At 44.9% G+C, this 230,686-nt stretch carries 178 protein-coding genes, 1 tRNA gene, 2 pseudogenes and 1 other annotated feature (1 of these 182 running past the window's edge); of the genes and pseudogenes, 84 read left to right on the plus strand and 97 right to left on the minus strand.

The features are described 5' to 3' along the window. A protein-coding gene (locus EL341_RS09280) for a 2-dehydro-3-deoxygalactonokinase (RefSeq protein WP_047781120.1) crosses the window boundary here: on the minus strand, nt 1-904 show its 5' portion. Its footprint begins 128 nt before the window's first position; the window shows 904 of its 1,032 coding nt (coding positions 1-904); its start codon is at nt 902-904; the stop codon falls past the left edge of the window. Nucleotides 905-1,179: 275 nt separating this feature from the next. Between EL341_RS09280 and EL341_RS09285 the strand changes: the two genes are divergently transcribed. The 5 genes from EL341_RS09285 (at nt 1,180) to EL341_RS09305 (ending at nt 8,350) form a co-directional block, all read left to right on the plus strand. Beyond that, a complete protein-coding gene (locus EL341_RS09285; RefSeq protein ID WP_047781121.1) occupies nt 1,180-1,941 on the plus strand; it encodes an IclR family transcriptional regulator in 762 nt (253 codons plus the stop codon). Between the two features lie 622 nt (nt 1,942-2,563). Continuing rightward, nucleotides 2,564-5,278, plus strand: coding sequence for an autotransporter family protein (locus EL341_RS09290; protein ID WP_126467632.1), 2,715 nt, complete (start codon nt 2,564-2,566; stop codon nt 5,276-5,278). A 184-nt stretch (nt 5,279-5,462) separates the two neighbouring features. After that, the gene (gene rimO / locus EL341_RS09295) at nt 5,463-6,794 is read left to right on the plus strand and encodes a 30S ribosomal protein S12 methylthiotransferase RimO (protein ID WP_126467634.1); all 1,332 of its coding nucleotides are present in this window, start codon (nt 5,463-5,465) and stop codon (nt 6,792-6,794) included. A 205-nt stretch (nt 6,795-6,999) separates the two neighbouring features. Next, nucleotides 7,000-7,731: an arginine ABC transporter substrate-binding protein gene (artJ, locus tag EL341_RS09300; RefSeq protein WP_047781124.1), complete on the plus strand. Its 732-nt coding sequence runs from the start codon at nt 7,000-7,002 to the stop codon at nt 7,729-7,731. 106 nt (nt 7,732-7,837) lie between these two features. Continuing rightward, nucleotides 7,838-8,350: a methylated-DNA--[protein]-cysteine S-methyltransferase gene (locus EL341_RS09305; protein WP_047781125.1), complete on the plus strand. Its 513-nt coding sequence runs from the start codon at nt 7,838-7,840 to the stop codon at nt 8,348-8,350. Here EL341_RS09305 and rlmC read toward each other — a convergent pair. Together rlmC and EL341_RS09315 are read right to left on the minus strand one after the other, a co-directional pair. Continuing rightward, on the minus strand, nt 8,344-9,480 hold the full coding sequence (gene rlmC, locus EL341_RS09310) for a 23S rRNA (uracil(747)-C(5))-methyltransferase RlmC (RefSeq protein WP_126467635.1): 1,137 nt from the start codon (nt 9,478-9,480) through the stop codon (nt 8,344-8,346). The two genes, EL341_RS09305 and rlmC, sit on opposite strands and share 7 nt — an antisense overlap. A gap of 58 nt (nt 9,481-9,538) precedes the next feature. After that, nucleotides 9,539-10,039 carry a YbjN domain-containing protein gene (locus EL341_RS09315; RefSeq protein ID WP_047781127.1) on the minus strand — a complete coding sequence of 167 codons (501 nt, stop codon included), beginning with the start codon at nt 10,037-10,039 and terminating at the stop codon, nt 9,539-9,541. 115 nt (nt 10,040-10,154) lie between these two features. Here EL341_RS09315 and EL341_RS09320 point away from each other — a divergent pair, with 115 nt between their 5' ends. Further along, nucleotides 10,155-10,343: a DUF4250 domain-containing protein gene (locus EL341_RS09320; protein ID WP_047781128.1), complete on the plus strand. Its 189-nt coding sequence runs from the start codon at nt 10,155-10,157 to the stop codon at nt 10,341-10,343. 2 nt (nt 10,344-10,345) lie between these two features. On the opposite strand, the gene nfsA is transcribed toward EL341_RS09320, so the two are convergent. After that, a complete protein-coding gene (gene nfsA, locus EL341_RS09325; protein WP_047781129.1) occupies nt 10,346-11,068 on the minus strand; it encodes an oxygen-insensitive NADPH nitroreductase in 723 nt (240 codons plus the stop codon). A gap of 248 nt (nt 11,069-11,316) precedes the next feature. Here nfsA and EL341_RS09330 point away from each other — a divergent pair, with 248 nt between their 5' ends. Continuing rightward, nucleotides 11,317-11,580 carry a GrxA family glutaredoxin gene (locus EL341_RS09330; RefSeq protein WP_047781130.1) on the plus strand — a complete coding sequence of 88 codons (264 nt, stop codon included), beginning with the start codon at nt 11,317-11,319 and terminating at the stop codon, nt 11,578-11,580. Between the two features lie 378 nt (nt 11,581-11,958). Here EL341_RS09330 and ruvB read toward each other — a convergent pair whose 3' ends face one another. The 7 genes from ruvB to EL341_RS09365 all read right to left on the minus strand — a co-directional run bounded on the left by ruvB (nt 11,959) and on the right by EL341_RS09365 (nt 17,550). Beyond that, nucleotides 11,959-12,969 (minus strand): Holliday junction branch migration DNA helicase RuvB, encoded by a 1,011-nt coding sequence (gene ruvB / locus EL341_RS09335; protein WP_047781131.1) that lies wholly within the window; start codon nt 12,967-12,969, stop codon nt 11,959-11,961. 16 nt (nt 12,970-12,985) lie between these two features. Next, nucleotides 12,986-13,597, minus strand: a complete 612-nt coding sequence (ruvA, locus tag EL341_RS09340; protein WP_047781132.1) for a Holliday junction branch migration protein RuvA — start codon at nt 13,595-13,597, stop codon at nt 12,986-12,988. Nucleotides 13,598-13,764: 167 nt separating this feature from the next. Continuing rightward, nucleotides 13,765-14,289: a crossover junction endodeoxyribonuclease RuvC gene (gene ruvC / locus EL341_RS09345; protein WP_114986678.1), complete on the minus strand. Its 525-nt coding sequence runs from the start codon at nt 14,287-14,289 to the stop codon at nt 13,765-13,767. After that, nucleotides 14,289-15,032, minus strand: a complete 744-nt coding sequence (locus EL341_RS09350) for a YebC/PmpR family DNA-binding transcriptional regulator (protein WP_047781134.1) — start codon at nt 15,030-15,032, stop codon at nt 14,289-14,291. The genes ruvC and EL341_RS09350 overlap by 1 nt, the downstream gene beginning before the upstream one ends. Nucleotides 15,033-15,061: 29 nt before the next feature. Continuing rightward, on the minus strand, nt 15,062-15,505 hold the full coding sequence (gene nudB, locus EL341_RS09355; RefSeq protein WP_047781135.1) for a dihydroneopterin triphosphate diphosphatase: 444 nt from the start codon (nt 15,503-15,505) through the stop codon (nt 15,062-15,064). Further along, nucleotides 15,505-17,277: an aspartate--tRNA ligase gene (aspS, locus tag EL341_RS09360; protein ID WP_126467637.1), complete on the minus strand. Its 1,773-nt coding sequence runs from the start codon at nt 17,275-17,277 to the stop codon at nt 15,505-15,507. Before aspS ends, nudB begins: the two co-directional genes overlap by 1 nt. A gap of 12 nt (nt 17,278-17,289) precedes the next feature. Continuing rightward, the gene (locus EL341_RS09365; protein ID WP_071845462.1) at nt 17,290-17,550 is read right to left on the minus strand and encodes an FmdB family zinc ribbon protein; all 261 of its coding nucleotides are present in this window, start codon (nt 17,548-17,550) and stop codon (nt 17,290-17,292) included. A 414-nt stretch (nt 17,551-17,964) separates the two neighbouring features. Here EL341_RS09365 and EL341_RS09370 point away from each other — a divergent pair, with 414 nt between their 5' ends. From EL341_RS09370 to EL341_RS09390, 5 genes are all read left to right on the plus strand, one after another. Next, nucleotides 17,965-18,360: an MAPEG family protein gene (locus tag EL341_RS09370; protein ID WP_047781137.1), complete on the plus strand. Its 396-nt coding sequence runs from the start codon at nt 17,965-17,967 to the stop codon at nt 18,358-18,360. Nucleotides 18,361-18,489: 129 nt separating this feature from the next. Beyond that, nucleotides 18,490-19,233 carry a carboxy-S-adenosyl-L-methionine synthase CmoA gene (gene cmoA, locus EL341_RS09375; protein WP_047781138.1) on the plus strand — a complete coding sequence of 248 codons (744 nt, stop codon included), beginning with the start codon at nt 18,490-18,492 and terminating at the stop codon, nt 19,231-19,233. Continuing rightward, a complete protein-coding gene (gene cmoB, locus EL341_RS09380) occupies nt 19,230-20,201 on the plus strand; it encodes a tRNA 5-methoxyuridine(34)/uridine 5-oxyacetic acid(34) synthase CmoB (RefSeq protein WP_047781139.1) in 972 nt (323 codons plus the stop codon). Before cmoA ends, cmoB begins: the two co-directional genes overlap by 4 nt. A gap of 25 nt (nt 20,202-20,226) precedes the next feature. Beyond that, entirely contained in the window at nt 20,227-21,060 is an 834-nt protein-coding gene (locus tag EL341_RS09385; RefSeq protein ID WP_047781140.1) for a YaeF family permuted papain-like enzyme, read from the plus strand. 215 nt (nt 21,061-21,275) lie between these two features. Continuing rightward, nucleotides 21,276-22,454 carry a lactonase family protein gene (locus EL341_RS09390; RefSeq protein WP_126468258.1) on the plus strand — a complete coding sequence of 393 codons (1,179 nt, stop codon included), beginning with the start codon at nt 21,276-21,278 and terminating at the stop codon, nt 22,452-22,454. 320 nt (nt 22,455-22,774) lie between these two features. Here the strand turns inward: EL341_RS09390 and cutC are convergent, their stop codons facing one another. Next, nucleotides 22,775-23,539 (minus strand): copper homeostasis protein CutC, encoded by a 765-nt coding sequence (gene cutC / locus EL341_RS09395; RefSeq protein ID WP_047781141.1) that lies wholly within the window; start codon nt 23,537-23,539, stop codon nt 22,775-22,777. Nucleotides 23,540-23,650: 111 nt separating this feature from the next. Here cutC and EL341_RS09400 point away from each other — a divergent pair, with 111 nt between their 5' ends. Continuing rightward, complete coding sequence (locus EL341_RS09400) at nt 23,651-24,805, plus strand: MalY/PatB family protein (RefSeq protein ID WP_074822294.1); 1,155 nt, start codon at nt 23,651-23,653, stop codon at nt 24,803-24,805. Between the two features lie 106 nt (nt 24,806-24,911). Here EL341_RS09400 and EL341_RS09405 read toward each other — a convergent pair whose 3' ends face one another. After that, nucleotides 24,912-25,463 (minus strand): VOC family protein, encoded by a 552-nt coding sequence (locus tag EL341_RS09405; protein WP_053007597.1) that lies wholly within the window; start codon nt 25,461-25,463, stop codon nt 24,912-24,914. 431 nt (nt 25,464-25,894) lie between these two features. Then, a complete protein-coding gene (locus EL341_RS09410) occupies nt 25,895-26,173 on the minus strand; it encodes an IS1/IS1595 family N-terminal zinc-binding domain-containing protein (protein WP_047781143.1) in 279 nt (92 codons plus the stop codon). 827 nt (nt 26,174-27,000) lie between these two features. Here EL341_RS09410 and EL341_RS09415 point away from each other — a divergent pair. Genes EL341_RS09415 through EL341_RS09425 form a run of 3 tightly spaced genes read left to right on the plus strand, consistent with a single transcriptional unit; the run spans nt 27,001 to nt 30,145 of the window. Beyond that, entirely contained in the window at nt 27,001-27,237 is a 237-nt protein-coding gene (locus EL341_RS09415) for a DUF1656 domain-containing protein (protein WP_047781144.1), read from the plus strand. Between the two features lie 4 nt (nt 27,238-27,241). Continuing rightward, nucleotides 27,242-28,096 (plus strand): efflux RND transporter periplasmic adaptor subunit, encoded by an 855-nt coding sequence (locus EL341_RS09420; RefSeq protein ID WP_126467638.1) that lies wholly within the window; start codon nt 27,242-27,244, stop codon nt 28,094-28,096. Between the two features lie 12 nt (nt 28,097-28,108). Further along, nucleotides 28,109-30,145, plus strand: a complete 2,037-nt coding sequence (locus EL341_RS09425) for an FUSC family protein (RefSeq protein ID WP_126467640.1) — start codon at nt 28,109-28,111, stop codon at nt 30,143-30,145. Between the two features lie 49 nt (nt 30,146-30,194). Here EL341_RS09425 and EL341_RS09430 read toward each other — a convergent pair whose 3' ends face one another. From EL341_RS09430 to EL341_RS09455, 6 genes are all read right to left on the minus strand, one after another. Then, the gene (locus tag EL341_RS09430; protein ID WP_126468259.1) at nt 30,195-32,990 is read right to left on the minus strand and encodes an autotransporter outer membrane beta-barrel domain-containing protein; all 2,796 of its coding nucleotides are present in this window, start codon (nt 32,988-32,990) and stop codon (nt 30,195-30,197) included. A 690-nt stretch (nt 32,991-33,680) separates the two neighbouring features. Next, nucleotides 33,681-36,509: an autotransporter outer membrane beta-barrel domain-containing protein gene (locus EL341_RS09435; protein WP_126467642.1), complete on the minus strand. Its 2,829-nt coding sequence runs from the start codon at nt 36,507-36,509 to the stop codon at nt 33,681-33,683. 643 nt (nt 36,510-37,152) lie between these two features. Next, a complete protein-coding gene (locus tag EL341_RS09440; protein WP_074822455.1) occupies nt 37,153-40,005 on the minus strand; it encodes an autotransporter outer membrane beta-barrel domain-containing protein in 2,853 nt (950 codons plus the stop codon). A gap of 598 nt (nt 40,006-40,603) precedes the next feature. Continuing rightward, complete coding sequence (locus EL341_RS09445; RefSeq protein WP_126467646.1) at nt 40,604-43,825, minus strand: autotransporter outer membrane beta-barrel domain-containing protein; 3,222 nt, start codon at nt 43,823-43,825, stop codon at nt 40,604-40,606. Nucleotides 43,826-43,958: 133 nt separating this feature from the next. Next, entirely contained in the window at nt 43,959-46,790 is a 2,832-nt protein-coding gene (locus tag EL341_RS09450; protein WP_126468260.1) for an autotransporter outer membrane beta-barrel domain-containing protein, read from the minus strand. A 699-nt stretch (nt 46,791-47,489) separates the two neighbouring features. Beyond that, on the minus strand, nt 47,490-50,327 hold the full coding sequence (locus EL341_RS09455) for an autotransporter outer membrane beta-barrel domain-containing protein (RefSeq protein ID WP_126467648.1): 2,838 nt from the start codon (nt 50,325-50,327) through the stop codon (nt 47,490-47,492). Nucleotides 50,328-51,906: 1,579 nt separating this feature from the next. Between EL341_RS09455 and agp the strand changes: the two genes are divergently transcribed. The 4 genes from agp (at nt 51,907) to EL341_RS09475 (ending at nt 56,504) form a co-directional block, all read left to right on the plus strand. Continuing rightward, nucleotides 51,907-53,172, plus strand: coding sequence for a bifunctional glucose-1-phosphatase/inositol phosphatase (agp, locus tag EL341_RS09460; protein ID WP_074822275.1), 1,266 nt, complete (start codon nt 51,907-51,909; stop codon nt 53,170-53,172). Nucleotides 53,173-53,398: 226 nt separating this feature from the next. Next, the gene (locus EL341_RS09465; RefSeq protein WP_074822271.1) at nt 53,399-53,869 is read left to right on the plus strand and encodes a hypothetical protein; all 471 of its coding nucleotides are present in this window, start codon (nt 53,399-53,401) and stop codon (nt 53,867-53,869) included. A 353-nt stretch (nt 53,870-54,222) separates the two neighbouring features. Continuing rightward, a complete protein-coding gene (locus EL341_RS09470) occupies nt 54,223-54,549 on the plus strand; it encodes a YggL family protein (RefSeq protein ID WP_047781157.1) in 327 nt (108 codons plus the stop codon). A 302-nt stretch (nt 54,550-54,851) separates the two neighbouring features. Then, nucleotides 54,852-56,504 carry a putative transporter gene (locus tag EL341_RS09475; RefSeq protein WP_047781158.1) on the plus strand — a complete coding sequence of 551 codons (1,653 nt, stop codon included), beginning with the start codon at nt 54,852-54,854 and terminating at the stop codon, nt 56,502-56,504. Between the two features lie 204 nt (nt 56,505-56,708). On the opposite strand, the gene EL341_RS09480 is transcribed toward EL341_RS09475, so the two are convergent. Together EL341_RS09480 and EL341_RS09485 are read right to left on the minus strand one after the other, a co-directional pair. Further along, on the minus strand, nt 56,709-57,191 hold the full coding sequence (locus EL341_RS09480; protein WP_047781159.1) for a GNAT family N-acetyltransferase: 483 nt from the start codon (nt 57,189-57,191) through the stop codon (nt 56,709-56,711). A gap of 109 nt (nt 57,192-57,300) precedes the next feature. Further along, nucleotides 57,301-58,362 carry a 5'-nucleotidase gene (locus EL341_RS09485; RefSeq protein WP_126467650.1) on the minus strand — a complete coding sequence of 354 codons (1,062 nt, stop codon included), beginning with the start codon at nt 58,360-58,362 and terminating at the stop codon, nt 57,301-57,303. Between the two features lie 253 nt (nt 58,363-58,615). Between EL341_RS09485 and EL341_RS09490 the strand changes: the two genes are divergently transcribed. Beyond that, entirely contained in the window at nt 58,616-59,422 is an 807-nt protein-coding gene (locus tag EL341_RS09490) for a sulfite exporter TauE/SafE family protein (RefSeq protein ID WP_074822263.1), read from the plus strand. 82 nt (nt 59,423-59,504) lie between these two features. On the opposite strand, the gene rtcA is transcribed toward EL341_RS09490, so the two are convergent. From rtcA to EL341_RS09510, 3 genes are all read right to left on the minus strand, one after another. Continuing rightward, complete coding sequence (rtcA, locus tag EL341_RS09495) at nt 59,505-60,527, minus strand: RNA 3'-terminal phosphate cyclase (protein WP_074822259.1); 1,023 nt, start codon at nt 60,525-60,527, stop codon at nt 59,505-59,507. Nucleotides 60,528-60,606: 79 nt separating this feature from the next. Further along, nucleotides 60,607-61,830, minus strand: a complete 1,224-nt coding sequence (locus EL341_RS09500) for an RtcB family protein (protein WP_074822256.1) — start codon at nt 61,828-61,830, stop codon at nt 60,607-60,609. Between the two features lie 692 nt (nt 61,831-62,522). Beyond that, the gene (locus EL341_RS09510) at nt 62,523-64,106 is read right to left on the minus strand and encodes a vWA domain-containing protein (RefSeq protein ID WP_074822254.1); all 1,584 of its coding nucleotides are present in this window, start codon (nt 64,104-64,106) and stop codon (nt 62,523-62,525) included. Between the two features lie 472 nt (nt 64,107-64,578). Between EL341_RS09510 and eco the strand changes: the two genes are divergently transcribed. Further along, nucleotides 64,579-65,073: a serine protease inhibitor ecotin gene (eco, locus tag EL341_RS09515; RefSeq protein WP_074822251.1), complete on the plus strand. Its 495-nt coding sequence runs from the start codon at nt 64,579-64,581 to the stop codon at nt 65,071-65,073. Nucleotides 65,074-65,605: 532 nt separating this feature from the next. Next, entirely contained in the window at nt 65,606-67,306 is a 1,701-nt protein-coding gene (gene dauA, locus EL341_RS09520; protein ID WP_047781166.1) for a C4-dicarboxylic acid transporter DauA, read from the plus strand. A gap of 60 nt (nt 67,307-67,366) precedes the next feature. Here dauA and EL341_RS09525 read toward each other — a convergent pair whose 3' ends face one another. The 7 genes from EL341_RS09525 to hemA all read right to left on the minus strand — a co-directional run bounded on the left by EL341_RS09525 (nt 67,367) and on the right by hemA (nt 73,435). Next, on the minus strand, nt 67,367-67,747 hold the full coding sequence (locus tag EL341_RS09525) for a DUF1090 domain-containing protein (RefSeq protein ID WP_047781167.1): 381 nt from the start codon (nt 67,745-67,747) through the stop codon (nt 67,367-67,369). A gap of 279 nt (nt 67,748-68,026) precedes the next feature. Next, a complete protein-coding gene (kdsA, locus tag EL341_RS09530; protein WP_047781168.1) occupies nt 68,027-68,881 on the minus strand; it encodes a 3-deoxy-8-phosphooctulonate synthase in 855 nt (284 codons plus the stop codon). Nucleotides 68,882-68,952: 71 nt separating this feature from the next. After that, nucleotides 68,953-69,768, minus strand: coding sequence for an invasion regulator SirB1 (sirB1, locus tag EL341_RS09535; protein WP_047781169.1), 816 nt, complete (start codon nt 69,766-69,768; stop codon nt 68,953-68,955). Further along, on the minus strand, nt 69,765-70,157 hold the full coding sequence (locus tag EL341_RS09540) for a SirB2 family protein (RefSeq protein WP_074822248.1): 393 nt from the start codon (nt 70,155-70,157) through the stop codon (nt 69,765-69,767). Before EL341_RS09540 ends, sirB1 begins: the two co-directional genes overlap by 4 nt. Nucleotides 70,158-70,202: 45 nt before the next feature. After that, nucleotides 70,203-71,045 (minus strand): peptide chain release factor N(5)-glutamine methyltransferase, encoded by an 843-nt coding sequence (prmC, locus tag EL341_RS09545; protein WP_047781171.1) that lies wholly within the window; start codon nt 71,043-71,045, stop codon nt 70,203-70,205. A 9-nt stretch (nt 71,046-71,054) separates the two neighbouring features. After that, nucleotides 71,055-72,140: a peptide chain release factor 1 gene (gene prfA / locus EL341_RS09550; RefSeq protein ID WP_047781172.1), complete on the minus strand. Its 1,086-nt coding sequence runs from the start codon at nt 72,138-72,140 to the stop codon at nt 71,055-71,057. A gap of 32 nt (nt 72,141-72,172) precedes the next feature. Continuing rightward, nucleotides 72,173-73,435, minus strand: coding sequence for a glutamyl-tRNA reductase (gene hemA, locus EL341_RS09555; protein ID WP_126467652.1), 1,263 nt, complete (start codon nt 73,433-73,435; stop codon nt 72,173-72,175). Nucleotides 73,436-73,660: 225 nt separating this feature from the next. Between hemA and lolB the strand changes: the two genes are divergently transcribed. The 3 genes from lolB to prs all read left to right on the plus strand — a co-directional run bounded on the left by lolB (nt 73,661) and on the right by prs (nt 76,224). Then, nucleotides 73,661-74,290, plus strand: a complete 630-nt coding sequence (lolB, locus tag EL341_RS09560; protein WP_047781173.1) for a lipoprotein insertase outer membrane protein LolB — start codon at nt 73,661-73,663, stop codon at nt 74,288-74,290. Beyond that, a complete protein-coding gene (gene ispE / locus EL341_RS09565) occupies nt 74,290-75,129 on the plus strand; it encodes a 4-(cytidine 5'-diphospho)-2-C-methyl-D-erythritol kinase (RefSeq protein ID WP_126467655.1) in 840 nt (279 codons plus the stop codon). Before lolB ends, ispE begins: the two co-directional genes overlap by 1 nt. A gap of 147 nt (nt 75,130-75,276) precedes the next feature. Next, a complete protein-coding gene (prs, locus tag EL341_RS09570) occupies nt 75,277-76,224 on the plus strand; it encodes a ribose-phosphate diphosphokinase (protein WP_047781175.1) in 948 nt (315 codons plus the stop codon). 145 nt (nt 76,225-76,369) lie between these two features. On the opposite strand, the gene ychH is transcribed toward prs, so the two are convergent. Then, entirely contained in the window at nt 76,370-76,642 is a 273-nt protein-coding gene (ychH, locus tag EL341_RS09575) for a stress-induced protein YchH (protein WP_047781176.1), read from the minus strand. Between the two features lie 366 nt (nt 76,643-77,008). Between ychH and pth the strand changes: the two genes are divergently transcribed. Then, on the plus strand, nt 77,009-77,599 hold the full coding sequence (pth, locus tag EL341_RS09580) for an aminoacyl-tRNA hydrolase (protein WP_047782641.1): 591 nt from the start codon (nt 77,009-77,011) through the stop codon (nt 77,597-77,599). Between the two features lie 75 nt (nt 77,600-77,674). Here the strand turns inward: pth and EL341_RS09585 are convergent, their stop codons facing one another. Next, entirely contained in the window at nt 77,675-77,923 is a 249-nt protein-coding gene (locus tag EL341_RS09585; RefSeq protein WP_047781177.1) for a GlsB/YeaQ/YmgE family stress response membrane protein, read from the minus strand. Nucleotides 77,924-78,240: 317 nt separating this feature from the next. On the opposite strand from EL341_RS09585, the gene EL341_RS09590 reads away from it, so the two are divergent. Continuing rightward, nucleotides 78,241-78,450, plus strand: coding sequence for a hypothetical protein (locus tag EL341_RS09590; RefSeq protein ID WP_047781178.1), 210 nt, complete (start codon nt 78,241-78,243; stop codon nt 78,448-78,450). A 10-nt stretch (nt 78,451-78,460) separates the two neighbouring features. On the opposite strand, the gene EL341_RS09595 is transcribed toward EL341_RS09590, so the two are convergent. Next, complete coding sequence (locus EL341_RS09595) at nt 78,461-78,691, minus strand: hypothetical protein (protein ID WP_047781179.1); 231 nt, start codon at nt 78,689-78,691, stop codon at nt 78,461-78,463. A 761-nt stretch (nt 78,692-79,452) separates the two neighbouring features. Between EL341_RS09595 and EL341_RS09600 the strand changes: the two genes are divergently transcribed. Both EL341_RS09600 and argS read left to right on the plus strand, forming a co-directional pair. Next, nucleotides 79,453-80,043: a RipA family octameric membrane protein gene (locus EL341_RS09600; protein ID WP_047781180.1), complete on the plus strand. Its 591-nt coding sequence runs from the start codon at nt 79,453-79,455 to the stop codon at nt 80,041-80,043. Nucleotides 80,044-80,322: 279 nt separating this feature from the next. Continuing rightward, nucleotides 80,323-82,065, plus strand: a complete 1,743-nt coding sequence (gene argS / locus EL341_RS09605; protein WP_126467657.1) for an arginine--tRNA ligase — start codon at nt 80,323-80,325, stop codon at nt 82,063-82,065. A 376-nt stretch (nt 82,066-82,441) separates the two neighbouring features. Here the strand turns inward: argS and murJ are convergent, their stop codons facing one another. The 3 genes from murJ to rimJ form a co-directional block, all read right to left on the minus strand. Further along, on the minus strand, nt 82,442-83,977 hold the full coding sequence (murJ, locus tag EL341_RS09610; protein WP_074822236.1) for a murein biosynthesis integral membrane protein MurJ: 1,536 nt from the start codon (nt 83,975-83,977) through the stop codon (nt 82,442-82,444). A 196-nt stretch (nt 83,978-84,173) separates the two neighbouring features. Further along, nucleotides 84,174-84,830 (minus strand): YceH family protein, encoded by a 657-nt coding sequence (locus EL341_RS09615; protein ID WP_074822233.1) that lies wholly within the window; start codon nt 84,828-84,830, stop codon nt 84,174-84,176. A gap of 11 nt (nt 84,831-84,841) precedes the next feature. Then, nucleotides 84,842-85,426: a ribosomal protein S5-alanine N-acetyltransferase gene (rimJ, locus tag EL341_RS09620; protein ID WP_074822229.1), complete on the minus strand. Its 585-nt coding sequence runs from the start codon at nt 85,424-85,426 to the stop codon at nt 84,842-84,844. A 141-nt stretch (nt 85,427-85,567) separates the two neighbouring features. On the opposite strand from rimJ, the gene mdtH reads away from it, so the two are divergent. Both mdtH and EL341_RS09630 read left to right on the plus strand, forming a co-directional pair. Next, nucleotides 85,568-86,773 (plus strand): multidrug efflux MFS transporter MdtH, encoded by a 1,206-nt coding sequence (gene mdtH / locus EL341_RS09625; protein WP_074822228.1) that lies wholly within the window; start codon nt 85,568-85,570, stop codon nt 86,771-86,773. 87 nt (nt 86,774-86,860) lie between these two features. After that, nucleotides 86,861-87,430, plus strand: a complete 570-nt coding sequence (locus tag EL341_RS09630; protein WP_047781187.1) for a lipoprotein — start codon at nt 86,861-86,863, stop codon at nt 87,428-87,430. A 75-nt stretch (nt 87,431-87,505) separates the two neighbouring features. Here EL341_RS09630 and rlmG read toward each other — a convergent pair whose 3' ends face one another. The 5 genes from rlmG to EL341_RS09655 all read right to left on the minus strand — a co-directional run bounded on the left by rlmG (nt 87,506) and on the right by EL341_RS09655 (nt 92,437). Then, nucleotides 87,506-88,618: a 23S rRNA (guanine(1835)-N(2))-methyltransferase RlmG gene (rlmG, locus tag EL341_RS09635; RefSeq protein ID WP_232036613.1), complete on the minus strand. Its 1,113-nt coding sequence runs from the start codon at nt 88,616-88,618 to the stop codon at nt 87,506-87,508. A 61-nt stretch (nt 88,619-88,679) separates the two neighbouring features. Next, the gene (locus EL341_RS09640; RefSeq protein WP_074822223.1) at nt 88,680-89,243 is read right to left on the minus strand and encodes a TorD/DmsD family molecular chaperone; all 564 of its coding nucleotides are present in this window, start codon (nt 89,241-89,243) and stop codon (nt 88,680-88,682) included. 21 nt (nt 89,244-89,264) lie between these two features. Then, the gene (locus EL341_RS09645; RefSeq protein ID WP_074822219.1) at nt 89,265-90,935 is read right to left on the minus strand and encodes a DUF4139 domain-containing protein; all 1,671 of its coding nucleotides are present in this window, start codon (nt 90,933-90,935) and stop codon (nt 89,265-89,267) included. 57 nt (nt 90,936-90,992) lie between these two features. Continuing rightward, on the minus strand, nt 90,993-91,730 hold the full coding sequence (locus EL341_RS09650; protein ID WP_074822214.1) for a phosphatase: 738 nt from the start codon (nt 91,728-91,730) through the stop codon (nt 90,993-90,995). A gap of 110 nt (nt 91,731-91,840) precedes the next feature. Then, nucleotides 91,841-92,437: an NAD(P)-dependent oxidoreductase gene (locus EL341_RS09655; RefSeq protein WP_074822209.1), complete on the minus strand. Its 597-nt coding sequence runs from the start codon at nt 92,435-92,437 to the stop codon at nt 91,841-91,843. A gap of 173 nt (nt 92,438-92,610) precedes the next feature. Between EL341_RS09655 and EL341_RS09660 the strand changes: the two genes are divergently transcribed. Then, nucleotides 92,611-92,698: transfer RNA gene (locus EL341_RS09660), tRNA-Ser, on the plus strand. 82 nt (nt 92,699-92,780) lie between these two features. Here the strand turns inward: EL341_RS09660 and EL341_RS09665 are convergent. The 4 genes from EL341_RS09665 to EL341_RS09680 all read right to left on the minus strand — a co-directional run bounded on the left by EL341_RS09665 (nt 92,781) and on the right by EL341_RS09680 (nt 95,126). Further along, nucleotides 92,781-93,134: a hypothetical protein gene (locus EL341_RS09665; RefSeq protein ID WP_083399659.1), complete on the minus strand. Its 354-nt coding sequence runs from the start codon at nt 93,132-93,134 to the stop codon at nt 92,781-92,783. A 77-nt stretch (nt 93,135-93,211) separates the two neighbouring features. After that, entirely contained in the window at nt 93,212-93,577 is a 366-nt protein-coding gene (locus EL341_RS09670; protein WP_074822206.1) for a hypothetical protein, read from the minus strand. A gap of 420 nt (nt 93,578-93,997) precedes the next feature. After that, a complete protein-coding gene (locus EL341_RS09675) occupies nt 93,998-94,561 on the minus strand; it encodes a hypothetical protein (protein ID WP_126467659.1) in 564 nt (187 codons plus the stop codon). A gap of 34 nt (nt 94,562-94,595) precedes the next feature. Continuing rightward, the gene (locus EL341_RS09680) at nt 94,596-95,126 is read right to left on the minus strand and encodes a hypothetical protein (protein ID WP_074822200.1); all 531 of its coding nucleotides are present in this window, start codon (nt 95,124-95,126) and stop codon (nt 94,596-94,598) included. Between the two features lie 70 nt (nt 95,127-95,196). Between EL341_RS09680 and EL341_RS17845 the strand changes: the two genes are divergently transcribed. Further along, a complete protein-coding gene (locus EL341_RS17845) occupies nt 95,197-95,298 on the plus strand; it encodes a SymE family type I addiction module toxin (RefSeq protein WP_456300120.1) in 102 nt (33 codons plus the stop codon). Between the two features lie 95 nt (nt 95,299-95,393). On the opposite strand, the gene EL341_RS09690 is transcribed toward EL341_RS17845, so the two are convergent. From EL341_RS09690 to EL341_RS09700, 3 genes are read right to left on the minus strand one after another with little or no spacing between them, the layout of a single operon-like run. Beyond that, nucleotides 95,394-95,633: a hypothetical protein gene (locus EL341_RS09690; protein ID WP_074822197.1), complete on the minus strand. Its 240-nt coding sequence runs from the start codon at nt 95,631-95,633 to the stop codon at nt 95,394-95,396. Nucleotides 95,634-95,640: 7 nt separating this feature from the next. Further along, the gene (locus EL341_RS09695; protein ID WP_126467661.1) at nt 95,641-96,705 is read right to left on the minus strand and encodes a VENN motif pre-toxin domain-containing protein; all 1,065 of its coding nucleotides are present in this window, start codon (nt 96,703-96,705) and stop codon (nt 95,641-95,643) included. Between the two features lie 15 nt (nt 96,706-96,720). Beyond that, on the minus strand, nt 96,721-98,841 hold the full coding sequence (locus tag EL341_RS09700) for a hemagglutinin repeat-containing protein (protein WP_331852642.1): 2,121 nt from the start codon (nt 98,839-98,841) through the stop codon (nt 96,721-96,723). A 19-nt stretch (nt 98,842-98,860) separates the two neighbouring features. Between EL341_RS09700 and EL341_RS09705 the strand changes: the two are divergent. Beyond that, nucleotides 98,861-99,052 (plus strand): annotated as a pseudogene (locus tag EL341_RS09705) (IS3 family transposase); the annotation flags it as partial. A 60-nt stretch (nt 99,053-99,112) separates the two neighbouring features. Further along, nucleotides 99,113-99,661 carry an RNA 2'-phosphotransferase gene (locus EL341_RS09710; protein ID WP_126467665.1) on the plus strand — a complete coding sequence of 183 codons (549 nt, stop codon included), beginning with the start codon at nt 99,113-99,115 and terminating at the stop codon, nt 99,659-99,661. Here the strand turns inward: EL341_RS09710 and EL341_RS09715 are convergent. From EL341_RS09715 to EL341_RS09755, 9 genes are all read right to left on the minus strand, one after another. After that, nucleotides 99,648-100,040, minus strand: coding sequence for a DUF6960 family protein (locus EL341_RS09715; protein WP_126467667.1), 393 nt, complete (start codon nt 100,038-100,040; stop codon nt 99,648-99,650). The two genes, EL341_RS09710 and EL341_RS09715, sit on opposite strands and share 14 nt — an antisense overlap. Further along, on the minus strand, nt 100,030-108,204 hold the full coding sequence (locus tag EL341_RS09720; protein WP_126467668.1) for a hemagglutinin repeat-containing protein: 8,175 nt from the start codon (nt 108,202-108,204) through the stop codon (nt 100,030-100,032). The genes EL341_RS09715 and EL341_RS09720 overlap by 11 nt, the downstream gene beginning before the upstream one ends. A 67-nt stretch (nt 108,205-108,271) precedes the next feature. After that, nucleotides 108,272-108,541: a toxin-activating lysine-acyltransferase gene (locus EL341_RS09725; protein WP_126467670.1), complete on the minus strand. Its 270-nt coding sequence runs from the start codon at nt 108,539-108,541 to the stop codon at nt 108,272-108,274. Between the two features lie 3 nt (nt 108,542-108,544). Further along, a complete protein-coding gene (locus EL341_RS09730) occupies nt 108,545-110,272 on the minus strand; it encodes a ShlB/FhaC/HecB family hemolysin secretion/activation protein (RefSeq protein ID WP_164720452.1) in 1,728 nt (575 codons plus the stop codon). A gap of 642 nt (nt 110,273-110,914) precedes the next feature. Beyond that, a complete protein-coding gene (locus EL341_RS09735) occupies nt 110,915-113,506 on the minus strand; it encodes an autotransporter outer membrane beta-barrel domain-containing protein (protein ID WP_164720453.1) in 2,592 nt (863 codons plus the stop codon). Between the two features lie 151 nt (nt 113,507-113,657). Further along, on the minus strand, nt 113,658-116,510 hold the full coding sequence (locus tag EL341_RS09740) for an autotransporter outer membrane beta-barrel domain-containing protein (RefSeq protein ID WP_126467674.1): 2,853 nt from the start codon (nt 116,508-116,510) through the stop codon (nt 113,658-113,660). An 869-nt stretch (nt 116,511-117,379) separates the two neighbouring features. Beyond that, nucleotides 117,380-117,688 carry a hypothetical protein gene (locus EL341_RS09745; RefSeq protein WP_047781199.1) on the minus strand — a complete coding sequence of 103 codons (309 nt, stop codon included), beginning with the start codon at nt 117,686-117,688 and terminating at the stop codon, nt 117,380-117,382. Nucleotides 117,689-117,712: 24 nt separating this feature from the next. Further along, the gene (locus EL341_RS09750; protein WP_047781200.1) at nt 117,713-117,916 is read right to left on the minus strand and encodes a hypothetical protein; all 204 of its coding nucleotides are present in this window, start codon (nt 117,914-117,916) and stop codon (nt 117,713-117,715) included. 273 nt (nt 117,917-118,189) lie between these two features. Beyond that, entirely contained in the window at nt 118,190-118,462 is a 273-nt protein-coding gene (locus tag EL341_RS09755) for a transposase-like zinc-binding domain-containing protein (protein ID WP_047781201.1), read from the minus strand. A 489-nt stretch (nt 118,463-118,951) separates the two neighbouring features. Here EL341_RS09755 and EL341_RS09760 point away from each other — a divergent pair, with 489 nt between their 5' ends. The 7 genes from EL341_RS09760 (at nt 118,952) to EL341_RS09790 (ending at nt 126,399) form a co-directional block, all read left to right on the plus strand. Continuing rightward, nucleotides 118,952-119,086, plus strand: coding sequence for an entericidin A/B family lipoprotein (locus tag EL341_RS09760; RefSeq protein WP_047781202.1), 135 nt, complete (start codon nt 118,952-118,954; stop codon nt 119,084-119,086). Between the two features lie 269 nt (nt 119,087-119,355). Continuing rightward, a complete protein-coding gene (locus tag EL341_RS09765) occupies nt 119,356-119,718 on the plus strand; it encodes a hypothetical protein (RefSeq protein ID WP_047781203.1) in 363 nt (120 codons plus the stop codon). 52 nt (nt 119,719-119,770) lie between these two features. Continuing rightward, complete coding sequence (locus EL341_RS09770; RefSeq protein WP_126467676.1) at nt 119,771-121,795, plus strand: protein-disulfide reductase DsbD family protein; 2,025 nt, start codon at nt 119,771-119,773, stop codon at nt 121,793-121,795. A 4-nt stretch (nt 121,796-121,799) separates the two neighbouring features. Then, entirely contained in the window at nt 121,800-122,540 is a 741-nt protein-coding gene (locus EL341_RS09775) for a DsbA family protein (protein WP_126467678.1), read from the plus strand. After that, on the plus strand, nt 122,537-123,037 hold the full coding sequence (locus EL341_RS09780; protein ID WP_126467680.1) for a protein disulfide oxidoreductase: 501 nt from the start codon (nt 122,537-122,539) through the stop codon (nt 123,035-123,037). The genes EL341_RS09775 and EL341_RS09780 overlap by 4 nt, the downstream gene beginning before the upstream one ends. Before the next feature lie 143 nt (nt 123,038-123,180). After that, on the plus strand, nt 123,181-124,272 hold the full coding sequence (gene ychF / locus EL341_RS09785) for a redox-regulated ATPase YchF (protein ID WP_047781207.1): 1,092 nt from the start codon (nt 123,181-123,183) through the stop codon (nt 124,270-124,272). Nucleotides 124,273-124,647: 375 nt separating this feature from the next. Then, nucleotides 124,648-126,399, plus strand: a complete 1,752-nt coding sequence (locus EL341_RS09790; protein ID WP_126467682.1) for a P-loop NTPase fold protein — start codon at nt 124,648-124,650, stop codon at nt 126,397-126,399. A gap of 106 nt (nt 126,400-126,505) precedes the next feature. Here the strand turns inward: EL341_RS09790 and gss are convergent, their stop codons facing one another. After that, complete coding sequence (gene gss, locus EL341_RS09795) at nt 126,506-128,383, minus strand: bifunctional glutathionylspermidine amidase/synthase (RefSeq protein ID WP_126467685.1); 1,878 nt, start codon at nt 128,381-128,383, stop codon at nt 126,506-126,508. A gap of 215 nt (nt 128,384-128,598) precedes the next feature. Then, nucleotides 128,599-130,140, minus strand: coding sequence for a nitric oxide reductase transcriptional regulator NorR (norR, locus tag EL341_RS09800; protein WP_126467687.1), 1,542 nt, complete (start codon nt 130,138-130,140; stop codon nt 128,599-128,601). A 164-nt stretch (nt 130,141-130,304) separates the two neighbouring features. On the opposite strand from norR, the gene norV reads away from it, so the two are divergent. From norV to EL341_RS17615, 5 genes are all read left to right on the plus strand, one after another. Continuing rightward, complete coding sequence (gene norV / locus EL341_RS09805) at nt 130,305-131,735, plus strand: anaerobic nitric oxide reductase flavorubredoxin (RefSeq protein ID WP_126467689.1); 1,431 nt, start codon at nt 130,305-130,307, stop codon at nt 131,733-131,735. A gap of 11 nt (nt 131,736-131,746) precedes the next feature. After that, a complete protein-coding gene (gene norW, locus EL341_RS09810) occupies nt 131,747-132,880 on the plus strand; it encodes an NADH:flavorubredoxin reductase NorW (RefSeq protein WP_126467691.1) in 1,134 nt (377 codons plus the stop codon). 37 nt (nt 132,881-132,917) lie between these two features. Further along, the gene (gene tehB / locus EL341_RS09815; RefSeq protein WP_126467693.1) at nt 132,918-133,781 is read left to right on the plus strand and encodes an SAM-dependent methyltransferase TehB; all 864 of its coding nucleotides are present in this window, start codon (nt 132,918-132,920) and stop codon (nt 133,779-133,781) included. A gap of 142 nt (nt 133,782-133,923) precedes the next feature. Continuing rightward, nucleotides 133,924-134,499, plus strand: coding sequence for a c-type cytochrome (locus tag EL341_RS09820; RefSeq protein WP_232036615.1), 576 nt, complete (start codon nt 133,924-133,926; stop codon nt 134,497-134,499). 14 nt (nt 134,500-134,513) lie between these two features. After that, nucleotides 134,514-134,672: a hypothetical protein gene (locus EL341_RS17615; protein ID WP_158487434.1), complete on the plus strand. Its 159-nt coding sequence runs from the start codon at nt 134,514-134,516 to the stop codon at nt 134,670-134,672. A 55-nt stretch (nt 134,673-134,727) separates the two neighbouring features. Here the strand turns inward: EL341_RS17615 and EL341_RS09825 are convergent, their stop codons facing one another. The 5 genes from EL341_RS09825 to EL341_RS09845 all read right to left on the minus strand — a co-directional run bounded on the left by EL341_RS09825 (nt 134,728) and on the right by EL341_RS09845 (nt 154,210). Next, nucleotides 134,728-135,411 (minus strand): outer membrane protein, encoded by a 684-nt coding sequence (locus EL341_RS09825; protein WP_175474934.1) that lies wholly within the window; start codon nt 135,409-135,411, stop codon nt 134,728-134,730. Between the two features lie 269 nt (nt 135,412-135,680). Next, nucleotides 135,681-136,850: an HlyD family efflux transporter periplasmic adaptor subunit gene (locus tag EL341_RS09830; RefSeq protein ID WP_047781213.1), complete on the minus strand. Its 1,170-nt coding sequence runs from the start codon at nt 136,848-136,850 to the stop codon at nt 135,681-135,683. Between the two features lie 10 nt (nt 136,851-136,860). Beyond that, on the minus strand, nt 136,861-138,999 hold the full coding sequence (locus tag EL341_RS09835) for a type I secretion system permease/ATPase (protein WP_126467695.1): 2,139 nt from the start codon (nt 138,997-138,999) through the stop codon (nt 136,861-136,863). Nucleotides 139,000-139,009: 10 nt separating this feature from the next. Further along, a complete protein-coding gene (locus tag EL341_RS09840) occupies nt 139,010-140,407 on the minus strand; it encodes a TolC family outer membrane protein (protein ID WP_126467697.1) in 1,398 nt (465 codons plus the stop codon). A gap of 165 nt (nt 140,408-140,572) precedes the next feature. After that, entirely contained in the window at nt 140,573-154,210 is a 13,638-nt protein-coding gene (locus tag EL341_RS09845; RefSeq protein ID WP_126467698.1) for an Ig-like domain-containing protein, read from the minus strand. An 808-nt stretch (nt 154,211-155,018) separates the two neighbouring features. Here EL341_RS09845 and EL341_RS09850 point away from each other — a divergent pair. Next, nucleotides 155,019-155,516, plus strand: coding sequence for a hypothetical protein (locus EL341_RS09850; RefSeq protein WP_126467700.1), 498 nt, complete (start codon nt 155,019-155,021; stop codon nt 155,514-155,516). A gap of 59 nt (nt 155,517-155,575) precedes the next feature. On the opposite strand, the gene EL341_RS09855 is transcribed toward EL341_RS09850, so the two are convergent. From EL341_RS09855 to EL341_RS09865, 3 genes are all read right to left on the minus strand, one after another. Next, nucleotides 155,576-156,217 (minus strand): glutathione S-transferase family protein, encoded by a 642-nt coding sequence (locus tag EL341_RS09855; RefSeq protein ID WP_074822119.1) that lies wholly within the window; start codon nt 156,215-156,217, stop codon nt 155,576-155,578. A 45-nt stretch (nt 156,218-156,262) separates the two neighbouring features. Continuing rightward, on the minus strand, nt 156,263-156,607 hold the full coding sequence (yajD, locus tag EL341_RS09860; RefSeq protein WP_047781219.1) for an HNH nuclease YajD: 345 nt from the start codon (nt 156,605-156,607) through the stop codon (nt 156,263-156,265). 292 nt (nt 156,608-156,899) lie between these two features. After that, a complete protein-coding gene (locus EL341_RS09865) occupies nt 156,900-159,545 on the minus strand; it encodes an autotransporter outer membrane beta-barrel domain-containing protein (RefSeq protein WP_126467702.1) in 2,646 nt (881 codons plus the stop codon). Between the two features lie 1,303 nt (nt 159,546-160,848). Here EL341_RS09865 and EL341_RS09870 point away from each other — a divergent pair. After that, nucleotides 160,849-162,201: an APC family permease gene (locus EL341_RS09870; protein WP_047781220.1), complete on the plus strand. Its 1,353-nt coding sequence runs from the start codon at nt 160,849-160,851 to the stop codon at nt 162,199-162,201. Between the two features lie 201 nt (nt 162,202-162,402). Then, nucleotides 162,403-164,124 carry an amidohydrolase gene (locus EL341_RS09875; protein WP_074822111.1) on the plus strand — a complete coding sequence of 574 codons (1,722 nt, stop codon included), beginning with the start codon at nt 162,403-162,405 and terminating at the stop codon, nt 164,122-164,124. A gap of 400 nt (nt 164,125-164,524) precedes the next feature. On the opposite strand, the gene EL341_RS09880 is transcribed toward EL341_RS09875, so the two are convergent. Further along, a complete protein-coding gene (locus EL341_RS09880) occupies nt 164,525-165,718 on the minus strand; it encodes an amino acid aminotransferase (protein WP_074822107.1) in 1,194 nt (397 codons plus the stop codon). A gap of 324 nt (nt 165,719-166,042) precedes the next feature. On the opposite strand from EL341_RS09880, the gene cobO reads away from it, so the two are divergent. Next, nucleotides 166,043-166,642, plus strand: coding sequence for a cob(I)yrinic acid a,c-diamide adenosyltransferase (gene cobO, locus EL341_RS09885; protein ID WP_047781223.1), 600 nt, complete (start codon nt 166,043-166,045; stop codon nt 166,640-166,642). A 93-nt stretch (nt 166,643-166,735) separates the two neighbouring features. On the opposite strand, the gene EL341_RS09890 is transcribed toward cobO, so the two are convergent. Both EL341_RS09890 and EL341_RS09895 read right to left on the minus strand, forming a co-directional pair. After that, nucleotides 166,736-167,293: an acyl-homoserine-lactone synthase gene (locus EL341_RS09890; protein ID WP_047781224.1), complete on the minus strand. Its 558-nt coding sequence runs from the start codon at nt 167,291-167,293 to the stop codon at nt 166,736-166,738. Between the two features lie 97 nt (nt 167,294-167,390). Continuing rightward, entirely contained in the window at nt 167,391-167,819 is a 429-nt protein-coding gene (locus EL341_RS09895) for a DUF4902 domain-containing protein (RefSeq protein ID WP_074822104.1), read from the minus strand. Between the two features lie 282 nt (nt 167,820-168,101). On the opposite strand from EL341_RS09895, the gene EL341_RS09900 reads away from it, so the two are divergent. Further along, complete coding sequence (locus tag EL341_RS09900; protein WP_053007609.1) at nt 168,102-168,812, plus strand: autoinducer binding domain-containing protein; 711 nt, start codon at nt 168,102-168,104, stop codon at nt 168,810-168,812. Nucleotides 168,813-169,080: 268 nt separating this feature from the next. On the opposite strand, the gene cobT is transcribed toward EL341_RS09900, so the two are convergent. Genes cobT through EL341_RS09925 form a run of 5 tightly spaced genes read right to left on the minus strand, consistent with a single transcriptional unit; the run spans nt 169,081 to nt 173,630 of the window. Continuing rightward, nucleotides 169,081-170,133 carry a nicotinate-nucleotide--dimethylbenzimidazole phosphoribosyltransferase gene (gene cobT, locus EL341_RS09905; RefSeq protein WP_126467704.1) on the minus strand — a complete coding sequence of 351 codons (1,053 nt, stop codon included), beginning with the start codon at nt 170,131-170,133 and terminating at the stop codon, nt 169,081-169,083. A gap of 31 nt (nt 170,134-170,164) precedes the next feature. After that, on the minus strand, nt 170,165-170,752 hold the full coding sequence (locus EL341_RS09910; protein WP_164720455.1) for a histidine phosphatase family protein: 588 nt from the start codon (nt 170,750-170,752) through the stop codon (nt 170,165-170,167). A 30-nt stretch (nt 170,753-170,782) separates the two neighbouring features. Beyond that, nucleotides 170,783-171,532 (minus strand): adenosylcobinamide-GDP ribazoletransferase, encoded by a 750-nt coding sequence (gene cobS / locus EL341_RS09915; protein ID WP_232036549.1) that lies wholly within the window; start codon nt 171,530-171,532, stop codon nt 170,783-170,785. A gap of 2 nt (nt 171,533-171,534) precedes the next feature. Continuing rightward, on the minus strand, nt 171,535-172,095 hold the full coding sequence (cobU, locus tag EL341_RS09920; RefSeq protein WP_114986727.1) for a bifunctional adenosylcobinamide kinase/adenosylcobinamide-phosphate guanylyltransferase: 561 nt from the start codon (nt 172,093-172,095) through the stop codon (nt 171,535-171,537). Continuing rightward, entirely contained in the window at nt 172,092-173,630 is a 1,539-nt protein-coding gene (locus EL341_RS09925; RefSeq protein ID WP_126467708.1) for a cobyric acid synthase, read from the minus strand. Before EL341_RS09925 ends, cobU begins: the two co-directional genes overlap by 4 nt. A gap of 182 nt (nt 173,631-173,812) precedes the next feature. Between EL341_RS09925 and EL341_RS09930 the strand changes: the two genes are divergently transcribed. After that, entirely contained in the window at nt 173,813-174,013 is a 201-nt protein-coding gene (locus EL341_RS09930; RefSeq protein ID WP_047781229.1) for a 2-hydroxymuconate tautomerase family protein, read from the plus strand. Nucleotides 174,014-174,129: 116 nt separating this feature from the next. Here the strand turns inward: EL341_RS09930 and EL341_RS09935 are convergent, their stop codons facing one another. From EL341_RS09935 to EL341_RS09950, 4 genes are all read right to left on the minus strand, one after another. Further along, nucleotides 174,130-175,056, minus strand: coding sequence for a carbamate kinase (locus tag EL341_RS09935; protein WP_047781230.1), 927 nt, complete (start codon nt 175,054-175,056; stop codon nt 174,130-174,132). A gap of 152 nt (nt 175,057-175,208) precedes the next feature. Continuing rightward, nucleotides 175,209-176,069 carry a DUF2877 domain-containing protein gene (locus EL341_RS09940; RefSeq protein ID WP_114986729.1) on the minus strand — a complete coding sequence of 287 codons (861 nt, stop codon included), beginning with the start codon at nt 176,067-176,069 and terminating at the stop codon, nt 175,209-175,211. 86 nt (nt 176,070-176,155) lie between these two features. Further along, entirely contained in the window at nt 176,156-177,415 is a 1,260-nt protein-coding gene (locus tag EL341_RS09945) for a YlbE family protein (RefSeq protein ID WP_047781232.1), read from the minus strand. Nucleotides 177,416-177,425: 10 nt separating this feature from the next. Further along, the gene (locus EL341_RS09950; RefSeq protein WP_047781233.1) at nt 177,426-179,093 is read right to left on the minus strand and encodes an acyl-CoA synthetase FdrA; all 1,668 of its coding nucleotides are present in this window, start codon (nt 179,091-179,093) and stop codon (nt 177,426-177,428) included. A 493-nt stretch (nt 179,094-179,586) separates the two neighbouring features. On the opposite strand from EL341_RS09950, the gene allD reads away from it, so the two are divergent. The 4 genes from allD (at nt 179,587) to allE (ending at nt 184,243) form a co-directional block, all read left to right on the plus strand. Beyond that, on the plus strand, nt 179,587-180,636 hold the full coding sequence (gene allD / locus EL341_RS09955; protein WP_047781234.1) for an ureidoglycolate dehydrogenase: 1,050 nt from the start codon (nt 179,587-179,589) through the stop codon (nt 180,634-180,636). Between the two features lie 232 nt (nt 180,637-180,868). Next, a complete protein-coding gene (gene allC / locus EL341_RS09960) occupies nt 180,869-182,101 on the plus strand; it encodes an allantoate deiminase (protein WP_047781235.1) in 1,233 nt (410 codons plus the stop codon). Between the two features lie 11 nt (nt 182,102-182,112). After that, the gene (locus EL341_RS09965) at nt 182,113-183,369 is read left to right on the plus strand and encodes an MFS transporter (RefSeq protein ID WP_197723502.1); all 1,257 of its coding nucleotides are present in this window, start codon (nt 182,113-182,115) and stop codon (nt 183,367-183,369) included. An 88-nt stretch (nt 183,370-183,457) separates the two neighbouring features. After that, nucleotides 183,458-184,243, plus strand: a complete 786-nt coding sequence (gene allE / locus EL341_RS09970; RefSeq protein WP_047781237.1) for a (S)-ureidoglycine aminohydrolase — start codon at nt 183,458-183,460, stop codon at nt 184,241-184,243. A 317-nt stretch (nt 184,244-184,560) separates the two neighbouring features. On the opposite strand, the gene EL341_RS09975 is transcribed toward allE, so the two are convergent. Continuing rightward, nucleotides 184,561-185,913 (minus strand): MFS transporter, encoded by a 1,353-nt coding sequence (locus EL341_RS09975; protein WP_232036550.1) that lies wholly within the window; start codon nt 185,911-185,913, stop codon nt 184,561-184,563. Between the two features lie 475 nt (nt 185,914-186,388). On the opposite strand from EL341_RS09975, the gene allS reads away from it, so the two are divergent. Beyond that, a complete protein-coding gene (gene allS / locus EL341_RS09980; protein ID WP_047781239.1) occupies nt 186,389-187,327 on the plus strand; it encodes an HTH-type transcriptional activator AllS in 939 nt (312 codons plus the stop codon). 121 nt (nt 187,328-187,448) lie between these two features. Here the strand turns inward: allS and EL341_RS09985 are convergent, their stop codons facing one another. Next, nucleotides 187,449-188,189, minus strand: coding sequence for a VanW family protein (locus EL341_RS09985; RefSeq protein WP_232036551.1), 741 nt, complete (start codon nt 188,187-188,189; stop codon nt 187,449-187,451). 447 nt (nt 188,190-188,636) lie between these two features. Here EL341_RS09985 and EL341_RS09990 point away from each other — a divergent pair, with 447 nt between their 5' ends. The 3 genes from EL341_RS09990 (at nt 188,637) to ade (ending at nt 193,660) form a co-directional block, all read left to right on the plus strand. Then, nucleotides 188,637-189,959, plus strand: a complete 1,323-nt coding sequence (locus EL341_RS09990; RefSeq protein WP_074822434.1) for an NCS2 family permease — start codon at nt 188,637-188,639, stop codon at nt 189,957-189,959. A 17-nt stretch (nt 189,960-189,976) separates the two neighbouring features. Further along, nucleotides 189,977-191,785, plus strand: a complete 1,809-nt coding sequence (locus EL341_RS09995) for an adenine deaminase (RefSeq protein WP_047781241.1) — start codon at nt 189,977-189,979, stop codon at nt 191,783-191,785. 141 nt (nt 191,786-191,926) lie between these two features. After that, complete coding sequence (ade, locus tag EL341_RS10000; protein ID WP_197723503.1) at nt 191,927-193,660, plus strand: adenine deaminase; 1,734 nt, start codon at nt 191,927-191,929, stop codon at nt 193,658-193,660. Nucleotides 193,661-193,730: 70 nt separating this feature from the next. On the opposite strand, the gene EL341_RS10005 is transcribed toward ade, so the two are convergent. From EL341_RS10005 to EL341_RS10020, 4 genes are all read right to left on the minus strand, one after another. Next, a complete protein-coding gene (locus tag EL341_RS10005) occupies nt 193,731-194,990 on the minus strand; it encodes an MFS transporter (protein ID WP_074822081.1) in 1,260 nt (419 codons plus the stop codon). Between the two features lie 232 nt (nt 194,991-195,222). Next, on the minus strand, nt 195,223-196,212 hold the full coding sequence (locus EL341_RS10010) for a sugar phosphate isomerase/epimerase family protein (RefSeq protein WP_074822078.1): 990 nt from the start codon (nt 196,210-196,212) through the stop codon (nt 195,223-195,225). A 6-nt stretch (nt 196,213-196,218) separates the two neighbouring features. After that, nucleotides 196,219-196,926, minus strand: coding sequence for a GntR family transcriptional regulator (locus tag EL341_RS10015; protein WP_047781244.1), 708 nt, complete (start codon nt 196,924-196,926; stop codon nt 196,219-196,221). A gap of 274 nt (nt 196,927-197,200) precedes the next feature. Then, entirely contained in the window at nt 197,201-197,413 is a 213-nt protein-coding gene (locus EL341_RS10020) for a YccJ family protein (RefSeq protein WP_047781245.1), read from the minus strand. A gap of 351 nt (nt 197,414-197,764) precedes the next feature. Between EL341_RS10020 and yqhD the strand changes: the two genes are divergently transcribed. The 7 genes from yqhD (at nt 197,765) to EL341_RS10055 (ending at nt 204,795) form a co-directional block, all read left to right on the plus strand. Continuing rightward, the gene (gene yqhD / locus EL341_RS10025; protein WP_047781246.1) at nt 197,765-198,922 is read left to right on the plus strand and encodes an alcohol dehydrogenase; all 1,158 of its coding nucleotides are present in this window, start codon (nt 197,765-197,767) and stop codon (nt 198,920-198,922) included. A gap of 726 nt (nt 198,923-199,648) precedes the next feature. Further along, nucleotides 199,649-200,239, plus strand: a complete 591-nt coding sequence (locus EL341_RS10030; protein WP_047781247.1) for a phosphatase PAP2 family protein — start codon at nt 199,649-199,651, stop codon at nt 200,237-200,239. A 220-nt stretch (nt 200,240-200,459) separates the two neighbouring features. After that, complete coding sequence (gene artP / locus EL341_RS10035; protein WP_047781248.1) at nt 200,460-201,188, plus strand: arginine ABC transporter ATP-binding protein ArtP; 729 nt, start codon at nt 200,460-200,462, stop codon at nt 201,186-201,188. Between the two features lie 18 nt (nt 201,189-201,206). Beyond that, nucleotides 201,207-201,938: an arginine ABC transporter substrate-binding protein gene (artJ, locus tag EL341_RS10040; RefSeq protein ID WP_074823502.1), complete on the plus strand. Its 732-nt coding sequence runs from the start codon at nt 201,207-201,209 to the stop codon at nt 201,936-201,938. Between the two features lie 11 nt (nt 201,939-201,949). Beyond that, nucleotides 201,950-202,654 (plus strand): arginine ABC transporter permease ArtQ, encoded by a 705-nt coding sequence (gene artQ, locus EL341_RS10045; protein WP_074823504.1) that lies wholly within the window; start codon nt 201,950-201,952, stop codon nt 202,652-202,654. Then, complete coding sequence (gene artM, locus EL341_RS10050; protein WP_047781251.1) at nt 202,654-203,319, plus strand: arginine ABC transporter permease ArtM; 666 nt, start codon at nt 202,654-202,656, stop codon at nt 203,317-203,319. The genes artQ and artM overlap by 1 nt, the downstream gene beginning before the upstream one ends. Nucleotides 203,320-203,661: 342 nt before the next feature. Next, on the plus strand, nt 203,662-204,795 hold the full coding sequence (locus EL341_RS10055; RefSeq protein ID WP_126466704.1) for an IS481 family transposase: 1,134 nt from the start codon (nt 203,662-203,664) through the stop codon (nt 204,793-204,795). Nucleotides 204,796-204,991: 196 nt separating this feature from the next. Here EL341_RS10055 and EL341_RS10060 read toward each other — a convergent pair whose 3' ends face one another. Then, the gene (locus EL341_RS10060) at nt 204,992-205,819 is read right to left on the minus strand and encodes an SDR family oxidoreductase (protein WP_074823506.1); all 828 of its coding nucleotides are present in this window, start codon (nt 205,817-205,819) and stop codon (nt 204,992-204,994) included. Nucleotides 205,820-206,097: 278 nt separating this feature from the next. After that, nucleotides 206,098-206,224: a sequence feature (His leader region), on the plus strand. Between the two features lie 47 nt (nt 206,225-206,271). On the opposite strand from EL341_RS10060, the gene hisG reads away from it, so the two are divergent. The 8 genes from hisG to hisIE are packed head-to-tail and all read left to right on the plus strand — an operon-like array spanning nt 206,272 to nt 213,312. After that, a complete protein-coding gene (gene hisG, locus EL341_RS10070; protein ID WP_047781253.1) occupies nt 206,272-207,171 on the plus strand; it encodes an ATP phosphoribosyltransferase in 900 nt (299 codons plus the stop codon). 5 nt (nt 207,172-207,176) lie between these two features. Beyond that, entirely contained in the window at nt 207,177-208,481 is a 1,305-nt protein-coding gene (hisD, locus tag EL341_RS10075; protein WP_074823509.1) for a histidinol dehydrogenase, read from the plus strand. Beyond that, complete coding sequence (hisC, locus tag EL341_RS10080; RefSeq protein ID WP_047781255.1) at nt 208,482-209,537, plus strand: histidinol-phosphate transaminase; 1,056 nt, start codon at nt 208,482-208,484, stop codon at nt 209,535-209,537. 14 nt (nt 209,538-209,551) lie between these two features. Beyond that, the gene (gene hisB / locus EL341_RS10085; protein WP_126467710.1) at nt 209,552-210,619 is read left to right on the plus strand and encodes a bifunctional histidinol-phosphatase/imidazoleglycerol-phosphate dehydratase HisB; all 1,068 of its coding nucleotides are present in this window, start codon (nt 209,552-209,554) and stop codon (nt 210,617-210,619) included. Further along, entirely contained in the window at nt 210,619-211,206 is a 588-nt protein-coding gene (gene hisH, locus EL341_RS10090) for an imidazole glycerol phosphate synthase subunit HisH (RefSeq protein ID WP_047781257.1), read from the plus strand. The genes hisB and hisH overlap by 1 nt, the downstream gene beginning before the upstream one ends. A gap of 5 nt (nt 211,207-211,211) precedes the next feature. Then, nucleotides 211,212-211,949, plus strand: a complete 738-nt coding sequence (gene hisA, locus EL341_RS10095; protein ID WP_074823512.1) for a 1-(5-phosphoribosyl)-5-[(5-phosphoribosylamino)methylideneamino]imidazole-4-carboxamide isomerase — start codon at nt 211,212-211,214, stop codon at nt 211,947-211,949. After that, a complete protein-coding gene (hisF, locus tag EL341_RS10100; protein ID WP_047781259.1) occupies nt 211,931-212,707 on the plus strand; it encodes an imidazole glycerol phosphate synthase subunit HisF in 777 nt (258 codons plus the stop codon). The genes hisA and hisF overlap by 19 nt, the downstream gene beginning before the upstream one ends. Continuing rightward, a complete protein-coding gene (gene hisIE, locus EL341_RS10105; RefSeq protein WP_074823513.1) occupies nt 212,701-213,312 on the plus strand; it encodes a bifunctional phosphoribosyl-AMP cyclohydrolase/phosphoribosyl-ATP diphosphatase HisIE in 612 nt (203 codons plus the stop codon). Before hisF ends, hisIE begins: the two co-directional genes overlap by 7 nt. 246 nt (nt 213,313-213,558) lie before the next feature. On the opposite strand, the pseudogene EL341_RS10110 reads toward hisIE, so the two are convergent. The 4 genes and pseudogenes from EL341_RS10110 to EL341_RS10125 all read right to left on the minus strand — a co-directional run bounded on the left by EL341_RS10110 (nt 213,559) and on the right by EL341_RS10125 (nt 216,458). Continuing rightward, a pseudogene (locus tag EL341_RS10110) lies at nt 213,559-214,310 on the minus strand (SDR family NAD(P)-dependent oxidoreductase). Between the two features lie 117 nt (nt 214,311-214,427). Next, complete coding sequence (locus EL341_RS10115) at nt 214,428-214,952, minus strand: GNAT family N-acetyltransferase (RefSeq protein ID WP_074823517.1); 525 nt, start codon at nt 214,950-214,952, stop codon at nt 214,428-214,430. A 133-nt stretch (nt 214,953-215,085) separates the two neighbouring features. Further along, nucleotides 215,086-215,586, minus strand: coding sequence for a DUF3828 domain-containing protein (locus EL341_RS10120; protein ID WP_164720456.1), 501 nt, complete (start codon nt 215,584-215,586; stop codon nt 215,086-215,088). Nucleotides 215,587-215,615: 29 nt separating this feature from the next. Further along, nucleotides 215,616-216,458: an ion transporter gene (locus tag EL341_RS10125; RefSeq protein WP_074823520.1), complete on the minus strand. Its 843-nt coding sequence runs from the start codon at nt 216,456-216,458 to the stop codon at nt 215,616-215,618. 207 nt (nt 216,459-216,665) lie between these two features. On the opposite strand from EL341_RS10125, the gene sbcB reads away from it, so the two are divergent. The 3 genes from sbcB (at nt 216,666) to EL341_RS10140 (ending at nt 219,456) form a co-directional block, all read left to right on the plus strand. Next, nucleotides 216,666-218,096: an exodeoxyribonuclease I gene (sbcB, locus tag EL341_RS10130; RefSeq protein ID WP_074823521.1), complete on the plus strand. Its 1,431-nt coding sequence runs from the start codon at nt 216,666-216,668 to the stop codon at nt 218,094-218,096. Nucleotides 218,097-218,222: 126 nt separating this feature from the next. Next, nucleotides 218,223-219,128 (plus strand): EamA family transporter RarD, encoded by a 906-nt coding sequence (gene rarD, locus EL341_RS10135; RefSeq protein WP_126467712.1) that lies wholly within the window; start codon nt 218,223-218,225, stop codon nt 219,126-219,128. A 16-nt stretch (nt 219,129-219,144) separates the two neighbouring features. After that, complete coding sequence (locus tag EL341_RS10140; protein WP_126467714.1) at nt 219,145-219,456, plus strand: hypothetical protein; 312 nt, start codon at nt 219,145-219,147, stop codon at nt 219,454-219,456. Between the two features lie 908 nt (nt 219,457-220,364). Here the strand turns inward: EL341_RS10140 and EL341_RS10145 are convergent. Both EL341_RS10145 and EL341_RS10150 read right to left on the minus strand, forming a co-directional pair. After that, a complete protein-coding gene (locus EL341_RS10145; protein WP_047781266.1) occupies nt 220,365-221,783 on the minus strand; it encodes an APC family permease in 1,419 nt (472 codons plus the stop codon). Beyond that, complete coding sequence (locus tag EL341_RS10150) at nt 221,773-221,985, minus strand: hypothetical protein (protein WP_126467717.1); 213 nt, start codon at nt 221,983-221,985, stop codon at nt 221,773-221,775. Before EL341_RS10150 ends, EL341_RS10145 begins: the two co-directional genes overlap by 11 nt. A 454-nt stretch (nt 221,986-222,439) precedes the next feature. On the opposite strand from EL341_RS10150, the gene EL341_RS10155 reads away from it, so the two are divergent. From EL341_RS10155 to sanA, 4 genes are all read left to right on the plus strand, one after another. After that, nucleotides 222,440-222,841 (plus strand): CidA/LrgA family protein, encoded by a 402-nt coding sequence (locus EL341_RS10155; protein WP_047781267.1) that lies wholly within the window; start codon nt 222,440-222,442, stop codon nt 222,839-222,841. Then, nucleotides 222,841-223,524, plus strand: a complete 684-nt coding sequence (locus EL341_RS10160) for a CidB/LrgB family autolysis modulator (RefSeq protein ID WP_126467719.1) — start codon at nt 222,841-222,843, stop codon at nt 223,522-223,524. The genes EL341_RS10155 and EL341_RS10160 overlap by 1 nt, the downstream gene beginning before the upstream one ends. A gap of 351 nt (nt 223,525-223,875) precedes the next feature. Then, a complete protein-coding gene (locus EL341_RS10165; RefSeq protein ID WP_126467721.1) occupies nt 223,876-225,573 on the plus strand; it encodes an NAD-dependent malic enzyme in 1,698 nt (565 codons plus the stop codon). A gap of 161 nt (nt 225,574-225,734) precedes the next feature. Continuing rightward, a complete protein-coding gene (gene sanA / locus EL341_RS10170) occupies nt 225,735-226,502 on the plus strand; it encodes an outer membrane permeability protein SanA (RefSeq protein ID WP_074823709.1) in 768 nt (255 codons plus the stop codon). Here the strand turns inward: sanA and yeiB are convergent. From yeiB to EL341_RS10185, 3 genes are all read right to left on the minus strand, one after another. After that, the gene (yeiB, locus tag EL341_RS10175) at nt 226,486-227,667 is read right to left on the minus strand and encodes a DUF418 domain-containing protein YeiB (protein ID WP_232036552.1); all 1,182 of its coding nucleotides are present in this window, start codon (nt 227,665-227,667) and stop codon (nt 226,486-226,488) included. The genes sanA and yeiB overlap by 17 nt on opposite strands. Nucleotides 227,668-227,682: 15 nt before the next feature. After that, nucleotides 227,683-228,351: a GTP cyclohydrolase I FolE gene (gene folE, locus EL341_RS10180; RefSeq protein ID WP_047781270.1), complete on the minus strand. Its 669-nt coding sequence runs from the start codon at nt 228,349-228,351 to the stop codon at nt 227,683-227,685. A gap of 274 nt (nt 228,352-228,625) precedes the next feature. Next, nucleotides 228,626-230,449 carry a polyurethane esterase gene (locus tag EL341_RS10185; RefSeq protein ID WP_047781271.1) on the minus strand — a complete coding sequence of 608 codons (1,824 nt, stop codon included), beginning with the start codon at nt 230,447-230,449 and terminating at the stop codon, nt 228,626-228,628. Nucleotides 230,450-230,686 lie beyond the last annotated feature (237 nt).

The following is a 230,686-nucleotide window of genomic DNA, read 5'->3' on the forward strand; positions in this document are numbered from 1 at the left end:
AAAACTCATCCTCTTTGATGAGTATTTCTAACCCCTGCCTTAAGATTTTCTTGCCGCAAATGACAATGGTGGAATCCGCCTCAAACGCTAATGCCTGACTATTCTTAATAGTCAAAATATCGGAGTACAAAATAGTCCCGAGTAAAAAATTCGCGCGTTGATTTAGTGTGGTTTGACTGAATAAATCCAGAATACGTACGGAAAAGCAGCTGCGGGCCAGCCCTACTTCCTGACACAATTTAGCGCCTTTGAGTAAGTACTCTTGATCAATATTGTTGGTGAACTGACTATCCAGTGAATTAGCGAGAATGGTATTTTGCGTGACCACGCTGAGTAGTTCGCCAGCAATGGTGGTCGCGCTGCTAACGATATGATTATGGTTATCCAGTTTGACGAATTTAGAATGAGACCCCGGCAGAATAATCAGCGCAGGACCATTGATATCAAATAGTGATATTGCCCCGATGGTTTCTGTTTCTTCACCGCGCATCACATCCATTAGTTCACAACAGCTTAGATCAACCTTTGAAACGTTATTTTTAACGCCGGGTATAAACCAGATCGGATGATCAATAATTTCAGGTAATACTTTTTGTACAGCCCCGGAGGCCAGATCATCACGGTTGACTGGTGCAGAGAGATGGGGAATTTCACATAACCCCATATTCGAAGTGATCATGCCGGAGGCTAAAATCTGCATCTCATCAGATTCAACGTTCACATTGGCTTTACTCAACGCCTGATGTAAAACGCTTCTTACGCCTTCAACTAATGCACATTGACTACCGGTAATGGCCGTATCTCTAACGCCAACGGCACCACTTGCTTCAGCAATGACGGCGTTCCCCTGACATACTCTGACCCGGGTGTTGGTGGTACCTGAGTCAATAGTAACAATAAACATGGTTATTCCTTAATTGAAGAGATTTTACGGCCTCTAACGTTGAAATATCATTCCAGTCAAAAAAACAATAAATGGAACGTCATTCCGCATTTAATGTAATTACACAAATAACGGAACGCAATTCCATTTAAATGAATTCGTGATGGTTATCACACAAGGAGGTCAGGAAAGGTCATAAACGATGGATGGGGATGTAGTAAGGCAGCGATGTTCTATTCCCTCAGTAAGAATTGAGGTTATAATGGATTATCGTTCCATAAACAGAACTCATATTTATGTCAGATAAACTCAATTCATCAAGTATCGATAAAGTATTAACCATTCTTGAAAGCGTCAGTAACCACCCTACCGGTATCTCACTCGCTGACTTAGCTAAAAATACAAAAATTGCTAAAACAACCGTCTTCAGAATTTTAGAAACGCTGAAGCTCAGAGAGTATGTGACATTAGATAACCTGACCGAGCGTTATATTTTAGATATAAAATCACTGGAGCTTGGTATTAAAGGCCTGATGAATGTTAATTTGGTTGAAGTGGCGATTCCTTATTTAAAAAAACTGTCCAGCCTGACTCAGGAAACCTGTTTTTTAGGCGTTTATAACCATGGTCATGTTGTCTATTTATATAAAAGCGAAGGTACGCTGGCCATTCAGACTAACGCACACTTAGGCAGTCGTATGCCCGCCTATTGCACCGGCATTGGTAAAGCCCTATTAGCTCATCAATCACAGGAAGAAATTGATCTACAGCTCAAAGAGCCGCTGGTAAAATATACTGAAAATACCATTACCGATCGTGTTGGGTTATACGAGGCGCTTGCAGATATACGCCTGAAAGGCTATTCATTTGATAATGAAGAAAATGAAGAAGGCCTGACTTGCGTCGCAAAACCTATTTTTAACTATACGGGTAATGTTATCGGCGCAATCAGCGTTGCAGGCCCTACCAATCGAATGAAGCCTAAATTAGAGCAAGTTATTGAAGACTTGAAGAACGTTTCTCAAGTGGTTTCTCGCCGTTTAGGGCATATAGAATAATATTTAAGTAACGGGTGGGATGATTGGCGGTGTAGCGTTGTTAATTTACTTCCGGTGTAAATTTCATTCACATGAATCTCACTCCCCCTACAACCGCACCCGTTACTTTTAAACACATCTAAGTATCGCAATAGTTAACAACCAAAGCATCAGACTTCACAAATGGTGAGTGCACCGTTAGCCGCATTTTTCTTGGCTACAGGCAACCTTACGTCAAAAAATATTTCGGTTGAATACGGTTTATATACCCATTACATCATACAAATATTAATTAACCCAAAAACTCACAAGAAGAAAATTTAATTTTTAATTAAAAATAACCTTATATAAATGGCGGTTATTAAAAATAAAAACACCAATAAAAATAACTCATTAGAAAAAACAAAGTGTTTATTTTTACATTTAACAAAAAAGCTTATCAATAATTAAATAATAGTATAAAGTATTATCCTGATACATTTTAAAACCATTTAATACGTCTATACACATTGCTTCTCACACTAAGCAATCATTTTATTTGTCCACTTAAACCACACAAGGACAATAAGCATTAAGAGATAGATTTTTTAGCCATATAAAACAATTTGATGGAATGAAAGCAAAGGAGCAGTGAAGAGTAAACATGAAAAAGACAATTAATACCCATTGTGAAAATTTTAACATTAAAAACCAAAAAACACTTATTCGCAAATTATCAATAAACTCAATTTCAACACCTTTGCTTTTAATCTCTCTTGGTGCGTCACCCTTTATCAATGCTGAAACCACGACGCTTACCTCATCAAATGAAACCATTTCATCAGATGTTTTTGGTACTAATGGTGACCAATCTAATGGCGATGATGCTCAGGAAGGTATTATATGGTCACCAGTAGAGAACACGCCTTCACAACTAATAATAAATAGCAGTGTCAACGTAATCGGTGGTAATGGAGAACGCACTGTCCCTGATATACCAACAAGCAACGCTGGCGCAGCCCTTAAACTTGATAACACCTTCTCACAAGGTGAGATATTTAATTCGGGCAACCTTAAAGGCGGTAAAGGTGGCAGCAATGCTGTTTTTGGCGGCAATGGCGGAGATGCTCTTCTGGTTTCCTCAGGGATTCTCGTATTAGAAAACCGGGCTAATGCCGTCATTTCTGGTGGTGATGCCGATAATGGTGGATATACTGGTACAGGCATTACACAGGGCCATGGCGGCATCGGTGGCGATGGTATTTCCATAACAAATGGTCAATTAACCCTAACCAACTTTTCAACCGCCACCATCACAGGTGGTAATGGCGGTAAAGGCTATTTTCCTGACTTTAATAATGAAGGCGAAGGTGATGGTGCCGCCGCCGGTAATGCAATCATCCTTACATCTAATAATAATACGATAACGAACCAAAATTCGGCCTCAATCATTGGCGGCGAAGGCGGCACGCCTGCTGAAGAAAAAATTGCGGGTAATGGCGGTATTGGTATAAAAATAACAGGTGACAATAATATCATTGTCAATGAAGGACTCATTGCCGGTGGTAAAGATGGTTCCCAGCAAATCAATGCTAATGCCATCGAACTGATTGGCAACAATAATACATTAGAACTTTCAGGTAATTACAACCTGACAGGGAATGTTCTTGCTCAAGGAACAAATAATACGCTGATATTAAGTGGTGGGGGAAACCGCTTCGCTTTAGATAGCTTGGTCGAAACGTTAAGCCAAAGTAGTGACTCACAATTTAGTGGATTTGATACTTACAAAAAGCAGAACAGCGGAATATGGACCCTGACCGGGCAAAATACGGCGGCATCAAACTGGCTTATTGAAGGCGGAGTTCTGAATATCGGCGATCAAAATCATTCCGCAGAATTGTTAGGTAATATCACGATTGGTAGTGAAGCGACCCTAAGTGGTTTAGGCAGCGTTAACGGCACCGTTGAGAACAATGGAACCATTGCGGCCTTGAACTCTATCGTTAACTATCAAGACGTCGCCCCTGGCAATTTAAACATGGGGTCATTAATTAACAATGGCGTGATTAATCTAGCGGGAAATTCAGCTGGTAACACCTTAACGGTAAACGGTAACTATACCGGTGGTGGAACACTGATATTAAATACCCTTCTCAATGGCGCTAATTCGTTAACCGATAAACTCATCGTAACGGGTGATACCAGCGGTGATACCGGCATTATTGTTAATAACATTAAAGCAAGCGGTGCACGAACGCTCAATAATATTCATAACATTGAAGTCGTAAAAGTAGCTGGTCAATCCAACGGGATATTCACGCTAAAAAATCGTGTCACCATCGGCGCTTACGAGTACTTTTTGTACAAAAATGGTCTCAATGAAGAAGATGGCAACTGGTATTTACGTTCAGAGTTAGCTGATGGCAACAGCGACAAAGTTTATCACCCTGAAGCTGGCGGTTATATGGCAAACATGGCCGCGGCGAGCAAGCTGTTTAACCTTAACCTGAAAGATCGCGAAGGCCGGGCTGAAAACTCCAGTATGTGGTTACGTCAGGTAGGATCCCATACGCGCTCTCGCGATAGTTCAGGACAGTTGCATAACACAACAAACAGTTATGTCGTTCAGGGCGGCGGTGAAATATTTAGCTTACAAACTGATGATACCGGCCGTATTGGTGTTGGCTTAATCGCTGGATACGGTGAGGCAAAGAGTAAAACCAATGCCCCACGTACAGGTCATATCTCCAAAAACACCGTTAATGGTTATAACACCGGTATCTATAGCACTTGGTTTCAAGATGCGAATACCTTGCATGGTGCCTATGTTGATAGCTGGATCCAATACAGCTGGCTGAAGGCGAAAGTAGACGGACAACAATTTTCAAGCGAGGATTATGATATTAATGGTTTTAGTGCCTCAATGGAGACAGGCTATCGCTTAGATCTCTATCAGGGAATCAATGGCAATGTCTATTTCACTCCACATTCACAAATAATCTGGAGCGGTATCAAAGCCGACGACCATACAGATATTAATGGAACAGCCATCAGTTCCAGCGGCAGTGATAATATACAAACTCGACTGGGACTGACGCTTTCACGTGAAGGTGTCAGTGATAAAGACAAAGGCACTGAAAAATTATTTACAACTTATGCTGAAATCAACTGGTTGTATAACAGTAAACAGGCTGGCGCTATTCTTGATACAAATCGTGTCCAACAGGCCGGTAGTCGTCATATTGGCGAATTAAAATTAGGAACCGAAGGACAAGTAAACCGCCACCTAAACCTATGGACAAACGTCGCACAACAGTTAGGTGGAAATGGCTATAGTGATACATCACTCACCGTAGGCATCAAGTACCGTTTTTAATTTATCACATGCTTTATTGGTAACCGACTGAAAATAAGCTTTTCAGTCGGTTTATTACCAGACGACCAAACATAGCTATATAAATTTCATCTCGACATCGGTAGAATTCGCCCTAATTCCTAACAGTCATAGACACCGAAGAATCGCTCTTCTGCTGCATGACGACATCAACGAGTTTTGAGTAATGTCCAATACTACACCCCAAGCACCAACCGTCGGCTTTGTTTCCCTTGGCTGCCCGAAAAACCTGGTCGATTCAGAACGTATTTTGACCGAACTACGAACTGAAGGTTATCAAGTGGTTCCCAGCTACGAAGGTGCAGACTTAGTTATCGTTAACACCTGCGGCTTTATTGAAGGTGCCGTTCAGGAATCACTGGAAGCCATCGGTGAAGCATTAACAGAGAACGGTAAAGTGATTGTTACCGGGTGTCTGGGTGCCAAAGAAGATCAGATTCGTGAAGTTCACCCCAAGGTACTGGAGATTACGGGTCCCCATAGCTATGAGCAGGTGTTAAAACACGTGCATACCTATGCCCCCAAGCCTGAGTTTAATCCGTTCACCAGTCTGGTTCCGGCTCAAGGGGTAAAGCTTACTCCAAAGCACTATGCCTATTTAAAAATATCGGAAGGCTGTAATCATCGCTGTACTTTCTGCATTATTCCGTCAATGCGCGGCGATCTGGATAGCCGCCCTATCGGTTCAGTGCTGGATGAAGCAAAGCGTTTGGCGGAAGCCGGAGTGAAAGAGCTACTGGTTATTTCTCAGGACACCTCAGCTTACGGCGTCGATATCAAACACCGCACTGGTTTTTGGAATGGACAGCCGGTTAAAACTGATATGGTCAGCCTGTGTGAGCAGCTTTCTTCATTAGGTATTTGGGTTCGCCTGCACTATGTCTACCCTTATCCACATGTTGATGATGTTATTCCATTGATGGCCGAGGGAAAAATCCTGCCTTATCTGGATATTCCGCTGCAACATGCCAGCCCGAAAATTCTAAAAGCGATGAAGCGCCCGGGTTCCGTTGAGCGTACGCTGGAGCGAATTAAACGCTGGCGTGAAATTTGTCCGCAGTTAACCCTACGTTCAACCTTTATTGTTGGCTTCCCCGGCGAAACGGAAGAAGACTTCACTATGCTGCTGGATTTCCTGCGTGAGGCTAAACTCGATCGCGTTGGCTGCTTTAAATACAGCCCGGTTGAAGGCGCTGCCGCAAATGAATTGGCTGATCAAGTAGATGAAGACGTTAAAGAAGAGCGCTTCCACCGCTTTATGCAGCTACAACAGCAAATTTCCACCCAACGCCTACAGGATAAAGTTGGCCTGACGCTACCGGTTATTATCGATGAAGTTGATGCAGAAGGCGCGATTGGCCGTAGTATGGCCGATGCCCCGGAAATTGACGGCGTTGTTTATCTGAATCAGGAAACTCAGGTTAAAGTGGGCGAGATTGTTCAGGTGAAAATTGAGAATGCCGACGAGTACGACCTTTGGGGTTCTGTCGTCCGTTAATTTCCCCCTTTCACGCTGTAGTCTATTAATCCCGACATCATTTTTTATGTCGGGATTTTTTATTGGTTTTGCTCTTAGGCTAACTTTTTTACCGCTATTTTTATGAATAGTCAGATTTTGCTTGCTTATTCACATTTAATGACTATATATTCACCTCATTCGATTTTTTAGTCAGCGCGACTATTTTATTATTGGAGTCATTATTATGAAGAAAGTTGTAGCTACCCTATTGTTAGCCGGTGCAGCATTATCTGTTCAGGCTGCCGATCCTATCCGTTTCGCCTCGTCTGCAACTTATCCTCCATTTGAGTTTATGGACAAAGACAGCAAAATTGCCGGATTCGATATCGATTTGGCCAAAGCGCTGTGTAAAGAGATGAAGACTGAATGTACCTTCTCTAATCATGCCTTTGACAGCCTGATTCCTGCATTGAAATTCCGTCGTTATGATGCGGTTATTTCCGGAATGGATATCACCGCAGAGCGCAGCAAGCAGGTGTTATTTAGCCAACCTTACTATGCCAACTCCGCAGTGCTGCTGGTCCGTAAAGGCACCATCACTTCGGTTGATCAAATGAAAGGTAAAAAAGTTGGGATGGAAAACGGCTCAACCCACCAAAAATATCTCAATGATAAACACCCGGAAATTAAAACCGTGCCTTATGATAGCTATCAAACGGCGGTTATTGACCTGAAAAACGGCCGGATAGATGCAGTATTTGGTGATACGGCGGCGGTTAATGAGTGGCTGAAAACCAGTCCTGAGTTAGCAACCCTGGGTGAACACGTTGCCGATCCAGCCTACTTTGGCGCCGGGCTGGGTATCGCAGTTCGTCTGGATAACGCTGCGTTAGCCAATAAAATTAATGCTGCATTAGATGCAGTGAAAAAAGATGGAACCTATCAACAAATCAGCAAAAAATGGTTCCCACAGTAACAAAACCTATCCCTGTATTATTAGCGGCCTCTTTTCCTGAGGCCGTTTTTATTTTAACTGGCCAGTGATACTATTTTTGCCATTATGCCGCTAAAGGAATATCGCCATGTATCACCAACTTTACCTCTCCCCAGTCGGTAATCTACGCATTGTTGCAGACGATATCGCCCTGCGTCAGCTTTGGCTGCCTAATGAGGTGGAACAACGCCAGCCGGAAGCGGGATGGATTGACGGCAAAGCGTCCCCAATTATCAATCAGGTTATCACCATGCTGTCTGATTACTTCGCCGGGAAGATCGTCTGTTTCACAGACATTCCCTGTGAACCGGAGGGCTCTGAATTCCAGAAAGCGGTGTGGCAGCAGTTAAAAAACATTGGTTATGCCGAAATCGTCAGCTACGGCGACATCGCTGCCGCCATCAATAAACCCAAAGGCGCACAGGCGGTTGGTGGTGCGGTGGGGGCTAATCCTATCGCCATTATTTTGCCCTGCCATCGCGTTCTGGGACGGAGCGGAACGCTGACGGGCTATTCAGGTGGATTAGCGGTGAAAAAAGCGCTGCTCGATCTGGAAGGTATTAGCTATAAAGAGAATCGTCAATATTCCCTTGATTATTGACGCTGCAATAGAGTCAGCACTTCATAGTGAGCAGTATGTGGAAACATATCAAACGGCTGAACTTTAATGATGCGGTAACCGGTCAATTGCCGGATATCCTTTGCCATCGTTTGGGGGTTGCAGCTGGAATAAATAATGTAGTCAGGTGCCATCTGACTCAGATAACGACACAGTTCAGCGCCAATTCCCCGGCGTGGCGGATTGACCAGCACTAGTTCGGGAATATCTTGCTGAAACTTGCTTTCGGCAAACTGGGTTGAATCCAGCGCGTCAAAATGGATATCTTCCAGCCCTATCGCCTGCGCAGAGCGTTTAGCGCATTCAATAGCTTCAGCGCTGATTTCAATGCCGGTTAATCGAATCTTAGATGTCGATGCACAGTGCAGACCAAAGCCACCAACGCCACAAAACAAATCCCACATGCTACGGATATCGAGTTCAGCAACCCATTCTTGAGCAGTGGCATACAGTTTCTCGGCAACCTCAGGGTTAGTCTGAAAGAAACTACGAGGGCGAACAAACAAAGGAATCTCATTGAAATGCTCTTCCAGCGCCTGCTGCTGGGTTAACATTATCTCTTGCTCGCCTTCCAACACCGCCATATGAATTGGCTGAATATTGGCAGAAATCACCCGCAACTGAGGCAATAGCTGCTGTAGCCAAGGTAATGCATCCCTGAGCTGCTGTAGTTTTACTTCGGAACGTAAAACAAAGCGTAACATCAGTCCGTCGTCTAGACGGCTCTGGGTTAACAAAATAAATTTCAGCTCACCTCTTCGACGCTCAACGTTGTAAGGGGTAAGCCCAGCCCGTTGTATAAATTGCTTTAATAACGGGAAAGCATCGCGCATCGATGGTGGATACAACGGACAATCACAGAGATCGACGGCTACCCCATCCTTGAGCGGTAAACCCAGCACTGGCCGTTCTACGCTACCGCTAATCACCATTTTCGCTTTATTTCTAAATGCGGACTGTTCGCTGCTCACTGTTTTCAGCCACGTTTCAACTGGCAACCCCGACAATAGCCTTTCCAGATCCTGATGTTTATCTTGTAATTGCTGCGTATAGGGCTTATCTATCCACTGACATGAATAACAAAGCCCCGCGGCATGAAGCGCGCACTGCATTAAAACCAACTCCGGAATTGGGTATGACGATAAGAGATGAACACGGGCAGAAAAAACATTAATGAATCGTATGCGTTACCGGGCGGGCAATCTGAATATCCTCTTCCGCTTCCCGATCGCCATCATTATCGCTGATCATTAGCAGCTCATTGGCTCTGGCTTCCATAATAATCTGCGTCGTCTGCTCTTCTGCTTCCTGTAGCAACAGTTGAAATTGCTCAATCGCAATGCCCGCACCAACGCTTAAAGACTGGCAAATAACCAGTTTAGGTAAATTATCATCCTGAATATCGACAAAGACCTTGGTGGTTAACGATGAAGCATTAATCTGGCTAAGATCGGCCACCAGAGGGATCAACGCGATCGGGCGAATCTCTGCAACCGCAGAAAATAGAATAACGTTTTCCAGCAAATCCACTTTGGCATCAAAAATACCATCAATGCTCTGCAAGTGTGGTAAATGTAACGCCTGACAGGAATCACATTCAAAAAAGGATACGCCAGACTGTTCGAGCCAGAGGCGCATTAAAGCCAGATCAGGGACGATCAGCTTATCCATTATGGTATCCCTCAGTAAATCAGAATAGAAAGTGCAATAACCGGTAAATACTACCTCATTTCACACCTTTTGAGGTAAGTTATTATTTACTCTTTATCTCAAACAGGAGAAAAACGTGTCATTACAGAATTTTTTAACCATGGATCCCCACTTGCTACTCAGTATCGTTAACATGAAGCTGAGAGATAACCATGAATCACTGGAAGACCTTACCCGCAGCTATGATATCGATCTACAGGCACTGTGCGATAAGTTATCTGAAGCCGGATACCATTATCAGGCTTCAAACAATCAGTTTAAATAAACTTAGCGAGTTGCCCACCCCTGCTGATGTAAATAGTCCAGAATAAACGGGCGACTTTCTTTACGGACTGTCGCTGAAATCTGTTCACTCCAGTTAACATGCTTTTTATTATCAGAACGCGACTCATAATAGGCGACAATATGGGCATCATAAGCGGCTAATAGCTCTCGGTTTAACGGTTGATAGCTATTTTCATGCATCACGATATCAGCCGGTAAACGTGGTTTTAATTCTGGATGCTGGTCGGGATAACCAAGGCATAAGCCAAATAGTGGCAATACCTGCTTCGGCAGTTTAAGCAACTCGGTAACCTTGGCAATATTATTCCTTAAGCCCCCGATATAAACGCCCCCTAACCCCAATGACTCCGCTGCGATTAACGCATTTTGCGCCATCATGGCGGTATCTACCGTTCCCAGTAATAGTTGCTCTGCATAGCCTAACTCAGCTTCCGGACAAATTTGCTGATTGCGATAAAAATCAGCACAGAATACCCAAAACTCCGCAGCCTGAGCCACGTGTTTCTGATTGCCGCTGTATTCAACCAACGTAGAACGTAAATTATGATCGGTCACCCGAATAATTGAACTACACTGCAAAAAGCTGGAACTGGACGTTGCCAGTGCTGCCTGAACAATAGCCTGTCGCTGTTCATCGTTAATCGGTTGCGGCGTAAATGCGCGGATAGAGCGATGGGCGCGGATAAGATCGATAGTTGGTGTCATAAAAACCTACATTTTCCAGCACTATTTGGCATAAAGGATACTCGAAAAACACCTATAGGCACACCACAATCATCAGCCATAAAATATTTTTCTATAAATTTTATGGGGTTAATAGCCATAGATAATATTGATTAAACTAACAGGTAATTCCTGCTTTTTAAAATTGCTCATGGCAGGCATAGTAAGGTCAGTGTTATTATATTAGTTAGCGGCGATAGGCCGAAAAATATCAATTTCAAGGAGTACTCATGTTTGTTGTCATTTTCGGACGTCCTGGTTGTCCTTACTGTGTTCGTGCCAAAGAATTAGCAGAAAAATTAAGCCAAGAGCGTGATGATTTCAGCTATAACTACATCGATATTCATGCAGAAGGCATTACTAAAGCTGACCTGGAAAAAACGGTTGGTAAACCAGTAGAAACCGTACCGCAAATCTTTATCGATCAGGTTCATATTGGCGGCTGTACTGATTTTGAAGCCTATGCAAAAGAGAATTTAAGCCTGTATCAATAATTTCTAACGTTATCCCCGCAAAAGCGGGGATAACGCTCTAAGTCCAAGCATTACCATTCAGCCAGATTCCGGTTTTCACCAAAATGACGAGGATAAAGGGAAGAATAAACAACTCCCCATTAAGGTCTAACCACCATACTCTCCACGTCATCCTGACGAAAGTCAGCATCTCGCCCTTAAGCCAAACGTTGCCATTCAGTTAGATTCCGGTTTTCATCAAAATGACGAGGATAAAGGGAAGAATAAACAACTCCCCATTAAAGTCTAACCACTATGCTCTCTACGTCATCCTGACGAAAGTCAGGATCTCGCCCTTAAGCCAAACGTTACCATTCAGTTAGATTCCGGTTTTCACCGGAATGATGAGCTCGATAGACTTTAGTCACGATCTCTTGAAATACCAAAGTGTCGATAAGCGTGCTGAGTCGCCATCCGCCCTCTCGGCGTACGCTGAATAAACCCCTGCTGAATCAGATAAGGTTCAATCACATCTTCGATGGTTTCACGTTCTTCACCAATTGCGGCTGCCAAATTATCTAATCCGACCGGCCCACCCATAAACTTGTCAATAATCGCCAACAGCAGTTTACGGTCCATAAAGTCGAAACCTTCAACGTCCACATCCAGCATATCCAACGCTCTGGTCGCAACATCCGCATTAATTACGCCATCAGCACGCACTTCAGCAAAGTCACGTACCCGACGCAGTAAGCGGTTAGCAATACGCGGCGTCCCCCGTGCGCGACGGGCAATATGATTGGCCCCTTCGTCGGACAGATTGAGCGACATACACTGAGCGCTGCGTGAAACAATAGATTCCAGATCTTTAACCTGATAAAACTCCAAACGCTGCACAATGCCAAAACGGTCACGCAGCGGTGAAGTCAGTGACCCAGCGCGGGTGGTCGCGCCGATTAATGTGAAGGGAGGCAAATCAATTTTGATTGAACGTGCCGCGGGGCCTTCACCGATCATGATATCCAATTGATAATCTTCCATCGCCGGATAGAGAATCTCTTCAACCACCGGTGACAGCCGATGAATCTCATCGATAAACAGCACATCATGAGGCTCCAGATTGGTCAACATCGCCGCCAAATCCCCGGCCTTCTCTAATACCGGCCCGGAAGTGGTTCGCAGGTTAACTCCCATCTCGTTAGCAACAATGTTAGCTAACGTGGTTTTCCCCAGCCCCGGCGGACCAAAAATCAGGAGATGATCCAGCGCATCACCACGCAACTTTGCCGCCTGAATAAAAATCTCCATTTGCTCACGTACGTGAGGCTGGCCGACATATTCATTCAGTAGCTTAGGGCGCATAGCGCGATCGATGGAGTCTTCCTCCTCAAACTGCGCAACAGGTGATATCAAACGGTCAGCTTCAATCATGCTTTATCTCTTTAACTCACAGTGCCGCACGCAGTGCTTCACGGATCAGGGTTTCACTCTCGGTGCCCGGCTTCATCACTTTACTCACCAAACGGCTGGCTTCCTGAGGCTTGTAGCCCAGAGCAACCAAGGCAGAAACCGCTTCTGCTTCGGCGTCGGTATCAGCGCTTTTAGCCGAACTCACCGGCGGCAGATTAGTTGTATTATTAAACAGGTCGCCATTTAATCCTTTAAAGCGGTCTTTCATTTCGACAACCAGTCGTTCGGCAGTTTTCTTACCCACACCCGGTAGCTTAATCAGAATGCTCACCTGCTCTTGCTCAACCGCATGAACAAACTGCTGAGCCGACATACCAGAAAGAATAGCTAACGCCAGCTTAGGACCAACGCCGTTAACTTTAATTAGTTCACGAAATAGCGCTCGTTCCTGCTTATCATTAAAACCATATAGAAGCTGAGCATCTTCACGCACTACAAAGTGAGTAAAAATAACCGCTTCCTGACCGCGATCCGGTAATTCATAAAAACAGCTCATCGGCATAAACACTTCATAGCCGACACCATTAACCTCAATCAGCACTTCAGGCGGCTGTTTTTCCAGAATAATTCCACGTAAACGACCAATCACGAATCAGGCTCCTTATGGCTGACTTAGGGCATTATAATCACGCTGCTTATATTAGCTTTGTGCAGTTTAACCCACTACGCCCCTATTTATACAGCTATTACAGAATAAAGCTGGATAAATATCCAGCTTTATTTAATTTGTTTGATCTCTGTATCACTAAAGGTCAGTTATTCGGCTACTCGCCCACGCGCTAAAGTCAGTCGACCGTTGCCGATACGCACCACGTTCTGATGTAAGTGACAGTGTGTGATGGCAATAGCCAATGCGTCGGCGGCATCGGCCTGTGGATTTGCCGTCAGCTTCAGTAACGTACGCACCATATGCTGCACCTGCGTTTTTTCTGCCGCACCGGTACCTACAACCGTTTGCTTAACCTGACGTGCCGCATACTCAAATACCGGTAAATCGACGTTAACCGCTGCAACAATCGCCGCTCCGCGCGCCTGCCCCAGTTTCAGGGCTGAGTCGGCATTACGTGCCATAAAGACCTGCTCAATGGCAAAAACGTCTGGCTGGAATTGCGTGATGATTTCGCTGACGCCGGCATAAACCAGCTTGAGACGGGTAGGAAGATCATCGACAGCGGTGCGAATGCAGCCGCTACCGAGATACTCTAATTTGCGCCCCGACTGACGAATAACGCCATAACCGGTCACTCGTGAGCCGGGGTCAATGCCAAGGATAATGGCCATTAAAGTGTAGCCGCAACCTCGTCAGAGATTTCACCGTTATGGTAAACCTCTTGCACGTCGTCTGAATCTTCCAACATGTCGATCAAACGCAGTAATTTAGGTGCAGTTTCCTCATCCAGTTCAGCTTTGGTGGAGGGAATCATCGACACTTCTGCCGCAATAGAAACCAGACCTGCGGCATCTAACGCATCTTTCACTTCACCAAAGCTTTCTGGTGAGGTAAATACGTCAATCGCACCATCGTCATAGGTGACTACGTCTTCGGCACCGGCCTCTAACGCGGCATCCATAACGGCATCTTCGTCGGTACCTTCAGCGTAAGAAATAACGCCTTTTTTAGTAAACAGGTAAGAAACTGAACCGTCGGTACCCAAGTTACCACCGGTTTTGGTGAAAGCATGACGCACTTCAGAAACGGTACGATTGCGGTTGTCGCTTAGACATTCAACCATCACCGCCGTGCCGCCTGGGCCATAGCCTTCATAAATGATAGTTTCCATATTATCCGCATCATCACCGCCTACGCCGCGAGCAATAGCACGGTTTAAGGTATCACGCGTCATATTATTGGATAAGGCTTTATCAATAGCCGCACGCAAACGCGGGTTCGCACCTGGATCGCCGCCGCCTAATTTAGCCGCCGTGACCAGTTCACGAATAATTTTAGTGAAAATTTTACCGCGTTTTGCATCTTGTGCTGCTTTACGATGCTTGGTATTGGCCCATTTACTATGACCTGCCATAAAAAATCTCCAGTAGAAAGCCGTTCGGCTTAATGAGAAATAACAAATTCTTCAATCGCCTGCCGGTTGCTCCATGACTTCGTCAATTGAGCAGCCTGCTCTTTATCAAGCCATTGGTAGGTTGTATGCTCTGAAAGCGTCACTTCACGCTCCACAGGTAGAGCCAAACAGTACCAATGTTCCAGATTATGCGTTACACCCGGCGCATAACGATGGCGAAAATGTGTAAAAATTTCAAATTCAACGTGACGCCGACAATCCTGTAATTCAAGCTGCTCTGCCTGAATATCAATACCAGTCTCTTCCTTAACCTCACGGCACGCCGTTTGTTGCGTAGACTCTCCCGCTTCCAGACTCCCGGTTACCGATTGCCAAAAGTCAGGATCGTCGTTACGTTGTAACATAAGCACCCGGCCACTGCTACGGCTATAAATCACGACCAACACCGATTCCGGGCGCTTAAACTGCGGCATTATTTTTCTGACTTCGTAGCAACAACGCTGATGCTTAATTCCTGCAGTGCCGCAGGATTTGCGTAGCTTGGGGCTTCCGTCATTAAACAGGCCGCAGCGGTAGTTTTCGGGAATGCGATTACATCTCGAATATTATCGGTACCGGTCAGTAACATCACTAAACGGTCCAGACCAAATGCGATACCGGCATGAGGAGGCGTACCATATTTTAACGCATCTAATAAGAAGCCGAACTTCTCACGCTGTTCCTGCTCAGTAATGCCAAGAATACCAAATACTGCCTGCTGCATCGAACCATTATGGATACGCACAGAACCGCCACCGACTTCATAACCGTTCAGCACCATATCATAAGCATTGGCAATCGCCGATTCCGGATCAGCCTGCAGTTCTTGCGGTGTCATATCCTTTGGTGCAGTAAATGGATGGTGCATCGCCGTTAAGCCGCCTTCACCATCATCTTCAAACATTGGGAAGTCAACCACCCACAGCGGTGCCCAACTATTCTCATTGGTGATTTTCAGATCGCGACCCACTTTCAGACGTAATGCGCCCATGGCATCCGTGGCAACTTTGAAACTATCAGCACCAAATAACAGGATATCACCGTCATTTGCCTGAGTGCGATCTAAGATAGACTCAATAATTTCTGGCGTCAGGAACTTAGCAACTGGACTTTGAACTCCTTCCACGCCGCCTTTACGGTCGTTGACCTTCATCCAGGCCAGACCTTTCGCGCCATAGATAGAAACAAACTGCGTGTACTCATCAATTTGCTTACGGGTAAGCTGCGCGCCACCCGGTACACAAATCACCGCGACACGCCCTTTCGGATCGTTTGCCGGACCAGAGAACACTTTAAAATCAACGTTTTTCAACAGATCGGCAACGTCAACAATCTCAATTGGGTTACGCAAATCTGGCTTGTCTGAACCGTAACGACGCATCGCTTCAGCAAAAGTCATAATTGGGAAATTCCCCAAATCAACGCCTTTTACTTCAAGCCACAGTTCACGAACCATCTTCTCCATCATGGTGCGAACCTGTTCGGCACTCATAAATGATGTTTCAACGTCAATCTGGGTAAATTCTGGTTGGCGATCCGCCCGTAAATCTTCGTCGCGGAAGCATTTAACAATTTGGTAATAGCGGTCAAAACCGGACATCATCAACAATTGTTTAAACAGCTGCGGTGACTGTGGCAGTGCGTAAAACTTACCTTTATGTACACGGCTCGGCACCAGATAGTCACGGGCACCTTCCGGCGTTGCTTTGGTCAGCATTGGCGTTTCAATATCCAGAAAACCATTACCATCCATATAACGACGAACAAACGCAGTGATGCGTGCGCGGGTTTTCAATCTATCCGCCATTTCGGTACGGCGTAAATCCAGATAACGATATTTAAGACGCTGTTCTTCCGTATTATTCTGATTTGAATCCAGCGGTAACGGCTCTGAACGATTGATGATATTCAAACTGCTGGCTAAAACTTCAACCCCGCCGGTGGCCATATCGTTATTAGCTTGGCTTTCGGGACGAGCACGTACCGTGCCGGTTACCTGAATACAATACTCATTACGTAGTTCTGAAGCCTGTTCAAATGCCGCTTTAAAATCCGGGTCAAAAAAGACCTGCACAATACCTTCACGGTCGCGCATATCAATAAAAATTAAACCACCTAAATCACGACGACGATTAACCCAGCCGCTTAAGGTGACTTCTTGCCCAACAAGAGAAGTGTTGAGCTGTCCACAATAGTGAGTACGCATGACGCTATCCTTTTATTCAGCCAATGCTGCGCCTGGGCAATTTGCCTGACAGGCCCCAGCACAAGGGGTATCTGATGAAGTATTCTTACGGTTTTGCTGAGCTTCACTCGCATACCAGCCGGAACCTTTCAAATGGAAATGTCCGGGGGAGACCAATTTTCTTAACGCCGATTCACCACATTCGGGACATACAACCAAAGGGGCATCAGCAAACTTCTGTAATTTGTCCAAACGATGCTGGCAACAACCACATTCGTATTCATAAATAGGCATAATCGTGATTCTGAATGTTGGTTATTTCATTATTATTCAGTTTTAGGTAAGCCATCACAACTAACCTTACCCAAAAGGCGGCTATTATAAAGGAAATAATAGCTGCCGATAAGAGCACATCACGTTACATCTCACCTATTCGATTTAATTTATGCTTAAACGAACAAAAAAACAGCAGCCAAATTTTTTTATGTCGTCTTGCTAAAAAACGAGACTATCTTTTATTACATCAATACCCTATCTTTGATAAATATAACGAGTAAGATCAACAGGTAAAGTTTTTCATAAAATTTTTACCGGTTTTTACCCGCTTATAAGATGGTAATTACGCTATTATTAATTTCTTTAATAGGGGAAAATTTTGTTATACCCAGTTATTATCCTGTTATAAAAATATATTTAGAGGGGTGATTAATGGTTAGCGCACTATACGCTGTGCTGGGTGCACTACTCCTGTTCAAGCTGTCGCTCGATGTTGTCAAATTACGTACACAGTATCGCGTCCCCTTTGGTGACGGCGGTTTCTACGAGCTGCAAACGGCAACGCGTATCCACGGTAATGCAGTAGAATATATTCCTATTGCCCTCGTTCTGATGGTGATAATGGAAATGAACGGGGCAAATGTTTGGCTTGTTCACGTCAGTGGCATTATGTTATTTGCCGGTCGCCTCAGTCATTACTATGGTTTGCGACATCGCGATTGGCGCTGGCGCCGTTCAGGTATGAGTGCTACCTATATTTCTATGGTGATGATGATTTGTGCAAATATCTATTATTTACCATGGGAGCAGATTTTTATTCTGTACTAAATCAATCCTACTCCTCTCTACAATATGCATTCGCCTCTTCCTTTTCCGCTAAGGTCTACAGACTTTTTTTCTTTGCTTTGGTAAACTACGCGCCTCATTTCTTTGCTCCGACACTATCGATCTACTGTTATGCCAAATCGCGACACACTATTTGCAGCCCCTATCAACAAATTAGGTGACTGGACCTTCGACGAACAAGTCGCCGAAGTCTTTCCTGATATGATCCAGCGTTCCGTGCCTGGTTACTCCAATATTATTTCAATGATTGGTATGCTAACCGAGCGTTTTGCTCAACCAAACAGCACCATTTATGATTTAGGCTGCTCACTGGGTGCCGCAACCCTGTCGATACGTCGCAATATTAAAGTCGATAGTTGCCGCATTATTGCCATCGATAACTCACCGGCGATGGTGGAACGCTGTCGTCGGCACATTGAGTCTTTTCGGGCGGCGACGCCAGTAGACGTTATCGAAGCCGATATCCGAGACATTGATATCCAAAATGCTTCAATGGTGGTACTCAATTTTACCCTGCAATTTCTGGAGCCTGACGATCGTCAACGTTTATTAAGCAAAATATATCAGGGACTATTACCCGGCGGTATTTTAGTACTGTCTGAAAAATTCAACTTTGAAGATCAAAAAATCGGCGAACTGCTGTTTGATATGCATCATGATTTTAAACGCGCCAACGGTTATAGCGAACTGGAAATCAGTCAAAAGCGCAGCATGTTGGAAAACGTGATGCGTACCGATAGTGTCGAAACCCATAAAACTCGTCTGCGTCAGGCAGGTTTTAAACACAGCGAAACGTGGTTCCAGTGTTTTAACTTTGGTTCGTTAATTGCTTTAAAAGACGGAGAAATGGAATGATTGAGTTTGGTGATTTCTATCGTCAAATAGCCGTAGGCCCCCTTAGTCATTGGCTGGAAACCTTACCAGCGCAAATAGCAAGCTGGCAAAAAGATGCGCGTCACGGCCAACTGAAACAATGGCTAAACGCCGTTGAATATATGCCAACGATCGTGCCCGAACATCTGGACTTATTGCACAGCGTGACGACTGAAGCATCCCCGGGTTTATCCGATGGCCAGCTACTGGGAATAACCACCCATCTACGTGCATTAATGCCATGGCGCAAAGGCCCATATCATCTTTATGGTATTCATATTGATACTGAATGGCGCTCCGACTGGAAATGGGATCGCGTCATTCCCCATATCTCGCCATTAAAAGGAAGAACCATTCTCGATGTCGGCTGCGGCAGCGGTTACCATATGTGGCGCATGATTGGTGCTGGCGCACATTTAGCCGTAGGTATCGATCCTACCCAGCTTTTCCTGTATCAGTTTGAAGCCGTGCGTAAACTGTTAGGTGGTGACCAGCGAGCCCATCTATTGCCGTTAGGCATTGAACAACTTCCTGAATTAAAGGCCTTTGACACCGTATTTTCAATGGGTGTGCTATATCACCGCCGTTCTCCACTGGATCATTTATATCAGCTAAAAAATCAGTTAGTTTCCGAGGGCGAATTGGTATTGGAGACTATCGTTATTCCTGGCGATGAACATCAGGTTCTGGTACCCGGCGATCGCTATGCTCAAATGCGCAACGTCTATTTTATTCCATCGGCAAAGGCACTGGTAAACTGGCTGGAAAAATGTGGCTTTGTTGATATACGCATTGTTGATAGCTGTACGACGACAATTGAAGAACAGCGTCGAACAGACTGGATGACCAGTGAATCATTAGCTGAATTTTTAGACCCCCAAGATCACAACAAAACCATTGAAGGCTATCCTGCGCCTATTAGGGCTGTTATTGTAGCGAAAAAACCATAATATGCCGTTAAATCAGGAAATCTAAATGCGTTTAGCCCAACGTTTATTACCTTTGATAACTGGCTCACTGCTGTTAGTGAGCGGCTGTACTATGCATATCTCGGAAAACACGCCAGCAGAACAAGACAGCGATACGGCGGCATTACCCATTAATATTCAGCTTCAACGCATCCATTCCTATCCTGAAGGCGGTAGCCAAATTATTGATGCCTCCGCTATGCAGGCTGGCGATATACTGCTTTCTTCACCCATCGGCCCTACTTCAATGGGTATCCGTTTATTTAGCGGCTCTAGCGTTAGCCATGCCGCTATTTATCTGGGTAATGAACAGGTTGTTGAAGCCGTTGGCGGCAGCGGCGTGCAAATTATTTCTCTTGATAAGATGGTGGATCACAATAGCAAAATCATTGTGCTACGCGTTCCACAGCTTTCAGAACAGCAGGCTTTATCTATCCGCAACTTTTCCGAATCTAAAGTAGGTATAAAATATAATTATAATGGGGTCGCTTTACTGGCTCCATTTATGCTGACCCGACAACTCTGTAGCCTCAACCCTTTCTCTTCGACATTTCGTAATAGCTGTATGAATACGCTAGCGCAAATTCAATTAGGCTCAGATGAGGACGCTAACGGCAAGTTTTTCTGTTCGCAGTTTATTATTGAAGCCTATAATCAGGCCGGATTACCGATTACGGCATCGGCTCCGGTTTGGGTTAGCCCGGTAGATTTGCTGCATATGCGTGAAGGTGACATTGCTTCTTTAACCCCCAATAAACAACTGTTATATATCGGTCACCTAAAACGTGGCGTGGTTGAAACCGCCGCTATCTCGGTAAAAACCATATTGGGGTTAGACTAACTTACTGCTTATTCAGTTTTTTTTACCCGATTATTTGATTTTTTAAATTTCTCCGACAATCATTAATCGGGTAAAGATAATAATAATGATGCATGTGCCCATATTTTTATCTACAGAATTAATGCCCGAGTTTTTCTAACCCGGTAACGCAATCAGGAGAGAATATGAAGAAAAAGTTTAGGGACTTTTCAAGCGCTGCCAGCGTATACAGCTGTATGATTATTGGGTTATCCACCCTTGTTTCCCTTCCCGTTTTAGCCGATATGAAACCTTCCGAACAAACCATGAAAATAGCCTACGTTGCCACTTACAACCCGCATGGTGAAGGTGTTTATCTTATGAAGGTTGATGAAAAAGATGGTTCATTAACCACCGATAAGTTGGTCAGCTCAATTCCTAACGCCGCACAGTTGGTTTTAGATAAAGACAGCAACCATCTGTATGTCGCCAGCGAAGTCGATAATTATAACGATGGAACACACGGTTCAATTACCGCTTATGCCATCAATAAAACCGATGGTTCATTGAAAAAGCTTAATGAGGTTGACTCTCAGGGTGCTGGTCCGGTTTACTTATCGATTCATCCCGACGGGGAATACCTGTTTGTCGCCAACTATATTAGTGGCTCAATAGCCAGTTTTCCTATTGAACGCGATGGCAAACTCGGTCGTCCAACCTCGGTAAAACAAAGCAGTGGTGAACCTGGAGCAGCTAAGCCCGAAGCCGCTGTTGCCGGCAGCTTTGCTGCCAGCGATCATGATGGCCCACATGCCCATATGGTTGACAGCGATCCTAGCGGCCAATTTATTTACTCTACCGACTTAGGATTAGATCGTATCTATCAATGGCGTGTAGACCATGCCACTGGTGTGATTTCTGCCAATAACCAACCATTTATTCCTGCGTCATCTCCAGGTGCCGGTCCACGCCACTTTGTTTTTCATCCGCAAAATAAACATGTTTATTTAATCAATGAAGAATCATCTACGTTAACGTCATACCTGATGGATCAGGAAAGTGGAAAATTAACTCAACAGCAAACGCTATCTTCTCTGCCTAATGGCTATAAAGGAACCAGCTTTGCTTCCGGTATTGTGTTAGGGAAAGATGCCCGCCATCTGTATGTGGCCAATCGGCTGCATAACAGTATTTCTCAGTTCAATATTAACGAGAATGGTAGCCTAACGCTGGCAGATAACGTCTGGACCCGAGGTGACTACCCGCGGACGATAGTTATCTCACCCGATGGTCAGTCTCTGTATGCCATGAATCAGCGTAGCGATAACATTACCCAGTTTAATATCGACCCGAGAAGCGGGAAACTCACGTTTACCGATCGCTTTACCCCTGTTGGCAGCCCATCGCAAATGGTATTTGTTTCGGATGGTCGTTAATCAAATAAATGGTCGTTAATCAAATAAAAAGCCGGATGTGATATCCGGCTCAGACAGCTAACAAATCATCTTAAATCAACAACAGTGACTGTTCCGGCTATAAAAACAATGCGCGAATATGACTACCGTGTTCAGCCGGAATACCATCAGTATTTAGCTATAGAGGGCGTTGGGCCTAGCCGGGTTAGGGGCACTCCGGTAGCTAAAGCTACTACGACCCCAACACCCGTCTCTCCCAACGATTACGTACTGTAGAACATTGCCAGCAATCTCAGCCGGATATCATATCCGGCTTTTTCTTCCTTGATATTCAGACTAACTTACCCAGCCTTTTGACGAAAACGAACCACGCTAGGCACAAACACGTCCTTCATTGCGGCGACCATATCACTATCAACCCTGAACTGTGAAAACTCATCAGCCTCACTATCAGTATTCATGCTAACGCCGGCTTTACGATAACGCATCAAAGAAGGGATAACTTGCCCTGCGGTAGTGTGAATTTCTTGCACACCGGCATCAATAAACTTATGGATATTGGTCAGACGAATACCGCCGCCTGGCATAATCACCGGCCCCCGACTTTGGTGAATCAAATCACGGATAAGCGGTAAACCCACTTCGGCAGTTTGCTGCTGACCTGACGTTAAAATACGATCAATCCCAATATCCGTCAGTTGATTCAGTGCCACAATAGGATTAGCACACATATCAAACGCCCGATGAAACGTAACCGACATCCCTTCAGCCTGAACCAAAACCTGCTGCATCCGTTCCATATCAATATGGCCATCTTCCGCTAGGATCCCAATAACAATTCCGGGGAAGCCAAGTTCACGGATTTGGTCAATGTCACGCTTAATAACCTCAAATTCACTCTTGGTATAACAGAAATCTCCTCCCCGTGGACGAATGATAGGATGAACCGGAATCGAAATATGCTGCGTAGCCCACTCAAGCATGCCCATACTGGGCGTTATTCCCCCTTCCTGCTTGCTGGTACATAATTCGATACGATCGGCGCCAGCGCGTTCAGCCATTACGGCACAATCGACACTATAACAACACACCTCCAACTTTGGCATTTACCCCCCTAAATCAAGTAAAAATAAAACATTTCTTGAGCAAGAGAACACATCTGGCGTAGTCTACGTGTTGGAAACAAAAACAACTCAAGGCATACCAAAGGTTTTATTATGGCATCTAATTTCGATCTGTATGTGGAGCGACGTCACACCGATAGTGATAAGTGGCACAAATATGAGGGTAAGGAGATTATTCCTCTGTGGGTTGCCGATAGTGACTTCATTTCACCTCCCGCCGTGATTGACGCTTTACAAAAACGTGTTGCTCATGGCGTATTTGGTTATGGCTATCCATCACCAGAATTAAGCGACGTTTTTATTCAACGTATGCAGCAGCTTTATCAATGGGAAGTAAAACCTGAGTGGCTGGTTTTCCTACCCGGATTAGTTTGCGGTTTAAACCTGTCGGTACGTGCCTTAACCACGCCGGAACAGGGAACCATCGCACCACACCCGATCTATCCTCCATTTATGAAATCTGCTCGTCTCGCTAATCGCAATCAAGTTTCAGCGCCAATTAAATTACAGGGCAAACGTTGGGTGTTGGATCTCGAGGCTACCGAGCAACAGCTATCCGGTAACGAAAAATTACTGATGTTATGTAACCCGCACAATCCGGGCGGTACCATTTATCGTCGTAGTGAGCTTCTTGACCAGTTAGATTTTGCCCAGCGCCACAATCTGATTGTCTGCTCAGACGAAATTCATTGCGATTTACTGTTGGAAGAAGGCTTGGAACATATTCCATTCGCTTCCCTCAGCGAAGATGCCTCGCAGCGATCCATTACCCTTATGGCGCCATCTAAAACCTTCAATATTGCCGGATTAGGTGCCTCGATTGCCGTTATCCCTAACGCCAATTTACGTAACCGTTTTATTGAAGCCCGGATGGGAATCGTACCTAACGTGGATATTCTGGCCTATGTTGCCGCTACCGCCGCTTATAAAGATGGCGAACAGTGGCTGGCCGATCAGCTAGACTATTTACGTGGTAACCGTGATTTGGTCATGGAGAAAATTAACACTATTCCAGGGCTGAAACTTATGCCGGTTGAAGCAACCTATCTGGCCTGGATTGATGCCTCCGAACTACCGGTCAGCAATCCACACGCCTTCTTTGAAGAAGCTGGCGTTGGTCTATCTCCAGGTAGTGACTTTGGTAATCCAAGCTTTGTCAGGCTGAATTTTGCCTGTCATCGCGAATTATTAACTCAGGCGCTTGAGCGTATGGCTAACGCGGTAGCTAACTTACCAACGACAGCGTAAGGTGACGCTGTCACCTAATCACTTGCTACACTCGCCTTGTCATCCCAGCGCAAGCTGGGATCTACCCTTTAAGTCAGCTTGATTTAATTTATTAAGTTCATTCTCATTACTTAACAATATCGCGAATGCTATAGGGGTGAAATTTAACCGTAACGCCATTTTCCGTGACGGCTAGCGTAGGATTGGCCAGTTGCTCTCCCTCACCGGTTGGGTTACTAAACTTGAGTTTTAGCTGGGGCATCAATAACACTTGGTCAGAAAACAGTCCCAGTGCGGTTTGATGGAAGGTATCAACATCGCCAGGAATCACCCATTCCACATGTTCCCAATCTTCCTGTGGATACAGCTTCTCACCGGGATATGGCAGCTCAATACAGTCAATTTGCCATAAGCCAATTTGCAGCGGCTGATTAAGGCTAAACAAACAAATTGGCCGACCATTAATCATCTTCTCGGAGAGTAATTCCCCACACTGCATTAATCCTTTGCGCCAGCGTTCCGCCGTTGCCTGCTGAAAACAGCGTACCGATATATGGTCAGCGTGATAGCCCTCAAGAGAGAGTTCCAGATGCTGAAGAGCACCCAACAATTTATCAATAAATAAGGGCAAACTCTGGTGTAAATCCTCGAGTTCAGCAATGTCCTTAAATAACAGCACGTTTTCTCCCCTTATATCCCATAAAATTGCCCGTAAAGGATGTTGTTTAACCATCGGATCCGACTATTATTCACAATAATCAAACATCAGCAAAGAGAGATTTCCCTACCCCCTATTTTTAAGGTGACTTCGCTTTTCTAGTTGGCTATTGCTACCGCAGTAAATGGAAATAGCATTGTAAAAACTCGCCGCTGTAGAAGCCTGCGTTACAGGGATACTAAAAATTTAACAAGACCACCCTGTTTTTAATTAATTTCAGGTAAATACAATAGCGTCCAAAATTTAATCAGTGCAATCATAAAGTGTAATCGGCAGCTAAAAATAAAATGGGAAGAGGATCGATAAATCCCCCTTCCCATCAAATTTATAACTTAAAACATGAAGCATTAATCAACATAAAATCATATGATAACATGTTGTAATCACCATGTTTAATCTTCCTCAAGTGCAAGCTGATAAATATGGCGATCGATAACAACTTGACTGACCCCTAATATTTTACCAATTTCAATCCGCCCCCGCCCTTCATCTAAAAAAGTCTTTACTTGACGAAGAATATTACTTTCATTTCCCTGGTAGATATAATGTACCTGAAAGGTTTTTCTACAAGAAATACAGTAATAGCGTTGGATGCCAGAGCGCGCCAAACCATGCTTACGAACGCTATCCATTCTGCTGCAATGGTGACAAACAGGCTGATTTCCTTTCATCACATTCCTCCATATATGTATATAAGATGAGTATCTCACTCATCACCACATGTCCTTTGTAATATCTAAAATGATATAACTTAAAATAGTTATTATTAGTTGATGTTGTTGATTAAAATCAACATACAACACTATTTTTACTTTTACTCGTCTGCCTAACCCACTGATAAATCATACTGATTTCCTTATATGACCATCATCAAGTTAACATGTTGGGCTTCGATAAGTGTAAGCTATAGCTAAAAACATTATTTGATTTCAGAGCATGACGAATATAAACATCATTAAAAACTACCTGATACTCTATAAATCATACCAAACCCATTGACAAACGTTAATAAAACCAACATTCAAAGCGTTGTAAATAAAAACAAAAATCAAATTTCAAAATAACCGCACCACTAATAATACCTTGATTTTAATTAAAATAAAAATGTTGTAAAGTAAAGATTAAATTATAATCATTCAAGTAACTTAATTAATCAATAATATTACTTTCACTACGTTAATTATAGAATTTAAATAATAACAATAAAGCGAATGGTATTTGTTCAATTATTATTGATGAGATCATTTAATTATCTTATAACGCGCTAAATCGCAATATTTACCGCCTTGCCCCTTAAAAATCACCGGCTAGATAAGCAAAAACTTGCCTCACTCTGACGCTATGTTTTACTGAATAACGTGATAATATAGGCTAACTCGAGTATCCGGGCAGGCTATCGTTAAGCCTTTGGTGCCCCATTCATCAATGATAAGTCCGCTTCTCAAACTCAGGTATTACTGGCAACGATCCTATATCACATCTGACAGGTGTTATTAGCGTGGACATTGGACTTTTTAGTAAAAACAGTGCGTTAACCGACTTGGTGTTTGGCGCTTCTCTCTACTTTCCACCCATATTCAAAGCGTTATTTCTTGGATTTGTCATATGGCTGCTAGTTCACCGTGTCATTCGCGACTGGCTATATTCAGGTGACGTTTGGCATCCCACCTTAATGGATCTCTCTATTTTTATTATTGCCGTTAGCGGCGCTATGTGGATATTAACCCATTGGTAATCATATGAAGCTTAATATTATCAAATACTTCTCTACGGTTATTGTCTTTGCTATCGCATTAAGTGCCGGATGGTGGCTCTGGAATTACTATATGCAATCCCCCTGGACACGGGACGGTAAAGTACGTGCTGAATTAGTCAATATTACGCCTGAGGTATCCGGAACCTTAATCAACGTGAATGCGGTGGATAATCAGAGGGTCAAAAAGGGTGACCTGCTTTTTACTATTGATGCCACCCCTTATCAAATAGCCGTGGATAAAGCTGAAGGCGCGCAAGCCAAAGCACTTTCAGATTTAAATAAAGCCAATCATGAAGCCACTCGCCGCCATAACCTTGGCGGCACGGCTATTTCCAAAGAAGAGCTTGACGATGCCAATCTGGCCGTTCAGGCAATGCAAGCAAACTATAAAGCCGTTCAGGCCAGCCTTGAACAGGCTAAATGGGATCTGGCCCATACCAATATTTATGCCCCAACTGACGGTTACCTGACCAACCTACAAACACGCAGCGGAAGTTATGCCACGTCCGGTATGCCACTGGTGGCGCTGGTTGATATTAATTCGTTTTATGTCATGGGCTACTTTGAAGAAACCAAGCTCCACAATATTAAACCGGGAAGTGCCGCCAATATTACGCTTTATAATGGTGATACTGCACTGCAAGGAGAAGTAGAGAGCATTGGGCGTGCTATTTATGACCAAAGCATAGACGGCAATATTGATATGTTGATAAACGTTAAGCCTAATGTTCCTTGGGTTCGTCTAGCTCAACGAGTTCCCGTGAGAATTAAGCTAACGAAAGTCCCTGAGAATACATTGTTAATTGCAGGAACAACCTGCTCAATTGCCATTCATTAATAGGTAAGTCGAGTGAATATTTCCTGGCTTGAGTGGAAAAACACCCCCTGGAGTAAATCAACTAAAGCACAGTGGCGCTATGCCCTACGTAATTCGATTGCAATGTGTTTGGCATTGGGTGTGGCATTTCTACTCGATCTGGATGAGCCTTACTGGGCAATGACCTCAGCAGCAGTGGTCAGTTTCCCCACCATTGGTGGTGTGATTAGTAAAAGCGTTGGACGTATTTTAGGCAGCCTGCTTGGCGCTCTGGCCTCAATGCTCATTGCAGGTATGTGTCTGAACGATCCATGGCTATTTACTTTTTTCATCGCCGGTTGGCTGGCATTGTGCACCTATATTTCTAATCATTATCAGAATAATGTTTCTTACGCTTTTGCGCTGGCAGGCTACACAGCAGCAATTATCACTTTTACCCTGACCGACAGCACCGACTCATTTGAAGTCTTCAATATTACTCAGGCACGAGTATGTGAAGTCATCACCGGTATTATCTGTGGCGCAATCATGATGATGATTTTACCCAGCACATCAGATGGCTCAACGTTAATCGATTCACTCAAACGAATGCAGGCCCGTCTGCTGGAACATGCGGAAATGTTATGGCAGGCTCAAATATCCGATCATGTTCGTACTTCTCATGAAGGCGTGATTAGTCAAATACTGACAATGAACGTCTTAAGAATTCAGGCAGTTTGGAGTCACTATCGCTTACGCCGCCGTAATAACATCCTTAACTTCATTCTTCATCAGCAACTGAAACTGACCAGTGTTATCTCCGGCATTCGCCGTATCATGTTGAACTGGCCCGACAGACCGGAAAATTTATCCAGCGTATTACAGCGTTTGTTGGAAGAGCTACGCCAGCCCAATACCAATAAGTATCGGCTGGCAAAAATTCTGCAGGAAATTTATCCCACCGATAGCCGTGATTTTCGTCATCGCACTTTCTGGCTACGCTTACGACATTTTTGCTGGCTCTATTTGCAATCCAGCAGTTGGTTGCAACAATTAGAGGAAGTGAATACAACCCACCAACGAAAACCGCCGAAAGTCAAAAGCATTGCCCAGCATACGGACTCAACGGAAGCCCTGTATAACGCGCTACGTACTTTCTTATGTATCGTTATCGGCTGCGCATACTGGATACATACTCAATGGGATGCTGGTTCCTCCGCATTAACCTTAACCGCTATTAGCTGTGTACTCTATTCATCCACGGCATCACCGATTACCAGCGTTATCACACTGATAAAAGCATTAGTATTGCTATCCATTGCTTGTTATATGGTGAAGTTCGGTCTGATGATCCAAATAGATGATTTTTGGGTTTTCTGCGCATTTTTGTTACCCGTATTACTCACTATGCAGATAATGAAACTACAACATCCCCGCTATGCTTCGCTCTGGGGACAGCTTATTGTGTTTATGGGGTCATTTCTGGCTATCAGCAATCCTCCTTCTTATGATTTCAGCAGTTATATCAATGATGACTTAGGCAAATTAACCGGTGTTATTCTGGCCGGCATTGCTTTTCAGATATTACGTCCCAGCTCGGATAAGGTTAAGAGCCGGCGCATCATTCGTGCCCTGCGCCGAGACTTTATGGATCAGCTAAGCCAGAAACCATCACAAAGTGAAAGTCAGTTTGAGTCAATGGTCTACCACCGCATCAGTCAACTGACTCAAAGCAAGGATGAACAGGTTCGCATATGGGTACTTCGTTGGGGCGTGGTATTACTAAACTGTAGTCACGTCGTCTGGCAACTCCGTGATTGGCAGGTACGTTCTGATCCATTATCAATGGTGCGTGAAGTTTGCATCCGTTGTTTAAAAGACATTATGACGGAAAAAGGGGTTCAACATCGTTCGTTAGATGTTGCCCTCGAAGAGCTATTGAAAATGAGCTCCACCCTTGCCCGTCATCACGATCCCTCCGGCCGTGAATTGGCAGGGTTAATTTGGCGCCTGTATTGTTCTCTTTCTCCTTTGCAACAAGCTAACGATAAACTTCCAGCTAATAACGCCGAGGATGCAGTACGACCATGATAAAAAAGCCCCGAAACTAATCAAGTTCGGGACTTTTCTGAGACGATAATTAGAAACTAAACCGATAACCTGCGTTAATCTGACGTTGGTTAAATTTATTGCCGGTTGAGGTATCTAAATCCAGATACAAAGTATGCTGTTGATTCATCTGAGCACTCACCCCGACGCCGTTATTCCACCAACCACCTTTAAAGCTGTGGCTTTCTGGTGAACCATTCAGTCGGTAATCGGTATCGCCGGCAAACTCACGCAGATAACCGGTTTTAAGGTAAACATTGAGCGAATTCCCCCCTTGTTGAAGCTCATATCCTACAACTGCGCTCGTCCGGCCAATTAATGACTCATAGCTGCCCAAATCGACCTTGAGTCCATTACTGGCATTAACTCGTGTTGCATCCTGATGGTTATAGCTTAACTGTGCCTGAGGCTCAATATAGAAACCATTCCCCTGCTGGCCCAGACTCAATTTTTGTCCGGTTTCCAGTGAGAAACTCACCCCGTCTGAGCTGCCATTACCGCTAACCCGATTATTTTGGCTATCGCGTACGCTAAAGTCGTTTTTCAGGCGTGAATATTTCACCATCCCATCCAGATAAAAACCGTTCTCCGCGATATACGTGCCGTACACCCCAAAATGATGAGATTTTACCGTACCATCACCGGAAGCATAGTTTGGCGAGCCTTTCGTTAATCCCGTAAAGATACCCATAAATACCGGTAGTTGTTCAGTGACTTGTTTATCTGCCCCCAACTGCATACCGTCATAATTCATATCAAAGCGGCTTAACTTGCCACCGGCAAAAGAATCAAACTTACCGGCAAAGCCTCGTAACCACATATCGCCGCTTTTTCCCGTCTGACGTAAATCCCCCATCCGCTGGAACAAAGTTTGGCTTTCCGCATAGTTCAGCAAATAACCAATATTCAGGAAATTAGCTCCGGCATCAGCCGACGTAGTGATCGATGGATTTGGCTGTGGTTCTGGCTCAGGAATAGGTTCTGGGTCAGGGTTCGGCTGTGGTTCTGGCTCTGGCTCTGGCTCTGGCGGCGGCGGCACATATACCCCTGGGGAATACAGTTCCCAATGAGTACCGTTCTGACGCACAGCGTACAAATAACCGCCCAATTCCACCTCACTGGTGCTGGTAAACGTTGCCTGACCATCCTGAGTTTCGACGACCGTTAATATTTCATTACCGGTAGTGGCCAAACTGCCGCGGTTCAGTACCGTGAGTTGGTGGTTGCCCTCACTTTTTCCGCTGACCACCAATTTATCACCGATAGCATTTACCCCATCGCTGACCAAATCAGTATGCAAAATAAAATGCCCATTGCCGCTTAGCTCGCCAATGGTCAACAATGAACCGACTTTATCTTCGCTAAAATCTACCGTGCTGTTATTTAGTACCAGCTTGTCCAGATTGGAATCCGCCGTCATATTCCAGCGACTGTTAGCCATGGCAATATTTAAAAAACCATCGTTAACATTATCGCTGCTGGCCCCACCGGACCACTGTGAGCCCGATTGCATATCAATGGTAATCAGACCACCTTGCGACAAAATGCTACCAACGATATCCATTTTACCGCCAGCATTAATTCGGCTAGCGCTATATCCATCATTATGCTGAGTCGCGATTGCTATCGCTGCTGGATCTGCCATATGAATGATCGTCTCACCGCTCAAATCAATCTGACTATCAGACATGGTATAAACACCACGAGCACCAGCAGCACCATTAATCGTTAGGTTATCACCGGTGATAACCCCACCACCCATGACGGATAATCCCAGCCCCAAAGCTCCGCCGCGATCAACGCTAATGTCGGTATTGGACAAGTTAATGACGGAATTAAATTGTGCAGAAACACCATACAAACCACCAGAGAAGATGGTATTGCGTTGTTCAGACGTACCTGAAAAATTAATGGTCGCTTTACCACTTCCCTTATTAAAAGCAACGACCGGATCAGATTTAAGAGATGACATGTGGCTGCCAGCGCCGATATTAGCTATTCCCATACTATTGACGCTAAGTGCGGTAGCACCCTGATTTCCCGTTGTTTTTACGGTTAACCGGTCGGCTTTCACTTCACCATTAGCCAATATATAGATCCCTTCCGCACCGTCACCAGTCACATTAATAATGCTATCGCTACCTAAATCAACAATAGCATTCTTATTTATAGCAATGCCCCGCAACTTAGCGTTAATAGTTAATCTTGTTGCTTCAAATCTGGAAGGTCCATACTTATCATTACTGCTAATCCCTGTACCACTAATGTCAACACCCACGCCCTCTTCTGCAGAGATCAGACTCCCTTCCCCCAGATTGACCGATGTTCCTTGATGTTGGATATCTAAACCAAACCCTTTATTGGTTTCGATTGTCAAACCATTGGCCAGCAAAGTTGAAGCACTACCAACAAAAATCCCTTTCGTAAATAAAGTACCGTTGCTATTAACCTTAATATAACTGCCAGTACCCAAATCTACCTTGGTATTATTACCCCAAATATCTAAACCAAACCCACCTCCACCGCCAGCTACATCAACAGACAAACGATTGGCAGTCAGAACACTGTTTTTTCCCTGAACAATGACGCCTCTGGGCGCTGTGTTTGTGTTATTTTCAGTAATCGTAATGCTGACATCGTCAGCCAAATTGATATTGGCTGTACGGAAGTTATCAGATACACCATATAATTGACCGTTATTACGAAGATCTGCGGTAATTTTATCGCCATCATTTAATGTAATAATATCTGCATTCTGACTGCCTAACTCGGCAGCCAAGGCGTGCTGCTGGAAAACCATAGCGCTGAGACTAAGTAGGCCAGCCATGGCTAACCGTTGATTTAAAGCTCGTCTACAGAATTTACTGGTAGGCTTTCCCTGCAATTCCCGATGATAGATAGAGATATCCACGATAACACTTCCCTTTTATTCCATGATCTCTGCTGGCAATTCGTATGACCGAAATAACTTGTCTATTATTTAATCAAAAAATAGACTATCCCTTAAAAATCAATAAAACACTCATTTGAAATATTCAAAAACTGTAAAATGAGTTTGATTGAAAGATTAAAATTAACAATTCAAGTTTTAATCAGCGCTCATAATAAAAGTCAAATTTAGTATTTAATTTTTAGAATAACAAATCGTTAATATCTAACCTTTACCTTTATTTGATAGATTCCAACTATCAAAAGCAATTGATTCGATCGAGGCAACCAATTTAAATTGTTAGTATTTTGATAGGAACCCCAACCCATCTGGAATTACATAACTAATTGTTATATAAATAATTTAAATAAAAAATAAATTAAAAAAAACAAAATAAATTAAATTTAAAACTTATTAATTTAATTAAGATTAAATAATAACCACTCTTTTCATCGAGTTATAACATAAGGATTATAATGACTTACATACGATTGAATGATTGAATGATTGAATGATTGATGAGCGATCAACATGGGCCATGATAAATCACAGCCCATTAATAAGAAAAAGGAAAAAATTAATCAGTAATTAAAAGCTAAATCGGTAGCCTGCATTAATCTGACTCTGGTTAAACTTATCACCGGTTGAGGCATCTAAATCCAGGTACAAGGTATGCTGTTGATTCATCTGAGCGCTTACCCCAACCCCGTTATTCCACCAATCGCCTTTAAAGCTGTGGCTTTCTGGTGAACCATTCAGTCGATAATCGGTATCGCCAGAAAATTCGCGCAGATAACCGGTTTTCAGATAAACGTTGAGAGAATTATCACCCTGTTGAAGCTCATATCCCACTACTGCACTGACTCGGCCAATCATCGACTCATAACTGCCCAAATCGACTTTCAAACCATTCGAAGCAACAACATTACTGGTACCTTGATGGCTGTAGCTGAATTGCGCCTGAGGTTCAATATAGAAACCGTTGCCCGGTTGATTCAGGCTAAATTTCTGCCCGCTTTCCAGTGACGCACTGAAACCGTTCGAGGTTCCATTACCGTTAACCCGATTGCTCTGGCTATCCTTGACGTTAAAACTGTTTTTGATATGGCTATATTTTGCCACCCCATCCAAATAAAAACCGTTATTCGCCATATAGGTAGCATACAGACCTGCGCTATCGGATTTAGTTGTACCGTCCCCAGAGCGATAATTGGGTTTACCGTGAGTTTGTCCCATAAAAATACCGGCAAATAGCGGTAACTCGGTTGAAACGCGCTTGTCCGCCCCCAGTTGTATCCCACTATAATTCATATCAAAATGGCTTAACTTGCCACCAGCAAACGAATCAAATTTACCGGCAAATCCTCTTAGCCACATATCACGGTTCTTACCATTCTGGCGCAAATCGCCCATACGCTGTAGCAGCGTTTGAGTTTCCGCATAGTTCATCAGATAACCAATATTGAGGAAATTAGCTCCGGCATCAGCCGATGTGCTGATCGATGGATCGGGGTCTGGTTGCGGTTTAGGCTCTGGCTTAGGATCGGGCAGTGGCACATCAATCCCGGAAGAATACAGCTCCCAGTTGGTACCATTTTTACGCACATTATACAGGTAGCCGCCCAGTTCCACCTTGCCGGTACTGGTAAATGTCGCCTGACCATCCTGAGTTTCCACCACGGTTAACACTTCATGACCGGTGGTAGCCAGACTACCGCTATTTAAGACCGTCAGTTGATGATCCCCTGCACTTTCCCCTGTAACCACCAGTTTATCGCCGGTTGATGCAATACCGTCACCCACCAGATCGGTACGCAGAATGAAACGACCATGACCACTCAGATCGCCAACGGTTAACAATGAACCCGTTTTATCTTCGCTAAAATCCACCGTACTGTGGTTCAGCACCAGCTTATCCAGATTGGAATCTGCCGTCATATTCCAACGGCTATCAGTCATGGTGATATTCAATTCACCACCATTAACATTGTCACTAGATGCCCGGCCACTCCACAGAGAGCCGGACTGCATATCAAGATTAATCAGCCCACCGTGCGATAAAATGCCGCCCTGAATATTCAATTTTCCCATCGCGTTAATACGACTGGCCGCATATCCCTCAGTATGCTGAGTGGCTATCGCCATATCGGCCGGATTAGCCATATAAATCGTGGTATCACCGGTTAAATCTATCTGGCTATTGGTCTGAGCATAAACACCGCGCGTAGCGGCCGCTCCTTTAATCATCAGGTTATCACCGGTTATTTTACCGCCACCTAAAGCCCAGAGCCCTCGTCCTAATGCGCCAGCGCGGTCAATGTAAATATCCGTATTGGACAAATTAACAATAGAATTAAACTGAGCCGATGCCCCATAACTTCCCCCGGAAGAGATGGTATTGCGCTGAGCCGCCGTTCCTGAAAAATTAACCGTAGCCGTACCGCTATCTGTATTATAAGCAACCAATGCGCCAGCCTGGGTAGCGGAAAGATGGCTGCCAGCACCGATATTGGTCACCCCGTTATCACGGGTATCAATCGCGGCAGAATTCGCTCCCGTTGTTTTTATCGTTAATCCATCCGCCTTAAAATCACCAAAATTCCACACGCCATGTGATTCTGTACCGGATGTGGTTATTTTGCTATCTGTCCCTAAATTAACAATGCTTGAGTTACCAACCTGAACCCCATGAGAGAATTCACCTTTCGTATCGATGGTTAATTCTGTGGCTTCAAACTTGCTGCTACCAGATATCCTAATACCGTAACTTTCGTTACCCGTTGTGTAGATAGCACTGCCTTGACCCAAGTTAATCAATGTATCGTCAGCATCACTCCGAATACCCGCTCCAGAGTTGTTAGTCTTATCCCCAGTCGTGGTCATCATCACTAATAAGCGCTCGGCCTGTAGCGTGCTTCCCGAACTATGAATATAAATACCATTCATCGAACCGGAACCATTAATCATTATCTTACTGTCTGAGCCCAAATCTACGCTGGCATTCTTACCACTAATATCTAAACCAGTAGGATATGTACCATCAACCTCAAGCGATAAACGATTAGCCGTCAATACACTGTTGTCACCAGCTATGATAATTCCGTTAGCAATTGAAGCCGGGTCATTAACAATGATACTAACGTCATTGGCGAGATTAATATTGGCTGTTGCATACTGATTAAATACACCATACAGATGTCCATTATTACGCAGATCGGCAATAATCTTATCTCCATCATTCAACTCGATGGTATTGGCATTCTGACTACCTAAATCCGCCGCCCAAGCAGGATGTTGAAAGATAAAGGCGCTTAAGCTCAGCAAACCCGCCATGGCCAGTTGCTGATTTAGTTTATGTTTAGAAAATCGACCGGTGAGCTTTCCCAAAAATTCCTTTTGATATATAAGCATATCCATTATAACGCTATCCCTTTTATTCCATGATTTTTGTTGGCTATCCATATTGCCTAAATAACCTACCTATTATTTATAGCTAGAAGGAATACTCCCTTAACTCTCTGAAAAACAATTATTTTAAAATTAACAAAAACAAATTAGAGATTAAATTAGATATATAACCCTAACGAATTGAAGTGATAATATAATTTCATCAGAAATAATGAATTTAAGTTAATGTTTATTTTTTTAAATAACAAATCGTTAATATCTAAACTCATTAAAAAAACAATAGCCAAAATCTACCAAAAGCAACACTTACATCGATTTTATCGATCGATAGAGCATGGGATTTAGTATTCTCACGTTCAAGAAAAACATCAAGAAATCAAACTATCCAATTGTTTTTATTTAAATTAATTTTCATTGTTAATGAGTGATTATCTTATTTAAGGTATCATTAACTCTAAAAAAACCATCTCTATGTACTTAATGAAATTCAATACGCTAAACAACAATTCTTACAAAAAAAATCAAAATTAACTTTAGTCATCATACTAAGAAAAAATAATTAAAACGGGAAAAACACTCTTTAATAGAAGCTTAAAAAAATGAGCCATAATTTTTATGACTCATTGATAAAAAAAGAAAATATAATCAGCGATTAAAAACTAAACCGATAACCTGCATTAATCTGGCGTTGGTTAAATTTATTACCAGTTGAGGTATCTAAATCCAGATACAGAGTATGCTTTTTATTCATCAGAGCACTGACCCCGACTCCGTTATTCCACCAACCACCTTTAAAGCTATGACTTTCCGGTGAACCATTCAGTCGGTAATCAGTATCCCCGGAAAATTCATGCAGATAACCGGTTTTCAGATAAACGTTCAATGAATTATCCCCTTGCAGTAGTTCATATCCCACCACTGCACTAGCTCGGCCAATTATCGATTCATAGCTACCTAAATTAACCTTCAAACCGTTAGAGGCCACAAGATTACTGGTAGCTTGCTGGCTATAGCTCAATTGTGCCTGAGGTTCAATATACCAACCGTGACCTGGCTGATTCAGGCTGAACTTCTGCCCACTTTCCAGTGAAGCGCTAAAACCGTTCGAGGTTCCATTACCGTTAACCCGATTGTTCTGGCTATCCCTGACGTTAAAATTGTTTTTGATATGGCTATATTTCGCTACCCCATCCAGATAAAAACCGTTATTCGCCATATAGGTGGCATACAGACCTGCGCTATCAGATTTGGTGGTACCATCTCCGGAGCGATAATTAGGTTTACCGTGGGTTTGGCCGATAAAGAGGCCAGCAAACAGCGGCACTTCGGCGAAAACGCGTTTATCTGCCCCCAGCTGCATACCGCTATAATTCATATCAAAATGGCTTAACTTACCACCGGAGAACGAGTCAAACTTACCGGCAAATCCTCTTAGCCACATATCACCACTTTTGCCATTTTGACGCAGACTACCCATACGCTGTAGCAGAGTTTGAGTTTCCGCATAGTTCATCAGGTAACCAATATTGAGGAAGTTAGCGCCAGCATCTGCCGAACTGGTAATTGGTGACTCTGGATCGGGTTTTGATGGATTCGGTGGCTGCCCATCAATCCCGGAAGAATATAGCTCCCAGTTGGTGCCATTTTTACGCACATCATACAAATAACCGCCCAGTTCCACCTTACCGGTACTGGTAAACGTCGCCTGACCATCCTGAGTTTCCACCACGGTTAACACTTCATGACCGGTGGTAGCCAGACTACCGCGATTTAATACCGTCAGTTGATGATCCCCTGCACTTTCTCCTGTGACCACCAGCTTATCACCTGTACCCACTACGCCATCACCCACCAAATCGGTACGCAGAATAAAACGACCATTACCGCTCAGAGCGTCAACGGTTAGCCACGAGCCAACTTTATCTTCGCTAAAGTCTACCGTGCTGTTGTTTAGTACCAACTTATCCAAATTGGAATCTGCCGTCATATTCCAACGGCTATCGGTCATGGTGATATTTAGTGCACCACCGTTTACGTTGTCGCTATACGCTCGACCGTTCCATTGAGAACCAGACTGCATATCCAGATTAATTAGGCCACCTCGCGATAAGATCCCACCTTGAATATTCATTTTTCCCGTTGTATTAATCTGGCTGGGCTCATAATAATCATCAGATTCAGTGGCTATTGCGATATCAGTTGGGTTAGCCATATAAATGGTGGTATCACCGGTCAGATCGATTTGACCAGCGTATTGTGCATAAACACCGTAAGTCTCTGCTGCACCATGAATCGTTAGGTTATCACCGATTATTTCACCGCGATTTGAAGCCCAGAGCGCGATTCCCGCCTCGTTAGTTGGGTCAACGTTGGCTGGCTCAATATTGATATCGGTATACGCCAGCTTTATTTTTCCGCTATCTGCTGAATGCACGCCATAGGAACCACCGGCAAAAATCGTATTCCGATTGTTCTCTGTGCCTAAATAATAAATGATTCCCCTCTGATCGGTCAGGCTACTATATCGAGGAATAAAAAATTGTATCCCACTGCCCCGCTCAGAATAAATATGGCTACCGGCACCAATATTGACGACTCCACTAGGCGTTGCCTGAAGCGCAACCGATCTCTCACCTTTAGTATGAATAGTCAGCACATCGGCTGTCATTGTTCCCGAAACCGAAGCCCCTGTTGAATTTTGGCCGGAAGTCGTAATGACACTGCCACTGCCTAAATCAACTAAAGTATTCGCATCCGATGAAATCCCGGTAGATGAATCTCCTTGAATCGCTATGGTTAAATTATTTGCGGTCAATGTTGCTAGTCCATCACCTTCTGAATTAAAGGTCGAGATAACAATCCCCGCCGCGTAGGTTCCATTGGTCTCGATTATACTGCCTTGCCCCAGTTCAACCGATGTGCCTGACGAATGAATGACCAACCCATCAGTACTGTGGCCGGAGGTACTGATATAAAGATTATTTGCCGTTAACGTTGAAGCATTGGTGATATTAATGCCAGCATCCTGCCCGAAACTGGTTCCCGTTGTTCTTTCCGCAATAACACGACTGCCCGAACCTAAATCGATATGAGCGCCTTGACCAGCGATATTGATGCCTTGTACGCTATTGCCTTTAACCTCTACAGTTAAACGATTGCCATTTAATACGCTACCATTCCCTCTAATATCAATACCGGCCGATCGCATGGTATCAATGGCAGCAATCCTGACATCATTGGCTAAACTAATGTTTGCAGTACGAGAAGATTCATTCAGCACACCATACAACAAACCATAAAGGCGAAGATCTGCAGTGATCTTATCGCCATCATTCAGCACAATTGTATCGACATTCTGGCTACCCAACTCCGCCGCTAAAGCAGGATGCGAAAAGACCAAAGCACTCAAGCTCAGCAAACCGGCCATGGCTAATCGTTGATTTAAGCTATGTCTGGAGAAAGTATGGGTAGGCTTTGCTTGGAATTCCTTTCCATATGTAAACATATCCACTATAACACTTCCCTTTATTAATCATTGCTGCTGGCAATCTACATTACCGAAATGTTCCATCGAATATTTAGTTAAAAATTAGCTATTGGGTTGAATATATAACCCTGATATGTTGAATCAATAAGGTTATTTCACCAAAAATAGTTAGTTGAAATGAAGGTAATGTTTATTTTTTTAAATAACAAATCGTTAATATCTAAACTTTATTATTAAATGATAGTTAAAATCTACTGAAAGCAACATTTGTATCGATTTTAACGATGAAGCTACTGTCTGTTTTTTATATATTTGCTCCCTTAAGGCAAATGGATTCAATTATTACTAATTGATATTTAATAAAAAAATAAAAAACCCAGACCTGTAGTATTTTGAAAATCATTAATTTTTAATTTAAACCCACCATTATATTAATAATGTAAATCTATATTTCAAATGGCCATTTTTTACACATAAAATGGATGAAAACTAATATCCCATGCCATAACATGCAATTAAAATGAATCAAAAACACTCTTTAGACATAGCATCATAAAAAATGGGTCATGATAATTCATGACCCATTAATAACGAGAAGAATGGTATTCCCCAACTATCAGAAACTTAAGCGATATCCTGCATTAATCTGACGCTGGTTAAATTTATCACCGGTTGAGGTATCTAAATCCAGATACAAAGTATGCTGTTTATTCATCTGAGCACTCACCCCGACACCATTATTCCACCAGTTGCCTTTGAAGCTATGGCTTTCTGGTGAACCATTCAATCGGTAATCGCTATCTCCTGAAAACTCGCGCAGATAGCCGGTTTTCAAATAAACATTTAGTGAGTTGTCACCCTGTTGCCATTCATATCCCGTCACCGCACTGGCTCGGCCAATTATCGACTCATAACTACCCAGAGAAACTTTTAAGCCATTAGAGGCAACAATATTACTGCTACCTTGATGGCTATAGCTCAATTGCGCCTGCGGTTCAATATACCAGCCGTCACCCGACTGATTCAGGCTAAATTTCTGCCCGCTTTCCAGTGACGCACTAAAACCGTTCGAGGTTCCATTACCGTTAACCCGACTGTTCTGGCTATCCCTGACATTAAAACTGTTTTTGATATGGCTATATTTCACTACCCCATCCAGATAAAAACCGTTATTCGCCATATAGGTGGCATACAGACCAGCACTGTCGGATTTGGTGGTACCATCCCCGGAGCGATAATTGGGTTTACCGTGGGTTTGACCAATAAAGAGACCGGCAAACAGCGGCAACTCGCTAGAAACACGCTTATCAGCCCCCAGTTGTACACCGCTATAATTCATATCAAAATGGCTTAACTTACCACCGGAGAACGAGTCAAACTTCCCCGCAAACCCTCTTAGCCATATATTATCACCAGCATTGTTCTGGCGCAGATCGCCCATGCGCTGTAGCAGCGTTTGAGTTTCCGCATAATTCATCAGATAACCAATATTAAGGAAATTCGCGCCGGCATCGGCCGATGTGGTGAGCTGTCCTTCCCCCTCAGGCTCTGGTGGTAATACCGGTGGTGTAACAGGAGGTTGCTCCGGTTGTTCTGGTTCTGGCTCTGGTGGCGGCAAATCCAGGCCAGAAGAATACAATTCCCAGTCAGTACCGTTTTGACGTACTTGATATAAATACCCACCTAACTCAACTTTGTTATGCAGCGTAAATGTGGCGTTGCCATCTGCTGTTTCAACAACGGTTAAGATTTCATTCCCGGTGGTTGTGGCATCACCCCGATTTAATACATTAAGTTGATGAGCCCCAGAGCTGGTTCCGGTAACAATAATCTTGTCTCCCGAGTTAGTACTTCCATCTCCCACAATATCAGTACGCATCATAAACAGACCATTACCTGACAAATCATTCATTGTCAGACGCCCATCACCCGCTGTATTGAATATCACTTTACTATTGTTGGACAAAGCCAATTGATTAACGTCAGAATTCTGGTCAAATATCCAATTACTGCTGTCCATGGCTAAATTAATCGTACCGCTCTTCAGCTGATTTGCCGCCCCTTTCAGCACCGAACCACTCATCAGCGTTAGATCCAAACTGGCAGAATCTTGTGCCGTCAACGCACCGTTAATCGCCATGATTCCCGAACCACTAATCACGCTATTGTTACCGATCGCACTGATAGCAATATTATCGGTCTGGGTGCCAAACAGGTTGCTGGATAAGCTATTGATGACGGATGTCCCCGCCAGGGTGATATTGCTACCATTAGTGGCCGACACACCAATAATTCCGTCGCCGGTATTTAAGGTAAAATCGGTAGCCGTGATTGTTCCACCATCGGTAGCCCATAGACCATAAGCGGGTAGCTGATCGTTAAAGGCTTTATCTAAACGCCCCTGCCCACCCTGAATACTCAGCGTCGATCCGGCTGACTGCGCGCTGGCAATATAATTGCCCCCCGAGATTAATTGGCTATCAATAATCTCCGCAACGACTTTAGCGTCCGACTGTTCGTTCTTTAATAAAATTGTCCCGGCATTCTGGGAGATTAAGGTACTGTTACGAAGATTAACCTTCCCGGTTGACATAATTAACGCATTGGCTTGGTTACCCTGAGTATTCACCGTCAATTTATCTGCAGATAGCGTAGTATAATCATAGACCGAAGCCATATTGTTATTCACTATTTGCTTAATGCCTGCTGCACTTTCACCCGTCGTGGTAATTTTAGAGTTAGTCCCTAAATCAATGGTACTCGCACCATTATTATATAAACCACTGGCGTTTTTACCCTCGGTGCTAATGGTTAGTCCTGAGGCTTCCAACTTAGCTGAAGCGTTAGCAGCATAGACGCCATATCCTTTAATGCCGGTGGTTGATATCTGACTATTCACACCTAAATCGGCTCCAGCCCCCTTATCTAAATGAAGGCCCATGCCATTTATTGCAGTAATCTTTAGCGCATCTGCTTTTAACGTTGACGCATTACCTAATGAAATACCCACACTGGTAAATGAATCGCTTGATCCATTGTCCATCGTTGAGTCTCTCATTGATTGAATATTAACTTCACTTCCCCGGCCTAAATTGACGGCCACATTATCGCTTAACGATAGTCCTCTGACATAAGCCGTCATCGCCACGATATCATTAGCAACACCATTAACATTAACGCTGAGCCCTTCTGCATTTAACGTTGAATTTCCACTAACAATGATACCTATCGCCCCAGCTTTACTACTTGTCACATTAACGGATGAGGAGTCTCCCAGATCAATACGGCTACCGTCGGTGGCGCTATGATTAGCTGATGCCACTTTACTACTAATCCCGTATACCGTGCTTGAACTGTCAGAATAAGCGTTAACCGTTAACTGGGAAGCTGAGATGTGGGGATTCGTTCCATCATGAATATAGTGATCGATTCCCACCACTGAAACGTTATTATCCGTATCATATAGCCTAACGTTGATGGTTGAACCTACGCCTAAATTAAGCGTTTTAGCATTCGCAATATCTAACCCATAGATTGAAATATATTTCACATTGGCATCAGTTATTGTTGCGCTGAAATCAACATCGAATTTGCCATCCCCCAAATCGGCGAAATCTTTTTCAGCCACTAAGGCAGCGTATCCAATACCGTTAATCGGTAACTCATAGTTCTGAATAATAATGGAATCGCCTTTACCAGGTATCCGTTGATTTTTTTCTTCCTTGGTTGAAAAAACCGTTAATGGAGAATCATAAACGGTAGCAACGGCCGCGGGGACTAACAATATCTGTCCTGAAATAGTTAATAACGGCAATATAGCCTTATGAATACTTTTCAACGTTCGAACTCCCTATCTTATATATACAACCTGATATTGCAGACATTCCAAAATAATCATCTAAACCACAAAAATCGACAGACTTCCCATATAAAGAGATATCATTACCGACCATGTTGTCATCCATTCCCGTTTAAAAACTAAACCGATATCCGCCATTCATCTGACGCTGGTTAAATTTATTACCGGTTGAGGTATCTAAATCCAGATACAAGGCATGTTGCTTATTCATCTGAGCACTGACCCCAACACCGTTATTCCACCAACCACCTTTAAAGCTGTGGCTTTCCGGTGAACCATTCAGTTGGTAATCGGTATCACCGGAAAACTCACGGAGATAACCGGTTTTCAGATAAATATTCAGTGAATGGTTACCCTGCGGCAGTTCATATCCGACGACCGCACTGGCCCGACCAATTATCGATTTATAACTACCTAAATCGATTTTCAAGCCGTTAGAGGCAACAATATTATTGGTACCCTGATGGCTAAAACTCAATTGCGCCTGAGGTTCAATATAAAAGCCATTACCCAGCTGATTCAGGCTAAATTTCTGTCCACTTTCCAGTGAAGCGCTAAAACCATCCGAGTTTCCATTACCATTAACCCGATTGTCTTGGCTATCCCTGACGTTAAAACTGTTTTTTATATGGCTATATTTCGCCATTCCATCCAAATAAAAACCGTTATTCGCCATATAGGTGGCATATAAACCCACACTGTCGGATTTAGTGCTGCCGCCTCCAGTGCGATAATTTGGGCTGCCGTGGGTTTGGCCGATAAAGATACCGGTAAATAGCGGCAACTCGGTTGAAACACGTTTATCCGCGCCGAACTGTACACCGCTATACTTCATATCAAAGTGGCTTAATTTGCCGCCAGAAAAAGAGTCAAACTTACCGGCAAAACCTCTTAACCACATATTTCCACTCTCACCGTTTTGACGCAGGTCGCCCATACGCTGTAACAGAGTTTGAGTTTCCGCATAGTTCATCAGGTAACCGATATTGAGGAAATTGGCACCCGCATCTGCAGAAGTAGTAAGAGGTGGTTTAGGGTCAGGTTTGGACGGCAACTCTGTTTCAGGATCCGGTTTCGATGGAGGTACATAAACCCCTGAAGAGTACAGCTCCCAATGCGTTCCATTCTGACGCACATCATATAAATAGCCACCCAATTCCACCTGACTACTACTGGTAAAGGTTGCTACTCCATCTTGAGTTTCCACCACGGTTAGAATTTCATTACCGGTAGTGGCCAGACTACCGCGATTTAGTACCGTTAATTTATGATCGCCAGCACTGCTGCCGGTGACGATTAACTTATCGCTATAACCATCAACGCCATCGCCAACTAAATCGGTACGTAAAATAAATGAGCCATTACCGCTCAGATCGCCGACGGTCAGTAGTGAACCAACTTTATCCTCACTAAATTCCACCGTGCTATTGTTCAGCACCAGTTTATCTACGCGAGAATCCGCTGCCATACTCCAATGGCTATCGGTCATAGCGATGTTTAAAAAACCACCGTTAATCTGGTCACTGTCGCCTTGACCGATCCACTGTGAACCTGACGCCATCTTGATATCAATCAGACCACCGCGTGACAAAATGCCACCAATAATATCCATTTTTCCACTGGCATTGATGCGACTGGCAGCATAACCGTCATTATGCTGTGTCGTTATGGCTACACCTTCAGAGGTCGCCATATGAATAGTGGTATCGCCGGTTAAATCAATCTGACTATCGGTCATTGCATAAACGCCGGTAACGGCGTCTGCACCATGAATGACCACATGGTCAGCCGTTATATAACCGCCGCGTAAGACCCATAGTCCTCTGGCGATTTCACCATCACGATCAACGTTAATATCGGTATAGGCCAGATTTATTTTAGCACCCGCGCTTTGTGCTGACGCCCCATAAGAGCCGCCAGAGAAAATCGTATTTCGCTTATCTTCTGTTCCCAAATAGTTAATGGTGGCACCGTTACCTGAGGTAACAATACCGCCAGCTTGCTTTGAAAACATATGGCTGTCGGCACCAATCGTTGCACTTCCGCTGCCCAGAGATTGAAAAGCGCTTGCCCCAGCACCTTCCGTCTTCACTGTCAGACCGTCTGCGGTTATTTTTCCGTAGTTCAATACCCCAATGCCGTTCTGCCCAAATGTATCAATGCGGGTACCACTGCCTAAATCAGCAATTGAGTAATTCTGTAACTCAAGGCCATATCCGTTATAACCTTCAGTTTTAATCGTTAAAAGCGTGGCTTTAAGGCTCGATGGACCACTGCTATTACCAAAAATATAGATTCCCCGACTATTGGTCCCGTTAGTGGAAATAATGCTATTGCTGCCTAAATCTGCGCTAGTCTTATCGCTTTGAACGTTCAGGCCATTGATACTATCGCCTTTCGTAATAATCGATAAGTTATCAGCCTTTAGCGTTGCCCCGTAGGCAAGCTCGATACCCACACCTTGAGTATTATTTAAGTTCTCAACCCTAATAGAACTGCCAGAGCCTAGATTGGTCTGGCTATCAGTACCCTTAAGAGATATCCCTGAGGCACCTAAACCGATAACATCAACAGAAAGGCGATTAGCTTTTAATACCGAATTATCGCCGCCCAGGTAAATACCAACAGCATGTCGAGCAGAATCAACAGCGGTTATACTGACATCATTCGCCAAATTGATATTGGCAGTATTACCCATTTCATTTGACACGCCGTATCGCGACACGCCCTGCAAAATACGATCCGCAGTAATCTTATCGCCATCATTCAGAGTAATGATATTGGCATCCTGACTACCGATATCTGCGGCATAGACTTGATTTTGAAAAGAGAAAGCACTGAGGCTCAACAGACCAGCCAGAGCTAATCGTTGATTTAATGTACAGTAAGTGAATTTATTTGTGGGCTTTCCCTGAAATTCCTTTTGGTATATCAAGATATCCATCATAACGTTTCCATTTACGTTACCCCTCATTGTTCATTAAAAACCAAAGAGAAGTTAAATCAATATGTTAAAAGCCTGCTATTTTGTGTCTTATTGTTTTAAAAAGCGTAGGCTAAAAATTCAATGACACTACTCTAAAGATTCACCTAATATATTAAAATTAAAAAAATCAAATTAACCACAAGGAATCATAAAAGAGTGTCAAAAATAATTAATTATGACAAACGCTAATGTTTATCAATACAAAAAACAAATCGTTATTATCTAACATCCCCACCAAAACAATAGCTAAAAACTATCAAACAAGATAGAACAATCGAATTTGTCGATCCAAAGATTCTAATGAGTTAATCAATCTTCAATTAAACCAATGAGTAATAGAAAAAATCAGATCAATGAACGATACAATACCGATAATTACCAAATTTTTTATATGAAAAACATGTTCTACGCTGACATCAACTTCACAATCTCCGTTTGATTGGTAAATAAATATGTCAAAGTATAAAAAATCTTATCATTTGCTAAATTTAAATTTTTGATTACTTTTCACACTAACTCATGAATAGCAAAAAGTATGGTCAGATAATCTATACAACCATCGCAAACATTATTAAATATGGAAAAATAAAAAACAAAAAAGTGGGTCATGAACAATCACGACCCACTGGTAACAAAGAGGGAAATCCTAATCAATGACTAAAAGTTAAAACGATAACCTGCATTAATCTGACGCTGGTTAAATCTATTGCCGGTTGAGGTATCTAAATCCAGATACACAATATGCTGTTGGCTCAATTGAGCACTCACGCCAACGCCATTATTCCACCAGCCACCTTTAAAGCTGTGACTTTCGGGTGAGCCATTTAATCGGTAATCGGTATCTCCGGCAAGCTCATGCAAATAACCAGTTTTCAGGTAAACATTCAGTGAATTATTACCCTGAGCCAGTTCATAACCCACTACCGCACTGGCTCGACCAATCATCGATTCATAACTACCCAAAGCAACTTTTAGTCCATTACTGGCCTTAATTTGCACCGCATCCTGATGGCTATAACTTAACTGCGCTTGGGGTTCAATATAGAAACCGTTATCTTTCTGGCCTAAACTCAATTTTTGGCCGGATTCCAACGAGAAACTAATACCATCAGAATTACCATCACCATTCACCCGATTATTCTGACTATCTCGCACACTAAATTCATTCTTCAGGCGCGAATATTTCACTACCCCATCCAAATAAAAACCGTCTGGTGCCATATAACTCGCATACATACCAAAATGATGCGATTTTACCGTACCATCTCCTGAAGCGTAATTCGGCGATCCTTTAGTAAGCCCAGTAAACAGACCGATAAACACCGGTACTTGCTCAGTCACTTGTTTATCGGCACCCAGTTGCATTCCGTTATAATTCATATCGAAACGGCTTAACTTACCACCGGCAAACGAATCAAACTTACCGGCAAAGCCTCTCAACCACATATCGCCACTGTGACCATTCTGGCGTAAATCCCCCATACGCTGTAACAACGTTTGGGTTTCCGCATAATTGAGCAAGTAGCCAATATTCAGGAAATTGGCTCCGGCATCGGCTGATGTGGTGATTGGTGGTTTTGGCTTTGGCTCCGGCTTTGGTTTAGGATCTGGCGTCAGGGGTTCCGGTGGCGGTGTATAAGTCCCGGAGGAATACAATTCCCAATTGGTACCATTTTTACGTACATCGTACAAATAACCACCCAGTTCCACCAACCGTGTACTGGCAAAATTCGCCTGGCCATCCTGAGTTTCCACGACGGTTAGTACTTCATTCCCCGTCGTAGCCAAACCACCACGATTTAATACCGTCAATTTATGTTCGCCGGCGCTGCTACCGGTGATCATAAGCTTATCACCGTGACCATTTACCAGGTCGGTGTGCAGAACGAAGCTACCATTGCCGCTAAGGTCTCCAACGGTTAATACCGAACCGGCTTTATCTTCATTAAAATCTATCGTGGTATTGTGCAGTATCAACTTATCAACATTAGAATCTTCGGTTATATTCCAGCGACTATCCGTCATGGTGATATTTAGCGCCCCACCATTAATATGGTCGCTATGTGCCCGACCAGTCCATTGGGAACCCGACTGCATATCAATATTAATAAGGCCACCACGCGACAGAATACCGCCGACAATATCCATTTTTCCGTCGGCATTTATTCGACTGGCGCGATATCCGTCATCCTGTTGAGTAGCAATGGCCATATCCGCCGGATTTGCCATATGAATGGTGGTATCACCCGTCAAATCAATTTGAGCATTCATCATGGCATAAACGCCGCGAGTACCAGCAGCACCGTTAATCGTCAGATTATCACCTTTGATAACCCCCCCACCCAGTGCCCATAAACCTAGCCCCAAGGCGCCGCCCCGGTCAACGTTGATATCGGTATATGATAGATTAATCAGTGAATTAAACTGAGCCGAGGCGCCATAAGATCCGCCAGAGAAAATTGAGTTACGCTCAGACTGGGTGCCCAAAAAATTAATTTTTGCCGTACCCGCATTTCGATAATAAGCCACTAATGCCCCAGCCTGTTTAGACGATAAATGGCTATTAGCACCAATATTTGCCACTGCGGTATCACGGATCTCAACCGCAGTAGAATTAAGGCCTTCGGTCATAACCGTTAAAGCATTGGCTTTTAGCTCACCAAAAGCCCAAATCCCAATGGCATCGTCACCTGAGGTATTAATTTTACTCCCGACGCCTAAATCAACAATCGAGTTCTCTTGAATATTGAAGCCATAGGAAACATTCCCTAGCGTTTTTACCGTTAAGCCTGTGGCGCTCAGTCTGGCAGGCCCATTCACATCATTGCCATTAGCGCCAAAAATATAGACTCCAGACGCCCCATTCCCTGAAGTTAAAATAGTACTATCGCTACCTAAATTAACTGATGTCCCCTGCTGGTTAATGCTTAGACCAACACCATAGTTACCTTTAGTCGTAATGAGCAGCTCATTGGCTTGCAGCGTTGATACACCGCTAATCGTAATACCGTATCCGTACCCACTACCATCACCTTCTACGTTGATCTGACTTCCGGTGCCCAGATCGATATTCGCTTTTTTACCGGTTGCATCTAAACCGATAGCGCTGCTGCCTGTTACATCAATAGACAGACGGTTAGCCGTCAATATACTGTTGTTGCCTTTAACAATAACGCCTCTGGTTAATTTCGTGGTATCAACCGCGGTGATACTGGCATTGTTGGCTAAATTGATATTAGCAGTACGAGAATAATCGTTCAGGATGCCGTATAAAATGCCGTCCTGACGAAGATCGGCAGTAATTTTATCTTGGTCTTGTAGAGTAATCGTGTCTGCATTCTGGCTCCCCAAATCAGCAGCCATCACATGATGCTGAAAAACAAGAGTACTAAAGCTCAGCAGTCCAGCCATGGCTAGCTGTTGATTTAATGCACGTTTAGAGAATTTATGGATAGGTTTTCCCTGAAATTCCCTTTGATATATAGACATATCCATGATTATGCTTCCATTTATGCTAATGACACCCCGAATGAAACCCTACTTTTATTGCGTTAACTAAAAATAATGATCCCACCAACACGATTACTCCATTCAATTTTTTATGGTGAATTTCAGCCAGTGTTAATTTTTGGCGACAAGACAAAACACAGCAATTAAAAAACACACTCTTTAAAAATAAAAAAGAGCGTTTTTTTTAAATTCAAAAAAGAATAAAAAATCATAAACAGACGGTAGTCTTAATTGATAAAAACAACAAATCGTTATTATCAAATCTTTCATCAAAAACAATAGATGAAAACTATCAAACGCATTTGAACGATCGGGATAATCATTATAAATACTGTTAATGAAATGATTTAATGTATAAAAAAATCCAATAAATTCAATTTAAACTATTGCTTATTATAGATATATTTTTATTCTCTCCAGGTAAATTCTGAGTAAAAAAAACCTCATCCATTCTTTCATAAAGAGTAGACATTAACTTTTTAAATCACAAAAAAACACCTTTGCATTTAAAAATAAATAAAAAATACACATAAAAAATAAATATAAAAATAAAAAAAACCATTTTGACAATTAATTGAAAAACACCATTTTAATGGAATTAAAATCCAATAAAAAATCAATTAACATACATAATAAACCCAAACTAAGAACATTTGCGATCGATTACCCTAATGAGCCAAGATCTTTCCATGAAAAAAACAAAAATTAGGTTGAAAATATTGAGGGGAATTAAAAGAGGTAACATCATTGTGTCTCAATGTGATAACTCACCAGAAAAAACCTTTTTCCACGGTGTTGTCAGAATGCTGGCACATGGCTTAATGCTTGTCAGTTAAGAAAATGCGATCGGTAAGTTTTATTTTTTGACCTTTCTTTTGACCTTTATATTGAGCGCTGGAATTCAGCCGACAACTGAGAGAGGGAGCACGCGCATCAGGGATGATGGGCGAAGCGCTGCTTCTCCGGACTAAATGGCGTTAGCCATTTTGAACAGCACTTGTGCTGGCCCGTTAGGGTGAGACTTATGCAATAAGGCGAATAACAGAATCAGCGCCGGTGCGTTAACCCGAGCGAAGGCGGAGGGTAGCCGCCGTAGGCGGTCTGGATTCGGGGGCGAAGGCGTGGGAGTGCAGAGGGCGTTCGCCTAACGCCCTCTGCTCGGCCACATGCACCAACGTTAATTGATGCTCTGCACTGATAGTGGGCGAAACTTTCGCTGTCATTAAGCTTAACTGACAAGCATTAGGCACATGGCTCGATTCACTATCGAGATCTAAAAACCATATCTTTTTTTCAAACTATCGTCTGCCGCTTATGAAAAAATGACGATTAGCCCAGTCATACTGCGGTTATCTAACATTTGCCAACAAAAATCAGGGGTATCCTTGGGAATTCACCTTACAACGACAAGAACTTTACAACTCGTCACATAAAGCAGTTTCATTTAAGATTTCCCTTAGTTCTTCATTATAATGCCTGCTACAACTGAACGATAAAGAACGCCTTGAGCCATGTTTATCATTAAGCTGTAACTCTTCACTCCAGTAATAAGGATGCTACGACAATGAAAAAGTTTACCTCCCGAGCACTGCTATGTTGCCTTCCAATGGTCATCCCCTTTGCGCCTACGGCTTCTGCTGCCGATAGCGGCTATGAGCTGAAACAAGTATTCATGTTCAGCCGACATGGACTCAGGGCACCACTAGCAAACTCAGGCAGCGTCCTGGCAACCTCAACGCCAAAAACCTGGCCAAAATGGGAAACTAAAGGCGGTTATCTCACCCCAAAAGGTGGGGTATTAGAAAATTACTTTGGTCACTACGTTAATGCATGGATGGTTAAAGAAAACCTGTTCAGTAAAGATACCTGCCCGGTACAAGGCGAGACGTTCATTTATGCCAATAGCTTACAAAGAACCGTTGCCACAGCCCAGTATTTTACTTTGGGTGCTTTCCCCGGTTGCGACGTGAAGATTCTTCATCAAGCTGAAATCGGTATCATGGATTCAACCTTTAATCCGATTATTCGTGACGGTTCCGAACAGTTTAAGCAATCGGCACTGAAAGCAATGAATAACGAAGCCGGACCAAAAGGTTTAGATGGATTAAATAAGCAGCTAAAGCCAGCTTATGATTTGTTAGATAAACTGACTGATTATAAAAACTCCAGCGTTTGTCAAAACGATAAGCGCTGCGACCTCAATAGCGAGCCCGCGGAATTTACGCTGGTAAAAAATAAAGAACCGGGTGTTACCGGCCCATTACGTATTGGCACCTCAATCTCTGATGCGTTTATCTTACAATATTACCAAGGTTTTCCACTGCAAGACGTTGCCTGGGGCGGTATTAAATCCGATGCTGAATGGAACAAGTTGGCTGAAATTAAAGATCGCTATGGTGAAGTTCTGTTTGGTTCACCAATAGTCGCCAAGAATGTAGCAGCTCCGCTGATAAAATATATGAATGTTATCTTTAACGATAATGAGGTAACCAAACCCGTTAAATTTAATATGATGGTCGGCCATGATTCAAACGTTGTTTCCCTACTTTCAGTACTAAAAATCAAAGACTATCAACTGCCCGGTCAATTTGAAAAAACCCCCATTGGCGGCAAGATTGTTTTTGAGCGTTGGAAAGATAAGTCCAACAATAAGGATCTGATAAAAATTGAGTATCTCTATCAAACCAAAGAACAAATCCGTCACGCTGAACCCTTAAGTCTTGAACATCCCCCTCAGCGCGTCGTGCTTGAAATGGAAAATTGCCCCATTGACGCCAATGGTTTTTGCTCTTTTGATGATTTCACCAAAATACTGAAATCAGCTATCTAACCTCATTATTGATAGTTATATACCTCGCCACTCCGTACTTCTTCGGAGTGGCGTTCCAATCACTACAGTAACTTTTCACCTTCAACACTGTTCGCCATTTCATCACAAAATCATCTCATCACCACTTACCTCTGGATTTATGACAACAAATGATTTATTCATTATCAAATAAGTCTTCTCCTCATTTATACTTACACCTACAACATCTCATAATGACTAAAAAGCTATGCTGAAGAACATGATTGCAGCCTTAACCATCGTATTGAGTTTATCCACGGTATCTTTAACGCATGCGCAGGAAACTGCCTCGCCAACGGAAGAGCTTTACCAATTTGACAAACATTCTGACTTCACCGTGTTCTGGCATGATTTACAGCTGGCGGTTAGCCGAAAAGATAAAGCGGCTGTGGTAAAAATGATGAATTTTCCCTTCAGCGACTATGATCACTCGCCAATGATTTTCCAGAATGAAGCTGAGTTTCTGGCGCAGTACGATGAGTTATTTGATCCTGAAATGGTTAAGCTGATTGAAAATAACCAATATCGACAAGGTGAAGCCGATCAAAGTCAGGTCGAAGATACCGTCGATCCTGATGGCTATGTTATCGAGCATGAAAATAGTGATAATGGCTATAATCTGGTGATTGAAAAAGTCGACAATGTGTACAAACTGGTACGCATCGCCTTCTACTCATAGCCTGATAATATTGTTACAACAAAATAGTTCATTCTCCTTGCATTGCAGCTTAAGCAGGTCTTAACTAGTAATATCATTCCAAAGGAGGACACTATGAGCCACGACGAGAAAAAGAAACCGTTGAAAACCCCAGAGGAAAAACGCCGCGAAAAACGGGATAAAAAACATCCTCACGAAGAAGATAAGAAAAAATAGGTTCAGCCAAATTGATAGAACCCGACCGATTCGGGTTCTTTATTTATATCCGCTCAAATCACCGTTACAACGTTAAACTAAATCATAAAAACCGTCCCTGTATAGACGCTACCTTCCCATACGGGTAATATCCCCCTTTTCATTTAGAGGATGAACCCATGGCTCAACCACGCAGTCGTCGCTTACGTAAAAAATTGCATCTTGATGAATTTCAGGAAATCGGTTTTACCGTTAACTGGAATTTCACTCAAGACACTGATATCGATACCATAGATGCTTTCGTTAACCGCTTTATCAAAGAAGTGATTGAACCAAACGGTCTTGGCTTTGGTGGCAGCGGTTATATCGACTGGGAAGGCATTGTCTGCCTGCAAAAAATCGGTTCTTGTACCGAAGAGCATCGTAAAATCGTTGCAGACTGGTTAACCCAGAACGGTATGGAAAACGTTGAAACCAGCGAACTTTATGATATCTGGTGGGAATAATCCTCCGTCGATGATTACGACATAAATCGATAACAACGGCGACGGGTATTATCCTTAGCCGTTTTTCTATCCAATCCTCTGCTCTTCAAAAATCCGCCGACTCACCTGAATCGTTTCATGCAAATGCCATTATTATGATTTATATCAATTTTCATTGAGTTTTATTCCTTAGTTTCGGCGAGCCAGTCACAACTTTAATATTTATTTTCTCTATCATGAGTTAAGAATGCCGATGTTTTATAGGTCATTTACCGTACTGTTAAATATTGAGTTATCTGGACACCTGAGCAAGGATAGTAACGATGAGTGATATTGCCCTGACGGTCAGCATATTAGCGCTGGTTGCAGTACTTGGTTTGTGGATAGGCAGTTGGAAAATTCGTGGCGTAGGGCTAGGCATCGGCGGTGTATTATTTGGCGGCATTATTGTTGGCCACTTTACTAATGCCTACCAAATTACCTTAGACAGTAACATGCTGCATTTTGTGCAAGAATTTGGTTTGATACTTTTTGTCTATACCATTGGTATTCAAGTAGGGCCAGGTTTCTTCTCTTCTTTACGCCGTTCTGGATTGCGGCTGAACGGCTTTGCCTGTTTGCTGGTACTGCTGAGTTGTCTGGTGACGGCCGGGCTGCATAAGCTGTTTAATATTCCCCTGCCCATTATTCTGGGGATTTTCTCCGGTGCAGTGACCAACACCCCATCTCTTGGTGCGGGGCAACAGGTATTAACCGATCTGCACGCGGATAGTGCGTTGATTGATCAAATGGGTATGGCTTACGCAATGGCCTATCCATTCGGTATTTGTGGCATTTTACTGGTGATGTGGATAATACGTTTGCTGTTCAAGATCAACATTGAACAGTCCGCTAAAGAGTTTGATCGCCAATCCGGCACTTCAGCCGACAACCTGCAAACCATGAATATTCAAGTATGTAATACCAACCTTAACGGTATGCAGTTACAGGATATTCCGATCATCAATACTGAAGACATTATTTGCTCTCGCCTAAAGCGAGATAATCTCCTAATGGTGCCTTCTGCTACCACCCCCATTCAATTAGGCGACTTGCTACATTTAGTCGGTGATAAGGAACTGTTGAATAAAGCCAAGCTATTAATTGGTAATGAGGTGGACGTTAGTCTGTCAACTCGCACCAGTGACTTAAAAATGGCTCGGGTGGTGGTCACTAGTGAAAAGGTGATGGGTAAAAAGATCGGCGATTTAAATCTGCATCGTCATGATGTGGTGATTACCCGTTTAAACCGCGCGGGTATCGAACTGGTGGCCGGACGCAGTATGTCACTGAACTTTGGTGACATCCTTAATTTAGTGGGGAAACCCTCCTCCATTGATACCGTTGCCGATATTGTTGGTAATGCGCAGCAGCGCCTCCAGCAGGTACAAATGTTACCGGTATTTATCGGCATCGGTCTGGGGGTGTTATTAGGATCTATTCCACTCTTTATCCCCGGATTCCCTGCGGCTTTACGCCTTGGTTTGGCCGGTGGCCCACTGGTTATCGCTCTGATTCTGGGGCGAATCGGTACCTTAGGTAAAATGCATTGGTTTATGCCGCCCAGTGCCAACTTGGCGTTGCGTGAGTTGGGGATTGTCTTGTTTTTAGCAGTCGTTGGTTTTAAATCCGGCGCCAACTTCGTTGATACCTTGATCAACGGTGACGGTATTGCCTGGATGGGCTACGGTGCGCTTATTACGATTGTTCCACTGCTGATTGTTGGTCTGATTGCCTACTACGTCGCTAAAATGAACTATTTAATCATCTGCGGTTTGTTGGCCGGTTCAATGACCGATCCTCCGGCGTTGGCCTTCGCCAATGGAATGCATCCAACCAGCGGTGCGGCAGCCCTGTCTTATGCCACCGTCTATCCACTGGCGATGTTTTTAAGAATTATGTCGCCGCAAATTTTAGCCCTGATTTTTTGGATCTAGCGTCTGACCTTCACAGCGTTATCGGCTATTGTCGTCATTGAATAAGAACGCCATCCCAGTTTTGCTGGGATGGCGTTCTTAAGCCATACGTTGTTATTACGCTAGATTCCGGTTTTCACCGGAATGACGGAAGATGTAGACTTATCGATAATCTCAATGGAGGTCACAAACGTAACTGACTGACATGACTATCCAGAAGAACAACTAAAGTTTTTTCTGCCAAAATACCGCTTTTCCCATCTCTGGGTCTAACTCATAGCCATCAAAACCAAACTTGTTATAGCTACCTTGGGCCACTTTATTGCCTTCCAACACTTCCAATGTCATTTTACAGCAGTTTCTATCTCGAGCGATCTGCTCCACCTTCTCCAGCATCTTCTGGCTTAGTCCTAAGCCACGAAAATCCTTACTCACCACCACATCATGAATATTTACTAAGGGTTTGGCAGCAAAGGTTGAAAAACCTAAAAAGCAGTTAATGAGTCCAGCAGGTTTACCATCAACACAAGCCATTACGCTAAAAGCATGGGGAAGTTTAGCCAGTTCTTTGGTTAAATTCGCTTTAACCTCTGGCGTCAGCGGTTCACCACCGCCCATCGGATCCCGGGCATAATTATCCAATAGCTCGGCCAAGTCCTGAGCCTGCTGTGGATTGGTATAATCAACAAGGCTAATATTGATATTCATATCATTTATCTTCCTAAAATGAGTGAGTTAATTTTCTATCGATTAGCCTATACGCTTAACTTATTGAGCATACTAATCTCTGATTCCGTATTCAGCGATGTGGAGTTATCTATTTCTTATCACTGACATTGTTCAACTTGTTGATGGGCTCTTCAGCCGACGATATCACATCAGATTTAACAGTTGTTTCAGATGCCGTCAATGTCTTCATTTGCATTACCGTTCGTAAAGCAGAATGGCTGGGATAAAGCACTCTGGCAGAGGGGACGCTGGTTGCAGCCGGATCCAAATGGGCATCCTGATCGTCAAAAAAGATATGGGGTTTAAATGCTTTTAAAAACCGGGCTTTTTCTAATCCGCCCAGAAAAAACACCTCATCAACATAAACGCCCCAATGACGTAATGTATTGATCACTCTCATTTCCGCTGGACTATTACGAGCCGTAATCAATGCCAACCTGATGGGAGAATATTCAATTCGTCCCGGCAGGCGTTCCTTAATCTTTGATAACTTAATCAATAAATTAGCGTGAGGACCAGGATTCAGAGGGACATCCTGTTGCTCATTTTCAGATTGATGGAACTGCTGTAACCCCTGTGTTTGATTAATCAGTTCGCTGGCGTCATCAAATATCACCGCATCACCGTCAAACGCAAACCGCACCTGAGTATCTGTATAGGGTTCGACTGATTTCGGCGGCGGATACATCACTGCCGCCGCACACTGATTGGTATCAATTACCCGTTGAGCATCGTCTTCATTGGTGGTTAAAAATAGATCGACATAAAAGGCATCTAAATAGTGAGTGACCGATTCACCGGCGGTAAACGCCGAGCGTGAAATATTCAGTCCACGCTGTCTGATCTCTTTCAACACCCGATAACCGGTCTCAGGGCTATTACGGGAAACCACCACCACTTCAACCAGCGGTTTATCATCGCCCGGCTTTCGGCTGTTATTTAGCGCCAGCATTGCTTTAACCAAAGGCATACCCGTTCCATCCGCCAGCGGGACATTTTCGTTTTCCAGCATATAACGCCGGTACTCTTCCATGGCGGAATCAGGATCTAACTGACGCTTTTGATTAAATACGTTATCGGCAATGGACAAGTCAAATAACGCCGTTGCAGATATTCCAATAACCAAGGTTTCTGATAAATCAATAGCCATTAAAAGTACCTTTATCGTTAACTGCGGAACACGCTAAACTATTCATGATCTTTCCTTTCTGTATCCCGATTATGGTTAACATCCGCTATCTTCTAGCACTATAGCTAACTCAAGCTTAAGCCATAAAGCTAAATAACGAATAATAAGCAACCTTGATAAAATTAAGGGTAATCGTCACGTTTCGGCGTATAATAATAAAAGGTTACCCAATAGCGACTGAAAAAAGACAAATAGATATCATTCAGGGATTATTATGTCGGTATTACTGGCACTTACGATTAAATTATTCATCGGTGCATTACTCGGATTAATCATCAGTACGACAGGCGTAGGCGGTGGTGTATTAGTTCTACCAGTATTAACCTATCTGTTTGGTATGGATGCCCTTTCCGCCGTTGCGACCGCCAATTTGTTATCCATGCTAATGAAAATTTCCTCAACCGGAATGCACTTTCGTATGGGAAATATTTCATTTAAGCGCTCAATGGCCATTCTGGCCGTGATGCTACCCAGTACACTCATTGCCAGCTACGGTATCACCTTTTTAGCATCAGTAGAGGCTTGGCACAGCTATGTACAATTGGCTATTAATATCCTGATTGTGCTGGCAATAGCTATGTCGCTGTTTATTTTTTACAAACGACTACATCAGCCAGAACACTTGGCTAATCAATCAATACCGGAGCAAGCAACCAGCATTAGTCGCTTTATTATTCCGGGAACCTGCGCAGGAATAATCATCGGTGCTACGGGTGTTGGCGGTGGCGTAGTGATGCTACCGCTGCTGATTAGGTATGCTGGCATGAATATCAAGCAGGCGATAGGAACATCGGTCTTTGTCACTATGTTGCTTTCCGGCGCCTCCGCCCTGGCTTATGGTCAAAGTGGTTATACTGATGTGCATCTGGCCTTAGTGCTGAGTATTGGCTCCATCTTTAGCATTCCCTTGGCCAAGTACCTATTAAATAAGTGGTCTGATACCACTTTCCAATATATTACCTTAGGATTTATTCTCTGTAGCGCAGTGACCATGTTATATCGGCTGTTTGTTCCTGTTTGATAAATTGCCGCTGATACTGCCAAAAACAAAACGTACAGCAAACTGGCTGTACGTTGAGGAAAGTAGTTGGGCAGTCATATCGCTAACCTATCTGTATATAAAATAATGAGTCTTGTGGGCATATCTTCATGGCTACATTCACAAACTGACCAATGACACCCATATTGGTAGATAAGTGCGCCGTCACTTTGTGAGTGCTAAAGCGACCAGCCCCAGCTAAGGCCATCGGTAATAACAGTTGATCGGCTAAATGCTCCCCGACAACGGCCATTGAATCCAGATACGCTTGCATTTCAGCACAGGCTTCAATAGCGACTTTCTCCGCTGACTTTCCTCGGGTTCCTATCGTGCAAACAACCTCTGACAAATGCTCAAAATTCATCTGCAGTAATAAGGCATTCCCCGAGCCAGCTACCGGCGATACTTCCTGATGATAAAGCAGGTTTTCATGCCAACCGAGCCGTTGGTTAACAACTTTAAGCTCTCTGACTGCAACAGCATCAGGGATATTCGCCGTTAACGCGTAAGCTGACATCGCTGTCACCTGCCCACGAGCCATCAAATTTAATGTCTGCCATTGATTCACTGGTTCAACCTGCACCTCAACTTCACCACCTCCGGCAGGATAAAACCCATAACGAATCAGTCGTAATGTGGCAATGGCACCCATTTTCGCCATGAGCGGTAGCCAAACCTGCTGTAAAAAAGTGACTGACGGTGCCATCGGATTATGGGTACCACCACGCAATTTGATAGTGCTTTTCCCATCTGCTAGCCATAACGCCGGTAATAATGTTTGTAATACTAGGGTACAGCTTCCCGCGCCACCTAAATCAAATAGATAATCCCCCGGTCTGACTTTTCCCGGTATAAAACTCAATTCAGTCGAGCCAAGCTGCGCACCGACAACCTGAGCGTTACAAATTTCCTGAGCGGCCAACACAGCGGTCAAATGCTGACGCATCAATCCAGGTTTCGCTCTTCCTGCCCGTATCGCGTTAAAACGTACGGGTTTACCCGTAATCATCGACAAAGATAGGGAGGTACGCAAAATCTGACCGCCACCTTCCCCTTGTGAACCATCTATATCAATCCATTGCATCATCCCTTTCCTTTTTAATATTTCTTTTAATATTTCTTTTATTTCCAGCGATGAAAAATGCGCCCTTCACCGGGCGCATCCACTATCCTTTAACGCAAACAACCTGTTTTAAGGTATGTACGATTTCAACCAATTCTGATTGGGCAGCCATAACGGCATCAATATCTTTATAAGCCATCGGTATCTCATCAATCACATCGCTATCTTTACGACATTCAACCCCTTCGGTGGCCTTAATTTGATCCTCAATAGAGAAACGACGTTTGGCTTCGGTACGGCTCATAGTACGCCCAGCTCCGTGGCTACATGAACAGAAGGCTTCCTGATTACCTTTACCACGAACAATAAAGGATCTGGCTCCCATAGAGCCGGGAATAATTCCCAGTTCACCGGCTTGAGCGCTCACCGCCCCTTTACGGGTTACCAGAACTTCCTGCCCAAAGTGCTGTTCTTTCTGCACATAGTTATGGTGGCAGTTCACCGCCTCCATCTCTAGGGTAAACGACTTACTAATCACGCTACGAGCCGCAGCAATCACATTATTCATCATGGTTTCACGATTTAAACGGGCATAGCGCTGCGCCCAATCAACGGCAAATACATAATCGTTATAATGTTCACTACCTTCCACCAAATAAGCCAAATCTTGATGGGGCAAATTGATAAAATGACGCTGCATATCTTTCTTTGCCAACTCAATAAACAAGTTACCAATCGCATTTCCAATGCCTCGTGAACCGGAGTGCAACATAAACCACACGGCTTGATTCTCATCCAGACAAACCTCGATAAAATGGTTACCGGTTCCCAACGTCCCCAGATGTACACGGTTATTGGTATTTTTCAGCTTTGGATATTTATCAATAATTTGTTTGAAGTCTGGATCCAACTGTAGCCAGGCACGATTCACCACTTCGGGTACATCTCCCCAGGCTCCCTTATCACGCTTAGCCCGATTCACTACGCGTCCATGAGGGACGGCGCGTTCAATAGCATCACGTAAAGCAGACAGACTATCCGGTAAATCACAGGCGTGTAGCGACGTTTTCGCAGCAATCATTCCACAACCAATATCCACACCAACCGCAGCTGGGATAATCGCCCCAACGGTTGGAATGACTGAACCGATAGTCGATCCTTTCCCTAAATGCACATCCGGCATCACCGCAATATGCTTAAAGATAAACGGCATTTTGGCCGTATTTTCTAGTTGACGCTTGGCTTCATCTTCTACCGGTACACCTTGAGTCCACATTTTCACGGGACGACCCTGTTCTACGTTCATTACCTGAATTGAAGGTTTCATTATTGTTCCTTGTTATCTCTTTTGTTCGTTATGCTGGCTTTTCCATCCACCATATATATTAAGGTCGGGCGACAAGTGAGCGATGAAACAGTCACAATGCTCTATCCAGTTGAGCTACGGAACCTGGTTAGATTCCGGCGGGAGTTGAACCCGCAACCGTTGCGTTGGATGTAGTTCCATCTGCATTCGCCCTTTTTTCTGCTGCGGTAACAAGTCGTTGACGAAACACTCGCTCTACCTATTGAGCTATTGTTGATTTCTCAACAACCCGGCTTCGAACCGGGAACACTGTAGTTTCGCCTGCATTTACCGCTAATTTTAAAAACAAACCGGTAACAACAAATCATGTCGAGATTGTCTCCTGACGGAGTCCGGATTCGAACCGGCTTAACCATGTAATCCCAACGGGCATTTGTTACCCGTTTGCCGTATCTGATACTTAACTTATCCCAAAAATCGGGGGGACAAGAGTGATGAAACAGTTGGATGCAAGCATCCGGTGCTCTACCCCTGAGCTACGGCCCCATGGTGGCGGAACCGGCGGGACTCGAACCCGCGACCTCCTCATTAGTAGTGATGTAGTTCCATCGGCATTCCCCCCTTTATCTGGGTGTGGCATAACATAATGATGATCGGGAAGATAAATTCCGCGTACTGCTAATATCATTCATTATGCCACATGACTTAACGCCTTATTGTGACAACGTCACCTTATTTATCTCACCTATCCAGTGCTCACTTTGCATCTGTCCGTGGGCAAATGCTGTGATCATCTTGAATACCACATCAGAGAAACCGCCGATATTAAGAATATCGTCCCTTTCCTGTGCCTGAGATGTGGCATAAGGCTGCATATCTAAACAAACCAGCTTTGCCTGCGGGTTACGCCGTTTAAACCGCTCCCACTGGCGCATGGTTTCCGTTGCTTTATCGCCATAACGATTGACGTTCATCCATGACTCGTTATCTGATACCAAAAGAACCAGATCCGCCTGAATATTTTTATCGTTTAACCACTTCAACGGTGCACTACAGTCAGTTCCACCACCGCAGGCCGCTGCCAACTTCGCAGCATTAGTTAATACGGTATCCCGTGGATTTAATCCAACTCTGTCAGCACCAACCACGCTGAACTCAAACGGCAATACTAAGGTATCGCGCTGCTTGCGCAGATACGTTGCGGCAATCAATCCAGCCACATCAACACAGCGCGTCACGCTGGTTGCGCCCTGCCGATAACCGGTTATCGAAGAGTGCATAGAGCCAGATACATCCGGACATACCACCACTTTTCCGTTAATCGCTGGCACATTTTCCAGCGCAATTTCCAACGCATCCTGTAAAGCTTCGCGGATCACCAGAGGAATGCTCTGATTTGCCGCTTGATAGGCGGTCATTAACTGATACGGAAACACTTTTGCTCGGGCAATATTGTTTCTATCGCGTAATTTAGCCGCAATCTCTTTCGCTATGCCCGGCAACTCAAATACACCATGGCGAGCAAAGGTATTTAAATTCATCCGTACCATCTGCCAGCTACCTTGTCGTGCAATCTGCGCCCAATCTTCAGTGGTTAGCGCAAGTGAGGTCAGCATTTGAAACGGTACCGCCGGTAATTCGCCGTTTTCACTTTGACCTGTACGTTTATATTGTTCGAATGCTCGCGTCGCTGGCGGTAACTGCGCTTCGTTATAAGGCTTCCCAATTAACCAGGCAAAAAAAGCCTCTCTCCAACTCTCTTCTGGCTTCGGGTGAACCATTTTAACCACGTCTGCCAACGATGGTGCATTTCCTACCGCCGCAGATAACAAAGCCTGTTCACTCGCCGTATTCAACCAGTTCTGCACCAGTTTTTTAGGCCGTGTTCCTAAAGATTTCCGGCCTACAGCGCCACTACGCAAAATTTGTACAAAGTTACGCAGCATTTTGCCGTTATCCACCACTCGCGGAAATGCCGCGGATAAATACTCGGTTCCGTTTAGCGAAAGCGAGGCTAATAATAAAGCGGGCATATCTTTCATATAACCATATTCACGGCAATACACCGCAATTTTTGCCAGCATCAGCGGTTCAACCTGAGCACATAATCCCAGAACTTTCTCTAACTGAGTTTCTGCTGAAGCATAATAGGTGCCGTTCAGGCAGCCGGTTGCGGCATACTGAGCCAACGCGTGCGTTGCACTAAACTGATAAGCTGTTCCACCCGCTTCGTTAATGGCATCTGCCTTTGGCAATAAACGACCCATTAGCGATTTGAATAATTGATTGTTGGCCATTCTCATTCTCCTTTGAGACAAATTTTAAATTGGTGGATATTGCGAATTATTCAACCTGCAATTTATCCGGCTCCACCAACCATTAACTTGTTCGGTGGTGACGCATTCTGTTATCGGTGCGTCCTTTAATCTTCTCTTTCTGGATATGCTTATAGCGATAACCGTGCCAACTTTTGAAAAATCACAAAAAATAAAATTAACAAATTGATATATAAGGAATAAATATTTATTCACGCTCGCGAACTTAGCCACCACCAAAATCAATTACTCATTTATTTTATAAATTTATATAAATAATTATCCTTTTATCTAGCCGGTAGATATCAAAATTTAAACAATGAAAAAAATAAGCGATGCTTGCAGATAATAAACACGATCTTTTCAACAACCTTACAAAACCGCACGTGGCACAAACGACAGAATCAGCATATAATGCTTATGAATGATTTATCTTAAGAAGGAAAGTGGTGAAATGAACAAAAAACTCGCTTTTATTGCGACTCTGTTATGCGTTTCTAGCACAAGTGTATTGGCATCTGCTACTGAGAAAACGCCAGCGTTGAAAGAAGTCGCCCCCTACCCGGCAGTAGAGAAAGGCCAGGTTCGCCATGCTATCTTCCTGCCTACCGTGGAAAATGAAGATAATCTGAAAGTTGAAATCTCCATGGGTAAAACCATGCAGGTAGACTGTAATCGCCATATGTTAGGCGGTAAGTTTGAATCCAAAGACCTCAAGGGCTGGGGATATAACTATTTCGTCCTGAGTGATGTAACAGGCCCAGCGGCAACCATGATGGCTTGCCCTGACCAGACAAAACACGATGCGTTTGTCGTGATTCCAAGCGCTACTCAGCTTGAACGTTATAACAGTAAATTACCTATCGTTATTTACACCCCAAAAGACATTCAAGTTCGTTACCGTATCTGGACCTCAACCGATGATTTTAAATCTGCTGAAGTAAAGTAATGTCTAACCGTTAAACATTAAAGCCTTCAGTTATCTTTCCGATTCTGAAGGCTTTTTATTAAACCTACCGCATACTTCGAAGTGATACCCGACAACTTTCCCCCTATTCCCACGATTCAATGTTGATACTTTTCATTATTTCAAGGTTCAATGTTAGTCATCAGTTTAAATAACAAAAATAGCCAATAATATTTAGCTGCCTGATGAATCAATCTTATTACTTTAATTACCATGAAATTATTTTATATATTATAACGTTAATTAAAATCGGCCCACCACCGCGGAACACGCCACCCTGACTGGCTTAACTGTCTTTTTAACAAAAGGTTCACCGCCGGTACACAGGTGTTCATTGATGCTTTAATATACATTAATGATGCTACAGATGAGTTACTCATAAATAGCGGGATAAATTGATATATTCCCATGAAATATATTTTTAAAAAGAGTATGGTTATCCAATAGAATTGCGACGGGCGGCTTAGGCGGCCCGCCATTTTTTTCACGTTTTGATGGCTAGGTTTATTCAAAGATGAAAAAGCATGGAATTAACGGTATTAGACCGTTCAGCGCATTAATTGATGCTTGTTGGCATGAAGCCTACACACTACAACGTTTTCTCAAAGATGTTATTGCCGGTATTACCGTGGGTATTATTGCGATCCCACTGGCGATGGCTTTGGCTATTGCCAGTGGCGTTCCCCCCCAATACGGTCTTTATACTTCGGCCATTGCCGGTATTGTGATTGCCGTTACCGGTGGTTCACGCTATAGCGTTTCCGGTCCAACTGCCGCCTTTGTGGTTATCCTCTACCCTGTTTCTCAACAGTTTGGCCTGTCTGGCTTACTTATTGCCACCCTGATGTCAGGTTTCTTCCTGATTGCTATGGGGCTAGCCCGCTTTGGTCGCCTGATTGAATATATCCCTATTTCGGTAACGTTGGGATTTACCTCCGGTATTGGTATTACCATCGCCACTATGCAGGTTAAGGATTTCTTTGGCCTGACGCTGGATGTCCCTGAACACTATATTGATAAAGTGATTGCTCTGGCTTCTGCTATGCCGACAATCAACTGGGCTGATACGCTTATCGCCAGCATTACTCTGGCAGTACTTATTCTATGGCCACGTTTGGGATTACGCATTCCTGGTCACCTTCCAGCGCTATTGGCAGGTACCGCTGTTATGGCGATTCTTTCTTGGTTCGGTTTCTCTGTCGCAACGATTGGCTCAAAATTTCACTATTTAATGCCGGACGGCAGTAGCGGTAATGGTATTCCGCCGATTTTGCCGCAATTTGTCCTCCCTTGGGATCTCCCCGCCAGCAATGGCAAGGCTTTTGACTTAAGCTGGAATACCCTTTCAGCCCTGCTTCCTGCTGCTTTTTCCATGGCTATGCTGGGTGCCATCGAATCATTATTGTGTGCCGTTGTGCTGGACGGCATGACCGGCAAGAAGCACCATTCCAATGGTGAGCTTATCGGTCAGGGATTAGGCAATATTACCGCGCCTTTCTTTGGTGGTATTACCGCCACGGCAGCCATTGCCCGCTCCGCCGCTAACGTTCGCGCTGGCGCAACGTCCCCAATTTCCGCCATCATTCACGCTATTCTGGTGATCATGGCCTTGTTAATATTGGCGCCGGCACTCTCCTATTTACCGCTAGCGGCCATGTCATCATTGCTACTACTAGTCGCATGGAATATGAGTGAGGCTCATAAAGTTCTGGATATCCTCAGGCGAGCGCCAAAAGACGATATTATCGTGATGCTGTTATGCATGTCCCTCACGGTACTATTTGATATGGTTATCGCCATTACCGTAGGTATTGTGCTGGCTTCTCTGCTGTTTATGCGCCGTATCGCTCGGATGACGCGTTTAAGCGAAATTATCGGCGAATCCAATGATAACCGTCTGGTGATGCGAGTTAGCGGCCCACTATTTTTTGCTGCTGCTGAACGGATCTTTAACGAGCTTACCAACCTAATTGAAAATCAACGGGTTATTATCCTACAGTGGGATGCGGTACCGGTACTGGATGCAGGAGGGTTGAGTGCCTTCCAGCGCTTTATTGATGCCCTACCGCCAGAAACAGAGTTGATTAACTGCGATATCCAATATCAACCGCTGAAGACCTTAGCCAGAGCTGGTATTAAGCCGATTACGGGTAAGTTGGCCTTCTATGCCTCAATCACGGAAGCCCTTGCTGCCAGTGAGCAAAAACTATCGTAAATACTAAAAAGCCCTGTCATTTCTGGCAGGGCATAAAAATATGCGTGATTGATGGATTTACTACAGACGGCCTAGCGCTTCATCTAATTCGATCTCAGCTTCTCTCAGCTTACGCTCTTTCTTAGCGATCTTCTCTGCTTTACCAGATACTCTGGCTTTTTCCAGCTCAGCCTGTCGCTTGGCAACCTTACGCTCTTTATCTGCGACCTTTTGTTCGGCATTAGCACGATAATTTCCGTTTGTGCAGTGTGCCTCAACGTTGCTCAACGCACGCTCTAAACCGGCTAACCGATTCATATTATTATATTGTTTAGCGTACTCCATTTGCTGAAGAATTTTCTCCTTCTTAATCTGACAATAATCTTTGCCACTATAAGCATTACCGGCAAAAACCGTTGGAGAAATGATTAATGGTACGATTAAACAAAGTTTTTTTAACATGCGCTATCTCCCTAAACAGCAATAAGATGTTCTCAACCCTTTGAGAATTTGGAGATACTAACATGCAAGTAATCTTAATCAACACGTTGAAACAATTAGTAGCATTTACTGAAACAATCTTAACCTAATACAAGCGCAACACTTTAGGAATCAACTAAATAATAATAAGTTCCGTTTAGCCTACTCTGGTAAAAACGTCAGTCTTGCTGAAAAAAAGCGGCAAAAAGGGGAAACCGTGGTTTCCCCTTTTTAAACGTCTATGTTAAACGTTTATGCTTATTACTTACTGGTATCTAACTCTGGAAAACTTTTCACCAGATCGTCAATCCCTTTCATCTGCATCAGGAACGGCTCCAGCTTATCCAGCGGCAGTGCTGATGGGCCATCACATTTTGCGTGCAGTGGATCTGGATGAGCCTCAATAAACAGACCAGCAATACCCACAGCCATGCCTGAACGAGCCAACTCAGAAACCTGAGCTCGACGACCACCGGAAGCTGCACCTAACGGGTCACGGCACTGTAGCGCATGGGTAACGTCAAAAATAACAGGATGGCCACCGGTCACCTGTTTCATCACGTTAAAGCCCAACATATCAACCACTAAATTATCATAACCAAAGTTGCTACCACGATCGCACAGAATAACCTGATCGTTTCCGCCTTCTTTAAATTTATCAACGATATTTCCCATTTGACCTGGGCTAACAAACTGTGGCTTTTTAACGTTAATTACCGCACCAGTACGAGCCATTGCCTCAACTAAATCAGTTTGGCGAGCCAAGAATGCCGGCAATTGAATAACATCAACAACTTCTGCTACTGGCTTAGCCTGAGCGATCTCATGAACGTCGGTAATGGTTTTCACGCCGAAAGTTTGTTTCAGCTCCTGAAAAATCTTCATTCCCTCTTCCAGACCTGGGCCACGATAAGAGTGAATGGATGAGCGGTTTGCTTTATCAAAAGAGGCTTTAAATACGTAAGGAATGCCCAATTTCTGCGTAACGGTAACGTAATGTTCACAAATACGCATCGCTAAATCGCGAGATTCCAGCACATTCATACCACCAAACAGGACAAATGGCAGGTCATTCGCTACATTAATGTCGCCAATCTTAACCACTTTCTGACTCATACGGTCGGTTCCTTAATTTTTATCGATAATCTTAATCAGGTTGAAGCAACTTCGATTCCGTTTTTCTCGGACTAGTGAAGCGTAATATTACTCTGTTCAATGCTATTAAGCTGTAGCTTAATAATTTCCGTTACCGGATCTTCCGGGCACTGCTCAACAAAATAGCCGAGATCTTTGGCGGCAATATGATGACATTCCAGTTGCGCGTAGATCAGCCCGCGGTCGCGAATTTCATAAGGGTCTTCCGGATCGAAGCTCAACATCAGCTCACTGGCTCTTAAGGCTAACTCCGGTTGATTTTCCTGCATCAACGCCCCTTTTAGGGACGTTAGCAGCTTCATAATAATCTGGCTATTTTCTGCATCACTCAAGTCTTCATAATCCAGACTCGCACTGATACCTAAATGCCCCTTAAGCCAGGCATCCAAAATATCACAGGTTAATGTCTCACCGTTCAATGGATTAATCACCCAGCTTTCCCCATCTAACCAGTCAGCTTTCACTAATAACTGCGTTGGAAAAATAACCGGATAAAGAGGAATACCTAAGCGTTCAGCGATATACATTAAGATAAGGCCTAAGGATGACGGAGCCCCCTGATGGGTTTTTAACACTTTATCCAACCACAACGTATCGGATAAATTATAAATACCACCGGCACCACCAAATCCCCATGTACCATAGAAAAGGTGCAATAACTGCTCTAATTGCGCATCAGCATCGATATCGACAGAAATAACCGCTCTGGCTTTCTCTGCCAGTAGGTCAAGCTGATGCCAAACTTGCTCCTCAGAAAAATCATCACGAATTAACCGAGTAATCAGACAAATCCCTTCGCTTAACGGGTGGTTGTCAAATTCAAAGTCAGCGATATCTTCGCTTTTCATACATACCCCATCACTAACGGCATTTTATTAATGGCTAAAGTGACTATCAGATACAGACATAATATGGCAGCGATAAAAGCCGTGATTCTAATTTTCTGGTTTTTGGCTCGTTTACCCAAGGCTACATGACCTAAACCAATATAAATAATGACTGCAAACAGTTTTTCCGTCATCCAAGTACCTTGAATGCTGAACGGATAAAAATGCGTAATAAAAATCAGCACAATACCGGTGATGAATAAAACCGTATCATTCAGATGCGGTGCTATTTTGAGCCAGCGTTGCTGCATAATCGCTGCACCACGCCACTTCCAGTAAAAACGGAGAACGAACAATGTGATGCTAATCAGCGCAGTAATAATATGTAATTGCTTTACCCATATGTACATAAATAGCCGTTCCTGTTTTTATATCTGATGCTTATGGCTTGTTGTTCAAGCCTGAGGGTCGAACCAGCGGCCTAGCGTTACACGTTCATTGCCGCCATAGTCCTGATGGGTTGCAATCAATTCAAACCCGCGCTGTTGAAATAACTGGCGAACCTGCTCGCCCTGCGTCCAACCATGTTCAAGCAATAACCATCCTCCTGACTTGAGGTATTCCGGCGCATGCTCAACAATATGACGTAAATCAGCTAAACCTTCCTGAGCAGCAATCAACGCACTATCCGGTTCATAACGGACATCCCCCTGACTCAGGTGAGGGTCCTGCTTATCAATATAAGGGGGATTACTGACTATCATATCAAAATAGGCATCGTTGAATGGCTCGAACCAATCCCCTTGCATAAAATGAACATTGTTGATATTCAGATTATCCGCATTATCCTGCGCCAAAGAAATGGCCTCTGCCTGATAATCAATTCCGGTAACCGAACAGTCCGGCCGCTCACTGCCCAAAGCCAGCGCTATCGCCCCAGTTCCCGTTCCTAGATCGAGAATATCGCAATCTATCGTTGGTAAACGTTCCAGCGCCAGCTCCACCAATTTTTCGGTGTCCGGACGAGGAATTAAAGTGACGGGGGAAACTTTTAACTGCAGTGACCAAAACTCACGGGTGCCGACTAGATAGGCAATAGGTTCCCCGTTTATTCTGCGATTCAGTAATTCATCCAGACGGTTTACCTGATCGGCGGTCAGCATAGTTTCACTGAACGCCATCAGAAAAGTTCGGGTTTTTCCGGTGACATATCCCAGCAAAATTTCCGCATCTCGCTTAGGGCTATCACCACCGGTCAACTTAGTGATGGCTTGTTGAAGCCATTGATTAAATGTCATCAGTTAAAATTATGCATCTTGTTCTGACAGCGCAGCCAATTGGTCTGCCTGATATTCTTGAACAATCGGTTGAATTAACATATCCAACTTCCCTTCCATCACCTCATCCAAACGATATACCGTTAGGTTTATTCGATGGTCAGTAACCCGTCCTTGAGGGAAGTTATAGGTTCTATTACGGTCAGAGCGATCCCCTGAACCTAACAGATTACGACGCGTTGAGGCTTCTTCCGACTGTCGTTTCTGCATTTCTGCAGCTCGGATTCTGGCACCCAACACCGATAACGCTTTCGCTTTGTTCTTATGCTGAGAACGCTCATCCTGACACTCCACCACGATACCGGTAGGTAAGTGGGTAATGCGAATGGCGGAATCCGTGGTGTTAACGTGCTGTCCACCTGCCCCTGATGAGCGGAAGGTATCAATTTTCAAATCAACCGGGTTAATCTCTGGCAATTCAGCCTCCGGGATTTCCGGCAGAATAGCAACTGTACAGGCGGAAGTATGAATGCGCCCTTGTGATTCAGTTTCCGGCACGCGTTGAACCCGATGACCACCCGACTCAAACTTCAGTTGACCATAAACCCCATCACCGGAAATTTTCGCGATAATTTCTTTATAACCACCGTGCTCACCGTCGTTGGCGCTCATGATCTCTACACGCCAGCGGCGGGATTCAGCGTAGCGGCTATACATACGGAACAGGTCACCGGCAAAAATAGCCGCTTCATCGCCGCCAGTACCGGCGCGAACTTCCAGATAACAGTTACGTTCATCATCAGGATCTTGCGGTAGTAATAAAACCTGCAGTTGCTGTTCTAACACTTCCGTCTGCTGTTTGGCTTCATCAATTTCTTCCTGAGCCATTTCACGCATTTCAGGATCGGCCAACATCATTTCTGCCGTGGCCAAATTTTCCTGAACTTGTTGCCACTGACGGAAGCAGTCTGTCACATCGCCCAATTGGGCATATTCTTTTGAAAGTGCACGAAAACGATCCTGATCGGCGATAACCGATGCATCTCCCAGATGTGCCTGTACTTCTTCGTGACGCTCTTGTAGTGCTTCTAACTTAGCTACAATAGAAGGTTTCATGCGTGGCTAAATACCCTATGAATAAAAGAAAACTAATACTGCTCTAGCCCAAGGCTGTCGCGTAATACATTTAACTGTTCCAGATCGCCACTACTAGCCGCTTTCTGTAAAGACTTGGTTGGTGCGTGGATAAGACGGTTGGTTAACTTATTGGAAAGCTCATTAATGGTACTTTCAACATCCGCGCCCTGTTCTATTGCACCCAAGGCTTTTTCTACCAGTTCTTTGCGGATATCGTCCGCCATGGCACGATAATCCTTAATAGTAGAAACGGCCGATTGTGAGCGTATCCACGCCATAAAATTGGCACTTTCCTGCTGAACAATATCTTCAGCCTGCACTGCCGCAGCCTTTCTCTGCGACAGGTTATGTTCAATAATCGCGTGTAAATCATCAACGGTATACAGATAAACGTTTGACAAATTACCGACTTCCGGCTCGATATCCCGCGGTACGGCAATATCAATAAACAGCATGGGTTGGTTGCGTCGCGCCTTCAAAGAACGCTCAACCATCCCTTTACCGATGATGGGTAGCGGGCTGGCGGTAGAACTAATAACAATATCGGCTTTATACAAGCGTTCATCAATCTCAGGTAAGGTAATCACATCAGCCTGAACTTCATTGGCCAATTGCTGTGCTCTTTCCCGGGTTCGGTTAGCAATCACCATTTTCTTAACCTGATGCTCTCGCAAATAACGAGCCACCAGTTCAATGGTTTCACCTGCGCCAACTAACAAAACATTCACATCAGACATCGATTCAAAAATCTGGCGGGCTAAGGTGCAGGCAGCAAATGCGACTGAAACAGCGCTGGAGCCGATTTCCGTTTCAGTTCTGACGCGTTTAGCCACGGAAAAAGACTTCTGAAACAAACGCTCCAACTCAGTATTGAGCTTGCAATGCTCCTGAGACTCGGCAAACGCTTTTTTTACCTGACCGAGAATCTGTGGTTCGCCCAAAACCAAAGAATCCAACCCACTGGCAACACGCATTAAGTGATTAACCGCATCTGAACCTTTATGCCAATAAAGACTCTTGCTCAATTCATCCACAGATAATTTGTGATACTGACACAGCCAGTTAACCAGTTTTTGCTGAGCCTGCTCATCGTGCTCAATACTCAAATACAGTTCTGTTCGGTTACAGGTAGACAGCACAACGCCGCCCTGCACCATGGGTTGTTGGTGCAGGCTATGCAATGCATCACCTAAAGTATCAGGGGAAAAAGTAACCTTCTCTCGCAGTGATACCGGTGCGGTTTTATGATTGATTCCAAGTGCAAGCAGAGTCATGAAACAGTTATTGTTATTGTCCATTCACGGTTGAACCGTTATTTTATTGCGATATTCTACTTGATGCTGACTATCAATAAAAGTGACACGTTAGTGTGATGCCGCCTTTGCAAGATTAATAAGCACAAAACGGTTATACTTCTTGGTGGATAAACAATCCGATTGACGTTTGGCCATAAGCCCTTTAGCGTTACCCATCATTGATAAGATCCCGACGAGAACATCATGAAATTAATACGGACTTCTACGCTTTTAAAACTGATCCCACTGGCTAGCCTATTGTTAACTGCCTGTACCCTGACCGGTAATTCAGGCAGCCCAGCGACATCCGTTACTTCTCCAGAGTGGAAAAAACACGAGCAGCAAGTTAAAACGCTAGAGCAATATCAGACTCGTGGCGCATTCGCCTATATCTCGTCACAACAAAAAGTTTACGCTCGTTTTTACTGGCAACAACAAAATCCTGATCGCTATCGTTTAGTGCTCACCAATCCACTGGGTAATACCGTGATGGAGTTAAATGTACAGCCGGGCTTGGTACAATTAACGGATGATAAAGGCCAGCGTTACGTGAGTGATGACGCCGAAAAAATGATTCAGGAATTAACCGGTATGACCATTCCGCTCAACAATATGCGCCAGTGGATGTTGGGCTTGCCTGCCGATGCCAAAGATTTTACCCTTTCGCCAGAAGCGCGATTGCATAAAGTTTCCCTCACTCAAAATGGGCAGCTTTGGACTGTAGAGTATCAAGATTACAATACCAATGTTCAGCCAGCTCTTCCTAGCCGCTTAGAGATCGTTCATGGCGAAGATCGTATTAAATTGAAAATGGATAACTGGACACTACAATAATGGTGAACTGGCCTTCCCCCGCTAAATTAAATCTATTTTTGTATATTACTGGCCGTCGCCCTGACGGCTACCATGATTTACAAACCCTGTTTCAGTTCCTGGATTACGGTGACACGCTTAATTTTACCGTACGTCAGGACGAGCAAATTCGGCTACTTACGCCTCTTGATGGCGTACCTGAGCAACAAAACCTCATTGTACGGGCTGCAAAACGCCTGCAGCAGTTCAGCGGCTGTAAACTGGGTGCTGATATTACGATTGAGAAAATTTTACCCATGGGTGGCGGCCTCGGCGGCGGTTCCTCCAATGCTGCAACAGTTCTGGTGGCGCTGAACCATCTGTGGAAATGTCATGTTACAGTTGATGAACTGTGCCAAATAGGGCTGGAACTGGGTGCGGACGTACCGGTATTTATTTATGGTCACGCGGCCTTTGCTGAAGGCGTAGGTGAAAAATTTCAGCCGGCAGAACCGAAAGAAAAATGGTATCTGGTTGCACATCCTGGTGTACATATTGCCACTCCGGTGATATTTTCTGATGCAGATTTAATACGCAATACCCCAAAACGGTCATTATTGACCCTTTTGGACACGCCTTTTTCAAATGATTGTGAACCAATCGCAAGAAAAAGGTTCCCCGAGGTTGAACAGCTCATTTCTTGGCTGTTAGAATATGCTCCGTCACGTTTAACTGGAACGGGTGCTTGTGTGTTTGCTGAATTCGAATCTCAAGCAGCTGCCCTGAACGTGTTAAAACAAGCCCCTGAGTGGTTACATGGCTTTGTTGCGCAAGGTGTTAATACCTCTCCGCTGCAATCTGTACTCTCAAGGCAAGAATGAGTCCCACTTTAATGTTGTAATCAAAGCCATATTTGGAGTCGGCCCTGCTTACAACATTTTGTGATCTCTATTTTCGTATATCATCAATGCGTCGGATATTTCGTCAATGGTGATATCTTATCTGGATGCAAGCCTGAGGTTCTTCTCGTGCCTGACATGAAGCTCTTTGCTGGTAACGCTACGCCGGAACTAGCACAACGTGTAGCCAATCGTCTTTATACATCGCTCGGTGACGCCGCCGTAGGCCGTTTTAGTGACGGTGAAGTGAGCGTTCAAATTAATGAAAACGTACGTGGTGGCGATATTTTTATTATCCAATCCACCTGCGCACCAACCAATGACAATTTAATGGAATTAGTCGTTATGGTTGATGCACTGCGTCGTGCCTCTGCTGGTCGTATTACCGCGGTAATTCCTTACTTTGGTTATGCCCGTCAAGACCGTCGCGTACGTTCTGCCCGTGTACCTATTACGGCAAAAGTTGTCGCAGATTTTCTTTCTAGCGTTGGCGTTGACCGCGTATTAACCGTTGATCTGCACGCAGAGCAAATTCAAGGTTTCTTTGATGTACCGGTTGATAACGTTTTTGGTAGTCCAATTTTATTAGAAGATATGCTACAGCAGAATCTGGAAAGCCCAATCGTTGTCTCCCCAGATATCGGTGGTGTTGTACGGGCTCGTGCGATTGCGAAGCTGCTTAACGATACAGATATGGCTATCATTGATAAACGTCGCCCTCGCGCTAACGTTTCTCAGGTTATGCATATTATCGGTGACGTTAACGGTCGTGACTGCGTATTAGTCGATGACATGATCGATACCGGCGGTACCTTGTGTAAAGCAGCTGAAGCACTGAAAGAACGTGGTGCTAAACGCGTATTTGCTTACGCAACACACCCTATCTTCTCTGGTAATGCGGTTGATAACATAAAGAATTCAGTGATTGATGAAGTAGTGGTTTGTGACACTATTCCACTATCGGCTGAAATTAAAGCGATTAACAAAGTTCGTACGTTAACGCTTTCTGGCATGTTGGCTGAAGCTATTCGTCGCATCAGCAATGAAGAGTCAATTTCTGCGATGTTTGAGCACTAATAGAAATTGCCTGAACAAAACCCCGTTATTCATTATGATGAATAGCGGGGTTTTACGTAGTACCGAAAGTCATGCCATAAGATTAAGCGAATAACAATATGCCACTGATACTGACTGGACTATAGTGAGAATTCTTCGCTAATTTCTATAAGTGTTTATGACGATATTTATCATCGTTACAGTGTTTAATCCACCAATAGCGATCGGCAATTCGATCTCTGCCCCCAACACGGGCACCCACCAACCATACTAAAGCACCGATAAAAATACCCATAATAGGAATATGCGCCAAATCGCCAGGTAAAAGAGCTACTCCCCCCATATTACCTACGATGGTCAGGCCGACACCACCAATCATTGAAATCAGACCTAGTCCCATTAAGATGTTACCGAGTAAAACTGCGTTTCTGCGTTTCATAAAGCCCTCCACCAAATATCAAATGCTTGCTGAAGTGACAATCACCATGATTTAACCACGTTTTCATTATGAGTATAGACAGACATCCACAGATAGTGTGTGGTTATGATCACATGCTGCTAAACTTTTCTTACATTTTCCTTACATTTCATTAATTATCCTCTTTAACGATTCATGCTTTCGGCAAAATACTGTGATTTAACAAATCAGCCGTGCACTTTGCCATAACTGATAGCTTTACTTTGTAATTCAAGCCATCGAGGGTAAAATGGCGGGCTTGTTATTTCGACCTTTCTTTGTTTAGGGCAACTACCTGATAAAGAAACTATCGAAACACACCCAATAGCAGTAGGAATGGAATTAATCGTGAGCAGCATTAAATTAATCGTCGGCTTAGCCAATCCGGGGGCAGAATACGCCTTAACCCGTCATAACGCCGGTGCCTGGTATGTTGACCTGCTGGCTGAGCGTTATAACCAATCTCTAAAAGAAGAAGCTAAATTTTTTGGCTATACCGCCCGTCTGAATATAGGTGGACAGGACGTCAGACTCTTGGTCCCTACTACGTTTATGAACCTGAGCGGCAAATCAGTACTGGCTATGGCAAACTTTTTCCGTATTGCTCCAGAAGAAATTTTAGTCGCTCATGACGAACTCGACCTTCCTCCCGGGATTGCCAAACTCAAATTAGGTGGTGGTAATGGTGGACACAACGGCTTAAAAGATATTGCTAATAAATTAGCCAACAACCCGAATTTTTACCGTTTAAGAATTGGTATTGGTCATCCTGGCGATAAAAATAAAGTGACTGGATTTGTATTAGGAAAGCCACCTGCCAGTGAACAAAAAATGATCGATGACGCTATCGATGAGGCCGTTCGCTGCACTGATATCCTAATTAAAGAAGATGTGACTAAGGCAATGAATCGATTACATGCCTTCAAAGCCAGCGTCTGACTTTTTCTACCCGATGGTCAAAAAAATCAGCCGCAGACTTAATAATCTACGGCTGAATATGAGAGCTATCAGCGATCAGCTTTTTATTTTGCGATAAATAAACAAAACTAACATTGCCCCTAACACCGCAATCACCAGACTACCAATGTTAAAGCCATCAACGGAACCAAAACCGAAGAACGAACTGATATATCCCCCGACTAATGCCCCAATAATACCGAGAATGATGGTCATAAAGAAACCACCCCCGTCTTGGCCAGGCATTAACCACTTAGCAATAACACCGACCAGCAATCCTAAGATAATCCAGGCAATAAACCCCATAACTCCCCCTAAAATGACTATTTAATACCGGATAAAGAACCCAACCCGTTATTGTTAACCATACATATCAAGAGTAGATGGTAGCGGTTAATATTTCTATTTTTCAGAGGATATAATAGATGCTGCCTATAACTAAAATTAACCACAAAAATTAACCAACTGATATTTAATCACTTAACATCAAGCAAATTGACTGGATTAGATGTTCGCTAAGTGCTCGATAACCAAAAGATCTTTGCCTGTTTGCAAAATTCGATTTAATTTTTGTTAACGTTGTGCCGCTCTAACCGTAAGCAGTGACACGGTGGAGAACATATATGAATAAAATGAGATGGAATGGGTACACGATTAGTGTGTTCAATGGCAATATCCGTTTCGAAACGGATATTCCAGATGGATTTGTTATTTACGGTGATGAGTTAAAATACATGCTGGCAAAAGTCAATAACTACAGGTTTACCTTATTAAACGACCTTCCGTTTAAAGGCCTCAACGATGTCGCTGAAAAACTTAAAGAAATCACCTGATAGCGCTTTATTATTTACCGCAAAAAGCTCCCCAGGCCTCTTTAGATAACCCATGGGTGCGAATAAATTTTTTGGTTTTGCACAAAGCACGCCTGAGTGCTTTTTTGGCCTGCTCATGCTTAATTCGGCTAGCTGGATGCCGTATCCGCTTTGAAGCCCTTAAATCCGTTCCTAAAATGGTCACGCTATAGCAAATGTCGGTATTCGAACCGTCACTATCAATTTCATGATAAAACTTCATACATCACACCTTCCCTTCTTACGCCATGATAATGATAGTATAGCGAGTCTCTCTGACTGAATAAATGCCTCTAAAATAAAATTCGCCATCGCAATTAACTCTCTGATTATTAATATTTATTATGTATGTTACCCAAAGCGTTTTCATTTGAAATTCATAATAAATTAAAATCATATTTTAATTTTTTTAAACAATAATAATTTTATTAGCATTTGCTAATAAATATGACAATATCAAAACCATAAAAATAACTTGTCGTACAAAACATTTATTGCGGCAGAATATTTTTATTTATTTTCACCATAAATAAAATAATGCACAACATATTTTCGGACAAAAAATATACAATATCAATCAGTGTGTTATCTGAAAAAATCACATATTGATTTAATCGATACCTTAAAAGATTACCATTACAATACCATTTATTTTTTTGTGCTACTCCCTATTGCTAGTATTAAATTCATCCTGTATAAAATCGTCAAACTATAATTTTATTTAATAATTAAATATACAACAGATAAGTTATTGATATTTCCCTGCGTCAGCTGAAAAAATACAAACAATAGACAGTATATAACCCACTATAGAATGTCCATTGAGTATTTCCGCCTATTCAGGTAAGCTGTGGGTAGTATATCTATAATGGATGATAGATGAACATGCACTCAACTAAAGATCCAGTGCATAAATCCGAGGGCGCACATGTGTGCAATGATTTATGTCACTTGACAAGAATGTCGCTAAAACACGCGCATAATATGAAGAAAGCGGAAGCTCAGTCATATTGGCGTCGTTGCATGTTTTTTCTGGCTATCGCTGCCATTATCACTTTTTTCTTCGGTATCGTTTTTTTCAGCACCCCCACATTGATTACCTATTTTATTGAAATGGTAATATCCATTATGGGTATTACCGTTGCACATGCTTGGTTTCGCATTACCATAAACAATAACTATTGGCATAAGAGCTGGTATAAGCACGTAAATCAATTGGAAAAACAGCTGGAACAATGCAGCAAAAAGCCCGTTCGTATGCTGTCTGATCTAAAGTCCAATCAAAATCAGACTCACTCGCTGTTCTTAAACAAAACCCTTAACATTATGTTTTTGCTTTTCTGGTGCATGTTACCGATCATTTCGCTGATGAAATTTTTCTATTATTTTGTTTATGTTAATGGTGTTCCACTCTCATTAATGAATACACTATTTCTATGTATCCCATTCTTAATTATGGTATTTCTTACTATCGCCACCAATGTCTTTATGTGCATGTTTTCCTCTAAAGATGATGCGGAAATAGAAGACAAAGAACTGGACATCTCACTGCAATACAAACCCAATCACCACTGATGCCGAATACCAAATCAGGTATCGACTTAATCAGAATTTAGCGTTTATTTTCTCTTTTTATTGATATTTCACCGTTAGCTCTGGGTAAATTACTTCACTTTTCTTCCCCCTACAGCAGCTGACGTAACCCGCAAGATCGGGTATTATTCGTAAGTTAAATTTTTATCATTCAGAAAGTAGTGAATTGATCAGTATTCAGGCGAAGCTCTCTGGTCATCATGACTGCTTTTTATTACAGCGTTATACAACAAAAACATTAAGTCGTTATAAGGTAACCCGGTGAATATACAGGCTCTTTTATCAGATAAAATTACCCAAGCGCTCATTGCTGCTGGCGCACCTGCAGATTGTGAAGCGCATGTGCGTCAATCAGCTAAAATACAGTTTGGTGATTATCAGGCCAATGGCATTATGGCTGTCGCGAAACAACTCGGACTTCCCCCTCGCCAACTGGCTGAGCAGGTATTGACTCATCTGGATCTCTCACCGATTGCCAATAAAGTTGAAATCGCCGGTCCGGGATTTATCAATATCTTTTTAGATCCAAACTGGCTGGCTTCTCATGCCGAAGCAGCATTAAAAGACGATAAACTCAACGTCACCCCGGCCAAGAAACAGACCATCGTTGTTGACTACTCAGCGCCTAACGTCGCCAAAGAGATGCACGTAGGCCACCTGCGCTCAACCATTATCGGTGATGCTGTAGTCCGTACGCTGGAGTTTTTAGGCCATAACGTTATCCGCGCCAACCACGTTGGTGACTGGGGAACGCAGTTTGGTATGTTAATTGCCTATCTGGAAAAGATGGAAAATGAACATGCTGATAATATGACTCTGTCCGATTTAGAAGCCTTCTACCGTGCGGCTAAGCAGCATTACGATGCCGATCCGGTCTTTGCTGAACGTGCCCGTGAGTACGTGGTGAAGCTACAGGGCGGCGATGAATATTGCCGTTCAATGTGGCGTAAACTGGTCGATGTCACCATGCATCAGAATATCCTGACCTACCAACGTTTAAACGTGACGTTAACCGTCGACGACGTTATGGGCGAAAGTATCTATAACGCCATGCTGCCAAGCATCGTGGCCGACCTCAAAGCCCGTGGTATCGCTGAAGAAAGCGAAGGCGCCATCGTTGTTTATTTAAATGAGTTTAAAAACAAAGAAGGTGAACCGATGGGCGTAATCATTCAAAAGAATGATGGCGGCTACCTCTACACCACCACGGATATTGCCTGCGCTAAATACCGTTATGAAACCCTTGGCGCTGAACGCGTGCTTTACTATATCGACTCTCGTCAGCATCAACACCTGATGCAGGCATGGACAATCGTACGTAAAGCCGGTTATATCCCTGATGATGTCTCTCTGGAACACCATATGTTCGGTATGATGCTGGGTAAAGATGGCAAACCGTTCAAAACGCGTTCTGGTGGCACCATTAAGCTATCCGACCTGTTAGATGAAGCGATTGAAAACGCCGATGCTAAACTGCATTCATTGATTCTGGATAAAAACCCGGATATGCAGCCCGATGAGCTGCGTGAAGTGATTAACGCCGTTGGCATCGGTGCCGTGAAGTACTCCGACTTATCGAAAAACCGTACCACTGACTATATCTTCGACTGGGATATTATGTTGGCGCTGGAAGGCAACACCGCACCATATATGCAATATGCCTACACCCGTGTCGCTTCTATCTTTAAACGTGCGGGTATCGACGAAAACAATCTGACCGGTACACTAAACATCACCGACGATCGGGAAAAAGCGCTGGCAACCCGTTTATTACAGTTTGAAGAAACACTGTATACCGTTGCCCGCGAAGGAACACCGCACGTCATGTGTGCCTATTTGTATGATGTAGCCGGCTTATTCTCTGGTTTCTATGAGAACTGTCCTATTCTGAACGCTGATGACGAGGCGACGCGTCAAAGCCGCTTGAAGCTTGCTGCGTTAACCGCCCGTACGCTGAAAATCGGTTTAGATACGCTGGGTATTCAGACCGTAGAGCGAATGTAAGAAAGATAGGCGCTAGGTGCTTAATTTTAAGGACATAAATGTATTTTCTCTTTATGTCCTTTTTATTGAGCGCTGGAATTCAGCTGACAACTGAGTGAGGGAGCACGCCCATCAAGGATGATGGGCGAGGCGCTGCTTCGTCGGGAACGAATCAGCGCCGGTGCGTTAACCCGAACGAAGGCGGAGGGAAGTCGCCGTAGGCGACCTGAATTCGGGGGCGAAGGCGCGGGTGTGCAGAGGGCGTTCGCCCTTAACGCCCTCTGCTCGGCCACGTGTACCACCGTTAATTCATTCTCCGTACTTATAGTGGACGAAACTTTCGCTGTTATTAAACTTACCTAACAAGCAGTTAACTGCCTTACTATTTAATCCAACCTTACCCTATCCTGCGAGCAAAATCCCTAATCCGGAATCCCAACGCGGCCAGCGTACCAAAATAAGCCACAACACCGACCACCACTATCAAGAGCAGCCTCAGAATTCGCATCAGCATATTTCCTTCATCCCAAGCGGGCATAATATACATCATGCCGATTAATGCGGCGGTCATTACCAGCAATGCTGCGATCAATTTCAGAAAGAAGCTTCCCCATCCTGCCTTCGGCTGAAAATACTGACGTTTATGCAACTGCCAATAAAGTAAACCGGCGTTGATGCAGGCAGCAATACCAATCGATAACGCCAGACCCGCATGTTTTAACGGACCAATAAATGCCAGATTCATTAACTGAGTGGCGCATAGGGTAAAAATTGCGATTCTAACCGGTGTTTTGATGTCCTGGCGTGAATAGAACCCTGGTGCCAGCACTTTCACCAAAATCAGCCCCATTAACCCGATAGAATAGGCAATCAGCGCCTGACGCGTCATAGCCGCATCGTGAGCGCTAAACTGACCATACTGAAACAAAGACTTAATCAAGGGTTCTGACATCACACCCAGCGCCACAGAACACGGTAAAGCCAGTAAAAAGCAAAGTCTAAGCCCCCAATCCATCAAGCTTGAATATTCTTCACTATTTCCACTGGAGAAGCTCTTGGCCAGCGATGGCAGCAAAATTGTCCCTAATGCCACGCCTAATACGCCGGAAGGCAGTTCCATCAGGCGGTCAGCGTAATACATCCAAGACACTGAGCCAGAAGCCAGAAATGAAGCAAAAATAGTATTGATAATCAAAGAAATTTGGCTAACAGAAACCCCGAGTATCGCTGGCCCCATTTGCTTCATCACCCGCCAGACGCCGCTGTCCTTCAGGTTGATTCTTGGCAGTACCAACATACCGATCTTTTTTAAGTGAGGCAGTTGATAAAGCAGTTGTAAAATCCCCCCCACTACAACCGCCCATGCCAGCGCCACAACCGGAGGATCGAAATATGGCGCACCAAACAGGGCAAAGCCAATCATACTAACGTTCAGCAGCGTTGGCGCAAATGCCGGCACCGAAAAACGGTTCCAGGTATTCAGAATGGCTCCGGCCAACGACGCCAGCGAAATCAATAAAATATACGGGAAAGTGATGCGTAACAGCTCAGTGGTTAAGGCAAATTTCTCTGGTTCATCACTAAACCCGGGGGCGGTCACCCAGATAATCCAGGGAGCGGCAACAATGCCTAAAAACGTCACCAACGCCAGAACTAAGGTCAATAACCCGGAGACATAGGCAATAAAGGTTCTCGTCGCCTCTTCGCCATGTTGAGTTTTATACTCAGCTAAAATTGGCACAAAAGCCTGAGAAAATGCGCCTTCAGCAAAAATCCGCCGCAATAAGTTAGGCAGTTTAAATGCGACAAAAAAAGCATCCGTCGCCATACCGGCACCAAACGCCCGCGCCACAATAGCATCACGGGCAAAGCCCAAAACTCGAGAAACCATTGTCATGGAGCTGACAGCGGCCAGTGATTTTAATAAATTCATGTAATTTCAACGATTCTTATTAATGGCACCGCAGGCTGTTGCGATGACTGACTGAGGCGTAGTTTACGGTTACTGAATGGAATCACCAATCTAAAAGCGTATAAAAATATTATTTTTCCCCTGCATGCTTACACAGCCTCACCTTGCAGGGGAAAATAATACTCAACAAACTAAATTAACGTGACACCGTCACCAATTAACCTACCAATATTTCAAGCTTCTCACTAAGTTCTGCAACCTGTTGTTTAAGCTGTTCCACTTCACTTTCTAACTGTTGCAGTCGCTCGCCCAACTCGCTGGATTGCGGGGCTTCAGAAGCGTTACTTGGCACACCTGCCTCGACCGGGCCGCAAAATAAATGGGCATATCGACACTCTCTTCTGCCCGGCTCTCGCTCCAGCTTAACCACAAAGGGGCCATCTTCTCGGCTGGCTAAGCCTTCCAGCACCTGTTCCACTTCACTAATATCACTAAACTCATACAAGCGGTTAGAGCGGGTTCTGAGTTCCCCTGGAGTTTGTGGTCCGCGTAGCAATAATAAACAGATGACTGCCAATTCATCTGCGGACAGTTTGAAATTACCAAACTCAGTATTACAAAAACGATGAACATATTTCGCAACTCGCCCACCAGTTCCCGCCGCCTGACGTATCAAGTGCTTTTTTTGCAAACTGTCCAACGTGTCCTGAATATCAAACTCACTCAGTTCCATCACCGGATCCCGGCTGGTTTTCTGATTACAGGCAACCATCAGGCCATTTAACGATAGTGGATATTGATCCGGCGTGGTGACTTCTTTTTCTAACATACTGCCGATAACGCGCGCTTCTTTATCCGTTAACTGATATTTCATGATTCAATTCCTTAAATTGCCGGTTTCCAGTCAAGATTAACCAGCGCCATCATCACATGATCTTGCCAATTTCCATCAATCCGCAGATAGCTTTTCGCATACCCTTCCCGCTCAAAACCCAGGCGCAACAACAAATTACCACTGCGATGATTATGCGGCATATAGTTAGCCATAATTCGGTGCATTTTTTGTTGGTTAAACATATAACGCAGTACCGGCTGTAATGCTTCGTACATCAATCCCTGACCCTGCCATTTTTGTCCCAACGAGTACCCTAAAATACAGGCGTGAAAATCACCCCGAATAACGTTACTAAAGTTGGCTACACCAATGACCTCTTTTTCTTCCGGATCGAGCAACAAAAAATAGTAGGCATTGCCCTGTTTATGTAACTCATTAATCAGATTTAGCCGTACTTGCCAGCCAGAGGGGTGGCAATAACTCTGATCGCGTACCGGTTCCCAAGGTTTAAGAAAGTCTTTATTCTCGGTGTAATACTCTGCAAGCCGGTAGGCATCACGCTCACAGGCAAGGCGCACAATCAGGCGATCCGTCGTTAATGATACTTTAGGAACATTAGAACGATAGCCAAACATCCTCACCCCTTATTCAAACATTGAAAGACCGCATTAAAAGATAAAACTAGTTTACTAAAATAGTATCGTTATTCAGCAATTAAGTTCAAAATAGCCAACAATTCCCTCTCTGTTTATTTCTTCTTTCGCTTACGGTGAATTATGCCACGGGTGTCGCGAGTCAGAAGCTTAGGTAAGTATTTTCTATTATTAGATAACTTGCTAGTTGTGTTGGGTTTTTTTGTCGTTTTTCCACTCATTTCTATTCGTTTTGTTGATCAGCTTGGTTGGGCGGCATTAATTGTCGGCTTGGCATTGGGTCTTCGTCAATTTTTACAACAGGGATTGGGCATTTTTGGCGGTGCGTTGGCTGACCGCTTTGGCGCTAAACCGTTGATCGTGACCGGTATGCTGTTACGCGCAGCGGGGTTTGCCTCGATGGCGATGGCTGACCAACCGTGGATATTGATGCTCTCCTGTGCACTTTCTGCCTTTGGCGGTACCCTATTCGATCCTCCACGAGTCGCTTTGGTAATAAAACTGACCCGCCCACATGAACGAGGGCGTTTTTATTCATTGCTGATGATGCAAGATAGCGCCGGCGTGGTAGTTGGCGCACTCTTAGGCAGTTGGTTACTGCGTTATGATTTTCACTGGGTGTGCTGGTTTGGCGCCGGATTTTTTGTTTTAGCCGCTGCGCTTAACGCTTTTGTTTTACCAGCTTATCGTGTCTCTTCCTCGGTAAGAGCACCGATTATGAACGGCATTAAAGCGGCTATTCATGACGCCCATTTTCGCCGCTATGTGTTAACCCTGACTGGCTACTATGTGTTATCCATCCAAGTCATGCTGATGCTGCCATTACTGGTAAATGAAGTGTCAGGTGCGCCAGAAACCATTCGTTGGATGTATCTAATTCAGGCCATTCTTTCTCTTTCCCTGCTTTATCCTATTGCACGTTGGAGTGAAAAGTATTTTCGCCTCGACCAACGCTTGATGGCGGGATTATTACTAATGACTTTTAGTCTGATGCCTCTGGGTTTTGTCGGCTCCTTGTCTGGGGTGCTGGCACTGATATTTTTCTTTTACCTTGGTTTGATTATTGCCGAGCCGGCCAGAGAAACTCTCAGTGCGGCACTCTCCAATCCTCACGCCAGAGCCAGCTATATGGGATTCAGTAGATTAGGTCTGGCATTTGGCGGTGCTATTGGTTATACCGGCGGGGGCTGGCTTTATGATATCGGCCATGAACTCAATCTGCCCCAAATACCGTGGCTATTGTTGGGGGTTATTGGTATCGTGACGGCGCTGGCGCTGTATCGGCAGTTCTCACCTAGCCGTATCAATGACAAAGCTGCTATTTCCTGAACTGAATTAATTTTGCCCTGTCTATACAGGAATTGTTACTCTACAGATAACTGAACCGTATCTGTTTTTATTGATTAAAGGGTTTGTATGTCTAAATTTTTTTCGCGTATTTTTGCCGTTCTGATTATCGGCTCTCTGTTTGGTTGTAGTCAGGTGACGCAATATTCATTAAGCGAGCAGTCGATTAACCAATATTTAGCCAGCCATACTGAAAAAGCATCTCGCAGTTTTAACCTGAGTGGATTGGTCAATGCCAATTTATCGCTGAATAATCTTAATGTTACCATCGGTCGCAGTGTCCCGAATAAAGTTACCCTTTCCGGTAATGCGCTATTCGATGTTTCTTCTATTCTGGGTAATCAGGATGCCAATCTACAGTTAACCATTAATGCCCGCCCGGATTTTGATCCGGTTAAAGGCGCTATTTATCTGAAAGATTTAGAACTGGCCGATTACGACTTGAAAACTAATCAGGGTGCAGTGAAAAACGTCAAAACCTTTATCCCTTTGCTTAATAGCGCGTTACAGCTCTATTTCAACGATCAGCCAGTTTATGTGCTGAATCCAAGCAACAGCGCACTGGAAGCTACGGCACAAAAGTTAGCGAAAGGTATTGAAGTCAAAGAAGGTAAATTGGTGTTTGAGTTTATTAAATAGTTTTTTCTGAATAAATAAAAAGCGCCGGATTAAATCATCCGGCGCTTTTTTAATGGTATTGCTTCACTATCTCACTTATGCGCGGCTTTTTCTCGGCGCTTTTACCGAGCGCAAAATAACAAACTTCTTATTGGAAGCCAGCAATTCGCAGTTACCAAACAGGCGTTTTAGCTTCTGATGATATCCCAGATGGCGGTTGCCAATAATGCGTAATTCACCGCCAATCGCTAAGCAGCGTTTAGCGTCATTAAACATTTGCCAGGCAATATAGTCCGTTACTGAATGATGCTGATGGAACGGTGGATTGCACAATACTGCCTGCAATGAATTCCGTTCAATATTCGCCAGTGAATGGTCGGCTTCAAAGAAACAACGGGACAGTTCTTCTGGGCAGTTGCTCTCTACGTTCAAACGACTGGATTCTACCGCCATGTAGGATTCATCACGAAAGATAACCTCAGCCTCGGGGTTTTGTTGCAAGGCTTTCAGCCCCAGAACGCCGTTACCACAGCCTAAATCCACGATGGTGCCACTTAACCCTGACGGCAAATACTCTTGAAAGAAACGCGCGCCAATATCCAATGAAGTGCGGGAAAATACGTTCGGGTAGTTATGGATTTGGTAGTCGGTACCATCTAATGGCCAGGAAACCAATTCATTCATTGGTTCAACATCTGGACCGTTGAACTGACAAAAGATCAGACGGGATTTTTTCCAGGCCAAACTGGTATGAGTGGGGCCAAGAATTTTTTCAAACAGTTGCAGCGTTGAAGTATGAATATCGCGGGTTTTCGCCGCAGCAATAATCTGCGTATCGGCGCTGACCACTTCACGTAAGGCATACAGCTGATGTTCCAACAAAGCCAAGGCTTTAGGGACTTTAATCAGTACCACTGCCGGCTGCCCGGATAAAGCTGAAACACTGTCAACAAAAGTGACATCGTCACCTGAAATCCCGTTCTGTTGAAAATTACGTAAGGTCGCCAGTTGGCTAACATAAGAGTCACCGTAGCTAATCGGTTGATGCTTATGCAATGCGCAGGCTAGTGCGCCAAAGGTATCGTTAAGGATAAGTACTGGCCCCTGAGCCAACTTTTGCTTATCAACGGTATTAATTAAATACTCATCCGCAGCGTCCCAGGCTTGTAAACTGGTCACCGTATCAAATTCAGGATAGCGGGACAGCATTAAATGGGAAAATACTGAAGGTACTAATTCAACTTCATCACTCACTATGGTCATTCCTTTCTCACTCATGTTCTGTATCAGAGGAGACCTCTGCCAGCTCATCACGCATTGCCTGTAGAGCCTCGCGCGTGACCATAGATAAAGTGCGGTAGAATGCGCCAGTCGCGTGGGCTTCTACTTTTCCTAGGAAACTCCCACACCAAGGGAGTAAATAGTCGTCAAACAGGGCAATTTGCGCTAAGACTTCATCAGACTCCAGAGCATTATCCTCAATCCAAGAAGCGGCTAATAACAGCAGGCCAAAATGATCCGCTGGCGCCTCGGTGAGCGGCATACCACACTGGGTAAGAAATGCGCGAGTAGCACTCTCTCCCGCCCCTTCATAATCGCTACCGTAAGGAGAAACGCTGCCATCTGCACTAAACATTGCCTGATAGTCTGCCGCCAATACCTGACGATCCACATCCTGCCCCATACGCTGAAGCAAGTCGTCCTGTTCCAGCGGCCAGTGTTGCTTTAATTTACCTTCCGTCAATAAAGCAAACAGTGGATCCAATACCGTATCCTGCGGGGCGCGGTAAAACAGCGAGCCTAAAATACGGCAGACAATAGAAAACTCATTCATCAAATTAACCTGTTAACTTAGTTATAAACCGACTACACGCTCATCCTTCGGCGATTTTACCGTATAGGATAAGCTTAATTTACGTAATTCATTTGGCGCTAAATCCAGCAACCACTGCACTTCGCCCGTGTCTTTGTTATAGCTGGCACCGTCATACTGCACACTATCTACCGTTACAGACGCGTTACGGCTCATTGGTATTTGGTCTAATACCACGAGCTTAATCGGCTCCTTACGGGTATTCCTGACGTCCATAGTATAGGAATATTGTTGATTGACCGAATTACCGAAAAACTCGGCTTTGGCGGTGGTGAGTTTAGCATTTTCTCGATTAACCAGAATCTTCTTATCACGACCTAAAGAGAGATCCAGCGTATCTTTGATATGTCGGGTATCAATGTATCCCTGCCCAACATAGGAACCCTCAAAGAAAATATTGGATTTACCCGGCAGTAAGTTCAAATTTTCCCATGCTTTCAGCTGTACCTGCAAGAAAGCATCCTGTTCCAACTTAGGCACCACCACATAGCGATAATCCCCCTGAACATCGACCTGCTTAATCATTACCGAATGCCCTTTGCCATCGGCAGCGATATTATACGGTAAGGTGATGCTAAAACGGGTATTCACGCCACCGACATCAGTGACCACATAGTCAGATAGAGGCTTAGATACTTTCTTCCGCTGTTCAAGCCCAGCGACTTCAGCAAAATTACCATCCGCTCCGGCTCCCATTAATGCGCTAGAGGGAGCCGGAGCGGATACCTCCATAACATCGTTTTTCATTTTCGATACAGAAAGCAGCGGCTGTTTATTCAGATCAATATACCAAGGCATCAATCGAGGTGCCTGCGCCCCTTCACTTGGGTTACCTGTCGACAAGGTTAAATTGACTTTATCCCAGTTAATACCGCTATTTTGAAAAACGTTAGCTTTATAGCTTAGCTTCACCGGTTGGGTAATATTGTCGACCCGAACATCATAGGTGGGTACCCAGCCCGCATCACGAATCACGTAAGACAGTTTAATATCACTGGTGACCGCTTTTGGCGAATAGAACTTCACCACCACCTGATTCACCGCCTGACCGCTTTTCTGCTGCGCTTCAGCCAGCTGTTTATTTAGTTTCTCAATATTTTTATCAATTTCAGCTAGCTGTTCCCGTAAATCGATATCGGTCAGCAGCACTTCACTCATTTTATTATTCACCAGTTGCAGCATCTGGTTAACCTGCTCGACGGAAGCACCCTCTTTTTCACCACCAAGTGCACGGTTGCTTTCCAGTATCGCCAACTGAGCCTGAATCACTTCACGCTGAACGTTTAATTTGCTCTGTGCACGAACCTCAGATTCAATCTGTTTTTTGAGTGATTCAACTTCCGGCGATAAATTTTCACTCAGGTAGTCACGCCGTACGCCTGAAGACTGTACTACTACCCCGTTATCCGCTTCGATCATTAAACTTTGTTCATTTAACCCACTGGCGATATTGGTAAAAACGACTTCGCTCTCCCCCGCCGGCAGCGAAACTTTGCCGCTGTTAAACAGTTCTGCACCGCGGATAAACACGGTGACGTCATTCAGTCGAACCTTTTCCGTCAGCGAATCCGCATAGGCTAATGCAGGGCAAGCCAGAGCCAAAGAGGCAGACAATAGTGAAATGCTAAAACGGCGAGAGTAAAAAGCTGTCATCAATTTATCCTTGAACATCAATGGAATTAGTTAAGCGATTCGAGTTATCACTGTTCACTACAGTGAAGCAAACTCAGCAATCGGCGGCCGACCATGGGATTCCAGAAAATCGAGCACCCGACGTGGCGTAACGTTTAAAACTCGCTCTTGAGGAAAGCCAACCAACTCAAGCACTTCTATCGACTTTTCAAATCCACCCAGCGCATAGGCTACGTGTGAATCTGACCCCAACGCTACCCAACCGCCGGCATCGCGTACTGCTTTAGCCACTTCAATACAATTTTTCGCACTACCGGTGCGCGAATGAAGAAACGATGAGTTATTAATTTCCAGCGCTACATTGTGTTTAGCCGCAGCAGCAGCAACCGCAGCGATATCAATGGGGAATTTCGGGTTGCCCGGATGGCTAATCATCTGCACTTTTCCACTGGCAATGGTCGCAATCATCGCCTGGGTATTGCCCTCAAGCCCCTGAGACGGCATCACCGGCTCATGAAAACCGGCAATCACCAGGTCTAAACGCCGATCGATATCTGGATAGCAATCCGTTTCACCCTGTAGGTTTTTAATATTTGCTTCAATACCGTACAGAAGGCCAACACCATCCACCATACGCGGGATGACCGCCATATTCTGGAAATGCCAACGGTGCGGTGCATCAACCATATCCGGACCGTGATCGGTAATGGCGAACAGTTTAATTCCCTTCTCTTTTGCAATGGCAAAATAATCGCTGACGGTGCTATAAGCATGGGTACTGGCAACGGTATGGGCGTGTAAATCAACCGGGTACATAGCGGACTTCCTTTCTGTTTCTTAACGGTAAAATATTTCTAATCGGTTATCAGGCCGATATATTCGCCTCGGTCTGAACAGTAAAGCAGTATCGGGGCTTCCCCCTTCAATCAATAACCTCTGGCCACGTTTACCACGCCGCTTATCGCCTCACCGGCCTGAAATGCCTTCAATTGGCGGCAAATTTGCTCCATCGCCACCTGCGGTAAGGTTATGGCAGAAATGTGCGGCGTTACGGTTATCTCTGGTCGCTGCCAGAACACATGTTGCTTTGACAGCGGCTCCTGAAGAAACACATCCAGCGTTGCGGCCTTAAGTTGGCCAGAGTCCAACGCTTCCAGTAGATCTTCCTCCACCAGATGCTCTCCAAGAGCCACGTTAATCAGGTAAGCGCCCTGTTTCAATTGCGCGAACAGCGTCTTATTTAGTATACCTTGAGTATCGGGCGTACTGGGTAATAAATTCACAATAACTCGGGTTTGTTGTAGAAAATCGGCAAATTGTTGCTGGCTATAAGTCGCTATCCCGGCAATCTCTTTTTTGCTACGGCTCCAGCCTTTCACCGAGAAACCAAACGATGCCAGCCGCTGAGCGACTTTACTGCCGAGAACGCCTAATCCCATTATGCCAATCACAAAGTTTTCATAACTGTGGGGTTCAAGTGATTGCCAACGACGTTGTTCCTGTAGTGCTTGATACTCATCCATTCGAATAGCGTTATCGCTAATCTAACGGATTCAGTCCGCATACTTAAGCGGCATTTTGCTGATAGCTTAACCAAATAGATTAAGAACATGAATTTATGCTTGACCACACATCACCTTCTCCCTATAGTAGCGCCCGTTCCAGTGTAATCACGATTACGTTGAAACCAAAATTTGGTGAGGTGTCCGAGTGGCTGAAGGAGCACGCCTGGAAAGTGTGTATACGGCAACGTATCGAGGGTTCGAATCCCTCCCTCACCGCCATATTTTAAGAGAAAGCTCGAACTTCGGTTCGGGCTTTTTTGTTTTTTGGTATCTATATCTATATCGAGATTTTATTTTCAAATCATCGCATTAGGGTATTCCACTTAACAGAGATAAATGGTTTTAACCTAATTTCGACTTCGGTTTGTGTATCTGCTGTCAAAATTTCTGAATATAGATACTCACCATTTATTTCCTCTTTAATTTGAAAACTCTTGACGCCCTCACTAAGACGACTTGATATTTTACATTCGTTAAGCTCCAAGACAGCTTGAATCCACCCTTCTAAACAATGAAACGAAAAAATCAAATGAACACCATTGCTATCTGTAGCTTCATAAGCAAAGTGGTGATCGGCAACACTGGCAAATGTTGGTTCACTTTCAAAAAATGAAAGTAACTCAATATCATCTGGGCATGATTCAATGAATATCATTTTTTACCATCCTTAGAAATAGTTTCAATAAATCATTATTTTCTTGTAACGCCAAACTTTAGGCTGGAAGTTTATATTTAACTTTCGCTCATTCTTGTAAAATATTCATTTATCTTATCGTTATCAAATAGTCTATCAACCATAAAGTCAACAGTATCAGAAACGGCTATTCCATAGCGAAGTTCTTCTGGAAAGTCTTCAATCGAGGCATATACTGTTGGCATTAAATACCTAAAATAGTCTCCCATTTTAGTTTTCCCCTTATGGCCAATTGGGTAATCTTGCCCTGGGTTACTTCCCTCTATAGCTTGATATATATAGAATCCTTTATTTGCTGATAAATTAGTATCACTATAATGCCCGGATTCAATCAAATCGTTCTGAATGTATCTTTCTACTTCATCTCTAGATTTCACATAGTGGTATAAAGATGAAGAATACATATCTAGTTGTCCAAGCCCATTTTTCGGAGCCGGATTACCATACAACAACAAAATAGAGTCTTATCAGAGTCAATCGGCCAAAAGAAGCGACAAAACAACCGACTCGGCATAGAGTTAATTTTGACTCTGATTTCATCTCTATTTTTATCTGAAAACCTTCTGCGCAAGCTAACCAACTGAAATTTAATAGCAATCAGGTAAAATGCAATTTTGCGTGGTGTGTGGTAAATGAAGGGCAAAGAGTAGATATATTGACAACGCTTTATTGAGTGGGGGGGTAATATTAGGGACAACAGAATTTTTATATATCCCGGCCAGCTTAACTGATCGGGATATATATAGGTGAACTTAGTTACATAGAATTTAAAAAACCATTAGAATAAAATCCTTTCCAATTTACTAACCATTTAACTATCTATTCTAATCACTACCAGTATTAATGTTATTTTTAATACTATAAGAGGTTACTAATATTCTTAAAACATTCTCTTTATTTAATGCCATCAATTTTGGAGGGTAAAATAAATCCGCTTTCCCACCAAAAATAAGCAAAGGCTCCAGGGTATTGGTCTCATTAACTACGATGTATCCATATGGAAGTTCATTTATAGATAATTTAGTTTCCTCTCGTTCCTGATAAGTTTTATTAGCCCATCGAATAAATGCTTTAAATGGTTCAATATCTTTATTGAATTCAGTTATGGATATTTTTTTAAGTGGAAAAAAAGTAGAACCAGTTTCTCTACCAAACTGAAGCCATTGATTATTGTCTGCTACCCTGACATCTAACTTTCCCTGAGTGAAACTAATTCTAACATTATCATTAGAATCAAACATCGAACATTCCACATTACTTTCATATAATTCATAGTTACGAAAGGTTAAAACTTTATCAACTTTTTTAATTACGGTAAGACATCCGGCTAACTGAAATGTAAGTGCACAAACAATAATGAATTTACTTAATTTAATAAAATTTTTCACATGTATTCCATTTTTATATTATTTAAAGAATATTTTAATATTCGCATCCCTTTAAGTCCCAGTCCCATTTAGCTGGCTGATCATCTTTACCCTGCGTAATATCGGTAACTATTATATTATCGGTAATACCCACAGTAAATATCTCATAACTGTGACCAGATTGTGGTATAAAGGAATTAGTACTTGAGATTTCCCTCCCCCCTACATTCTTTTCATATGTTATCATAACTGGTTGATCTGCTTTAATTGTATACTCCATAACATCAGAGCGTTTTAATTGTGATGTAACAGGGGATGGGGGCATACCAACAATTTTTTTATTATATGTAGACTTTATACCTAATATATTTATACCTGCGGTTAATGAATTACGTTCAAGCCTCTGTATGCATGAACCTATTTTCTGATATCTAATTATACTTAAGGGTAAATAATAATTTTTCACCCTAATCATTGCCATATCATGACCAGTATAATCCTCAAGTGGATTTACATTTACTATACAACCGCTCAAAAAAAGAGACAATAATAGTAAGACTATTTTGAAATAGTAATATTTAAACATTAATAATTTCCTTTTAATAAAGATATAGAGCAACCTTACAATAAAACCACCACAGCCCCGCCATTACACCGTGGGTTACACACCCAATGGTGGTAGAGGTAACCCGAGTCCACAGCTTACCATTAAGGGTAAATGGCTGGAGCAGCTCGGTTTACCTCCGGCCAGTCGGTGACGATTACCAGCGAACATGGGCAGTTGGTGATAAGGGCTGCGTCTCCGTTTTAGGGTTAAAAAGCAAAATCCCGGCTTGAAAAGCCGGGATTTATACTAAGACTCTATTAAACCCTTTTTCGCTTCTCTCAACACATCAAAAAAATCGTTTAATGAAAATTTCATTTCAACTTGTTCGGATAATACTCTCAAGTCAGTAAAGAACTCAATTTCAATATTATCCCCCCCTTTATCTTTGTTCATTTGACACAGGATTTGATTTTTATATGAGATTTCTACCGTAAGCTCTTCATACTTAGAGTCACTAAAGAAATCTATTTCAAAGTCGCCATTCATTCTAATATTAAAACCTCTTAGGATCTAAGAAACCAGAAAAAGAACCATCAGCGTTATATCGAATACCTCTTCCATCAGGAAGACGATACTCAACACCACCTCTTGATAGATCTGTTTTTATAGTACCTTTGTTATTTAAAACCTCATTTACAAATCGACTAGCAGCTTCATTTTTCTGTGCTGGGTTTCCTTTCAGAGGTTCAAAAACACCCCCTGGACGACCTGCATGCTTTTCCCATGCTCTTGCTGCTGCGGACATCCCTTGATTATTAATTGGCTTTTCCGCTGCTTCTACTAAGTCATCTTTTTTGAATTGATCGAATTTATTAGACTCATTATTTCTTGCATTCTCCTCATCCTGAGGCCCCCAACCGCCAGGCGTACCTGAACCTGTCCCACCCAACTCAGCTTTTTCAGCACCCGTCAGATCCTTACCAACGTTTGGCTGTGCTGCTTTGTCATCGTCATCTTTCAGGGCATCCGATATCGCATCACCAAGGGCAGCACCGCCAGCAGCACCAACCATCCCGCCCATAACAGGTTTACTGAGATCAAGCGGGTTATTCAGGCAAGTGACCGTACTGCATAGCGCATTATTCTCCGCCGCATTCTTCCCAGCCGCCGCACCGGTTGCCGCACCAGCTGTACTATCAGTGATAATTCCTGTCGCAACACCCGATGCAATCGCCGTTATATTAACAATAAACTGACGTTCAGCTTCAGTAAGATCTTCAGGCTCCTTACCAAAACGTTCTTTTGCTATCGTCATCGCAATAAGTTCACCACTAGATCCCCCCAATGCTCCGGATAATGCATCATTTCCAGAGGTTTGAGCAACCACAGCACCAACGATAGCATGACCGATCACTTTCGCTATCAGATTTGCATTATTCGGATGCTCTTTATCTATTGGGAAATTCTGGTCTGCCAGATTCTTCACCGCTTGCGCTAAATACGGTGCCGAAGCTCCTGCGGCAGCCGCGCCAATATTACCACCGATAACCCCCTGTAGCGCCGCATTCGCCGACTGTATAGCCTGCTGCAAATCACTACCGGTACCGTACTTTTTCATCTCCGATTCATAAATTTAGCTATAAGCCACATTGTAAATCGCATCATTAAGCTGTTCGTTAGTCGGGTTGGTAATATCGTCTTTGGCTAGCTTTTCATGCACCTTTTCAACTGAAACAGGGTCATTCGCTATCTGTTGGGCTAAATCACTCGCACCTTCTTTAGCCTCTTTCTCCGCCTTAATCTTACCCACATTACTGGCAATATCCGTTACCTGCTGACCAATCTGCCCGGCAATATTGATCGCCTCCAACCGGTTTTGCTCTTTCTCACGGTCAAAAATCTTATCCAACGCATTGGCGGCATTATCGGTATCGCGGCTTATCGTCGCCACATCCTGTTGCTGCTTATCTTTATCACGGATAGTCATCTTGCCTTCCGATATCGCCGCATGAGTGGTGCTGGAATCTTTATCGCCGTAGGCCACCACAATCGGCATGCCCGGTACTCCCGGCACGCCCATCGGTGCACCACCACCGGAACCTACGCTAATCGATACGTGGCTAACGTCATATTCCGCTTTATTCTTGATATCGCTCCAGCCTAACGTGCCGGTATCCAGACTATTTTTATCCGCCGCCGCTTCCGAGGCCAGCACCGCGCCGTCCAACTGTGTATGGCCGCCAACGGTAATATCATAGCCGCCCTTGCCGGCAAAAATACCGGTCTGCTCCTGCACGCTGGACCAGGTGCTGTCCATTTTATCCATGCTCAGGCCGAGACTGGCATCAAAGCCAGAGCCATAGCTACCGCTGATATTTAAAGAAACGCTTTCATAGCTAAAATCATCGGTATCCTGCAACGATTTCAGGGTCAGGTCGCGCCCGACATCCATCGTGACCGAATCCCCTTTAGCCTGAGCACCAATCAGACTGGTATCCCGACCACTGGTGATTGACAGATTATTACCGGCGTTGAGTTGGCTTTCAGTCCAGTAAAGCCCATCGGCATTCATATTGCTCTGGGTGAAATTCGCATCAGCAAAAAGACGGATACCGTTCTTACCGCCGCCCCAACCAAAACTTATCCCGGCATTACCGCCATAACTCTTGCTTTCACTGTCGGTTTTCTGGGTATTGGCCGCCGCCATCACCGTCACATCCCGATTGGCATCTAAGGAGAGATCCTTACCGGCATTGATCGCGCTACCTTTAATAAAGATATCGCCGTCCACGCCTTTCTCTCCAGAGCCAGTGGCCGTTATCGATAAATTATTACCGGCGGCAATGGAAGAACCCTGCGCTGCACGGATCTCGGTATTGGTTTCAGATTTCGTGATCTGGGTTCCACCGGAGATGCTGATACCCACATAACCATCATTCTCCGGCGCATTCATCATCGTGGCCTGCATCGCCTGTACCGCAGACAGCGCTGCTTTGATCTCTTGTAATGCTTTAACCTGACTGTCTTGTGAATCCTGCGCTTTTTTCGCCTCGGTCACCGCGGCATTTAATGCACTGCCGGCCGCACCTGAAAGCACAACCGTTACCCCGGTTTGTTTCCGCTCGTAAATATCCTCAATACGGGTTTGATTCTCCACCGACTCAATCGAAACATTATTACCCACCATACTGATATCCTGTTGGGCAATCACATCCGAACCTTTCACCGACAGATCATTACCAGCAACCAGAGAAACATTACCCTGCGTACTGCCAACCGTACTGCCTAAATGGCTGGTACTCTGCACCTTCTGGGTCGATTTCTCATCAAGGGTGCCAACAGTAAAGCCGATACCGCCGCTGCTCATTAAGCCGGAGCGCGTCTGTTGAGTAAGGAATTTATCGTTAGTGGTTTCTTCCGCCGCGGTAATAGTTAGATTGTTACCGGCCTTCAGCGCAACATCATGAGTGCCGATAACCTGACTACCGTGGATCAGCATATCGTTACCGGCACTCATACTGACCGAGTCACCGCTCAGACTGCTGGCTTCGGCATTTTTATGGTCGAGGTTAATGATTCTGATATCGGTGACTTTAGTCCCCCCACCGCCGCTGGTACCCGTGGTTTTGCTTTTCTCGTCCAGCGTAACGGTAGACTCCCCGGCAAGGATATGAATATTGTTGCCAGCGCTAACCTGTAAATGACCGCCCGACTGCACATTCGCGGCTTTAGCGGTTACGTCATTACCCGCCACCAGCGCAACATCACCAGTAAATGCAGTAATAGAAAGCTTCTTTGGAATGTTAAAATCGAAGTGCCCGTATCTGGAGGAGCACAAAAATATCAGCGAGTTACGCTCTGCTATCAATGAATATATCAACTATTACAACTATGAAAGAATAAAACAGAAACTAAAAGGCCTGAGTCCGGTAGAATACCGAACACAGGTCCAGATATTCGCCTGATATAAACCGTCCAACTTTATGGAGTCAGTTCATGACTAGGTGGGAATTTAAGGAAAAAACATGAATAAACAATTGGATAAAACAAGTAAATTTTTAAGTTATATTTTGAGGCATCAACCGGAAGCTATTGGTATCACATTAGATGCTAATGGTTGGGCTCATATTGATATTTTAATTACACATTCTAATCAAAATGGCGAATTTCTTACCAGAGAACTAATTGAAGAGATTGTATCAACCAGTGATAAAAAACGTTTTACGATTTCAGATGACGGACTAAAAATTCGTGCAGCACAAGGGCATTCAACTAAACAGGTTGACGTTAATCATACAGAGCAGATACCGCCAGAGTTTTTATATCATGGAACTGCAACACGCTTTATAGATTCAATTAAGCAACAGGGATTAATTGCAGGAGAACGTCATTATGTTCATTTATCCGCTGATGAACAGACAGCAATTTCAGTAGGGAAACGACACGGAAAGCCCGTTGTGCTTAAAATAAAAGCCCTGTTAATGTACCAACAAGGCTTTAAGTTCTACTTAGCAGATAATGGCGTTTGGTTAACTCAATCAGTTCCCATTAGGTTTATTATTAAGCAGGACTAAGTTCATCTTCTGAATAACGCCGGGATGATTTTTTCCCATTGAAAGATAAATAATAAATTGGCTCATCATTTTTATGATGCCATCCTATATTTAATATGGTACCTATTTTACCTGTTGAAGATACAATTTCTACGCTATCTCCTACCATAAAACGAATATCTCTGACAGGTTTAAATAAACTTGGTTTAACCAAGAAAGAATAATCTCCATAGTTCAATCTAATAAACTCACCACATTGTTTCGAGCAATAGAAAACTTTCCCATGTAAAACTAACTTTCTTACATCTTCTAGATCGTTAGGATAAATTAAAGTAGGATCATCCTCATTGAACCAAGGATATAGACCCCAAGAATTTTTAAAATCCAAACTATTTATCATATGGCTTATACCCCTGAAAATCTTTACTAAAATATTTTTCTGGTAATTTTCCGAATGCATCTTTTGCAGCACTCAAAGCCTCCGCTCCTGGTTTGTAGTGACCTGAAGCATTATCTATAGAGTAAATTTTACCAGCTCTAATTTCGACAATTCCTGCCCCAAGAACTTGAGGATCTTTACCGCCAATTAAAGTAGGATGCGGCATTCTTTCTCCACTACGAGTTCCAATTATCACATTTCCCTTTTGGTCAACAACATACATAAATTGACCATTCATATTTTTACTACCAATGCGGCCAGTATCCGTTAATAATCCAGTAATATTTTGAGCTGTAGGATTATTTTTATATACACCATTAACCAAAACACCGGCTGTTTTATCTGCCGTCTGAGTTGTTGGATCTACTGACCATTTCTGAGTTGTTTGTGCTGTCGTCCCCTTCCCAACCCCAACATCCTTTCCAGGCTTTAATATAGCAGCCCCACCAACCGTATTAAGTGCAGCATTCAACGCCCACATTGAACGCTCACCATCGGTAGGCACTTTTCCATCTATCGGGTTAGGTCCTCCGGATGCGGAGTAAGCCTGACAAATTGTAGATGCTGCTCCTGGTAAACCACAACCCGCATTGAAGTAAGCCGCACCGAGCTCTTTGATAAACGCTTCGGATTCTTTATTTTGACTTAGCGCCTGCTGAGCCTGCGAATCTGTGGCAGATTCCAATACCCATTCTTTTCCACCGTTCGCCGACTCGCTTGTTACTACACAAAGGCCATTACCGGAATTAACGCATGGAACAACATCGCCCGGTTTATGTTCGAATTTCTCCGAGCCGGATAACTGGAAGTCTGGGCCGAGTTCACTCTCTTCAACTTTATCAATACTCTGTCCTTTTTGGCGCAGAATATCAATATCAGCTTTGAGTTTCTGACAGGCTCCAGAACCACTATCTCCCCCCTGACAAAGGGAAGCATATTTATTCTCTTTATCAGTCAGCGTTAACTTTTCAGTCGTGCTTAAGTGGTTATTCTCCACCGCATTCTTCCCTGCCGCAGCCCCGGTCGCTACCGATTCCATGCTATCCCCTGCCACACCACCAATCGCACCCGATACAATCGTCGATAACGCGGATATCGCCTTACGTTCTTCTTCCGTTAGGTCTTTCGGCTTTTTTTCATACAGCTTCTCAGTTAACAGTTGAGCAATTAATTCACCACTCACTGCACCAGCCGCCCCGGCAAGCGCATTATTTCCTGAGCCCTTGGCAACCGCAGCACCGACAATCGCATGGGCAATAGCATTGAGCACTTTATCTTTGGTTTCTGGCCCTTCCGTTAATTTCTTCACTTCATGAGCAAGATAAGGCGCCGAAGCCGCCGCAGCCGCATTCCCCACGCTACCCCCACCTATCGCGACGGTAAGTGCGGCACCCGCAGCCTGAATCGCTCTTTGAACATCACTACCGGTGCCATAATCCTTCATCGCACTTTCATAGGCTTTCGTATAAGCGGCATTATAGGCCACTTGATATGCCGCATCGTTCAGTTCTTTCTCAGTAGGATTATAATTTTTCTCTTTGGCTAAATTCTTACGCGCCTGAGCAATCACATCCGGGTTTTGTGATGAATTATTGGCCTCAACCTCTTTCTTGGCTTCTTTCTCCGCCTTAATCTTACCCACATTACTGGCAATATCCGTTACCTGCTGACCAATCTGCCCGGCAATATTGATCGCCTCCAGCCGGTTTTGCTCTTTCTCACGGTCAAAAATCTTATCCAACGTATTGGCGGCATTATCGGTATCGCGGCTTATCGTCGCCACATCCTGTTGCTGCTTATCTTTATCACGAATAGTAATCTTGCCTTCCGATATCGCCGCATGAGTGGTGCTGGAATCTTTATCACCGTAGGCCACCACAATCGGCATGCCCGGTACTCCCGGCACGCCCATTGGTGCACCACCACCGGAACCTACGCTAATCGACACGTGGCTAACGTCATATTCCGCTTTATTCTTGATATCGCTCCAGCCTAACGTGCCGGTATCCAGACTATTTTTATCCGCCGCCGCTTCCGAGGCCAGCACCGCGCCGTCCAACTGTGTATGGCCGCCAACGGTAATATCATAGCCGCCCTTGCCGGCAAAAATACCGGTCTGCTCCTGCACGCTGGACCAGGTGCTGTCCATTTTATCCATGCTCAGGCCGAGACTGGCATCAAAACCAGAGCCATAGCTACCGCTGATATTTAAAGAAACGCTTTCATAGCTAAAATCATCGGTATCCTGCAACGATTTCAGGGTCAGGTCGCGCCCGACATCCATCGTGACCGAATCCCCTTTAGCCTGAGCACCAATCAGACTGGTATCCCGACCACTGGTGATTGACAGATTATTACCGGCGTTGAGTTGGCTTTCAGTCCAGTAAAGCCCATCGGCATTCATATTGCTCTGGGTGAAATTCGCATCGGCAAAAAGACGGATACCGTTCTTACCGCCGCCCCAACCAAAACTTATCCCGGCATTACCGCCATAACTCTTGCTTTCACTGTCGGTTTTCTGGGTATTGGCCGCCGCCATCACCGTCACATCCCGATTGGCATCTAAGGAGAGATCCTTACCGGCATTGATCGCGCTACCTTTAATAAAGATATCGCCGTCCACGCCTTTCTCTCCAGAGCCAGTGGCCGTTATCGATAAATTATTACCGGCGGCAATGGAAGAACCCTGCGCAGCGCGGATCTCGGTATTGGTTTCAGATTTAGTGATCTGGGTTCCACCAGAGATGCTGATACCCACATAACCATCATTCTCCGGCGCATTCATCATCGTGGCCTGCATCGCCTGTACCGCAGACAGCGCTGCTTTGATCTCTTGTAATGCTTTAACCTGACTGTCTTGTGAATCCTGCGCTTTTTTCGCCTCGGTCACCGCAGCATTTAATGCACTGCCGGCCGCTCCTGAAAGCGCAACCGTTACCCCGGTTTGTTTCCGCTCGTAAATATCCTCAATACGGGTTTGATTCTCCACCGACTCAATCGAAACATTATTACCCACCATACTGATATCCTGTTGGGCAATCACATCCGAACCTTTCACCGACAGATCATTACCAGCAACCAGAGAAACATTACCCTGCGTACTGCCAACCGTACTGCCTAAATGGCTGGTACTCTGCACCTTCTGGGTCGACTTCTCATCAAGGGTGCCAACAGTAAAGCCGATACCGCCGCTGCTCATTAAGCCGGAGCGCGTCTGTTGAGTGAGGAATTTATCGTTAGTGGTTTCTTCCGCCGCGGTAATAGTTAGATTGTTACCGGCCTTCAGCGCAACATCATGAGTGCCGATAACCTGACTACCGTGGATCAGCATATCGTTACCGGCACTCATACTGACCGAGTCACCACTCAGACTGCTGGCTTCGGCATTTTTATGGTCGAGGTTAATGATTCTGATATCGGTGACTTTAGTCCCCCCACCGCCGCTGGTACCGGTAGTTTTGCTTTTCTCGTCCAGCGTAACGGTAGACTCCCCGGCAAGGGTATGAATATTGTTGCCAGCGCTAACCTGTAAATGACCGCCCGACTGCACATTAGCGGCTTTAGCGGTTACGTCATTACCCGCCACCAGCGCAACATCACCGGCAGAAGAAATCTGAGTCCCCACATCCTGAGTGTGGGTCAGCTTATAATAGTTATCGCTATCAAAATGACCAGTGCGGGTATTGGACACATTGACGGTATCCAGTTTGACATCGTTACCGGCAATCAGAGTCGTCTTGCTTTCCTTGCCATTATTAATCACCTGAGCGGCAGTCAGATTAATATCGTTCCCGGCCGTCATGGTCATCGTGCCGTTATCGTTATGCACCACCACGCCGCCCGCCCGATTAAGGTAGGTGCCATTATCATTGGTTCGGGTAGTGGTGGTGATATTGATATCCCGACCGGCTTTCAAGGACAGGCTATCACCAGCCTGAAGCAGACCACCGATGTTTTCCAGATGATTATTTGCCGCCAGCGCCACCTTAGCACCGCTGATGCTGCCTCCAAGGTTACGAATATTGTCCGCCAGCACGCTAAGCTTATCACCGGCAATGATCCGGCCGCTGTTAACCATATCGTTGGTTAATTCCAGACCGACCTGCTTACCTGCCAGTAATGCGCCATTACCGTCTAAATCCTGTGGTTTAATCCGCGCATAAACCTGAGGAACCAATACCGTCTGTTTACTGCCATCCGCTAGCGTCACCTCTTTACTGACCATCCAGACAATATCGCTGGTTAAGTTAGCCATTTGCTCTGACGTCAGGGCAACACCCAACGTTAAATTATATTTCTGCGCAAACTCAACGCCGTTATCCATCAGCGCTTTATACTGCTCTTCATCACTGGCATAGCTACCAAGATAACGCTGCCCGGTTAGATTAGTAATTTGTTCGGTGATCAAACGTTGTTCGTAATAGCCATCCCCCAAACGTTTATGCACATTGTTATGTTCCACCTTCAATATGGCGGTCATATAGTCTGAACCCAACCACTTTTTATAGTTGGTAAACTTCGGATCCGTTTCTACCAGAACGTGACTGTCCGGAGCCGGATTAATCACATACAAACCCGAGTTTGGCAGACTGATGCTCGGTAGCTGGCTAACAACTTTAATATCATCCACGGTAATAGTTTCAATACCGCTAATCGTTATATTGTTATTTGGTCCCTGTCCCTGTTCACGATCGGATAAAGACATACCACTGCCATTAGTCTGGGTATTTTGCTTTAGTTCTGACGGTCTCAGAGTAATGTCTTGTATCTGAGTTGGAGGAATATATTTAGATTTTGAGGTACGTTGTTTGTCTTTCTTCGGTTTTGATCGCTTCTTGCGATAGTATTTAGTTTGAATACCGTTATCTTCGATAAAACGCTGACCAAGAACTTCAACATTATCCAATTTGCTGGCGATAATACTTAACGTATTGCCAGCGACGATCTGGCTTTTATCATTCAGTACCGTATCAGCAATAATCGCAATGCTACCGCCAGCCAGAATTTTAGCCGGATCGGTTTTAGTAATCACCGTTTCAAAAATAGTGCGAACATAATCATATTTGTAGTAGGTATCCTTACCCCTTTGATTTTCCGGGGTGATAATATGGGGAACTTCATCTTTATAAAAAGAGACCTGATCCGGGCGATAGTAGTTTTGACCGCCTTCGACCCGATATTCAAGAAAACTCTCTTTAGAAATCTGTTGAACTTCCGTTTCGAAGTTATCGTTAATATTATTTAACTGATTAACGGTAAGCTGTAGATTGCTTTGGGCTTCAATAGTGGCACTGTGATTATTCAGTACCCCAGCTTGCCCTACCGCATGACCATCCTGATTCAGTGAGCCACCAATCACCATATCGCCGCCGCTATAGATCAGTGAGTGGCTATAGTTGTTAATTATCCCAGCACCGATATCCATCCGCTCACGCGCCGCCAGCGTCGCAGCGGTATTGCCTTCCAACAAATTGTTAAGGGTACGGGCGTCAATCGCCAACCAGTTGCCGTAAATACGACCGGTGCCCAAATTATTCAGCGTGCTGGTATCAATTCGGGTATGACTGCCATCGATTAAACCTCGGTTAGTTAGGGTATCTCCAATATTCAGGCGCGTTGACTGAGCGCTGATTTCTGCCCCTTCACTGTTGTTCAGATTCAGCGCACTCAGTACCATCTGACCACCATATAGCTGGCCATGCTGGTTGCTCCAGTTATTGGCCGTATGGGCGTTAAAGGCTTTAACCGCGGATATTAATGCGTTATCGGTGTTGATATCCCCTTGATTAGCTTCAAGACTTATATTCGTCGCGCTAACGCTACTTTCCGTCAGGTTAATCCCTTGTGCTGTCACACTAAAATCACCAGCAGCAATAGCCTGCCCCTGTATATCCGCCTGCTGGGCGAGTGCAATGCTAAGATTTCCGCTAGCGGCCAGCTTACCGTCAGACTGAATACCGGCAGCAATCAGGGCATTTGCCATGTTGTTTAGCTTATTGGCCGTCACGCTAAGATCGCTTTGTACGGCAATACTGCCGCTGTTGGCCAAAGCAGCAATCGCCGACAGCGTCGCGGTTCCGGCACTGTATATTTGTGAGGTATTCTGAATTTGCCCAGCGCTGTCTATCGTCAGGTTGCCAGACGAATAGATATTGGCATGGTTAACAATGTCGCTCTGCGATTGCAGGTCAAGATGGCTATCGCTGCGAATAATGTTGTGATTAACGATAGTCCCATCGGTAATCAAGGTGGCGGCACCTTTAGCGTATAGCGTATTTTGATTCAGCAAGTTACCTAAAGCCGTTAAATTCAAACCATGGTCTGAACCTAAAGTCCCGCTATTAGTGATATCACCATAGCTTAATAGTTGCGTGTCACCGGTACCGTAAAGTATGCCACTATTGTTCACTCCGTAGGCCGTCAGGGTTAAAGCATCGCCGCTACCGAAGGAACCGCTGTTATTGAACAAACCACCGTGGGTAAATGTACCTTGTCCGGTGGCGTAAATAGCCCCTAGATTAGTTAATGCCCCTTGGCTACTGACGGATAAATGCTGGCCGCTGCTGATTTTACCATTTTGGCTATTGGTAAGATGACTTGCTGAACGCAGAGTCAAATCGCTGTCACTGTATAGCTTGCCGCTGTTATCAATGGCTGCTGCATTAATATCCAGATATTTCGTGGCGTAAATTGCCCCTTGATTGGTTAGTGCCCCTTGGCTACTGACGGATAAATGCTGGCCACTGCTAATTTTACCATTTTGGCTATTGGTAAGATGACTTACTGAATCCAGAGTCAAATCGCTTTTACTGTATAGCTCGCCGCTGTTATCAATGGCTGCCGCGCTGATATTAAGAGACTCCGTAGCACCAATGGTTCCCCGGTTATTAAGCGCTTGTCGACTGGAAACTCGGCCTTTACCTGAAGCATAGGCGCTTCCCTGGTTATCGATCTGACTGTCCGTAGCGATCGACAAATCCCGGCCACTGCCTATTTTTCCGCTAGCGCTATTGGTTACCGCGCCTTTAGCAGTGACCTTAACGTTATTCTTACCGTATAGCGTGCCGCTATTATTCAATGCCTGATTCGTGCTCAGTTCCAGATCCGCCGCGCTGCTTACGGCACCGATATTTTCAATACGCCCATCGGCGGTAATCACTACCGAACCTGCCTGCGTACCGATATTGCCGGCATTACGCACGCCAACGCCATTCTCGGTTCCTACCATCCGAATACTATTGGCATACATTCCGCCAAGCGCCGCCACATCAACAGAAAACTCAGGGCTGTCGGTACCGTTACCGGCCAGTTTTTCCACCGTTAAGGTGTCCCGACTGACCTTATTTTTACCGGTAACCACGTTAAGCTCATTAGCCCAAATACCGGCATTCACTTCCACCGAGTGAGCAATGATATCGGTATAGTCCTGACGGGAGCTATCCAGCCCCTGTCCCTGAATGGAAACTTTCCCTTGCTTAACGGTGTAACCTTCCAATTGGCCATTCACCATATTGGCCGTTCCGGTGGTCAAGGTGGCACGGTTAGCGTTAATAAATCCACAGCCATTACAGGTAATGCCAGAAGGGTTAGCGATCACCACCTGCGCTTTTTGCCCGGCGACTTCCACATAACCGTTTAACTGACTGGGGTTACGTGAATTCACTTCATTCAAAATAATCTTAGCGCCACCCTGCGTTACCCAGGGGTTACCGGCAACATACCCGCCAATCTGGGTTTGCGTCGGGTTAGCCGAGTTATTTAAAATCACCCCGCGTTTATCAACATCAAATTGGCTATAGGTGTTACGCGACACGCCGCCAGCGCTTGGCGCTTGAATATTGACCTGAGGTGTACCGTTGCTACTCCCCAGAATTGTCGGCCGTTGATTCGCCGGTGCATTGGCATCAGCGACAATATTGGCATAGGTGGGAAAAGTCACCGTGAGTAACCCCAGCGCCATACCGGTAAACAGAGAAATCGGCTTGATTGTCGCAATAAGCTGGCTGAGGGTGTGCCCTGTACCAGAAGAAGCCTGACCTGAAGTATGAGAGCCGGCAATCTCTGGGACCACCATTAGCATGCCGCGCGCTTTATTAAAAATAATGCGGTATAAATTCTTATTCATAAAATTCCTTTTTAAACTGCGTTTTTATTCTTTTTTTAATTAACTTAATGTCTGCAAATTCGAGGCGTTATCCGATAACCGAATGTTCCTGATACCAGCGTTCTCTTTCCTCACGCTGAGTATTTTTCCCATGCCAGCTTTTAACCTGACCACAGGCATGTCGGTGATAAAGCATGCGACCAAAGTGTTCAGGAAACACAATATCGGTGACAACTTTTTTCATGCGTAGTGAATGACCAAACGGCGCAATCCAATCCTGTATCCACAGGCGATCGCCACTGGTCCAGTCATCGGCTTTAAACATCACCGCCGGTTCGGTCAGATAGCACTGTTCCATCTCTTAGTACTGCCAGTTCAGGTTGAACCCTAACGTGACGGGATTGGTTTGGAAGCCATCCGGTTTCGAGGTTGGAATACCGGCGAACAGGTCATAACTGGTGTTGTAGGCGTAACCTTTAACGCCCAACACGCTACCGGCTAAATGCTTGCCCAGTAAATATTCACTGCCCCGACCGCCGACTTCACCGTAATCCATACCGATATACAGTTCCTGATTCGGTAACGGCGTTTGCCAGGCCAGTTCATTACGGGTATACCAGCCTCGATCGGCGGACAGGCTTAATTCGCCGTCAAAACCTCTAACGGTATAGCGACCACCGATAGAAAAACGATCCTGTGAGGTGAGTGGCGTAGTTGAATCCACTAATTGACGTTGATATTGGGTACGAAAGCTAAAACGCTGCTCAAATAGATTAAAAGGAATATCCAAATTCGCAGACAGTTGAGTCACCTTACTGAGTGCTGTGGCCTGCGCCGTATACTCTTCCGGTGCAGGTTGTGCACCAAACCAGCGCGTCCCCTGCTGATAAGTTATGCCCGCATCCAAAGTTGCCGAAGCGATATAGTGACGATGCTGTAACCCGGTGCGCCAGGCAGAGGTATTTCTACGCTGAACGCCAATCTCGGTATCGTTGATATAGTTACGCGATTCTTTGACTAACACATCGTAAGTCAGCGTGGTTTTTTGCGAGGCATTCCGATGCAGTAAACGGCTCAGGCCAAAGGTCAGATTATTGCTTTTACCGCTGTATTCGTACTTCTCAATTAATCCGGCAACCGTCTGGTGATAGTTATACGCACTAGAGGTTACATTAAATCCCCAGTAGCCATAGGGAACGGAGTAATGTGCAGTATAGTTTTTAGTCCCGCGTTCCCCGCGCCATTGCAAATCATGACCACCGGAAAGATAGAAACTGTCATTCAGAGAGAATGGATTATCCACATATAGCGTCAGCCCCCCCTGATAGCGGCCGGTGCTAACGGTGCCCGAGTCATCCAGCGATGCGCCCAAACGCCAATGGCGGCTTTGCTGCCAGCTTACTAAGAGTTCTGTTTCGCCCGGCTCATTACCGGGTAGCATATTAATATCGGCTTGAGCTGTAGGATTGCGTCTTACATTTTCTATTCCCTGTTCAATATCCCTCAGGTTCAATAAATCGCCCTGAGATACTGGCAGAGTATTCAATGACTGAATGTAACTATCACTTTCCGGGGTAAACGTTATCCGGCTTACTCTCCCCTCCAGGATTTGCAGTTGTAAGTCACCGCTATTTAAATCCTGCGGCGGCGCCAATACCCGAGAAGTAATGTAACCGTAGTCAATTAATCGATTTTGAATCGCGCTCATCAGCAGGTTAATGCCTTCACCGCCTAAGCATTGTCCTTTGGCCTGATCGGCAACGCGCTGAAGTAATAACCAGTTAGATAAATAGTGACTGCCGTTTAAACTCACCTGATGGATCGGAAAACAGGGCGTTTCCTGAGGAAACTGCTTAATCGCCGCGCTGCCCACCGGTAACTTAATACGAACATCAGGCTGTTCTGGCGATAGCTGAGCTTCTAACGCTTTCTGGCGTTCCTGTTGATTAATGATTTGCCGATCATTAAGTTGATTCAATTCAGAAGCAGCATAAGTTTGGAAAGACATCATCAATAATGATGATGAGAATAATAAGAACGGGAAAGACTTCCCGTAATAAGCAGGAAAATAATTGGTTTTAATTTGCATACCCTATCCATGGTATTAACCCAATTGGGTTAATTTTTATTTATTATTGTTAGTCATTAAGAAAATCTTGCCGATCATAGAGAAAATAACCCTCAATTAAACCTGTCATAATTACTAGTTTTTCATATAAAATTACTATTGCTAATTTATTCATTATCAGAGGAAAAATCCCTAAAAGAGTCTATAAACCCCACAATAAATAATTTAATTAATTGATTTTAAATGATATTAATTTCACATCAAAGAGTGACGTCTAAATATCAAACCGTTATTGAATAAAAAACAGTCAATTAAGCCACGGAGAATAAGCGTTATCATTTACCATCACTTCTGGAGTAAAAAATTCATCAATATCGGTTATAAAAGCGTTATGCACTGTATTATTTTCGAACAATATCCACAGTGAAAATGTTATCGACTAATCTAAAAAATAATCAATAACCTTATTGTCCCCTGTTAAAAATCTCAAAAATATATAGTTAAAAGAATCAGTCTAGATTAACAACACAATAAATATGGATATAATTCAAGCAAAAAAATATCAATAATAAAGAAGAACAATAAAGCCAATATCATGACATTTTCTCTTTACACACAAAAAAGCCATCCTAAAAAGGATGGCTTTTCACCTTATAAACGCGGTCAGAAACTATAACGAATCCCCAAATGCCCACTATATGGCGTTTCAATATGGCTACCGTTGGAGTAATTAATTTCCCCATAGGTTGACCACTGATTATCCAGTTGAGCGGTTAAACCAACGCCGTATTTACCGACTGTTCCGGACATATCATTACTGAAACGTTCGGTATCATTGATAATGACATCGTTATTCTTCTGGAATTCATGGCTTACCGCCAGACGGACATAAGGCTTAAGCAAAGCCCCACTGTCTAGCACAAAGGCGTGACCAATCGTGGTACCCACTTCAGTTTTCAGCGACTGCGCACTATCGGCTTTCGCTTTCATACCGCTGTCCAGCTCATAGCTTGTCTTACCGCCACGGAACGCCGATCCCATGATATAAGGCTCAACAAAATAGCTGTCTAATTTAATGTGTTTACCCACTTCGACTGATGCACCAAAACCATTGGTATTATCGCTTCCGCTGGTTTTTCCACCGTTGAAGTTAGCGTTATTTTCCGTTTTAAAGCGGTTGGCTTTTAACACCCCATCGACGTAATAACCAGAGTCATGCATCCAGGTGGTATAAACACCGAGACCATAGCTGTCCACTTTGCCATCACCGCTGCGGGAATCCAATTTAGAGTGAGTGTAGGAGAACAGACCACCAATCAATAAACGGCTGCCTTGCAGTTCAATGGCACGATCGCCACCTAACATCACCCCGTTCATATCTTGTTTATAACCAACGTTATCGGTAGAAACGCGATAGCGACTGGTAATATATTTACCCCAGGTGCCATTTTGAGCTGAACGGTTGTCACGCAGATCGCCTAAGCGAGTTCTTAAAGTAGACAGTTCGCCATCCCAAATGGTTGGCGTTACGTTGGCCATAGCAATAACAGATTTCGCACTCTCGGACAGTTCTGGCGTTGGGTTTGGCGTGACAGAACCACCGCCGTTGTCACCCGGAGTACCTGGATCGGTAGGGTCTGTTGGTTCAACTGGTGCAGCCGTTGGAGACAGATACCAATTATCAGTGTCTGTATCATCACCCTGAACCAAATAGTATTTATAAGCACCCAAATCGACGCTGCCGTTAAGCAAAGTAAAGTGCTCAGCGTTACTACTATTGGCATAGATCAGATGATAAGGATCAACCCCAGCAACAGAACGTTTTAATTCCACGCCGGAATCCATCACCTTGACATTAAAACGGCTGTTAACATCCAGCGGATCGCTGATGCTCAAGAAGTCACCCTGCCCGCCGTTAATGTTGGTGTTCATCACAAACGTACCGTTACCGGATAACGAGATCAGTTCCAAGCGATTGTATTGACCCGCGTCGCTACCATCCCGACTGCCGAAAATAACGGAAGCATCATTTAAAGTGAGATGTTCGATTTTTGCTCCGCTGGTGTCACTGGCACCAAGATAAACGGTAGCGCCACTGCTTAAATCTAAACGTCCTTTAGAAAAAGAGTCACTATCGATATGGATAACTGAGCTATTACCAGCCACTCGTGTATCCATAATAATACCGCCGTTATGGACAAAAAGTTCGCCACTATTCACCAATGAATTTTCAGCTAAGGCGTCCAGCCCCCGGACAGAAAGAGCACCACCATTTAGGATGGTATTGTTTGCATAGGCAGGTGCTAATGGATTACCGGTTGTTGCATCATTTAACGCATCAATATAAACGTTACCGCCAGATAATATATTGGCATTTAAAACGTTCCCTTTGGCATACGCCCAAATAAGTCCACCGTCGCCGACGGTTGTGTTAACTGAGGAGCCATCACTAAAAACTCGTTGTTCTCCATATAACATGGTATCTAATGCGGAAACATTAACGCCAGTAATTGACTGAAATCCTCCAGCCTCAACCAGTGTGTTTTTTACTAATCCTACATTATTGGGTAAGCTCGCCGGGAAATAAACATATTGCTCCCCACCTTTTTTCACCACGGTACCGCTAACTTTGTCAGTACTATAAACATACTGCTTACCACCCTCATTTATGATGGTATTGTTGGACTCACCGTTATAATAAATGTATTGCAAGCCACCGCTATTAACGATGGTGTTATTTGCGACCCCATCATAATAAACATTCTGTCTACCTTGGTCGGACACCTGAGTATTGTTTGCGGTTCCTTTATCAAAAACATACTGTAAACCACTATTTTTAACGATGGTATCGTTAGCAACGGATAACTCACCCTGTTTAAAATACTGTAAATTTGCAGCATTGCCGCCAGTAGCCCCAAAAACAAGCATGCGACCGCCGTCAATTAAACTATGATTAGCCACACCGCCTTGAACATAAATATCACCGCCTTTATTCACTACGGTGTTATTAACCACAGCCCAACCCCAACGTTCGATAGGCATCTCTTGACTAAAATCATCAGACCAACCGCCAGCCGTTACTCGTCCGTTATTATTAACAATAAACCTGTCCTGGCTGATCAAACCACCATACTGAGTTCCTAATGAGACGCCGGTTGTGCCACCGCCATCACCAATGACCGTATCAGCATTAACATAAGAAGAAATGACTAACGGGAATAACGCAAGAAAAAGCGGAGAGTATTTATATTTCATAATATAATAGCATCCATTCATTATGTTATATTTAACAATATTTATTTGTTAACTTATTGAATTAATTTGGTATTAATTCGAAAAGAAGATGTGCTATTTATATTTAATATAATTAGCACATCTAACTATCGGTTGTTATTTAATGACAACATCAGAAGCTATAGCGAATACCTAAATGCCCACTATATGGTGTTTCAATATGGCTACCGTTGGAGTAATTAATTTCCCCATAGGTTGACCACTGATTATCCAGTTGAGCGGTTAAACCAACGCCATATTTACCGACGGTGCCGGACATATCATTACTGAAACGTTCGGTATCGTTAATAATAACGTCGTTATTCTTCTGGAATTCATGGCTTACCGCCAGACGGACATAAGGCTTAAGCAAAGCCCCACTGTCTAGCACAAAGGCGTGACCAATCGTGGTACCCACTTCAGTTTTCAGCGACTGCGCACTATCGGCTTTCGCTTTCATACCGCTGTCCAACTCATAGCTTGTCTTACCACCACGGAACGCTGATCCCATGATATAAGGCTCAATAAAATAGCTGTCTAACTTAATGTGTTTACCCACTTCGACTGATGCACCAAAACCATTGGTATTATCGCTTCCGCTGGTTTTTCCACCGTTGAAGTTAGCATTATTTTCCGTTTTAAAGCGGTTGGCTTTTAACACCCCATCGACGTAATAACCAGAGTCATGCATCCAGGTGGTATAAACACCGAGACCATAGCTATCCACTTTGCCATCACCACTGCGGGAATCCAGCTTAGAATGAGTGTAGGAGAACAGACCACCAATTAATAAGCGGCTTCCTTCCAGTTCAATGGCGCGATCGCCACCCAACATCACCCCGTTCATATCTTGTTTATAACCAACGTTATCGGTAGAAACGCGATAGCGACTGGTAATATATTTACCCCATGTGCCATTTTGAGCTGAACGGTTGTCACGCAGATCGCCTAAGCGAGTTCTTAAGGTAGACAGTTCGCCGTCCCAAATGGTTGGCGTTACGTTGGCCATAGCAATAACCGATTTCGCACTCTCGGACAGTTCCGGCGTTGGGTTTGGCGTGACAGAACCACCACCGTTATCACCCGGAGTCCCTGGATCGGTAGGGTCTGTTGGTTCGACTGGTGCAGCCGTTGGAGACAGATACCAGTTATCAGTGTCAGTATCATCACCCTGAACCAGATAGTATTTATAAGCACCTAAATCGACGCTGCCGTTAAGCAAAGTAAAGTGCTCGGCGGTACTGCTATTGGCATAGATCAGATGATGAGGATCAACTCCGGCCACGGAACGTTTTAATTCCACACCAGAATCCATCACCTTGACATTAAAACGGCTGTTAACATCCAGCGGATCGCTGATGCTCAAGAAGTCACCCTGCCCGCCGTTAATGTTGGTGTTCATCACAAACGTACCGTTACCGGATAATGAGATCAGATCCAAGCGGCTGTACTTACCGGCATCACTGCCATCCTGACGGCCGAAAACCACCGAGCCATCATTCATCTTCAATGTTTCAACCGTTGCAGTTGATTCGCTGGTATTGGCATTATGCTCAATATATAGCGTTGAATTAGCACTCTGTAAGTCAACGTTTCTAGCCCAGGCTCCTTTGCCGCCTAAATTCGAATTAGTCCAGGCATGTACATCACCACCCTGCATGGTCAAAGAACCATCTACCACATCCAGTGAACCGGTAGAATATGCGCCATAAGCAATATAGGAAGAACCACCGTTTTGAACGGTCGTATCTTGAAGATGGCCTAATTCGGCCGCCACTTGGCTACCGCCATCAACAACGGTACCAATGGCATCAGCATAATATCCAACTCGCTGTTCACCACCGGTAAAAATAGTGGCATTTTTAGCGATTTGATCGCGCCCTACCCAGCCATCAGTTTCCACCCACTCCTCGCCGACCCAACCGCCTTTTTTACCGCTCACGATTTGTAAGCCATAAACCTGCGCATTTTCAGCCGAGCCCGTATGGATTCGCTGCGTACCTCCGGCATAGATAACCGCATCTTTAGAGACTTGATTTGATCCTCTTAACTTCAGATCGGCATCTGACTCCCATTGACCGTTTCTCCAATCACCATCAACAGCACTAATGACCTGCACACCATAAACATGAGCCCCTTCAGAAATACCAACCTGAAGTTGCTGACGCGCACCACCATAGATAGTGGTATTGCGATCGGAAACCGAATCACCACCTGCTCCGGCATAAACACGTTGGAATGCACCGTTATAAAGTGTGGTATCAATCGATAAACCACTCGCTAACTGGTAACTACCGTTGCCTATATGGGCATTTATCGAGGTGCCACCATAAATAATTTGTTGGCCACCATTAATGACAATCGTGTCTTCAGCAACGACATTACTCATCACTGACATCTGCATAAAGCCGCCATTAATGTAGTTGGCTTGAGCATAGCTAGAGCTACCTAACGTAAGCTGCCCACCCGCATTAACTAAAGTATTATAGCCTTTAGAACTATTACTCAGCGTCAATTGGCCGCGATCTTCAAGCACCGTATCATAGGCCGTCGTTGACCCCGTCATCAATAAAATGCCGTTGTAAACCTTACCATTGTTGGGATCAACGATACCGCCTTTAACCGTGCTACCAATAACAACACTGCCGCTGTTTACCGTGACTTGTAATGAGTCAATCGCGTTATTCAAGCTATAAGAGCTATTACTCACATCAAGTGATTGTATTCCCGAACTAGGAAACCACGTTCTGGTGAATGTCTTACCGTGAATATACTGATTACCAGTAATAATAGAGGTGTTCTTATTTGCCCATTTGTCTGAAGCTATCGGCCAACCATCGGTATTAGCGGAGTCGTTTAAAATAGCATTCACATCCGGTGTTGCTACCTTAGACGGAAAGGCTTCAGGAGGAACTTCAACAGAATAAGCGGGAAGAGAAACTGCAAATAACGCAGGTAGCGCTAAAACTAACTTATTTAACTTCATATCTAAATCCTTTTGGTTACCACTTGCATCCAAAACGTTTTTCTACGCAAGGCAAAATCAATTAAAACAGTTGTTTATTCAACCAAAAATAAACAACGGCTTTAAAATAAGCCATACAAAGTCATTGTGTGCGGATGTTAGCATACATACAAAGTTAAATGACAGCACAAAAAATGTCAAAAATACAAATTAGTGGTTTTTACGATCGTCTTCAAGCCAAAAGAACAATAAAAACACCCAAACGACCAGAATCCACAGGAGATTGAATGATAAAAAAACAAACCATTAAAATATAAAATACATATTAATCAATACGTTAAAAGATACCAATAAGAGATTTAATGCTATTAATATATATACTCAATTGATAATCACCATAAGTTATAGATAAAGATCGGTCATAATAAAAAATAAACTAATCTGTTGCTGGATATAAAAACAACAAAATTTAACTTAATAAAAATAAAGAGATTGCATTATAACTAGTTTTCAATAATGACATTAAATGTTCGTAAGCTAATTCATTGAAGCACTACACATTATTCGAATAAAATAATGATCCGATGCGGATATATGGACAGCAAGGATTTAATAACAAAAGTAATAATAACAATAATGAATTAATTTGAACGAAATATAATAAAAAACAGATGCTGCTCAAAGTAGGTAACCCCGTTTAGATTAGTCGTTATATCCCCCCTCAGTGTGAATCATAAATTGGTACGTTCTCTGAGCAGTTGCACCCATTAAATATTTTCTTTTCCTATGTAACAACAACACTATCAAGGCCAGATAAAAAATAGCCACTTACCTATCAAAGACAGGTAATGGCTATTCATCATCAATGTATAATGGGCTAAATGATTATCTTACTTCCAGAAGTCAAACTTACCTTTAAAACCTGACTCTATACCTGAAAATACGCCTTCCACAAAACCACCCAAAGTAAAGCCTGCTAAATGCCCTACCGTTTCACCGGACAGGCCAATACCTGAGGAAGCAATCAATTTGATACCCGCACCTAGCGCAGGAGAAAAACGATCGGCGGCACTCTGAACCAATTTAATACCGGTATCACCTAAAGCTTTACCTAAAACGCCACCGACTGAAGCAAACGAGTCCTGAATAAAACCCGCACCACTTACCTGTTCAATTTCAACTAAATTGAGTTCTCTCATTACTTCATCCTTAAAATAGAGGAATTACTTCTTGTTAAACAAAGAATAAATCCAGTTTACTGGTACCGCAATGATGCCACCGATGGTTCCACCAATCTTATCGCCCACCACTTTCCCTGCCGTACGAGAAGGTAGATCAACAACAGCATAGACTGCCTTCCATAAGGCATCGCCAATAATTCCTGCACCATTTACATGCTCTATCTCTTTACAAGAAAGTTCTCTCATATTAAATCCTTAGCTAGATAATTATTTTATTCCTAAAAAGCCTTACTTAAACGTAAAGTAAAGGTGAAATATATGCCTATTTCGTTACTGAATATATATTAAAGAAAATAATGAGAAAGTTATTTTTATCTAAAACCACAAAAATAAGTAATTAGAAAAAATAACTTATCAAAAGAAATAATTAAAAATAAATAAATACATGTGAAATATAATCAATAATAAATATTTACTTACCATTAAAATAAGTAAAATTAAATCATTACGTATTAAAACTTACTCGCTTTCAAGAATATAAATATGACGATCAACATCTCTCTGGCTAACACCCAAAGTTCGACAAATTTCTTCTCGACTTCTCCCTTCGGCAATTAATGTTTTAACATGTTTAGCAATGTTACCTTCATGGCCTTGATAGATATAACTCACCTGAAAAGTCTTATTGCACATCATACATAAGTATCGTTGCAACCCAGAGCGGGCTTGACCATGACGCCTGATTCGCCCGCTGTGCTTGCAGTGATGACAAACGGGAGGTTTAATATCCATAGTCTTCTCCTTTTTAATAAAAGCATTGTGTCCATTCTTAGTTTTCAAAATTTCTAGATAATCGACTTACCTAAACACCTATAGAATAAAAATCAAAAAAACTTGAGCAATAAGGTTGGAATCATACCCTAAGGCAACATTTTTATACCCAATAACAACAACTATAAACCATTAACCAAAGAATATTAACCCACAACACATCACCCTTATCATAAGCCACCTAATAATAATACATAACACAGGTTAATCAAACCAATGAAACATTTAAAAACCCGAGAGACCCAAGTATATAAAACCACTTTCACCAATAAAAACAAAAGTAAAAGCAATAAGATCAAATTAACCTATCAATGAATTTAAACACTCAAGCCAAAAAATAATTAACCTAAAGCAGTTAAAAGATAGATCTAAATTTTGGTGTAAGTTGTGCGCTGCCATGACCTGAACTAATCTTAATTATGCATTCAGACTTTCTGAAGGATAAAAAACATGGTGAAAAAACGATTTATTGCTATTGCATCATTATTGGTACTTTGTGGTCTGCTATCGGCTTGTAATACCACCCGAGGTATTGGTCAGGATATTGAAGCTGGCGGGGAAGCGATACAGCGTAGCACCTATTAAATGCCTGGATATACACCGATGAAAAACCCTCTGAATGGAGGGTTTTTCATTAGTAACGCTTGTCTTTTAAGTAAATTTCATTCATTCGATTTTAGATAATCTGAAATCTCTCGCTTAAGATCACTATTGCCCCCTCAGTTTGTCGGATAGCAAACCATAGAGAGCGATATATATGTAAACGTAAAGTTACTATTAACAAGTTGCGTCTGCATCATTGCCAGGTAAAATGAGGCGCTTGGTAATTCGTAAGGTAATCGTTTCAAGGACTCATGGCTCAGCAACAGCGTATCGCAAAGTGGTTTTTAATATTGGCTTGCCTGCTGGTACTCGTCTGTACAGCACAGCGCATGGCCAGCTTGCATATGCTCAGCAAATACTCATCCAGCGATACTGCGGCATTAGTACAAGCACAAGATGACCAGAGCCAATCAACCTCCCCTTGTGAATTAAGCGCTAAATCATTACTGGCAGCAAATAGCATGGCGGGAGAACACCTGTTCTTTGCTCTGTTATTATTTATTACCTTACTGCTTGAACCAGCGCGCCAACTTCGTTTACTGATACCGCCACTGCGCGCCGTCTCTTTACCCCGGTTACGGGTTCATCTCAGGCTATGCATCTTCCGGGAATAAACACGTCTGTCGTTCGCTAATGACGTAGTAATTTTATTTTCGGAGAAAACTTATGTACCTATTTATCAGGGCGCTGGCGTTAAGCCTGTGTCTGTGGCTACCCGCCGCATGGGCGGCCGATAGCGGCTGGCTTAAAAGCCCACAAAATGAGCACGCTCAAGTTCGCTTGATTGCAGAACCATCAACCAACGGTTCAGTGCGGTTATTGCTGGATGTACAGCTTGCCGAGGGGTGGAAAACCTATTGGCGCTCTCCCGGTGAAGGTGGTGTTGCTCCCACAATTCAGTGGCAAACGCCGGTTGAAAATCTGACCTGGGGATGGCCGATACCACAACGTTTTGACGTTTCAGGCATTTCAACCCAAGGTTATCACGGGGATACCGTCTTTCCACTTACGCTACAGTTGCCAACGGCAGAACGACGTTTGCAGGGTATTCTCACGCTATCCACCTGTAGCAACGTCTGCGTATTAACCGATTTTCCCTTCGATCTGGATCTAACACAGTCAGCGCCACAAAACTTCGATCATGCATTTACCCAAGCTATGGGGAGTTTGCCGCTGAATGAAGGAATGATCGACAGTGCACAAGCGGGTTACCACAATGGTGAGCTGCGCATTAGCGCTATACGTACTGAGGGTTGGCAAAAACCGGAGATCTTCTTTGATGTTCCAGAAGAAACCAGCTTTTCCAAACCCAAAATACAAATCGATGGCGATCGCCTGCTGGCCACGGTACAGGTTACCGATGGCTGGGAAGGCAGTTCACCTGATTTAAGCGGACAAAACCTCAGTCTGGTACTCAGCGATGGCGGATTAGCCCAACAAACCACGCTAAAAGTCAGCGATATCTTACCCACTTCCATCTCTTCATTAGGATTAGGTAGTGCGATTATATTTGCCTTGCTGGGCGGACTAATTCTAAATCTCATGCCTTGTGTTCTACCGGTGTTGGCAATGAAGCTGGGCTCGGTGCTACAACTGCAAAACCGCGAACGCACGGTGGTACGACGTCAATTTCTGGCTTCCGCTACGGGTATTTTAGTCTCGTTCTGGACATTAGCCGGACTGATGACCGCTTTACGTCTCAGCCAGCAGGCGGTTGGTTGGGGAATTCAGTTCCAAAACCCATGGTTTATTGGTTTGATGGTACTGGTTACCGCGATATTTAGTGCCAATCTGTTTGGTTTCTTCGCCATTAATTTAGGCAGCAATACCTCTACTCGTTTAGCCACGGCCGGAGGTCAGGGACACGGCGGTCATTTTTGGCAAGGCGTTTTTGCCACTCTGCTGGCAACCCCCTGCTCAGCGCCATTCCTCGGCACTGCGTTGGCTTTCGCTCTGGCAGCGCCATTAACCGATTTGTGGTTAGTATTTAGCGCACTGGGTATCGGCATGAGCCTCCCTTGGTTACTTATCGCCGCGTTCCCTATCGTTGCGCGACTGTTACCTAAACCGGGCGCGTGGATGAACCGCCTGCGAGTTGTTCTGGGATTGATGATGCTGGCCTCCAGCATGTGGTTAATCAGCCTGTTAGTTACGCATATTGGCATCTCAATAGTGCTCAGCCTTATCGGCGCATTGCTGCTTATTTTACTGGTTCTGACCGGTATTCATTATGGCCGTAAGACGCTATTTATCTGGGGAGCCGTGCTGTTATTAACCACCGGAGCCATCTTGGCAACTGGGGCGTTAACCGCCAACTATTGGCGCTCGCCCATGACCGATAATGTGCAGTGGCAACCATTAAGTGAACAAGCCATTACTCAAGCGCTACAGGAAAACAAACGCGTGTTTATCGACGTTACCGCAGATTGGTGCGTAACCTGTAAAGCCAATAAATACAATGTGCTGCTACGCGATGATGTGCAACGAGCACTTAATCAGCCGGATATCGTTGCGCTACGGGGTGACTGGACCAGACCCTCCCCTGAAATCAGTCAGTTCTTACAAAAACGCGGCGTTGCTGCCGTGCCGTTTAACCAAATCTATGGTCCCGGTCTGCCCAACGGCGAAGTGTTATCCCCGTTACTTGACCGTCAAACCCTATTAGAAACCCTTTCCAATGCTAAGGAATAATACAATGAAATTAACGCTCTCAACTTTATTGAAAACCAGCGTACTGGCTCTTGCCTCCATGAGTTTTATGGCCACTGCGGCACCGCTGAGCGCAGAACAACAGGATCAGGTACGTGAACTGATTCGCGATACGTTGGTTAACAACCCACAGATTTTAGAAGAAGCGGTAACCGCATGGCAGCAACAAAGCGCTGAACGCGCCAGCGTTCAACTCAGTACCGTGATTAAACAAAATAATGATGCCCTGTTTAATGATTCCGCCAGCCCACGTATTGGTGCCAAAAATGCCAAGCTCACGCTGGTGCTATTTACTGACTACAACTGCCCTTACTGCAAACAGTTCGACCCGCTGGTCGAGAAAATCGTTAAAAAATATCCTGATGTAGCGGTAGTGATTAAGTTACTGCCGTTTAAAGGTGAGACGTCACAAATTTCAGCCCAGTATGCCCTGACGCTATGGCAACAAAACCCCGCCCGTTTTACCGCCCTTCATCAGCGTTTAATGTCTAAAAAAGGCTACCATAGCGACAGCAGTATTATCAGTGCGTTGAAAGCCACTGATAATGCTTCATTAAAAATCGATGAGAAAACTACCGCTGAAGTACGCAACAGCTTAGGGTTAGCCGATGCGTTGGGCGTACAGGGAACGCCAGCCACTCTGATTGGTAATCAAATGATCCCTGGCGCTATCAGCTATGAAGATTTAGAGCAGTTAGTGAAAGCTGAACTGGCGAAGAAATCATAATGCGTTGGAAAAAATGGGCCAGAGAGCTGGCCATTTTTATTCTGGTGCTAACGGCCCTGATATGGGGAATGGATCAATGGCGTAAACCAGCGCCACCGTCTATCGCCACGCTGCCTGAATTAACCTTGACCAATGGTCAAACCGTTTCTCTGGCAGAGCTTAGCGCAGAAAAACCGCTGCTGGTCTACTTCTGGGCAACCTGGTGCGGCATATGTAAGCTGACCTCCCCCACGGTGGATAAACTCAATGCCGATGGGGTCAACGTATTAAGCATTGCGATTCGCTCCGGTGACGACCAACGCCTAATGCGAGGTATGGCCGCCAAAGGATTCACTTTCCCAGTGGTTAACGATGAACAGGGACAGTTCGCCGCCGAATGGGATATCGGCGTCACACCAACCTTTGTGATTATCCATCAGGGAAAAATAGTCTCAAGTACCAGTGGATGGAGTAGTTCCTGGGGATTAAAGCTGAGAATGTGGTGGGCAAGTCGATAAAGAAATGATTCAGTGCGGGGGCTTATCTCCCCCGCTAGAGATCAAACGCCTCATAATGTGTATAATAGCCCATCAAATTTCGCGCCATTAAGAAAGCGACCATTTAACTTTCTGATATTAAACAATTTTAAGGTGATAAGAGTATGGGATTCAAATGCGGCATTGTTGGGCTGCCTAACGTTGGCAAATCAACCCTGTTTAATGCGTTAACGAAGGCAGGTATCGAAGCGGCAAACTTTCCGTTCTGTACTATCGAGCCTAACACGGGTGTCGTTCCCATGCCCGATCCGCGCCTTGACCAGTTAGCTGAAATCGTTAAACCTCAGCGCACTCTGCCAACCACCATGGAATTCGTTGATATTGCCGGTCTGGTAAAAGGCGCTTCCAAAGGTGAAGGTTTAGGTAATCAGTTTCTGACTAACATCCGTGAAACCGAAGCAATCGGCCACGTGGTGCGCTGTTTTGAAAACGACAATATCATTCACGTTTCCGGTAAAGTAAACCCGGCGGAAGATATCGACGTAATCAATACCGAGCTGGCCCTTTCCGATCTGGATACCTGTGAACGTGCGATTCATCGCGTGCAGAAGAAAGCTAAAGGCGGCGACAAAGATGCTAAAACCGAACTGGCCGCTTTAGAAAAATGCCTGCCACATCTGGAAAACGCCGGAATGTTACGCGCATTGGATCTGGATGCTGAAGAAAAAGCCGCCCTGCGCTATTTAAGCTTTCTGACGCTGAAACCAACCATGTACATTGCTAACGTCAATGAAGATGGCTTCGAGAACAACCCTTATCTGGATCAAGTGCGTGAAATCGCTGCCAGTGAAGGTTCTGTCGTAGTCGCCGTTTGTGCTGCTGTAGAATCAGATATTGCCGAGTTGGACGACGACGAACGCGATGAGTTTATGGCTGAAATGGGCTTAACCGAACCGGGTCTGAACCGCGTAATTCGCGCTGGCTACGAACTGTTAAACCTGCAAACCTATTTCACTGCCGGTGTTAAAGAAGTGCGTGCCTGGACTATCCCGGTTGGCGCTACCGCCCCTCAAGCCGCCGGTAAAATTCATACCGACTTTGAGAAAGGCTTCATCCGCGCGCAAACTATCGCTTTTGAAGACTTTATTACCTATAAAGGTGAACAAGGTGCTAAAGAAGCGGGCAAAATGCGTTCAGAAGGTAAAGAGTATATCGTTAAAGATGGCGATGTGATGAACTTCTTGTTTAACGTGTAATTGGTTTGGCTGTCTCATGACATCTTCGGATGGTTGATGACGGCAATGACTATGCTAAAAATCCACGCAATTGCGTGGATTTTTTTGTTTGAATAGCATCGTAAGTTTTTATACCAGCCCTATCGTTATTCATACACGACAAAAACTAGTTAGAAACTCTTCATAGCAGTAGTCCTAAAGTTGGAAGAATAACAGGACTATAATATAATCTTCCTAATCAAGAAAAGTTTGAGAACATTACCAATATTAATATATACATAATATGCCACTGATAGCACTTCATTTACTCTATCTAAGTAACGAAAAAATTGACAGCATAGCTTTTCTATATAAAAGTAATACCAAGATTAAAATAAATAAAATAGGGATGAGTCGATGTTAAATATAGAAGGTTCCTTAGATGCATTCTTTAACTCCAATAGCAATGTTTTAGTAATAAAGGGAGAATGGGGTGTAGGAAAAACTTTTTTTTGGAATAATTACTTTGATAAACATAAAAATTCATTAAGTCAGATTGCATACTCTTATATTTCATTATTTGGAAAAGACTCTCTTAATGATTTAAGAAAAGACATTTTTCATTTAGCGAAACCAATAAAAAAATTAAATGAAATTTCATCTTTCCTTATCAACCGCTCTAATGAGGTAAATGAAATTTATTCATGCATACCATGGAACAACCCCCAAAAAAGTATTATAAACAAAATACCAATATTGAAAAAAATAATTAAATATGCCGACAACGTTCCATTATTAAGTAATACTTCAAGAATGCTATCGAATTTTGAATACTCTTTAGTCGATAACTACCTTATTTGCTTTGATGATTTAGAAAGAAAGGGAGATAACTTAACTATTAAAGAAATCATGGGACTTATTGATGAATTAGCACAACTCAAAAACTGTAAAGTTGTCTTGATTTTCAATGAGGAGACATTACCAACAGAAAATGAAAAATTAACATTTCAATTATACAGGGAAAAAGTAGTCGATTTAGAAATAAGATATGCTCCCACAATAAAACAAAATTTTGATTGTGTATATTATAAAAAAGATAAAAACTATAAACAGTTATTAGAAATTTTCACCATATTAAATATAAAAAACATTCGATTTTTTAATAAAGTTAGAGAATTAATGAACTCTTTTTATAATGACCTAAAAGATGCTGATGATGAAGTCAGAAAAGAGTTTGTCTTACACGCTTGTATATTGTGTTGGGGATATTATCTATCACAAAAAGATTTACCCTATGATGAGCTAAGGCAAAGAATGACTAGGGATAGTTTTATCTCATCTTTTTATGGGAGTGAGGATAAATCTTTAGCAGGTGAAGCTTTTAAAGAATTAAGTTCAAAGATTCATATTTTCACATCTCCCTTTGATGATGATATCGACTTTTTTTTAAGAAATGGTTATCAGTATCCAGACAGTAGAATTAATGATTTCATTAAAGAAAAAAACAATAATGAGTATAAAAAGAGACTAAACAGAAAAATAAGACAAATATGGAATATTTATCATGATTCATTTTCCAATAATGAAAAAGATTTTTTAAACAGTATTTTTGATATTCTAAATACAGAAATTGAAAACATTTCACTAGGCGATTTTGACTCAATGATTTCTATTTTAAAAGATTTTGATGTTAAAGTTGAAAACTATATTAATGATTACATTAAGTTATCTTCATTAGAATATAATGAAAATGAGAATAATTCCGTCCATTTTAATTTAGCAATGCGTGATGTAAAAAATAAAGATTTAAGGGAAAAATTAATCAATAAATTCGAAAATAATAAAAAAGTCAATCTAAATCAAGTTGTTTCACGACTCGCATCAAGTAATGGTTGGAATCCTGATGATGTTTCTTATTTGAATTCGTTATCAACACAAGACTTTGTTAATTGGATAAAAGAACGGGAAAGCGATGTGGCAAACGATATTAGACGTGGATTATTAAAGTTCAAAGATTATAACGATAAACCAGCCTATATAGAAATAACAGATAAAGTTACTCATGCCTTAAAAATTATAGCCGCAGAAAATAAGCTTAATTATTTAAGGGTGAAGAGCATGTTTAATATAGATATCGCTGCTACAGATAAAACAAATCAAGAAAAATAATAAAACATCTAATAATACGGGGCTTATCCCCGTCGATCTCCCTTAACAAAACGGCGCCCCATGCCAACCGCACCGAGCGCCGAATTAACACCAATCCCACCCCGGTCTAACAAACAAAATCCCCATCATCCATCACCCGCAACGGGTCTATATCACTCTCTTTCTTAATTACCAGACCGTTCTCAGAACGTACACAAACACCGCCATAGTGACCGCCAACGGTGAAAGTACACAGTTGAATATAACGTCCATCGACCTCAGGCAAGCACCATAGCTGCTGGTAGATATTTTTCTGTCCGGCGAATTTTCCGGAGGTTTCATCCAACACCTGCTCATCGTGACTAATCAGTCCGATATTATTACCACAGCGTCCGGCAATCGGCTTGACTGCATACCCACTCTGCTCCAGTTCCGCGTTCAGCTCAAAATCCGCATCCAGCAGGTAACGATGATGTGGGAACAGCGACCAGAGCACCGGCAAAATCGCTTTATTACTGGGGATAACCGTCCACAGCGGCTCAAATACCATCACTTCAGGGCGCAACAGCACATCAATCAGCCGTACATTATTTTTCGGATGTCCGGTGCGAATAGGCAGCGCGGCGTGATCTTCCTCGCTCTCTACCCGCAACTGCTCCAATGCGGTTTCCCATGCCCAAGTTTTCCAAACGCAGTTCACTGGTCGATTATCGCCATCTACTAATAAACCGGCGGATTCCCACTGTAGTTCATCCAGACCGTGCAGGATTTTACTGGCGAAGCCCGCCTTGGTTAGTGCTCGCTGCATAAACTGAGCGTGATAGCTCTCCTCATCGTCATGATCCTGAAGGATATGAACAAATGGTCGTGCATCGCTATGCTTCCAGGCATCCGCTAGCGCATCAAGCAGATATCTTCCCGGATCGTCGCCCAGTACACCTCCGGCCTGCTGCGCCCATTTTCCAAGTATCAACCCGGTTTCGGCATGACAGGAGGCGGAATCAGCATTGTATTCATACACTTTAAGACCGCGCTCATCCATGCAAAAATCAAGACGCCCGGTGATCATATGATGGCGACGGCGCTGCCATGACAACCTCAGTCGAGGCCACAGTGCTTCAGGAATATCAAACAGCGCCAACAGATTGTCATCTTTCAACACTTTATCGGTGGCGTGTAAATACATGAGATGCAATTCGTTGGTCGCATGAATCAACTCCTGCTCAGCACTTTGGGAAATAGTAAAATAGCGGTATGGATCGGCGTTAAACACATGCCCATGGTTCGATTGTATATAGGCATGTTCCAGTGAGTCCTGTTCGTTCAGCCATGCACCGTTAAACTGCCCTTGATTGGCAACACGTTCGCTATGAATGGTCAGATAAGGTGCCGAGATCTGCGGCTGCGGTAGACTGTATTGGCTGTCCTCGGTCTGGATCATCCAGCCCAGAATTTCAGTATCGTCAAAACTGTCCTGAATAAAGTATTTTCCATCCTGATGAATCAGTGCTAATTCACGCGTCCACTGCTGTCCCGCCGGTAACGGACTGTGGCTCACATTCTGCTCCACCACTCGTACCCGATCGGCCAGTACCTGAGTGATGATCGCCACGTGCCCGGTATGTTCAAATTCACCGCCCTGCTGCCAGATCAACAAAGACCCCGCGACCGGCAATCGTTCACAGCCGTTGGCAAACGCTTGCAGAGGCAGAATATTATCGTTTACTACCTGACGTAAATAGCGCAATGAGAAGATCTCATAGGCCATTCTGACATCGGTAAAGACCGTTCCGTAGTTAAGGTAAAGAAAACGACGGGCAAACTCGACGCACTGCCACTTATAGCCCATATACTCATTATCTCGATAGCTTCTAAATGAAGCGTCATCAAGCTTATCCAGATTTTCTATCGAATCATAATCCGAGGAGTAAATGGCTACGCCGCCGGGCGCATAACCCAGCAGCGTACCGAAAGGGGCGTGTTTTACTGTGGTATTTTTACACATAGCGGGACCTTACATGAGTGTAGCCATTGCCATAGCAACAGAAATAAAAATCCATCTAAAATCTGCAGGCAATCTCCAGTCAGATTCACAATGTGGCGCTTGTTCTTGGTATGTGAACCGGTAGTCTGAACCCTTAAAGGATCAATGACAGTTATAATAGCACCGTTATCAATATAGCAAACTCGGTTTAGGCCACCGTAAGATACTTGCTAACGCTATGCCTTCATTCCCAGTCGTTTTGCTAAGCGATGCAAATTGCCGACATCAAGGCCTAACGCTCTTGCACTGGCGGACCAGTTCATCTGATTATCCTGCAATGTTTTAGCGATAGTCCGGCGTTGAAAGTCCTGTGTCACCTGCTGAAGATTTAATGATAATGGGGCATCTACCGTCGCTGTAACGCTACTTTTTGTCTCTTCTTTACACTCAGATATCGGTAAATTAAACAGATAGCGATACAGTAACACCTCACTTTGATTTTGTGCCGCTCTGGCTAAAACGGCCGCTCGTTCAATGGCATGTCTCATCTCACGTACGTTACCCGGCCAGTTATAACTTTCCAACATGGCAAGCGTATCTGGGGGAAGGCTAAGCTGTGTTAGCCCCAATTTATTGCGAATCTGCTCGACAAAGAATCCCGCCAATAACACAACATCACCTTTTCTGTCCCGCAATGGCGGAACATAAAGCGGAAATACGCTTAAGCGATGAAAAAGATCGACTCGAAAACGCCCCTCAACCACCGCTTGCTTGAGGTCACAGTTGGTTGCAGCAAGAATTCGTACATTAACCCGCTTGGTACTATCTTCCCCTACCCGTTGCAAATCGCCATATTGAATCACCCGCAAGAGTTTAGCCTGAAGTACCAGCGACAGCTCACCGAGCTCATCCAGAAATAACGTGCTGTTATCCGCCATTTCAAACTTACCGGTTCGGTTATGTATCGCTCCGGTAAACGCACCTTTAACATGACCAAACAGCTCACTTTCCGCTACGCTTTCAGGCAATGCCGCACAGTTCAAATACACCATGGGTTTAGCCGCTCGAGGCGATAAACGGTGTACCGCATTAGCCACCAGTTCTTTACCGACTCCCGTTTCACCGGTAATCAACACATTCAGCTCTGAGCTGGCAACCACATTAATCTCATGCTGAAGCTGCTGCATTGGTTTAGAAAGCCCCACCATCTCCTCATCGGCGCGATACACACTCTGTTTTCTGAGATCGGCCTCACCAGAGGTGGGCAGCGCCTGTTTTTCCAACATAGAAACCAAAAGCGCATTGTTTAGCGCTGACGATGCTAAAGCACCGATCAACCAAAGCTCCTCATCACTGAATATGTCAAACTGCGCCGGATTCAGGCTGTCAAACGTCAATGCACCGATTAATTCCTGATCGGCAAACAGAGGTAATCCTACACAGGCATGAACTTTAAGCTCATCGTGACCGGGTATCAAACCATCATAAGGATCGGGTAAATGGCTATCGGCCGGGAAACGTACCACGTTACCGGCACGGGCAATGGCTTCCAGTCGGGGATGAGCTGAAAGAGCAAATCGCCGACCGAGAACATCCGGTGATAAACCGTCGATAGCTAACGGCCTGAACTGCTGATTTTCATAGCGTAATAATGCCGATGCATCGCACTGTAATAGCTCTCTTACGCTGCTAATCAACCGTTGAAAACGATCTTGCCCGGACAGCCCATGCTGTAATTCGATTGCAATATTAGCCAAAGATTGAATTGATAAGTTCATAATTTGTCATTTCGACACAGTTATAGTCATTTTGACAATCATACTGCATTGTCAAAATGACTAATAGCTTTTTAATTATTATAAAAATCAATTAAATAATAGTTGGCATGTAGTTTGCAATAACCATAGAAGGAAACCATTTAATGTTAATTTAGGAAACCACCATGGCGATTCAAGTTAAAAACAATATCAGTTGGGTTGGACAAAGGGACTGGGAAGTGCGTGATTTTCACGGCACGGAATACCAAACGACTCAAGGGAGCAGCTATAACAGCTATCTGATCCGTGAAGGTAAAAATGTACTGATTGATACCGTAGATAAGAAATTTAGCCGGGATTTTGTCGCTAATCTGGAGCAAGAAATCGATCTTAATACTCTCGACTACATCATTATCAACCATGCAGAAGAAGACCACGCGGGCGCATTAAGCGAGCTGATGGCTCGAATCCCTAATACCCCTATTTATTGCACCACCAATGCTATCGACTCGATCAATGGCCACCATCACCATCCTGAATGGAATTTCCACACGGTGAAAACCGGCGATTCGCTGGATATTGGCAATGGCAAGCAGCTGATTTTTGTCGAAACACCAATGCTGCACTGGCCTGATAGCATGATGACCTATATGACCGAAGACGCGGTGTTATTCAGTAATGATGCTTTCGGTCAGCACTATTGCGATGAACACCTGTTTAACGATGAAGTCGATCAGACTGAACTGTATGAACAGTGTATCCGTTACTATGCCAATATCCTGACGCCTTTTAGCCCGCTCGTCGCACCTAAAATTCATGAAATTCTCGGTTTTAATTTGCCGGTATCCATGATCGCGACATCGCACGGTATTGTATGGCGTAAGAACCCAACCCAAATTGTAGAAAAATATCTCGAGTGGGCGGCGGATTATCAGGAAGATCGCATCACTATTTTCTACGATACCATGTCTTCTAATACCCGCATGATGGCTGATGCCATTGCTCAGGGGATTCATGAAACTGATCCGGCAGTGGCGGTAAAAATCTATAATATTTCCCGCCACGATAAAAACGAGATATTAACTCAGATATTCCGTTCCAAAGGTGTACTGGTCGGTTCATCAACCATGAATAACGTTATGATGCCCAAAGTTGCCGGTATGCTGGAAGAACTGGCCGGTTTGCGCTTTCGTCATAAAAGAGCTTCCGCTTTTGGCAGTTTTGGCTGGACCGGCGGTGCCGTCGATCGTATTCAAACACGTTTGATGGATGCCGGATTTAATATATCCCTCTCTCTTAAAGCTAAATGGCGTCCTGACTGTAGTGCACTGGAAGAATGTCGCGAGCACGGCGGTAAAATTGCCCGGGAATGGGCGCTGCACCCGCTAAACACTCCAGCGCCATTAATTTCATCGGCCAACAACGCCAATAAATCTGAAATAACGGCGGCCAGTGATGGCGTTTGTATGATATGCAGCGTTTGTCAGTGGGTTTATGACCCTGCGCTGGGCGAACCGCTACAAAACGTAGCACCAGGAACCTCATGGTCCGATGTACCAGAATCATTCCTATGCCCTGCTTGCGCATTGGGTAAATCAGTCTTTGATCCAATGTAACGGAGGACATAATGGAAAATAATCTTGTTATTATTGGTTCCGGTTTTGCTGCGCGCCAACTGGTGAAAAATATCCGCAGGCTCAATAAGCAGGTAGCCATTACCTTAATTGCGGCAGACAACTGTGATGAATACAACAAACCGGATTTAAGCCATGTATTCAGTTTGAAACAGTGTGCTGATGACCTAACGCGTCAATCAGCAGAACAATTTGCTCAGGAAAATAATATCACGCTGTATGCCAACACGCGGGTAACCATGATTGATCGTCATATTAAACAGATAGTATGCGGCAATCAGCACATCAGCTATCAAAAGCTGGTGTTGGCAACCGGTGCACAGGCTATCGTCCCCTCTGTTTCGGGAGACGATTCGATAATCACCTTCAACAGTCAGGATGAATACCGACAACATCAGGATCGGTTGCAGACAGCAGAAAAAGTCATGGTACTGGGCGCCGGTCTGATAGGTAGTGAACTGGCGATGGATCTACAGCGTGCGGGTAAACAAGTGATATTAGTTGACCGTGCTCATAGCTTACTATCTCTGGTTATGCCGGCAGAACTCAGCAGCCGTTTAACCCATAAATTTAGCCAAATAGGGATTCAGCTAGCCCTGAATAATGAACTTACCAGCATAGAAAAAACCACTAATGGCATTAAAGCGACGCTACGTAACGGACTCGTCACTAACGTGGATGCCGTTATTGCTGCCATTGGCCTTAAACCTAATATTTCACTGGCTACCGCAGCCGGATTAGCTACAGATTGCGGTATTCAGGTTAATAGCCAATTACAAACCTCAGATACTGATATTTATGCTCTGGGCGATTGCGCCGAAGTGGAAGGCAAAGTGCAGCCTTTTCTGCAACCAATTCAATTGGCAGCCATAACGCTGGCGAAAAATCTACTGGGTGCAACGGAGAAATTACGGCTGCCAAACATGCTGACCAAAGTAAAAACCCCTGACCTACCGCTGTTTTTAGCCGGTGAAACCCATCGCCAAGATCTCAATTGGGAAATAGCGTTGAGTCATTCTGGAATGGTTGCTCGAGGTTTCGATCGTTTACAGCAACTTCGCGCTTTTATCACCAGTGAAAGCCATACGTCACAGGCTTTTATCTTATTACGTGAGCTGACTTTTTAATTATCGCGCCCCTGGACGGGGAAACAGGATGTCACCTATGAAAGAATTATTATGTTATAAAACCATGCCCGTATGGAATAGTAAAAATCTGCCGGTAAGCTTTACCCGGCAACACAACACTAAGCCCGGAACTTGGGCTAAATTAACGATACTAGAAGGCAGCTTAAATTTCGCCATCATGACCGAATCCGGTGAAACTACCGAGACACTGGTTTTTACTCCCGAGAGCGATACGCCTTTTGTTGAGCCCCAACAGTGGCATCGGATTGCTTCCTACTCCGAAGATATGCAGTGTCAGTTAGCCTTTTACTGCACCGCTGAAGAGTATTTTAGTAAAAAATATCAGTTGACTCAGACCCACTCTGAAGTGGTTGAAGCCGTGAAGCTGATCCCTCCAGGTAAAGCGCTGGATTTAGGCTGTGGTCGTGGCCGTAATGCGCTCTACTTAAATCTCAAGGGGTTTGAGGTCAGCGCTTGGGATAATCATTCCACCAGCATTGATGACCTTAATAACTTGATACAGCAAGAAAATCTATCAAATATTACCGCTAGCGTGAACGATTTAAACCGTATCGATTTTGCCGGTCACTACGATTTTATTCTCTCTACCGTGGTATTGATGTTTCTTCATCCGGACAGGATCCCTGCATTAATCGATAACATGCAAAAGTGTACCGTAATCGGGGGATATAACTTAATTGTTGCCGCCATGGATACCGAAGACTATCCATGTCCAATGCCATTCCCTTTTACCTTCCAGCCGGATGAATTAAAAAGGTACTATCAGAATTGGCAAATCGTTAAATATAACGAAGATGTCGGTCAGCTACATAAAACTGATTCCGACGGTAACCGCCTAACCCTACGTTTTGCAACGCTGTTAGCACGAAAAATAGACTAGACCTTTAAGTCCGATCTCATAGATAAAACCTAACATCATAGCGGTTCACCGGGCGCATGCGCCCGGTGAACTTCATCAGATTCAAGCTAATCCAGCGCGTACGCTCAAGGGTGCCTCCGGTGATGTATTAACTACGCTCACCCTGCCGACCGGCGACCAACAGCGCGGACAAACTGACTGGAATAACTATTGTTCCGCCTGCCACGGTGCTCAGGCGGATGGGAATTCTGTCGCAGCCCGTAGCCTACTGCCGCGACCAACCAATCTCACTGCCTTTAGTTATGATCCACTGGCTTTCGCGACTATTCTGCATAATGGCGTCGCGGGTTCATCCATGCCGGCCTGGCGTGATCTCTCGCCACAGCAGGTTGCCGATATCTACGCTTGGTTAACCACCTTACGGACGAAAGCGGATAACAAAGCACTCAGCACCGCCAGCATCGCTCAGGGCGCTGAGTTATTTGCGAATAACTGTACCAGTTGCCACGGGGTAAATGGCGACGGCCAAGGTCCGGCGGCGGCGCTGTATAAACCGGCTCCGTTTGATTTTCTGCATCAACAGCCGGACGCACAAGAGATCGATCGTGTGCTCCGTCAAGGCGTACCGGGAACCGCGATGCCACCTTTCCCTACGATGAGCGCGGCGCAACGAGCGGCACTTGCCAGCTATGTTCGTTCTTTACATCAGCCAGAAAAAGCGGCGAATACTCATCCCTGATTTGGAGAAAATAGATGTTAACTATCGTCGTGATTGTGATGTCAGTTCTGCTGGTACTGTCACTGTTATGTTGGCTATGTTCACCGACATGGCGGAAAAAGATTGAAGAACCCAAATACCGTTTTTTACAGATGAAACAGCCGGGTGTTGAGCAGAAAAACTCGAAGGAATAAGCGCTATTCATTGCCTCTGCCACCGGGCAGAGGCAATGATCCAAGCTAAGATAAATTAGAACAGGTAACGCATACCTAAAGTAACCTCACTTGAAACCAAACGTGCTTTCATTTGTTCGTCTTTCAAACCACGGGCATTGGTGAAGTTATTGTAACCACTTTCAATTTTGCCCATATCGACATAGCGATAGCCTAAATCAACACTGATGCGCTCCAGAGCGGTGTAGCTGATCCCCGCCCCTGCTGAATAAGCCAGATTATTTTGCGTGCTGGATGCATACTGACGAGAGGTATTGCCCTGCCAACCTTCAGATTTTACTTTGGCCACACCCAGACCCAGCGTGCCATACACCGAAACGTTATAGCCTAACTCGTAGTCGCGAAACACATTGAGCATCAGGCGCTGCGCTTCGACTTTATGGTGATTATAACTGCTGGCAAAGGTGGTTGAACCGCTGGTATATTCGCTTTTCTTCTTGAATACATACTCGCCTTCACTGCGCCAGCCATTCCCATACTGATAGCCAGCAGAGAGGGCTCCGCTATAAAAATTATGTTTCTCATCACCGCTGACAAAGTTACCAACACCGGGACGGCTGCTGGTATCCATATCTTTCGCAGATTGTTCTGCGTGCAGTAATTTAATGGCTGCGTAATATCCTTCCAAATTATTATCGGCAAAAACGTTACCGGACACGATAGCCAAAGAAGCCACCAACATAAGTGGTTTGATATTCATGTTTTCCTCGCTTGAAAAGGTTATTTATGATGAAAAATAAAGGCCTGATTAAATTAACCAGTAGCAAGCAGAGGAACAATTCGGGTGACTACCTAACGTTTTAGGTATTTTTACTTAACTGCGAGATCTTTGGTTATGCCGTTCAGTTAACGGCGGAATGAGGGAGCACGTCCAGCATCGAGGCTGGACGTGGCGCGGTCTTCACTAACCAGCATTAGCACATAGCGCACCTACCGGTATTTTTTAGCAGAACGACAGATTATCGATGCCTATCGTTCCCGTAGTGCTTCTTTCACTTTATTCAATGGCTTGACCAAATAATCCAGTACGCTTTTCTGTCCGGTCTTGATCTCCACGCTGGCCACCATTCCCGGCAAAATGGGGAAGCGAGTACCTGATTTATTACGCAGTTCAGCACTTTTCGTCAGCACGTACACTCGGTAATAATATTGATCGCGTCGAACTTCATCCTGCAGAGTATCCGGTGAAACCACCTCCACCGTGCCGTCCAAATTGCCATAAATCGACGAATCATAAGCGGTGACTTTTACCGTGGCCGGCAAGCCCGGGCGAATATAGGCAATATCCCGTGGGTTAATGCGCATTTCAACCAACAATCTATCCTCAAGGGGAACGATTTCCATCAGTTTGCCCCCAGGCTGTAACACCCCGCCCACCGTCGTGACTTGAATATCTTTCACAATACCGCGTACCGGTGAGAATATGGTGGCACGGTCAAGCTGATCGGCTTTACCGGCCATCACTTCCATTTGGGCATCTAAATCGGCGTTATTTTTAACCTGTTCTTCACGGGCGCGTACCGCGTATTGATTTCGGGCATCGTCAATCTTTCCCTTTAGTTCACTGGCTTGACGCTGTAGGCGAATCACTTCCACCTGACTAGCCGCGCCTTTCGCCACCAGCGGCTGAGTCATTCTCAACTCATCAACCAGCAAATTATACGACTTTTGCAGGTTAGCCACCGTTTCGTCCAGATTACGCCGCCGAGACTCATACAATTGCCGTTCACGCGCTACCAGCTCCGGCTCCCGCAGGGTATCTTCACTAAACTGCAACGGTGCTCCGGTCAACTCAGAACGTAAACGCTCCGCTGAGGCGCGCAGTGTGCGCACCCGCGATGCTGCCTCGCCATAGTTCGACTGAAAACGCTTAGGATCGAGCTTGGCCAGTACCTGTCCTTTATTGACAATATCCCCTTCATGTACCATCAACTCTGCAACAATCCCGCCATCCAGACTTTCTATTTCCTGCGCCCGCGACGATGGCGTCACCTTACCCGTTCCTACCGTTACTTCATCCAACTTGGCAAAACAGGCCCAGATAAAGAACACTACCAGTCCGAACAGTGTCAGCCAGACAACGGACGAGTAATAACGCCCTTGTCGTGCCATGTCTTCCTTCATCGACAATTCGCTCATCGTGTTATCCTCATGCCACAACAGCCGTCACTTTGCTATTAGACTGCGCCTGATTCAGGATCTTATCTCGCGCCCCATCGGCAATCACTTTACCGCCGTCCATCACTACAATCCGGTCAACCAGCGCCAGTAATGCCGGACGATGGGTGACCAACACCAGCGTACGACCTGCTAACCAGCTTTGTAGTTGCTGAATTACGTAATTTTCCAACTGTTCATCCATTGCCGCCGTAGGTTCATCCAACAACACCACTTGAGGATTACGCACGATGGTTCTACTCAACATCACCATCTGGCGCTGACCACCAGACAGTCCGCGACCACCTTCATTGATCAACCGGTCAAGGCTGGAGGCATCTTGCTGCACCAAACTTATTGCCCCGCTAATTCGCAATGCCTGAATCAGTTCCTGATCGGTTGCGTGAGGATGTCCAAGCATAAGATTTTGGCGTAACGTACCGAAGAACAAGCGCGAATCCTGCGACAAGAAGCCAACCTGACGGCGGATATCCGCCGGATCGACCTGTGACATATCCACCCCATCCACCAGCACTTTGCCTTTCGTGGCCTGAGCCTGTCCCGCTAACAGACGTAGCAGCGTAGATTTCCCAGCACCTACCTTGCCAAGAATGGCGACCCGCTCACCGGGTTTAATTTCCAACTGGGAAATCAGCAGTGCCTGATCGCCCTGCTCTTCGTCATAGCTGTATTGCACATTGTTGACTTGGTAATGCCCCGCCAATACCGGACAATGCGCCATCTTTTTTTCAGCATCACGATCCAACGGTTTTTTTAGCAGGTCATTCAGCCCGGTCATGGCACTTTTCGCATGCTGCCAGCGTGAAAACACCATAGTAAGCTGCATTAATGGCGCGATAGTGCGTGAAGACAACAGACTACAGGCCACCATGGTACCGGTGGTAATATCGCCGTTCAGTACCAAATAAGCGCCGAACACCAGCATGCTGGCAAAAGTAATCTGCTGCACCGTGGAAGCCCAACCGCTTAGCCGAGCCCCCCAAATCCGCTGTTTCATGCCGATGGCGGCACTCACTGCATGGGTCTGTTCCCACTGGCGTTGAAAATAGGGTTCAGCCTGTAGCGCTTTAATATCCTCAACCCCTTCAATAGACTCCACCAGCACCGCATTACGTATCGCACTTTCACGCATCCCTTCTTTGGCTAATTTTGCCATCGGCCATTGCACCAAGATGCCAGGAATCACGATCAGCGGAATCGCCATAATCGGAATAATCACTAGTTCTCCACCGACTGCCGCCATGATCGCCAAAAACAGCAGTACAAACGGCATATCCAGCGCCGCCCCTACCGTGGTTGAAGTGAGGAGTTCTCTGACCTGGTCAATTTCACGCAGTTGGGAGATAAACGAACCGGTGGATTTAGGCCGTGCATCGTTCTTGATGGATAACGCGCGGGCAAAAAACATCGAAGAGACTTTCAGATCGATATGTTTACCCATCAAATCAGAAATATGGGTACGGGACAAACGGATGACAAACTCCAGCGCCGCCGCAAACATTACCCCAACAAACAATACCCATAGCGTAGGATAGGACTGCGCGGGGATCACCCGGTCATAAACCTGCATGGAGAACAAAATGCCGGCCAGCGCTAAAACGTTACTAATAATCGACGCCAGGGAGATCTCCCCCAACTGCCGCCCAGCGTGGCGAAAGTGATGCCAGAACCAATGCTTACGATACGGCTGTACGAATTCGTCGATGCGTGAATCCTGTCCACGATTCGCGATCCCCAACAACACGACGTCTGGCTGAATACGCTTAAGCAATTCCTCTAACGGTTCTTCCCGTATCAGATCTCCGCTCTCCCCCAGCCAATACATCACCCGCTGTTCCGCATCCAACGCTTCGAGGATGATCAATGAACCATCCTGTAGCTGTGCCATAACCGGTAAAATTTCATCACGCCAGTGCACTTTAGCGGCGGGTAAGATTTTTGCCTGTAGTCCCATTAAGCCACTCAGTCGCTCCAGACGACGCGGCAACGGCAAGTTTTCATACCAATGCATCTGCTGACGTATCGCAGGAAGATCGGTTGTCATACCAAAACGCCCGGCAGCCCGGGCCATCGCTGTAATCCAACTGTCAGAATTAGGATATTGCGCCATTATCTCATCCTCAAAGCTCGGGTAAGGTATCGCCAGTCACTTTCTGGCGTTCAATCCCTAGCATATCCAACAAGTTGTCAACTGCCCCGGCATAACGTACCGCGGCATCCCAGGCATCGTAACGTGCGGTAATTGCCGCATTCTCAGCCTGTAATACATCCTGCTCCACGCTCAGTAAATCGTTCAGACTGCGTTTACTCAGACGGTATTCATCCTGATAGACGCTACGTGCCTGCACCGCACTAGACTGTTGAGCTTCGCTGGCCTGTTGACGCTGTTGCGCACCAATCAGATCGGCATAAGCAGTAGAGGCTTTTTGATTCACATCCAACTTACTGGCTTCCAGTTCAGCCAACGAATTTTGGCGATCCCCTTCGGCAGCCTCAACTTTAGCGCCGGTTGCCCCGCCCTGATAAAGCGGTGCGTCCACCACTAATTGCACGCGGTCGTCCCAATAGGAACCATTGTTGTCGCCATAACGGGTGCGCCCGGCTTGCACCGAAACTGTCGGCCAATACTGCGCCTTAGCCTGTCGAATACGTTGTTCTGCCGCTGACTGTTTAGCCTGTGCGCTGCGAACCGCATTATTTTGCTGGTAGGGTAAAGATTTTATGGTGATTTTTTGATTGAGTAGATTCTTGGGTAAGTCTGGCAAGGTGTCCGCCATCACGCCTGTTAGCGCCATCAAGACCGCCTGTGATGAACGCACCTGCGCCTGATATTGCTGATAAGTGGCATTCATGCCATCAATGCGGCTATCCGCCTGTAACACATCCGACTGTGAGCTTAATCCGGCATCCGCGCGCATTTTAGCCATATCCCGCACCGTTTTAAGTGAGGCTAAATTACGCTGAGCGGCCAAAGCCAGTTCCTGATAGCGTTTTACCTGTAAATAACTCTGTAGCGTCAGCTGCCCGACGTTGTTGAGCGTACTATATAGTTGGTAGTTGTAGGCTTCCGTCAGGTTTTGTTGCTCATCGATGCTGCCGCCGGTTTTACCAAAATCGTAGATCAACTGTTTCAAGTTGACGCCGACCGAACCATTATTATTTAACGAACCGGAAGAATCCGTTTGATGCGTGCGTCCCAGTCCTCCTTGTAAGGAGACTTGTGGAAACCAAGCGCTTTCGGCACCGGTCAAATTAGCATTCCCTACCCGGATTTGGGCAGCCGCCTGAGCAATTTGCGGGTTACGACCAAACGCCCGTAGAATAGCTTCATGAATAGAAAGACTGTCCAGTTGCTGCTCGCTGGGTGCAGCTTGCCACTGATACTCATCATCAGCATAGACCAGTGGAGAGGAAATCAATAACCAACAACTTAAACTTCCATACAGCCAAAAACGTCGACGATATTTCAACTTCTTACTACTCTGCCCAGAGAGTAACCCATACTTGATGCACTTCATTTATCCCACCTTAAGGTGATGATTGTTATAAATAATAGTGTTACATGCCTAACGCTTAAAATACCGTGATGCTGTTTGCTTTATCGCTCCTTAAATAACGTGGATATCAAATAACGCCCTCGTGTTTACCGGTGCGGCAATCAGCCGCACCGGTATTCTGGCTAGTTAAACTAAATTGACGTGTAAACCTTGCTGTACCAGAACATCGCCTAAGGTATTCATACCTTGAGATGAGTTATGATAAACATCGTAAATCACGCCGTTAACCACGCTCTGACCACTGACATTCCAAATATCACCCTGTCCATGTACCAAGTTCACCTGATCCCCTGCGGAGCCTTTAATCAGCAGTTGATCCTGTGCGGTATCCTTCACGGTTAATGACTCCTGCAGGTTCAAGGTAATACTGTTGTTGCCACCGCTGCCCAAATCGAAGATTTCGATACCGGCAATCTTGCCTGCCAGTTGGGTAAGATCCAGATTCATATTAGAACCTTCCAGAATCAAGGTATCGATACCCGTTCCACCATCGATAGAGGTAAAGCCCAGCGAGCTAAGGTGAATCACATCATTGCCGCTACTACCCTGCACCGACTCACCACTGTTATGGCCACCGTTGGCCAAATCAATCGTTACGCCACCAATGGTAAAGGTAGTCGAGGTTGATGTGGTTTGCGTACCACTAGACGTATTATCCTCCGGTGCTAAAGAGCTGGTGCTCGTTGACAGACTGTTGTTGGTCGTCGTATTCAAGGAATCCGTCGATGTATCCAACACCAGAGATTCCATCATTGGTGCAGCCAGCAGCGTTGGTTCTGGCGCTGGCAGAGTCAGCGCAGTTCCCAGACCTAATGTGGCCTCAAAAATATTCCCTGCCTGATCTTGTGCGGACAACTCCAGAATAGGCGTCAATAGATTCAACGACAGCAGTTGCAACAGTGTCAGGCTAAGCGTGGCGCTCCAGTTACCATTGGCATCGGTACGCGCCGTTACTGAAGCAATGTTGAGCAATGAGATTTTCACCTCGGAGTTAGGCAGCAGATTGAGTGAACCGCCACCGATGGTGAGTCCCTTAGTCAACAAGTTGCTAATGTTCAGCGTAGTCAATGGGTTATATGACAGCAGTGGTGGATTCAGTTTAACCACGATATCGCCACCATCGATGGTTTTACTGTTGCCAACCTTATCAGTGACGGTAACACCAACGTGTAATGTTCCATCATTCAGTGCATCCAAGACGCTTGGTGGTAAATTCAGCGACCAAGTACCGTCCGGATTCACCGTGGCGTTATAGTTGGTGATGCCTAATGTTACCGTTACGCTGCCACCAGCCGCGTTAGTCACCGTCCCGCCCAGCGTCTGAATGATGCCAGCCTCAGAGATATTGAGGAATCCATCACCGCCAAATATCGAACCCAGCGTAATATTCGGTAAAGTCTGGGTAATGACATCCAATACGCCACTGGTACTGGCGACATTGCCAAGTACGTTAGTCAGCGTAGCGCCAATGTTGAAATTACCGTCGGCCAGTCCGGACAGAGCCGATGACGGCACGCTCAGCGCCCAGCTTCCATCTGCCGCGACCGTGGCACTATAAGTGACACCAGCCAGCGTGACTTGTACCGTAGATCCCGCCGCATTTGTTGAATGACCGCTGATCACCTGAGCACTCAGGATGTCATTGGCATTCAATCCACCGTCGCTAAAAATACTGTCCAGCGTCAACGTCGGCAGTTCATGGATTGAAACCTGTAATCCCGCACTGGCCGAAGCCGTATTGCCTGCCACATCTTTAGCCGATACGCCAACGGTCAGATTGCCATCCAGCAAGCCTTGCAAATCTAGCGGCGCTATCGACAGGCTCCATTTACCGTTGCTATCTACCGTTGTCTGGTAAGTAGAACCGCCCAAAGTGATAGTCAACTGTGTACCCGCTGTCAGGTTGGTTACCGTACCGCTGATCAACTGAGAGGTCAGCAAATCGCCGACGCCCAGCAAGCCATCGCCAAAGATCGAGCCAATGGAAATGGTCGGTAGATTATGAATAATGGTACTCAGCGAAGCCGATGCAGTATTGGTATTACCAACGGCATCCGTAACAGTGGCGCTAATGTTGAGTGGACCATCCGGCAGTAGGCTTAGAATTGAGCCTGAAACCGAAGTGCTCCAGGTACCATCCGGATTAATGGTGGCATTAAGTAGATTCCCACCCACATTAACCTGTATTGTTCCGGAGGTCAGGTTAGTCACCTTACCGCTAATTAACTGAGCAACCGCCGACTCCGCCTGATTAAGGAAGCCATCGCCGTCAAACAACGAGTCCAGCGTCACGACTGGCAGATTCTTCAATCCAACCAGTAAGTTAGCACCTATGGTATTGGTGTTACCGTCAGGTGTGGTAATGGTAATGTTTGCCGTCAGCGAACCATCCGGTAACTGTGTCAAATCAGATGGTTGAACGGTAATCTGGAAGGTGCCATTTGCCAGAGTGAGAGCGGTAAAGATTTTCCCTCCCAACGCCACGCTGACAGTACTTCCCTCCGGCGCATTTGCCACCGTGCCGCTAATCACCTGAGCCGTCGTAGCATCCAGCGCGTTAAGCAGACCATTGTCAAACAGCGAAATGGTATCCAACACGGGTGCCAGCAGATCCAACTTCAGTCCGGCGCTTGCCGTTGCCGGGTTGCCAGCCACATCGTTGGCCGTTACGGAAACGGTGATATTCCCGCTGCCCAGTCCTTGTAAAATCTGAATAACTGACGGCGTTAACGTCACACTCCAACTACCATCAGATCCAACCGTCGCGTTAAGCGTTGGAACGCCGGCGATGTTGATATCGATGACCTGTCCAGCCAGTCCTGTCGCCGTACCGCCAATCGATAACGCGCCCAGCAGATCGTTAAGGCTTAAGATACCGTCACCAAACAGAGGATTAAGATGAATCACCGGCAGATTATGGGTAATAACGCCCAGATCGATACTCTGCTGTACAACGTTACCACCGGCATCGGTAACGGCTACCGATACTTTGGTAAGCCCATCCTGTAGCGCGGCCAGATCGAGAGGCGGTATTGATACTGACCAGCTACCGTTAGCATCAACAGTGACGTTAGTATAGGTTTTCGTCCCTAGCGTCACGCTGACTGTAGTACCCGGAGCCATGTTGCCGATCGTACCGCTAATCAGTTGGGAAGCACCTGCTTCTAACTGATTGAGGAAGTTATCTTCAAAGGCAACGATTGAATTTATAATCGGCAGATCCGTCAGCGCCAGCTTGGTATGCACAATCTGGTTAACAACGTTGCCGTTAGCATCGGTAATACTGAAATCCAGATCCAGCGTATTGGCGGTCAAGCCTTGCCACAGGTCAGGCGTCAGATTGATGCTCCACTTGCCGTTGTTACCCACGTTGGCAGTGAAGGTTTGTCCCAACAGCGTCACGCTGACCACCGCGCCGTTATAGTCGCCGGTTGCCGTTCCTGTCAGGGTCTGAGTTAACAGTGACTCGACCAGATTCAAAATGCCGTCTGATCCAAATACGTCATCAACGCCAGCACCCAGTGACGAGTTAAGCGCCACGTCCAGTCCGATGTTAACCGATGTCACGTTACCTGCTGCATCACCGACGCTAACGTTGATAACCTGCGGACCATCCACCAGCGTTTGTAATTGCAGCGTTGGGAAATTAACGTTCCAATCACCGTTACCATCTACCAGCGCCGTTAAGGTCAATGGCCCCAGTTTAACGGTGACCGTATCACCCGGATTACCTTTACCCCCCAACGGCAGCCCTAACAGAATCTCGGCAGCCGTCAGAACATCACCAACACCTAAGACATCAACCGACAGCAGCGGTGCCACGGTATCCACGGTAATAGGATGTGGAACGGTAGTGACGTTACCCGCTTTGTCCACCAGAGTGACCACGATATTTTGTGTTCCCTGTGGCAACGAGCTCAGGTCGGCTGAAGAGATTGGAACACTCCAGCTACCATTGGCCTGAATCACGGCATGATAAGTATGGCCGTTCAGGGTTATCGTTACACTGCTGCCAATTTCACTGCCGGTTCCGCTCAGAATTTGAGCGGAACCGGCTTCAGTTCCATTGAGTACGTCATTACCGGCAAAAGTACCAACCGTCAGTGTTGGTGGTATGCGATCCACCAAAATACTGGTCGATGTTGATGCTGTCTCAACTAGCAGCGAGGTTGCGGTTGCCGTTAACGTATAAACGCCGTCTGGCAATAATGCAATCCCCCCTGGAATAGTGATGCTCCAACGGCCATCCAATCCAATAATGGTTGGTGGGATAATCAACCCGCCCAACGTCAGGGTAACGGTCTCTCCTATCATGGATAGAGCCGCAGTACCGCTAATAGTCACTGATGGTTGTAGCGATTCCGTCAGGTTAAACGCGTTATCAACCGCGACCGGATCCAGCGTCAGGAATGGCGTTGGCACAGCGTTATTCACCGTCAGATTTACCGATGGTGCCGCTGCACTATTGCCAGCTATATCCTCCACGCTAACGTTGATTGTTCCGCTGGTCAGCGTCGCCAGATCGACCGGCGCAATCGCCAATGACCAGCTACCATCCAACCCTACCGTGGTGGTAAACGATTTACCACCAATCATGATAGTGACCGTTTGACCGAATTCAACGTTGGTTGTCATACCGCTGAGAATCTGGGTTTGCTGACTCTCGGCATAGTTCAGCGTGTTATCACCAGCAAACGGATTAACCGTAATAGTCGGTGGCGTCAGTGAGAAATGGGCATAACTGGTGGTGCTGTTGGTATTCAGCGCCTCATCGGTTACGCTAACCACAATCGCTTTATCGCCGCTGCCCAGCGTAGTCAAATCGCTGGATGACAAGTCTAGCGACCAAGTACCGTTGGCATAGACCGTAGCGGTATGCGGCACGCCGCCAACCGTCACCGTCACCGTCGCTTTGGTCGGGTCGCCGACCACATTCAACAGCCCTGTTATGGTTTGGCCACTGCTGGCCTCGCTGATGTTTAAATAGCTATCGTCAAACGGCGTGGCTAACGTTGGCTGAGGCAAGGTAAATTGTGTGCTGAAAGACTGACTCACGGTAGTACTGTTACCGGCAGCATCCGTTGCCGTTACGCTGAGGGAATGTGTTCCATTACCCAACGCCGACAGCGCATTAGCAGGAATGCTAACCGACCAGTTACCGTTAACATCTACCGTTGCCGGATAAGTTATTCCATTGAGGTCAACCTTGAGCGTAACACCCTGACCTCCGCCCACGATGCCGGTTATACCGGTCACAATGGCAATTTGTCCGGCTTCGCTTAGGTTAAGAATTCCATCACCAAACGGTAGGTTAATGACCGGTGTTGGTGCCGTCAGCAACGAATTGAAACTGAGATCCTGCTGAGAGTTGTTACCCGCACTATCGGTTACGCTAACGTGAATATCATGGCTTCCACCACCCAGTGTATTAAGCGCGGTGCTGTCCAGCGCAACGCTCCACTGTCCGGTAGGCAGTACCACGACCGTCTGTGGCACGCCATCAATGGTCACCACCACAGTTTGACCCGCACCCGTTATTCCGGTATTTCCAGAAATCACCTGTCCGCCAACGGCGTTGGCTTCGGCAATACTTAACAAACCATCGACAAATGGTGTATTAATCGTCGCATTAGGCAGCGTATGGGTTAATACATCCACCGACTGAACAACGCTAACCTTATTGCCTGCGCTATCGGTTGCGGTAATAGTTATCGGCCAAGTGCCGTCCGGTAAGCCCAGTAAAGTGGCGGAATCCAGCGGCAGACTCCAGTTACCGTTATTGTCAACGTCTGCCGTCAACAATACACCGTTGATGCTGATCGTTACCGTTTGGCCTGCACCTGTGATATGAGTTGAGCCAGTTAATTCCCCCCCGGATGAAGCTTCACTAAAGTTCAGAATGCCGTCAGTAAACGGTAGATCAAGGGTTGGTGCTGGTAAGGTATGTATCACCGACGTAAAGTTGACGCCCGTACTGGTGGTGGTATTACCCGCCGCATCAGTCAAGGTTACACTAATAGTATGGCCACTATCCGCCAAAGCCAGTAACGTCGCCGGTGGCAACAGTACCGTCCAGTTGCCCAGTGCATCCACCAGTCCTGGGTATTGTTGGCCATCCAGCGTAATAAACACGGATTGACCGCCGCCAACCAAACCAGATGTTCCGGTTAGCACCTGACCAACCGTTGCTTCAGCAAGGTTTAGGACATTATCGATAAACAGTGGAACGCTAAGGGAGGCCGTCGGTTGCAAATGCACCAGCGCCGTCAGCGAACCATTTGCCGAGGCCGGGTTGCCAAAGCTGTCTGCGGCGGTGACCGAGATAGAGGTTAAGCCATCCGCTAACAGTAACAGCGCGCCGGCAGGAATGTTCACACTCCAGTGTCCATCGGCCGTCACAATGCCGCTAAACTGTTGATTACCAATGGTGACGCTAATTGGTGTATTAGCCGCCAGATTGGTCGCTAGTCCGGATAGTGAACCACCTGCCGTCGCTTCAGCAATATTCAGCAAGCCATCGGTAAACGGCTGATCCAACGTTAACGTTGGCAAATTACCGGTTGCAATGGTTAAGTCCAGCGCTGTGGTGGTGGTATTACCCGCACTGTCGGTTACCGACAGACCTATGCTGACATCGCCCTGCGGTAATGCCAACAGTTCGGCAGCAGACAAGGATAACTGCCAGTGGCCGGAGCCATCCGCGGTGACTTGGGTGGTGACGCCATTAATGGTGATATTTACCGTTAAGCCCGCGTCGGTAGTCCCTGACAAAACCTGACCCGCCAGAGCAGCAGCTAGGTTAAGCACGTTATCCAGCGTAATATCGCTAACGCTCAGCAATGGCGGTAGCGTATCAACCTGAATAGCATGAAGTACTGTTATGTCATTACCCGCTATATCACTCACCTGAACCGAGATATTCTGCGAGCCCTGCGGCAAATTCTGCACATCGGTAGCGGATACGTTTACCGACCAATGCCCCAACGCATCTACAGCAATCGGATAAGGTATTCCGTTTAATGTAATGGTAATAATCTGCCCTTCAGACACATTATGAGTAAATCCACTAATCGTCACACTACTCTGTGACTCTAGCTGATTAATGATGTCATTTTCGGCAACGGCATTAATAAAGATTTGCGGTAAATTAGCCGCCGTAGCAATCACGGTGACAACATGTACATCCTGCGCTGGGTTGCCACCGGTATCAGTGACGCTGGCATTGATGTTGAGTGGACCATCCGGCAATAATAAAACGTCCTCAGCCGGAACCTCATAGCTCCAGCGACCATCCGCCTGAACGGTAGCCGTATAGGTTTTACCATTCAACAAAATAGTGACTTGCTGATTGGCTTCAACGAACGTTGTGGTACCGGAAATAACCAGTTTGGCCTGCGCCTCATTGGCATTAATGTAGTTATCCTCGGAGATAACGTCGATATGCAGACTTGGCAGATTATGCGTATCCGCGCTGAAGTTTACTGGTGCGCTAACGGTGGTATTTCCTGCCGCATCGCTTAGCGTTACGCTAACGCTATGACTGCTATCAGCCAATGCCAGTAGAACTGCTGGCGGCAACGGAACTGACCAATTACCCAAATTGTCTACCGTGCCGGTATAGGTTTGGCCATCCAGCGTAATCAATACCGTCTGACCGGCGCCGACCAATCCTGAGTTCCCGGTTAAGATTTGTCCGCTGGTCGCTTCGGCAAGGTTTAAAATATTATCGATAAACAGCGGCGTGGTAATCTCCGCTATCGGTGATAAATTAACCAGCGCCACCAGAGAACCGTTAGCTGAAGCCTCGTTACCAAAGCTGTCTGAAGCAGTGACGCTAATGGATGTAGTGCCATCGGCTAACGATAACAGTACGTTCTCTGGAATAGAGACGCTCCAATGACCATCTGCGTCTACCGTTCCGGTGAAACTTTGATTGCCAATCATAACGTTGACAGCGGTGTTGGCCGGCAGATTAGTCGCCAACCCAGTGAGCGTACCGCCCGCCGTCGCTTCTGCAATATTAAGCAGGCCATCGGTAAACGGCTGATCCAACGTCAACGTCGGCAAATTACTGGTTCCCACCAACAGCTCAATCGGTAAAGTGCTGGTGTTACCTGACGCATCGGTTACCGACAGTTCTATGCTGTTTGCACCCTGTGGCAGAGATAGCAGGTCAGTACCCGATATCTCCAGTTGCCAGTGACCTGTGCCATCCGCTGTCACCTGAGCGACTTCAGCCCCGTTAATGCTAATATGTACCGTTAATCCTGGCTCGGTCATCCCAGACAGGATTTGACCCAATGATGCTTCAACGAAGTTAAGAATATTATTGTCAGCGACGACATCAACTTCGAGTAATGGAGGCAAAGTATCGACGGAAATACCATGGGTGGTACTGACGCTATTTTCAGCAACGTCACTCACCTGTACCGTGATATTTTGTGCACCCTGTGGCAGATCTTGTATCTGATCGGCAGGAACATCTACCGACCAGTTGCCTGACGCATCAACAATCGCGGTATAAGTCACGTTATGTAGCGTAACGGTAACCGTTTGCCCCTCGGTGACGTTCTGAGTCGTGCCGCTAATGGTCACGGTACTCTGCGCCTCTTGCGCATTAATAACATCATCGTCAGCAACGACATTAACCTGAATCTGCGGCAAATTCTCGGCATCGGTAATCACTGTCACATCACGAGAACCCTGAGCGACGTTGCCAGAAGTATCGTTTACCGTGGCATTAATCGTCAGTTTACCATCCGGTAATTGCTGAACATCTTCAGCTGGCACGTTATAACTCCAACTGCCATCCGCCAGAACATCCGCCTGATAGGTTTTTCCATTCAGCGTGATAGTGACTTGCTGATTAGCTGCCACATGGGTAGTTGTACCGGAAATCACTAACGCCAACTGCGATTCAGCCGCGTTAATGTAGTCATCTCCAGAAGTAATATTGACGTGGATAGTTGGTTGATTGGCCGCAGAGGCATTAAGCTGAACCGGCACATCCAGCGTAGTGGTATTTCCCGCCGGATCGCTGATGCTGGCGGTCAACACGAGTTGTCCGTCAGGGATATTGCTTAAGTCGCCAGCCGGAATCGTAATGCTCCATATTCCACCAACGCCAACAACGCCGGTATACGTCATTCCGTTAGGCAGAGTGATCGATACCGTTTGCCCAACCACATCCAATGAAGCGGTGCCTGAAACCTCGATCGGTGCCAGCGCTTCCGCAGCATTAATCGTATTGTCTCCTGAGATATCATTAACAATCAGCGAAGGAGGCGCTTTATCTACCTGTACATTACTGACTAAAGTATCGCTATTACCTGTAATGTCATTAACGGTGACGGTAATCGGTAATTGGCCGTTATCAACCAACGCCAAACTTCCAGCCGGTAACGTGACCGACCAGTTACCCTGACTGTCAACGGTTCCGATGTAGTCTTGACCGCCAATATTAACCGTCACGCTCTGCCCGTTGCCTAACACACCGGTTGAGCCACTCAGCGTTTGTACGCTATTCGCTTCCTGTAAATTAAGCACACCATCGCCAAATGGTGTATTCATGGTGACATCAGGCAAAGCATGAGTAATCACGGTAAAATCGTGTGTACTGCTAACCGGATTTCCTGCATCGTTTAACGCAGAGACCACAACACTGGCACCACCATCAGCAATCGCCTGCGCATCAACGGCTGGAATATGGTAACTCCAGGTACCGTTGGCCAGAACGGATGTAACATAGGTTTTACCGTTTAACATGATGGTCAAATTGTTGGTACCCGCAGGGACGCCAACCGATGTACCACTAATGGTTAAACCTAACTCGGCTTCACTGAGGTTGACAAGATCGTCACCGGTAATCGCATTCACCGCCAGTGAACCAAGCTGAGTATTCACGATAATATTATGGCTATCGATTCCAATATTACCGCTCAGGTCGCTCACGCTAGCCTGTAGGGTATAAGAACCATCGCTTAACAGAGCCAAATCAGCCGACGGCACCTTAATTGCCCAATGACCCGTGGCATCAACCACGCCCTGATAGGTTTTTCCATCAAAGGTCAAGGTAACGGTTTGGCCGGTTTCGACATAATAGGCGACACCTCTTACCCACTGATCGGTTTGTTGTTCTGCTCCGTCCAACACATCGTTGCTGGCAAAAGAATCGATACTAATCACCGGTGGATACAGTGGATTGCCTGAAGACAGAATATCGTGTTGGCTCGTCGTCTGATTACCGGCCTTGTCCGCCACGCTGAGCTGTATGGTTAAATTACCATCCGGCAAAGCCTGTAAATCGGCACCAGGAATGTTCACGCTCCAGTTGCCGCTGGCATCAACAATGGCGCTGTAGTGTTTACCATTGAGGGTAATATCAACCGTCTGTCCCGCTTCAGCCCCAATCGCCGTACCGGACAATGTTTGATCAATCTGCGCTTCGGCAATATTGATTCGGTCGTCACCGGTAAACGGATTTACGGTCAACACTGGGGCGAGAGTATCAATACTTGTCGTCGCCACCACCTCAGACTGGTTACCGGCTATGTCGGTTACCGTCACGCCAAACTGGAGTGGACCCTCGGATATTTGTTGCAACTGGCTCGGAGACAGGCTCAAGCTCCAATTACCGTTAACATCAACGATAGCGTTATAGTCCACATTGTTAAAATGAACCACCACCGTTTGCCCGGCTCCGCTAATGCCAGTTGTTCCCGATAGCAACTGAGCACTCTGTGTTTCCAGAGCATTCAAAACATTATCGCCAAAAGGCGTATTGATGGATGGATCGGGTAACGTATGGGTCAGGACGTTAAAGTCATGGCTGCTGCTTAACGTATTACCATGTTGATCGATAACGGATACGGTAATCGTGGCAGTACCATCTTGCAACGCGGATAAATCCTGAGGCGAAATCTCCGCTTGCCAACTACCGTCCGGCAGCACTAACGCAATATACTCTTTGCCGTTTAGCGTGATCGTTACCGGTTGTCCAACATTAACCTGACTGGTACTACCGCTAATCATAACCGGCGACTGGGCCTCTGTTTGATTGAGGTAGTCATCTCCAGCAACGGTATTGATAGCAATACCACTAACACCGTTAACCACAGTAAAATCATGGCTCGACTGAACGGTTTGTCCAGCCAGATCGGTGACGCTGACTTGGATGGTGGTATTACCCTGACTTAGCACCGACAGCTCAGCCGCAGGCAGGATAATGCTCCAACTACCATCAGCCAGTACGTGAGTGGTATAAACCTGACCATTCAGTACCACGGTGATCAAGCTACCCGTTTCAGCATTCGTCGTGGTGCCGCTAAGCGTTTGGTTAACTTTTGCCTCAACATTATTCAAAATATCATCACCGGCAAAAGTGTGAATTGCCAGCGTTGGTAAGCTGTTTTTAACGTCGAACGGTAAGGTAGTTTGTGTGGTATTTCCTGCCGCATCCGTGAGTGACACATTAATCGTGTGGCTACCGTCTGACAGTTTTTGCAGGTCGGTTGCCGGAATATTGACACTCCAACTGCCATCTATTCCTACGGTGGCCTGATAAGAGACACCGTTCAAGGTGATCATCACCGTTTTTCCATGATCGGCTATCGATGCCGAACCGGAGAGGATTTGCCCACCCGTTTCTTCCGACGCCGTCAGGATGTTGTCACCGGCAAACGCCTTAACCGCCAGCGTAGGTGCCGTGGTATCCACGACCACTGATCCGTTGAGCTCCCCGGGGTTACCGGCCACATCGGTCACTTTAACGCTGAGTGATGCATTGCCATCGCTCAGCGCCTGAAGATCTTTGGCGGGAATCAGAACCGACCATTGTCCGGCCGCATTCACAAAGGCAACGTAGCTTACCCCTCCCAGGGTCACCACCACGCTTTGTCCAGCACCGGTGATTCCTGTGGTACCGGAAATAATTTGATTTACGCCACTTTCAGCCAGATTAAGAATACCGTCACCAAACGGTGAATTTAGTGTAGGTTGTGGAGATTGATGAGTAAGGACGGTAAACGGATGATCGGCAGTATAAGTATTACCTGAAGAAACCACCGTTGCCGTCACGGTTATCACACCGTCCGCCAACAGTTTTAAATCGGCAGGTGGAACCCCAACACTCCAGTTACCGGCAACGTCTACTACCGCATCATAACTTTTACCATTGAGCATAACGGTAACATGGGTGCCGGCAGGCACGCCGCTGGTTACCCCGTTGATAGCCAATACCTGTGTGGCCTCAGTTGCGCTCAAGTAATCATCAGATGACACGATGTCAATGGCAATGCCGGATAGCGAAGTATCCACGGTAATCGTATGGGTGCTCTCTGCAGTCTGTCCCGCACCGTTGGTCACTACTGCGGTGATGGTATGCGGGCCATTAAATAATTGCTCCAGAGAACCCGGTGGAATCACTATATGCCAGGTTCCATCCAGATCAACCTCTGCCAAAAATGTCTGACTGTTACTACCGCCCGGTATACGGGTTAGCGGATTGTCGTTGCTGATGGTAATTCTCACCGCGCTGCCCGACTCCACATTCACCGTGTCACCGCTTAGCACCTGACCGGTTTTCGATTCCGCGCTATTAATAATATCATCACCGGCAAAGGTATTGATTGAAATCGCCGGTTCAGTAGAGACAACGGTAATCGACTCATTCGCCGTTGCACTGTTACCTGCTGCGTCGCTAACTTTGGCGCTCAGGGTATAGTTGCCGTCGGCCAAGCCTTGCAGATCCACAGAAGAAACGCTGGTTGTCCAATGACCTTCTGCATCGACCACTGCAGTATAAGTTTTGCTACCTAAAGTAATGGTCACCGTTCTGCCTTCTGCACCAACAGCGGTTCCACTGATAATTTGAAACGCACTTCGCTCTGCGCTATCCAGAATATTATCGCCAGCAAAGGCCGAAATAGTGACAGTTGGAGGAACGGTGTCAACGGTGATAGCGTGCGAATCCTGCCCGGTTTGCCCAGCCTGATTACTAACGCTGACCTGAATGGTGCCTGTCCCTTGTGCCAGATTTTGCAGATCCGCCGCTGGAACGCTGACCTGCCAGCTGCCGTCAGCAGCAACCTGAGTGGTATAAGTTTTACCGTTTAACGTAACAGTGACCGTTTGGCCTGCTTCAACATTGGTCGTGGTGCCGGTAATCAGTTGGCTAACCTGGACATCAGCCTGATTAAGCTTATCGTCACCGCCGAGAGCAGTTATTTTAACCGTCGGCGCTTTAGGCTCGGCGACACCACCACCATCGTTATTGCTGCTGTGTCCACCACCGCCACCACCGCCAGTACCAGCCGCAATCGCTACGCCAGCACCAACAGCCAGAGCAGCTAATATCCCGGCCAGTGCACCGGCAGAAAGGTCGGAACCCTCAAACAGGCTACCTGTCACTGCCGCATAGGTTGGTGAGATTGCCTCAGCCGTTGCAGGCCCAGGAAGATCGGCTAATGGGAATATTGCGCGATATGCTTCATTGTCATCAACAAATATCAGTTCACTGTGCTCACCATTTTGGTCTAAAAAGAAAAAACGTTGATAGCGTACTGTCGAGCCATCTTTCATATGAACAATCAGGTCATCGCCCTGCCGCTCATAGCTGGCAACCAAATCTGGATTACCATGAATTTTTACTACACTAGATTGGGTTAACGTAATAACCCGACTTCCTTGAGAATAATGCGCCAATTGTGCACCGCTACCCTGGGCTACCACATCGACAGTTCCTAACACGTTATTTTCCTGAGCCATGTACCACCTCTTACCTATGAGTTAAATGCAAAATACGACGACAAACCACGCCAAGAAAACTTCCCGCAAGGTTAAAAACCAAAGGAAGTCAAAACTTGGCCCAGGAATAAATTCACAATCCCTTAAAAAATAATAAATAAAGCTGAGTAACTATTTTGTTTTATTAAGTAGATATATAGGCAAGGTTTGGCATTTAATCAAAGAAATATTACGAATAGACAATAAAAATAAATAACGCATGAAATTAAAATAATTAACCAATTGATAAGACTAAACAAAAATAAAATAACAGCTAAAAGGAAGAGTATAAAAAATAATTTAATTTATAAAAATAATTTTATTTAAACCAGTAGTTCATATAATTCATCAGATTAAGAAAAATTTTATCTCTGCTTTTTTATTTATTCATTAACGAGATGGCAATACCATAAATTAACGATCGTCGTGTCGTTCCACTCTATTATTTAAGATACACCGGTTTCTCTCCGCGGATAAAATAAAAAGTCGCACTTGTTTAATAAGAAAAGTTTCAAAGATGAAACCGTGAAATAGAGTGAGCCATGTAATTTAAATACAATTAATGATTGGTATTTACCTGAGTAAAATATAGATCACCATCTCAAATGATAATTATTGTTCGAATTTCAATAACCGTTTAGACCGGCTGAGTGTAAAGAATATAGGTGCTGGATTGCTTGATAATGAAACAATCGGCCTGCTTAATTTGTTATTCCCGGCTCAGACGAATATAGTGAAGCCAACTAACGTTATTCAGACGACTTGCCACCAACACCAGAAGGAATCACTTATGGATAGGATAAAATATCCTTATAAAATGAATCGTTTTTTTGTGCTGATGGCTATCGGCTTTTTCGGCTGGTTAACCTATTTTTCGTTCAATCAAATCGATGATGTTGACCAGTGGTTGGTGATTGGCCAATCGGCCAAACTCTCGGTGACTCAAACCCAATACTTACTTTCCGCAACCGCCATCATTTTCGCCCTGCTGACGCTCATGTCGTTCTTAATTCTGCTCAACAGCTTTTCTTCTCGCCAGAACCTGATCTTGACCTCTGATTCCGTTAACTACCCAAAAGGTCACGTAATGTCGAAAATCATCACCGTGCAATATGGCGATATCAGGACATTAGAACGGGTTAATCGCCAACACAATGAAGCATTGGAAATCGTGACGTTACAGGGAAAATATCGAATTCAAAAAAGCCTGTTGAAAAATGAAGCGACCTTTAATGAAGTGTGCGAACGACTTCAACAGCGAGCCGCTCCGTTTATGACGGTGATTTAGTCTATTGATATGATCGGTCATCCCTTTCGATTGTCTAGCCGATGACCGTCCATTAACGTTTAGATCAAAACTGCTTTGGCGGATGCTCTGTCACGCATACGCTGTAAATACCCGGGTAAATATTGCAGCCCACTGAATAATTGCTCGGCATGCGGTAGTCTTTGCAGGTAATCCAGCATCGGAATAAGAATGGCATCGGCAATGGTAAAGTTGTCGCCTTTAAAAAATGGTTTACTTCCCAGCTCTGTATCTAATAGCCCAAGCACTTTAAGCACCTGAGGTTCAGCTGCTTTAATCTCTTGTTTTCTGATCTGGCCTTCTGGCCCTCTTGGAAAAGCAAATTCCAACAGATAATCACGCACCAACGCCCGATCAACATAGATAGCCAAGCAGTTTGACCATTCATCAACTTCGGCCTTAGCTTCGGCGGTATCTGGCTGTAAAGCGACCCCATCAAAACAGTTATCCAGATAGCGACAAATGGCCGGGGTTTCAAAAAAACGTTTTCCATGGTGAATTAATACTGGCACTTTACCAAAGGGATGGAACTGAAACAGGCTACCGTCATTCAGCGATACCGTTTGTTGGTCGATTGTCGAGCCAACGGTATAGGCAATCCCTTTTTCCTCGCAGCATAATTGTACGCTACGCACGAAAGTACTGAACTGCGGGCCGAGTATATGTACCTTATCTGACGTCATAAAATCGATTCCTTTGATTAAGCCTGTTAGAAAAAACCAAATAAACTATTTCTTATCCATCATATTCCGCAGATTAGCAAACGGGTTATGGGTTGCCAGCCCCTGATCTTTTTGGGCATCTTCCCCAGCGATAACCGTTGAGCCATAGATATCCGCTTCAGTATATTTAGAGTGCTCATGGTCATGGCAAAACAAACAAAGCATTTCCCAGTTACTACCATCTTCAGGGTTATTGGAATGATCGTGATCGATATGGTGTACGGTTAACTCACGTAAATTGGAATAAACAAACTCGCGAGAGCATCTACCACACACCCATGGAAACAACTTAAGCGCTTTTTCGCGATAGCCGCTTTCAAGTCTGGCATAGTTTTTAGGGATATAAGCCATTATCAACCTTCAAATTAAAATATCGGAATTTGTTCTGTTAAACATCTTATAGCTAAACTATCCGGGTTCACAAATGGAAAAAGCGTATGTCTTAACATTTCAGCACGCAGTGCGCGCACCCGGTTGCCAGCCATCAATACGTGACACCGTCACTAATTTTGAATTTAGCGGTTAATCTCGACCATTCGGCTTCAAAGGTTCAGACAAAGAATATTAATGTGGCAGAGTACTCAGTCGTCGGTGAATCAGGAGAGATGTGGGCCAGGAGATTCCCCAGCCCATAACGTTATCATTAGAATGCGTATTTCAGGCCTAACGTTAGCGAAGTATCACTATAGCCATATTGACCGACTTGTTGAGCAACGTTAGTCCACAGGCTCATATTTTTATTTAACTGTCCATCAATACCCAGTTTAACTTCAGCCAAATTTTTATCGCCCTGCTGCTCTATCGTGGCACCACCGTCCATTCTTGCGCCAAACTGTTTGCTATTGTGAATCCAACTCGTCTCAATAAAGGGTTCAAACTCTCTGTCTTTGCCATCATCAATTGAGTTGTGCCCTTGCATATAGGCTCTAAACCCTAATTTTGTCATCACATTACCGTCACCTTGACCAATCATTTGTGTACCATTGGCTTCGGTATGGCGATCGGCTTCAACATTCATCCAAACAATCTGAGCCTTAGGCTGAATAAAATAGCGCTTACCCGCATTTCTATCCTCTCCAACTTTAAATGTATAGCCACTCTCAATAGAGGTTGTCACACCACTGGCGTTATACTTTTCGGAAGGTAAGGCATCGCCATTAACCTGGTTTTTAAACCAGCTATACTGAGCCCAGATATCAATATAGGTTCCAGTTTTCTCCTGCTGATTAGCATACCAAGTGGCATAACCGCCAGCGGAATAACCATAGACTTCATTTTTTGAACGATAGCCCGACAATTTTGAATAGCTATCACCTTGGCTATTACCGTAACCCGCCATCAGCCCCAAGTGAAGTCGATTAAGGCCATCGCTACTCCATTGAGCAATATCGCCCCCCAGTTGCACCACATAACGATGACTTTGGGTTCTCAATTGGCGACTGTTACTGCGCACTCGATTATGCCCACCAACCTGCCTTAACCACATGCTGGTAACGCGAGTTTCACCGGTCAGCGCATCAATATATTGCGTTTCTCCTAAACGGTCGTGCAGGGAGGTATTAAATAGCGTATTTGCCGCAGCCAGATTGGCGCTATAGCTGGCTGCCTCTGGCCGCTCATTATGTAATATAGGTTTTTCAGACGGCGCATCTGGCTGATTATTAGACACATCAGGTTCTTTGGGCGGTATATTGGGTTCAACATATTCGCTGGTTAAATACCAATTCGCACTGTTGTTACCACTCCCTCTCACTAACGTATAATCATAAGCACCGGCTACAATTCGCCCTTCCTGAGTAAAAACGCCGTCAGACTTGCCCTGAACGCTAATCAGCTCAATTCCTTGTATCGTCTGAGCGCCTTTTCCGCCTAGATTGGTCACCCTTACCCGAGTATTTCCGGAGGTATCCCCAATCACGGTTAATTTATCGGTTAACGAATCGTCCCCATTAATCGCCCCGTTCATCAACAATAATCCACCATTACCGACGTAATTTCCACTAATGGTCAGATGCGTGCCGGGCTGTTCACCAAAAATCAACGTACCGGCATGGGTTAATGAGCTTAACGTCTGACTAAATTCATTCAAATCAAGGTGACTATCAGCGTAAGTGGCATAATCTGCCGCTGGACTGAAGGTATTTTCACCCCCGGCTTTGAGAGTACCGCCATAGAGCGATGTCATCCCCGTATAGCTATTCGCCGCTGATAGTGTCGTTACGCCGGAATAAACATCTACGGTACCGTCACCAACAATCCGTGGGGTAAAGGTATAGCGCTCTTCCTCAGTAGCAGTATGATTAAACACGATCTGCCCCTCGGAATTTTCCAACGTATTACCCGAGATATTTAACTGACGGTTACTCAATTGAATTTCATCTGCAATAACATAACCCGCTTTTTGAGCGGTATCACCGGCTATTGCACCAATCGCCAAAACGCCTCGAGAACCATCATTTAAACCTAATAGAATATCACCGTTGAAATGACCTAAATCCAAACCTAAATTCGATACCCTTTTGGCAAAAACACTGCCACCGTCAGCCACGGTTAATGTACTAATATCGCCATCAATCTCGCCAACTCCCATCAAAATGAAGCCCGCATTAAGTGAAGAACCACTACCGGTAACAACAACTCGCCCAGAGATAGGATCATTGCTGCCATTGGCATAAAACTGCCCCATTGACAGCATATCTTTAATGTTGACGCTTCCTCCGTCCTGAACGGTCAGTCTATCCGAGAGCAACATAAGCGGAACGGATAATTGACTGCCAGTATCAGAAACAATGATTTCTGCACGAGATCCGAGTCCGGCACCGCCGATATATCCGTAAGTACTCGCGCTAACCTGTCCGCCATCCGAAATCAGCAATTTCCCCTGACTATTTTCCGTATAGCCAATCATCAACGTCCCCGTTTTTAACGAAGAACCTTGACCGGTAACGTGAAGCTCTCCGCGAGAATTAGTCCAATCCTTAAATATCCAACCACCAATACTCACGATACCATCGCTAGAACTATTATCGATCAGTCCGCCTTCGGAGACGGTCAGTGAGCCCGAGGTATTATCCCCGCCAATGATCAGTGTATCGCCTTGTGGCATCGCTAACGGGTGTCCTGCGTCAACCTGAACGTCAGCCCCTTCAACCAGGTAATCGTCTGCCAATGCCACATTCGAGGTAAACGACAGAGCAATCGCAAGCGCCATCGCTGAAGGTTTTATCGTCATTATCATCTTTTGGTTGCCCGCTTTTAGCTGATTTAAGCCGCGAGGAAATGCATCCATTGTTTATCAACTCCTGGGGTATTTAGACCAAACATCACAAAAAGAGGAACCACGGTTAAGCAGAAAAGGCATATTCACCTTTCGAGCTACCCGATTTTCTGCAATGTGCTTTATAAAAAATATCAGCCTGAACATTAAAAATGTATTTTATCTATCGAGTAAAATGAAAGTCAGGCTGTTTATATTATTATCTCTCTTTCTTTTTAATTGTCCACATGCAACCGATTAAAATATTAAATCAAAAATCACAAAAGTAGTTTTGATCTTAATAATTACATGTGAAATCAATTTAAATAATAAATAACTACAATATTTTCATAAATATATAAATCCATGAGCTGCTTTATTCTATTAAGCAGTCTACTCATTTAATTTCACCACGGAACTTCAGCACTCAATGTCACAGTTAATTTAGGCCACTTATAATAACCAAGGTAAATTAAAAGTTAATACTCTGCCTCAGCACTGAGGAGGAAAAGACCAGACGCCAGACCTCTCAGCCCATCTCCAGTCATGAAAAAATGTTTTCATCACCTCTGTTGCCATTGTTTAATCAACAGATGACGCCAGCGTTAATTGTTTTATTGTTATTCATTCCTTCATGGATAATGATTAAAAAAACATCACTGGAAAATATTGAACAACTAAATTTAATCTATATTCCAGCAAAGATTAAATCTCCGCCTCCTTTAATTGATAACAATGATTAATATGTTATTTTAAAAATAACCACTTAGCTTAATCCTCTTCATGGCATTACCTATACTTCCAAATCAATAATTTTATTTAAAAACCGTGCAACAGTTAAGGAAATGAGATTAATTACCCAAGATTTAAACTTAAATTAATTTGAATGAATACTTATTAATGCTTAAATATAAGCTTGTTTTTATAAGCATTAGGAATAACACGCAGTAATCAATACGAAATAGCTGATACACCCTATTCTGCCTAACAAAAACATCACAAAATATTATCATGAGACGCTAATATTTTTTACGATTAAAATCTCGCTGTAAGCCTTGCTATATCTAGCTTTTCAATAAAGATTGATGATAAAATCACAACGGGCTACGACTAGTGATTGCCAAACCATGGTAAGTGCTATATGGTACGCCCCCTGCGCTCACCCCAGCGGATGGATGATAAGACTTTTTATCTCCGACGTTTCAATGAACCCTGCTCTGTTTTATCAGACGTAGTTTCACTGAAAATGAGCGCACCATCGATTATTTCAGGTGTAGTGCTATATCCAATATATAGGCTGCATTGAGTAGGGCTTTTGGGAAGGGCTTGGAAAATAATGCAACATAATGCAGTACGAATGAAAAGAGTACTTACCACTCCAGCGTTAGTATTCTTTGGATTGGCCTATATGGTTCCATTGGGTATCTTCACCACATATGGTCAAGTTACAGTACTCAGTGAAGGTCACCTACCGGTGGCTTATATTATCACCTTATCAGCAATTTTGTTTACGGCCTTAAGCTATTGCCGTATGACAAGCGAGCTACCTCTTTCAGGTTCAGCCTATTCCTATGTCCAAAAGACATTTGGGGGTAATTTGGGCTTTTTAGTTGGCTGGACTCAATTACTTGATTATCTGTTCTTACCGATAATTAACTATATTGCTATTGGTATATTTATGCATGAAGCATTCCCGTCAATTCCGATGGGTGTGATTATCTGCGCCACCATATTTATTGTTACCAGCCTGAATATTTTAGGTATTAAGCTGGTTAGCTCAATGAATATGCTGATTATTCTGATGCAATTGGTCTTTATTGCGGTATTCCTGTATCTGTGCTTCCAGACCACGTTTACTTTAGATGTGGACGCATTACTGGTGCCGATTACCTTTGCCCAAAATCAGGTCTCTGGCCTGTTTGCCGGTGCCGCGGTGCTTTGTCTGGCATTTCTTGGTTTTGATGCTATTTCAACCATGGCTGAAGAAACTAAAGACGCCAAGCGTGCTCTACCACGCGCCATTATGTATACCGTCTTTATTGCCGGTACGCTGTTTATCATTATTTCTTACAGTGCCCATCTGATTTATCCGGCATGGCAGGACTTTATTCCTAATACCGACACCGCCAGTCTGGAAGTGATGAAGAAAGTGGGCGGTGCCCTGATGGCATCCAGCTTTATCATGGCTTATGTTATCGGTGTTTTTGCTTCTGCTATGACATCTCAGGCCAGTATCGTCCGTATTTTCTACGCTATGGGTCGTGAAGGTGTGCTGCCGAAGTCTGTTTTCGCCTATATTCATCCGCGTTTACAGACCCCGGTGATTTCGATCATCTTCGTGGGTATTACATCGCTGTTTGCCTTGGTACTGTCGTTAAGCATGGTTGCGTCAATGATTAGCTTCGGTGCACTTATTGCATTCACCTTTGTTAATCTGACGGTGATTAAGCATTTCATTATTGATAGCAAAGAGAAAGTCAGCGCTAAAACACTGTTTACCTGTTTGGTCTTACCTTCCATCGGTGTATTGTTAACACTGTGGTTATGGACTAGTCTGGATAAAGAAGCGTTAACCGTTGGCTTGATTTGGTTATCGGTAGGTGCAGCCTATCTGGCACTAATTACCCGCGGCTTCCGTAAAACGCCGCCGTCGATTTCTGCTGAAGAAGTGGACCTGATTATCGGCTAACTTACCCCCTATTACAGAGAGTATGATTAGCCTAAACGGGGAGAACTTCATTCTCCCCGTTTATCATTTTACCGCCTAATTAGGGCTTATCTTATTATCCCGTTCCTTTTAATATACGGGTAATAGGTCTAAATATGTGCTGACGTGAATCCATACACGCCAGCAATTTACAACAATGTTTCAATAAGTGGATGTTTGACGATGAGTAATAAAATGGCCGACGTCATTTATTTTAATGGATATATCTATACGGCAGATGCTGAAAACCGCGTGGTTGAAGCCGTTGCTATCGCCTCAGGAAGAATTCTGGCCTGTGGTACAGAGCAAGAGCTACAAGGGTTTATTACACCACAAACCCAGCAGATAGACTTGCAGGGTAAGATGATGATGCCGGGTATTATTGATGGGCATATGCATCCATTTTGGGGCGGTGAACAACTATCCGGCTGTCATCTTAATTACGAATCGTTGACGATTGAACAAATCTTACAGCGTGTGCAGCAACATCTGGATAAAGATGTGCTGAAAGGTGAGAACGACTGGTTAAAAGTTACCGCGTGGTTACGTCAGGGAATGCTGCCTGCCGGTACGGATATGTATCGTTCGGATATGGATCGCCTGAATACCTCACGCCCGGTGATTCTGTTCTCCAATGACTGTCACACTATGTTGGCCAATAGCCGCGCTCTGGAACTATTTGGCATCGACAAAAATGCCCCAGAACCTAGCGATGGCAAAATAGGTAAATATGCCGACGGTGAGCTCAACGGTATTCTGGAAGATGCCCCGGCGATGCGCGCCGTTGACAGTATTCCATCATTAAATGCTGAACAGGCAGTAAAAGTTGCCGAACTGGTGCAGCAGGTGCTGAATGCGCAAGGCGTCACGACTGTGATGGATGCCCGCGTTTCACCGAAGCAACTTGATGCGTTCAGTGTATTACAACAGCAAAATAAGCTGACGGTTCGTTTTCAGGCCGCCCGTGAAATCACCCCGGATGACGCCCATAGCGTAGAAGCCGTTGCCGCTGCCGTCGACAAAGCCGTTGAGTTCGCTAACCGTTATCATCAGGCAGAGTGGACCCCAGAGCCAGGTATTGGTCTACACAATATCAAAATGTTTGTTGATGGTGTTCTACAACCGCCAACCATGACCGCATCACTGCTTGAGCCTTATACCATCAATAAAGGTACAGAAGAGGCGCCAGACTGGCAGTTAACCGACCGTTATGGCGATCTCTATTTCACTCCTGAGATTCTTGATGAACTGATGGAAAAAATTGCCGCTGCCGGGTTTGATCCCCATCTGCATACCGTCGGTGAAGGCGCAGTTTCCATCGCGCTGGATGCCATTGAAAAAATGCGTGCCGCTCATCCGGATAAAGATATTCGCCCAGGGCTGGCGCATAACGAACTGGTGAATGCCAACGACTACCAGCGCTTTGCTCGTTTGGGTGCCATTGCCTGCCTGTCATTCCAGTGGGCAGCCCCTACCCCGGAACTGATTATCGCTGAACGGCATATGTTGGGAGAAACTCGTTTTCAAGAGCTGGAACCAATTGCCAAGTTTATCGATGCTGGTGCCGTCGTGGCATTTGGTAGCGACTGGCCAATTGATGGGTTAGATGAATGGTACGATCTGAAAGTCGCCGCTACTCGTCAAGGTCGTACGGTTAACGGCGTAACACCGCCGCGTCTGGATAACGATCGCAATCTCACCGTAACCGAAGTTCTGCGCTCCGCCACTATCGACTCCGCCTATGCCCAGCATCGCGAAGACGTTATTGGCTCATTAGAACCGGGTAAATTTGCCGATATGATCGTACTTGACCGAAACGTTTTTGATATTCCAGCGCAAGATATTGAGAATGTCACGGTGTTACGTACCATCGTTGGTGGAAAAACCGTTTATATTGCAGAGTAATACGGAAATACATTACGTTAGATTTGATGACAAGCCCTAAAGATTGGGCAGGTTGATTGACTAAACATAAACGGAAGGAGAGGATTACAGGCTACGCCCTGTAGCCTGCCCTTCGGGCCAACACTTCGTGTTGTTCAACGCCGTTCCTGACGGCGTTGTCTGTTGGGGTCGTAGCAGCTTTAGCTGCCGAAGCGCCCCTAAGAATCGTAGGCCTGACGCCCGTTGAACTCAAAAAAATCGCCTCTCGTCCGTAAGAAAAAGTGAATATTCCGACATTCTTTTTACGGACGAAATATTCACTGAAATCAAATTAAATAACTTTGTCAGCAGTCTCAATCCGCCTAACTGAATAAGTTAAGCGGATTTTTATTGTTCAATCAGAATATCCGAAACAGATAACTCACATCACCGCAGCAAACGCCTGAGCAACCCGCTCCACGTTTTGACTATTCAGTCCAGTCAGGCACATCCGACCATTTCTAACCAGATAGATAGCAAATTCACTCTTCAGACGATCAACCTGTTCTGGCGTTAATCCGGTATAGCTAAACATCCCCGTTTGCTTAACCAGATAGCTTGAATCAAGCCCCGGTAATGCTTGAGACATCACATCCACCATCTTTTGGCGCATTTGTATAATGCGATTGCGCATTTCACTCACTTCAGCCATCCAAGTCGCTTTTAACTGTGGATCGCTCAGTACCAGCGAAACAATTTGCGCACCGTCTAACGGCGGGCTGGAATAATTACGACGCACCGTCGCTTTTAACTGCCCCTGCACTCTTACGGCTTCATCAGCGTCATCGCAGAACACCGATAGTCCACCACAGCGTTCGCCATAAATGGAGAAGTTCTTCGAATAAGAGTTCGATAACAGGCACGGTAAGCCCGCTGATGCCACGGAACGAATCGCATAAGCATCTTCATCTAAACCTTCGCTGAACCCTTGATAAGCGATATCCATAAATGCAATGAGCTGACGCTCGGCCAATACGGCGATCACTTGATCCCACTGCGCCGGTATCAAGTCGGCTCCAGTTGGGTTATGACAACAAGGATGTAGCAATACAATGCTTTTTGCTGGTAGGGTCTTCAACGTAGCCAGCATTTGCTCAAAGGCCACGCCGCGCGTTTCACTGTCAAAATAAGGATAGCGATTGACCTTAATACCCGCCCCTTCAAAAATGGCTACGTGGTTGTCCCACGTCGGATTACTTACCCAAACTTCAGAATCAGGAAAATGGGCTTTCAGAAAATCAGCACCTATTTTCAATGCCCCAGAGCCGCCCAACGTCTGAATGGTTGCTACTCGGTTGGCAACCAAAGCCGGATGCCCTTCCCCCAATAACAGTTGTTGCGTGACGGTACGGTAAGACGGCATACCATCCATAGGTAAATAGACCAGCGGGTCATGATTGGTTTTAAATAACCGCTCTTTCGCCTGAGCCACCGAGTTTAAGATAGGAATCCGGCCCTGTTCGTCATAATACAAACCAATACTCAGGTTAACTTTTGATTCACGAGTATCTTTCGAAAACTCTTCCATTAATGAAAGAATTGGATCGCCGGCATAGGCTTTGACGTGCTGAAACATTTCTGACCCCTTATTTAGCTGTGTCCTTTGCTGTCTAATTAATGATCTGGTGATATCGCTCTTTTCCAGACCTGATAGTAGCTCTTTGAAACTGTACCCGGTAATTAACTACACGCTTAAATCACTGCTAACGGTACTTACCTGTTATGACAAGATATAGCCTAATACATAATGGCTGAATCTAATACCCTAAAAGCTGAGCAAAACGGTAACATTATCTGGCTAAAGCTACGCTTTTCAACCACCACGTAGAATAAAACTAGATAAAAGGTCAGCCTGGTTGCTACTCTTAGCATTTCTTATTCTCAAAAGAGTAACAATATTATGACAATCCAAAGTAATGACCGCTACCAACAACGTCAGCAAAAAATTAAACAACAGGTTGATAGTCGGGTTGCTGCCGCCACAGAAGACCGAGGATTGTTAATCATCTGTACCGGAAATGGTAAAGGGAAAAGTACTGCTGCGTTTGGTACCGTTACCAGAGCCGTTGGCCACGGTCAGAAAGCAGCAGTAACCCAATTTATTAAAGGAACTTGGGAATGTGGCGAACGTAATTTACTTTCGCGTAATGGTGTAGAGTTTCAGGTCATGGCAACTGGCTTTACTTGGGATACTCAAGATAAAGAGAGTGATACCTTAGCGGCTCAGGAAGTCTGGCAACACAGTAAGCGAATGTTATCTGACCCCTCGCTAGATTTGGTGGTATTGGATGAAATCACCTATATGATTACTTATGGGTATATCGTCCTGAATGAACTGATTGATGCACTACAACAGCGCCCCTCCGGGCAAACCGTTATCATTACTGGACGTGGATGCCACCGTAACCTGGTAGAAATGGCGGATACGGTGACAGAAATGCGCTCGGTAAAACATGCATTTGAGCATGGTCTACAGGCCAGAAAAGGTATCGACTGGTAACCCACGCATTTATAAACAATCATCAATATAGCCAATAAGGTATCTCTATAAAAACCACCTTACTGGCTATGATATTATTGCAACGTTTATCGATTAAGTAATATCAATAACGCAGGCAATGACCGGATGTCCATCCACTAACATCGGCGCTCCGCCCCGGTGAACTTTATAGCCCTCTCTTTTAATTAATCGTTCTACCGCCAGCGGAGACACGGTAATTACTGTTGTCGCATTAAACTGCTTGATATAATTGATTGACTCTCTTAGCAATCCTACCGCAATGGCCGAAGATGAACTTCCCGCCTGCTTCTCCATACTCGTAGCCTTAAGATCCATTGCCGAAAATCTTGATATTTCCCAAATAAAAGGCGAGTGTGGAGGAGGCGTTCCATTTAATAGCTCAGGAAAAATCTCACTCAATAGATAAGGTTCACTGGTTGGTAACAGTCTGGAACATCCAATAATCTCTTTTTTACTATTTCTGGCAACAACATATATGGTTTCTGGTTTATCAAATTGATCCCTTTCATATCCGACCGGAGTGTCTAATTCCCAGCCTAATTTTTCCACAAAAACTTTATAACGATAAGCCGCAAGTTCATTTTCTAATCCACCGGGTAAGCTATTTGTTGAACCGGATAAAAATTCCATAATTTGTCTTCCTATATTATTAACTGCGTGGAAAAACATATTAATAACATTGGATTATGGATAGTAACCTGACAGATCTAACAGCTATAAGAGTTGCTTATTGAGTGATATACTGTCCTGTTTTGCTTTGCCACTCTATTTGAGCGATTTTGTTATCCAGCAATTGCTGGGTCCACGCCTCTTCATCCTGAATGGGCGACGTCGACTCACTAGCATGAAAAACGACGTTGCTAAAAACCGGACCAATTTTTACATATTGGCAACACGCATTTTCATAACGCAATTCCCAATCCCAACCAATTGATATCACGGGAGATGTTTGGCTCACCCATTCGGTATAGCCATTAATCACCGTTGCAACTCCTCCAAGAAAGTGCTGATTAGCCGGTTCTTCATAGACCGCAGAGTGCAGATGAATAAATTCAATATGTTCAAAAAAATCAATGTGTACCTTAACTCTAAGGTCATCCATGATGACATTATTACCACTGCTGTTGGCTTTGTTGATATCTCTTTTATTTTGCACTCTTAGCTCCTTGCAGTTTAATTGATAAAAATTTTAACTTGTGATCAACATTGATTATCAGGACTTATTTCGTTTACAGCCCTACATTATAATATTAGTATACTAGTTACTCGAACGAGTCAGTCACTAACTATAATTGTATAATTCAATCAACGGTCTGGCTTATTGACATATACACTACCTGTAATATGAAATAAACTCATACTGTTGTTATACTATGCACTGGCTGTGTTTAATCTGTTCTGGGTAATATATGAATGCATTGCAATCAAAGGAAGGGTTTTGAAAATTAATTTATATAAGACATATGAGAATTTATCAAAAGCCAAGGATAAGGACGCCTTCTTTAACACACTAGAAAAAGCAGTCAATAATCTTGGATTTGAATACTGTGCTTACGGTGTGAGGCATACGTATCCCATTTCATCCAATAAGCCACAGGTTATTAATAATTATCCCGATGACTGGAATTCAACCTATTCAAGCAATAGCTATATTGAAATAGATCCTACCGTTCAACACTGTGCACAAACAACGCAGGTATTGTTTTGGCAAGCTGAAGTTTTTAAAAACGTGCCTTATTTTTGGGAAGAAGCCAGATCTTTTGGTATTCATCACGGTATATCCCAGTCCCAAAAAGATAATCACGGTAGAATGGGTATGTTGACCTTTGCCAGCGCAAATCAAAATCATACATCTAAAACATTACTGCTTCAGGCTCCCTCTCTTATTTGGTTATCCCAATTAGCCCATAACCATTTGGCTGAGTATTTAATGCCTCTGGAAACGGCCACTCTTGATTATCAACTGACTAAAAGAGAAAAAGATATTTTACGCTGGACGGCTGAAGGAAAAACGTCCAATGAAATATCAATTTTAATGTCTATCAGCGATCGAACAGTTAATTTCCATGTAAACAATATTTTGAAAAAGTTATCGGTTTCAAATAAAACGGCGGCTACTGTCAAAGCAATGGTTCTTAATCTGCTTTAACTATTTTAATTTAGTAAAATAACTATCATCAAAGTGGATAATCACAGCTGTCCATGAGCATCTTTATCCATTTTTCAGAATAATCTCTTAATGAAATTAAATTATTCGATCTATTCGATCGAATAATAAGCAATTGATAGGGTGGTAATTTCTTAGTAATGCCGAATAAAAAACAACACATTAGCTATTTTTACTTAGTTAGCACTATCGACTAAAAAAGATATAATATTAGCCACTGTATAATCATTTGTCCTGTTTCAATCCCTGCTCAGCCAATGGATAACGTGATATCACACTCTGATAGCGTTCCCATTTGGCGGGTAATCATGCAGGCTGAGTCAATAATCGGCAAAATCATGGCGCCCCCGCTGCCTTCCCCTAATCGCATCTCCATATCAAGATAAGGGCGCACACCAAGATAATTAAGCGCTAATTGAGCCCCTTTCTCCGCAGAACAATGAGAAGGAATCAAATAAGGATGTACCGTTGGCGCTATTTGCATCGCAATCAGTGCCGCCGCATACGACAGAAAACCATCCAGCACCACAGGAACACCGGCCGCAGCAGCACCAATAATCACCCCGGCCATACCGCCAAGTTCAAAGCCACCGACTTTTGCTAAGACATCGATACCATCTTTAGCATCGGGCTGATTTATTTCAATTGCTCGTCTAACCACATCAATTTTATGTTGTAGGCGTCCCGGCGCTAAATTGGCCCCGATACCTACGGCATCATCTGGGTCGGCGTGACACAATACGCTAACAATCGCAGCGGCCGAGGTGGTATTTCCCATCCCCAGTTCCCCAACGCCGAGTAAATCAACGCCTTGATTAACCTGTTCCATAGCTAAAGCGGCACTGCGTTCAATCAGTGCTACCGCCTGATCCCGCGTCATGGCGGCTTCTTTGGCAATATTGCCCGAGCCCCGTGCAACCTTATGATTTAACACCCCTTCAATAGGCGCTGAATCAATACCGCAATCCACCAATAAAACCTCAGCGCCTGCCTGTTTTGCCAATACATTAACCCCGGCTTTCCCTTTGACCATATTCACCATCTGAATCTGGCTAACCGCCTGAGGTGCCTGACAAATACCTTCAGCATAAACGCCGTGATCGGCGGCCATCACAATGATTTGTTTACGGGGATAGGCAATATCAGTACGTCCAGATATTCCGCTAAGTTGAATGGCAAGCTGCTCCAGACGCCCCAAACTACCAATCGGTTTGACCAGTTCATCCAGCTTCTCCGTCATTTGCTGCATAGATAGCGTATCTAACGGACGAATTTGATTAATAATCTGGGACAGCATACTCATAACATTGAAAACCTTAAGGAAGTAAGAGAAATCAGGCAGTCGCCTCACCGTGAGTATTCAAATGTCGAATCACGGCATGCCCCTGATGAATGTCGATAACGCTATAGGCGTCATGGTGGAAAGTAAAGTGCCAAAATGCCTCCGCAGGCATATTTAGCAGAGAAAGCAAAATACAGCGCAACGTCCCTTGGTGCCCTACCAACAACACGTTTTGTAAGGCCGCCGCTTCAGCTTGTTTCAACCAAGAGGTAAATGTCTGTTCAACTCTTAGAGAGAACTGATTAAAACTTTCACCCTCCGGCGGCGCGATCCCTTGCCAGTCATTACACCAGGCAAGATAGTGCTCGGCATCATTCTGTTCCAACTCTTGATAATGCCGCCCTTCCCACTGACCAAAGCTGATTTCATTTAACCCTGCCAATACCTGATGGGATTCACGGTTTAATGGGCAAATATAAGCCGCGGTTTGTTGAGTTCGCAACAAACCGCTGGTAATAACCTGTTCAAACTGGATAAGCGATAGCCTCTGAGCCAGTGATTCGGCCTGCCGGATACCTTCCTCGTTCAGTGGATGATCGGTTAACCCGAAGTAAACACCCCGCTGATTAATCTCAGTCATACCATGCCGAACCAAATACAGCCTCATAACCTAGTGAGCCATCAACAACAGAAACAGCAATTCAGCAATTTCAATACCGGCCCCTAACGTATCCCCGGTCTGTCCGCCCAGCTTATTTTGAATCAGGGCGCGGTAAATCAATAAGATAACCCCGGTTGCTGCGGCCATCAAAACACCATATCCACCAATACACAGAAACACCAAAATAGCGCCAATAATCAATGCCGGATAAAACTCACCGCCACCAATCTTGCCAATAAACAGATTGCCCATTCCGCTCTCACGCGCATAGTTCTGACGATACATTAATAATACGCTGAGCGAGCGGCTGACCACTGGAGCAATAATCAATAACCCCACCACCGCAGGCTTGCTTTCGGCTATCTGATATACGGCAAAAATGTGCAGTGCGGTTTTAAATATCAGCGCCAGCGCGCCCTGAACGCCTATTCGACTGTCACGCATAATCTCTAGCATCCGTTCCCGTGGTCGGGAAGAAAAAATGCCATCCGCCGTATCAGACAATCCATCCAGATGAAATCCGCCGGTGATCATCGCCATGGTCAGGACCGCACAGGTTGCCGCCAGCAGATTACCCCACCAGAGCTGAGTCAAAACAAAAACAAACGCACTAATGAAACCAACGGTTAATCCGGTCAATGGGAAAACCACCGTCATTCGGTGATACTCTGAGATATCAACATCATCGGTATAGCGTGAGGGAACCGGAATACGCGTCAATAACTGTAGTGAAACCAAGAAGAGTTTGATGTATTTCATTGTTAACCTTTAATCTTCATATCAATACCAGACACCACAAAATGGACCTCATCAGCCTGCTGAGCCAATTGCTGATTAACCCGACCCGCAATATCCAAAAAGCGACGCGCCAGCGTATATTCAGGGACAATGCCACAGCCAAGCTCATTCGTCACAATGATGATATCACTGCGACTTTCGCTACAGGCTTTCAATAAATCATCAACTTGAGGGGCCAACCAACGTTCAATATCATCGTAATCCAGCGTTTCAGGATCTTGGTTTCCTGCTCGCTCAAAAATCAGATTGGTCAACATGGTTGTTATACATTCTAAAACGATAACGGGAAAATATTCAGACTGTTGGCGAATCTCATTGCCTAATTGGCGATACCCTTCATGGGTTCGCCAGTGTGCAGGTCGCGTCTGTTGATGGATCGCAATACGCTGCGACATTTCATCATCCGTCGCCAGAGACGTAGCAATATATAGCACATTGCCGCCGTAACTCAGTGCACGTTCATTCGCCATCTTTTCAGCCAAACGACTTTTTCCACTACGAGCCCCACCGGTAATCAAAATCATGATTTCCTCACCTTACAGCCGCTTTGCTGCTCCATAATCTGATAGATACGTTCAATATCGATATGGGCTCGCATATGCATCGCCAGGTTATCGTATTCTTTCTGCTTCATTTCCAGAAATGAAAAATTCTCGGCCAATGGGGGGAGATCCTTACACTGGCGTAGCTGATTAAGCAGGCTTCGGGTAAATGCCCCTTCATCAAAAATACCGTGAATATAGCTTCCCATCACATTGCCTGAAGAGCTAACGGCACCATCGTCTTCATGAATAAGCTGACTATTGCGAGAGGTTAAACGACAGAACGGCTTAACGCCCGGTGCTCGAACGGTTTGCCCCATATGAATTTCATAGCCCTGAACCACCAGTCCATCACTAAACAGCGGGGATGATGCGGTTATCCCCACGACTTGAGTCGTGACTTTATGTTGAGCAAAACGGGTTTCGCACTCCAACAGACCTAACCCCGGCATTTCTGCTATCCCTGACTCAATGCCATCGTACAGTTTAGTGCCTAACATTTGATAACCGCCGCAAATTCCCAGAATAGGAATCCCCAATTCCGCTAAGCGTTTTATCTCAAGATCTAAACCGCTTTCATACAAATAGCTTAAGTCTCCCAGAGTATTTTTACTGCCGGGAATAATCAGCAGATCGGGATAACCAATGGCTTCTCCGCGGGCCACATAGCGCAGATGCACATCCGGCTGGGCCGCCAACGGATTAAAATCAGTAAAATTCGATAGGTATGGCAACTGTAAGACTGCAATATCCAGCTCATCATATTTGGCATAGCCATGTTGCCGATATTTGTTCTGGCTTAGGCCAACGCTATCTTCATCTTCAATATTCAAGTCAATAAATGGCATTACGCCCAATACCGGTACTGAAGTCATTTGCTCTATCATTTCAATACCGGAATGTAACAGCGCAATATCTCCCCTGAACTTATTGATAATTACGCCCTTCACTCGCGCACGTTCTTCATCATTCAGTAGCGCCAGCGTACCGTAAATCGATGCAAATACCCCTCCGCGATCGATATCTGCCACCAGAATAACCGGTGCGTCAATTCGCTCGGCCATTCCCATGTTAACAATATCCCGATCCCGCAGGTTAATCTCGGCCGGACTACCAGCCCCTTCCAGCACCATAATGTCATGTTCAGCCGCCAGACTGCGGTAAACCTGCTCAATCTGTGCCATTAATTGTGGCTTATAATGATGATAGGTTTGCGCATCCATACTGCTGAAGACCTTCCCCATCAGCACCACTTGTGCCTGCATATCACTGCTGGGTTTAAGCAGTATTGGATTCATGCGTACATCAGGTTCCACGCCAGCCGCTTCCGCCTGAAATATTTGCGCACGCCCCATCTCATCACCGGCTGCGGTGATCCCTGAATTTAATGCCATATTTTGCGATTTAAACGGCGCAACGCGGTATCCATCCTGATAAAAGATCCGGCATAGCCCAGCTACCAGAACGCTTTTGCCAACATCGGAGGCCGTCCCTTGCAACATGATTGATACGGTCATGAATTACCTTAAGATCAACGTCTATCTACGTGATGAAAAACCAACTTTAGGCTCAAGAATAACGTTTTTTAGCATTACACCTCAACCTATGGCAGATTGTTTGTGGTGCAAACCATTTTTAGCGCCATTATATTGAATGCCATATCTTTCTATTTTCTATCATCACGCTGGAGAATACCTTAATGCCTTACGTTAATATCAAAATTACTAAAGAAGGTGCGACCGCTGAACAAAAGCAACAGCTAATTCAAGGGGTAACGCAATTATTGGTTGATGTACTTAATAAAAACCCAGCGACGACCGTTGTCACTATTGATGAAGTTGATACTGATAATTGGGGAATCGGTGGCGTTCAGGTGACAGAACTGAGAAAAAACAAATAGCGATTTGGCTTTAAGCAGAAGCAAAATATGGGGTAGAGAAAAACGCTGAATTACCGCCGATTTGGAACAACCAGAAACCAGAGTTTCTCTGGTTTCTGGTAAGATACTCAACGCGATTACAGGTGAATACAGGTTCCTTTCTCACGCTTCAGAATTTGTGCTGCATCGTGTAGCGCACCGATAAAGGCTGGATTACCACTCTTTTCAACATAGCCAATTACCGCCTGAGCTTTTGGTCCCATCGAACCATCGGCAACCGCAAACGGTTTTAACTCCTCGGTGGTCACATCACGTAATGCGCGCTGGTTTGGCGTACCCCAATCCTGATAAACGGCATCCGCATCGGTTAAGACCAGTAAACAGTCAGCCTTTAATTCCGCCGCTAATAGCGCTGCCGAGAAATCTTTATCGATTACTGCTTCAATTCCCTTATAGCCAGCACCGCTATTCTTCACTACAGGTACGCCGCCACCGCCGTTACATACTACGACGTGACGCATACCAATCAGCGCATTAATAGCGTCAAGATCGAGGATACTTTGCGGCATCGGAGAAGGCACAACTCGACGAATATATTTACCATCTTCTTTCATGATCCAGCCGTAGCGCTTGGCGGCTTCTTCGGCGCTTTCCTTGTTATACACCGGACCGATAAACTTGGTTGGATCGGCAAATGCTTCATCGTTGTTATCAACCAGTACCCGAGTCATTACCGAAGAAACCGGCGGCATGCCAGCTTCTTCGCTCAGGCTTTGTGAAATCATATAGCCCAACATGCCCTGGGTTTCAGCAACCAAAATGTCTAATGGATAAGCTGGAGTTTCTTCATAAGCTAAATTCTGCAATGACAGCAAACCGACCTGTGGACCATTACCATGAACAATAACCACGTTATAGTCTTCCGATAAGGTTTTAACCACTTTTGCTACTGCAGCAATATTCTTATATTGATTCTCCGCAGAAAGAACTTCATTTCTCTGTAATAAGGCATTGCCACCCAATGCAAGCACTAATGTTTTATATTGCTTATTACTCTTATCCATGATTCACCTCTATAATATAAAAAGCGTACTCAGAGCTAAACATCAGCCCTATTGATTGGTTTATAAAATTAATGAAAAAACAGCATTTAAAAATTCATTAAATATATTTTTAAATAATGTCTCTATTTAATGATTTTATTTATTCATTGATATTAAGCAGCCTGAGAAAAATAATCATTGATGGCTAAATAACCAAGCCAAACGCCTAATAGCGTATCCGCCCCCGAATGATGACCAGATGTTAATAACTGACTTACTGACATCATCATTTTATGCTGGCTATTCCCAACCATCGCTCTGGATAAACGTAATGATGGCGTAGCAAATATTCCCCGTGCGGCATAAGACAAATAATTCACGCTGACAATCGTGGTTAACAGTTCCAACCGTTGATGCTCTTCTTGACTGAAAAAGCTCAGCTGCTTTAACCGATGACTTAAACGCCGATCGCTGTATGCCGTTAGCAACATACCCACTAAGGTGTCATCCATGCTGGGAGTTAATCCCGGCCCTTTACCTACGAAAGATTGCCAACTAACAGATTCACCGGATAACCAACGAACAAAGCCTTGTTGAAGTGCTAATAACTCATCATTTAATCGTGAACTGACCAACCCAGCTAAGTCACCATATAAGCCACAGCAACCATTATGTTGAATCATCGCCTGTTGCAGATTTTCACCGTTGATAGTGCCAGTTAACTCTGCCTTTAGGCTCAAGCGTCGTTCAGCACAATCTATCTGCATATCGTCCAAAATAATTTGCTGCTGCTGAATAGTCCCAACCTGATCAATCAATAAGCTATCGGCCAGATAACAAAAATCATCCTGCTGTAGCACCATGCCAAATGGACTCATCGCCTGCACACCGTGCTGCAAGGTTAATAATTGCCCATTGTCCAACACCAGATTAATCGCTTTTGAATAAATGCTGTGGCACTTCACCTCGCCATCAATCAAGCTAATGTGTTGGCTGGTAGCTAACGGACTAAACCGAATACGATTTTGCTGCATAACATCCTCTGTAAATTCGTCTGGTTAAGTCACAGCGGGCTGGGTACCGCTAAATTCAGCAATACCCAGCCCCATCAAACCTTCGATTACTCTACGCCCATTTCCTGAGCCAGAGCCTCGAGAGCTTTTTCAAAACAAGCCAGTGGCGGACGAACTGTTCCAGCACCAATTTGTCCAATTCCCGGTTCTTTATGAGCAATACCGGTATTGATCAATGGAGTAATGCCGGTTTCAACGACGCGACGGATATCCAGCCCAATACATGCGCCTTGGAAATCCCAAGTTGGGATTTGCAGTAACATGTTGTTTTCCAGATAAATTTCGCTCATTTCCTCGGTAACTTCCGTTGCCGCATCAATACCACCTGCGCCTACGAAGCGTGTTACGCCCGGTGCGGCCAGCATTGCTGCACCACCAACACCAAAGGTCTCAGTGATCGCACTGTCACCGATATCTGGGTTAGCATCATCTTGACTGAATCCGGTAAAGAACAGGCCTTGTGGCGTATTCACCGGTGCAGTAAACCAGCGGTCACCTAAGCCACTCACGCGGATACCAAAGTTCTGACCATTACGGGTCATTGCGGTAACAATACTACCTGCTTTAATTTGTGCACCCGCATCCATAGCGGCTTTACAGTAAGCCATTGCCAGGTTAAGGAAGAATTGGTCAGTGATGCTTAAGAATTGCATTACATCAGTAATCTCTTCTTTGCCGCGGTTCAGCTGAGAAATCTTCGGTGCTAAAGCACGCATTAACAGTGCAGAGGTCGCAATGTTACGTTGGTGGAATTCATCCCCCATGGTAATTCCCTGAGCCATCATCGCAGTCAGGTCGATACCGTCTTCAAACATTTGCAGAGTTTCACTCAGCACTGGTGCCAGTACATCACGCATCCAGGCTAAACGCTGTTGCACGTCCGGACCGTAAGCACCGAAGCGCATTACCTTACCGATACCTTCGTTCAGGTTACAGTAGGCATAGTTACCGTGCACCGCGTTATAAACCACGATCATTGGCATATTGGCGGAGGTAATTCCCCCCATCGGGCCAACGGCATCAACGTGATGGCAAGGGATAAATTCAATTTTGCCGCCGTCCAGCATCGCTAAGGCTTCATTCTCATCCTTAGCCCAACCTTCAAACAGACAAGCACCGATACAAGCGCCACGTACTGGGCCACTCATATATTTCCACTCTACCGGTGGACCGGCGTGAAGCAGTTTGTGACCGCTCTGTAATACAGGAACAACCTGTTTAGCCGATTTAACATCAATCCAGCGAGGACGAGCCTCTTTAATACGTTCGATAACTGCGGTATTGGCTTCTGCAATAGACTTATACATATCAATGCCCTTACTGTAATTTTTTTAATAAATTAGCTAATTTTTCATTGCCGCCGGCAACAGGTGCCCATTGGTAATGCACGACGGGAATATCGCTACTCTGGAGATCTTCAGCAAAGCTTCTCAGACCAGCATTAATCACATTCACACCTTCGAGTAACGGTGCCGGAGAAATCGCTTTAGCAGCAGGAATAGTGTCGATCAAGGTGCTAGCCAGTAATACGGCCTGTGGTAAGGTTTCACATACCACGATGCCACCATCACGTAGAATTTGCACCTGCGCCGAACGGCACTGTGGATCTTGTTCTGTACCGGTTACGGTGGCAATCACGGCAATCGGTTGATTAGCTCCGCGTTTAGCGTGCATCTTTTTCACGGCTTCAACTACGGCACCCGCAGGATCCAGCAGCGAGCCATATCCCAGCACCACGTCAATCATCAAGACGCCGATATCAGCTGAATCCGCCAGCTTGATAATTTCCTGTTGACGGACCGCAGGGTCAATCATTGGGTGTGGACGACCTACGGTGTAGAAGTCATCACCTAAATCGATAACTTTGTGACCGCCAGCGTTCAGCATCACACCTTTGGCGTGTTCGCTATCCGTCTGTAAACCCAGTTGGTCAGCCAATAACATCGCCGATTCAGCCGCCAGCGTACCGCCGGTGTACAGACCCATAATCTTCTTGCCTGGCACTTTACTGCTTTGTTCTGCCATCTCTTCGACTTTAGCCAGCGTTACCGCCAGTTCAGCAGCCTGATTAAGGGTATTGGCCAGATAAACGTTACCTTCGCGTGCTTTTTCATGAGAAGCACCAAGGAACAACGCCACGATTGGCTTATTAATCGCCTTCATCGCATCAAGGACTTTCTGGCGAACAGCTTCAGCCGGAGGCTTAGAAACAAACGCAATCACTTTACTATTGGTATCATTGGCCAGCATATCCAGCGCCGTGAGTGCGCTTACGCCGCCCACTTCAACGGATAAATCACGACCGCCCAAACCAATGGCGTGGGTAATCCCCTGCCCTGCGAGAGCAACCTGTGAAACCAGTTCCTGAATACCAGTACCGGATGCACCAATCACGCCAATATTGCCTTGAGGTAATACGTTGGAGAATGCCAGAGGTGCACCAGAAATAATGGAGGTACCGCAGTCTGGCCCCATCATAATCAGGCCTTTGCTGCTGGCTTTGCTCTTTAAGCGAACTTCATCTTCCAGCGACATATTGTCGGAGAAGATCATCACGTTCTTATCGCTATCAATGGCTTGCTCAGCCAGATCGGCGGCATATTCGCCAGCGATGGAGATCAGCAATAAATTGGCCTTAGGCAGCTTTTTCAGTGCGCTGTCCCAACGCCTAACCTTAAGTAGTTTTTTTCCACCGCGCTGCCCCTGAGCCAGGGCTTCCAGCGATGCCTCTAGTTCACTGCTAATGAAATCAATAATAGCGGGATCGGTATTATCAGTACGGATAGCAACACAGATATCATTAGGTGTTGCATCAAGGAACATGTCGTGCCAGAAACCCGTCGTTTCCAATAATGATTTATTTGCCGGGGTTCCCATCATGACCGATACTTCATCGACCTCAGGAGACTCGCTCAGTTTTCGGGAGATAATCATTAAGCTCACCGAGTCCTGAAAGCTCCCTTTTTTTACAAACGCATGTATCATTTTATTCACCTTAAGAAGCCTAACCATGAATACATTGCCTGAGTGAAATAGACAAATTAATAAAAACTGCAAATAATAATTTTAAGTTGGTTAATTATTCAGATGATTTTAACAATCATAAGAAGTAATTACTTGCTGTCATAAAATTCGTATAAATCACACGATTAACGCTGTGGACACAGTACAAATAAAACTGGGGGCGTAAGTTGAGGTAAGTCACACTAAGCCTATTATCATAAATTTTAATCCATTGAGGCGGCTATATTTTAAAAATTTTCAAATATGTTAATATTGATTTTGTTCTTTTCGTTCTTTATTAAATTTTTTTTGTATCTGTAGCTTATTTTAAAAAAACATCTAACTATCTAATAAAGGATAATTAGATCACATAATTTCCTATTTAGTCAGGTATGGTATTACGCAAAATAGAAATAGATAGAATAGTACGATACAAAATAAATGCTTACTCCGGGATGTTAATAAGGAAAGCCCAATGAAAGTTACACGTCAAAAATTACACCAACTTATTCAACAAAAACTGGCTAAAGCAGGTTTGTCTGATGAACATGCCTCTATAGTTTCAGATGTACTGGTTCATGCCGATGCCAGAGGAATTCACTCACACGGCGCCGTCCGAGTAGAATATTATTCAGAGCGAATATCTAAAGGTGGTACCAATACCCATCCTCAGTTCAATTTTGAACAAACTGGTCCCTGTTCAGGTATTTTTCACGGTGATAACGGTGTTGGCCATGTTGCTGCCAAACTGGCAATGGATGAAGCTATCGCACTAGCTCAGAAAAACGGCGTTGCCGTGGTTGGCGTCAGACAAATTGGTCACAGTGGCGCACTCTCTTATTTTGTGCAACAGGCAGCAGAGAAAGGCGTTGTCGGTATTTCCTTGTGTCAGTCAGATCCGATGGCGGTTCCTTTCGGCGGTACCGGTGTTTATTACGGCACCAATCCGATCGCGTTCGCTGCACCAGGTGAAAACGGCAAAATTATGACGTTTGATATGGCTACAACAGTTCAGGCTTGGGGTAAAATTCTTGATGCCCGTTCACGTAATGAAAGCATCCCTGATACTTGGGCAGTAGACAGCAACGGTGAAGCGACGACCGATCCTTTTGAAGTTGAAGCGCTGGTTCCCCTCTCCGGGCCAAAAGGCTATGGTCTAATGATGATGGTGGATGTGCTGTCTGGCATTCTGCTTGGTCTACCGTTCGGTAACCGCGTTAGCTCAATGTATAACGACCTGACTCAGGGTCGCGATCTGGGTCAGTTGCATATCGTGATTAATCCTTCATTCTTTACCGATGCAGAAACCTTCAAGAAAAATATTATGCAAACCATGGCAGACTTGAATGCAGTTAGACCTGCGCCAGGCGTTAAGCAAGTACTTTATCCTGGACAAAACTGCGATATTTATGAAGATGAAAGCAATAAAAATGGCATTGAAATCGTTGATGAAATATATGATTACCTGATTTCAGATGCGCTGTATAACAATTCTTATGATCATAAGAATCCGTTTGCACATTAATTCATCATTAATAATAAATAAATTAATCATTAATTTTTCTCACCTGTTATATTCAGGTGAGAAAAATAATTAGTATGTTGTGACTTGTTCAATTAGTTAATCAATTCCTTGGATGGTAGTTATTTACCCAATAGGCAGTTTGTTATTCATATTTTATAACGTGTCCTAAATGTAATGCCAATTGAGACAAACTCATTTGGATACCCAATTAAGCAATAAAGGCGAAGGTACCATGAAAAATATTATTCAGGACGTAGAGAATAATGTGAACTGGCTGAGCCAGTTTGGCGCAGTCCCTAGTGGTGGAATTACGCGCTTACTCTACACAAAAGAGTGGTTTGATGCTCAGCAGGCATTAAAAAGCAAATTTGAAGATATTGGATTAGACGTTTCATTTGATGAAGTGGGTAATCTCTCCGGTCGTTTAACCGGTAGTCAATATCCTGAACAAGTCATTATGTCTGGTTCACATGTCGACAGCGTAGTAAACGGCGGTAATCTCGACGGTCATTTCGGCATTATTGCGGCCTACCTGGCAATACAATATTTAAAAGAAAAGTACGGTACCCCACTGCGTACTCTGGAAGTTATTTCTCTGGCTGAAGAAGAAGGTAGCCGTTTCCCTTATGTATTCTGGGGAAGTAAAAACCTGTTTGGCTTGGCTAAAAAAGAAGATGTACAAAATATCAAAGACGGTGCCGGCGTTTCCTTTACCGATGCCATGCGCGGCCTGGGCTTTAACTTTAAACAGGATGAGACCGCCGCACGCAAAGATATTAAAGCGTTTGTCGAGTTGCATATCGAACAAGGCAGCGTGTTGGAGAATGAAGGCAACACCATTGGTGTGGTTAACAGCATTGTTGGACAGCGTCGCTATAACATTACGCTGAAGGGTCAAGCTAACCATGCGGGCACCACGCCAATGCGCTATCGTAAAGATGCGGTATACGGTTTTAGTCGCATTTGTACCGAATCTATCGCTAAAGCCGAAGCCGCTGGCGACCCACTGGTATTAACCTTCGGTAAAGTGGTACCTAAACCCAACACCGTTAACGTGGTTCCTGGCGAAGTGATGTTTACGATGGACTGTCGTCATACCGACCAAGCCTATCTGAAAACCTTCACGGAAGAAATTGAACATGATATGCGCGCCATCGCTAAAGAGATGGGGATGGAAATCGAAATCGACCGCTGGATGGATGAAGCCCCGGTTCCGATGGATCCTCAGTTAGTCGATACGTTGAAAAATATCTGCGATAAAGAACAGCTCAACTACCGCGTTATGCATAGTGGTGCTGGTCATGATGCGCAGATTTTTGCACCGCGTGTACCTACTGCCATGCTGTTTATCCCAAGTATTAAAGGTATCAGCCACAATCCGGCAGAAAAAACCAAAACAGAAGACTTAGTGGAAGGGGTTAAAGCCTTAACTCAAGCTCTGTATCAATTAGCTTATCAGGACTAGAGGTTTATATTATGCAAGCGGATAGCGTAGCTAAAAATAGTAAAACCGGTGGTATGGAGTATTGGCAAAAGATTATTATCATCCTTTGCCTTGGTTGGGTCGCCATCTGGATTTACCGTACGGTATTAACACCTATTTTCCCTGAAATACAGGGAACTATCGGTCAACATTCCGACGCTGAAATGGGGCTGATTGCCAGTTTCTATTTCTTCGCCTATACCGGGATGCAAATTCCAGCCGGTATTTTGGTGGATAAGTTCGGCAAGAAAGTCGTATTAATTCCCGGTTTCCTGCTGTTTACCATTGCAGCCTTGGTTATCGGTAATGCCACCAGCCTATCGATGATCTATCTGGGTAGCCTGTTAGCGGGTATCGGTTGTGGTTCCTATTACGGCTCAGCCTATTCTCTCTCCTCCGAGAATATTCCTGCCGAGCGTCGTGGTTTATCGACCGCCATTATCAACAGCGGTTCCGCGATTGGTATGGGTATCGGTCTGATTGCGTCCAGCTTCTTTGTGAAAAGTCTGCAAATGGACTGGCAGCTGATGCTGTATATGATTGCCGCCATTCTGCTGATCATGGTATTGGTTTTCGCTATTGTAATAAAAACACCACAAACAGCGCCTAAACCGGTCACTCAGGCAGCAGCAGCCCCGGTAGAAGACGTTTCAGTTCCTGTCGCAGGCGGCAAGAAAAACCTGTTTACCGGCAAAATGATTGCAGCCTATGTGATTTACTTTGCCACTTGTTATGGCTATTACATGGTCGTGACTTGGTTACCATCCTTCTTGCAACAAGAGCGCGGTTTTGAAGGTGTTGCCATTGGCTTCTCCTCAGCACTGGTTGCTTTCTCCGCGATCCCTGGCGCCCTGTTCTTTAGCCGCATGTCTGATAAATTCCGCGACAGAAAGATTGGTCTGATTATCTTTCTGGAACTGTGTGCCGCAGTGATGCTGATCTTAACCGTTATCGCACCGAACTCAACCATCCTGCTTATCGGTCTGGTGCTGTACGGATTGCTGGGTAAATTGGCGGTTGAACCTATTCTGATCTCTTATGTAGCAGATAACGCCCCTAAAACCGGCTATGGCACCTCATTTGGCGTATTTAACTTCTTTGGTATGAGTTCATCGGTGATTGCTCCATTCCTGACCGGCGTTATCTCTGACCAAATGGGTTCAAAAGTCATGGGCTTCTATATCTCCGCCATTATTTTAGTTGTCGGTACCGCTATCTTCTTTATGGCTAACATGAAGAAAAATAAATAGCGCTAGGTATAAACATGTCATAACGCAATAAAGACGGTTTGTTCTTTATTAAATCGAGTAAAAAGAGTTCGATAGATAGGAGTAAGTCATGGGTTATTTCAATAACAATACGGGTTATCCAAAGGATTTATTAGCGTCCCGTGCCGTTATTAAACGTGAAAATTATGCGTTAATTCCGACTGACGGTTTAGTCAAAAATATCGTTCCCGGATTTGAAGAGTGCGACGTTACCATTTTATCCTCCCCTAAACTGGGTGCCTCTTTCGTAGACTATATCGTCACCATGCAGCCAAACGGCCGTAATGAAGCGGGCTATGGCGAAGCCGGCGTTGAAACTTTCGTTTATGTTATCGACGGAAATGTCAAAGCCTCAGCGGGCGATCAAGCCTTCAATCTGAGCACTGGCGGTTATCTGTATTGCCCACCGGGCAAGCTGATGTATCTGAAAAACGAGAACGGTGGTAAAAACAGCCAACTGTTCCTGTACAAGAGAAAATATTCACCGCTGGCCGGTCATGAACCAATCGTGGTTTCTGATAACGTTAATAATCTGGAAAACATCCAGTATGAAGGCATGAGCAACGTTATTCTGAAAGACCTGCTGCCTAAGGATCTGGGCTTTGATATGAATATGCATATCCTGAGCTTTGAACCAGGTGCCAGCCACGGCTATATTGAAACCCATATTCAGGAACACGGTGCTTACATTCTGACCGGTGCGGGTATGTACAATCTGGATAATGACTGGATGCCGGTGAAAAAAGGCGACTACATCTTTATGGCGGCGTACTGCCTTCAGGCAGGCTATGCAGTTGGCGATCAGCCATTTAGCTATATCTATTCTAAAGACTGTAACCGGGATGCCGAACTGTAATCGTTTATTCCGTTAATTGCCAAATGGCCGCCATTGTGCGGCCATTTTTATGGCTAACTGACAGTAATATGCGATAAACGTTATACCCAATGCGCAGGTATTTCACTCCTGTATGTCATCATAACTGATGAATTCCGTCATCCTGGTGACCACCGGAATGACGTGTTAGATGGAACAAAATGCTAGATGGGCACTAATCTTTAAACCAAATAGCAAAAACCCATCACCCCGGCTTTTACCGAAATGATGGGTTATTGAACTATGACACGCTGAGTAAAAATGGTTAACCAATCAACAAGGCTAATACCTGCAATCTGTTACTTATTGACCAGCTTAGGCGATACGCTATAAGTTAATATTGCGCCACAAATCATCATTACCGCCAAAACACTCATGGCCGCCAGATTGGTACCGGTTATTTCTTTAAAATACCCAATAATATAGGGTGAAATAAATCCGCCAATATTGGCAAATGAGTTAATCAAGGCGATTCCCGCCGCGGCACAGCCACCGGTGAAAATAGCGTTTGGCAGGCTCCAGAATAACGGAGAAGGCACCAGACTTGCCGCGACCGCAATTGACAGCGTAATCATCACAACCAGCTTATTTTCATGGAATAAACCGATACAAACCAGCGCAACCGCAGCAATCAAAAACGGTACAATCATATGCCAGCGCCGTTCACGGTGCTTATCCGAGCTACGTGCCGCCCAAAGCATCGCCACCACCGCTAACATATAAGGGAACATCGTCATCACACCAATTTCAAATACCGAATTCACACCGGTATCCTTAATAATAGTCGGCACCCAAAACGCCAACCCACCTTGCCCCATCACGGTACAAAAACAGATCAGACACATCTTGCTAAAATTCCAGGATTTCAGCATCTCTTGGGTGGTCCATTCCTTTACCGGGGCTTTTTGGTTATCTGATGACACTTTGGCTTTCTGCATATCATCATCAATTAATGACTTTTCTCTTGGGCTTAACCATTTTGCTTTGCTGTAGGTATTATCCAAAAAGAGAAAAATAATCAAAGCAACAATTACGGCTCTTGGGCCACTAACAAAAAATAACCATTTCCAACCGGATAAATTAAATAGACCGTCAAAGTTCTCAATGATCCATCCACATAATGGGCCACCGATAATATTGCTTACCGGAATACCGCACACAAACAACGCGGTCATTTTGGCTCTTCGGCTAGAGGGGAACCAATAAGTTAAATAGAGAATCACACCGGGATAAAAACCGGCCTCGGCAATACCCAGTAAAAAACGGGCAATATAAAACTGTAAAGGGGTGGTTATAAACATGGTTAGCATGGAAATCGTTCCCCACACCACCATCAGAAAGGCAATGATTCTTCTGGCGCCATAACGGCTAAGTAAAATATTACTGGGTACACCAGCAATAATATAACCGATAAAGAAAACGCCAGCGCCAAGCCCATAAACCGACTCAGCCATAGCGATATTACCGCCAAGCAAATCCGGCATCATCTGGAATTTTGCAAAGGAGATCCCTACCCGGTCCAGATAGCCAACAATATAGCTAATTAGCAATATTGGCATCACTCGCCAAGCGATTTTGGAATAAATACGATCTTTTTCTGTTTCACTATCTAATGAAAAAGATCCTGTTTTCACAGCGTTTTTTGTTTCCACTTTCATAGCTCCTTGCTATAACTGTTCAGCAGGAGAAGTTTAATTAAAACGAATTAAGAAATACCGGCGATATTACACAGTTTTTATAATAAACTGGATTAGTTAAAAAATATTGCCATACAATTAATTATTGATTAAAGAAATTTTACAATTATTATGACTTAACAGCCAGTCATTTATTTTACACTTTAGCCATGACAACATAACTAATTGAATAAATAAGTACCACTTAATAACCATGCTAATCATATGGTTATGAAAAAATGTAAATACATCAGCAAAAAGTATCAGATCACATATTTTAAGATTTAACCTTGTTAAATCACTAATATAAAAAATTTATCTCAATAATCTACTTTGAAACTGACCTCATAACAAATACACTCGTTAGGCGAATAAGGCGAAAATTCATGGTATTAAGAGAATGGCCACATCAAATTAGTCATTATTCAGTTACGGAACATAAAGGCTTACTATGCTAGATCACGATACTATCCGCTCATTCATCAAAGTTGCCGAATGTAGCAGTTTTTCTAAAGCGGCGGAGTTATTGCACAAAACCCCAGCAGCAATCAGCTATCGGATAAAAACGCTAGAGGATGATGTCGGTACCCAGCTTTTTTTACGCACCACCCGTAGCGTGTCACTAACACCCGCTGGCGTTCATTTGTTAGAACAGTGCAGAATGTGGCTATCTTGGCTGGATAGCGTGCCTAATGAACTTCGTCAGATCACCGATGGTATTGAGCGTCAGGTTAATATTGTCGTGAACAATCTACTCTACGATGAAGATACTTGTGCTGGCCTACTCAGCTACCTACATCAGAAATTCCCTTTCACCCAATTTCAAGTTTCCTGCCAAATCTATATGGGAGTATGGGATAACTTACTGTATGGCGACTGTCAAATGGCCATCGGGGCAACCGGCAGCGAATCGCTGTCCAATAATATTCAAATTCTACCGCTGGGCGGCGTAGAATGGGTATTTGTTGTTGCCCCTATTCATCCATTAGCCAAAGGGCCGGAAGTCCTGACCGAAGAGATGCTACGTGGATACCCAGCGATCAATATTGAAGATACGTCCAAAAACCTGACTAAACGTATTGCATGGCTGTTACCCGGTCAAAAAGAGATAAAAGTGCCTGACCTGGGAAGTAAACTAAAGTGCCACCTTAACGGCCTCGGCGTCGGCTTTCTACCGCGTAAACTCTGTCAGCCTTATTTAAACTCCGGGCAACTCATCACCAAAACAATTCAGAACAGTCGCCATCCTTCTCAGCTCTCGCTGGCATGGAACAATGAAAAAGACGGTCAGATTGTTCATCATATCGTTTCATTATTTAAATCGGATAACCCTATTATCCACGGTTTTCTACAAAATGTGACACCAGGTGCAACTAAACGTCATGCTTAATTAGTAAGGTCGTTGAGCGAGAGAACAATATTCGCCTACTCAACGACCTGCTGTAGCTCTTGCGTATCAACATCATATTTTACCACTACGTTATTGCGATAAAGGCATTCTGACTGCAACACTATCGGCTCCTGCCCTTTCGTTGAGATATCGCGCCAAATCTCATTCTGACGATATACATGTCCCCCATAAGCACAAATCGGTGCGCTTTCTGATACACGTGATATTTCACCTCACGAGGTCGGTCACACAACAGCTCCCCTTCTAACTGATGATCGGCCACCTTAAAGATAAGCTGGAAAGTATCCTGTGTAGGATTGTGTAAAACCAGATCGATATAGTTGTAAAAAATCGCTGCACCAGAGCCAAACGGCAGAATCCGCCCTTCATCGGGAAAAGGATCAAAACTATGATTTGCCCGCTCAACCACCGTCAAAGGTGAATGAATGGCCATCCAGTGAATCAGGTTACTTAATTGACAAATACCGCCGCCGACGCCACTACGGGCCTCGCCATGGGAAAGCTCCATTCCCTCAACAAATCCTCGTTTCGCCGTAGGTTTGCCAACTAATCGGCAAAAAGAAAAGTACTCACCGGGACGAATAATAATGCCGCTGGTCGACGCCGTCGCTAATCTTAAGTTAATCACTTTGTTATGCTGCAGAGCAATATCACTGCTCCCTAATTGACGGATCAGCTTAGAAGTATGCTTAATAAAGCGATAGTCGAGTCGCTGCTCTGGCGTTTTCAAACTGGCATAGCGACGCGGCGAAAATGTCCAACCCAGTTGACGAAATAGACGCTTTTGCCTAACGCGCAACCAATAAAGAATCGGATGATATGAAGAAAGCGGCCTGCTCATGATGGTTAATCCATTAGCTTATACAATAAGAGCAGCCTAACCAGAGAATATGTGTTTTATATGAAGTTGATAAACCATCAGAATATCGATGAATCCATTAGATGTCGCTTATCTATCCCCACACGATGAAGAAAAATCACCCAATGCTTTGAATTTAATCATGTTACTTGCCAATAAACATCGATATGAGTGAAATAGCATCAAGATCTCAAAAATTATAAGCAAACGTTTGCAATCTTAGGCAATCGGTTGCTATGATAGGCGCAACAAAATGACGGTCTGTGTCCAGACCGCTTTAAGCGCTAGATCCTAATTTATAAAATTCCTTACCGATACGGTTGTGCCGCTACACTTTGTGTAGCGGCTTTTTGGTTTTTGAACTTTATGAAATTTCAAAGGATTAGCACTCAATGATGTTTCAGTCTATGGAGAAACGAAGTGACTGATATTGCTGATACTGCATCCATTGCTAAACGTTCGCTACTACAGCGAATTTTTAAGCTTGAAGAGCACGGTACCACGGTGAAAACCGAGCTGATTGCCAGTTTCACCACCTTTATCACCATGGTGTATGTCATTTTCGTTAATCCCCAGATTCTTGGCGCTGCTGGTATGGATATGAAAGCCGTATTCGTCACCACGGCGCTTATCACCGCCGTCGGCTGTATTCTGATGGGCGTTATCGCCAATTTACCAATCGCCGTTGCGCCCGGTATGGGAATCAATGCTTATTTTGCCTACGTATTGGTTGCCGGTATGGGACTGGCTTGGCAAACCGGCATGACCATCGTTTTTCTTGGTGCGGTAGGTTTCTTTCTGCTGTCCATTTTCCGCGTACGCTACTGGATGGTCTCCAATATCCCTCTTTCATTGCGCATTGGTATCAGCAGCGGTTGCGGTCTATTAATTGCCCTGATTGGCCTGCACAACGCCGGAATTGTGGTTGCTAACCCTGACACCATGGTGACTATCGGTAATGTTAAATCCATTCCTTTTGCGTTGGGTAGTTTGGGCTTTTTACTGATTGCTGTTCTAGCCTATCGCGGTCTACATGCTGCGGTGCTGATCTCCTTTGCCGTAGTGACGTTTATTGGTTGGTTATTGGGCGACGTTCAATACAACGGTATTCTCAGTACCCCACCGGATATCTCTCCGGTCGTTGGTCAGCTTGATTTGAGCGGTGCGTTTAATATGACGCTGGCCGGTATCATTATTTCAGTGATGCTGATTAACCTGTTTGAATCATCCGGTACGTTAATTGCCGTTACCGATAGAGCCGGACTCGCCGATGAGAAAGGCCGCTACCCCAACCAGCAGAAATCTTTGTGTATTGACAGCATCAGCTCCGTCGGAGGCGCTTATATGGGCACCTCCGCGGTTACCGCCTATATCGAGAGTACTTCCGGCGTGGTCGTTGGTGGTCGTACCGGTCTGATGGCGGTGGGCGTTGGCCTGTTATTTCTACTGGCTATCTTCTTCTCTCCGCTGGCAGAAATGGTACCCGGCTACGCGACCGCCGGTGCACTGATCTATATCGGCGTACTGATGATTTCTGATTTAACCCGTATTGATTGGCATGATTTAACCGAAGCCGTTCCCGCTTTTGTTGCTACGGTGATGATGCCATTTAGCTTCACCATTACTGAAGGTATTGCCGCTGGTTTCGTGGTGTATTCATTTATGAAATTGGGCACCGGGCGCTGGCGTGAAATCTCCGCCTGTACCGCAGTAATGACTATTTTGTTCCTCGGACGTTATATCTTTTTATAAAAACTGGAGTGTTAGGGATGTTACAAGAAGACTTGCGTGAAATGATTGATGCCGGCGCGGCGAAGTTTCCGGCAGATCTCGTTATCTGTAATGGCCAATTGGTTAACGTAAACTCAGCAGAAATCTATCAGGCTGACGTTGCTATTTATCGTTCTCAGATCGTCGCCACCGGTGATGTTTCGGAATATATTGGCCCTAATACTCAGCGCATTGACGCCAAAGGAAAATATTTGGTTCCTGGCCTAATCGATGGTCACCTGCATATTGAGTGCAGCAAGTTATCGATGACCAGCTTCGCGAAGGCCGTGGTTCCTCATGGTACCACCAGTATTATTTCCGGTCTGGATCAGTACGTGGTTACCGCAGGTCTGGAAGGCATCCGCGAAGTGCTGGATGAAATCGATATGGGCCCACTAAAAGTATTCTGGGGTCTACCGTTTATTACTCCTTATACACTGCCGCAAAGTAACGTCGGCTTTAACGTCACCGCAGAAACCCACCGTGAAGTGCAGAAGTGGCCTGAAGTGTTCGGCGTATGGGAAACGGTTTCCGAGTTTGTTGAAAATCAGCACGACGACGTGATGAAAGCCATTGAGCTGGCGCGCGAGAACCGCTTACCGGTATTCGGCTGTGCCCCTATGACCCGCGGTAAAAAGCTGAACTCCGTGCTGTGTGCCGGTCTACGCCTTGACCACGAAAGCTATGATCATCAAGAGATGATGGAAAAAGTCCGTAAAGGGATGTATGTGCTGATTCGTGAATCTTCCATTTCACACTTTATGCGTGAAAACCTGAAGATTGTTACCCATTTGAATCCACGTATTTCTCGTCGCGTCAGCTTCTGTACTGATGACGTTATTGCCTCCGATATTATGGCTAATGGTCATATGGACAAGTTAATCCGCATGGCTATCTCCTGCGGCGTTGATCCAATGACTGCGATTCAGATGGGTTCTATCAACTCGGCTGAAGCTTATCGTATCGATCATTTAGTGGGTTCAATCTCCCCGGGACGCTTTGCCGATATTTTATTGGTAGAAGACCTGTGCAAATTTGAAATAGATACGGTGATTGCCAAAGGTAAGCTAACCGTAGAAGCAGGTAAAATGGCTTACGATCTGCAACCGCCGGTACGTAGCGCCACGCTGCTGCAAAGCATGAAGCTAAACCCGGTATCAGCCGATGATATGAAAGTTCGCACCACGCTGGATGCAACGCGCGTTCACGCCCTATCGCTGGACGTTGACTTTAACGTACCGTTTGTCCGTAAAGGCCGTAACGTAGAGCTGGACGTAGTTAATGGCGTAGTGATGCCTGACATAGCTAACGACGTACTGTATGCAACAGTCGTTGAACGCTTTGGTAAAACCACCACCAAACCTGCCGTTGGTTTCTGCTCCGGTTGGAAACTGAAAGCCGGTGCGATGGCCAGTTCCTGTGCCCCAGATGATAACAACGTGATCTGTATCGGCACCAACTCTGAAGATATGGCAATGGCCATTAACCATCTGGCAGAGAATGGCGGTGGACAGGTTATCGTACGTGATGGACAAATTCTTGGTTTCTTACCATTACCAATCTGCGGTATTGTGTCTGACCTTGAGCCTGAACTGATGGCGGCAGAAGAAGAGAAACTACTGCAACTTGCCAGAGAGCTGGGCTGCGATCTACCGGATCCGCTGTTCTATATGTGCTGTTTACAGATTACTGCCATACCTGACTATGCGATTACCGATTTAGGCGTGATTGACTTCCATCAGCAAAAAACCTTTGACCCGGTTTTACGCTGCGGTTGCAGCCACGGAAAACTGCATAAGCCGGAATAGCGATGATTCGATTTGAATTGGTTATTACACAAGTAAACTGAACAACAACAGCGGCACATTATTCGTGCCGCTTGGTATTTCTATAGCCCCTTAAAACCTTACAAGTTAAGGGGATAAAATTGTTATTATCCGAGGTGTAGAGTGAGCGATAAAGCCCAGTTGGCAACATTGATTGATATGGCTGCCGGACGTATTCCAGCCGATCTGCTGATTATAAACTGTAAAGTAGTTAACGTATTTGACCAAACTTTGATGGACGGCCCATTGGCTATCGGTTGCGGTAAGGTTATTGGTTGCGGTGATTATCAGGCGAAACAGATTCTGGATGCCAAAGGTGGCTATGTGATGCCAGGCTTGATTGACGGACACGTACATATCGAATCCTCATCGTTAACTCCACCGCAGTTTGCCCGTTGCATTCTGCCACACGGCACTACCACCGTTATTGCTGACCCGCACGAAATTGCTAACGTCTGCGGCCTGGACGGCATTCGTTATATGTTGGACTCTTCCCGCGATCTGCCGCTCAACGTTCGCGTTATGCTGCCATCCTGCGTTCCGGCCACGCCGTTTGAACAGGCTGGAGCCATACTGGAAGCAGAAGACCTCGAACAGCTTATCGATTATGACGGTGTGTTAGGCCTTGGCGAAGTCATGGACTACCCGAGCGTTATCAATCACGCCCCTTCTATGATGAATAAAATCATGATGGCGCGCCGTCATGACCGGGTGATTGACGGCCATAGTCCGGGTATGAAAGGTAAAGATCTCACCGCCTATGTGATGAGTGGCGTAATGACCGATCACGAATGTAGCCGCCGTGAAGAGATGCTGGAACGTCTGCGTTTAGGTATGTATATCCTGCTGCGCGAAGGGTCTACCTGTAAAGACCTGCTTAATCTGATCCCAGAAATTACCCCGGCCAACTCCCGCCGCTGTGTCATGTGTACCGATGACCGTGAGCCATCCGATATTCTGTCTACCGGCCACATTAATAAGAGCCTGCGTCTGGCGGTTGAAGCCGGTTTGGATCCATTAATGGCCATTAGCATGGCAACCCTGAACGCCGCGGAATGCTTCCGTTTACGTCATAAAGGCGCTTTAGGTCCGGGCTATGATGCTGACATTCTGATTGTTGATAATCTGGAAGAATTTAACGCTAAACACGTGTTCACTGCGGGCAAAGAGATTGCTCGTGACGGTAAGATGCTGGTTGAACTCCCTAACATTATTCCCGATAGCGTGCGGAATACCGTGCGTCTGGCACCGCTAACCGAGGATAACTTTAAGCTGCCTCTAACCAGTAATACAGTACGCGCCATTGGTGTGAAACCACGCAGCGTCGTTACTCAAAATCTGGAGCTACCCGTCGTCCCTGACGCTCAAGGGTTATTTACTTCACAGCTGAATCCTGGTCTGAATAAGCTTGCCGTTATAGAACGCCATCACGCTACCGGCAATATGGGTCTTGGCGTACTAGCTAACTATGGTTTACAAGGTGGCGCAATTGCGATTTCCGTTGCACACGACTCCCACAATATTGTGGTCGTGGGCGATAATGATGCGGATATGCTGACTGCGGTTAAAGATGTTGAAGCGATGGGCGGTGGCTTTACCCTATGCCGTGAAGGCAAAATTCTGGCCCATCTGCCATTGCCGGTTGGTGGTTTAATGTCAGATAAGAGTGCTCAGGAAGTGGCTGAACAAATCGAACATATGCTGAAGTTGGCTCACGCTGAATTCCATATCAATGAAAATATTCAGCCGCTAATGACGTTGGTATTTATGACATTGCCGGTAATCCCAACGCTGAAACTGACTTCCACCGGACTCTTTGATGTGGTGAAATTCCAGCCGGTTGAGGTTTGCGTTTAAGTACGTTACTCCGGTGATATAAAATCAAACCGTCATAGCAGAACGCTTTGCTATGACGGTTTATTCCTCTTTATGATGCTACTGGCGTCGCCTCTCTGTTTTTATAAATATTCTTCACTAACGCAACAGACACCAGCACCCCACAGAATGCAAAAGCAGCCATAATTCCAAACACAATTTTATAGCCCAGAATACCTGGATTAGAATCCAGAATATGCCCATACAAGCTGAAGCAGAACATTGCCGGCGCATAACCAATAAAGCTGCCCAATGCCATGGCCGATCCCGTATATTCCTCACCTATTTTAGCTTCCCCAATTGGCGCAAAAAATACCGCTCGTTGAGTAAACACAATGGCGCCAAAGCCCAGCGTACAAACCATACCTAAATAAACCGGCATCTGCTCATGAGGTAAAACAATCAACAGAATTAAGACCACAACACTAATAATAAAAGAGTAACAAAGGAACTTACTCGGGGACTTCAAAATCTTATCGGAAATGATTCCACCAATCGGTCCACCAATCATTTTTAAGCAGTATTGGTTGATGATGCCATACGCTCCAACTAAGGCGATTGGCAGAGCATAGATGTTTTTCAAGAATGGAATAAAGAACGTTAAACCACAATAAACGGCGTAAACAAAAAATACGTTAAACGCAATCATCCATACCGTCTTATTTTTTAATACCGCAGAAATACGATTATTATTCTTTTGAGCGGGTTTATCCGTTGATTCTTTTTGATTATCACTCTTATCATCCAGCACTAAAGGAATAAAAATCCCGACCAGAATCGCTATACCGGAATAAAACCAAATTCCCGCTTTAAAACCTAATAACCCACTGCCGTAATAGGCGAATAATCCAAGCGCGGAGAAAGCAACCACCGTATCAACAACGCCTCGCCCGGTCTCAAAGAAGCCAAACAACCGCCCTTGTTGGTTACTATCACCTAACAAACTAATCGACTTTAACAGTACCGGCCAGTTCAACATATCGCAGGTTACGCCAAATAGCGCCCACACAAAAAGGATGCCCCAATAGCCTGGCATGGTCGATAGGTAAATACCAAGGAGACCCGTGGCGATCAACGAGAATGACATCGTGTATTTTCTTGGCAGTTTATCTGCAAAGTAGATAGACAGGAAAAATCCTATGGTGGTCACGATGGAGTTAACGGACATGGCATTACCAATCTGTCCATTCGTTAAATGAAAATACTCCTGCATTGGAATATAGAAAGCATCTTTTAACGAAGGCAGCTTATAAATAGTACCGCCGCAGAGTGTTAACAAACTAAATATTGCCCACTTCTTTTTAGTTAACATAGTTTAACCCTTTATTTTTAGAGCATTTAAAACAGTTCGGATATAAAAATACATTTCATGGTTTAAGTTTTAAAATAAAGATGCCCCTTAGCCATGATTAACAGGCCAATATATTAATTATTTAAAATAACCATAAACCTAATGATGGGTGATAAAAATTAATTACATAAAAACACTCACTGATATTGTCAAGATAGCTATTTTTTAATAAATGATGACATAGATCACTTAATTAAATCTGATTCTCTTGTTCAAGGGTTAATAGCGCATCACGCTTTATTTCTTGTAATGTACTGCGTACAAAATCGATCTGTTTCAATGCATCCTCACGTTCCTGAGCCAGTCGTTGCGTCAGTTTTTCCGTTGGCAACGGCGTTTCACTCATTTCGCGCCAAGGGATCCAAGGATTATCATCTTCCCCTGTAAAGCGAAAAGCTGGCGCATAGTAATCCACCTCTTCTTCCAGACCATAAGCAATCACCTGTGGTTGCTCATCACCCAGACATATTAACTTAGTTAACAGCTGCTTAAATGGCATATCACCCGCCCCAGAAGCACAGGCTTTATGCCCTTTCCCATTCCCTTCAGGAATAATTAATGCATCTTTAATATGTACCTGAGTGACCCAGTCTTTCATGTCATCAAGCGCATCCAGCGGCTCTTCATTGGCATTAATCATATTGGCGAAATCAAACAGAATAGACAGGGATGCCATATCGCTACGCTTAACGATATCAACCAATTCAATGCCTTTTAAATCTTCATGTTGCTCGATGGTGAACGTTAATCCCGATTGAGAATAGTTGTTTTTAATATATTGAATATCGGCATCAATCTTGGCAATAACCTCTTGTAAAGGCCCTTCATATCTTGGGTAAAACCTGACTGAAGAGGCTTTGACCTGTTCTGCAATCCTGACCGCTTGATCGATATATTTTTGTTCTGATGAGCTGGTTTCAATATGAATATCTAACTTTAATTTCTCTGCCTTTAAACGGAATAATGCGAGTTCAGCGTCGTCTAATTGACCTAAAGCACGGGTTTCACCGTCTAAAACGTGAATTTTTACTCCGGTTAATTTCTGTTCATAAGCAATATCCAATAAATCAGCAGGTAAAATATTCTCTACGCGCATATTTAAATGATAAGCATAGGCATGCAAATAGAGCGGTAAATTATCTACACGCTGGATAATTTTATTGGCTTCATCCCTAGTCATAATTTTCCCCTAGAGGTTAATAAGAAAGTCTACTGACTCGAAACGCCAGTATTCAATATCTATCTGAATAATATTTTTATTGCTATCGGCTCGATATTTCTCCACTAAAATTGCTGGCGTGCCAACGGAGCCACCTATTATTTTGCACACATCACCAGACATTCTAATGGGTCTAAAAGCCAATCGTTGAGTCACTATTTTCTTTTTATATTCCTCCTCCCATAAATGAGAAAAAGAGTCATGACCTAATTTATCAATAAATCCCTGAGCGATACGGGGATTGATAAAGGTTTCGTGATAAAACACTTTATGGTTATCTAACGCCCCCCATCCGGTGATTCGATAAAGCTCACCAGAATCTCCTTCCTCAAGCAGAGATTCAACTACCGCGGGATAGCTAGACACCAAGCTTTTTTCAATAAAATCCCAAGATGGCTCTCTTCCTTGTTCTAAGGCAGCAAGTTTGAAACTTGCAGAGGATTTCGGGTTATAGATAAAGCGAGGTAGGGCAACGAACCAACCTTTTCTATCCTTACGAAAGATTTTGGATTCCGACTCAAGGTTAAGTAAAGCCTGACGCAGAGTCATTCTTTTAACCCCTAATAACTCTTCCAACTCTCTTTCCGAGGGGAGCTTTGCTCCAGCGATAATCGTGCCATTCTGTAGCCATCGATCCAGTTTTTCTTTAGCTACTTCTACCGTTGATACGTTATCCATAAGATTGGGTTATCCCTTTTGGTTTAAACCAGATGATAAATGGTAGTTCTTATCGCTAAAAAGAAGCAATGAGTTCGTTATAATTGAGAGGATATTTGTGATATTGCTCGCAGAACCTTTGAGGAAAGGCTCAGACTATGGCAAATATATTTTCATGAAGATGAACATGTGTGAGTAAATTAATTATTGGCAGGTCTGTGGTATTAATGGCTACCAATACAGCCAGTAGCCATTAGAGTGATAACACAATCTATTTAGCTGCGATGCAACATCACTAGACGTTCTTACGCTCAATCGACTCTTCACCCCAATAAAGGATATCGGCGTCCGTTTTACTAAATGCAATGGGCAGAACTTCATCGCAACCTTCGTCCCAGATTTGCTGAGCCTTCACTTCATCATTATCCGCCAGTTGAAAAATGGCTTCGGCAATCTCTACCGATGTTTCACGAATTCTGGCCCATTCTTTTATTCTTAACTTATGCATTGTTATCTCCAAATGGTTTTATGAAGCTGTGATAACTCCTTTATTAGAGTATCGCCGTGACAGGTAATTTTGCACGTAAATATTATTTAAATATCTCAAAAAACCACTTTTCCCTCCCGTCTAACTTTCATTCTTTTTATTGCTAAAAACCGTATCAATGATTGAAATCCGCAATTTAGCAGCCATCCAGGCCAAGCTGACTCCCCCCTTCCTTTTATCATCGACTATCCAGAGTTAAAGGCGTAAATTGGAAACTCAATCTGTTTGAGAACCGTTTATAAAACGCTTCGTTAACGCACCGGTTTTAACGATGCTCTCCTATCCGAAATTTTATCCTCAGGATCTATTGCTATGAATAACTTTAGCCTTCATCTCGCAACACAAGTCCTGTTTGGTCAGGGGCAAATTGCCCAACTGCCAAGCGTCATTCCCGCCGATGCACGAGTGCTGATTACCTACGGTGGCGGCAGCATAAAACGTAATGGTGTTTTAGATCAGGTTCATCAGGCGCTAAAGGGCTATACCCTGTTTGAATTTGGCGGAATTGAGCCTAACCCTACGTATGAAACCCTAATGCAGGCCGTGGAGGTGGTTCATAATAACAAAATCGATTTTCTGCTGGCCGTTGGCGGTGGCTCAGTATTAGACGGTACCAAATTTATTGCCGCAGCGGCAGATTATGCCGGTGACACTTGGGATATCGTCACCAGCGGTGGTAAAAAAATCACTCAAGCTCTGCCCATCGGTTCAGTCTTAACCTTACCGGCTACCGGGTCAGAAATGAATATGGGTGCGGTAATCAGCCGTCGAGAAACCGGCGATAAGCAAGCCTTCGGCTCCCCACTGGTGTTACCAAAGTTCGCTATTCTCGATCCGGTAACCACTTATACCTTACCTCCGCGTCAAGTGGCTAACGGCGTTATCGATGCCTTTATTCACACCATGGAGCAGTATTTAACTTACCCGGTAGATGCCAAAGTACAGGACCGTTTTTCTGAAGGTTTACTGTTAACGCTGATCGAGGAAGGCCCAAAAGCGTTAAAAGAGCCGGAAAACTATGCGGTACGCGCCAATATTATGTGGTGTGCCACCATGGCACTTAACGGTTTAATCGGTGCCGGTGTACCTCAAGACTGGACCACCCATATGTTAGGCCATGAGCTCACCGCCATGCACGGTTTAGACCACGCACAAACGCTGGCCATTATTCTGCCTGCGGTGATGCGCGCCAGAAAAGCGCAAAAATGGCAAAAACTCCTGCAATATGCCGATCGCATTTGGGGAATTGATACCGGTACGGAAGACCAGCGTATTGAGGCCGCCATTAAAGCCACCGAGCAATTCTTCCAGCAAATGGGCGCACCAACCCGCCTGTCTGATTACCAGTTAGACGGCAGCACCATTCCAGACCTGATCAAAAAACTGGAAGAACATGGAATGACCAAACTGGGTGAGCACCGTGATATTACGCTGGCGGACAGTCAGAAAATTTACGAATCAGCACGCTAAGGATGGGTTGATCTTTAATAAAAAAGGCCAACATCTCGGTAGCCTCAGGATGACTTTATTTCGGCCCTTTGTTATTGAGCGCTGGAATTCAGCCGACACTGGCAATAAGGCAGTACGAGCAGCATGGATGCTGCGAGAGGCATAGCGCCGCCGGGAGCGGGTCTATGCCGGTACGTTAAGCCTTATTGATAGTGGAGGGAAGTCGCCGTAGGCGACCTGGATTCGGGGGCGAAGGCGCGGGTGTGCAGAGGGCGTTCGCCCTAACGCCCTTTGCTCGGCCACGTGCACCAACGTTAATTTATTCTCCGTACTGATAGTGGACGAAACTTTCGCCGCTATTAACCTTAACTAAACGTTTTTAACACCAACATCTTCATCATTCTACCGCCATAAACCTAAACACCGATTTGGTGAAAACAATCAATAAATTGATCCCCCACACAAGTAGAATGGCGAATCTATTATTTTTCTCCGCGCAAAAGGGTATTTATATATTGAGAATTTAAAATCTCACCGTAGGAAATAAAACAGTCTGCTGACAATGAAAACAAGTTATTAACCATTTGTTAATATAAATATTTTTCACAGTTTGATACAAATAACCTCTTCTTTTTGCATTTTATCCCGGCAGATCGATACACAAATCTTGGTTATTTATATATTATCTTCCCGAATTATTAATCAATACAACGATGTTAAATATTTAATCAGTTAAGGGAATAACCTGTGAGTCCTATAGATTACGTTATCAATCTTATTTTAAGCGGTATTCTGATTGTCGGAGTTTATCAGTTTTACTTCTTTACCCAACGCAATACGCTTACCAAAGTTCGCGAGTTCAAATCACCTATTGATGAAAAAATCCCCTTCTGGCCTTCCTGGTCATGGATATATAGCTTTCTCTATTATCCAGCAATCCTTTATATCAATTGGATTGTTGAAGATTCCCGTCACTTCATCATGATTGTTTTTAGCTACATCGTGCTGTTAGTCATGCAAATGATGTTTTTTATGCTGTTTCCGGTATCGACCCCAACCCATTGGCGTACCATGAATACCGGTAAAACCTGGTCTGAAAAATTCCTGCAATATGTCCAGAAGTTTGATGACTCATCCAACTGTTTCCCGAGCATGCACGTTTCCGTTGCCACACTGACCGCACTGCTGGCTTATAGCACTCTGGGACCTTGGGTATTCGCATTCCCGGTACTGATTGCGCTTTCCTGTATGTTTACCAAGCAGCACTACATTATCGATTTACCTGCCGGCGCGGCATTAGGCTGGGCGGCTTACGAAGTTTACTGCGCAATTCTTTGATATTTCAGCTTATAACCGACCACTTAAGTGGTCGGCTATCGCTTTGCTAGCTTTCCCTCTCCCTAAGTCATATTCACTAAACTCACCCGATTAAGCTAAACAATGCGTTTGATCTTTATCGTCTAACGACGAAGTTATTGTAAAATTTATAAGGCTTTGATTGCATCCCTATCCGGTCGACGTTACCATTACCGCATTCATTACTATTCAATAATGACGCATGAGTATTCATTTAAACGCTATAAATTGCTTCTACGGTAACCATCAGGCACTGTTTGATATCACATTAGACTGCCCGGATGGAGAAACCCTAGTATTACTCGGCCCTAGCGGCGCGGGTAAAAGTTCCCTAATCAGAGTATTGAACCTGTTGGAAATGCCCCGTTCGGGTCAGCTTGCCATTGCAGGCAATACCTTTGATTTTAGTCATCCACCAGCAGAAGATGCGATCCGTGAACTGCGCCGCAATGTTGGTATGGTCTTTCAGCAATATAATCTGTGGCCTCATTTAACGGTGATGCAGAATCTTATTGAAGCGCCTTGCCGAGTCTTAGGTCTATCCAAAGAAGAAGCGATCGCCAGAGCCGAAAAACTGTTAACCCGTTTGCGCCTCAAAGAGTTTCACTCGCGTTTTCCTCTGCATCTTTCCGGTGGCCAGCAGCAGCGTGTGGCGATTGCCAGAGCGTTGATGATGGAGCCGAAAATTCTGCTGTTTGATGAACCTACCGCAGCATTGGATCCAGAAATTACTGCTCAAGTGGTAAATATTATTCATGAACTCTCCGATACCGGTATTACTCAGGTTATCGTGACGCATGAAGTCGAATTTGCCAAAAAGACCGCCAGTCGTGTGGTTTATATGGAACAAGGGCGCGTAGTAGAATACGGCGATGCTCAGTCGTTTACTCAACCCCAAACCCAAGCGTTTGCTGGTTACCTTTCTCATTAAATTTGTCCGGAGTTAGACATGAAAAAACTATTGGTCGCTACTTTGCTTGCTAGCATCAGTCTTTCTGCAGCGGCGGCAGAAAAAATCCGTTTTGCTACTGAAGCATCCTATCCTCCGTTTGAATTTATTGATGCGAATAACCAAATTCAAGGATTTGATATCGATCTGGCTAACGCCCTCTGTAAAGAGATCAAAGCTGAATGTACTTTTTCAAATCAGAGCTTTGACAGTTTAGTCCCAGGACTGAAATTCCGTCGTTTTGAGGCTGCCATTGCCGCGATGGATGTCACCCCTGAGCGTCAGCAACAGGTTACCTTTACCAATACCTATTATGATAACTCCGCTCAGTTTATCGCTATGAAAGGTAAGGTTGCCGATCTTGCTGCGCTGAAAGGCCAAAAAGTGGGAATGCAGAACGGTAGCACCCATCAGAAATATCTGCTGGAAAAGCATACTGACATTAAACCAGTAGCTTATGACAGCTATCAAAATGCGATTCTTGATCTAAAAAGCGGCCGCATCAACGCAGTATTTGGCGATACCGCTGTCGTCGCTGAATGGTTGAAGAAGAATGACGATTTAGCCAGCGTTGGCGAGAAAGTCACTGACAATGCCTACTTCGGTACCGGTTTTGCCATTGCTTTGAACCAGAAGAATACTGACCTGCGCGATAAAATGAACGCCGCGCTGGAAAAAATCAAACAAGATGGCACTTACAAAGCTATCTACGATAAATGGTTCCAGAAATAATCCTATCAGCAATGAATGAAATTCTACCTTTAGCAAGCGCCGCCGGTATGACCGTCGGCCTTGCCGTTTGCTCTCTGATACTTGGCCTGATACTGGCTATGCTGTTTGCTGTCTGGGAGTCATCTCGCCTAAAGCTTTTCAGCTATATCGCCACGCTTATCGTCATGATATTTCGTGGCTTGCCGGAAATTCTGGTGGTGTTATTTATCTATTTCGGCGCTTCACAATTATTGATGACGCTGGCGGATGGCTTCACCCTTTTCGGCCTGACCATTCAGTTGCAAATTGATAACTTTGACGTCAGCCCATTCCTGTGCGGTGTGATAGCCCTTTCTCTGCTTTATGCCGCTTATGGTTCTCAAACCCTACGCGGTGCCTTAAAAGCAGTACCGCGTGGTCAATGGGAAGCGGGTCAGGCGCTTGGTATTAGCAAATCCGCCATTTTCTTTCGCCTGATCATGCCTCAAATGTGGCGTCATGCTCTTCCGGGCTTGGGAAATCAGTGGTTAGTGTTACTAAAAGATACCGCACTGGTCTCTTTAATCAGCGTAAACGATCTGATGCTACAAACTAAAAGCATTGCCATCCGTACGCAGGAACCCTTTACCTGGTTTATGATTGCGGCGCTGGTTTATCTGGCAATTACGCTAATAAGCCAATATATCCTCTCCCGCATTGAACGACATACGACGCGCTTTGAACGGGAGGCATCATAATGTTTCAGTATTTGCCTGACGTTCTGAAAGGGCTGCATACCAGCCTGAGCCTCACCGCCGTATCGCTCATTGTTGCTCTGGTGCTGGCACTGCTATTCACCGTGATTCTGACCCTGAAAACCCCAGTGATAAACTGGATAGTTAAAGGCTATATCACCTTGTTTACCGGCACCCCATTACTGGTACAAATCTTCCTGATTTACTACGGGCCCGGTCAATTCGATAGCATTAAGCAATTCCCCATATTGTGGGATTTACTGTCGCAGCCTTGGCTCTGCGCCATGATAGCGCTGGCATTAAACAGTGCGGCTTACTCCACCTTGCTATTTCACGGGGCGGTACGCGCTATTCCTTCCGGACAATGGCAATCCTGCGCCGCATTGGGTATGTCCAAAGGCCAAACCCTGCGGATCCTGTTGCCTTATGCCTTTAAACGCGCGCTGTCATCCTATTCCAATGAAGTGGTTCTGGTGTTTAAGAGTACCTCATTGGCCTATACCATTACCCTAATGGAAGTTATGGGCTACAGCCAACTGATGTACGGTCGTACCTATGATGTGATGGTGTATGGCGCTGCGGGGATCATCTATCTGTGCGTTAATGGCTTGCTAACGCTGATGATGCGTATGATTGAGAGAAAAGCGCTGGCGTTTGAGCAACGTTGATAAAGAAGTTTTATCTTTGCCCTGCTTATTGAGCGCTGGAATTCAGCCGACAACTGAGTGAGGGAGCACGTCCAGCAAGGATGCTGGACGAGGCGCTGCTTCGTCGGGAACGAATCAGCGCCGGTGCGTTAACCCGAACGAAAGCGGAGGGAAGTCGCCGGTAGGCGGCCTGAATTCGGGGGCGAAGGCGCGGGAGTGCAGAGGGCGTTCTGTATGGACTGGGGACATAGGTAACAGGTGTTCAGGGACATAGGTAACACTTTTTAGAACGTAATCGCTGGTGCTTTTACGTTTTGTTGTTCCATTATCGGCATATCACTATTCCATACTAAGGAGAGTTATATGCCGTGGAATGAGGTTACCATCATGTCTTTAAAAGAAGAGTTTGTTACTCTGGCCACTTTACCCGGGGCGAATATCTCTGAGTTGGCACGGCGATTCTCTATTAGTCGGAAGACGGCTTATAAATGGCTCTCTCGTTACCAGCAACAAGGTCTCCCGGGATTAGCTGAACGTTCACGTAAGCCCTTGTCTTCACCCTCCAAAACCGCCGATGATGTTGAACTCAAGCTGATAACGCTACGTCAACGTTATCCCGCCTGGGGACCCAGAAAGCTCAAACGATATCTGGAAAATAAAGGAGAAAGCGTCCCTGCCGTTGCCACCGTTGCCGCTATATTGAAGCGTCATCACCTCATTGAGCCTCAGGCTTCCCTACAGGCTCAACACTGGCAGCGCTTTGAACATCCTCACCCCAATGACTTGTGGCAAATGGATTTTAAGGGGTGGTTCTATGTCAGCAATCAGCGCTGCTTTCCACTGACTATTCTTGATGACCACTCTCGTTTTTCACTGTGTTTACGAGGTTGTCAGGGCGAGTCACATGACGATGTTAAACCCGTTCTGATTGATGTATTCCGCCATTACGGCTTGCCCGTTGCTATGACAATGGATAATGGGGCACCGTGGGGAGTTTCCCGAGCACATTACCGCTTTACACGTTTAAGTGCCTGGTTAATTCATCTTGGAATACGAGTGTCCCATTCACGCCCTCATCATCCTCAGACACAAGGTAAAGACGAACGTTTTCATCGTTCTTTAAAAGCGGAAGTATTAAATAATCGGGCATTTAGTGAAATGAGACAATGCCAGACGGCTTTTGATAGCTGGCGACGAATTTATAACTGCAAACGGCCTCACGATGCCTTATCACTGGAGGTACCAATCTCGCGTTATCAAATCAGTCAGCGTGCTTATCCTGAGACATTGCCTGCAATAGAATATGATGAAGGGCTGGTGGTGAGAAAGGTTCAAATGAATGGACACATCTGTCTCTATGGTAAGAGATATTTGGTCAGCAATGCATTCTGGGGATATCCGGTCCTGGTAAAAGAAACCGCTGATGAGTATGAAAGAGATATCTATTTTACTCACCAGCGTATTGCCAAAATTGACTTACGTAGGCCATTGGATTAGAAATAATGTGTAACCCATGTCTCCGAACACCTGTTACCTATGTCTATAATCCATACAGCGTTCGCCCTAACGCCCTTTGCTCGGCCACTTTCGCTAATGCTATTTTATTCTCTGTACTGATAGTGGACGAAATTTTCGCTGTTATTAAACTTAACTGACTAACATTATTAAATATTGTCTAATCTTCAAACTAAGATCATATAAACGGCATTAACATCGGATCCCTGAACTGATACTCAAACCCTAGCTCCTGACAAATCCGCTGTCCATTAATCACCCGGCCTAATGAATCATTATCGGTTGCGAGAAACTGCGGTGCATCAACGCCCAGTTTTTTAGCCATGGCCGGATAGTAATCCCGCTTACGTGGATGAACCTGAGCACATAAATTATAGATATGACCACCCTGTGGCTGAGCCAAGAGCAATTCAATGGCGGTGATCACATCCTCTTGGTGGACTAAATTCACCGCACAATTCCCCCCCGGTAAATCCTGTTTTCCCGCAAGAAAACGTCCCGGATGGCGTTCCGGCCCGACCAATCCCGCCGGGCGCAAAATATCCACCTGTAGGTTCGGTAAGTTATGCAGCCAATCCTCTAAATCCACCAGCACTTTGCCAGAAGCCCGCGCAGGCATACGAGGGGCGTCTTCAGTCACTTCCCCTTCTCCCTCACCGTAAACGGAGGTGGAGCTGATAAATATCAGCCTTGGAATGTGTTGGGTAAGCACACTATCCACCAACAGTTGTACCGATTGGCGATAGATTTCTGCCTGCTCAGGTTGACGGCTGGCGGGTAAGGTAATCACCAAGACATCACAGTCAAGCAACTGTTGCCAGTCATCGGCTTCGCATTCCGGCATCGGCTTCATCACCAACTGATAAGCATCAATTCCTGACATTCTGGCGGCTTCCAGACCGTCTGGTGTAGTCTTACTTCCCGTTACCTGATATCCCCGATTGATCAGAGACAGTGCCAGAGGCATACCTAACCAACCTAAACCGATGATCGAAACCTTTTTCATATGCGTTCAATCCATTTAAAAATATATAACTTCGTTTACCCGCTTATCGATATACAATATAAGCCAAATTCTGCCCTGTCACCCGTTTAATTCCAGAATAAAACGGCTTCGAGAAATATCATCTTCTCTGTTTTTTATCCTGCCTATCATTATTCAATAATAATTTAAAAAAGGGGTTGCCATTCCCTCGAACAATGAGTAGGTTATCTCTCAGCAGCAAAAAATTAAACTATCTGATTCAAGGCACAATACATCATGAATAACGTTCTGTTTAACCACCATCATCACCATCACCCTGATTAGTCTTCAGGCCTTTGGTGCTGGAAGACGATCTACGATTCTTCCAGTGGCAAACAGAAAGTTTAAAGAGAGCCCTCGGAAGAATCCTTCCGAGGGCTTTTTTAATGCCCCCGACTTAATAAGAATAATTTTAAAAGAATAAGAGGATTACCATGTTAGATAGAAGCCGTTTACGCATCGCTATGCAGAAGTCAGGCCGCTTAAGTGAAGAGTCACAAAAACTGTTTGCCAGCTGCGGTATCAAAATTAATCTTCAGCAGCAGCGCCTGATCGCCTTTGCTGAAAATATGCCTATCGACATTTTACGAGTGCGCGATGACGATATTCCCGGTCTGGTGATGGACGGCGTAGTAGACCTCGGTATTATTGGCGAAAACGTGCTGGAAGAAGAGCTGTTAAACCGCCGGGCACAAGGTGAAGATCCGCGTTACATTACCCTGCGCCGTTTAGATTTTGGTGGATGTCGTCTCTCCATCGCTATGCCACTGGACGCAGAATATACCGGGCCACAAAGCCTGCAAAATAGCCGTATCGCCACCTCTTATCCTCACTTGTTAAAACGCTATCTGGATGAACAAAAAGTTCGCTTCAAATCCTGTCTGTTAAACGGCTCGGTTGAAGTTGCCCCACGCGCCGGTTTATCCGATGCCATCTGCGATCTGGTTTCTACCGGCGCCACCCTTGAGGCTAACGGATTACGTGAAGTTGAAGTGATTTATCGCTCTAAAGCCTCTCTGATCCAGCGCGATGGCGAAATGTCTGACGATAAGCAGGAACTGATTAACAAACTGCTGACCCGCATGCAGGGCGTCATTCAGGCGCGTGAATCCAAATACATTATGCTACACGCGCCCAGCGAGCGTCTGGAAGAGATTATTGCCCTCCTGCCCGGTGCTGAACGCCCAACCATTCTGCCACTGGCAGGAGATAAAAACCGCGTCGCTATGCACATGGTCAGCAGCGAAACCCTGTTCTGGGAAACCATGGAAAGGCTGAAATCGCTGGGTGCCAGTTCCATTCTGGTGTTACCAATCGAAAAAATGATGGAGTAATCGCCATGCAACTGACTTATTGGGAAAAAAGCACCAAAGAGCAGCAAACAGCGCTGCTCTCTCGCCCGGCCATTAATGCTTCCGATCGCATCAGCTCCGCGGTCAGTGACATTATCGAACAGGTCAAAGCCGGTGGCGATAACGCTCTGCAATTACTCAACGCCAAATTTGATAAGGTACAAACCACACAGCTTCGCGTTAGCACTGAAGAAATTGACGCTGCCTGTGGTCGCCTGAATGATGATATTAAGCAGGCCATGGCCATTGCCGCTCGCAATATAGAAACATTTCATCAGGCTCAGGTTATTCCTGCTGTTGATATTGAAACCCAGCCCGGCGTACGCTGCCAACAGGTGACTCGTCCGATTAGATCCGTTGGTCTGTATATTCCCGGCGGTACCGCTCCGCTGTTGTCCACTGTGCTGATGTTAGGTATTCCATCTCGCTTGGCCGGATGTAGTGAAGTCATACTGTGTTCACCGCCGCCGATTGCCGATGAAATTCTGTATGCCGCCAAACTCTGTGGCATCAATAACGTGTTCCAATTAGGCGGTGCGCAAGCCATTGCTGCAATGGCATTCGGCAGTGAAAGTATTCCTAAAGTGGATAAGATTTTTGGACCGGGCAATGCTTACGTTACTGAAGCTAAGCGTCAGGTCAGTCAGGCCATTGGCGGTGCAGCGATTGATATGCCTGCTGGCCCATCAGAAGTATTGGTAATAGCAGATAGCGACTCAACCCCGGCTTTTATCGCTGCTGACCTGCTTTCTCAGGCAGAACACGGCCCAGACTCTCAGGTTATTCTCTTAACCCCGGATCAAGGTATTGCTCAGGCAGTATCCGAAGAGCTGGAAAAACAATTGGCGACACTGTCCCGTAAAGAGATTGCTCTTCAGGCACTGGCTGAAAGTCGATTGATCGTTACCCGAGATATCGCGCAGTGTATTGAGATCAGTAATCAATATGGTCCAGAACACTTAATTATCCAGACTCGCCAGCCGGAAGAGCTGATGGAACGCATCACCAGCGCTGGTTCGGTTTTTCTGGGAGACTGGTCACCGGAATCGGCCGGTGATTACGCTTCCGGAACTAACCACGTGTTGCCGACCTACGGTTATACCGCAACCTATTCCAGCCTTGGTATGGCAGATTTTCAAAAACGGATGACGGTACAACAGCTGTCCGCTACCGGTTTTCTGGCGCTGGCACCCACCATTGAGACGCTGGCGCAAGCCGAACAACTGACCGCCCACAAACAAGCCGTTACGCTGCGCGTAGCCAAGCTGAAACAACTGAATCCGGAGGCGTAAATGAGCATTGAACAATTAGCCCGCGACAACGTAAGACAATTAACGCCTTATCAGTCAGCGCGTCGTATCGGCGGTAATGGAGATGTCTGGCTAAACGCCAATGAGTATCCGGAAGCCACTCAATATCAGCTTACTCAGCAGAATCTTAACCGTTATCCTGAATGTCAGCCGACTCAGGTTATTCAACGCTATGCCACCTATGCCGGTGTTAAACCTGAGCAAGTGATCGTCAGCCGCGGAGCCGATGAAGGCATTGAGCTGCTGATGCGTGCTTTCTGTGAACCGGGTAAAGATGCTGTGCTCTATTGCCCTCCCACTTACGGGATGTATAGCGTCAGCGCTGAAACACTGGGTGTAGAACGGCGTACCGTCGCCAGTAAAAGCGACTGGCAGTTGGATCTGCCGGCGATTAAAGCTTCACTGGATCGCGTAAAGCTGGTTTACGTTTGCAGTCCAAACAACCCAACGGGCAATCTGATCAATCCAGATGATATCCGCGAACTATTAACGATGACCGCCGGACGTGCTTTAGTGGTGGTTGATGAGGCCTATATTGAGTTTTGCCCTGAAGCCAGTGTGGTGTCTTGGTTAAACCAATACCCTAATCTGGTGGTCTTGCGCACCTTATCCAAAGCCTTTGCGCTGGCCGGATTACGCTGTGGCTTTACCTTAGCCAGTGAAGAGATTATTAACTTACTGCTGAAAGTGATTGCCCCCTATCCGCTATCGACGCCGGTTGCCGATATCGCCGCACAAGCATTAAGCGAGCAGGGAATTTCAACCATGCGTAAGCGCGTAGCCGAGCTCAATGCCCGTCGCGACCAGTTGAGCATCGCATTGGCTCAGTGCAACACCGTCACCCGAGTCTATCCAAGCGAAACCAACTATCTGCTGTTTAACCTGACCAATTCCGAGCAAGCCTTTAAAGCGCTTTGGGATAAGGGCATTATACTCAGAGATCAGAATAAACAACCGGGACTGACGGGATGTCTGCGCATCTCTATCGGTACTCAACGCGAGTGTGACGCAGTCACCGACGCCCTGAAAACTCTTTAAGGACCTTAGCCGCCATGAGCCAAAAATACCTTTTTATTGACCGCGACGGTACCATTATTGCCGAACCACCAGAAGACTTTCAGGTAGATCGACTGGATAAGCTGGCCTTAGAGCCACAAGTTATCCCTGCCCTGTTAAAATTACAGGGTGCTGGCTTTGAACTGGTGATGATCACCAATCAGGATGGGCTGGGAACCGCCAGTTTCCCACAGCAGGATTTCGATCCACCACACAACCTGATGATGCAAATTCTTGAGTCACAGGGAATTAACTTTAAAGAAGTGCTGATTTGTCCGCATATGCCTGAAGATAACTGCGACTGCCGTAAGCCTAAAACCAAAATGGTCAGCGCCTATCTGCATAAAGCGGTCATGGATTATGAGAATTCTTGGGTAATTGGCGATCGCGAAACCGATCTTCAACTGGCCAACAACATGGCTATTCAGGGCATTCGCTATCAGCGTGATACCTTGGGCTGGAATCAAATCGTTGAACAATTAACCCAGTCCGATCGTCATGCCCATGTGACTCGCACCACCAAAGAAACCACGATTGATGTCGAAGTCTGGCTGGATCGCGAAGGCGGCAGCAAAATTCACACCGGTATCGGCTTCTTTGACCATATGCTGGATCAAATCGCCACGCACGGCGGTTTCCGTATGAACATCAACGTTAAAGGCGATCTGTTTATTGACGATCACCATACCATTGAAGATACCGGACTGGCGTTAGGTGAAGCATTGAGAAAAGCGCTGGGGGATAAGCGCGGCATTGGTCGTTTTGGCTTCGTGTTACCAATGGATGAGTGCTTAGCCCGCTGTGCACTGGATATTTCCGGTCGCCCGTTTCTGGAGTATAAAGCCGAATTCAATCACCAGCGCGTTGGTGATATGAGCACTGAAATGGTCGAGCACTTCTTCCAATCACTGGCTTATTCCATGGCAGTAACTCTGCACTTAAAAACCAAAGGCAAAAACGACCACCACAGAGTGGAAAGCCTGTTTAAAGTGTTTGGACGTACGCTGCGTCAGGCGATCCGCGTCGAAGGAAATACCTTACCGAGTTCAAAAGGGGTGCTGTGATGGAAGTGGTAATTTTAGACACGGGCTGCGCCAATCTGGCTTCGGTCAGTTACGCCATTAAGCGACTGGGCTACGATCCGGTTATCAGCCGCGATGCCGATGTCGTTTTGCGCTCCGATAAGCTGTTTCTACCGGGGGTGGGCTCGGCCCCCGCCGCGATGAAAATGTTACAACAGAGGGAGTTAATCGACCTGATTAAAGCCTGTACCCAGCCAGTTCTGGGTATTTGTTTGGGCATGCAACTGATGGCAAAAAGCAGTGAAGAAGGCCATATCAACACACTGGGCATTATTGACGCCCCCATTAAGCAGATGAAAGATCATGGTCTGCCCTTACCGCATATGGGCTGGAACAGAGTTAATCCGCTGGCGGGTCATCATTTATTCCGTGGCATCGAGGATGGTGCCTATTTCTATTTCGTTCATGGATATGCTATGCCCGTATGTTCAGCCACTATCGCTCACTCCACCTACGGCGAGCCCTTCAGCGCCGCAGTACAACAAGACAATTTCTTCGGCGTACAGTTTCATCCCGAACGTTCTGGGCAAGCCGGTGCACAATTGCTGAAAAACTTTCTGGAGATGTAACTGAAATGATTATTCCCGCATTAGACCTGATTGACGGTAGCGTTGTGCGCCTGCATCAGGGAGATTATGGACAACAGCGCGATTACGGCAATGAGCCGCTACCGCGTCTTCAACAATATCAACAACAAGGTGCACAGATACTGCACTTGGTCGATTTAACCGGCGCTAAAGATCCGCAGGCGCGTCAGCTTCCTCTGTTGAGAAAGCTATTGGCCGGCGTTTCGATACCGGTACAGATCGGTGGCGGAATCCGCAGCGAACAAGACGTTAGAGATTTGATTGATGCCGGCGCTAGCCGAGTCGTCATTGGTTCTACCGCGGTACGTCAGCCAGAAATGGTGGAAAAATGGTTTTCCCGCTTTGGTGCTGATGCGCTGGTATTAGCGCTGGATGTGCGTATTGACGAAAACGGCAATAAAAATGTGGCGATCAGCGGCTGGCAAGAGAACTCCAGCCAAACGCTGGAACAGGTAGTGGAACGCTACCGCCCTTATGGTTTGAAACACGTGCTGTGTACTGATATTTCACGTGATGGCACCTTGGCAGGTTCTAACGTTGATCTGTATTGTGAGATTACCCGTCTTTATCCGGAAATTGCTTTTCAGGCTTCAGGCGGTATTGGCAGTCTGGATGATATTGCCGCCCTGCGCAGCAGCGGTGTCAAAGGCGTTATTGTTGGACGCGCCCTGCTGGACGGAAAATTTAACGTAGAGGAGGCTATCTCATGCTGGCAAAACGGATAATTCCTTGTCTGGATGTACGTGATGGACAAGTGGTTAAAGGCGTTCAGTTCCGCAATCATGAAATCATTGGTGATATCGTTCCTCTGGCGCAACGCTATGCGCAAGAAGGCGCAGATGAACTGGTTTTCTATGATATTACCGCCTCATCCGATGGTCGAGTGGTGGATAAAAGCTGGGTTGCCAAAGTGGCCGAAGTGATTGATATTCCCTTCTGTGTCGCAGGCGGAATTAAAAGCATTGAAGATGCTTCTCAGATCCTCTCTTTTGGCGCTGACAAAATTTCTATTAACTCCCCGGCGCTGGCTAATCCGGCGTTGATCACCCAGTTGGCGGATCGGTTTGGCGTACAGTGTATCGTGATCGGTATCGATACCTGGTACAACGAGCAAGAAGGCACTTATCAGGTGTATCAATTTACCGGTGACGAAGCCCGCACTAAAGCTACCGCATGGAATACCTTAGATTGGGTGCAGGAAGTCCAGCAGCGCGGTGCCGGAGAGATTGTCCTGAATATGATGAATCAGGATGGTGTACGCAACGGCTATGACCTTAAACAGCTTAAGCAGGTGCGTAAAGTCTGTAAGGTACCGCTAATTGCTTCCGGCGGAGCCGGTACCATGGAACATTTCCTCGATGCGTTCAAAATTGCTAACGTTGACGGTGCGCTGGCCGCATCAGTATTTCACAAACAAATTATTAATATCGGCGAGCTAAAACGCTATCTGGCCGATAATCAGTTGGAGATCAGAACATGTTAACGCAACAGCAGCAAAACCAATTGGACTGGGAAAAAGTCGACGGCATGATACCGGCCATTGTTCAACATGCGATCTCTGGTGAAGTTTTAATGTTGGGCTATATGAATCCGGAAGCCTTACATGCCACCGAGCAAAGCGGCAAAGTGACCTTCTTTTCCCGTACTAAACAGCGTTTGTGGACCAAAGGGGAAAGCTCCGGCAATTTTCTTAACGTGGTTAGCATCACGCCGGACTGCGATAACGATAGCCTGCTGATTATGGCTAATCCACAGGGGCCAACCTGCCATAACGGTACCAATAGCTGTTTCGCACCGGCAGAAACCGACTGGACTTTCTTATATCAACTGGAGCAGTTGCTGGCATCGCGTAAACACGCCGATCCGCAAACCTCCTATACCGCCAAACTCTATGCCAGCGGCACTAAACGCATCGCACAAAAGGTCGGTGAAGAAGGCGTAGAAACAGCGCTGGCGGCTACGGTAAATGATCGGGAAGAGTTAACCAATGAAGCCTCGGATTTGATTTATCACCTGCTGGTTCTGCTACAGGATCAGGATTTAGACTTAAGCACGGTGATTAATCGTCTGAGAGAGCGGCATAAGTAACTTATAGGCTGCTGCTAGCACTCTTTTTTAAATCAACTGTAGTGGATATTCCGGCCATAAAAGCAATATCTTCATATCGCCCCCTTGCTCGGCCGGAAGAGCACCAGTATTTAGCTTGAATGCGTGTCGGGCCTAGCCACGCTACGGGCACTCCGGCAGCTAAAGCTGCTACGGCCCCCACGCCCGTCTCTCCCGATTAACATTGGGAGGGACTATCTTCCCCCTCGTTTACGACGGGTCAGTTAACTACTGTGCCGTATAGCCACCGTCCACCGCATAGAAAGCCCCGGTGGTGAAAGAGCTGTCATCCGACAGTAAGAATGCGACGGTTTTTGCCACTTCCTCGCGGGTTGCCATGCGTTTCATCGGCTGGCTGTTCGCCATCCACTGCCGAACATCTTCCGAGAGTTGCTGCATACGCGGCGTGTCGACATAGCCGGGTCCAATCGCATTGATTCTCACCCCTTTGTCAGCAAACTCCAGCGCCGCTGCTCGAGTTAGACCAAGTACGCCGTGTTTCGCTGCGGTATAAGGCGCAATGCCAGCAATGCCAACAATACCGTTAGAAGAGGATAAATTGACCACCGCTCCGCCACCGCTATTCACAATGGCCGGTAAACCATACTTCATGGCTAAAACGTGCCCCCCAGATCGGTTTCAATCACATCACACCAGTCATCAAACTCATACTGACAAAGTGACACATTATGAGGTCCAGTAATGCCAGCATTATTAACCAGATAGTGTAAAGCACCGCAGCGTGACAGGGTTTGCTCAACCATCTGTTTGACCGAGTCTGGTTGTCTGATATCGGTGACCAATGGAATCACTCGTTGAAGAGAGGGATCGATACGCCGGGCAGTTTGCTGTATTTCCTGTTGATGGCGAGCAGTGATAATAACCGTCGCGCCACGAGAAAATAGTTCTTGTGCAATACCTTCGCCAACCCCGGTTGATGCGCCGGTAACAATGGCGATTTTGCCAATAAACGATGTCATATATTCTCCTTTGATTGTCCGTATGTGATTAATTTCTTGGCTAACCACATACTGCGCTGAGCGACTGCCAATTTCTGTCAGTAGCCTCAGACCCAAAAGAGAATGTTGGTGGAAAAACTATTTCACCATCACCACATGGTGTAAATCATGGTTAAAGTTTTGGTATTCCGCTTCTGAAATAGCGCTACCGCTGCTCAAAACCTTTAAAGTATGGCCATGAAACTTATGCTGATAAGGAGGATGAACGTGAACATAATCGTTTTCAACAAAACCCAGAGCACGGTAGAACCGTAAACGCTTTTGTGAAATCTCATCCACGACCGGGTCAATTTCCAGAATCACCGTTTTATCCGTTCCGGCAATGAACTCCCCCAGTAAACGAGTTCCATATCCCTGACCGCGCACTTTATCGCTGATGGCATAGTGTTCAATATACAGATAGTCATCAAACGCCCAATAAGCCACAAAACCGACAAACAGCTCATTTTCCATATAGCACTGTAGAAAATAATTATCCGCGGTTAACCCCTTCGCCTGATGCTCAACGGTTCGCTGTTCAAACTCGGGAAAGGAAGAACGGTAAAGCCGTTCAAAAACGGGAAAAAGAGGATCGTTGGTGCTGTGTAAGCGGATGATATTCATAATACGTTAGCGGCTCTTATCAATATGGTCGATTTTGTTGGAGAGTACAAAGAAGCAAACATACCGAATCCAACTAAAATTGCCAACCGCACTATCCCGCTAATTCAGAAAAGCACCCGCTTTTATCTCACTGTTATGGCTGAGTTAATTGCTGCTTACCTTTCCTGTTGCTCTCTTCCAGTGCATTAAGCAAGCTGCCATCTTCAGTGATAATATCGGCGATATACCAGCGTTTATTTTGCAGGATAAGCTTGAAACTTTGGCTTTGTTTAGGCGTCCCGCTTTTCCACAGCGAATAGTGAACAATACCGATGGCTTCACCATCGTTTAAGCTAATAACCTTGATATCATCAATATTCATGGTTTCCCAATCCTGACACTGGCATATAGGGTCATAATCGAAAAAGCCAACCTCACCCTCAGCCAGTTCCTGATCTTCATTAACCGCCAGCATAAACCGCTCGGATATAATCTGTTTATTGCCTGTTTCACTGTACCTGACGGGCTCAGTACCTTCCCGGTAGCTGTTATATATTTCCGCTAAAAAAGCCTCCGGTCCTGATGATTGAGCGGCGAAAGCGTGGCCAGAAATCATCAGTAAACAAAAACACCCGACCCATTTTAAATATGGCATAGCACCTTTCCCTCTTCCGTGAATAAACATCAAGCAGCATTATTCCTTAAAGCCCCACCGCAATACTTACAGTATTTCGCATCACTATCATGACCGATATGATGACAGGTTGGGCACGGATGAGAACCGCGACGTTTTCGTTCAGCGATAACGTACGCCGACAGAATACTGGTGGGGATAGCTAAAGACAGATACCCCAGAATAATCAGCCCGGATGCAATCATCCTGCCCACCGGCGTATCGGGAGTAATATCCCCATAACCCACGGTAGTTAACGTCACCACAGCCCAATAAATAGAAGCCCACAGGCTGGTAAAACCGTTGCCAGGACCTTCTACAACAAACATGATTCCACCGACAATAAATACCAACACCACAATACTGGTTAAAAATAACAGCAGCTTGCTTTTGGCTTGGGCAATACAGTGATGAAAAAAACGCAGGTCATCAACAAAGCCTAATAACCGGAATATGCGTAAAATACACAGAATACGCCACAAACGTATGATCGATTCATATTGGATAACCACGTTCGGCAACAGAATCACCAGATACATGCTGATGGTGGTGAATAAATCGATAATTCCCATGATGGAGGAAGCGTAATGTTGCGCGCGCGGCGTCACCCATAAACGCATCAGATACTCAAGGGTAAACAAGAACAGGAATAGGATGTCCATCCAGTAATAAAATCCTGGATTATCGTAGCGAAAACCCAAGCCGCCCATATACATAAACACCATCAGTACGCTAAGCAACGCTACCCCGCCCCAAAACAGGGACATCGCTCTACCAATTGGCGTTTGCATACTGAAAAATAATAAATAAATGCGGCGTTTAGTCAGATTGTGAAAATCAACGCTTTTAGACATACGATTTAAAGCCCTGTAGTGATCCGTTTACCGATGAAACCAAGACAATCTATTGCGATGCGTAGATTACTCCGATTTAACTATCAATCATCTTCTTTCGATTGTTTAATCAATTTTTATGATGAAATCAAAATCCTATCACCCCTATTTGATGGTATTCTTATCGGCATAAAATCAGACAGTCGATAGCAGAAAATAGCCAGAAAAATGAAAAATTCATCAGAGCAACCGACCTTCTATGTGCACGATTATGAAACCTTCGGTATCAGTCCGGCTTATGATCGCCCGGCGCAATTTGCCGGCGTGCGCACCGATAGCGATTTCAATATTATCGCTGAACCATTAGTCATTTATTGTAAACCTAACGACGATTATTTGCCTGAGCCTGAAGCGGTAATGATTACCGGTATTACCCCTCAGGAAGCCCGCAGCAAGGGGGTTATTGAAGCTGAGTTTGCCCGACAAATTCATGATGATTTCAGCGCAGCCAATACCTGTATTCTGGGTTACAACAATATTCGCTTTGATGATGAAGTTAGCCGCAATATCTTCTATCGTAACTTCTTTGATCCTTACGCTTATAGCTGGCAAAACGGCAATTCCCGCTGGGATTTACTGGATGTAATGCGTGCCTGCTATGCCCTACGCCCAGACGGTATTGAATGGCCGCTAAATGATGATGGCCTACCCAGCTTTAAGCTGGAGCATCTGACTAAAGCCAACGGCGTAGAACACACCCACGCTCACGATGCCATGTCAGACGTTTATGCCACCATCGCCATGGCTAAACTGGTTAAGCAGGCACAGCCTAAACTGTTTGATTACCTATACCAGTTAAGAAATAAGCGTAAAGTTGCCAACCTGATCGATATTGCAGAAATGACACCGTTGGTTCACGTGTCCGGTATGTTTGGCGCCCTGCGCGGCAATACCAGTTGGATTGCGCCGTTGGCCTGGCATCCAGAAAACAGTAATGCGGTGATTGTCTGCGATTTAGCCGGCGATATGACACCACTGCTGGAACTGGATGCCGATACGCTACGCGAACGTCTGTATACCCGTCGCGATGAATTAGGCGAAGACCAGTCGCCGGTGCCGCTAAAGCTGGTGCATACCAATAAATGTCCGGTCTTGGCCCCCGCCAAAACCTTGTTGCCGGAAAACGCTGACCGTTTAGGCATTGACCGCCAACGTTGTTTGGCCAATCTACAGCTTTTACGTCAAAGCCCAGACCTGCGCGAGAAAGTGATCGCAATATTTGCCGATGCAACACCGTTTACTCCACCCACCGACGTTGATGGTCGCTTGTATGATGGGTTCTTTAGCGATGCTGACCGTGCCGCTATCCGCATTATCCAACAAACCAAGCCAGAGAACCTCCCTGCGCTAGATTTGACCTTTAACGACAATCGTCTGGAAACGCTGCTGTTTCGCTATCGTGCCCGCAACTATCCGGCAACGCTGGATGACAGCGAACAACGCCGTTGGCTGGCTCACCGACAAGCGATGCTTACCCAAGATCGGCTGGAGAAATATGCCGCCAAGCTTGAGCAGTTGGCGCAAATACACGGCGATAATCCGGAAAAAGTTGCCCTATTAAAGTCCCTGTTCCGCTATGCCGAAGAATTAGTCGGCTAATGGCCTTCTTGCCGCTATGCCATAAACTTCCCGTTATATGGCATAGCTCTCCTTTCCCGCCTGTCTATTCCCCGTTCGCGGGTGTATGATAATCACCAGATTTCATTGAATTTTAGGCAAAAAGAAATGGCGTTCAGTTCCGGTCCTGCTCTGGCGATCTTCTCTTTTGTGCTGTGGGGCATCACCCCTCTCTTCTATCGTTTACTCCCCGATGCCTCACCGCTGGAACTGTTATCACAACGCGTTTTGTGGTCAATACCGCTATTATTGTTAGTTCGTCTGTGTATAAAACAGCGCACCAGTTGGCAGAAGGTCTGGCTGGATAAACGTTCGCTATTATTTTGCCTGCTGGGCACCTGTATTATGGCGATCTCATGGTGTACCTTCACTTATGCCATGACTCACGATCAGGTGTTAGCCGCCAGCCTTGGCTACTTTATTAATCCGCTATTTTCGATTCTGCTCGGTATGATTTTCCTGCATGAGCGCCTGACGCTGTCACAAAAGCTGGCGGTCTTGTTTGCCTTTGCCGGTGTCAGTTATCAGCTATGGCAATATGGTCAGTTACCGGTTCTGGCTCTGATTATGGGCAGCGCTTTTGCCCTGTATGGGTTAATCCGTAAATTTATTCGCTTCGATATTCTGACTGCATTAACGGTGGAAACCCTGTGGTTGGTTCCGTTGGCTATCGGCTTAATGCTCTGGCTACCGGCACATGGTGAAAGCGCTTTGACGAATGCCGATCTTACGCTGCGCATCTATTATGCTCTGACCGCCCCGGTTACCCTGCTACCGCTGTTATTCTTTGCCGCGGCCATTAAACGCACCACCCTGACGGTTGTTGGCCTGTCACAATACATCGAGCCCACGATTCAGTTTCTGCTGGCGATATTTCTGTTCAATGAAGCGTTTGACCGCGTTAAAGGGGTTAGTTTTACCCTAATCTGGATAGGCCTGTTGTTTTGTATGTCGGGACTGTTAAGACATTGGTGGATGCAGCGCCGAAAAACCGTATTGATGGCACGACCTTAATCGAACGGAAAGCAAATTGGACAGGCAAAAATTTATCGCTGAAGTATGTTTCTATTCCCATGGTCAATTATGTCGCCAAACGGCACCAAATCTGACTGGCGGATGCTATCGGCCACACTTTATCGTTAAAGACACCGCTGATTATCTCGGCATCTGTTTTATTGACGGTGATGCGTTGGAATTAGGCAAACCCGCACAGGCTCTGGTTGAAACCCTCTATGATAGGGTAAATTACCAAACTTTATTACAACCCGGCTGCGCGTTTTTTATTGCTGAAGGAGCGGCTATTGTCGGTCAGGGAAAAGTGATTGGGCTGTGGCAGGAGTAAGACTGAAGATTATCATAAAAGCGTGTTTATCACGTTTTAATCCGCCTATGCGGCGGTTAACAATTTCAGTCATTACTCTCTTCCAGTGCTTCATTTCTAAGCCGCCTATGCAGCGGTTCATCTGAGAACGAAAGACTTAGTGAAATCGTTAAATTACTAAGCCGCCGTACTGCGGTTTACATTCTGCATCACACAACGCTTTGGATGCAAATAATTTCTTTGGTTATTATTATCTTGCAAACGGTTTGTGGGGTTAATGTTGTTTGCTTAAGCATTTTCACTCAGTGAACAACGCCCCCGCTATTCCGGTGAAAATCGCAGGTGTAGAGAATCATCTAGATTTCATCAATCAATTTGTTGTCTAAGAGCTAATATCCAGCATTGCTAAAATCAGGGGGATTTGAAGCTAAACGTTATCATTGAGCTAAAACCTGGATTCCGGCTTTCGCCGGAATGACGGGTGGGTGGCATAAAAATGCTTAAGCAGGGAGTATTAGCCTATGCTGCGATGAACTCGCTGCATAATGACCGCGATTCCACGAATCATTTCTAAGCCGCCTATGCGGCGGTGAACTATAAAAAAGTGGCAGCAGGATTTCAGGATATTTTCTAAGCCGCCTATACGGCGGTGAACTCGCGCCCCAGAACTTAAAAAGGTAGCGTAATTTTCTAAGCCGCCTATACGGCGGTGAACTAGAACCATACCCTACTATCTCTCTGTTGTTAATCACTTTTTTTATCTAAAGCCATTAATACCCTTTTTTATTTCGATGATAAAAACCCCTTTAAAATCATGAGAATAAAATAGCCAATAAAAAAAGGGTCTATTGAGATTGCAGCTAAGCATAAAAAAACCCGCCAATATCAACCGGCGGGTTCCGTTACGCTTTAACCGTTTTAGATTGACCTTAATCGGCTTTTATCGGCATCTCTGCTACGTTAGGTTCAATAACCGCGACTTTACCTCGGTTAGCCCCCAGCGTTGGTACCGGGCGGCGAAAACCGCGGGTAATGTACACCAGATAGAGCAGTCCCAAAGCGCCCCAGGTTAGTCCTAAACGCAGTGAGTCAACTTCCAAATTCAGCCACAGAACCACGATCATCACCGTACCAATCAGCGGCAGGATAAAAAAGCTGAAGATATCTTTGGCAGTTTTATTGCGCTTTTGGCGAACAAAGAAAAACCAAATCACTGAAATATTTACAAAACTGAACGCCACCAGCGCACCGAAGTTAATCAGTGAAATGGCGCTTTCCAAATCAAGGAACATCGCCACTAAAGCTACTGCCCCAACGATAAGAATATTGGTTACCGGCGTTTTCCATTTAGGGTGAATATAGCCAAATACTTTTTCCGGCAAAACGTTATCACGCCCCATCACATACAGTAATCGCGCGATACTGGCGTGAGATGCCAAGCCAGAAGCCAATGCCCCAACCACGGTACAACACAGCAGAATAAACTGAAACATCTTGCCGCCAACGTACAACGCAATCTCTGGCGTCGCATTATCCGGATCGTTCAATATGGTTAAATCCGGAAAGTAGAGTTGGATAAAATACGACACCGCGACAAAGATAATCCCGCCGTACAGCGCCGTTAAAAAGATGGCTCGCGGAATCACTTTCTTCGGATCTTCCGTTTCCTCTGACAGGGTACTTACCGCATCAAAACCAAGAAACGAGAAACACAACACGGTCGCACCGGCAATGATTGGCACCAAATGGGCTTCATTAGAGAAAAACGGGCGAGTCATCTCAACCTGCCGCTCGGCCTCTCCTAAATGTAAACCTTGCCAGACCAGGTAAACGAAAGCCACCAAAATAGCGATCTGGAAAAATACCAGTACCATATTCAGGTTAGCAACCCAGTTGACACTCCGCAGGTTAATCACCGTCATCACAAAGACAAACGCCACCACCCAAATCCATGACGCCACGTCAGGGAACAGCGCCGACAGGTAAATTTTAGCCAGTAGCGTGTTAATCATGGGTAGAAACATATAGTCCATCAGAGATAGCCAGCCCACCATAAACCCGACGTACGGATTTATCGCTTTTTGCGAATAGGTATAAGCCGAGCCAGCCTCTGGAAACTGGCGCACCAGTTTGCCATAGCTCAGGGCAGTAAACAGTACCGCCACCAAAGCCAAAATATAGGCGCTGGGTACGTGACCTTCTGTCTTACCTGAAACAATAACAAACGAGTCAAATACGGTCATTGGCGTTAAATAAGCCAGACCAATAATCACGATTTGCCACAATTTCAGTGAACGTTTAAGTTGAACGCGATTGGATACGGATGCAGCAGAAGAACTAATAGACATGACCGTGTTCCCCCGTACTCTCAACTTGTTGACGCGATACAACATAAAGTAGAGAGGCCGCAGGGGAACAACACGATAAGCGGCTGGAAATAAGGGGTATATAGCATCGACTGGCAGAGTTTAAGGCTTGTGGTGCGCCATAGTCGCTGCGGCGGTATTGATTACCGACGCAGAGAGGTGGTTTCAGGATGGAATCTTTCATTTTTATTCCTTATTCAATAGGTTACCGATTTTAAGCGGTATACGTGAATATTTATTAACCTCGGAATAAGCCCTATAAATCTGCAACTGACAGATTTATAACCATTTTTCTCTGGCCGAATATAAAAAAATAACCGACGCCATATTACGTCGGTTATTCAGCTTTGAATGCATTCTGCACCACAAGTATCCCCTTGCCAAGCGTGTGTAAAAAATAATTTTCATCTATTAAAAAATTATTTAAAAAGCTATTATTAAACAATAAGTAAGGATTATTAAAAATATTGAAACATTCTCTTATTATAGCTGTATTAAACTGGTTCACAGGCTAATTGATTGCACAGGCTACAGAAAAGATTTGAAACGATATTTCATTGCCTTTATTGTGTGATCAGTAGCACAATTCTAAAAAATAATTGTATGATAAATTAAATTTCAGCGCAGAGGACTATTTTATGCTGCCGTTCTTGAGGCTTTGTTGGCAATACCTACGAGCCTTTATTCTCATCTACCTTTGTCTACTGGCGGGTAACGCCATTGCTGCCATTCTTCCGCTAAAAATTCCCGGTAGCATCATCGGTATGTTGGTTCTGTTTGCTTTGCTCTGTTCTCAGTTGCTTCCCGTTGCATGGATAAAACCCGGCTGCTATCTATTTATTCGCCATATGGCGCTGCTGTTTGTTCCTATCAGCGTAGGAATCATGAAATATTACCAATCGCTGGTTAACCAGTTTGGACCGCTGGCGATCTCCTGTTTGGTGAGTAGTTTGGTGACGATGCTGATTGTCGGCTACTCATCCCATTACATTCACGGTATTAAAAGACTAAAACCGGACAGTGATAAGGAGCCCTTATAATGTGGTGGGCCATTCCCCTAACGCTGATCGTGTTCTATTCGGCACGCCATCTGGCCATCAAATTTAAAAAGCCGTTGCTGAATCCGCTGTTGATCTCGCTGTTTATCATTATTCCTCTGCTGTTGCTGACCCATACCAGCTATGACAGCTATTTTGAAGGCAGTGAACTGCTTAACTCATTGCTACAGCCCGCGGTTGTGGCACTAGCCTTGCCGCTGTATGAGCAACTACACCAAATTCGAGCGCGCTGGAAATCCATTATTACCATTTGTTTTATTGGTAGTCTGGCAGCCATGATAAGCGGCACCGCTCTGGCGCTGTTGATGGGGGCCTCACCGGAATTGGCAGCATCGATATTACCGAAATCCGTCACCACGCCGATTGCCATGGCGACGGCGGAGTCTATTCACGGGGTACCGGCCATTAGCGCGATCTGTGTGATGTTTGTCGGGGTGTTTGGTGCGGTATTTGGCTATCCCATTCTGAATATGCTGAAAATCACCACTCCAGCCGCCAGAGGCTTATCTATCGGTTCCACCGCTCACGCACTAGGAACCGCACGCTGTGTCGAAGAAGATTATCAGGAAGGGGCTTACAGTTCACTGGCGTTGGTCATTTGTGGCATTATCACTTCACTGACCGCGCCGTTTGTCTTTCCGGTGCTGGTACAGATGTTTAGTTAGCGCAGATCATCCGCTGGTCATGCATTAATCCAATCCTGACCAGCGGAGAATACCGCGGAATAGCCCCGCGCCTTCTTTGATAAAATAAATTCCCCCAGAAATATCCAGTTTATGTCACTATTTGCATTTCCTTACAGGAGAGAGCAAGCAAAAAGAAATTTTTCAGGTAAGCTATACAGCCAAGTTCCGTAGCCGTCAGCCAATAATAATGTCGCTTAGATCTCAATATTCAACAAAATAGCCATATATTAATAACATTGACTGTACATTTGTATTGAGTTTCCTAGAATTGGCGAGCTATTTACGGGATGCCCCAATTGTCCATTACACCTGATCTAAAGAGCCAATTTCATGGAACTGGAACACGAGAGTAAACGTCCGCTTTATATTCCTTATGCGGGTCCTGCCCTGCTTGAAACCCCATTACTGAACAAAGGCAGCGCCTTCACCGAAGAAGAACGTGCAGCCTTTAACCTGCAAGGCCTGTTACCGGAAGCTATTGAGACGATAGAAGAACAAGCTGAACGCGCCTATCGACAGTTTCAGGGGTTTAAAACCAATATCGATAAACATATTTATCTGCGTAATATTCAGGACACTAACGAAACCCTGTTTTACCGCCTGATTGAAAATCACATGAGCGAAATGATGCCGGTGATTTATACCCCAACCGTTGGGGAAGCCTGCGAACACTTCTCCGATATCTATCGCCGCCACCGTGGTCTGTTCATCTCCTATCCAAATAAAGACAATATTGATGACATGCTGCAAAACGCCACCAAACAAAACGTAAAAGTGATTGTGGTCACCGATGGCGAACGTATTCTTGGTCTTGGCGACCAAGGTATCGGTGGTATGGGTATTCCTATTGGAAAATTGTCGCTGTACTGCGCCTGTGGCGGCATCAGCCCAGCCTACACCCTACCGGTAGTGCTGGATGTAGGTACCAATAACCAACAATGTCTGAACGATCCGCTGTATATGGGCTGGCGTCACCCGCGTATCACTGGTGATGAATATTTTGAATTCGTTGAAGCCTTTATCAATGCGGTAAAACGTCGTTGGCCAAATGTGCTGTTGCAGTTTGAAGACTTCGCCCAGAAAACCGCGACGCCACTGCTCAACCGCTATCGCAATGAGCTGTGCTGCTTTAACGATGATATTCAAGGCACCGCCGCCGTAACGCTCGGTAGCCTGATTGCCGCTAGCCGTGCCGCTAACAGCCAGTTAAAAGATCAGACCGTGGTTTTCCTCGGTGCAGGTTCTGCTGGTTGCGGTATTGCCGAACAAATCATCGCCCAAATGATCAGCGAAGGCCTGAGCGAAAGTGAAGCCAGAGAGCGCGTCTTTATGGTGGATCGCTTTGGTCTGTTAACCGATCAAATGCCAACGCTGCTCGATTTCCAGGCTAAGCTGGTGCAAAAGCATGAGTCTCTGAACAACTGGCATACGGAAAATGAAGCTATCTCGCTGCTGGATGTCGTTCGCAACGCTAAACCAACCGTGATGATTGGCGTTTCTGGTCAGTCCGGTTTATTTACCGAAGAAATCGTCCGCGAAATGCACCGTCATTGCGCGCGTCCAATTATCATGCCGCTGTCTAACCCTACTTCGCGGGTTGAAGGCCGTCCGGAAGATATTATCAATTGGACCGACGGTGCTGCGCTGGTTGCCACCGGCAGCCCATTCGCGCCGGTGATGTATAAAGAAAAAGTGTATCCGATTGCCCAGTGTAATAACTCCTATATCTTCCCTGGGATTGGCCTCGGAGTACTGGCAGCTAAAGCAACGCGGGTCACCGATGGTATGCTAATGGCAGCCAGCCGTGCCTTGGCAGATTATTCGCCGCTGGCTAAACACGGTGAAGGTGCGCTATTACCGGAAGTGGACGATATTCAGCAAGTTTCTCGCTATATCGCGCTGAAAGTAGCAAAAATGGCTCAACTGGAGTCCGTTGCCGTTGTCACATCAGATGAAGCGTTGCAGAAAGAGATTGATAATAATTTCTGGAACCCGGAATATCGCCGTTATAGACGTACTTCGTTCTGATTCAATCATTGTTTAATACGGCACCATATTGGTGCCGTATTGCTTTCATCTGGTTAATTTTTCGACAGCCATCCCATTTTTTTCGTTTATGCCATCTTGTTTTCGCGACTTTCGTCAAGTAGCCTTGGAAGGTCCGGGTAAAATAGAAGTATCCAACCATGATATTAAAACGATTGATCTATAGCTTATTAGCGGTGCTGGCTTTATTGCTCGGCACGGCTTTGCTGCTCGATCGTTGGATCAGTTGGCGTACTGCCCCTTACGTTTATGAGAATATTGAAGAGCTACCCGCCAGCCAAGTTGGTGTGGTGCTCGGCACCTCTAAATATGTCCGCACTGGCGTGATTAACCAATATTATCGCTTCCGGATTCAGGGGGCGTTAAATCTGTATAACAGCGGGAAAATCAACTATTTATTATTAAGTGGTGATAACGCGCTGTTAAGCTATAACGAACCCATCACCATGCGTAAAGACTTTATGAAGGCTGGCGTTCCTGCCTCCGATATTGTGCTCGACTATGCTGGTTTCAGAACATTAGACTCCATTATCCGTACTCGAAAAGTATTCGATACCAATGGATTTACGATTATTACTCAACGTTTTCACTGCGAGCGGGCGCTATTTATCGCTATGCACAGCGGTATTAAAGCCCAGTGCTATGCGGTTCCTTCACCTAAAAATATGTTTATGGTGCGCGCCAGAGAAGTGGTCGCCCGTTTGGGTGCCTTAACCGACTTATATATTCTGAAGCGTGAGCCGCGTTTTCTCGGGCCTATGGTGCCAATCCCTACCCCTTACAGCCTTGAGGGGGATGAACAAGAGTATCCGGCGATTTCACCCGAGCAGCTATTTGAGCTGGAAGAGTTAAACAATACGCCACAGGTTCCCCACGCCAGAGCCGCTGCGTCGGTTACCTTATCGAAATAATATCCGTCAAGCGCCGCCATAGCCACTCCATCGGCCCCTGACGAAAGAAGCGCAGCCACAGCAAAGAAAATCCAATATTGATACACCAGATAAACGGTACCAGTGCCAGCAGGCTTAGGCGATCCCATTGCTGATACCAGCCAAACTGATAAAACAGCGTAATACAAACCAACGTCTGTAACAGATAATTGGTAAGCGTCATACGCCCCACCACCGATAAACCGGCAGCCATGGCTGACATTTTTATTCCTTGCCCATAGCCATACCATAAAGCCAAATAGGCTAACCCTTGAATGGCTGAGCCGAGTTCTTTAGGTGCCAAAAGGTAATAGCCGGCTATCACAAAATCCCAGTTAGACTGCCATTGCAGTAACACTACCGGAATCTGAATCAGCAAAGAAATAGCCAACAATATCCAGCCCTGTCGTCGATAAACCGCAGGCGCTATTTGCCCTTTCAGCCAGCCGTTTTCTATCAAAGCGGCTCCCAGCAACATCAATCCCAACAGTTCCCAGCCGTACTGGACTATCACTGAGAATTGAATCTGTAACGTCGCCGCCAGACGAGCTTGTCTTGCTACTTCACCGCCGGCCAGCTTCCATTTAGCCTCTGCGGCTAAACTCTGGGCATCCGGAGCCCAGTAGGCGTTCATGCTATTATCCGTTATCCAACCAAACCACAGTAAAATCGCCAGACCAATAAAATAGAGCAAAATACCGGTGCGCATGAGGCCATCATAAGAGGAAGACGATCGAATAATAATCGCTGCGCCAATACCCACCATACCGTAGGTCAGCAAAATATCGCCGTCCCACAAGTAAACGCTGTGGCAGAAACCCAGTAGCGCCAGCCAGAACAAACGCGATAAGTTCCATCTCATGCTGTATTGGTGTAACAGTTGCAGGCTTGCGCCAAATAGGATGGCAAACATGGTCAGAAAAGTCCCCTGAGCAAATACGCTCAGTAAAGACCAGACTAAACCATCACTAAAGGAAGGGACACCGGCATACGCCGGATTCATATAAGCCGCTTTGGGCAAGCCAAAGCCACCTATATTCATAATCAGTATGCCCAACAGGGCTAAACCACGGACGCTGTCCAACTGAGTAATGCGACGGGAAGGCATTCCTCCCGCCAGCATTGACGCTGAACCATGATGTGGCATCAGAAATCGAATATCTTATAGATGGGAGGAGTAACGAACCGCGCGCAGAAACTCCTGACGGGTACTTGGATTACTTTTGAAAATTCCGCCCAAAGATGTAGTACTGGTTGAACTGGTGGCATCACATACACCGCGTGATTTGACACAGTAATGGGTAGCGTCAATGGAAACCGCGACATTGGTGGTTCCCAACAACGTTTGTAGCGCCAACAAAATTTGCTGAGTCAGTCGTTCTTGCACTTGAGGGCGCTGGGAGAAAAACTGCACAATACGGTTAATTTTAGACAGGCCAATAACATAGTCTTTCGGGATATAGGCAACGCTGGCTTTACCATCAATAGTCACAAAATGATGCTCACAGGTACTGGTCAGGGTAATGTCCCGTACGGTCACCATTTCATCCACTTTCATTTTATTTTCAATTAGCGTGATTTTTGGGAAATTCGCGTAATCCAGCCCGGAAAAAATTTCGTCCACATACATTTTGGCAATGCGCTTTGGCGTTTCCATCAGACTATCATCGGACAGGTCCAGATTCAGCAACTGCATAATCGATGTCATGTGTTCCTGAATTTGCGTTTTCCGTGTTGTGGCATCCAGCACCGGACCGCGCAAAGGCGTTTCTAGCCCTCTGGCCTCTAATGCTGCATGAACTAATATTGCTTCTTTACTCAGCGATGACATCGTCTCTCTCCAACCTGGTTCAATATCTTTGATAAGGATCACACCTTAAGTCAGACACTGTAATTTAGCGAACGATGTTTATCCAGTGGTCTATCGAAATAATGTTAAGAAAACTAACTTTTGTTGTTGTTACCGCTCAGCAAGATTTCCCCATAGCGAGAGACGTCACTGCCTGTATCAGAGGAGTTATCGGGATTCATCATGTGATAATTAAGGCCTGCATTTTTTATGCTTACAGGCCTCAAGATAAATATTTCAAATACTGAGCAGGTCGTTATGCAATAACAATCTGATCCGCGCTAAACATATCAAATGAGATGTTATTCAGCAGTACAGAATTATGACCAAAAGTGAGCAATACCCCTTCATCAGAGACAGAGATATGTTTGGTATAGTCCGCATCGCTGCGTGCTTCCTCCTGGGCGATAAAGATCAGCTTGTCATCCCCCTGAAGACCGTGAATAACATCCTGACCAAACTCCCCTTCAAATATCAGCGTGTTGCCACCACCGTTAATAAATAACTCATCATTGCCCTGTCCCGCTACAAAGGTATTGCCACCTTGAGTGCTGGTCAGCACATCATCTCCCTGCTGACCAAATAGCCATACGCCGGAGAGATCCGTTTCGAGCATATGCTGGTCATCGCTAAACAAGGATTCAGTCCAAGGGGCTAACAATCCATCCGGTGTTAATAGGCCATCATCGCTAACCGTCAGAGATTGCTCATTACTCATTTTAACCGTCGATATCTGCTTAGCTACCGTCATATTTCCATCGCCATCGTAGAAATATAGCGAGTCATCTGGCGCACGAACCACATCAAATTGATCTAATGGCTGATGCAGTTCGAGGGTATTCTGCCCGGTACCACCGTAGATAATATTAAATCCCTTATCTATGGAGAAAATATCATCACCACCAGCGCCGTCTAAATAGTTGATGCCTGACTTGGTTCTAATCAGATCGTTACCCTCGCTACCGATGATAAAGGTTTCGCCGACGTGGGGCTGAGCATAACGATTTAAATCCTCTACCCAGGTTTTCTCTTGCATATTATCCGAGAGATTAGCCACCACCACGGTCGAATCTTTTTCGGTTAGGTTGTACCACTGCGACTCGACAATACGCTGCATACCCTCGTCATAAGCATATGGCATATGCGAGATCCAAGAGAAAAGATTAACAAGTGAGGTCGGAATAAATTTCCAAAAGTCAGAGGCATAATAATCATTGAAATTAACAATATTGTTTGTCGCTGAGACTTTATCTGCATCGTGTATCAAGAATGAGGAGAGTTCCAGTTGCTTACCGTTTAACACGCGGAAAACCGGATCGTTTTCATAACCCACATTAATCACATTACCGGCGGATTCATACTGAGTGGGCGAGGCAAAAGCAACATACTTAGATCCCTGATAAAATCCGCCCCAGTTATCGGGGCTCAATTGAGCAATGCTGTTGGTTGCCGCGCCACCTAAACTGTGGCCGGTAATAATAATATCTTCGCCAGTTAACCCTTGCTTAGTCGCAAATTCAGCAATATCGGTCAGCAGTTGATTAAACGCATTCTTCGGGTAATTAAGCGAATATTCTGGACTTAATCCGGTTAATATATCGGCAACTGCATCGCTAATGGTATCGGTAATTAACGACTCTCTTGGGCCAGTTGTCCCTCTAATACCAATACCTATTTTGATCAAGTTTCCTTCATCGTCGTATTTACCCATCACTTCAGCTTGGGCTGCTCGGAAACCAAATTTTTCACCGAGAAAAGTGCCTGCGCTATTGGTCTTGCCACTATAATTTAACTGTGCCGCACTAATATTTGACCAACCCGCATCATTTATTTTTTGCAGAGATAAACGTTCTGAATCAGGATTTCCGGGGAAATTAGGTAATATGCCTTGTGAAGTACTACTACCAAAAACTGCATCAACTAACGTTAAAGGCAGTCCGATATTAAAACCATGTTTTTGATATCCCTCTTTTAACCCATGATCAAGGTTATGATAGGTATACGTTGTGATAGCCAGACTATCAAGAAATAGCGACTTGGATTCTTGATTTGTCATATTCAGCGAGTTGAACATTCCCATAGTAATTCCTTTTATGTTTAACCGGATAAAAAGGATTACATTATATTGTTTAAACTGTTACTTTTTTATTGGGAATAATTAAATTGATTTTAAGAGAAAATAAAACAAATGAATATACAACCTTCTTCCTGACCTAAACGCTCCTCCCCTCCACTTACCATTTCCAAGCAATCGCTCATAGCATCAAGATTAACCACTTTGGATAATAGTTTAAATCCACACTTATAAGACAACTAA

It is taken from the genome of Pragia fontium (assembly GCF_900638655.1).
Taxonomy (GTDB): Bacteria; Pseudomonadota; Gammaproteobacteria; order Enterobacterales; family Enterobacteriaceae; genus Pragia; species Pragia fontium.

Coding starts and splice junctions, on each gene's coding strand:
- allC (WP_047781235.1), top strand. CDS start 180,869: ATGAAAAATATTATTCAGGACGTAGAGAATAATGTGAACTGGCTGAGC.
- EL341_RS09875 (WP_074822111.1), top strand. CDS start 162,403: ATGAGTAATAAAATGGCCGACGTCATTTATTTTAATGGATATATCTAT.
- murJ (WP_074822236.1), bottom strand. CDS start 83,977: ATGAATTTATTAAAATCACTGGCCGCTGTCAGCTCCATGACAATGGTT.
- EL341_RS10160 (WP_126467719.1), top strand. CDS start 222,841: ATGTGGTGGGCCATTCCCCTAACGCTGATCGTGTTCTATTCGGCACGC.
- EL341_RS09485 (WP_126467650.1), bottom strand. CDS start 58,362: ATGGCTATTGATTTATCAGAAACCTTGGTTATTGGAATATCTGCAACG.
- EL341_RS09330 (WP_047781130.1), top strand. CDS start 11,317: ATGTTTGTTGTCATTTTCGGACGTCCTGGTTGTCCTTACTGTGTTCGT.
- allD (WP_047781234.1), top strand. CDS start 179,587: ATGAAAGTTACACGTCAAAAATTACACCAACTTATTCAACAAAAACTG.
- EL341_RS09730 (WP_164720452.1), bottom strand. CDS start 110,272: ATGCAAATTAAAACCAATTATTTTCCTGCTTATTACGGGAAGTCTTTC.
- artJ (WP_074823502.1), top strand. CDS start 201,207: ATGAAAAAACTATTGGTCGCTACTTTGCTTGCTAGCATCAGTCTTTCT.
- prfA (WP_047781172.1), bottom strand. CDS start 72,140: ATGAAACCTTCTATTGTAGCTAAGTTAGAAGCACTACAAGAGCGTCAC.
- EL341_RS09455 (WP_126467648.1), bottom strand. CDS start 50,327: ATGGATATGTCTATATATCAAAGGGAATTTCAGGGAAAACCTATCCAT.
- hisG (WP_047781253.1), top strand. CDS start 206,272: ATGTTAGATAGAAGCCGTTTACGCATCGCTATGCAGAAGTCAGGCCGC.
- EL341_RS09435 (WP_126467642.1), bottom strand. CDS start 36,509: ATGGATATGCTTATATATCAAAAGGAATTTTTGGGAAAGCTCACCGGT.
- ruvB (WP_047781131.1), bottom strand. CDS start 12,969: ATGATTGAAGCTGACCGTTTGATATCACCTGTTGCGCAGTTTGAGGAG.
- EL341_RS09655 (WP_074822209.1), bottom strand. CDS start 92,437: ATGGATGAGTATCAAGCACTACAGGAACAACGTCGTTGGCAATCACTT.
- kdsA (WP_047781168.1), bottom strand. CDS start 68,881: ATGAGTCAGAAAGTGGTTAAGATTGGCGACATTAATGTAGCGAATGAC.
- EL341_RS09450 (WP_126468260.1), bottom strand. CDS start 46,790: ATGGATATCTTGATATACCAAAAGGAATTTCAGGGAAAGCCCACAAAT.
- dauA (WP_047781166.1), top strand. CDS start 65,606: ATGAAAAAGCATGGAATTAACGGTATTAGACCGTTCAGCGCATTAATT.
- ruvC (WP_114986678.1), bottom strand. CDS start 14,289: ATGGCCATTATCCTTGGCATTGACCCCGGCTCACGAGTGACCGGTTAT.
- artQ (WP_074823504.1), top strand. CDS start 201,950: ATGAATGAAATTCTACCTTTAGCAAGCGCCGCCGGTATGACCGTCGGC.
- EL341_RS09985 (WP_232036551.1), bottom strand. CDS start 188,189: ATGAGCAGGCCGCTTTCTTCATATCATCCGATTCTTTATTGGTTGCGC.
- EL341_RS09590 (WP_047781178.1), top strand. CDS start 78,241: ATGAATAAAATGAGATGGAATGGGTACACGATTAGTGTGTTCAATGGC.
- EL341_RS09765 (WP_047781203.1), top strand. CDS start 119,356: ATGGCTCAGCAACAGCGTATCGCAAAGTGGTTTTTAATATTGGCTTGC.
- EL341_RS09680 (WP_074822200.1), bottom strand. CDS start 95,126: ATGTTTAAATATTACTATTTCAAAATAGTCTTACTATTATTGTCTCTT.
- EL341_RS09715 (WP_126467667.1), bottom strand. CDS start 100,040: ATGATAAATAGTTTGGATTTTAAAAATTCTTGGGGTCTATATCCTTGG.
- EL341_RS10150 (WP_126467717.1), bottom strand. CDS start 221,985: ATGAAAGATTCCATCCTGAAACCACCTCTCTGCGTCGGTAATCAATAC.
- EL341_RS09470 (WP_047781157.1), top strand. CDS start 54,223: ATGGCTCAACCACGCAGTCGTCGCTTACGTAAAAAATTGCATCTTGAT.
- nfsA (WP_047781129.1), bottom strand. CDS start 11,068: ATGACACCAACTATCGATCTTATCCGCGCCCATCGCTCTATCCGCGCA.
- artP (WP_047781248.1), top strand. CDS start 200,460: ATGAGTATTCATTTAAACGCTATAAATTGCTTCTACGGTAACCATCAG.
- ispE (WP_126467655.1), top strand. CDS start 74,290: ATGGTGAACTGGCCTTCCCCCGCTAAATTAAATCTATTTTTGTATATT.
- EL341_RS09640 (WP_074822223.1), bottom strand. CDS start 89,243: ATGAATGAGTTTTCTATTGTCTGCCGTATTTTAGGCTCGCTGTTTTAC.
- EL341_RS09770 (WP_126467676.1), top strand. CDS start 119,771: ATGTACCTATTTATCAGGGCGCTGGCGTTAAGCCTGTGTCTGTGGCTA.
- EL341_RS09480 (WP_047781159.1), bottom strand. CDS start 57,191: ATGAATATCAATATTAGCCTTGTTGATTATACCAATCCACAGCAGGCT.
- EL341_RS09350 (WP_047781134.1), bottom strand. CDS start 15,032: ATGGCAGGTCATAGTAAATGGGCCAATACCAAGCATCGTAAAGCAGCA.
- EL341_RS10185 (WP_047781271.1), bottom strand. CDS start 230,449: ATGGGAATGTTCAACTCGCTGAATATGACAAATCAAGAATCCAAGTCG.
- EL341_RS17615 (WP_158487434.1), top strand. CDS start 134,514: ATGTTAACTATCGTCGTGATTGTGATGTCAGTTCTGCTGGTACTGTCA.
- EL341_RS10060 (WP_074823506.1), bottom strand. CDS start 205,819: ATGAAAAAGGTTTCGATCATCGGTTTAGGTTGGTTAGGTATGCCTCTG.
- EL341_RS09285 (WP_047781121.1), top strand. CDS start 1,180: ATGTCAGATAAACTCAATTCATCAAGTATCGATAAAGTATTAACCATT.
- EL341_RS09735 (WP_164720453.1), bottom strand. CDS start 113,506: ATGAAATATAAATACTCTCCGCTTTTTCTTGCGTTATTCCCGTTAGTC.
- ychH (WP_047781176.1), bottom strand. CDS start 76,642: ATGAAACGCAGAAACGCAGTTTTACTCGGTAACATCTTAATGGGACTA.
- hisD (WP_074823509.1), top strand. CDS start 207,177: ATGCAACTGACTTATTGGGAAAAAAGCACCAAAGAGCAGCAAACAGCG.
- rlmC (WP_126467635.1), bottom strand. CDS start 9,480: ATGCAGTGCGCGCTTCATGCCGCGGGGCTTTGTTATTCATGTCAGTGG.
- EL341_RS09880 (WP_074822107.1), bottom strand. CDS start 165,718: ATGTTTCAGCACGTCAAAGCCTATGCCGGCGATCCAATTCTTTCATTA.
- EL341_RS09585 (WP_047781177.1), bottom strand. CDS start 77,923: ATGGGGTTTATTGCCTGGATTATCTTAGGATTGCTGGTCGGTGTTATT.
- EL341_RS09910 (WP_164720455.1), bottom strand. CDS start 170,752: ATGACTGAGATTAATCAGCGGGGTGTTTACTTCGGGTTAACCGATCAT.
- EL341_RS09725 (WP_126467670.1), bottom strand. CDS start 108,541: ATGGAACAGTGCTATCTGACCGAACCGGCGGTGATGTTTAAAGCCGAT.
- cobO (WP_047781223.1), top strand. CDS start 166,043: ATGACAATCCAAAGTAATGACCGCTACCAACAACGTCAGCAAAAAATT.
- EL341_RS09370 (WP_047781137.1), top strand. CDS start 17,965: ATGGTTAGCGCACTATACGCTGTGCTGGGTGCACTACTCCTGTTCAAG.
- EL341_RS10125 (WP_074823520.1), bottom strand. CDS start 216,458: ATGTCTAAAAGCGTTGATTTTCACAATCTGACTAAACGCCGCATTTAT.
- EL341_RS10020 (WP_047781245.1), bottom strand. CDS start 197,413: ATGCATAAGTTAAGAATAAAAGAATGGGCCAGAATTCGTGAAACATCG.
- sbcB (WP_074823521.1), top strand. CDS start 216,666: ATGAAAAATTCATCAGAGCAACCGACCTTCTATGTGCACGATTATGAA.
- EL341_RS09290 (WP_126467632.1), top strand. CDS start 2,564: ATGAAAAAGACAATTAATACCCATTGTGAAAATTTTAACATTAAAAAC.
- hisF (WP_047781259.1), top strand. CDS start 211,931: ATGCTGGCAAAACGGATAATTCCTTGTCTGGATGTACGTGATGGACAA.
- EL341_RS09940 (WP_114986729.1), bottom strand. CDS start 176,069: ATGCAGCAAAATCGTATTCGGTTTAGTCCGTTAGCTACCAGCCAACAC.
- nudB (WP_047781135.1), bottom strand. CDS start 15,505: ATGCCGCAGTTTAAGCGCCCGGAATCGGTGTTGGTCGTGATTTATAGC.
- EL341_RS10005 (WP_074822081.1), bottom strand. CDS start 194,990: ATGTTAACTAAAAAGAAGTGGGCAATATTTAGTTTGTTAACACTCTGC.
- cmoA (WP_047781138.1), top strand. CDS start 18,490: ATGCCAAATCGCGACACACTATTTGCAGCCCCTATCAACAAATTAGGT.
- EL341_RS09525 (WP_047781167.1), bottom strand. CDS start 67,747: ATGTTAAAAAAACTTTGTTTAATCGTACCATTAATCATTTCTCCAACG.
- EL341_RS09790 (WP_126467682.1), top strand. CDS start 124,648: ATGTTAAATATAGAAGGTTCCTTAGATGCATTCTTTAACTCCAATAGC.
- EL341_RS10145 (WP_047781266.1), bottom strand. CDS start 221,783: ATGTCTATTAGTTCTTCTGCTGCATCCGTATCCAATCGCGTTCAACTT.
- rarD (WP_126467712.1), top strand. CDS start 218,223: ATGGCGTTCAGTTCCGGTCCTGCTCTGGCGATCTTCTCTTTTGTGCTG.
- EL341_RS09540 (WP_074822248.1), bottom strand. CDS start 70,157: ATGTACATATGGGTAAAGCAATTACATATTATTACTGCGCTGATTAGC.
- artM (WP_047781251.1), top strand. CDS start 202,654: ATGTTTCAGTATTTGCCTGACGTTCTGAAAGGGCTGCATACCAGCCTG.
- ychF (WP_047781207.1), top strand. CDS start 123,181: ATGGGATTCAAATGCGGCATTGTTGGGCTGCCTAACGTTGGCAAATCA.
- hisA (WP_074823512.1), top strand. CDS start 211,212: ATGATTATTCCCGCATTAGACCTGATTGACGGTAGCGTTGTGCGCCTG.
- EL341_RS09720 (WP_126467668.1), bottom strand. CDS start 108,204: ATGAATAAGAATTTATACCGCATTATTTTTAATAAAGCGCGCGGCATG.
- EL341_RS09315 (WP_047781127.1), bottom strand. CDS start 10,039: ATGGATAAGCTGATCGTCCCTGATCTGGCTTTAATGCGCCTCTGGCTC.
- rimO (WP_126467634.1), top strand. CDS start 5,463: ATGTCCAATACTACACCCCAAGCACCAACCGTCGGCTTTGTTTCCCTT.
- cobS (WP_232036549.1), bottom strand. CDS start 171,532: ATGAAATACATCAAACTCTTCTTGGTTTCACTACAGTTATTGACGCGT.
- agp (WP_074822275.1), top strand. CDS start 51,907: ATGAAAAAGTTTACCTCCCGAGCACTGCTATGTTGCCTTCCAATGGTC.
- EL341_RS09995 (WP_047781241.1), top strand. CDS start 189,977: ATGTTACAAGAAGACTTGCGTGAAATGATTGATGCCGGCGCGGCGAAG.
- EL341_RS09510 (WP_074822254.1), bottom strand. CDS start 64,106: ATGGCCAACAATCAATTATTCAAATCGCTAATGGGTCGTTTATTGCCA.
- EL341_RS09965 (WP_197723502.1), top strand. CDS start 182,113: ATGCAAGCGGATAGCGTAGCTAAAAATAGTAAAACCGGTGGTATGGAG.
- cobT (WP_126467704.1), bottom strand. CDS start 170,133: ATGAGTATGCTGTCCCAGATTATTAATCAAATTCGTCCGTTAGATACG.
- yeiB (WP_232036552.1), bottom strand. CDS start 227,667: ATGCCACATCATGGTTCAGCGTCAATGCTGGCGGGAGGAATGCCTTCC.
- allE (WP_047781237.1), top strand. CDS start 183,458: ATGGGTTATTTCAATAACAATACGGGTTATCCAAAGGATTTATTAGCG.
- EL341_RS10015 (WP_047781244.1), bottom strand. CDS start 196,926: ATGGATAACGTATCAACGGTAGAAGTAGCTAAAGAAAAACTGGATCGA.
- EL341_RS09710 (WP_126467665.1), top strand. CDS start 99,113: ATGAATAAACAATTGGATAAAACAAGTAAATTTTTAAGTTATATTTTG.
- allS (WP_047781239.1), top strand. CDS start 186,389: ATGCTAGATCACGATACTATCCGCTCATTCATCAAAGTTGCCGAATGT.
- norW (WP_126467691.1), top strand. CDS start 131,747: ATGGAAAATAATCTTGTTATTATTGGTTCCGGTTTTGCTGCGCGCCAA.
- EL341_RS09440 (WP_074822455.1), bottom strand. CDS start 40,005: ATGTTTACATATGGAAAGGAATTCCAAGCAAAGCCTACCCATACTTTC.
- EL341_RS09600 (WP_047781180.1), top strand. CDS start 79,453: ATGAAGAAAGCGGAAGCTCAGTCATATTGGCGTCGTTGCATGTTTTTT.
- EL341_RS09835 (WP_126467695.1), bottom strand. CDS start 138,999: ATGGCGCAATATCCTAATTCTGACAGTTGGATTACAGCGATGGCCCGG.
- EL341_RS10155 (WP_047781267.1), top strand. CDS start 222,440: ATGCTGCCGTTCTTGAGGCTTTGTTGGCAATACCTACGAGCCTTTATT.
- mdtH (WP_074822228.1), top strand. CDS start 85,568: ATGCCACGGGTGTCGCGAGTCAGAAGCTTAGGTAAGTATTTTCTATTA.
- EL341_RS10165 (WP_126467721.1), top strand. CDS start 223,876: ATGGAACTGGAACACGAGAGTAAACGTCCGCTTTATATTCCTTATGCG.
- EL341_RS10120 (WP_164720456.1), bottom strand. CDS start 215,586: ATGCCATATTTAAAATGGGTCGGGTGTTTTTGTTTACTGATGATTTCT.
- EL341_RS09385 (WP_047781140.1), top strand. CDS start 20,227: ATGCGTTTAGCCCAACGTTTATTACCTTTGATAACTGGCTCACTGCTG.
- EL341_RS09690 (WP_074822197.1), bottom strand. CDS start 95,633: ATGAATGGCGACTTTGAAATAGATTTCTTTAGTGACTCTAAGTATGAA.
- EL341_RS09950 (WP_047781233.1), bottom strand. CDS start 179,093: ATGATACATGCGTTTGTAAAAAAAGGGAGCTTTCAGGACTCGGTGAGC.
- hisH (WP_047781257.1), top strand. CDS start 210,619: ATGGAAGTGGTAATTTTAGACACGGGCTGCGCCAATCTGGCTTCGGTC.
- cutC (WP_047781141.1), bottom strand. CDS start 23,539: ATGCCAAAGTTGGAGGTGTGTTGTTATAGTGTCGATTGTGCCGTAATG.
- lolB (WP_047781173.1), top strand. CDS start 73,661: ATGAAATTAATACGGACTTCTACGCTTTTAAAACTGATCCCACTGGCT.
- hisC (WP_047781255.1), top strand. CDS start 208,482: ATGAGCATTGAACAATTAGCCCGCGACAACGTAAGACAATTAACGCCT.
- tehB (WP_126467693.1), top strand. CDS start 132,918: ATGAAAGAATTATTATGTTATAAAACCATGCCCGTATGGAATAGTAAA.
- EL341_RS09945 (WP_047781232.1), bottom strand. CDS start 177,415: ATGTATAAGTCTATTGCAGAAGCCAATACCGCAGTTATCGAACGTATT.
- EL341_RS09870 (WP_047781220.1), top strand. CDS start 160,849: ATGCAACATAATGCAGTACGAATGAAAAGAGTACTTACCACTCCAGCG.
- rtcA (WP_074822259.1), bottom strand. CDS start 60,527: ATGATGCAATGGATTGATATAGATGGTTCACAAGGGGAAGGTGGCGGT.
- EL341_RS09420 (WP_126467638.1), top strand. CDS start 27,242: ATGAAGCTTAATATTATCAAATACTTCTCTACGGTTATTGTCTTTGCT.
- EL341_RS09615 (WP_074822233.1), bottom strand. CDS start 84,830: ATGAAATATCAGTTAACGGATAAAGAAGCGCGCGTTATCGGCAGTATG.
- EL341_RS09745 (WP_047781199.1), bottom strand. CDS start 117,688: ATGAGAGAACTCAATTTAGTTGAAATTGAACAGGTAAGTGGTGCGGGT.
- sirB1 (WP_047781169.1), bottom strand. CDS start 69,768: ATGAAAAGCGAAGATATCGCTGACTTTGAATTTGACAACCACCCGTTA.
- EL341_RS09935 (WP_047781230.1), bottom strand. CDS start 175,056: ATGGATAAGAGTAATAAGCAATATAAAACATTAGTGCTTGCATTGGGT.
- EL341_RS09850 (WP_126467700.1), top strand. CDS start 155,019: ATGGATAGGATAAAATATCCTTATAAAATGAATCGTTTTTTTGTGCTG.
- EL341_RS09430 (WP_126468259.1), bottom strand. CDS start 32,990: ATGGCTGGCCTACTTAGTCTCAGCGCTATGGTTTTCCAGCAGCACGCC.
- EL341_RS09855 (WP_074822119.1), bottom strand. CDS start 156,217: ATGACGTCAGATAAGGTACATATACTCGGCCCGCAGTTCAGTACTTTC.
- EL341_RS10055 (WP_126466704.1), top strand. CDS start 203,662: ATGCCGTGGAATGAGGTTACCATCATGTCTTTAAAAGAAGAGTTTGTT.
- EL341_RS09670 (WP_074822206.1), bottom strand. CDS start 93,577: ATGTATTCTTCATCTTTATACCACTATGTGAAATCTAGAGATGAAGTA.
- EL341_RS09490 (WP_074822263.1), top strand. CDS start 58,616: ATGTCGGTATTACTGGCACTTACGATTAAATTATTCATCGGTGCATTA.
- EL341_RS09500 (WP_074822256.1), bottom strand. CDS start 61,830: ATGAAACCTTCAATTCAGGTAATGAACGTAGAACAGGGTCGTCCCGTG.
- hemA (WP_126467652.1), bottom strand. CDS start 73,435: ATGACTCTGCTTGCACTTGGAATCAATCATAAAACCGCACCGGTATCA.
- EL341_RS09645 (WP_074822219.1), bottom strand. CDS start 90,935: ATGACAGCTTTTTACTCTCGCCGTTTTAGCATTTCACTATTGTCTGCC.
- hisB (WP_126467710.1), top strand. CDS start 209,552: ATGAGCCAAAAATACCTTTTTATTGACCGCGACGGTACCATTATTGCC.
- EL341_RS09845 (WP_126467698.1), bottom strand. CDS start 154,210: ATGGCTCAGGAAAATAACGTGTTAGGAACTGTCGATGTGGTAGCCCAG.
- EL341_RS09475 (WP_047781158.1), top strand. CDS start 54,852: ATGAGTGATATTGCCCTGACGGTCAGCATATTAGCGCTGGTTGCAGTA.
- gss (WP_126467685.1), bottom strand. CDS start 128,383: ATGTGTAAAAATACCACAGTAAAACACGCCCCTTTCGGTACGCTGCTG.
- yajD (WP_047781219.1), bottom strand. CDS start 156,607: ATGGCTTATATCCCTAAAAACTATGCCAGACTTGAAAGCGGCTATCGC.
- EL341_RS09865 (WP_126467702.1), bottom strand. CDS start 159,545: ATGGATGCATTTCCTCGCGGCTTAAATCAGCTAAAAGCGGGCAACCAA.
- rlmG (WP_232036613.1), bottom strand. CDS start 88,618: ATGCTGTCCCGCTATCCTGAATTTGATACGGTGACCAGTTTACAAGCC.
- folE (WP_047781270.1), bottom strand. CDS start 228,351: ATGTCATCGCTGAGTAAAGAAGCAATATTAGTTCATGCAGCATTAGAG.
- EL341_RS09665 (WP_083399659.1), bottom strand. CDS start 93,134: ATGATATTCATTGAATCATGCCCAGATGATATTGAGTTACTTTCATTT.
- EL341_RS09305 (WP_047781125.1), top strand. CDS start 7,838: ATGTATCACCAACTTTACCTCTCCCCAGTCGGTAATCTACGCATTGTT.
- rimJ (WP_074822229.1), bottom strand. CDS start 85,426: ATGTTTGGCTATCGTTCTAATGTTCCTAAAGTATCATTAACGACGGAT.
- eco (WP_074822251.1), top strand. CDS start 64,579: ATGAACAAAAAACTCGCTTTTATTGCGACTCTGTTATGCGTTTCTAGC.
- EL341_RS09925 (WP_126467708.1), bottom strand. CDS start 173,630: ATGACCGTATCAATCATGTTGCAAGGGACGGCCTCCGATGTTGGCAAA.
- EL341_RS09840 (WP_126467697.1), bottom strand. CDS start 140,407: ATGAAGTGCATCAAGTATGGGTTACTCTCTGGGCAGAGTAGTAAGAAG.
- EL341_RS09365 (WP_071845462.1), bottom strand. CDS start 17,550: ATGCCTATTTATGAATACGAATGTGGTTGTTGCCAGCATCGTTTGGAC.
- EL341_RS09410 (WP_047781143.1), bottom strand. CDS start 26,173: ATGAAAGGAAATCAGCCTGTTTGTCACCATTGCAGCAGAATGGATAGC.
- EL341_RS09830 (WP_047781213.1), bottom strand. CDS start 136,850: ATGAGCGAATTGTCGATGAAGGAAGACATGGCACGACAAGGGCGTTAT.
- EL341_RS09630 (WP_047781187.1), top strand. CDS start 86,861: ATGTCTAAATTTTTTTCGCGTATTTTTGCCGTTCTGATTATCGGCTCT.
- EL341_RS09930 (WP_047781229.1), top strand. CDS start 173,813: ATGCCTTACGTTAATATCAAAATTACTAAAGAAGGTGCGACCGCTGAA.
- EL341_RS10115 (WP_074823517.1), bottom strand. CDS start 214,952: ATGAATATCATCCGCTTACACAGCACCAACGATCCTCTTTTTCCCGTT.
- EL341_RS09760 (WP_047781202.1), top strand. CDS start 118,952: ATGGTGAAAAAACGATTTATTGCTATTGCATCATTATTGGTACTTTGT.
- EL341_RS09650 (WP_074822214.1), bottom strand. CDS start 91,730: ATGTACCCGGTTGATTTACACGCCCATACCGTTGCCAGTACCCATGCT.
- EL341_RS09825 (WP_175474934.1), bottom strand. CDS start 135,411: ATGAATATCAAACCACTTATGTTGGTGGCTTCTTTGGCTATCGTGTCC.
- EL341_RS09755 (WP_047781201.1), bottom strand. CDS start 118,462: ATGGATATTAAACCTCCCGTTTGTCATCACTGCAAGCACAGCGGGCGA.
- aspS (WP_126467637.1), bottom strand. CDS start 17,277: ATGCGTACTCACTATTGTGGACAGCTCAACACTTCTCTTGTTGGGCAA.
- EL341_RS09465 (WP_074822271.1), top strand. CDS start 53,399: ATGCTGAAGAACATGATTGCAGCCTTAACCATCGTATTGAGTTTATCC.
- artJ (WP_047781124.1), top strand. CDS start 7,000: ATGAAGAAAGTTGTAGCTACCCTATTGTTAGCCGGTGCAGCATTATCT.
- norR (WP_126467687.1), bottom strand. CDS start 130,140: ATGAACTTATCAATTCAATCTTTGGCTAATATTGCAATCGAATTACAG.
- EL341_RS09775 (WP_126467678.1), top strand. CDS start 121,800: ATGAAATTAACGCTCTCAACTTTATTGAAAACCAGCGTACTGGCTCTT.
- norV (WP_126467689.1), top strand. CDS start 130,305: ATGGCGATTCAAGTTAAAAACAATATCAGTTGGGTTGGACAAAGGGAC.
- EL341_RS09890 (WP_047781224.1), bottom strand. CDS start 167,293: ATGGAATTTTTATCCGGTTCAACAAATAGCTTACCCGGTGGATTAGAA.
- prmC (WP_047781171.1), bottom strand. CDS start 71,045: ATGACATTTAATCAATGGCTTCAACAAGCCATCACTAAGTTGACCGGT.
- yqhD (WP_047781246.1), top strand. CDS start 197,765: ATGAATAACTTTAGCCTTCATCTCGCAACACAAGTCCTGTTTGGTCAG.
- EL341_RS09695 (WP_126467661.1), bottom strand. CDS start 96,705: ATGAAAAAGTACGGTACCGGTAGTGATTTGCAGCAGGCTATACAGTCG.
- cobU (WP_114986727.1), bottom strand. CDS start 172,095: ATGATTTTGATTACCGGTGGGGCTCGTAGTGGAAAAAGTCGTTTGGCT.
- EL341_RS09400 (WP_074822294.1), top strand. CDS start 23,651: ATGGCATCTAATTTCGATCTGTATGTGGAGCGACGTCACACCGATAGT.
- EL341_RS09750 (WP_047781200.1), bottom strand. CDS start 117,916: ATGAGAGAACTTTCTTGTAAAGAGATAGAGCATGTAAATGGTGCAGGA.
- EL341_RS09595 (WP_047781179.1), bottom strand. CDS start 78,691: ATGAAGTTTTATCATGAAATTGATAGTGACGGTTCGAATACCGACATT.
- cmoB (WP_047781139.1), top strand. CDS start 19,230: ATGATTGAGTTTGGTGATTTCTATCGTCAAATAGCCGTAGGCCCCCTT.
- EL341_RS09390 (WP_126468258.1), top strand. CDS start 21,276: ATGATTATTGGGTTATCCACCCTTGTTTCCCTTCCCGTTTTAGCCGAT.
- EL341_RS09740 (WP_126467674.1), bottom strand. CDS start 116,510: ATGAAGTTAAATAAGTTAGTTTTAGCGCTACCTGCGTTATTTGCAGTT.
- hisIE (WP_074823513.1), top strand. CDS start 212,701: ATGTTAACGCAACAGCAGCAAAACCAATTGGACTGGGAAAAAGTCGAC.